General features: G+C 52.7%; 194 protein-coding genes, 1 other RNA gene and 1 pseudogene (1 of these 196 cut by a window edge). 98 read left to right on the top strand and 98 right to left on the bottom strand.

Translation table 11 applies throughout. The features are described from left to right. Positions 1-49, top strand: the end of a protein-coding gene (locus tag ACQ4M4_RS00980; RefSeq protein ID WP_430682574.1) for a hypothetical protein. Its footprint begins 248 nt before the window's first position; only the last 49 of its 297 coding nucleotides appear in the window; the start codon falls outside the window, past its left edge; the stop codon is at positions 47-49. A 97-nt stretch (positions 50-146) separates the two neighbouring features. On the opposite strand, the gene ACQ4M4_RS00975 is transcribed toward ACQ4M4_RS00980, so the two are convergent. Further along, entirely contained in the window at positions 147-281 is a 135-nt protein-coding gene (locus ACQ4M4_RS00975; protein ID WP_430682573.1) for a hypothetical protein, read from the bottom strand. 121 nt (positions 282-402) lie between these two features. Between ACQ4M4_RS00975 and ACQ4M4_RS00970 the strand changes: the two genes are divergently transcribed. After that, entirely contained in the window at positions 403-1,926 is a 1,524-nt protein-coding gene (locus ACQ4M4_RS00970; protein ID WP_430682572.1) for a serine/threonine-protein kinase, read from the top strand. Positions 1,927-2,197: 271 nt separating this feature from the next. On the opposite strand, the gene ACQ4M4_RS00965 is transcribed toward ACQ4M4_RS00970, so the two are convergent. The 5 genes from ACQ4M4_RS00965 to ACQ4M4_RS00945 form a co-directional block, all read right to left on the bottom strand. Further along, positions 2,198-3,076 carry a universal stress protein gene (locus ACQ4M4_RS00965; protein ID WP_430682571.1) on the bottom strand — a complete coding sequence of 293 codons (879 nt, stop codon included), beginning with the start codon at positions 3,074-3,076 and terminating at the stop codon, positions 2,198-2,200. A gap of 609 nt (positions 3,077-3,685) precedes the next feature. Beyond that, positions 3,686-3,880, bottom strand: a complete 195-nt coding sequence (locus ACQ4M4_RS00960) for an NblA/ycf18 family protein (protein ID WP_430682570.1) — start codon at positions 3,878-3,880, stop codon at positions 3,686-3,688. A gap of 1,025 nt (positions 3,881-4,905) precedes the next feature. Further along, positions 4,906-5,640 carry a Stp1/IreP family PP2C-type Ser/Thr phosphatase gene (locus ACQ4M4_RS00955; RefSeq protein WP_430682569.1) on the bottom strand — a complete coding sequence of 245 codons (735 nt, stop codon included), beginning with the start codon at positions 5,638-5,640 and terminating at the stop codon, positions 4,906-4,908. Between the two features lie 76 nt (positions 5,641-5,716). Continuing rightward, positions 5,717-7,555, bottom strand: coding sequence for an ABC1 kinase family protein (locus ACQ4M4_RS00950; protein WP_430682568.1), 1,839 nt, complete (start codon positions 7,553-7,555; stop codon positions 5,717-5,719). Between the two features lie 107 nt (positions 7,556-7,662). After that, positions 7,663-7,992 (bottom strand): DUF6825 family protein, encoded by a 330-nt coding sequence (locus ACQ4M4_RS00945; protein ID WP_430682567.1) that lies wholly within the window; start codon positions 7,990-7,992, stop codon positions 7,663-7,665. Positions 7,993-8,447: 455 nt separating this feature from the next. On the opposite strand from ACQ4M4_RS00945, the gene ACQ4M4_RS00940 reads away from it, so the two are divergent. Continuing rightward, positions 8,448-9,599 carry a DUF58 domain-containing protein gene (locus ACQ4M4_RS00940; RefSeq protein ID WP_430682566.1) on the top strand — a complete coding sequence of 384 codons (1,152 nt, stop codon included), beginning with the start codon at positions 8,448-8,450 and terminating at the stop codon, positions 9,597-9,599. A gap of 238 nt (positions 9,600-9,837) precedes the next feature. Here ACQ4M4_RS00940 and ACQ4M4_RS00935 read toward each other — a convergent pair whose 3' ends face one another. Both ACQ4M4_RS00935 and cysE read right to left on the bottom strand, forming a co-directional pair. After that, the gene (locus ACQ4M4_RS00935; RefSeq protein ID WP_430682565.1) at positions 9,838-9,981 is read right to left on the bottom strand and encodes a hypothetical protein; all 144 of its coding nucleotides are present in this window, start codon (positions 9,979-9,981) and stop codon (positions 9,838-9,840) included. Between the two features lie 277 nt (positions 9,982-10,258). Beyond that, positions 10,259-11,113 (bottom strand): serine O-acetyltransferase, encoded by an 855-nt coding sequence (gene cysE / locus ACQ4M4_RS00930; protein ID WP_430682564.1) that lies wholly within the window; start codon positions 11,111-11,113, stop codon positions 10,259-10,261. Between the two features lie 402 nt (positions 11,114-11,515). On the opposite strand from cysE, the gene ACQ4M4_RS00925 reads away from it, so the two are divergent. Both ACQ4M4_RS00925 and ACQ4M4_RS00920 read left to right on the top strand, forming a co-directional pair. Further along, a complete protein-coding gene (locus tag ACQ4M4_RS00925) occupies positions 11,516-13,600 on the top strand; it encodes an NAD(P)H-quinone oxidoreductase subunit 5 (RefSeq protein ID WP_430682563.1) in 2,085 nt (694 codons plus the stop codon). Between the two features lie 221 nt (positions 13,601-13,821). Continuing rightward, positions 13,822-15,432, top strand: coding sequence for an NAD(P)H-quinone oxidoreductase subunit 4 (locus tag ACQ4M4_RS00920; protein ID WP_430682562.1), 1,611 nt, complete (start codon positions 13,822-13,824; stop codon positions 15,430-15,432). A gap of 230 nt (positions 15,433-15,662) precedes the next feature. On the opposite strand, the gene ACQ4M4_RS00915 is transcribed toward ACQ4M4_RS00920, so the two are convergent. Then, entirely contained in the window at positions 15,663-17,111 is a 1,449-nt protein-coding gene (locus ACQ4M4_RS00915; RefSeq protein ID WP_430682561.1) for an aminotransferase class I/II-fold pyridoxal phosphate-dependent enzyme, read from the bottom strand. Positions 17,112-17,270: 159 nt separating this feature from the next. Between ACQ4M4_RS00915 and ACQ4M4_RS00910 the strand changes: the two genes are divergently transcribed. The 4 genes from ACQ4M4_RS00910 to ACQ4M4_RS00895 all read left to right on the top strand — a co-directional run bounded on the left by ACQ4M4_RS00910 (position 17,271) and on the right by ACQ4M4_RS00895 (position 21,504). Beyond that, positions 17,271-18,821, top strand: coding sequence for a hypothetical protein (locus tag ACQ4M4_RS00910; protein ID WP_430682560.1), 1,551 nt, complete (start codon positions 17,271-17,273; stop codon positions 18,819-18,821). Positions 18,822-18,962: 141 nt separating this feature from the next. Next, a complete protein-coding gene (locus ACQ4M4_RS00905) occupies positions 18,963-19,862 on the top strand; it encodes a glycine betaine ABC transporter substrate-binding protein (protein ID WP_430682559.1) in 900 nt (299 codons plus the stop codon). Between the two features lie 2 nt (positions 19,863-19,864). Next, positions 19,865-20,830, top strand: coding sequence for an ABC transporter ATP-binding protein (locus ACQ4M4_RS00900; RefSeq protein WP_430682558.1), 966 nt, complete (start codon positions 19,865-19,867; stop codon positions 20,828-20,830). Positions 20,831-20,832: 2 nt separating this feature from the next. Then, entirely contained in the window at positions 20,833-21,504 is a 672-nt protein-coding gene (locus ACQ4M4_RS00895; protein ID WP_430682557.1) for an ABC transporter permease, read from the top strand. A 110-nt stretch (positions 21,505-21,614) separates the two neighbouring features. Here ACQ4M4_RS00895 and ACQ4M4_RS00890 read toward each other — a convergent pair whose 3' ends face one another. From ACQ4M4_RS00890 to ACQ4M4_RS00855, 8 genes are all read right to left on the bottom strand, one after another. Next, positions 21,615-22,052 carry a hypothetical protein gene (locus tag ACQ4M4_RS00890; protein ID WP_430682556.1) on the bottom strand — a complete coding sequence of 146 codons (438 nt, stop codon included), beginning with the start codon at positions 22,050-22,052 and terminating at the stop codon, positions 21,615-21,617. Between the two features lie 88 nt (positions 22,053-22,140). Continuing rightward, a complete protein-coding gene (locus ACQ4M4_RS00885; RefSeq protein WP_430682555.1) occupies positions 22,141-22,893 on the bottom strand; it encodes a ParA family protein in 753 nt (250 codons plus the stop codon). A gap of 6 nt (positions 22,894-22,899) precedes the next feature. Continuing rightward, positions 22,900-23,712, bottom strand: a complete 813-nt coding sequence (locus ACQ4M4_RS00880) for a hypothetical protein (RefSeq protein WP_430682554.1) — start codon at positions 23,710-23,712, stop codon at positions 22,900-22,902. A 2-nt stretch (positions 23,713-23,714) separates the two neighbouring features. Then, positions 23,715-25,217: a site-2 protease family protein gene (locus ACQ4M4_RS00875; protein WP_430682553.1), complete on the bottom strand. Its 1,503-nt coding sequence runs from the start codon at positions 25,215-25,217 to the stop codon at positions 23,715-23,717. 180 nt (positions 25,218-25,397) lie between these two features. After that, positions 25,398-26,357 (bottom strand): N-acetylmuramic acid 6-phosphate etherase, encoded by a 960-nt coding sequence (gene murQ, locus ACQ4M4_RS00870; RefSeq protein WP_430682552.1) that lies wholly within the window; start codon positions 26,355-26,357, stop codon positions 25,398-25,400. 2 nt (positions 26,358-26,359) lie between these two features. Further along, entirely contained in the window at positions 26,360-26,782 is a 423-nt protein-coding gene (locus ACQ4M4_RS00865) for a DUF3110 domain-containing protein (protein ID WP_430682551.1), read from the bottom strand. A gap of 270 nt (positions 26,783-27,052) precedes the next feature. Further along, positions 27,053-27,937 (bottom strand): ATP-dependent sacrificial sulfur transferase LarE, encoded by an 885-nt coding sequence (larE, locus tag ACQ4M4_RS00860; RefSeq protein WP_430682550.1) that lies wholly within the window; start codon positions 27,935-27,937, stop codon positions 27,053-27,055. Positions 27,938-28,077: 140 nt separating this feature from the next. Beyond that, entirely contained in the window at positions 28,078-29,349 is a 1,272-nt protein-coding gene (locus ACQ4M4_RS00855) for an MFS transporter (RefSeq protein ID WP_430682549.1), read from the bottom strand. Between the two features lie 246 nt (positions 29,350-29,595). On the opposite strand from ACQ4M4_RS00855, the gene ruvA reads away from it, so the two are divergent. The 4 genes from ruvA to aroF all read left to right on the top strand — a co-directional run bounded on the left by ruvA (position 29,596) and on the right by aroF (position 32,374). Further along, positions 29,596-30,222, top strand: a complete 627-nt coding sequence (gene ruvA, locus ACQ4M4_RS00850; RefSeq protein WP_430682548.1) for a Holliday junction branch migration protein RuvA — start codon at positions 29,596-29,598, stop codon at positions 30,220-30,222. Positions 30,223-30,299: 77 nt separating this feature from the next. Continuing rightward, positions 30,300-30,569, top strand: coding sequence for a 30S ribosomal protein S15 (rpsO, locus tag ACQ4M4_RS00845; protein WP_430682547.1), 270 nt, complete (start codon positions 30,300-30,302; stop codon positions 30,567-30,569). A gap of 6 nt (positions 30,570-30,575) precedes the next feature. Further along, entirely contained in the window at positions 30,576-31,124 is a 549-nt protein-coding gene (locus tag ACQ4M4_RS00840) for a PAM68 family protein (RefSeq protein ID WP_430682546.1), read from the top strand. A 200-nt stretch (positions 31,125-31,324) separates the two neighbouring features. Further along, positions 31,325-32,374 carry a 3-deoxy-7-phosphoheptulonate synthase gene (aroF, locus tag ACQ4M4_RS00835; RefSeq protein WP_430682545.1) on the top strand — a complete coding sequence of 350 codons (1,050 nt, stop codon included), beginning with the start codon at positions 31,325-31,327 and terminating at the stop codon, positions 32,372-32,374. Between the two features lie 112 nt (positions 32,375-32,486). On the opposite strand, the gene ACQ4M4_RS00830 is transcribed toward aroF, so the two are convergent. The 3 genes from ACQ4M4_RS00830 to ACQ4M4_RS00820 all read right to left on the bottom strand — a co-directional run bounded on the left by ACQ4M4_RS00830 (position 32,487) and on the right by ACQ4M4_RS00820 (position 35,766). Next, the gene (locus ACQ4M4_RS00830; protein ID WP_430682544.1) at positions 32,487-33,989 is read right to left on the bottom strand and encodes a hypothetical protein; all 1,503 of its coding nucleotides are present in this window, start codon (positions 33,987-33,989) and stop codon (positions 32,487-32,489) included. A gap of 195 nt (positions 33,990-34,184) precedes the next feature. Beyond that, positions 34,185-35,345 carry a HetZ-related protein 2 gene (locus tag ACQ4M4_RS00825; protein WP_430682543.1) on the bottom strand — a complete coding sequence of 387 codons (1,161 nt, stop codon included), beginning with the start codon at positions 35,343-35,345 and terminating at the stop codon, positions 34,185-34,187. Between the two features lie 142 nt (positions 35,346-35,487). Next, positions 35,488-35,766, bottom strand: a complete 279-nt coding sequence (locus tag ACQ4M4_RS00820; protein ID WP_430682542.1) for a hypothetical protein — start codon at positions 35,764-35,766, stop codon at positions 35,488-35,490. 126 nt (positions 35,767-35,892) lie between these two features. Between ACQ4M4_RS00820 and gatB the strand changes: the two genes are divergently transcribed. Both gatB and ffh read left to right on the top strand, forming a co-directional pair. Next, complete coding sequence (gatB, locus tag ACQ4M4_RS00815) at positions 35,893-37,374, top strand: Asp-tRNA(Asn)/Glu-tRNA(Gln) amidotransferase subunit GatB (RefSeq protein ID WP_430682541.1); 1,482 nt, start codon at positions 35,893-35,895, stop codon at positions 37,372-37,374. 496 nt (positions 37,375-37,870) lie between these two features. Then, complete coding sequence (gene ffh / locus ACQ4M4_RS00810) at positions 37,871-39,346, top strand: signal recognition particle protein (protein ID WP_430682540.1); 1,476 nt, start codon at positions 37,871-37,873, stop codon at positions 39,344-39,346. A gap of 319 nt (positions 39,347-39,665) precedes the next feature. Here ffh and ACQ4M4_RS00805 read toward each other — a convergent pair whose 3' ends face one another. Together ACQ4M4_RS00805 and hisIE are read right to left on the bottom strand one after the other, a co-directional pair. Next, positions 39,666-40,304, bottom strand: coding sequence for a DUF3592 domain-containing protein (locus tag ACQ4M4_RS00805; protein WP_430682539.1), 639 nt, complete (start codon positions 40,302-40,304; stop codon positions 39,666-39,668). A 178-nt stretch (positions 40,305-40,482) separates the two neighbouring features. Continuing rightward, positions 40,483-41,142: a bifunctional phosphoribosyl-AMP cyclohydrolase/phosphoribosyl-ATP diphosphatase HisIE gene (gene hisIE / locus ACQ4M4_RS00800; RefSeq protein ID WP_430682538.1), complete on the bottom strand. Its 660-nt coding sequence runs from the start codon at positions 41,140-41,142 to the stop codon at positions 40,483-40,485. Between the two features lie 419 nt (positions 41,143-41,561). Between hisIE and ACQ4M4_RS00795 the strand changes: the two genes are divergently transcribed. Further along, the gene (locus ACQ4M4_RS00795) at positions 41,562-44,186 is read left to right on the top strand and encodes a hypothetical protein (RefSeq protein WP_430682537.1); all 2,625 of its coding nucleotides are present in this window, start codon (positions 41,562-41,564) and stop codon (positions 44,184-44,186) included. Positions 44,187-44,361: 175 nt separating this feature from the next. On the opposite strand, the gene ACQ4M4_RS00790 is transcribed toward ACQ4M4_RS00795, so the two are convergent. Then, positions 44,362-45,057, bottom strand: a complete 696-nt coding sequence (locus tag ACQ4M4_RS00790; RefSeq protein ID WP_430682536.1) for an SDR family NAD(P)-dependent oxidoreductase — start codon at positions 45,055-45,057, stop codon at positions 44,362-44,364. A gap of 14 nt (positions 45,058-45,071) precedes the next feature. After that, a complete protein-coding gene (locus ACQ4M4_RS00785; RefSeq protein ID WP_430682535.1) occupies positions 45,072-45,746 on the bottom strand; it encodes a GNAT family N-acetyltransferase in 675 nt (224 codons plus the stop codon). Positions 45,747-45,865: 119 nt separating this feature from the next. Between ACQ4M4_RS00785 and ACQ4M4_RS00780 the strand changes: the two genes are divergently transcribed. Then, the gene (locus ACQ4M4_RS00780) at positions 45,866-46,462 is read left to right on the top strand and encodes a TetR/AcrR family transcriptional regulator (protein WP_430682534.1); all 597 of its coding nucleotides are present in this window, start codon (positions 45,866-45,868) and stop codon (positions 46,460-46,462) included. 207 nt (positions 46,463-46,669) lie between these two features. Here the strand turns inward: ACQ4M4_RS00780 and ACQ4M4_RS00775 are convergent, their stop codons facing one another. Continuing rightward, positions 46,670-48,052 carry an IctB family putative bicarbonate transporter gene (locus ACQ4M4_RS00775; RefSeq protein ID WP_430682533.1) on the bottom strand — a complete coding sequence of 461 codons (1,383 nt, stop codon included), beginning with the start codon at positions 48,050-48,052 and terminating at the stop codon, positions 46,670-46,672. Positions 48,053-48,274: 222 nt separating this feature from the next. Continuing rightward, positions 48,275-49,153: a DNA/RNA non-specific endonuclease gene (locus tag ACQ4M4_RS00770; RefSeq protein WP_430682532.1), complete on the bottom strand. Its 879-nt coding sequence runs from the start codon at positions 49,151-49,153 to the stop codon at positions 48,275-48,277. A gap of 280 nt (positions 49,154-49,433) precedes the next feature. Between ACQ4M4_RS00770 and ACQ4M4_RS00765 the strand changes: the two genes are divergently transcribed. Continuing rightward, a complete protein-coding gene (locus tag ACQ4M4_RS00765) occupies positions 49,434-49,778 on the top strand; it encodes a DUF4870 domain-containing protein (RefSeq protein WP_430682531.1) in 345 nt (114 codons plus the stop codon). A 134-nt stretch (positions 49,779-49,912) separates the two neighbouring features. On the opposite strand, the gene trxB is transcribed toward ACQ4M4_RS00765, so the two are convergent. Further along, positions 49,913-51,310 (bottom strand): thioredoxin-disulfide reductase, encoded by a 1,398-nt coding sequence (trxB, locus tag ACQ4M4_RS00760; RefSeq protein ID WP_430682530.1) that lies wholly within the window; start codon positions 51,308-51,310, stop codon positions 49,913-49,915. Positions 51,311-51,570: 260 nt separating this feature from the next. Beyond that, a non-coding RNA gene (gene ssrS / locus ACQ4M4_RS00755) (6S RNA) lies at positions 51,571-51,756 on the bottom strand. Between the two features lie 242 nt (positions 51,757-51,998). Between ssrS and dnaK the strand changes: the two genes are divergently transcribed. Next, positions 51,999-54,587, top strand: coding sequence for a molecular chaperone DnaK (gene dnaK, locus ACQ4M4_RS00750; protein ID WP_430682529.1), 2,589 nt, complete (start codon positions 51,999-52,001; stop codon positions 54,585-54,587). A 94-nt stretch (positions 54,588-54,681) separates the two neighbouring features. After that, positions 54,682-55,635 (top strand): DnaJ C-terminal domain-containing protein, encoded by a 954-nt coding sequence (locus tag ACQ4M4_RS00745; protein WP_430682528.1) that lies wholly within the window; start codon positions 54,682-54,684, stop codon positions 55,633-55,635. A 187-nt stretch (positions 55,636-55,822) separates the two neighbouring features. Here the strand turns inward: ACQ4M4_RS00745 and ACQ4M4_RS00740 are convergent, their stop codons facing one another. Together ACQ4M4_RS00740 and asnB are read right to left on the bottom strand one after the other, a co-directional pair. Further along, positions 55,823-56,959: an energy transducer TonB gene (locus ACQ4M4_RS00740; protein ID WP_430682527.1), complete on the bottom strand. Its 1,137-nt coding sequence runs from the start codon at positions 56,957-56,959 to the stop codon at positions 55,823-55,825. Between the two features lie 136 nt (positions 56,960-57,095). Continuing rightward, positions 57,096-59,132, bottom strand: a complete 2,037-nt coding sequence (asnB, locus tag ACQ4M4_RS00735) for an asparagine synthase (glutamine-hydrolyzing) (protein ID WP_430682526.1) — start codon at positions 59,130-59,132, stop codon at positions 57,096-57,098. Positions 59,133-59,530: 398 nt separating this feature from the next. Between asnB and ACQ4M4_RS00730 the strand changes: the two genes are divergently transcribed. From ACQ4M4_RS00730 to ACQ4M4_RS00720, 3 genes are all read left to right on the top strand, one after another. After that, entirely contained in the window at positions 59,531-60,337 is an 807-nt protein-coding gene (locus ACQ4M4_RS00730) for a DUF1028 domain-containing protein (RefSeq protein WP_430682525.1), read from the top strand. A 191-nt stretch (positions 60,338-60,528) separates the two neighbouring features. Further along, positions 60,529-61,068 (top strand): hypothetical protein, encoded by a 540-nt coding sequence (locus ACQ4M4_RS00725; protein ID WP_430682524.1) that lies wholly within the window; start codon positions 60,529-60,531, stop codon positions 61,066-61,068. A 59-nt stretch (positions 61,069-61,127) separates the two neighbouring features. Further along, entirely contained in the window at positions 61,128-61,562 is a 435-nt protein-coding gene (locus ACQ4M4_RS00720; RefSeq protein ID WP_430682523.1) for a hypothetical protein, read from the top strand. 185 nt (positions 61,563-61,747) lie between these two features. Here ACQ4M4_RS00720 and ACQ4M4_RS00715 read toward each other — a convergent pair whose 3' ends face one another. From ACQ4M4_RS00715 to ACQ4M4_RS00700, 4 genes are all read right to left on the bottom strand, one after another. Continuing rightward, entirely contained in the window at positions 61,748-62,224 is a 477-nt protein-coding gene (locus ACQ4M4_RS00715) for a PPC domain-containing protein (RefSeq protein WP_430682522.1), read from the bottom strand. Positions 62,225-62,375: 151 nt separating this feature from the next. Next, entirely contained in the window at positions 62,376-63,644 is a 1,269-nt protein-coding gene (locus ACQ4M4_RS00710) for an O-antigen ligase family protein (RefSeq protein WP_430682521.1), read from the bottom strand. After that, on the bottom strand, positions 63,645-65,018 hold the full coding sequence (gene wbaP, locus ACQ4M4_RS00705; protein ID WP_430682520.1) for an undecaprenyl-phosphate galactose phosphotransferase WbaP: 1,374 nt from the start codon (positions 65,016-65,018) through the stop codon (positions 63,645-63,647). It lies immediately after the preceding gene. 94 nt (positions 65,019-65,112) lie between these two features. After that, positions 65,113-66,237, bottom strand: coding sequence for a glycosyltransferase family 4 protein (locus ACQ4M4_RS00700; RefSeq protein WP_430682519.1), 1,125 nt, complete (start codon positions 66,235-66,237; stop codon positions 65,113-65,115). Between the two features lie 507 nt (positions 66,238-66,744). Here ACQ4M4_RS00700 and ACQ4M4_RS00695 point away from each other — a divergent pair. Together ACQ4M4_RS00695 and ACQ4M4_RS00690 are read left to right on the top strand one after the other, a co-directional pair. Beyond that, positions 66,745-67,548: an ABC transporter permease gene (locus ACQ4M4_RS00695; RefSeq protein WP_430682518.1), complete on the top strand. Its 804-nt coding sequence runs from the start codon at positions 66,745-66,747 to the stop codon at positions 67,546-67,548. Beyond that, on the top strand, positions 67,545-68,330 hold the full coding sequence (locus ACQ4M4_RS00690) for an ABC transporter ATP-binding protein (RefSeq protein ID WP_430682517.1): 786 nt from the start codon (positions 67,545-67,547) through the stop codon (positions 68,328-68,330). Before ACQ4M4_RS00695 ends, ACQ4M4_RS00690 begins: the two co-directional genes overlap by 4 nt. A 180-nt stretch (positions 68,331-68,510) precedes the next feature. Here the strand turns inward: ACQ4M4_RS00690 and ACQ4M4_RS00685 are convergent, their stop codons facing one another. Continuing rightward, on the bottom strand, positions 68,511-69,821 hold the full coding sequence (locus tag ACQ4M4_RS00685; protein WP_430682516.1) for an aminopeptidase P N-terminal domain-containing protein: 1,311 nt from the start codon (positions 69,819-69,821) through the stop codon (positions 68,511-68,513). A gap of 106 nt (positions 69,822-69,927) precedes the next feature. Beyond that, positions 69,928-70,683, bottom strand: coding sequence for an MBL fold metallo-hydrolase (locus ACQ4M4_RS00680; RefSeq protein ID WP_430682515.1), 756 nt, complete (start codon positions 70,681-70,683; stop codon positions 69,928-69,930). A gap of 48 nt (positions 70,684-70,731) precedes the next feature. On the opposite strand from ACQ4M4_RS00680, the gene ACQ4M4_RS00675 reads away from it, so the two are divergent. After that, positions 70,732-70,902, top strand: a complete 171-nt coding sequence (locus tag ACQ4M4_RS00675) for a hypothetical protein (protein WP_430682514.1) — start codon at positions 70,732-70,734, stop codon at positions 70,900-70,902. Positions 70,903-70,939: 37 nt separating this feature from the next. Here ACQ4M4_RS00675 and ACQ4M4_RS00670 read toward each other — a convergent pair whose 3' ends face one another. The 8 genes from ACQ4M4_RS00670 to ACQ4M4_RS00635 all read right to left on the bottom strand — a co-directional run bounded on the left by ACQ4M4_RS00670 (position 70,940) and on the right by ACQ4M4_RS00635 (position 79,519). Continuing rightward, entirely contained in the window at positions 70,940-71,551 is a 612-nt protein-coding gene (locus ACQ4M4_RS00670) for an anthranilate synthase component II (RefSeq protein ID WP_430682513.1), read from the bottom strand. A 65-nt stretch (positions 71,552-71,616) separates the two neighbouring features. After that, positions 71,617-72,081, bottom strand: a complete 465-nt coding sequence (locus tag ACQ4M4_RS00665; RefSeq protein ID WP_430682512.1) for a diacylglycerol kinase family protein — start codon at positions 72,079-72,081, stop codon at positions 71,617-71,619. Positions 72,082-72,283: 202 nt separating this feature from the next. Then, complete coding sequence (gene ybeY, locus ACQ4M4_RS00660) at positions 72,284-72,826, bottom strand: rRNA maturation RNase YbeY (RefSeq protein WP_430682511.1); 543 nt, start codon at positions 72,824-72,826, stop codon at positions 72,284-72,286. 122 nt (positions 72,827-72,948) lie between these two features. Further along, positions 72,949-73,170 (bottom strand): DUF3285 domain-containing protein, encoded by a 222-nt coding sequence (locus ACQ4M4_RS00655; protein ID WP_430682510.1) that lies wholly within the window; start codon positions 73,168-73,170, stop codon positions 72,949-72,951. Between the two features lie 67 nt (positions 73,171-73,237). Beyond that, a protein-coding gene (prfB, locus tag ACQ4M4_RS00650; protein ID WP_430682509.1) for a peptide chain release factor 2 occupies positions 73,238-74,363 on the bottom strand; the annotation gives its coding sequence in 2 pieces (ribosomal slippage) (positions 73,238-74,287 and positions 74,289-74,363; 1,125 coding nt in all). 309 nt (positions 74,364-74,672) lie between these two features. Then, positions 74,673-77,231 (bottom strand): HD family phosphohydrolase, encoded by a 2,559-nt coding sequence (locus tag ACQ4M4_RS00645; RefSeq protein WP_430682508.1) that lies wholly within the window; start codon positions 77,229-77,231, stop codon positions 74,673-74,675. Positions 77,232-77,566: 335 nt separating this feature from the next. After that, complete coding sequence (locus ACQ4M4_RS00640; protein ID WP_430682507.1) at positions 77,567-78,349, bottom strand: TIGR03943 family putative permease subunit; 783 nt, start codon at positions 78,347-78,349, stop codon at positions 77,567-77,569. 150 nt (positions 78,350-78,499) lie between these two features. Beyond that, positions 78,500-79,519 carry a permease gene (locus tag ACQ4M4_RS00635; protein WP_430682506.1) on the bottom strand — a complete coding sequence of 340 codons (1,020 nt, stop codon included), beginning with the start codon at positions 79,517-79,519 and terminating at the stop codon, positions 78,500-78,502. A gap of 1,004 nt (positions 79,520-80,523) precedes the next feature. Between ACQ4M4_RS00635 and ACQ4M4_RS00630 the strand changes: the two genes are divergently transcribed. Further along, a complete protein-coding gene (locus ACQ4M4_RS00630; protein WP_430682505.1) occupies positions 80,524-81,504 on the top strand; it encodes a LysR family transcriptional regulator in 981 nt (326 codons plus the stop codon). Beyond that, positions 81,501-82,559: an anthranilate phosphoribosyltransferase family protein gene (locus ACQ4M4_RS00625; RefSeq protein ID WP_430682504.1), complete on the top strand. Its 1,059-nt coding sequence runs from the start codon at positions 81,501-81,503 to the stop codon at positions 82,557-82,559. The genes ACQ4M4_RS00630 and ACQ4M4_RS00625 overlap by 4 nt, the downstream gene beginning before the upstream one ends. 96 nt (positions 82,560-82,655) lie before the next feature. On the opposite strand, the gene ACQ4M4_RS00620 is transcribed toward ACQ4M4_RS00625, so the two are convergent. Beyond that, positions 82,656-87,773: a caspase family protein gene (locus tag ACQ4M4_RS00620; protein ID WP_430682503.1), complete on the bottom strand. Its 5,118-nt coding sequence runs from the start codon at positions 87,771-87,773 to the stop codon at positions 82,656-82,658. A gap of 1,029 nt (positions 87,774-88,802) precedes the next feature. Here ACQ4M4_RS00620 and ACQ4M4_RS00615 point away from each other — a divergent pair. Beyond that, positions 88,803-89,204 (top strand): tetratricopeptide repeat protein, encoded by a 402-nt coding sequence (locus tag ACQ4M4_RS00615; RefSeq protein ID WP_430682502.1) that lies wholly within the window; start codon positions 88,803-88,805, stop codon positions 89,202-89,204. Positions 89,205-89,552: 348 nt separating this feature from the next. Here the strand turns inward: ACQ4M4_RS00615 and ACQ4M4_RS00610 are convergent, their stop codons facing one another. Beyond that, positions 89,553-89,735 (bottom strand): hypothetical protein, encoded by a 183-nt coding sequence (locus tag ACQ4M4_RS00610; protein WP_430682501.1) that lies wholly within the window; start codon positions 89,733-89,735, stop codon positions 89,553-89,555. Positions 89,736-89,823: 88 nt separating this feature from the next. Further along, positions 89,824-90,054: a hypothetical protein gene (locus ACQ4M4_RS00605; protein ID WP_430682500.1), complete on the bottom strand. Its 231-nt coding sequence runs from the start codon at positions 90,052-90,054 to the stop codon at positions 89,824-89,826. Positions 90,055-90,327: 273 nt separating this feature from the next. Here ACQ4M4_RS00605 and ACQ4M4_RS00600 point away from each other — a divergent pair, with 273 nt between their 5' ends. Next, positions 90,328-90,882 (top strand): cell division protein SepF, encoded by a 555-nt coding sequence (locus ACQ4M4_RS00600; RefSeq protein ID WP_430682499.1) that lies wholly within the window; start codon positions 90,328-90,330, stop codon positions 90,880-90,882. A gap of 36 nt (positions 90,883-90,918) precedes the next feature. Here ACQ4M4_RS00600 and ruvB read toward each other — a convergent pair whose 3' ends face one another. The 3 genes and pseudogenes from ruvB to ACQ4M4_RS00585 all read right to left on the bottom strand — a co-directional run. Beyond that, positions 90,919-92,025, bottom strand: coding sequence for a Holliday junction branch migration DNA helicase RuvB (gene ruvB, locus ACQ4M4_RS00595; protein ID WP_430682498.1), 1,107 nt, complete (start codon positions 92,023-92,025; stop codon positions 90,919-90,921). A gap of 147 nt (positions 92,026-92,172) precedes the next feature. Continuing rightward, complete coding sequence (locus ACQ4M4_RS00590; protein WP_430682735.1) at positions 92,173-92,316, bottom strand: hypothetical protein; 144 nt, start codon at positions 92,314-92,316, stop codon at positions 92,173-92,175. Between the two features lie 270 nt (positions 92,317-92,586). Further along, a pseudogene (locus tag ACQ4M4_RS00585) lies at positions 92,587-92,727 on the bottom strand (maltose acetyltransferase domain-containing protein); the annotation flags it as partial. A gap of 565 nt (positions 92,728-93,292) precedes the next feature. On the opposite strand from ACQ4M4_RS00585, the gene ACQ4M4_RS00580 reads away from it, so the two are divergent. From ACQ4M4_RS00580 to ACQ4M4_RS00530, 11 genes are all read left to right on the top strand, one after another. Further along, positions 93,293-94,933, top strand: a complete 1,641-nt coding sequence (locus tag ACQ4M4_RS00580) for an ABC transporter substrate-binding protein (protein ID WP_430682497.1) — start codon at positions 93,293-93,295, stop codon at positions 94,931-94,933. A gap of 270 nt (positions 94,934-95,203) precedes the next feature. Next, the gene (locus ACQ4M4_RS00575; RefSeq protein WP_430682496.1) at positions 95,204-96,127 is read left to right on the top strand and encodes an ABC transporter permease; all 924 of its coding nucleotides are present in this window, start codon (positions 95,204-95,206) and stop codon (positions 96,125-96,127) included. 38 nt (positions 96,128-96,165) lie between these two features. Further along, positions 96,166-97,062 (top strand): nickel transporter permease, encoded by an 897-nt coding sequence (gene nikC, locus ACQ4M4_RS00570; RefSeq protein WP_430682495.1) that lies wholly within the window; start codon positions 96,166-96,168, stop codon positions 97,060-97,062. Positions 97,063-97,148: 86 nt separating this feature from the next. Further along, complete coding sequence (locus tag ACQ4M4_RS00565; protein WP_430682494.1) at positions 97,149-98,156, top strand: ABC transporter ATP-binding protein; 1,008 nt, start codon at positions 97,149-97,151, stop codon at positions 98,154-98,156. A gap of 60 nt (positions 98,157-98,216) precedes the next feature. After that, a complete protein-coding gene (locus tag ACQ4M4_RS00560; protein WP_430682493.1) occupies positions 98,217-99,230 on the top strand; it encodes an ABC transporter ATP-binding protein in 1,014 nt (337 codons plus the stop codon). 496 nt (positions 99,231-99,726) lie between these two features. Then, positions 99,727-101,157 (top strand): form I ribulose bisphosphate carboxylase large subunit, encoded by a 1,431-nt coding sequence (locus ACQ4M4_RS00555; protein ID WP_430682492.1) that lies wholly within the window; start codon positions 99,727-99,729, stop codon positions 101,155-101,157. Positions 101,158-101,214: 57 nt separating this feature from the next. Further along, complete coding sequence (locus tag ACQ4M4_RS00550; protein WP_430682491.1) at positions 101,215-101,622, top strand: chaperonin family protein RbcX; 408 nt, start codon at positions 101,215-101,217, stop codon at positions 101,620-101,622. Positions 101,623-101,768: 146 nt separating this feature from the next. After that, positions 101,769-102,131, top strand: coding sequence for a ribulose bisphosphate carboxylase small subunit (locus ACQ4M4_RS00545; protein WP_430682490.1), 363 nt, complete (start codon positions 101,769-101,771; stop codon positions 102,129-102,131). Between the two features lie 228 nt (positions 102,132-102,359). Next, positions 102,360-103,730 (top strand): AAA family ATPase, encoded by a 1,371-nt coding sequence (locus tag ACQ4M4_RS00540; RefSeq protein ID WP_430682489.1) that lies wholly within the window; start codon positions 102,360-102,362, stop codon positions 103,728-103,730. Positions 103,731-104,478: 748 nt separating this feature from the next. Next, positions 104,479-105,282 (top strand): bacteriorhodopsin, encoded by an 804-nt coding sequence (locus tag ACQ4M4_RS00535; RefSeq protein WP_430682488.1) that lies wholly within the window; start codon positions 104,479-104,481, stop codon positions 105,280-105,282. Between the two features lie 169 nt (positions 105,283-105,451). After that, positions 105,452-105,820 (top strand): hypothetical protein, encoded by a 369-nt coding sequence (locus tag ACQ4M4_RS00530; protein ID WP_430682487.1) that lies wholly within the window; start codon positions 105,452-105,454, stop codon positions 105,818-105,820. 106 nt (positions 105,821-105,926) lie between these two features. Here ACQ4M4_RS00530 and queA read toward each other — a convergent pair whose 3' ends face one another. Beyond that, a complete protein-coding gene (gene queA / locus ACQ4M4_RS00525; RefSeq protein WP_430682486.1) occupies positions 105,927-107,099 on the bottom strand; it encodes a tRNA preQ1(34) S-adenosylmethionine ribosyltransferase-isomerase QueA in 1,173 nt (390 codons plus the stop codon). 150 nt (positions 107,100-107,249) lie between these two features. Here queA and ACQ4M4_RS00520 point away from each other — a divergent pair, with 150 nt between their 5' ends. Beyond that, positions 107,250-107,639 carry a hypothetical protein gene (locus ACQ4M4_RS00520; RefSeq protein ID WP_430682485.1) on the top strand — a complete coding sequence of 130 codons (390 nt, stop codon included), beginning with the start codon at positions 107,250-107,252 and terminating at the stop codon, positions 107,637-107,639. A gap of 215 nt (positions 107,640-107,854) precedes the next feature. Here ACQ4M4_RS00520 and ACQ4M4_RS00515 read toward each other — a convergent pair whose 3' ends face one another. Then, on the bottom strand, positions 107,855-108,181 hold the full coding sequence (locus ACQ4M4_RS00515) for an MgPME-cyclase complex family protein (RefSeq protein WP_430682484.1): 327 nt from the start codon (positions 108,179-108,181) through the stop codon (positions 107,855-107,857). Continuing rightward, entirely contained in the window at positions 108,178-108,900 is a 723-nt protein-coding gene (locus tag ACQ4M4_RS00510) for a pyridoxine 5'-phosphate synthase (RefSeq protein ID WP_430682483.1), read from the bottom strand. Before ACQ4M4_RS00510 ends, ACQ4M4_RS00515 begins: the two co-directional genes overlap by 4 nt. Before the next feature lie 429 nt (positions 108,901-109,329). On the opposite strand from ACQ4M4_RS00510, the gene ACQ4M4_RS00505 reads away from it, so the two are divergent. Next, the gene (locus ACQ4M4_RS00505) at positions 109,330-110,007 is read left to right on the top strand and encodes an HAD family hydrolase (protein WP_430682482.1); all 678 of its coding nucleotides are present in this window, start codon (positions 109,330-109,332) and stop codon (positions 110,005-110,007) included. Positions 110,008-110,044: 37 nt separating this feature from the next. Here ACQ4M4_RS00505 and ACQ4M4_RS00500 read toward each other — a convergent pair whose 3' ends face one another. Then, positions 110,045-110,911: a phosphatidate cytidylyltransferase gene (locus ACQ4M4_RS00500; RefSeq protein ID WP_430682481.1), complete on the bottom strand. Its 867-nt coding sequence runs from the start codon at positions 110,909-110,911 to the stop codon at positions 110,045-110,047. An 82-nt stretch (positions 110,912-110,993) separates the two neighbouring features. On the opposite strand from ACQ4M4_RS00500, the gene ACQ4M4_RS00495 reads away from it, so the two are divergent. Continuing rightward, positions 110,994-111,119 (top strand): hypothetical protein, encoded by a 126-nt coding sequence (locus ACQ4M4_RS00495; RefSeq protein WP_430682480.1) that lies wholly within the window; start codon positions 110,994-110,996, stop codon positions 111,117-111,119. A 159-nt stretch (positions 111,120-111,278) separates the two neighbouring features. Here the strand turns inward: ACQ4M4_RS00495 and ACQ4M4_RS00490 are convergent, their stop codons facing one another. After that, the gene (locus tag ACQ4M4_RS00490; RefSeq protein ID WP_430682479.1) at positions 111,279-112,868 is read right to left on the bottom strand and encodes a peptide ligase PGM1-related protein; all 1,590 of its coding nucleotides are present in this window, start codon (positions 112,866-112,868) and stop codon (positions 111,279-111,281) included. Between the two features lie 44 nt (positions 112,869-112,912). Continuing rightward, on the bottom strand, positions 112,913-113,254 hold the full coding sequence (locus tag ACQ4M4_RS00485; RefSeq protein ID WP_430682478.1) for a hypothetical protein: 342 nt from the start codon (positions 113,252-113,254) through the stop codon (positions 112,913-112,915). On the opposite strand from ACQ4M4_RS00485, the gene ACQ4M4_RS00480 reads away from it, so the two are divergent. Next, on the top strand, positions 113,245-114,471 hold the full coding sequence (locus ACQ4M4_RS00480; RefSeq protein ID WP_430682477.1) for a DUF790 family protein: 1,227 nt from the start codon (positions 113,245-113,247) through the stop codon (positions 114,469-114,471). The two genes, ACQ4M4_RS00485 and ACQ4M4_RS00480, sit on opposite strands and share 10 nt — an antisense overlap. Before the next feature lie 112 nt (positions 114,472-114,583). Continuing rightward, on the top strand, positions 114,584-115,264 hold the full coding sequence (locus tag ACQ4M4_RS00475) for an endonuclease III domain-containing protein (RefSeq protein WP_430682476.1): 681 nt from the start codon (positions 114,584-114,586) through the stop codon (positions 115,262-115,264). A gap of 27 nt (positions 115,265-115,291) precedes the next feature. Here ACQ4M4_RS00475 and rarD read toward each other — a convergent pair whose 3' ends face one another. After that, positions 115,292-116,212 (bottom strand): EamA family transporter RarD, encoded by a 921-nt coding sequence (gene rarD / locus ACQ4M4_RS00470; protein ID WP_430682475.1) that lies wholly within the window; start codon positions 116,210-116,212, stop codon positions 115,292-115,294. A gap of 564 nt (positions 116,213-116,776) precedes the next feature. Between rarD and tkt the strand changes: the two genes are divergently transcribed. Next, positions 116,777-118,792: a transketolase gene (gene tkt, locus ACQ4M4_RS00465; RefSeq protein WP_430682474.1), complete on the top strand. Its 2,016-nt coding sequence runs from the start codon at positions 116,777-116,779 to the stop codon at positions 118,790-118,792. A gap of 355 nt (positions 118,793-119,147) precedes the next feature. Here the strand turns inward: tkt and ACQ4M4_RS00460 are convergent, their stop codons facing one another. Then, positions 119,148-119,282, bottom strand: coding sequence for a hypothetical protein (locus ACQ4M4_RS00460; protein WP_430682473.1), 135 nt, complete (start codon positions 119,280-119,282; stop codon positions 119,148-119,150). A 58-nt stretch (positions 119,283-119,340) separates the two neighbouring features. On the opposite strand from ACQ4M4_RS00460, the gene ACQ4M4_RS00455 reads away from it, so the two are divergent. The 3 genes from ACQ4M4_RS00455 to ACQ4M4_RS00445 all read left to right on the top strand — a co-directional run bounded on the left by ACQ4M4_RS00455 (position 119,341) and on the right by ACQ4M4_RS00445 (position 121,517). After that, positions 119,341-120,393, top strand: a complete 1,053-nt coding sequence (locus ACQ4M4_RS00455) for a M4 family metallopeptidase (protein WP_430682472.1) — start codon at positions 119,341-119,343, stop codon at positions 120,391-120,393. Positions 120,394-120,673: 280 nt separating this feature from the next. Beyond that, complete coding sequence (locus ACQ4M4_RS00450) at positions 120,674-121,003, top strand: protealysin inhibitor emfourin (RefSeq protein ID WP_430682471.1); 330 nt, start codon at positions 120,674-120,676, stop codon at positions 121,001-121,003. Positions 121,004-121,022: 19 nt separating this feature from the next. Then, a complete protein-coding gene (locus ACQ4M4_RS00445; protein ID WP_430682470.1) occupies positions 121,023-121,517 on the top strand; it encodes a hypothetical protein in 495 nt (164 codons plus the stop codon). 88 nt (positions 121,518-121,605) lie between these two features. On the opposite strand, the gene ACQ4M4_RS00440 is transcribed toward ACQ4M4_RS00445, so the two are convergent. Then, positions 121,606-123,528 (bottom strand): cyanophycin synthetase, encoded by a 1,923-nt coding sequence (locus ACQ4M4_RS00440; protein WP_430682469.1) that lies wholly within the window; start codon positions 123,526-123,528, stop codon positions 121,606-121,608. Between the two features lie 175 nt (positions 123,529-123,703). Beyond that, positions 123,704-124,801, bottom strand: a complete 1,098-nt coding sequence (locus ACQ4M4_RS00435) for a hypothetical protein (RefSeq protein WP_430682468.1) — start codon at positions 124,799-124,801, stop codon at positions 123,704-123,706. A gap of 445 nt (positions 124,802-125,246) precedes the next feature. Here ACQ4M4_RS00435 and ACQ4M4_RS00430 point away from each other — a divergent pair, with 445 nt between their 5' ends. Then, positions 125,247-125,825 carry a hypothetical protein gene (locus ACQ4M4_RS00430; protein WP_430682467.1) on the top strand — a complete coding sequence of 193 codons (579 nt, stop codon included), beginning with the start codon at positions 125,247-125,249 and terminating at the stop codon, positions 125,823-125,825. Positions 125,826-126,076: 251 nt separating this feature from the next. On the opposite strand, the gene ACQ4M4_RS00425 is transcribed toward ACQ4M4_RS00430, so the two are convergent. Both ACQ4M4_RS00425 and ACQ4M4_RS00420 read right to left on the bottom strand, forming a co-directional pair. Then, entirely contained in the window at positions 126,077-127,804 is a 1,728-nt protein-coding gene (locus ACQ4M4_RS00425; protein ID WP_430682466.1) for a succinate dehydrogenase/fumarate reductase flavoprotein subunit, read from the bottom strand. A 153-nt stretch (positions 127,805-127,957) separates the two neighbouring features. Next, positions 127,958-128,263: a hypothetical protein gene (locus ACQ4M4_RS00420; RefSeq protein WP_430682465.1), complete on the bottom strand. Its 306-nt coding sequence runs from the start codon at positions 128,261-128,263 to the stop codon at positions 127,958-127,960. Between the two features lie 191 nt (positions 128,264-128,454). Between ACQ4M4_RS00420 and ACQ4M4_RS00415 the strand changes: the two genes are divergently transcribed. Both ACQ4M4_RS00415 and ACQ4M4_RS00410 read left to right on the top strand, forming a co-directional pair. After that, positions 128,455-129,069, top strand: a complete 615-nt coding sequence (locus ACQ4M4_RS00415) for a pseudouridine synthase (RefSeq protein WP_430682464.1) — start codon at positions 128,455-128,457, stop codon at positions 129,067-129,069. 328 nt (positions 129,070-129,397) lie between these two features. Beyond that, complete coding sequence (locus tag ACQ4M4_RS00410) at positions 129,398-131,470, top strand: serine/threonine phosphatase (RefSeq protein ID WP_430682463.1); 2,073 nt, start codon at positions 129,398-129,400, stop codon at positions 131,468-131,470. Positions 131,471-131,767: 297 nt separating this feature from the next. Here ACQ4M4_RS00410 and ACQ4M4_RS00405 read toward each other — a convergent pair whose 3' ends face one another. Beyond that, positions 131,768-132,004 carry a DUF4327 family protein gene (locus tag ACQ4M4_RS00405; RefSeq protein WP_430682462.1) on the bottom strand — a complete coding sequence of 79 codons (237 nt, stop codon included), beginning with the start codon at positions 132,002-132,004 and terminating at the stop codon, positions 131,768-131,770. Between the two features lie 799 nt (positions 132,005-132,803). Between ACQ4M4_RS00405 and rpsD the strand changes: the two genes are divergently transcribed. The 4 genes from rpsD to ACQ4M4_RS00385 all read left to right on the top strand — a co-directional run bounded on the left by rpsD (position 132,804) and on the right by ACQ4M4_RS00385 (position 138,156). Next, positions 132,804-133,424, top strand: a complete 621-nt coding sequence (gene rpsD, locus ACQ4M4_RS00400) for a 30S ribosomal protein S4 (protein ID WP_430682461.1) — start codon at positions 132,804-132,806, stop codon at positions 133,422-133,424. A gap of 368 nt (positions 133,425-133,792) precedes the next feature. Beyond that, positions 133,793-134,941, top strand: coding sequence for a cobalt-precorrin-5B (C(1))-methyltransferase CbiD (gene cbiD / locus ACQ4M4_RS00395; RefSeq protein WP_430682460.1), 1,149 nt, complete (start codon positions 133,793-133,795; stop codon positions 134,939-134,941). 125 nt (positions 134,942-135,066) lie between these two features. After that, on the top strand, positions 135,067-136,686 hold the full coding sequence (gene guaA, locus ACQ4M4_RS00390; protein ID WP_430682459.1) for a glutamine-hydrolyzing GMP synthase: 1,620 nt from the start codon (positions 135,067-135,069) through the stop codon (positions 136,684-136,686). A gap of 432 nt (positions 136,687-137,118) precedes the next feature. After that, the gene (locus ACQ4M4_RS00385; protein WP_430682458.1) at positions 137,119-138,156 is read left to right on the top strand and encodes an NADP(H)-dependent aldo-keto reductase; all 1,038 of its coding nucleotides are present in this window, start codon (positions 137,119-137,121) and stop codon (positions 138,154-138,156) included. Between the two features lie 18 nt (positions 138,157-138,174). Here ACQ4M4_RS00385 and ACQ4M4_RS00380 read toward each other — a convergent pair whose 3' ends face one another. From ACQ4M4_RS00380 to ACQ4M4_RS00370, 3 genes are all read right to left on the bottom strand, one after another. Then, positions 138,175-139,962 carry an ABC transporter ATP-binding protein gene (locus tag ACQ4M4_RS00380; RefSeq protein WP_430682457.1) on the bottom strand — a complete coding sequence of 596 codons (1,788 nt, stop codon included), beginning with the start codon at positions 139,960-139,962 and terminating at the stop codon, positions 138,175-138,177. 29 nt (positions 139,963-139,991) lie between these two features. After that, complete coding sequence (locus tag ACQ4M4_RS00375) at positions 139,992-141,260, bottom strand: glycosyltransferase family 4 protein (protein ID WP_430682456.1); 1,269 nt, start codon at positions 141,258-141,260, stop codon at positions 139,992-139,994. A gap of 369 nt (positions 141,261-141,629) precedes the next feature. Further along, positions 141,630-141,836: a hypothetical protein gene (locus ACQ4M4_RS00370; RefSeq protein ID WP_430682455.1), complete on the bottom strand. Its 207-nt coding sequence runs from the start codon at positions 141,834-141,836 to the stop codon at positions 141,630-141,632. Positions 141,837-142,148: 312 nt separating this feature from the next. Here ACQ4M4_RS00370 and gloB point away from each other — a divergent pair, with 312 nt between their 5' ends. Both gloB and ACQ4M4_RS00360 read left to right on the top strand, forming a co-directional pair. Further along, a complete protein-coding gene (gloB, locus tag ACQ4M4_RS00365) occupies positions 142,149-142,919 on the top strand; it encodes a hydroxyacylglutathione hydrolase (protein ID WP_430682454.1) in 771 nt (256 codons plus the stop codon). 79 nt (positions 142,920-142,998) lie between these two features. Next, positions 142,999-143,673, top strand: a complete 675-nt coding sequence (locus tag ACQ4M4_RS00360) for a HEAT repeat domain-containing protein (protein ID WP_430682453.1) — start codon at positions 142,999-143,001, stop codon at positions 143,671-143,673. Positions 143,674-143,787: 114 nt separating this feature from the next. On the opposite strand, the gene ACQ4M4_RS00355 is transcribed toward ACQ4M4_RS00360, so the two are convergent. Beyond that, positions 143,788-145,587 (bottom strand): ABC transporter substrate-binding protein, encoded by a 1,800-nt coding sequence (locus ACQ4M4_RS00355; protein ID WP_430682452.1) that lies wholly within the window; start codon positions 145,585-145,587, stop codon positions 143,788-143,790. Positions 145,588-145,948: 361 nt separating this feature from the next. On the opposite strand from ACQ4M4_RS00355, the gene ACQ4M4_RS00350 reads away from it, so the two are divergent. Both ACQ4M4_RS00350 and fusA read left to right on the top strand, forming a co-directional pair. After that, positions 145,949-146,476: a hypothetical protein gene (locus ACQ4M4_RS00350; protein WP_430682451.1), complete on the top strand. Its 528-nt coding sequence runs from the start codon at positions 145,949-145,951 to the stop codon at positions 146,474-146,476. Positions 146,477-147,064: 588 nt separating this feature from the next. Beyond that, on the top strand, positions 147,065-149,155 hold the full coding sequence (fusA, locus tag ACQ4M4_RS00345; RefSeq protein WP_430682450.1) for an elongation factor G: 2,091 nt from the start codon (positions 147,065-147,067) through the stop codon (positions 149,153-149,155). A 79-nt stretch (positions 149,156-149,234) separates the two neighbouring features. On the opposite strand, the gene ACQ4M4_RS00340 is transcribed toward fusA, so the two are convergent. Beyond that, the gene (locus ACQ4M4_RS00340) at positions 149,235-149,924 is read right to left on the bottom strand and encodes an SAM-dependent methyltransferase (RefSeq protein ID WP_430682449.1); all 690 of its coding nucleotides are present in this window, start codon (positions 149,922-149,924) and stop codon (positions 149,235-149,237) included. Positions 149,925-150,388: 464 nt separating this feature from the next. On the opposite strand from ACQ4M4_RS00340, the gene ACQ4M4_RS00335 reads away from it, so the two are divergent. Together ACQ4M4_RS00335 and ACQ4M4_RS00330 are read left to right on the top strand one after the other, a co-directional pair. Further along, entirely contained in the window at positions 150,389-151,939 is a 1,551-nt protein-coding gene (locus ACQ4M4_RS00335) for a mercuric reductase (RefSeq protein WP_430682448.1), read from the top strand. A gap of 211 nt (positions 151,940-152,150) precedes the next feature. Continuing rightward, positions 152,151-153,008, top strand: a complete 858-nt coding sequence (locus tag ACQ4M4_RS00330; RefSeq protein WP_430682447.1) for a TVP38/TMEM64 family protein — start codon at positions 152,151-152,153, stop codon at positions 153,006-153,008. 177 nt (positions 153,009-153,185) lie between these two features. Here ACQ4M4_RS00330 and ACQ4M4_RS00325 read toward each other — a convergent pair whose 3' ends face one another. The 3 genes from ACQ4M4_RS00325 to ACQ4M4_RS00315 form a co-directional block, all read right to left on the bottom strand. Beyond that, complete coding sequence (locus ACQ4M4_RS00325; RefSeq protein WP_430682446.1) at positions 153,186-154,070, bottom strand: hypothetical protein; 885 nt, start codon at positions 154,068-154,070, stop codon at positions 153,186-153,188. Positions 154,071-154,281: 211 nt separating this feature from the next. Then, complete coding sequence (locus ACQ4M4_RS00320) at positions 154,282-154,953, bottom strand: hypothetical protein (protein ID WP_430682445.1); 672 nt, start codon at positions 154,951-154,953, stop codon at positions 154,282-154,284. 380 nt (positions 154,954-155,333) lie between these two features. Next, complete coding sequence (locus ACQ4M4_RS00315) at positions 155,334-155,810, bottom strand: hypothetical protein (protein ID WP_430682444.1); 477 nt, start codon at positions 155,808-155,810, stop codon at positions 155,334-155,336. Positions 155,811-156,712: 902 nt separating this feature from the next. Between ACQ4M4_RS00315 and ACQ4M4_RS00310 the strand changes: the two genes are divergently transcribed. The 5 genes from ACQ4M4_RS00310 to ACQ4M4_RS00290 all read left to right on the top strand — a co-directional run bounded on the left by ACQ4M4_RS00310 (position 156,713) and on the right by ACQ4M4_RS00290 (position 165,667). After that, on the top strand, positions 156,713-157,249 hold the full coding sequence (locus tag ACQ4M4_RS00310; RefSeq protein WP_430682443.1) for a DUF937 domain-containing protein: 537 nt from the start codon (positions 156,713-156,715) through the stop codon (positions 157,247-157,249). A 354-nt stretch (positions 157,250-157,603) separates the two neighbouring features. Continuing rightward, positions 157,604-158,992: a DUF4912 domain-containing protein gene (locus tag ACQ4M4_RS00305; RefSeq protein WP_430682442.1), complete on the top strand. Its 1,389-nt coding sequence runs from the start codon at positions 157,604-157,606 to the stop codon at positions 158,990-158,992. A gap of 501 nt (positions 158,993-159,493) precedes the next feature. Further along, complete coding sequence (locus ACQ4M4_RS00300) at positions 159,494-160,687, top strand: response regulator (protein ID WP_430682441.1); 1,194 nt, start codon at positions 159,494-159,496, stop codon at positions 160,685-160,687. A 53-nt stretch (positions 160,688-160,740) separates the two neighbouring features. Then, complete coding sequence (locus ACQ4M4_RS00295; RefSeq protein ID WP_430682440.1) at positions 160,741-164,505, top strand: PAS domain S-box protein; 3,765 nt, start codon at positions 160,741-160,743, stop codon at positions 164,503-164,505. Between the two features lie 784 nt (positions 164,506-165,289). After that, entirely contained in the window at positions 165,290-165,667 is a 378-nt protein-coding gene (locus ACQ4M4_RS00290) for a response regulator (RefSeq protein ID WP_430682439.1), read from the top strand. 177 nt (positions 165,668-165,844) lie between these two features. Here ACQ4M4_RS00290 and ACQ4M4_RS00285 read toward each other — a convergent pair whose 3' ends face one another. From ACQ4M4_RS00285 to fraC, 3 genes are all read right to left on the bottom strand, one after another. Beyond that, a complete protein-coding gene (locus tag ACQ4M4_RS00285) occupies positions 165,845-166,624 on the bottom strand; it encodes an ABC transporter permease (RefSeq protein ID WP_430682438.1) in 780 nt (259 codons plus the stop codon). After that, complete coding sequence (locus ACQ4M4_RS00280; protein ID WP_430682437.1) at positions 166,621-167,619, bottom strand: DUF5357 family protein; 999 nt, start codon at positions 167,617-167,619, stop codon at positions 166,621-166,623. Before ACQ4M4_RS00280 ends, ACQ4M4_RS00285 begins: the two co-directional genes overlap by 4 nt. 364 nt (positions 167,620-167,983) lie before the next feature. Beyond that, positions 167,984-168,535, bottom strand: a complete 552-nt coding sequence (gene fraC, locus ACQ4M4_RS00275; protein WP_430682436.1) for a filament integrity protein FraC — start codon at positions 168,533-168,535, stop codon at positions 167,984-167,986. A gap of 187 nt (positions 168,536-168,722) precedes the next feature. Here fraC and ACQ4M4_RS00270 point away from each other — a divergent pair, with 187 nt between their 5' ends. After that, on the top strand, positions 168,723-169,868 hold the full coding sequence (locus ACQ4M4_RS00270; protein WP_430682435.1) for a cob(I)yrinic acid a,c-diamide adenosyltransferase: 1,146 nt from the start codon (positions 168,723-168,725) through the stop codon (positions 169,866-169,868). 774 nt (positions 169,869-170,642) lie between these two features. Here ACQ4M4_RS00270 and thiO read toward each other — a convergent pair. From thiO to ACQ4M4_RS00255, 3 genes are all read right to left on the bottom strand, one after another. Continuing rightward, positions 170,643-172,709: a glycine oxidase ThiO gene (gene thiO / locus ACQ4M4_RS00265; RefSeq protein WP_430682434.1), complete on the bottom strand. Its 2,067-nt coding sequence runs from the start codon at positions 172,707-172,709 to the stop codon at positions 170,643-170,645. Positions 172,710-172,888: 179 nt separating this feature from the next. After that, on the bottom strand, positions 172,889-173,407 hold the full coding sequence (locus tag ACQ4M4_RS00260) for a hypothetical protein (RefSeq protein ID WP_430682433.1): 519 nt from the start codon (positions 173,405-173,407) through the stop codon (positions 172,889-172,891). 65 nt (positions 173,408-173,472) lie between these two features. After that, complete coding sequence (locus tag ACQ4M4_RS00255) at positions 173,473-173,823, bottom strand: 2Fe-2S iron-sulfur cluster-binding protein (protein ID WP_430682432.1); 351 nt, start codon at positions 173,821-173,823, stop codon at positions 173,473-173,475. A gap of 214 nt (positions 173,824-174,037) precedes the next feature. On the opposite strand from ACQ4M4_RS00255, the gene cimA reads away from it, so the two are divergent. Beyond that, positions 174,038-175,732 carry a citramalate synthase gene (cimA, locus tag ACQ4M4_RS00250; protein ID WP_430682431.1) on the top strand — a complete coding sequence of 565 codons (1,695 nt, stop codon included), beginning with the start codon at positions 174,038-174,040 and terminating at the stop codon, positions 175,730-175,732. 37 nt (positions 175,733-175,769) lie between these two features. Here the strand turns inward: cimA and ACQ4M4_RS00245 are convergent, their stop codons facing one another. Further along, positions 175,770-176,300, bottom strand: coding sequence for a DUF4188 domain-containing protein (locus ACQ4M4_RS00245; protein WP_430682430.1), 531 nt, complete (start codon positions 176,298-176,300; stop codon positions 175,770-175,772). 304 nt (positions 176,301-176,604) lie between these two features. On the opposite strand from ACQ4M4_RS00245, the gene ACQ4M4_RS00240 reads away from it, so the two are divergent. The 7 genes from ACQ4M4_RS00240 to ACQ4M4_RS00210 all read left to right on the top strand — a co-directional run bounded on the left by ACQ4M4_RS00240 (position 176,605) and on the right by ACQ4M4_RS00210 (position 183,267). Then, positions 176,605-177,171 carry a PadR family transcriptional regulator gene (locus tag ACQ4M4_RS00240; protein ID WP_430682429.1) on the top strand — a complete coding sequence of 189 codons (567 nt, stop codon included), beginning with the start codon at positions 176,605-176,607 and terminating at the stop codon, positions 177,169-177,171. A 147-nt stretch (positions 177,172-177,318) separates the two neighbouring features. Continuing rightward, a complete protein-coding gene (locus tag ACQ4M4_RS00235) occupies positions 177,319-178,644 on the top strand; it encodes a PhoH family protein (RefSeq protein ID WP_430682428.1) in 1,326 nt (441 codons plus the stop codon). 256 nt (positions 178,645-178,900) lie between these two features. Then, on the top strand, positions 178,901-179,458 hold the full coding sequence (locus ACQ4M4_RS00230) for a J domain-containing protein (protein WP_430682427.1): 558 nt from the start codon (positions 178,901-178,903) through the stop codon (positions 179,456-179,458). Between the two features lie 2 nt (positions 179,459-179,460). Further along, the gene (locus ACQ4M4_RS00225; RefSeq protein ID WP_430682426.1) at positions 179,461-180,477 is read left to right on the top strand and encodes a hypothetical protein; all 1,017 of its coding nucleotides are present in this window, start codon (positions 179,461-179,463) and stop codon (positions 180,475-180,477) included. Between the two features lie 333 nt (positions 180,478-180,810). Further along, a complete protein-coding gene (locus ACQ4M4_RS00220) occupies positions 180,811-181,134 on the top strand; it encodes a hypothetical protein (protein WP_430682425.1) in 324 nt (107 codons plus the stop codon). Positions 181,135-181,461: 327 nt separating this feature from the next. Continuing rightward, positions 181,462-182,040 carry a hypothetical protein gene (locus tag ACQ4M4_RS00215; protein ID WP_430682424.1) on the top strand — a complete coding sequence of 193 codons (579 nt, stop codon included), beginning with the start codon at positions 181,462-181,464 and terminating at the stop codon, positions 182,038-182,040. 582 nt (positions 182,041-182,622) lie between these two features. After that, complete coding sequence (locus ACQ4M4_RS00210; RefSeq protein ID WP_430682423.1) at positions 182,623-183,267, top strand: calcium-binding protein; 645 nt, start codon at positions 182,623-182,625, stop codon at positions 183,265-183,267. A gap of 227 nt (positions 183,268-183,494) precedes the next feature. Here ACQ4M4_RS00210 and ACQ4M4_RS00205 read toward each other — a convergent pair whose 3' ends face one another. Continuing rightward, positions 183,495-183,680 (bottom strand): hypothetical protein, encoded by a 186-nt coding sequence (locus tag ACQ4M4_RS00205; protein ID WP_430682422.1) that lies wholly within the window; start codon positions 183,678-183,680, stop codon positions 183,495-183,497. A 5-nt stretch (positions 183,681-183,685) separates the two neighbouring features. Continuing rightward, positions 183,686-184,798, bottom strand: coding sequence for a PIN/TRAM domain-containing protein (locus ACQ4M4_RS00200; RefSeq protein WP_430682421.1), 1,113 nt, complete (start codon positions 184,796-184,798; stop codon positions 183,686-183,688). 222 nt (positions 184,799-185,020) lie between these two features. On the opposite strand from ACQ4M4_RS00200, the gene hemW reads away from it, so the two are divergent. Then, the gene (gene hemW / locus ACQ4M4_RS00195; protein WP_430682420.1) at positions 185,021-186,298 is read left to right on the top strand and encodes a radical SAM family heme chaperone HemW; all 1,278 of its coding nucleotides are present in this window, start codon (positions 185,021-185,023) and stop codon (positions 186,296-186,298) included. A gap of 69 nt (positions 186,299-186,367) precedes the next feature. Here the strand turns inward: hemW and ACQ4M4_RS00190 are convergent, their stop codons facing one another. After that, positions 186,368-186,808 carry a GNAT family N-acetyltransferase gene (locus ACQ4M4_RS00190; protein WP_430682419.1) on the bottom strand — a complete coding sequence of 147 codons (441 nt, stop codon included), beginning with the start codon at positions 186,806-186,808 and terminating at the stop codon, positions 186,368-186,370. Between ACQ4M4_RS00190 and ACQ4M4_RS00185 the strand changes: the two genes are divergently transcribed. The 3 genes from ACQ4M4_RS00185 (at position 186,771) to ACQ4M4_RS00175 (ending at position 188,720) form a co-directional block, all read left to right on the top strand. Beyond that, the gene (locus ACQ4M4_RS00185) at positions 186,771-187,298 is read left to right on the top strand and encodes a DUF1517 domain-containing protein (RefSeq protein ID WP_430682418.1); all 528 of its coding nucleotides are present in this window, start codon (positions 186,771-186,773) and stop codon (positions 187,296-187,298) included. The genes ACQ4M4_RS00190 and ACQ4M4_RS00185 overlap by 38 nt on opposite strands. A 113-nt stretch (positions 187,299-187,411) precedes the next feature. Further along, on the top strand, positions 187,412-187,771 hold the full coding sequence (locus ACQ4M4_RS00180; RefSeq protein WP_430682417.1) for a phage holin family protein: 360 nt from the start codon (positions 187,412-187,414) through the stop codon (positions 187,769-187,771). Positions 187,772-188,363: 592 nt separating this feature from the next. Further along, positions 188,364-188,720 (top strand): ATP-binding protein, encoded by a 357-nt coding sequence (locus tag ACQ4M4_RS00175; RefSeq protein ID WP_430682416.1) that lies wholly within the window; start codon positions 188,364-188,366, stop codon positions 188,718-188,720. A 44-nt stretch (positions 188,721-188,764) separates the two neighbouring features. Here the strand turns inward: ACQ4M4_RS00175 and larC are convergent, their stop codons facing one another. Further along, complete coding sequence (gene larC / locus ACQ4M4_RS00170; protein ID WP_430682414.1) at positions 188,765-190,348, bottom strand: nickel pincer cofactor biosynthesis protein LarC; 1,584 nt, start codon at positions 190,346-190,348, stop codon at positions 188,765-188,767. A gap of 439 nt (positions 190,349-190,787) precedes the next feature. On the opposite strand from larC, the gene ACQ4M4_RS00165 reads away from it, so the two are divergent. Both ACQ4M4_RS00165 and ACQ4M4_RS00160 read left to right on the top strand, forming a co-directional pair. Continuing rightward, positions 190,788-191,438 (top strand): L-threonylcarbamoyladenylate synthase, encoded by a 651-nt coding sequence (locus tag ACQ4M4_RS00165; RefSeq protein ID WP_430682412.1) that lies wholly within the window; start codon positions 190,788-190,790, stop codon positions 191,436-191,438. Positions 191,439-191,689: 251 nt separating this feature from the next. Beyond that, positions 191,690-193,027, top strand: a complete 1,338-nt coding sequence (locus ACQ4M4_RS00160) for a HetZ-related protein (RefSeq protein ID WP_430682411.1) — start codon at positions 191,690-191,692, stop codon at positions 193,025-193,027. A 283-nt stretch (positions 193,028-193,310) separates the two neighbouring features. On the opposite strand, the gene ACQ4M4_RS00155 is transcribed toward ACQ4M4_RS00160, so the two are convergent. Further along, on the bottom strand, positions 193,311-194,159 hold the full coding sequence (locus ACQ4M4_RS00155) for a DUF3598 family protein (protein ID WP_430682409.1): 849 nt from the start codon (positions 194,157-194,159) through the stop codon (positions 193,311-193,313). Positions 194,160-194,701: 542 nt separating this feature from the next. Here ACQ4M4_RS00155 and ACQ4M4_RS00150 point away from each other — a divergent pair. The 7 genes from ACQ4M4_RS00150 to fabF all read left to right on the top strand — a co-directional run bounded on the left by ACQ4M4_RS00150 (position 194,702) and on the right by fabF (position 202,840). Beyond that, complete coding sequence (locus ACQ4M4_RS00150) at positions 194,702-195,832, top strand: septal ring lytic transglycosylase RlpA family protein (protein ID WP_430682408.1); 1,131 nt, start codon at positions 194,702-194,704, stop codon at positions 195,830-195,832. A 67-nt stretch (positions 195,833-195,899) separates the two neighbouring features. Beyond that, the gene (groL, locus tag ACQ4M4_RS00145) at positions 195,900-197,603 is read left to right on the top strand and encodes a chaperonin GroEL (protein ID WP_430682407.1); all 1,704 of its coding nucleotides are present in this window, start codon (positions 195,900-195,902) and stop codon (positions 197,601-197,603) included. Between the two features lie 240 nt (positions 197,604-197,843). Further along, complete coding sequence (gene corA / locus ACQ4M4_RS00140; RefSeq protein WP_430682406.1) at positions 197,844-199,040, top strand: magnesium/cobalt transporter CorA; 1,197 nt, start codon at positions 197,844-197,846, stop codon at positions 199,038-199,040. Between the two features lie 203 nt (positions 199,041-199,243). Further along, positions 199,244-199,756 (top strand): adenine phosphoribosyltransferase, encoded by a 513-nt coding sequence (locus ACQ4M4_RS00135; RefSeq protein WP_430682405.1) that lies wholly within the window; start codon positions 199,244-199,246, stop codon positions 199,754-199,756. A gap of 97 nt (positions 199,757-199,853) precedes the next feature. Next, on the top strand, positions 199,854-200,918 hold the full coding sequence (locus ACQ4M4_RS00130) for an ABC transporter permease (protein WP_430682404.1): 1,065 nt from the start codon (positions 199,854-199,856) through the stop codon (positions 200,916-200,918). Between the two features lie 231 nt (positions 200,919-201,149). Next, positions 201,150-201,395 carry an acyl carrier protein gene (gene acpP / locus ACQ4M4_RS00125; RefSeq protein ID WP_430682402.1) on the top strand — a complete coding sequence of 82 codons (246 nt, stop codon included), beginning with the start codon at positions 201,150-201,152 and terminating at the stop codon, positions 201,393-201,395. A 185-nt stretch (positions 201,396-201,580) separates the two neighbouring features. Continuing rightward, positions 201,581-202,840, top strand: coding sequence for a beta-ketoacyl-ACP synthase II (gene fabF / locus ACQ4M4_RS00120; protein WP_430682401.1), 1,260 nt, complete (start codon positions 201,581-201,583; stop codon positions 202,838-202,840). A 314-nt stretch (positions 202,841-203,154) separates the two neighbouring features. Here fabF and ACQ4M4_RS00115 read toward each other — a convergent pair whose 3' ends face one another. The 5 genes from ACQ4M4_RS00115 to ACQ4M4_RS00095 all read right to left on the bottom strand — a co-directional run bounded on the left by ACQ4M4_RS00115 (position 203,155) and on the right by ACQ4M4_RS00095 (position 207,752). Continuing rightward, entirely contained in the window at positions 203,155-203,838 is a 684-nt protein-coding gene (locus ACQ4M4_RS00115) for a Crp/Fnr family transcriptional regulator (protein WP_430682399.1), read from the bottom strand. Between the two features lie 261 nt (positions 203,839-204,099). Next, positions 204,100-205,074: a 3'(2'),5'-bisphosphate nucleotidase CysQ family protein gene (locus tag ACQ4M4_RS00110; RefSeq protein ID WP_430682397.1), complete on the bottom strand. Its 975-nt coding sequence runs from the start codon at positions 205,072-205,074 to the stop codon at positions 204,100-204,102. Between the two features lie 113 nt (positions 205,075-205,187). Then, the gene (locus ACQ4M4_RS00105; protein ID WP_430682395.1) at positions 205,188-205,541 is read right to left on the bottom strand and encodes a DUF1257 domain-containing protein; all 354 of its coding nucleotides are present in this window, start codon (positions 205,539-205,541) and stop codon (positions 205,188-205,190) included. A 164-nt stretch (positions 205,542-205,705) separates the two neighbouring features. Continuing rightward, on the bottom strand, positions 205,706-207,214 hold the full coding sequence (locus ACQ4M4_RS00100; RefSeq protein WP_430682394.1) for a stress-responsive protein Ycf46: 1,509 nt from the start codon (positions 207,212-207,214) through the stop codon (positions 205,706-205,708). 184 nt (positions 207,215-207,398) lie between these two features. Then, a complete protein-coding gene (locus ACQ4M4_RS00095; protein ID WP_430682392.1) occupies positions 207,399-207,752 on the bottom strand; it encodes a hypothetical protein in 354 nt (117 codons plus the stop codon). A gap of 166 nt (positions 207,753-207,918) precedes the next feature. Here ACQ4M4_RS00095 and ACQ4M4_RS00090 point away from each other — a divergent pair, with 166 nt between their 5' ends. Both ACQ4M4_RS00090 and ACQ4M4_RS00085 read left to right on the top strand, forming a co-directional pair. Continuing rightward, entirely contained in the window at positions 207,919-208,443 is a 525-nt protein-coding gene (locus ACQ4M4_RS00090) for a hypothetical protein (RefSeq protein WP_430682391.1), read from the top strand. Positions 208,444-208,746: 303 nt separating this feature from the next. Further along, positions 208,747-210,417, top strand: a complete 1,671-nt coding sequence (locus ACQ4M4_RS00085) for a transglutaminase domain-containing protein (RefSeq protein WP_430682390.1) — start codon at positions 208,747-208,749, stop codon at positions 210,415-210,417. 23 nt (positions 210,418-210,440) lie between these two features. Here the strand turns inward: ACQ4M4_RS00085 and ACQ4M4_RS00080 are convergent, their stop codons facing one another. Beyond that, positions 210,441-210,866, bottom strand: a complete 426-nt coding sequence (locus ACQ4M4_RS00080) for a DUF4359 domain-containing protein (protein WP_430682389.1) — start codon at positions 210,864-210,866, stop codon at positions 210,441-210,443. 286 nt (positions 210,867-211,152) lie between these two features. Beyond that, on the bottom strand, positions 211,153-211,428 hold the full coding sequence (locus ACQ4M4_RS00075) for a hypothetical protein (RefSeq protein WP_430682388.1): 276 nt from the start codon (positions 211,426-211,428) through the stop codon (positions 211,153-211,155). Between the two features lie 513 nt (positions 211,429-211,941). Here ACQ4M4_RS00075 and ACQ4M4_RS00070 point away from each other — a divergent pair. After that, positions 211,942-214,260 carry an NACHT C-terminal helical domain 2-containing protein gene (locus ACQ4M4_RS00070; protein ID WP_430682387.1) on the top strand — a complete coding sequence of 773 codons (2,319 nt, stop codon included), beginning with the start codon at positions 211,942-211,944 and terminating at the stop codon, positions 214,258-214,260. Between the two features lie 244 nt (positions 214,261-214,504). Next, positions 214,505-215,116 carry a methyltransferase domain-containing protein gene (locus tag ACQ4M4_RS00065; RefSeq protein ID WP_430682386.1) on the top strand — a complete coding sequence of 204 codons (612 nt, stop codon included), beginning with the start codon at positions 214,505-214,507 and terminating at the stop codon, positions 215,114-215,116. A gap of 140 nt (positions 215,117-215,256) precedes the next feature. Here ACQ4M4_RS00065 and ACQ4M4_RS00060 read toward each other — a convergent pair whose 3' ends face one another. Beyond that, entirely contained in the window at positions 215,257-217,200 is a 1,944-nt protein-coding gene (locus ACQ4M4_RS00060; protein ID WP_430682385.1) for an SPFH domain-containing protein, read from the bottom strand. A 313-nt stretch (positions 217,201-217,513) separates the two neighbouring features. Further along, positions 217,514-218,206: a DUF1449 domain-containing protein gene (locus ACQ4M4_RS00055; RefSeq protein ID WP_430682384.1), complete on the bottom strand. Its 693-nt coding sequence runs from the start codon at positions 218,204-218,206 to the stop codon at positions 217,514-217,516. Positions 218,207-218,350: 144 nt separating this feature from the next. On the opposite strand from ACQ4M4_RS00055, the gene ACQ4M4_RS00050 reads away from it, so the two are divergent. Beyond that, on the top strand, positions 218,351-218,716 hold the full coding sequence (locus ACQ4M4_RS00050; protein ID WP_430682382.1) for a VOC family protein: 366 nt from the start codon (positions 218,351-218,353) through the stop codon (positions 218,714-218,716). Between the two features lie 218 nt (positions 218,717-218,934). Here ACQ4M4_RS00050 and mltA read toward each other — a convergent pair whose 3' ends face one another. The 3 genes from mltA to ACQ4M4_RS00035 form a co-directional block, all read right to left on the bottom strand. Continuing rightward, on the bottom strand, positions 218,935-220,110 hold the full coding sequence (gene mltA / locus ACQ4M4_RS00045; protein ID WP_430682381.1) for a murein transglycosylase A: 1,176 nt from the start codon (positions 220,108-220,110) through the stop codon (positions 218,935-218,937). A 105-nt stretch (positions 220,111-220,215) separates the two neighbouring features. Then, positions 220,216-220,467, bottom strand: a complete 252-nt coding sequence (locus ACQ4M4_RS00040; RefSeq protein WP_430682380.1) for a hypothetical protein — start codon at positions 220,465-220,467, stop codon at positions 220,216-220,218. Between the two features lie 147 nt (positions 220,468-220,614). After that, positions 220,615-221,385 (bottom strand): hypothetical protein, encoded by a 771-nt coding sequence (locus ACQ4M4_RS00035; RefSeq protein ID WP_430682379.1) that lies wholly within the window; start codon positions 221,383-221,385, stop codon positions 220,615-220,617. 1,540 nt (positions 221,386-222,925) lie between these two features. On the opposite strand from ACQ4M4_RS00035, the gene ACQ4M4_RS00030 reads away from it, so the two are divergent. Continuing rightward, entirely contained in the window at positions 222,926-224,020 is a 1,095-nt protein-coding gene (locus ACQ4M4_RS00030) for an ABC transporter ATP-binding protein (protein ID WP_430682378.1), read from the top strand. A gap of 35 nt (positions 224,021-224,055) precedes the next feature. Here the strand turns inward: ACQ4M4_RS00030 and panB are convergent, their stop codons facing one another. Together panB and ACQ4M4_RS00020 are read right to left on the bottom strand one after the other, a co-directional pair. Further along, the gene (panB, locus tag ACQ4M4_RS00025; protein ID WP_430682377.1) at positions 224,056-224,832 is read right to left on the bottom strand and encodes a 3-methyl-2-oxobutanoate hydroxymethyltransferase; all 777 of its coding nucleotides are present in this window, start codon (positions 224,830-224,832) and stop codon (positions 224,056-224,058) included. 57 nt (positions 224,833-224,889) lie between these two features. After that, positions 224,890-226,086, bottom strand: a complete 1,197-nt coding sequence (locus ACQ4M4_RS00020) for a metallophosphoesterase family protein (protein WP_430682376.1) — start codon at positions 226,084-226,086, stop codon at positions 224,890-224,892. A gap of 157 nt (positions 226,087-226,243) precedes the next feature. Between ACQ4M4_RS00020 and ACQ4M4_RS00015 the strand changes: the two genes are divergently transcribed. Then, the gene (locus ACQ4M4_RS00015) at positions 226,244-227,776 is read left to right on the top strand and encodes a hypothetical protein (protein ID WP_430682375.1); all 1,533 of its coding nucleotides are present in this window, start codon (positions 226,244-226,246) and stop codon (positions 227,774-227,776) included. A gap of 150 nt (positions 227,777-227,926) precedes the next feature. On the opposite strand, the gene dprA is transcribed toward ACQ4M4_RS00015, so the two are convergent. Beyond that, positions 227,927-229,045, bottom strand: coding sequence for a DNA-processing protein DprA (gene dprA, locus ACQ4M4_RS00010; protein WP_430682373.1), 1,119 nt, complete (start codon positions 229,043-229,045; stop codon positions 227,927-227,929). A gap of 255 nt (positions 229,046-229,300) precedes the next feature. On the opposite strand from dprA, the gene ACQ4M4_RS00005 reads away from it, so the two are divergent. Beyond that, entirely contained in the window at positions 229,301-230,458 is a 1,158-nt protein-coding gene (locus ACQ4M4_RS00005; protein ID WP_430682372.1) for a hypothetical protein, read from the top strand. Positions 230,459-230,686 lie beyond the last annotated feature (228 nt).

Genomic DNA, 230,686 nt, shown 5'->3' with positions numbered 1-230,686 from the left:
CGCCCAAGCTTGCAATTTGCTCATCATCATGTTTCCTCGCACGCGATAATGGACTTCTCTGTTGCAGTCTGTCACTTGTCTCGTGACAAGTCGCTGAGTTCTAGATGAATGAGCAGGCAAACCCGTGGTTACCACGGTTTCGATTTCTATAGGTAAAATTCAGTACTATTGGCCTCTGTAACCAAGGCTGCGATCGCATCGCCAATCCCAGGCTTGAAGCCACTTTGTTCAACCCCTGGGTCAGTCGAGCGAGTTCCCTGTTGATGTGATTTCTGCAGCATGACCCCTCAAGGTTTCTAATTGTGCTGTTTCGTGTCCCACTACCCTGAAATAAATAAAGGTTATCTGTAAAAAAATCCTGCCTCGGTTGGTTTTGGGTGAGATTTAACGGAGCTGTAGTGCATGGCAGACCCTAACATTGGGCGCGTCCTCATCAATCGATATCAATTGGTAGAACTGCTGGGGCAGGGTGCCATGGGTCGTGTGTATGGGGCAAGAGATGTACTGCTGGGCGGGGTCCCTGTTGCGGTCAAGTTTTTGGCGCAAACACTGCTCAACCAAAAAATGCGCGATCGCTTTGAACGAGAAGCCACAACCTGTGCCTTGCTTGGCCAGCGCAGCATTCACATCGTTCGCGTGAGCGACTACGGAGTCGATGAAGACGAGATTCCTTTCTATGTAATGGAATACCTCAAAGGGCAAGGGCTTAGCGAAATGATTATGCAAAAGCCTCTGACATTGCCCAAGTTTCTTGGCATTACTCGGCACATTTGCCTGGGCCTGCAAACTGCCCACCAGGGCATTCCGATTGATGGCAAACTTTATCCCATCGTTCACCGCGATATCAAGCCCAGCAACATCTTGATCTGTCAGGATGACAGCTTTGGCGAAATTGCAAAGATTTTAGACTTTGGCATTGCCAAAACCCTGCAAGAAGATTCCGACCAAACCAACTGTTTCATGGGAACTCTGGCCTACTCCTCTCCAGAGCAGATGGAAGGTAAGGAATTAGACGCTCGTTCCGATATCTACAGCCTAGGCGTCATGATGTACCAAATGGTGACAGGCAAAATGCCGCTGAATGCTGAAACCCATACATTTGGTGGGTGGTACCGTGCACACCACTATCAGGCTCCTCATCCATTTTCTGAAGTGAATGCGAGTGTTCGTGTTCCAAAAGCATTGGAAAATCTGGTCATGCGGTGCTTATCTAAAGAGCCCGGCAATCGACCTCAAACCGTTGTGGATGTGTTGAGGTCGCTAGAACCCTTTGATCAGCGATTTAATAGTGGATTGGAATTGAGCCAACGCATTGGTTCAACGCTAGCAAAAGTTGGAATTTCCAAAGAGTCGAAACAGAAGACGCCCGCCGCCGTCACGCCCGACGATGTGTGTAAGCTTGCCGCTTGGCCCGCAAACAAACCCATTGGTGAAATTTCGTTTCCCAACGCGATTCGCACCAGTCAGGGGCTGCTGGCTACGCTGTGGGTAATGCTCACAGATCCAGAAATTCAAAAGCGGCAGCAGTGTAGCCGATACAACCAGTTTTTGTTTGCTCCGGCTCCGCATCCAACAGTGCTTTGGATTACGGTGTTGTTTAATCAGCAGCATGGCCCCCGTTGGTTATATTCCTATCTTGATCTCAAAGCATCGCAGGGACAGCAGATGGCGCGTTTACTGAGCGAGAACGGCCAGTATCGAGTTTTAATGTTTTCAAAGGAAAACCCAAAGGAATGTTCTAATGTGCTGACTGTCTCGATTGCTGCCGCTCAATGCAGACAGCTACAGGAGTGGGTGTCGATGGCTCAGGTTTCACCTCAAACCAATCAATTTGGTTTAAGCAAGTCGTTTCTAAAGAAAGAACTGGATGTGATTAAGCCGCAAATTTTGATGAAGCTTGAGGATTTATATGATATGCCGACTTGATGCGATCGCATTCCTACGAGCCTTGGTAAACACCAGTTTTGGATAACCCGAAGCATGGTTTTCGCGTGCAAGTTTCGAATACAAAAACAGGCTTGTCTAAAGGTTGTGCGCCGCAAAATCCCTTAGAAAAGCCCTTCACCGAAACTACGTTTTACGAAACTGACGTTTTATAGATAGTGTAAGTAAACCTAAATCTACTACTCAAGGCTGACTGGTTGCCAAACGGACTCTACCAGGCTGTCAGAGTGGTCAAGGCAAACCCCTGGGTGAATTAGCGCTTAGGTGGGAAGTACACGACAGGATGCCAGCTACGCCGCAAAACCTCGCCTGTAAAGCTAGGAACTGATAGTTCGATCAGCTTGCCTAACGTGCGGGATGAACTGGCGATCGCACTGATGTCATAGTCAATTGCCAAGTTGAGCACTTCTGTCACCGCATTGCCAACCAAAACTTGGGTGTCTACCTTGATTTCCAAAGCCTCTAACTCGGACTTTACCTTGGCTAGTTCTTTCTTTGCAACGTCTAGTTCGTTCGCTTGCAGCTCTGGGTTGCGATGCGATGGCTCAACCACCCAACACAGCAAACATCCCTTCAGAGTAGACCCCGAATTGCCCACAATGTACTGCTTGATGCGATCAACCGTGTACTGTGCAGTCTCGCTTCCATCGTAGGGAATCAAAAAATAGCGGAACAAATGCTGGCACCGCAGACGCAACTCTTCAACCGTGTAAGCTGAAATAAGCTGAGGCCGAATGATCATGACTGGGATCGGCGTCCGTTGGCATAACCCAATTGTGGTACTGCCAAACAATTTTTCGTTGAGCAGGCTACGGCTAGGAGTGCCTAGTAGAATCACGTCAACGCTGTGCTTTTTGGCCGTACTCAAGATGTGATCCGTTGGCACACCCCAATCGACTTCTACATGAACTTCGACTCCGGCTGGGACATCGTTGACGGCTCGGCTCAGGCGATCGCGCGCTTCGGTGAGCTTATCAGAGTCAGAGCGCGGGACTGTACTATCGCCTGTCACTGGTACCGTACTCACAAATACGATCTTTTTCAGCCCACCCTCTACCAGACTTGGTACAAAATCAACCAAGCGATAAAGGCCATCGGTGAAGTCGGTGCAGATTAAAACGCTGTGAAACATACAGGTGTTCAGACCACTTGAGAGAACAAAAGCATATTCCTCCCAACCCTAGCACCTTCACCAGTCCTAACGGACAGAAAATCATCAGCAAATTTAATAGATACCCTTGAGGCGATACCAAGGTTGCTTGGCGTTTCTAGAGCGAGTGCCTAGTCTGCAGATGTGAGATAACCGCTTCCCAAGTTTCTCAGTAAGAAGCGCAGTTCTTACGAGCAAGGCGGCTGTCAATCGCCAAAGGTTGATACAGATTGATAAAAAACGAGGAACAAAGCTTGTGATACAGCAACAAACATGAAGAGACTGGAGCCAAGCAAAACCCAAACGGGATTTCGTGAAAAATTTCAACATCAACGAGCAAATGAGGCTCTCAATTGCGCTGAGATCGCGTCATCTCGACAACTTTGAAGCCTAGAAGCTGGGAGATGGTCATTAAGCAACTCTATTGCTGTTGGCTGCCTAGAGGCAGAATACAAAGAACGAAAAAGAAGAACAGAAAAGAAAAAAATAAGTCAGGGAAATGATGGTTAAGGAAGTGACGCCCCAGCATCCCCAGCTTCTTTCCCAGGGGGAACAAAGCAAGAGAGGGAGGTCGCCGACTATGGCGCCCAATTAGGTACTTGGGCCAGACTCGATTCCCCACTGGTTCTTAAGGAAGTGCTTGTACAAGCTCTCGCGCAACATCATTTGCTCATAAAGCTTGACCAAAAACAGTTGAGCTTGTTCACGGCTCATGTTTTCAACTTGAGTCTCGAATGAACGAAGACTAAATTGCTGTTCTAGGGTTAACTCAATTGGCTGATTCATACGAACTCCTTGGTTTTGAACTCTTGATTGGTTCAGGGAAGTATCGGCTAGAGGAGAAACGATTCTCTTCTGATTTGGTTTCCCTTATAGACTTGACATTTATTTCGTTGAGATTTACGCCATATCGGCGAGTTCTCAATAGAGTGCCCTCAAGTTTATGGTGAGGATTCCTCTATGTTACAAAAGATAACAATTGTTTGACAAAGTTGCCACCCCCTTTGCGGGTACTTGATGCATATATGTTGACCATAGCTCGTTGCTTGTAGTACAAGCATCTTTCAAAAGAGCGACCCAGAGCGCCGAAAGATATAGCTTTTGGGCTGTTTTGGGGTAGAGATTGACGAAAAACCCAGGCTAATCTTGGCTTGTAGGTAGTTTTAGCAAGTAAAGAATTGTAAAAAAGTTCCCTTGGAACATATCCAATACTTGACAGGATTGCCTCTCTACCCATTTCGGCTGAAGCTGTTTGCTGATGGGCGATCGCGGCACTGTAATAAAAAAGCTATCGATCTGCTAAGAAGATTTAATCAATCTTCAGGTTTGTGTGATGCGACTCCTCAAGATGGGCATGTTGGTGCGAAGCGTTGAGGGTAATGCCAACGGCACTAAACGTTGTCTGCAGAGTCAAGCCGGTAGGGCGTAAACGGTTGACTGGCTAACTGTTGCCGAGCTGCAAGCCTTTTAGTTAACCTTCTACGCGAACGGCTGTTCGAAGCATGAATCATGGCGCGGTGAACCCACGCAACGATTCATTCAGGCGGTCTAATCTTTCTGACGCAGGACTTACGCAAGCCCACTAAATCTGGTGTGTTTGTGTTGTGGGTAGGGTGCGAAGCACCCTACCCACAACACAAATGCGTAAGTCCAGTGACGTTCTGCCTGTGGATACAGCGTTTGGCGATCGCAAATTGTTACAACATTGGACAAGCCACAATAATCAGGCCAGGTTTAGCTCTGCTGACCTGTTGACTGCGGTTAGGGTTGTGAATGGGGTTCTGGATGCGAATGGGTTCTATGAGACGCTTCTAGCGTCGTTGAGCATCGACAGCCACGATGACGACCGTAATGTTGTCTCGTCCGCCGTTATCTTTTGCGGCTTTCACTAGGGCCATGGCTGCCTTATCGCAGGCCCGAATTGTTTTGAGATGGGAGGCAATGAGATGGTCAGATAACTCTTCAGTCAGGCCATCGCTGCACAACAAAAGGCGATCGCTGGCTTTTACCTCAAACATTTGCACATCAATGTGCCGTACATCTTCGCGGCCGAGGCACTTGGACAAAATGTGCCGCCAAGGATGAACACGAGCCTGATCAGCCGTTAGGTCGCCTACTTTCATGGCACGGGCTACCCAGGTGTGATCTTCAGTAATTTGCTCAAGCTTGGCTCCCCGCAGCCGATACAGCCTCGAATCGCCAATGTGGGCACACCACGACTCACCGTTCCGAAACGCAACGACGACAGCGGTGGTGCCCATATCCGAACGTTCAGGATGGGTTGCCTGATCTTGTAAAATGGCTCGGTTTGCCTGGAGTAGGGCATTTTCCAGCAGTTTTGGCGTTTCTTCGGACGAGGCCCACTGATTCAACAAATAAAGCTGAATGGATTCAGTTGCAATTCGGCTCGCTTCTTGTCCGCCTGCATGACCACCCATCCCGTCTGCCACTATGAAAAATCGGCCATCTGGGTCGATGTAGTAATCATCCTGATTGACAGAGCGAAGAAGTCCCGGATCGGTAAGACCCGAGAATAAACATTTCATAGGGCAATTCGGTAGAGGTCAACGATAGACACGCTGGAGAACACGCAGCGACGTTCCTAAGATAAAAGGCGAAAGGCTAAAACATGCGATCGTTGCGATCAATTTTAATAATGAGGCGGAAAAAGGCAACGCCCGCGATCACAGCGATCGCTGCAGCGATCGCCGCCAGCCAAGGTAAATTATTCACCACTAAAATTGTGGCGGATAGGGTAAATGCACCAATCATGAGCGCGTAGTTGGTGCCCATGTTCACATTGCTGAGCCGACGAATCAGACGATCGGTTTCTTGCGATCGCACCCGAATCCGCAAATCGCCTCGATCTAGCTTCTCGATCGTGTCCTCAATTCGCCGAGGCAACCCCAACGCCGAACTGCTGACCTGCACGGCCTGACGACTCAGCTCATTCAAGAATCCATTTGCATCATTGCCATTTCCAGTTCCCATAATCTGCATCGCAAACGGCTGTGCGACCTCCATAAAGTTAAAGTCTGGATCGAGCCCCTTACCCACCCCTTCCAGGGTCGAAAACGCGCGCATCACAAACGTAAACGTTGCCGGAAAGCGAAAGGGCTGATCATAAGCAATTTCGTATAAATCGTCGCTAATGTCTGTAATGGACTGAGCCTCGAAGGGCTTATCCATCAAGTTGTTGAGAATGTACTGAATCGAGCGTCGAACTGGGCCCATATCATCAACTTGAGCTAAAGCTCCAAGCTCAATCAAGGATGCAACGACGCGATCGGCATCTCGCTGGGCAATTCCAAAAAATGTTTCCATGAGCCGCTCGCGTGTGGCGGGCTGCACTTGACCCATCATGCCAAAGTCATAAAAGATCAGCGCTCCTTCTGTATTCACGGCAATGTTGCCTGGATGCGGATCGGCATGAAAAAAGCCATTATTCAGTAATTGATGCAAATACGCCTTAGCCCCTAACTGGGCCAGTAGCTTGCGATCCAGCCCGGCTGCTTCTAACGCTTCGTAGTGGCTGATCTTGATCCCTGGCAGATACTCCAGCGTCAGCACTTGAGGCGAACTGTAGCGCCAATAGACTCGCGGTACGCTCACCCAATCTTCGCCCCGGAAGTTGCGACGAAAAGTGTCGGCATTGCGGCCTTCGTTCAAGTAATCAATTTCAAGCCATAAAATGCGGCAACATTCTTCGTAAATGCCCAGCCAGTCGCGTCCACGTCCCCAACTTGGGTGGTTCTGAAAATAGCGAGCGATGCCTTTTAAAATGGCCAGATCGATCTCAAACAATTTTTTGAGACCAGGACGCTGCACCTTGACGACCACTTCTTCTCCGGAATGGAGATGGGCCCGGTGAACCTGACCCAAGCTGGCAGCGGCAATGGGGATTGGGTCAAAGTTGGCGTAGAGCTCGGGGATAGGCCGACCCAAATCTTTCTGAACAATTTGTTCAACTTTTTCGTAACTGAAGGCGGGAACTTTGTCTTGTAGCTTCGACAGTTCCTCAACATATTCCACCGGGAAGAGATCCGCTCGGGTAGAAAACAGCTGGCCAACTTTGATGAAGGTGGGGCCTAGATCCAGGAGGGTTTCGCGAATCCAGATGGCCATTTTGCGGCGGCGAATGGCTTGCTTTTCTGGAGTCATGCCACCTACGTAGCTCCAGGGCTTGTTGTAGAGCCACTGAGCGTTTAGCAATTGCAGAACAAAGGTCCATATATCGATGTAGCGGCGACGGCGAGAGTAGCGATCGCGGCTCCAGCGGTATGAGTCGGCACTGCGAAACTTGAGAGGTTTGCTGTCCGGTGGGTAATCGGTAACTACATGGGCAGGATCGATGGGGCGATCGCTCGGGAGTTCGATGACTGGTTTTGACTCGTCAAAAAGGGCCGCGGATGGTTCCGCGTCAGGGTGTTGGGGCGTTGGTTGGTCAGAAAATCCAGACACGCAAACCTACAGTGCTCGACTCAGAAAAATGGATAGTTATACAATCGTTTGACTCAAAGCAAGCCCCCTCATCATGGGCAGCGGCAGCCTCAAGCGAATAAAACGGACTAATTGGCCTGGGTTCGATATCGTTGCAGGTCGGTACGGAGCTGAGCGATCTCTGCGCGCAACTCATCAATGGTGGCTTGCAAATCTGTGCTTCCAGGTGTGGCAAACCCGGCCGATGGGCTAGAACCACTGGTTTGAGTTGCCAACTCTTCATCACGAGCCGCCTTTTCTAAGACTTGATCGGCAAAAACTCGCAACCGCTCGCGTTGCTCGGCATCAAATTTGCCAAGCTCGCTGAGAGCTGTTGTGGCGAAACGTTCTGTTTGCTCGCCAATGGCCTCGGCCAATGCTCGACCAACAAAGAAGGCGTGAACTAAAGGACTCTTCATAAAGATTTTTTGCGTGCATCCGCAAGAATTATAACGTGCCTCCTCATCCATAGTGCCCGATCTCACTCAAGGTTGCACAGCTTCAGCCTGTAGACAGGGCGATCGCCCCGGTTAAATGATCCCTGAGGGCTAGAGGCCGCCTTGAGGGGTGACTGCATCCTTTTGAAGAGTCTCTAAAAGATGTGTCTTTTCTGGCAACCTCAATCCTGTGAACGGCTTGAGCCGACCTGAAACGCTGCGTTTGCTCGCGATGGCTAGGTAAGGAAGTTAGAATTAGTTTGATGAATGGATGGATTCGGTGGGTTGGAAAAAGCGTTGTTTAAGAAAGCTGAAGCTGCCTGAGGGCACGCATCTGAGTTTTTATCAAAGCGGTTTCGTCCATGTCTTGAGTTCGCGTCGTGCCAGCGTAGCCTGTGTGGTCGCCTGACTTTATGTATCCCAAATGGTTTTTTCGAATGACTCGCTGGCTAGAGCGCCGCTGGGTCGCTCCGGCCTATAGCGGTTGGCTCATGCTGGGGCTGGCTTTATTCTTCTTTGCGGCGGCAACGAATACAATGGCCGGCTGGCTTTATGTGATGAGCGGCGTCATGCTGGCATTGCTGCTGTTGGGCGCTTGGCTACCCGTGCGATCGCTCCGACAGGTCAACGTGTTGCGATCGCCCATTGAGCCTGTGAGCGTGGGCGATACAGTGGTGGTCGAGTTGACCCTTCACAACGCCTCGATTCGCCCGAAAACTTTGCTTCAGGCACGAGATAGGTTGCCGCCTGAGTTGGGAACAAACATCGTGCGATCCCTGGATTCAATTGGAGCCAAGCAAGCCGAAAACTGGGTTTACTATCTGCCTGCCGACCGGCGAGGGGTCTATCGTTGGCAAACTGTAGAGTTAAGAACCGCAACTCCGCTTGGGCTATTTTGGTGTCGGCGATCGCATCAAGCTCCAGCCCATGCCGTAATTTATCCCACGGTATTGCCGCTTGGGCGGTGTCCGTTAATTGATGAAATTGGCCGTAACTCCAGCCTTGCAACCCAAAGCAATGCTCGGGCTCAAGGCGCTACCGAAGGCGTAACGCGCACCCTTCGGCCCTATCGCTGGGGTGATCCAACCCGGCTAATCCATTGGCGCACGAGTGCCCGGTATGGTGAGCTGAGGGTTCGAGAATTGGAGGTGTTTACAGGAGGGCAAGATGTGGTTATCTGCCTGGATAGTGCCTCTGCTTGGGATCCAGATGCGTTTGAATCGGCGGTGAGTGCTGCGGCATCCCTCTATTTTTATGCGTTGCGTCAGGGCTTTACGGTGAACCTATGGACGGCATCGACGGGACTAGTGCGGGGCGATCGCGCTGTTTTGGAAGCCCTTGCGGCAGTAAGCAATGCCGAGCCCCCTATCGCTGAGCGCTTACCAGAGCAACCGATTGTATGGCTGAGTCAAAATGCCAATAGCCTGAGCCAGCTACCCTCAGGGAGCCGCTGGATGCTGTGGCAGCAGCCTTGGAACCAGGATGAAGTCTCTGTCTCTGTCTCGACGCCTGCACCTGCGATGCTACCGGGAACCCTAATTCGCCCCGATCTCGCGTTGCAACCTCAACTACAAAGTGCCCTGCACTAGATTTACGTGGACTAGAAGCCCTTGGGCTCGATGGCTTGCTCGCCCGCAGCACTCGCTTTGTGAGTGGTTTCTGCTGCATCTTGCTGAACATCAGTTTTGGATAAGCCAACGCACCTCTTTTGGGGTGCGTTGGGCACACAAAAAAGTTTTTCTGAGGGCTGCGCACTGCGCGACCATCAAGAAAAACCCTTAGCAGAAATTGACGTTACTTGGATGACTGGTTGAGTGAGAGCGATCGCTACATAGAACCACGACGCTTGAGAGAATCGATCATCTGTCGCTTGACAGCACCAGCCCACCGATCAAAATCAAACTCTTCCTTCTCCGACCCGGCAGAAGCTTGGCCAACGGGGCGGGAGAGTTTGTCTTGCTGCCGACTCATGAAGCCTCCTAAATTCTTAGCAAAACCGTATAGAAAAAAGGATGAACTCCGTATCATTTCATACAGAATTCCTCATTCATCATATCCTGCAATTTCTGTCTTTTGTTTAACTGATGATGAGGTTTCAATTAAGTTTAGGAAGCGATCGCGATCGCCCCCTAAACGAATGGCCTCAGTGCGGGGGATCATTCCAGGCTGACGCTTTGAACGAGCAATCGTCCATGGCGTTGCATTTGAATAATGGGTCTATCCCCGGTTGAGGCAAGAGCCCCGCCAATCAAATACCTGAACCGTTCAAAAATTCCTCAATCACCTTATCGCTCAGGCGGCAGCTTGCTTTCTCGGAGTGGTTGCCCTCAAGGTGCGAGTCGGATTCATCTACCCGCATCTCCTCTGGTTGAATCAGGAAACTACTCCCATTTGTGTTGCCATTTGCGTGGGCATGGTCACGGACTTGCTGCCCAACAAGCTGATACAGATTGGCCGGAACAGGCTGCGATGGTGGCTGTAACTCAGCAATTTGCTGTTCCAACAGTTCGATGCGATCGACCAAAGCCCGAATCACCTGGGCTTCCGAGTCGGGTAGTCGACCATGCTCCAACGGATCAACGCGTTCACCGGAGCGATACACAATGCGCCCTGGTACACCCACAACGGTGCAATCCGAAGGGACATCTCGCAATACGACCGAACCAGCGCCAATTCTGACATTGTCGCCAATTTCAATATTGCCAAGCACTTTGGCTCCGGCTCCAACCACAACGTTTTCGCCAACGGTGGGATGACGTTTGCCGCTCTCTTTGCCGGTTCCACCCAGAGTAACTCCCTGGTAAATCAAGGCATAGTTGCCAACAATAGCCGTTTCTCCAATCACCACTCCCATGCCGTGATCGATAAATACCCCACGCCCAATTGCGGCTCCAGGGTGAATCTCAATTCCAGTTAAAAATCGTGCGAGATGAGAGATTAGACGGGGAATGAAGGGAATCCTGCTCTTATACAGCAAGTGTGCGAAACGGTGGAGTGCCAACGCCTGTAAGCCGGGGTAGCACACTAACACCTCGAGCCAATTGCGAGCAGCAGGGTCGCGGTCAAAAATGATGCGAAAGTCTTCGGCGAGGATTTGCAGCACGGTTACTGACTCCGGCAATTCCGAGTATGGCCGATATCCATCTTAACGTTCTATACGAGTAGGTTAAATGCCTCGAAATTCGGGTTTACCGAAACAAGATAATCCAGGACCCTCTGCCAATGGTTTTATCCCTAGATCTGCCCAAATCGGGCGGGGTTTTCCCTAATTTGCTAAAGGAGTATAAAAATCAGCAGATTTATCAAGCGATCGCCCCACAATAGGATGCATATCATGAGGATAAATCCTGATTGCCTCGTCTTGAATAAGTGAAAGCAAGACTTCAGCATCATTATAAATCTATCGAATGAACGAGCGATCGCCCGTTCGACCCGGGCAACTCTGTGCCACAATGTAAACGGTTTTGCCTGTTTGAATGAAGAAACATAAAGTTAGGCGTACGTCATGGAACTCCTATACCAATATTCCTGGTTGATTCCAGTACTGCCCTTGGCAGGCGCGATGATCCTGGGTCTTGGCCTGATCTCTTACAACAAGTCCACTAATGCATTGCGCAAACCTAGTGCTGTGCTCATCGTCTCTCTCATTGGGACGGCTATGGTGCTCTCGTTTGCCCTGCTGTGGAGTCAGATTCAAGGACACCCAACCTATACTCGCTACATTGACTGGGCGTCTGCTGGAGATTTTCATCTTTCAATGGGCTTCACCATCGACCACCTCACCGCACTCATGTTGGTGATTGTCACGACGGTGGCATTTTTGGTCATGATTTACACCGATGGCTACATGGCACACGACCCAAGCTATGTACGCTTCTATGCCTATCTCAGTTTGTTTAGTTCCTCAATGTTGGGCTTGGTGGTGAGCCCGAACTTGGTTCAGGTCTATGTTTTTTGGGAGTTGGTGGGCATGTGTTCCTACTTGCTCATTGGCTTTTGGTACGACCGCAAAGCAGCTGCCGATGCGTGTCAAAAAGCGTTTGTTACCAACCGGGTTGGTGACTTTGGTCTGCTGTTAGGGATGTTGGCGCTCTACTGGGCAACCGGAAGTTTTGAGTTTGAAACGATTGGTGAGCGGTTGCAAGATTTGGTTCAGTCCGGTGTCTTGAGTGCTGGATTGGCTGCTCTGTTTGCAGTACTCGTGTTTTTGGGGCCAGTTGCAAAGTCGGCTCAGTTTCCGCTGCATGTGTGGTTGCCCGACGCCATGGAAGGCCCGACGCCTATCTCTGCGCTAATTCACGCCGCAACGATGGTGGCAGCTGGGGTCTTCTTGATTGCTCGCATGTATCCAGTGTTTGAAGGCATTCCTACAGCAATGAATGTGATTGCCTGGACCGGGGCTGTGACTGCCTTCTTGGGCGCTAGTATCGCAATCACTCAAAATGACATCAAGAAAGGCTTAGCCTATTCCACGATGTCGCAGCTGGGCTACATGGTCATGGCGATGGGCGTTGGTGCCTATGGCGCAGGCCTGTTTCACCTCATGACTCATGCTTATTTCAAAGCCATGTTGTTTTTGGGTTCTGGTTCGGTCATTCACGGCATGGAGGCAGTGGTGGGGCACAACCCAACCTATGCTCAGGACATGCGCCTGATGGGTGGCTTGCGCAAGTACATGCCCTACACCGCAATTACCTTCCTAATCGGTACTCTGGCAATTAGTGGAATTCCTCCCTTCGCTGGATTCTGGTCAAAAGATGAAATTTTGGGTTCTACCTTTGCTGCAAACCCGGCTCTGTGGGCGATCGGTTATCTGACGGCTGGGATCACCGCCTTTTACATGTTCCGCATGTATATCCGCACCTTTGAAGGTGAGTTTCGTGGCAACAATGAAGGGATTAAGCAAGAGCTTAAGAATGAGCAATTGCAAAAAATGGGTCTGGCGTTTGGCCCGGGTGCGATGAATCCAATGGAGTTAACTTCTCAGGCCGATGCCGATGACCATGAGGATCACGACCATCACCACAGTTCTTCTCCCCATGAGTCGCCGTTTACGATGGTATTTCCGCTGGTTGCTTTGGCGGTTCCCTCCATTTTGGTGGGGCTAGTAGGCACACCTTTTGGCAATTACTTTGAGGCGTTTATTCATCCTCCAGGTGAGCTGATTGAGGAGATGCCAGCGTTTGGAGTTCCTGCCGATTTTGAGTGGGGCGAGTTCCTCTCGATGGGTGGTAGCTCTGTGGGAATTGGCCTAATTGGTATCTCTCTGGCGATTCTCATGTATGCTCAGAAGAAAATTGACCCTGCGGCGATCGCCCAAAAAATTCAGCCCTTGTACCAGCTCTCCTTAAATAAGTGGTACATCGATGACATTTACAACGTTGTGTTTGTTCAGGGTAGCCGTCGGCTAGCCAGGCAAGTGCTAGAAGTAGACGTCCGAATTGTCGATGGTCTGGTAAATTTGGCTGGCTTTGTAACCTTGGTGACTGGCGAAGCCTTGAAGTATCTGGAAAATGGAAAGGTACAGTTCTATGCACTCATCGTGTTTGGAGCCGTACTTGGCCTAGTGCTCGTTTCTGGAATCACCTGATCCCCATTCACATGGCTTAGGTTGTCCTTAAACAGCTTTTCTTGAACTTGTTATCTCGTTTCGCAAACTTTTGTAGACAACTGTGTCGAATGGTTTGGCACAGTTGCCTTCTTATTTGAAACATTGCTACCTAAATGCTTAGAGGTGTGAGGTTTCCGTTTTCATCTTTCGGCGGAGCTAGCACTCATCGATAGCTTTTGAAATCTCCATAAAACATTTCCATGGATTTTGATACCTTTCCCTGGCTAACAACCGTCATTCTGTTGCCCATTGTGGCTTCGTTGGCAATTCCTATCATTCCCGACAAGGATGGAAAGACGGTACGTTGGTATGCCCTGACAGTGGGCTTGATCGACTTTGCAATTTTGGTTTACGGGTTCTACACCAGCTACGACATGTCGAACCCTGGCTTGCAAATGGTTGAAAGCTACTCTTGGGTCTCATCGCTCGATTTACGTTGGTCGGTTGGGGCAGATGGTCTCTCGATGCCGCTGATTTTGTTGACGGGATTTATTACGACCCTGGCAATTCTGGCATCGTGGCCCGTTACGCTCAAGCCGCGCCTGTTCTACTTCCTCATGCTGGTGATGTATGGTGGCCAGATTGCTGTCTTCGCCGTGCAGGATATGCTTCTGTTCTTCCTGGTATGGGAGCTGGAGCTGATTCCGGTGTACTTGATGCTGTCGATTTGGGGTGGCAAAAAGCGCCTCTATGCGGCAACCAAGTTCATTTTGTATACGGCAGGCGGCTCGCTCTTCATTTTGGTGGGAGCCTTGGCGATGGCCTTCTATGGCGATCAGGTCACATTTGACATGCGATCGCTCATGGATAAGGATTTCCCCATCCGATTTCAGCTGTTAGTATATGCCGGTTTTTTGATTGCCTACGCAGTGAAGCTACCCATTTTCCCACTGCATACCTGGTTGCCCGATGCCCACGGCGAGGCGACAGCTCCTGTCCACATGTTGCTGGCAGGAATTCTTCTCAAGATGGGGGGATATGCCCTCATTCGCATGAATGTAGAGATGCTGTCTGATGCGCATGTTTACTTTGCGCCCATTTTGGTGATTTTGGGCGTTGTCAACATCATCTACGCGGCGTTGACCTCCTTTGCCCAGCGCAACCTAAAACGCAAGATTGCCTATTCCTCGATTTCGCACATGGGCTTTGTGCTAATTGGTATTTCGTCCTATACCAATCTGGGATTGAGCGGAGCCATGCTGCAAATGGTGTCCCACGGCTTGATTGGGGCCAGCCTCTTCTTCTTGGTGGGGGCGACCTATGACCGTACGCACACCCTGGTTTTGGATGAAATGGGTGGCGTAGGCCGAAAAATGCCAAAGATTTTTGCGATGTTTACCGCTTGCTCCATGGCTTCGCTGGCTCTGCCCGGCATGAGTGGCTTTATCGCCGAGCTGATGGTGTTTGTTGGGTTTGCGAGCAGCAATGCCTACGACCTCACCTTTAAGGTGATTGTGGTTGTGCTAGCGGCGGTTGGGGTCATCTTGACGCCGATTTATTTGCTCTCGATGCTGCGGGAAATCTTCTACGGTCCCGAAAATAAAGAGCTGGTCGATCATCAAATTTTGGTCGATGCCGAGCCGAGGGAGGTCTTTATCATTGCATCGTTGTTGATCCCGATCATTGGGATTGGCTTTTATCCCAAGCTGGTCACCCAACTTTATGATGCTAAAACCTCACAAATTACGGCTCAGATGCAAGATTCCTTTAGCACCACAGCGACCCGGCCGTTCCCGACTTCTTCCCCCTTGGGTGCGGCATGGTTTCCAACTACGCCTAGTTTCCAGGCACCGGCGCTCATCGATCGCTAGTGCTGTCATCGGAGCCGCTTTCGCTCTTTGAATTATGTTGCTTCAGCCCTGCTCTACGGGGCTGATTTTTTTGCCTTGCCCTTGTGGGTAATGGGGTTAACGTCAGTTTCGGTTAAGGGATTTTCTGAGGTTTACGCGCCGCGTAAACCTCAGAAAATCCCATTTTTGCGCGCGCATTGCGCGCGCAAAAATGGGCGCTTCAGCTCATCCATAACTCACGTGGGTTAGGGCTAGCGTTGAATGACTCGAATGGTTGCAAGGCTGGGATCGGCGCAGCCTGTGATAGCGCCGCCGAGGGCCAAGACTTGGAGGAGATGGGCGATCGCTTGTGGAGTAATCGTTTCTCCAGGAACCAGGGCGGGAATGCCAGGGGGATAAGGGCACACCAACTCTGCAGCAACACAGCCGATGGACTGTTCAACAGACACCGTTTCAGTCGCAGCAAAAAACGCTTCGCGAGGCGAGAGCTGCACTTGGGGAAGGGGCGGTATCGACACAGCCGTAACTTGGGTGGAAGGGCGATCGCCTAGTTGTGCCGCCAAGTGGGTAAATCCAGCGACGAGGCACTCTACATCGGTTTCAGTATTCCCTAGGGAAACAATAAACGTGAGCGTTTGCAGGCTTGGTAGTTCGCATGTCACTCCCAAGTGTTCGCGTAGGATGTCATCAGCCTTGTAGCCGCTGATGCCCAAGTTGCTCACGCTGACTGTGAGCCGAGTGCGATCGCCTGCCGTGCAGCCTGGAGCCGTGTGTGGGTCAAAGACGGCGAGTCCTGGAGTGGCGGAGAGGCGATCGCTCGCCCAGGTTGCCAGCCGCAGGGTTTGGCTCATCAGAGAACGGCCATGTTGAGCCATTTGGTAACGGGCTGCATCGAGCGAGGCCAATAGCAAATAGCTGGGACTGGTTGACTGCACGAACGCCAAGGCTCGGCGAATGCGCTCGGGATCGATAAGATTGCCTTGAGAGTGCAGCATTGAGGCTTGGGTCATTGCCCCCAGCACTTTGTGAGTGGATTGAATGACAATATCGGCTCCGGCCTCTAGCGATGGCATCGGCAAGTCGGGGTGGAAAGCAAAATGGGCACCATGGGCCTCATCCACAATCAGCGGAATTTGATAATGATGAGCGATCTGAGCGATCGCCCAAATGTCTCCACAGGTGCCGTAGTAGGTGGGGTACACCAGCAAAACGGCTTTGGCGTCGGGGTGTTGGGCGAGTGTGTGCGCCAGTTGGCTGGGAGTGATGCTGTGGGCCATGCCCCAGTCATCAACGGTGGGCGAAATAAAGACGGGCACCGCCCCTGACAACACCAACGCGGCGATCGCCGATTGATGACAGTTGCGCGGCAGAATGAGCTTATCGCCCGGTTGGCACGTGGCCAAGATGGCTGCCTCAATGCCGCAGGTTGAGCCGTTGACTAAAAACCACGTGTGGGTGGCCCCAAAGAGTTCTGCCGCAAGCGCTTGAGCTTCGGCGATCGCCCCTTCAGGAGCAAACAAATTATCTAACTCAGGTAGCTCTGGCAAGTCTGCTTGAAAGACGCGATCGCCTAACAGCTCCACCATCAACGGCGATATCCCTTGGCCGCGCTTGTGGCCTGGTGCATAAAAGGCTGCATCGGGCCGATCGCGACTACGACGCAGCGCCGCCACCAACGGCGCAACCTGTTGATTCCTCACAGCGCTCAATCTCAATTCTGCAAGCTGATTATGCCAGTGATGTTGCGCGGATGGTGAGCAGTGACCCAGGGCCAAATCGCCAAGCCCCGATCCCCATCCCAGGAACCGTGTGATAGGGTTGATCAGTCTGGCAGAGTGTTGAAAGTTTTGTCAAAGTTCATGGCGAATCGTTCTCAAAGTTCCGGGTTTTCGCTGCAACCGATTGACCGTACTGCGTTAGCCTTTACTGTGCTGCTGACGGCCTTGATTGCTGTGCTATTGCTGAGTGGTAGCCATGCGGTTCCGCGCGTGCGCGACTTTAGCTGGCAAGATCGGCAAGTGAGTTCGAGCGATCGCGCATTTTTGCTGAGCTTCAACCGTCCAATGAATCGCGACAGTGTAGAGCAAAACTTGGAAATTGCGCCGCCGCTGGCTGGAAAGTTTAGCTGGGCTGGCCGCCGGATGGCCTACACGCTGAATGAGCCAGCACCCTATGGCACCGAGTTTGTAATTCAGCTGAAAGGGGCTCGCGATCGCTTTACTGAAGTAGGAGAGCGAGGCTCAATGCCCTTGTTTGAAGGGAAGTTTCGTACCCGCGATCGCGCTTTTGTGTATTTAGGGGTCGAGGGCGAAGAGATGGGCCGCCTGGTGTTGAACAACCTGACCCGACAAGAGCAAACTATTCTCACTCCGGCCAACCTGGTCGTTATGGATTACAAGCCCTATCCCGAGGGCGATCGCATCTTGTTTTCTGCCAGCGATCGGCAGTCGGTTGATCAGGCCTTACTCGACCAAAAGCTATACACCGTCACAACGGGCATTGAAGTTGGAGAGCCACCCCAATCGCCATTGGAGCCGAACCGGCGGCGGCGATCGCGCGAGGCGCAGCCTGGGGGCATCGTTGAACAAGTGCTCGATAGTGATGATTATCAAAACCTGAAATTTGAGCTTTCCAACGATGGAGAAACCATTGTGGTTCAGCGGGTTGAGCGCAACAATCCGGCTGAGTTTGGTTTGTGGATGCTCCAGGAGGGAGAGCAGCCTCGCCCAATTGAAACGGAGCCTGGTGGTGATTTTTTAATTGCACCAGACAGTACAACCCTTGCGATGGCTCAGGGACAGGGCATGGCGATTTTGCCTTTGGAAGATAAGGCCGAGCCACTCGACTTCTTGCCTCGGTTTGGCACCGTGCTGTCCTTTGCGCCGGATGGTTCTGCAGCCGCTATGGTGCGATTTAACGAAGAGCCCCAAAATCCAACGCGATCGCTCTTTTTGGTGACCAACCAGGGCACCGAGCAAGAACTGCTGGAAACCAATGGAGCCTTTTTGAGCGCTCAATTCGATGCGACGCGATCGCTCCTGTATGTGCTGGTGACCGAGCGCTTGCCGGTTCAAGAGTATATTGAGCAGCCCTATCTGGTTGCGGTCAATCTCCGTTCCACGAGCCAACCTCCGCTGGCAAAAACATTGCTCAAGCTGCCTATTCAGCGGGATATTCAAATGAGCCTAGCGCCCGATGGCTTGGGAATTTTGTTTGATCAGGCGGTTCCAGCAGAAACCGACCTGGCTAACCCTACCGAAACACCGATCATTATTGGTACTGATGGAAGGGCGATCGCCACCAGCCGCCTATGGGTACTGCCACTCACCAAAGATGCAGACGGCAACCCAACCCCCAACACACCTCAGCAGTTGCCGCTCGCTGGAATTCGCCCCCGCTGGTTGCCATAGGGTTGAACTGCGGCAATCGGGTGAGGCTGGCTGAGGCAGCGTTTTTTCCTATCGCCTCAACCTCTGCAACATCGCTCAAACAAGCCGAGTTCGGTATGATAAGTGGAAGCGATCGCCCCCTGCTAAAGTTAGGAAGTTGCTATGCGTCTCATTCGTCGGTTTTTGCTTTGGCCTCTGCTTACCGTCCTCACGGCAACTCTGATTGTTGCTTGTACAGGCGGTGGCTCTAGTGCCGCCATTCGAGTTGGTTCTAAGGACTTTACCGAGCAGTTCATCATTGGTGAAATGTATGCGCTAGTGCTAGAAAAGGCGGGCTTAACCGTTGAGCGCAAACTGAACTTGGGTGGTACACCCGTCGCTCAAGCTGGTCTGGTCAACAATGAGATTGACCTGTATCCCGAGTACACAGGCACGGGGTTGCTAACCGTTCTGAAGCTACCTGCCAATAGCGATCAGGAAAAAGTCTTTGAAGATGTTGCCAAGGGCTACAAAGAGCAGTTCAACCTCGTGTGGCTCGATCCAGCGCCCATGAATAATACTCAGGCTTTGGCCATGACCGAGGCTAAAGCGACCGAACTCAACATTCGCAACATTTCTGATATGGCTGCCCAAGCGAGCAGCCTGGTGATGGTGGGGCCACCTGAGTTTCAAGAGCGGGAAGATGGCCTGCCCGGCATTCAGCAAGCCTACGGCAACTTTCAATTAAGAGAATACAAAGCGATCGATCCCGGCCTTCGATATAAGGCGCTGGTAGACGGTGAGGCAGATGTGGCGGTCGCCTTTGGAACAGACGGCGAAATTAGCGCCTTCAACCTTGTGCTTTTAGAAGACGATCGCAACCTGTTTCCTCCGTATCAGGTTGCTCCGGTGGTTCGGCAAGAAGCCCTGGATGCCAACCCTGCGATCGCCGAAGCGCTCAATGCGCTTGCGCCCCTTCTCACCGACGAAACTATGCAGCAGTTGAATTATCAAGTGAGTGGTGAACAAAAAGAACCCGCGGATGTCGCTCGTGAGTTTCTGACGCAACAGGGACTCCTCTAACGGTGAGTGCGATTCGGTTTGATCAGGCCACTCTTAAGTTCGCCGGGGCGGCACGGCCTGCGGTCGAGCGGGTGAGCTGTGATGTTGAGGGAGGTCGGCTTGTGGTCATTTTGGGGCCTAGCGGTTGTGGAAAAACAACGCTGCTCAAAATGGTGAATCGACTCTATGAGCCGACCTCGGGCACTATTTACGTCAACGGGCAAGATATTCGCGAGCTCAAGGCAACTGCGCTCCGCCAACAAATTGGTTATGTCATTCAGCAGTCGGGCCTGTTTCCACATATGACGGTGGCGCAAAATGTGTCTGTTGTTCCCAAGCTGCTGGGATGGGGACGGGCTCGTGTTCAAGCACGGGTTGATGAACTGCTAGACCTGGTAAGGCTGCCACCCCTGGAGTATCGCGATCGCTACCCGGCTCAACTCTCGGGTGGGCAGCAGCAGCGGGTTGGTGTTGCTCGTGCATTAGCTGGCGATCCCCAAGTTATTTTGATGGATGAACCCTTCGGGGCGATCGATGCCATTACCCGTACAAGCCTGCAAGACGAAATTTTGCGGCTCCAGCGGCAGCTCAAAAAAACGATCTTGTTCGTATCCCATGACGTAGAAGAAGCGCTGCGACTGGCCGACCGTATTTTGATTTTGCGTGCTGGGCAAATTGTGCAGTACGATACGCCGTTTAATATCTTGACTCAACCTGCCGATCAGTTTGTCTATGACTTGATGGGGGCTGATGACATGGTTCGGCAGTTGGGCCTACTGCGAGTTGAAACTGCGATGGTGGATGCGCCTGCTGACTTTCGCAACGGCAGCGAACCCACGATTACCCCGCAAGATAACCTGCGCGAAGCTCTATCGCTCATTTTGCGCACGGGAGCGCCACGGCTCACCGTGACGGCCAATGGAACCACTGTTGGCGTGTTAACGCTAGAGCACATTCGCGATTCTGCCAGTGTCGGCAAAGCGCCTTAGCCATGTCTTATCTCGTCAGCAACCCGGGCATCGTGTGGAATTTGGTCTTGCAGCACTTGCAAATGACCCTGATCACGCTGGTGCTAGCGGTGGGTTTGGCGTTGCCGCTGGCGCTGCTCGTCTATCGCTATCGATGGCTCAGTGTTCCCGTGTTGGGAGGTCTTGGCATTTTGTATACGGTTCCCAGCCTTGCTTTGATTATTTTGCTGGTGCCGCTGTTTGGGCTGAATGCCAACTCGGTAATTGCGGCCATGGTGGTGTATACCCAGGTGATTTTGGTACGCAATCTGGTGGTTGGGTTGCAGGCGATTTCCCCTGCAGTGATGGAGGCAGCCCGAGGCATGGGCATGAGTGTGTGGCAGCGCTGGTGGCAGGTGCAGGTGCCGCTCATTTTGCCTATCTTTTTGGCAGGGTTAAGGCTATCGGCTATTGTGGCGATCGCCATTGCCACGATTGGTGCCAAGTTTGGTGCAGGCGGCTTGGGAACGCTGCTGTTTGATGGCATTGCCCAGGCTGGCCGCTACGACAAAATTTGGGCAGGGGCGATCGCCGTTGCGGTCCTTGCGTTTGTGATGAATGCAATATTGCTGTCGTTGGAGTGGGCGGTCAACCCAGCTCGGCGCTTGGGGCGCCCACTGGCAAACCTGCGCTTAAGGCTGCGGCAAACGGTTTAGCTGGGATGCTTACGAGGGCTCTACCAACCGGGTTTTGAGACGGCATTGCTCCCTTAAAACCTATGAAGATGGCAACAGTAGGGCGATCGCGCTTAGGATACCTGCTGCGCCTAGGGAAAGCGTTTTACCCATCCTTGTAGAAATGCAATATCGATGACCAGGCGAGCAACGGCAAACAGGACTAAACTTTCGCCAACCATCAGCACCAACCAGGCCGGATCGGGCGATAGGCTAATCAGCGGCTCAATTTGAGATAGGCCCCGTACCAAGCCAAACGCCAGTACTGCACCCGATGCCAAATGCAGGTTGGGATCTTGGCGTACAATGTAGCGGTAGGTGACGCCAAACAGCAATCCCATCAGGGCGGCGCTGCCCAGGCTAAACCAGTCGCTCCAGTCCATTAAAAATGGCAGCTGGTTGAAGTCGCTGCGAAATGAGGCATCCATCCGATCTTCTAACAGGGTAATCGCAGCATAGGTGAGGGCGATCGCACTGCTCCCCAACACACCTGCTTTTAGCGACTCAATGCGCTCTTCCTGCAACTGCACGGCTCACTCCTTACTCACAGATATCTCCTATGAAAACGTTACCACTGGGAGGGAGCAGACCCAATGCAGGATCGCCGTGAGGTGGCCATTAGCCTTCGAGCATGAGCAATTCGCGCATGACTTCGCGGTAGGGTTGCACTAGCTTCCAGTCGCGAGTGTATTGGTGAATGGGTGCCCCAGCCATGTTGGATTCGGGAAACTTGACGGACTTGGGCACCGGGTCAAAAACACGAACACCATCCAGTTGCGATCGCAGAATTTTCATAATCTCCTGCGTAATCACCGTGTTGGTTTCGGCCATAGTCGGCAGCACACCCAACACCTTGAGATTGGGGTTGAGCTTGCGACGTACGGTTTCAATCGTCTCTAGCAAGCCCTGCAAGCCCTTTAGCGCAAAGAACTGGCACTGAACCGGAATTAGCAGTGTATCGGCGGCTGAGAGCGCGTTGATGGTGAGCAACCCCAAGCTGGGTGGACAGTCGATGACCACTTGTTCAACTTGCTCCAAGTAGGGCTTGAGCTGATGCTTGAGCACATGGAACCGATCGGGTGTGTTCATCAGCTCTTTTTCAACCTTTGCTAGGGAAATTTCCCCTGGTAGCAGCTCGATCCCAGAAGCCGTGGCCACAATTGCCTGTTCCAGTTTGGCTTTACCTGTGATGACGTCGTAGCTAGTGAGCTGTCCCACCTCTAACTCAATGCCCAAGCCAGTGGTGAGATTCCCCTGAGGATCAAGGTCAATGGCGAGACAACTGCCCTCATCGGCCAGCAGACCAGCGAGGGCGAGGGTTGATGTTGTTTTCGCTACGCCTCCCTTTTGATTGGCGATCGCAGTAATCATGCAGGTTTATTGTCGGTTCTGTTGAGTGGGATCAAGGGGTTGGCGTAATGGCTCAAACCAGTTGACATTGGAAAACATCGACCACAAGAGCCAGCCTGCTACGGCAACGCCACCAACCGCCAGCATCAACGAAATCATATTCGAAATTGACTCTGCTGTATCAGGACTGTAGCTTTGCCCAGGCAGCCGACGCTGCGGTCTCTGTACGGTACTGCTGGGGCGTGTGGCTGGTTTTGTGGTAGTTCCGACCGAGGTGCGTGTAGCAGATGTGGAGCGAGTTTGCCCCACCAACCCCGACGACAGATTAGCACTAATAGAGGCCCGCAACTGTTGGAGTTTTTGGCTGACGGCAACAGGCCGCTGTCCCGTTCGGCTCCACTGCATCAATGCAGAAGCATTAATGGCGCAGAAATTGTTAGAAGGAATATCATAAACGCGCTGCAACAACCCCTGATCATTGGTGACTAGCACAACCAAATGGTTAGAAAAGTTGAGCGATAGAGCATAGGCACACCGGGCTGCAGCCAACGCCGTACGCGATCGTCGGGTGAGAGCTTGCCCCACCGCCGTCAGCGACGAATGGTGCGCCGTAACATCCACAACCTGCCAACCGCTCGTTGGATAAAAGTGACTAAAGCTTTTGGCCAACTCTTCTAAATCGGGATCGGGAGAGCGATCGAACAACAGCCGCATCTCTTCATAAACGGGCTGGGGAACATGAACCTTGCCAACTCGAGAAAATTCGAGCCATTCGCGCGTGGTGCCGCCTGAAAGGGCACTAATGTCGAGTACCAGCAGAACCGGGGGGATAAATGCCATGGTTAGCCTCCAATGCCAAGACGGCCCGCTAAGCCGGGGGTAAGCGGTAGCAATGTCGCCACCATTAAAAACAAAATCAACAAGCCCAAAGCAGCACGAGCATCATCAGGTTCCGACACTTCGTTCAGCGCAGGTCGTTCTGAATTGCGCTGAACAAATAAGATTACAATCGCCCAATATAGGGCCAGGGGGTTAACCAGCGAGGCAACGCCCAACACGATAACGGTTGCGATGGTAGCGCGACCCGCCACTTTGCGGCCATAAATTGCCTGCACAATGCGGCCACCATCTAGCTGGCCCGCTGGCATGACATTTAGCGCAGTGACAACGAGGCCAATCCAACCGACCGCCACAAACGGATGCACAGGTACTACGGGCTGTTGCAGGGCATCGCCCAACACTACCTTGGCCAACGTGCCCACCAAGATCGAACCTTGAAAGAAGCTCGGTGGAATGCTGAAGGAACTGCCGTTGAGCGACAGCACTAACCCCAATAGCAAAATCACCAGGGACACGACACCCCCTGCCGCTGGGCCAGCAAAGCTGATATCAAACAAAATGTTGCGGTTGGGCAACAGTGATTCAAAGCGCACCAGCGATCCCAGCGATCCCAACTGCCAGGTGGGAATGAAGAACGGCGGGCTGAGGCGAATGTGGTGACGGCGCGCCAAGACCCAATGGCCTATATCGTGAGCTGCCAGGGTGAGGATGATGCCCCCAGCGATGGGGAGAGTTTCGACCAGGCGATCTGGGGCGGCAAAAAAGTCAAAACCCAGCAGTAGGCCAGCCGCTTCGAGGCAAGTGGCGACAGTGGCCAGCGCCAACACAATCGCAAAGGCGAGCTGGGCTTTGCTGCTTTTGGGAGGCTCACTACTGCTGGGCAGTACAACCATGGTGGGCCGCTCATCTGGGCCATTGATAAGAAACAATCGGTAGCGATCGCCCAAGCGTTCTTTCAGACTAGTAGATAGCTGAGCATGAGCGGCTTCTGGCTCCCCGCGCAAATTACCCTTGAAAATCGCTCCATCCATGTAGGGGATGGTTTCTGTGGCAAAAAATGTATCGATGCCGAAAATGCCCTGGATTGCTTGCAGATCCTCGGCGGGGATTTTTTCCAGCGATGGAATTCCGTCGGTGGGCGGAGGAGCAGTTTTGCTCGATTCAGCAGGGGATGAGTCTGCGGATGCGATCGCCTCCCCGTCAGTTGATGATTGAGCATTGGCCAGATTCGCCAGCCGCCGCATCGTGGCCGGATCTTGCCCCAGAGCCCGCACTTGTCGCCCCAAGACCACATACAGCCCAATCGACAGCACCAGCAGCAGCAACACCGCTGCAATGTTGAGGTAAATCCCCAGCGTAAACAGCCCAAAAAATAGTAGCCACGGCAGCATGAGCACAACCGACTGTAGCCACGCCAGCACCCCTACTTTGCCAAACGGACGTGCCCGAGCAAAGCCCCAGGCCAAAATGCCAACTGCCGAAATTAAAATGAGAACCGTAATCATAAACACACGGGGTGGCGTGAGCCGAATAAACGCAAGCCCAATAATCGGTCATCAATTCCGTGATACCGATTAAGACTATTGTTTACCCTATCAAGCGACGATCCGCAATTCAACGGATGCGGAAAGGCCGATTTTTGGTGGCAAACCTGCTCTCATTGTGACGTGCGATGGGGCAATCGGCTATTTAGCCGAAGGTAGATGAGCCCGAACCGCTTGGCGTAGATTTCCGTGATGGGCCTTGAGTTGGCGATCGCCCTCGACCTCATCCAGCCCAGTCCAGTGCATGAGTAGGGCCAGTTTTACCTGCCGCTGGCTGCGCTCCAAAAGCGTTGCTGCGGCATCCCGGCTCAGCTCGGTTAAGTCTTGTAAAATTCGTACGGCGCGATCGAGCAGCTTGGTGTTGGTGACGGCTACATCCACCATGCGATTACCGTAGACCTTGCCCAACTTCACCATGGTGCCCGTGGACAAAATATTGAGCGCCAGCTTGGTGACGGTGCCTGCCTTAAGCCGGGTAGAACCCGCCAGCACCTCTGGGCCAACCAACAACCGAATATCAACATCGACTGCTGCGGGAACCTGATCTTGGGGAACGCAGGTCATGAAAACTGTGGTTGCCCCGCGCTCTCGGGCGGCTTGCAGCGCACCGTGAACGTAAGGCGTTGTGCCGCCTGCGGTGATGCCTACAACGACATCCCGAGTGGAAATCTGGCGATCGGCGATTGCCGCTGCTCCATCGTCGGCTCGGTCTTCTTTGGCTTCGGAGCTACGCACCAGGGCAGCCTCTCCTCCCGCAATGATGGCCTGCACCAGTTCGGGCGGTGTGCAAAACGTGGGAGGACACTCCGCTGCATCCAGCACTCCTAGCCTGCCGCTGGTACCTGCCCCGATGTAAAACAACCGTCCCCCGGCTTGTAAGGCGGCGGCGGTGCGCTCAATGGCATTCGCTAGCGGTTCCCGGGCCTGGGCGATCGCCTCGATCACCTTGGCATCTTCCCGGTTGAACAAGTCCACAATTTCCAGCGCTGTCAGCTCATCCAAATTGGCGCTATTGGGATTGACCTGTTCGGTGAGCAAATGCCCACGTTGGGTAAGGGTTGCTGAAGGACGGGTTGGATCGGGCTTGTTTGGCTCAGGCATGGCTACAGCAAACCCTCCAGGCGGCGGCGCAGTTGCTCTAGCTCATCCGCCGAGAAGGTGGGTGCTTCGTCGTCTCTACCCAACACTTCGGTGGGCGATCGCTCCATATCAGGCTGCCAGTCGGTCACTTCCAAATTCGTTTCGGGCGGTAGCGTTAGCGTCCCCTCTGGTACCAGCACCGAATCGTAGTCGGCCTCGTTACAAAATTCTTCGACTTCTTCTTGCTCCAGGCACTCCACGGCAGGTGATGCAAAGTCCTGGGCTTCTAGCATCAGGCTATACCGCAGCGCATCCTCCTCCGACTCAAACATCAAAATAATGTTGCGGTAGGTTCCGGTGCTCTGCTCGTCGTCTTGTTTTAGCCTCAGGGTGTAGATCCCTTCGTTGTCAGTTCCGGCATTGTAGAGAAGAACGTAGACGCGCATAAACTTTGCAAACGTTGAACAAGAATTGGGTGGGCGACTCACCAGGCAAAACCATTCACCAGCTTGGAATCATGCACGGGGCTGAACAATTGGCCCTAAACCGATGGTAAGTCTTCCCCTACAGGAGAATCACTCTATTAGAACTTACGCACTTTATCCGAAAAACCAGGGGGTTGACTGATGTTTGGAGGGCTTAGCGCTTCAAACATTAGCCAACTGCGTAAGTCCTGTCTATAAAAAAGTCTAGGCGATAATGCCCCCATCCGAACTTTAGGATGCACTGAGAGCAGTCGGGCTCGATTGAACTGTATTTCCCAACACGCGATTGAGCTTGCCGCTGCTAAATCCCTCGAGATCAAGTGTGACAAAGAGAAACCCGAACCCCTGAAATGCAGCGACTAATGCGGGTAAGTCTGTCGTTTGCACAAAGGATTGAATGGATTCGGGTGGTAGCTCAATGCGAGCGGTGTCGCCTTCGGAGCGAACCCGCAAATTTTTCATCCCCAACTTGCGCAAATAACGCTCGGCATTTCCCACACGCTGGAGCTTGGCGATGGTGATTTCTTCGCCATAGGGAAAGCGAGAGCTGAGGCAGGGCTGTGCAGGTTTATCCCACCAGGGTAACCCCAACTGTTGCGAGAGTTCCCGCACTTCCAGCTTGGTAATTCCCACTTCGGCCAGGGGCGATCGCGCGCCGCGTTCTTTGGCGGCTTGAATGCCGGGGCGATAGTCGTGCAGGTCGTCTGCATTCACCCCATCCACCACGTAGGGATAACCCCGTTGCAAGGCCAACGGTTTCAATGTGTCGTGCAGCTCGCTCTTGCAAAAGTAACAGCGATTGATGGGATTGGCGGCATAGTTGGGATTCTCCATTTCGTGGGTTTGCACGATTTCGTGGGAAATGCCAATGAGCTGGGCTTGAGCCTCGGCGTCTTGCAAGTCGTCGGGCAAAAGCGAGGGAGATTCCGCCGTAATGGCCAGGGCGCGATCGCCCAACACATCCCAGGCCACCTTGGCGACCAGTGTGCTATCGACCCCACCCGAGTAGGCAATCAGCGCCCGATCCATTTGGGCAAATAGGGTGCGTAGCGCATCGAGCTTTTCGGCAAGGGTCATTTCGGATGTACCAAACTTTGTTACGGCGTTCTCAATCATGTGCCCAGTGAATGTGCAAAAGTTCTATGCAAAAGTTCCAACGTTTCCAGACTAGCGAATTTTCACGATCGCCAGAGCGGTTCGGCCTGACACTGTTGAATGATGCTTTCTGCGTCCAGCCTCCCGACAACATTGAAGGACTACGTTGATACGTCGGGCTGGTGTTTCAGCAGCTTGTTGAGGCCGTACAAAATGGCAATACACAGCAACACGCTAAACGCCGACACAACCCAAAATCCATCGGCGATCGCGCGGGGTTGATCCATAGCCCAGCCGCCCACCGTTGGCCCAATAAAGTAGCCCACGGCCCAGCACAGCGAATTGATGGACAAATACACACCCCGAAACGCAACAGGAGATAGGCCCACCACTAAAGAGGCCGCAGCAGGCGTGTAGGCTACCGTCGCAATCGACATGACACTCAGCGCCAGGAGTGCCCAAATCAACGTGCCACTGGTAGCAATGCCCGTAACCCACACCAAGCCAAAACCCAGCCCCCACAGCAGCGCCGAAACGATCAGCGCATTGATATGGCTAAGGGGCCGCAAAACCCGAATAATTGGCAGCTGCGTGAGCACTGTGAGCAAAATATGCCAGGAAAACAGCACACTCACCGTTCCTTCGGAAAAGCCAGTGCCGTCGCCACTGGTCACGTAGCGGGTGAAGTAAAGCGGCATGCCGCTGTTGATATGGGCCAAATAGGTGGTGAATAGCGTATTGACCACGGCATAGACCAGCAGCGCGCGATCGCGCAGAGCTACCTTCCAGCCTTCGCGCATATCGGGGTGCAGATTTTCGGTGGACATGGTTTCGGCGATCGCCCAGTACACCACCCCAAAAAACACCAGAAATGAGACGCCATCAATGGCAAACAGCAGCCGATAGACCCCAAACACCGAAATCATTAGGCCGCCCAGCACCACCCCCAGCCCCAGCCCAATGCTGTCGCCCAGTCGGGTAATGGCAAAAGCCTCATGCCGTTGTTCCACCGTGGTCAGGTCGGCCACAACGGCCTCGGTGGCGGGCCAATACAACCCAATCCCCAACCCCATCAGCAGGTTTCCGATCAAAAATAGGGGGAAATCATTGGCCGCGACTAGAAACACATCGGCCAAGGCGGAGATTGCTGCCGAAGCGAGCAGCGTCCACCGTCGTCCCCACTGGGGCGAGTCTGACAGGGAGCCTCCTGCAATGCGACCCACAATTCCGGTAATGGAGCCAATGCCAATGCCAATGCCTACCAGTGTTGGCGATAGCCCAACCTGATTGGCAAAAAAGATTGGCGCATAGAACAGGGTAAAGCCATTCCCCAACTGGGAGAGCGATCGCCCTGCAATCAAAATCCAGATGCGAAAATCAAACTTGGGGAGCCACTGAAAATAATTTCGAGAAAAGCATGAAAAGCTAGGCATAAAAGAGCCAAATGACAGGGAACCGCAGCCCAAACCCTCGCATTCTAGCTTTTTCGGAGAGAGAGCTTCCCCTAGGAAATTACCAAGATGGATATCATCTCGGTAATTTCTCTCGGCGGGCTTCCGCTATGGTGATGAAGGGTTGGCCACACCAGGCTGCCAATACCGTGAACCGTCGGATGAGGTCGTGGCATCATCCAGTGCGATCGCCCCCGTTATTTTCGACTCTGTTTTGGGTTTCTGTTCATGATCACCTATCTCAAAGGCACCCTTGTCGGCATTCAAAAACTGAGCCCAACCCGCGTCATGGTGATTTTGGATGTGAACCAAGTGGGCTACGACATTCAGATTGTGCCGCGATTGCTGCAAACGTTTCCCAACATTGGGGAAGCGGTGCAAATTTTTACCCATTACCAAGTGCGAGACGAGCAGCCTGTTCTATTTGGCTTTGCGTCGATGCCAGAGCGCGACCTATTTCGGCAATTGCTCAGCGTCAGCGGAGTTGGCCCCCAGGTGGCGATCGCATTGTTGGATACTTTGGGGCTTCAGGAATTGGTACAAGCCATCGTCAGCAGCAACACGCGCCTGCTATCGCGCACGCCAGGTGTGGGAACCAAAACCGCTGAACGCATTGCGGTTGAGCTAAAAACCAAGCTGGCCGAGTGGCGATCGCAAACTGGCCTAGCCACCCTGCCCGAAGCAGGCCCCGTCACCAACGTCCAAGAAGAAGTGGAAATGACCCTCTTGGCTCTGGGCTATAGCACGAGCGAAATTTTACAAGCGCTCCGAGCCGTTGGCCAAGAAACCGCGATCGCCAAAACCGCCGACCCCGAAGTGTGGATTCGAGAAGCGATCGCTTGGCTCAGCCGCTAACCCCTAGCCCCTATCTCCTAACCCCTTTTCCTTGTGATATGATTGTTGATTGTATTTGGAGGGAATAACAGACCGCTATGGCGCTGCTGCAAGACACAAAACAAGAAATTATTTCTCAGTATCAGGTTCACGAAACTGACACCGGATCTGCCGATGTGCAGGTCGCCATGCTGACCGAGCGCATCAATCGCTTGAGCGCTCACCTAAAAACCAACAAGAAGGATCACGCTTCTCGTCGTGGCTTGCTCAAAATGATTGGTCAGCGCAAGCGTCTTCTGGCCTACATCAACAAACAAGACAACGATCGCTATCGGGCATTGATCACCCGTCTCGGCATTCGCGGTTAAAAGCTCATGGCTTCGAACTCTTCGTCCAATTCAGATAGTCAAGCTGGTAATAGTAAGCAGGATGGGGGCGATCGCAAGCCCCTTCCCTTTGAGCCAACTCGTCGCAAATCTGCCGACAAGCCGGCGAAGCGATCGCCAGCTCCAACACCATCACCCAGCGTGACATCCTCAGCCAAGCCGACCACGCCATCCAAGGCAAAACAGCCTGGGGCCAAGACTCGGCAGTCGGCTCTGGCCGCAGCGGGCATTCCCGACGTGGTGAGCAATCGGATGCTGCGCCGCATGGCTATTTTTTGTGGTGTGCCAACGGCGATGGGTGTTTCCTCCCTTTTTGTCAGCTACTTTTTGGTTACACAGGGCGTTCAGTTGCCCCATGTGGCGGTGCTGTTGGTGAGCTTGGGGCTATTTGGTTTGGGGGTGTTGGGCCTGACCTATGGCGCACTCTCAGCCTCTTGGGAAGACGAGGCTGGAAGTTTGCTAGGGGTACCCGAGTTTCGCCTTAACTTTGGGCGTATGGTGCAAACTTGGCGCTCTGCCAAAGATTCGACCAACTAACGATTCCAACGAACGGTTTATGTCAAAGAGATCGCTACCAAAACAGCGATCTCTTTGTTTTATCTGCAAACTCGTACTCATGATGAGTTTGTGCTGTCCTGCCATCATCCAAAGTCCGTGCTTAGAATGGATGAGACTGAAACCTTTTGGGTTTCGTATTTATCTCCTCAAGACTGAGCAGGTTGGACATGATTGTAGTGATGAAAGCAGGTGCACCTCAAGCAGAGGTTGATCGCTTAAGCGACGAGTTTCGCTCGCTGGGGCTATCTCCCGAAAAAATTGTGGGTAAGCACAAAACAGTATTGGGATTGGTCGGCGACACGGCCGAAATGGACGCGCTACAGCTGCAAGACCTGAGCCCGTGGATTGAAGCGGTGCTGCGGGTGGAAAAGCCCTACAAGCGCGTGAGCCGGGAATATCGCCATGGGGAATCCAGCGAGGTGGTCGTTTCCACACCGGATGGCCCAGTCACCTTTAGCCATCACCATCCCATTGTGGTCGTCGCCGGCCCCTGCTCGGTCGAAAACGAAGACATGATTGTGGAAACTGCTCGACGAGTCAAAGCGGCAGGAGCCAAGTTTTTGCGCGGAGGTGCATTCAAGCCGCGCACGTCGCCCTATGCATTTCAGGGCCATGGCGAGAGTGCGCTGGCTCTGCTGGATGCAGCTAAGCAGGCCACAGGGTTGGGCGTGATTACCGAGGTGATGGATGCTGCAGATATTGACATGATTGCTGAGGTGGCTGATGTGTTGCAGGTGGGTGCCCGCAACATGCACAACTTTTCGCTGCTGAAAAAGATCGGTGCACAGGATAAGCCCGTGCTGCTGAAGCGCGGCATGTCTGCCACGATCGACGAATGGTTGATGGCGGCAGAATATATTGTGGCGGCGGGAAACCCCAACGTGATTTTGTGTGAGCGGGGTGTGCGCACGTTTGACAATACCTATGCCCGCAATACGCTGGATTTGGCGGTACTGCCGGTGCTGCGATCGCTCACCCATTTGCCGGTGATGATTGATCCCAGCCACGGTACAGGTAAGTCGGAATATGTACCTGCGATGGCCGCAGCTGCGATCGCAGGCGGCACCGACTCGCTCATGATCGAAGTTCACCCCAACCCATCTAAGGCGTTGTCGGATGGTCCGCAATCGCTCACTCCCGATCGCTTTGACACGCTGATGGCGGAACTGGCCATCATTGGCAATGCCGTCAAACGGTGGGATGTTAAGCCTGCTCCTATTCCTGCTTAAAGCGGTTCAAGATCTCATGCAGCAGCTAGGGAGTGCTCAGTCTATGCTCCCTAGCTGTTTTGCTATCTGCTCTCACCTGCTCTGGAGTGCTGGTTGCTGAGAAATCGCAAGCCTAATGGTTGGTTGGGCGATCACCTTGGGACTCTGAGTCGGGTTCTTCTGCTTGCAGAGTTTCGATTTGATCTTCAATACTGCGAAGAAGCTGCTGAAGGGCTGGTAGAGCATCTAACCGAGCCGCCGCCATACCCGACTCATCGGCAGCGCGATCGCGAATTTCGTTCAGCTTGTTTTGCAACTGCCGCGCAATGCCCAACGCATCGCGTTCCAGAACTGCCATTTGCTGCTGCTTGTAAAACCGAAGGGCTGCCCCACGCAAAACTTGCAGCGTTGCCTCTTCGCCCTTAGCCGTTGGAATAAATCGAAAACGTAACAGCAACCGCTGCCGATTGTAGAGCCGCTCAATATCGATTTGTTTAACCCGTTCTACCGGAATGAGAGACAAACCTGCTAAGCGTTTAAGCTCGTGAATAAGACCCTGGAATACATGGCTATCTAGATGATCCAGCACCGATTGCAGCACGCCATCCTGGCTCCACAGCACCCGCCCATGCCCCGACTGCTGCTCAAAGTAGAGCCGCCCAATGCCTCCCACGAGCACACGGCCCAACAGCTCTTGCAGCATTTCGTTGGGGGCTAGGGTTGCTATCACCTCCATCGGGCTAGCCAGATATTGGAGCTGCACCTTAATTTCGGAAATGGGTTGTATGAGTGGAAACGGTTGCGCATTCTTGGCGGTTCCTGGCTGCTTTGGCTGGGATGCACCTGAAGGACGCATACTGGGGCGATCGCCCGTTTCATTCCTTGCTGCCATGCTGGAACTGCCCGTGCTGGAAGGCTCCTCATTGTCTGAAAACGTTGTGAGTGGAGCGTCGGACAGGGAAAAAACGGAGTCGATAGACGGCTCGGGAGCCCGCTGAGTCGAACGAGCTTGGGTCGGCAAGTCTTGCAGGGTCAGATCCATTGCCGCAGCGCTGCTGTTGTGATCTCGGCCCTTGGGCTGGGGTTCGTTTTCTAGCAGATCGGGACTGTCAACAATGAGCGTCGGCTGTACATCGGGATTGGGCTGCTCTTTGCGAGTACGGGCTGCTGGGCGATAGGTAGATTTGGCTGGTGGAGCCACACTTGGGCCAATCGCTGACTTTTTCCCCGCATGATTGAGATAAGCCGATAGGGCCGACTGCAAGGCCTGGGATGAAATGGCGTAAGTTGTGACTAAGTAGTTGTGGTACGCAACAATGCGGCGAACGTAGTCAGCAGCGCTGGTATCTGTGGGGTTAACCATGCCGAGCGAAATACGACTACCTTCGACATGCAGCGGCAGCACTTGATAGTACAGGCAAGCTTCGAACGGCAGAACGCCATCAATGAGCACAAACATTTGCGGCACATCAATGCGGTCCGCAAGTTCGGGTGGAAAGAAACTGTGAATATTGGGAGAAGAAGCACCAGTGGGGTTGGGCTCTCGATTACCCGAAATCGGCACCATGAGTTGCTGGGGAGGAGAGACTAGGTCGAAACGCCGACGATTGAGCGGAATTTTTTGAGAACACAACAAGTTGGGCCTCAAAAAATTCTTCTAGCAGATTTTATAAACTTGCTTGAGGTTGAAGCGCTATCCGGAACAATGAACGAAATTTAACAATCTGAAATATGACACCAGCTGAAATAAATATGACACCAGTTACAGTCGCACCAGTCGTGAGGCTGGTTCAACATGCCATAAGCGGCTGGTAGCGCCCAAAGCCAAGCTTTAGCTACTCGTTTCCAACGATGTGGACCCTGATGGTGAGGCGTTACGCCATTCGTAGGCCTCTAAGTAAAGTTTAGAGCATTCATTCTTGACTTGGTTAACCTTAAGATTTCGCTCTTGAGCGATCGCCTCGGTGGTTTTCCCAGCCTTGAGATCGTCAACTAACTGCCGTTGTTCGGGAGTGAGCTGCGCTTCGAACTGCTGCCACTGCTGGGCACTCATGCCAAAGTTATGTTCTGCTGAGGTTCCTAACCAGGCGGTAACGACCTCAGGCTGAATTTTAGAAGCAAAGACGTTTTTGGCGTGGTAGCTAATCTTTTCTCGCAGGCGATACACCTGCTTGATTGGCACATCCAGCTCTTTGGCGATCGCTTCCTGTGACTTGCCTTTGACGTGTAGCTCTAGCCATTGCGCCGCCATGGGATCAACCTTGTCTGCCAAATAGGTCAAAAATTCTTGCATGACCGTTTGACGGGCGGTTTGCTGCTCTGCCCAGGCTTGTTGTTCTTGATAGTCGGCCTGAGCTTGCAAATCGAGCAGGCTGAGCGATCCATCAGTATCGTCGGACGTGATTTCTTCTGAGACTAGGCGCACGAGGTCCCCGCCGGGAACCTGAGTCATGCCGCCCCGGTGCGATCGCCGTAGGTAGTTCACAAAGCGGTAGATGATCAGCGGCTGGTTGCGAATGGGCCGCAGGCAATATTCCTCAATGCTGGTGAGCAGTAGAGCATTACGCAAACGTGGATTGGGAGTGCATTCGGCGATCCAGTCAATTTGCTGGCGAATGTAGCGATCGCTCTGAATCAGCTCTTGAATGACTTCTTGCAGCACATCCATCACCGTTCGCTGGCGATCGCGCGACAGCGATACCCACGTGCGAATTTTGCTGCGAATGAGAGACAGGCTGGCCAACCGTTTGAGCAAGCTGCGATAAGCCGTGTCTTGTGGCACATTCAAATACCGCTGTTGCAAAATGCGGTAGCGATAATCCATCGCCTGTTGCAATACCAACAGTTGTGCTGGCGGCAAATCGTCAAACCGCTGTTCATCTTCTCCGATCAGCCAACGGATGATTCCGTTCTGTGTTGCCAAAGGCTGATCTGGATAGTCGGTTTCCAGACGAACTTGCCACTCTTGTCTCAGTTCTTCAGCCCGTGACATGAAGAAAAAACCTCAGCACTTTTGCAAAACAGGTTGAAATGAAAGGTCGGTAAAGAGCTTGGAAGGGGATGACACTTCACTTTAGTACATCCCGGCCATTCCAGAGATCTTCTCTTCGGGGAACCCAACTGAAACGTTACGACTAGGAGTTGGGTTCCCCATCATCGGCTTCTTGAATGGCAATGACAAACTGTTGCAAAGTTTCAGTGACCTGTGCCATGCGGGCCAAGGCGGCATCTTGATTTTCGGCTAGGGTTTGTACGGCATCGCTCAGCGCAAAAATCTGATAGCCCTGCTGCTGTACTTGTTTCGCCAAGATGTCGAGGTGTTCCGACAGCTTATCAATGGTTTCCGTGCTGGCTAAAACGGCCTCACCAATTTGTTGAACTAACGCTTCCAAGCGTCCCGACTGCCCATCCAAGCTAGTTTTTCCCCACTATTCAAGCGACGATTCCATCGAACGTATGTTCAAGGGTACTGCAACTTGATGCAATTGAATCCCATAATGATTGAATAGCGATCGCACCACGAGGACGAATTCAGGACTATGACCTCTGCTGCTCCTGCAAAAACGCAATACGAAGCGGTAATTGGCTTGGAAACCCATTGCCAGCTGAGCACGAATACCAAAATTTTTTCCAACAGTTCTACCGAGTTTGGCTCTGACCCCAACACCCATATCGATCCGGTGTGTATGGGCTTGCCTGGTACGTTGCCCGTACTCAACCAAACCGTGCTGGAATATGCCGTGAAGGCGGGCCTGGCGCTGAATTGCCAAATTGCGCCCTACAGTAAGTTCGATCGCAAGCAGTATTTCTATCCCGACCTGCCCAAGAACTATCAAATTTCTCAGTACGACTTGCCCATTGCCGAGCATGGCTGGCTTGAAATTGAGCTGGAAGAAGACGGCAATCTTGTCCGCAAGCGCATTGGGATCACCCGTCTGCATATGGAAGAGGATGCGGGCAAGCTGGTGCATGGCGGCAGCGATCGCCTATCGGGGTCAACCTACTCGCTGGTGGACTACAACCGGGCGGGGGTGCCCCTGGTGGAAATTGTGTCGGAGCCAGATTTGCGCAGCGGGGCCGAAGCCGCCGAGTACGCGCGCGAGCTGCGGCGAATCATGCGGTATCTTGGCGTGTCGGATGGCAACATGCAGGAAGGCTCGCTGCGCTGTGATGTCAACATCTCCGTACGCCCCGTTGGCAGCGACACCTTTGGCACCAAGGTAGAAATCAAGAATATGAACTCGTTCAATGCCATTGAGCGAGCCATTAACTACGAGATTGAACGGCAAATTGCGGCGATCGAAACGGGCGATCGCATTGTGCAAGAAACGCGCCTGTGGGAAGAAGGTGCCCAGCGTACCATTAGCATGCGGGTCAAGGAAGGCTCTAGCGATTATCGCTATTTCCCTGAGCCCGACTTGGGGCCGATTCAAGTGTCCAACGAGCAACTGGGCCAGTGGAAATCGGAACTGCCGGAACTGCCAGCTCACAAGCGTCACCGCTACGAAGAGGAATTGGGCCTTTCCTCCTATGATGCGCGGGTACTCACCGATGACCGGGCGATCGCCGACTACTTTGAGGCAACGCTGGCGGCGGGTGCACCTGCCAAGCAAGCCGCCAACTGGATCATGGGCGACATTAGCGGCTACCTCAATAATGAGAAGAAAACCATCTCCGAGTTGCCGCTTACACCCGCTTCCCTCGCTGAAATGATTGACTTAATTGAAGACAACACCATCAGCACCAAAATCGCCAAAGATATTCTGCCAGAACTGCTGGTTCAAGGTGGTTCTGCCAAAGCTTTGGTGGAAAGCAAAGGGCTGGTGCAGGTCTCAGATCCAAAGGTGATTGAAGAGGCGATCGCCCAAGTGATGGCCGATCATCCCGATGAGCTAGAGAAGTATCGCGGTGGCAAGACCAAGCTGCTGGGCTTCTTTGTTGGCCAAGTTATGAAGCGCACAGGTGGACGGGCCGATCCCAAACTCACCAACCAGCTATTGGCCAAAATGCTGCAAGGCTAGACCCGTCGCACATCGGCCAGTAGAGCAAACCTCGCATAAAACCGGGCTAAACAGTAGACCTCCTGCATAAATCCTTCAAAAAGCCATTTGTGCATGAGGCCTGCTCATTTCGATGAATAGACTGGTATGAAACAGGCACCTCTTTGGGGTGCTTTTTGTTGGGAATCTTGATGAATCAGACGATTCGCAATCAACCAAATCGGTGATCCCATGACCGCCTTTCCCCCCCCAATACATCAGCTCAATCGCAAAAAACCTTGAACTTCTATCAGAGATTTTGATAGAAGTTCAAGGTTTTTGCTTGGAGGGGGTGTCACCCCCCACCCCTGAGATGTCATAATGTGCTAAGTAGATGCACCCTGATGGTAGGGAGAGTTTGTTTATCGCTCTCCCTTTTTTTTGCATCATCCCACACCTCAGCTCAAACGCGCGATCGACAAAATGCAGAGCAATAGCTTCTAGAATGGATCGAAGCGGTAGTTCTATGAAGTAGCTCATGTTTGAAGCCCTTTCCGATCGCCTCGAAGTAGCCTGGAAAAAGCTCCGGGGGCAAGACAAGATTTCAGAAGCCAATATTCAGGAAGCCCTGCGCGAGGTACGGCGTGCCTTGTTGGAGGCCGATGTCAACCTGCAAGTGGTGAAAGAGTTTGTTGCCGAGGTGCAGGAAAAGGCTCAAGGAGCCGAAGTCATCTCTGGTGTTAGCCCTGCGCAGCAGTTCATCAAAATTGTGAACGATGAGCTGGTGTCGGTCATGGGCGAAGAGAATGTTCCCCTAGCCAAGGCCGATGCTGCCCCCACTATTGTGCTGATGGCGGGTTTGCAAGGAACCGGTAAAACAACGGCGACTGCCAAGTTGGCCTTGCACCTTCGCAAGCAAAACCGCAACACGCTCCTGGTTGCTACGGACGTGTATCGTCCTGCGGCGATCGACCAGTTGATTACCCTGGGTAAGCAAATTGACGTGCCCGTGTTTGAGCTGGGGTCTGATGCGAATCCGGTGGAGATTGCACGACAGGGTGTCGCCAAGGCCAAGGAAGACGGTGTTGATACGGTCATTATTGACACGGCGGGCCGTCTGCAAATTGACCAGGACATGATGGCCGAGCTGGCCCAAATCAAAGAAACTGTGCAGCCCCACGAAGTGCTGCTGGTGGTGGATGCCATGACAGGCCAGGAAGCCGCCAACCTGACGCGCACCTTCCATGAACAAATTGGCATTACCGGTGCCATTCTTACCAAAATGGATGGCGACACGCGCGGGGGCGCGGCTCTGTCGGTTCGGCGCATTTCGGGCCAGCCCATCAAGTTTGTGGGGGTGGGCGAAAAAGTGGAGGCCCTGCAGCCTTTCTACCCCGATCGCATGGCTTCGCGAATTTTGGGCATGGGTGATGTGCTCACGCTGGTCGAAAAAGCCCAGGAAGAGGTGGATTTAGCCGAAGCTGAAAAGCTATCGCAAAAGATCCTGGAAGCCCAGTTTGACTTCAACGACTTTTTGAAACAGACGCGGTTACTTAAAACCATGGGTTCGCTGGGTGGCATCGTTAAGATGATTCCTGGCCTGAACAAAATTTCCAGCGACCAGCTAGAGCAGGGAGAAGAGCAGCTAAAGCGGGCTGAATCGATGATCAATTCCATGACGATTGAGGAGCGTAAGAACCCCGACTTGTTGGCCAGTTCTCCCAGTCGTCGCAAGCGCATTGCCAAGGGCTCGGGTCGCGATCTAAACGATGTGAGCAAGCTGGTGAGCGACTTCCAAAAAATGCGCACCCTGATGCAGCAAATGGGCAAAGGCCAGTTTCCTGGAATGCCGGGAATGGGAATGCCAGGGATGGGCGGTATGCCAGGAATGCCAGGAATGGGCGGGCCGATGGGGCAAGGTCCAATGCCGGGATTCCGAGGATATCCGGGTGCGGGCGGCCCAGCCAAAAAGAAAAAGAAGGACAAGAAGAAGAAGGGATTTGGCTCGCTGTAGCAGCTAACTTGGAATATGAATCCTGTGCAACCCGAGTTTTGGATAAGCTGAAGTACCCCTTTTTGCGTGCGCGGCGTGTGCAAAAAGGTTTTTCTGTGCGCGTCGCGCAAACCTCAGAAAAACCCTTAACCGAAACTGACGTTGTGTAGGGTGCGTCTGCCAGGGAAGTGAATCTTCCATAACCCCAGTGTTGGGTCAGGGCTGGTCTGAGGGCGGTGTAGCGCATAACCTCAGGCCAGTCCATTTGTGCGTGCGCATTGCGCAGGAATGGGCGCTTCGGCTGACGCAGAACTAACGTTACATAGAAGTTACGTAGACGTTACAGATTGGATGACGATTTTGGGCGGACAGGCCTGAGCAGGCTGAACACTGCGATGGAAATGGTGAGAAATATGAGCCCGATCGCTCCGGTGATCATGGTGGGGAGCCATAGCAGAATGTTGCTGCCTAGGGAGTCAATCCGGGCTCGCTGGGGGCGCTCCGGATTGTATCGGATGGTGACGGCTTCGCCGGGATTATGAGATGGGGGCCAGCTGCCCTCATTGAGCTGAACGGTTTGTACGCCCTGCTCTGGGATGGCGAATTCTACTTTGGGGTAGTAGTATTCGTCGCCATCGGAATCACGGCGGGGCACTAGCTCAATCACACGACCTGGGGCGGTCACTTCGCTGGTGAGGGTGCGGTGGGCAAAGACGCCCGTTGCTGTAGCGATCGCCAGCAGTAACACCGACACGCCAAAAAAGATGCCCGTAAATAGGTTGAAGCCGCCTTCGACCTGGACCTCTGGGGTCGTCAGGTCATCCCACGGTTGCACCATCAGCCGCATCATGACAGCGCGATCGCCCGGATCAACCACTTCGTGTGCATGGTCATACCGAACTCCATCAATTTCAAACGCAACCACTTCTCGCTGCTCGTTGAGCAGGATGGAATATTTTTTGTAGTTGGAGCTGTACATACGAACTTGACCTGTGTGGCGTGGCCAGCGAGGACATACGATCGCCCCCACCAGCTTCTATCGTGTTTGATCGGCTCATGGGGTTTGGATTGTTTGAGAACCGTTGCTGAGCCAAGGTTCTCAAACAATCCCTGGGTTAACCAACTTGGCGATTGCGATTGTGTGCGATTGTGCCTCTTTACCGGCGACGCTCTTGCAGCTTGCGATAGACTGCTCGCACATCAACGTTGTGGTGCGCTAGAGCTACCAGGGTGTGGTACAACAGGTCGGCAACTTCGCCTGCGATCGCCTCGGGATCATCATCTTTGCAGGCCATCACCACTTCTGCTGCCTCTTCGCCAATTTTCTTCAAAATTTTGTTGTCCCCCCCGGCCAACAGTTTGCATGTGTAGGAATCGGGGTTGGGGTGTTGCTGGCGATCGCGCACCACCTGATAGACCTGCGACAGCATATCGGCGGGTGGAGGCACAATGCCGCCATCCACCTGATGGAAGCAACTCCGCTCTCCCGTGTGGCAGGCAACATCCCCAAATTGCTCTACAGTAATCAGCAAAGCATCGCTATCGCAGTCGTAGCGAACCGATTGCACCTTTTGCAAATGGCCCGAAGTTGCCCCCTTGTGCCATAGCTCTTGGCGCGATCGGCTCCAAAACCAGGTTTCGCCCGTTTCCAACGTTTTTTGCAGCGACTCCTGGTTCATCCACGCCATCATCAGCACCGCTCCATCAAGATAATCCTGAACGATGGCGGGCACTAACCCCTGGTCGTTGTAGCGAATTTGGTCAAGGGGCACGGCCTGTTGAAAACTGTGCGATTGAACAACATGATCCACACTCATGGCTGGGTTGCGCTTTGCTGCATTGCGAAAAGATGTGCGTCTCCCATGCTATCAAGCGATGGTGCCTCGCCTTTGGTGAAGTGGCGTCGAGTGACCAGAGCAATTGCCCATGCGGCTGTTAAAGTTGCAAATTGTTGAGAAAATCACCATTGTTCAACAAATCCTCTGCGCCACAGATCTAGTAGTGGGATAGACTTAAATCCATATTTTGTGCGTTGCGGTGCATCCACATCTAGTTACACTCTGCAACAGTTGGGCCAAGGAGCCAATCGCCACCGATCGCAACCCCTGCATTGGTTTGGTGAACAAGCTGTAAATCTTTCGATTTTGCTTTACAGGATAAAGTCAATCGTCTACAGTTCCCCTAGCTTCTAGCTCCTAACTTTGTACACCTATGTTCCTTCGCGCTGAGGTTTGAGATGGCGTTTTGGGAATTTCTCATCCAAAAAGAAGGCGATCGCTCCTGGTTGCCGCTCGAATCTCCTGATGTGGAGATTTTGGAGGGACGCTACCGCGTGGTAGCTCGCACCAGCCGGCTCAACACTCCGGTCGATATTCGCATTACCCATGTGGATGAGGAAGACGACAACCCCAAGCACCGCGTTCAAAAGCGAACGGGCACAACCAATCCAGAAGGATTGATCGTGGTTGTGCCGTTTGTGGAATTGACTCCGGGTTCCTGGGAGTTACGCTGTACTGGTGACCTGATGGCCGACATGATGGGTCAGGGTTGGCAATACGCGGTGAAATTGCAAGTATTGCCGCTGGGAGTAGATGTGCCCGAAGACTGGGATGCCGACTGGCATGGGGATTTTGGCATGGTCGCCTTGCCTGATGAAACACCGAACACTCTACAAATTGAGCCAGATCAGCCCATCCTAGAGCTAGACGATCGCCCCGACGAGGTCATTGCTCAACCCATTGCTGTTCCGCCTGTAGAAGCGACCGGAATTAAAGAGCTAGCCAGCCGAGTGCAAAAGATACTGGCCAAGGCCGAAGCCGAAGCCACGGAAGCGGTGGACTCGGTTATGGATGTGTTCGATTCTGCGGTGGAGCCGATTGTTGCAATGGAAGGAGCGGGCGAAAACGGAAGTAACGCCAATGCGACAGGCATTCATGATGTAGATATTCATGATGCAGTCATTCATGGGACTGATACAGATGGGGCACGCAGAGATGAAATCGCTTTAGACATGCCGGAATCTGAACTATCCGAGTCGCTGATGCAGGCTGAACCGTTGTTGGAAACTGTTGAGTCTGAACCTGCGATCGCAGCTTCATCATCTCGTGAAGAGCCGACCGCCGAGGTCTATGAGGATCTGGCGGATGAGCCGCTTACCCCTGAGCAAGTGTTGGCTGCGATCGCCGCAGTTGAGGCTGAGGTCAAGGCCGCGCTGCCGCCCCAAGAGCCCGTTAGCCCTCTGCGTGCCGTTCACATTCCCCAACCGGAAACCTTGAGCCTACAGCTAGAGCAAGACTACTTTACGGCGCGCCCCCGTGAGGAGATTACTCTCACAGGTCACATCAACACTTCCGATACTAGCGAACCGTTAGCCCATTTGCCGCCGGTGATGTTGCGAATTACTTTGCGCAATCCCAACAGCGGCGAGGTGCTTGTTAGCATGCGGCGATCGCTCACCTCCCGACAAATTCCCTGTCCTTTTTCGTGCACCCTAACGCCACCCCCTGTGCAAACTAGCCTGCTTGTGGGCGATATTGCGCTGATGAGCTTGGCGGGAGACGAACCAACCCCCATCGATAGCCACGGGTTCTCCATTTCGGCTGACTTGGAGCAGCTATTGGAGGCGATCGCCAACCAATATAGCGGGGAAGATGAACTAGGAGAGGCCGAAGACGAGATTACGCGGGTTGATGAAACCTTTTTGAATTTGACGGCGCAACCCGTTGTGCCATTTGTCGATTTGCAGCCTGCAACGGGTCAAATTTTGCCGCCTCAGCTGTATCGCCCCAGACCCAGTGCAGAGCCTATGAAGGCATTGCAATTGCCGCTTGTGCCCACTCGCCCACCGGCACCGCCCAGCCTGTTTGATGCGCTGCCCCCTGTGGATTCTGGTGTGTTGCCAGAAGCACCTGCGATCGCCGATCAGGCCATGGCGGATCAAGCGATGGCAGATCAAGTCCCAGAGGTGACCAAGGTGGCTGGTGCGATCGCCGGAGTCGATGCTCAAAGTGTTCCATCTGTTGAGCCTGCTGCAAAAGATCGCATTGCCGATATTCCCACGGCCTGGAATACCTTCCAAACTGTGTTTAAGGCTCCAAGTTTGCCCCTGGCAAGCCCTGTCATTGCCCCCAGGCCTCCTGTGCAAGTGGAAGTGCCCCCCTCGCCTGAAGATCAGGCGTTTCAAGCGTTAAACCTGCAAACTCGGTTTTTGGCACGGCTCAGTGCCCTCGCGGCCGATGCTGAATTCACCCATAATTTGTGGTCTGATCCCGCAGCTGCGGCTCATGCCAACGCATCGCCATCCGGGGCAATTGTGCCCGTTCCCTCGCCTGAGGCTGCACAGGCTGCGGGCGAGCCTCGCCCACCGGAGCCCTTGCGCTTCATTCCGCCGGAAATTGTGATCGATGACGAAACGCTGCTGCCGCCCTTCCGCACGGCAAGCTTGTTCCGTCTGCATGAACATACGGCAGAAGCAAAGCCGATTACCCTGCCAGAAGATGAGCCGGTGCCTGCACCCCGGGTGCACCTAGCAAATACGGAATTGGTATCGGGCGATCGCGTTGAAGTGGGCCTGAGCATTCCCAACCTGCCTGTTCGCATGGCAATCAAATTTTGGATTCAGGACTGTCAGTCGCGCCAAATTTTGGATGGCCCCCGCTGGCTGATGAACTTGGCCCCTAATGCGTATGGCGAACTCGAAGCTTGGGCATCGGTCACCATTCCGCCCGGTTGCTTGGAGTTAGAGTTTGGTGCGATCGCCGTGGAAGTGAACACCCAGCGCGAAAGCCGCAAAACCACCATCGAGCGCCGAATTATGCCGCCCAACCTGCCGATACTTTCATTTGATGAGCTAGAAATTTAGGGTTGGTATGGTTCCCCGCTGCCCTGCTGCTGATGTGGATGAGCGGCAGGTTGGGATGAGCGGTAACTCCCATGGTTGCGTGGGCAATGCAAGGCGCGCGAGATACGGGTCGGGTGTGTGGCGTCTACTTCTGGGGTAGACCGCCACACACCGCTGATGGAGGCTCTTCAGTTGGTTAAGCTCCCTCTCCTAACATGGCTGGAACGTCAATTTCTTTCACGCAGGTGGCCCGTGATAGAGAGAGAACGCAGTCCAGAATGGACAGCAAATCGCTAAGAGGCATTGCTTCACCGCCGGTTAGATTCTCTGCTGCCAGATCTTCCAACACTTCAGGAGTGCCAACATTGCCAGGGTTAATGACCGTTACCCCGATTTGTTGCGATCGCAACTCTTTCCGCAAGGAATGTACCACCCCCCGTAGGCCAAATTTAGATGCACTATTGGCAACTTCCCGTCCGGGAAAATTATCTCGACCTGACAGCGACCCCATGAAAATGATTTTGGGATTGTTCGATTTGCGTAGGGCAGGCAGGAGTGCTTTTACTAACCGAATTGGCGCGACTAAGTTGACAGCAATCACGCGCACAATATCTTCATCAGAACAGGTCTCGAAGCGGTATTGAGGGGTAAATGCTTGGGTTTCCCAAGTTCCACCCATGTATAGCAACGCATCCAAAGCATCATTTCCAATCGCTGTGGTAACGGTTTCTATGCCTGCTGGATCAGACAGATCTGCCTGCACCCATTCGCCCACGGGAGCCGTCGTCCGAGACACTGCCAATAGGCGATCGCACTGTTCTACCAAATGGTCTGCCACTGCAAGGCCAATGCCACGACTGGCACCTGCAACCAGAATGGTCTTAAAGGGCACTGCTGTTCTCCTCTTTAGTTCAGGCGTAAACCAAACTTTGTAATTCCTGGAAATTCGATATTCAGTTGTTCCAAAAAGTAATCGGCGTAAAAGGTTTGATAGGGCTTAAATCCAATGGATTCATAGGTATGGCGAGCGACCTCATTGCCGTTAATCACCATAATTCCAGCAAACTCATGCTGCTGCGATCGCCCCACTTCTAGCAAAGCTCTAAGTAACACTTTGCCAAAGCCCTGCCCGCGCGCCTCGGGTAATACCGCCACGTTTTCAATGATCCAGGTTGCTTGGGGAGTGAGGAAGATTGGCTGCAAATCGCCCCCCCAAAGTGCCATGTAGCGATCTTGAAAGGTGGTTAGGGCTTCACCAGACCAATTCAACTCTTGGGCGATCGCCTCTAGCCGCGACAAACGCAAAGGACAGTAGTCTTCTGGACTAGGCACAAAGCCTGATGCCGCTGCAACAGGTTGGCCGTGTGCCTCCAAAACTAGAAAATCTGCCACGTTGCCCCAGTTGGAAGCATCGGTTCTTAGCTCTGCCTCAATAAACTGCAAGGCCGTAGTGCCAGTTCCATCCAACAGGCTTTCCCAAAAGCAGTGATTTAACGGGGGCAAAGAAGCCTCGTACTCAATCCTGGCCAGGAATGGAATATCAGCGGTTGTGGCTTGCCGGGTGCTTAATGTGGTTGACATGGTGACTCCTGCGAGAGTGCCTCTGCAAAAGATACAATCTGTATGTATCTAAACATAGGGATTGCCTCCGTTCTTGTCAAGATACATTCTGTCTGTATGTTAAATTTGAACAATTGATCATGCCTGTCAAGTTGACCAAAGCTGAGCAAACTCGCCGCACTCGCCGCGCAATTCTCGATCGGGCGCGCCACCTGTTTGCAACCAAGGGGTACGCCGCTACCGGAACGGAGGAAATCATTCGCGAATTGGGAGTGACGCGGGGAGCCTTGTATCACCAATTTGGCGATAAGTTGGGGGTGTTTAAGGCGGTGATCGTAGAAGCCTATGATGAGATCGCGGCTTACATTCAGGCGAAGGTGCAGCTGCTTGACCAAAACTGGCAGCAGCTGATCGTTGGCTGTCAGGCATTTCTAGAAGTGGCTCACCAAGAGGAACTGCGACGCCTGGTTTTCATTGAGGCTCCGGCGGTTTTGGCGGCAGATGACTTGGTAGAGCTGGATCAATATGGTTTTGGCTTGCTCTATGCGTCGATTCAGCTTGCGGTAGCAGAGGGTGAGCTAGACACAATCGATGCAGAGGGTTTTGCTCACTTGGTCAATGGTTCGCTGAATGACCTGGCGGCCTGGGTTGCCCAATCCAATGATCCTAATCGGCTAAAAACAGCACAGTCTTTGATTGAAACGTTACTGGTGCGACACCGCAGTTCACGTAACTGAACAGATTTCAGATCAATCGAATGTCACATCACGACTTGGCGATCGCCATCGTCTCATGAACGCGCTGCTGGCTCTCATGGGCTGAAGTTTGCTCACAACCCCGTTACCTGGCTCATGCAAGTCAATAGTCCGGAGCAAGTCCAGGGCATGAGCTGCTGTGTTTGACTGCCGAGCTTCTCGTGAACTGAAGGCCGATAGGTCTGGCTTTTATTCTCCAACCTCTGCGCCTTCACTCCAAAAGGGGTAGTAGCTGGCAACTAGAGAGAGCATGAGCCACCATAGCGTGCTGATTTGAGGACGGAACCAAACGGTATCGACAAGACCGTGAGCCAGCATTCCTACCATGGAGGCGATCGCAGCGATTAGCCAAAATGCATCCCAATTGTTGCCCTGGCGCAACGCTTGAATGCGCCGCCAGCCCTGAGTAAAGGTGACCGTTAGCAGCCACAGGAAGCAGGTTAGGCCAATCACCCCCGTTTCTACCAAAATTTCCAGCAGTACTGAGTAGGCACTGAGGGCGGTGTAGCCCGCCCGCTGGTAGCGCGGGTAGATGAGATTAAACGCATTATTGCCGGGGCCAATGCCCAAGATGGGGCGATCGCGAATCATATCCTGCACCGCCGCCCACACATTCAGCCGAAAATTGTTGCTGCTATCGGCCCGACCCACAAAAATGCTCATAACGCGATCGCGCAGGGGAGCCACTGCCACCACCGCCACCACCACAAACGCTGCCGACAGCCCCAGCACAATGGGCACCGCCCACCGCCGCCAAAAGCGCGGCAAATACACACTGAGCCAATGCGCCAACATCAGTACAAAGGCAAACCCAGCTACCACATAGCCAATCCATCCACCCCGGCTAAAGGTCAGCACCAGGCATGCCGAGTTGATCAGCGTTAGCACAACCGCCAGCGCCTTGGGTAACCACCGCTTCCAAACAAACACCGCCGCCGCACTAAACATGCAGGCCGGAATGAGATAGCCTGCTAGCAGATTGGGGTTGCCCAAGTAGCTGTACACCCGCGTTGTTCCCGCCAGGGTGGATTGAGCATCGACCCAGGTGGCCAAGGCTTGCGCTCCAAAGAACCACTGCCGCAAGCCAAACACGCTCACGACCGTGGTGGTAAGCAAATACAGCGTCAACACCGATGACCGCAATCGGGGCGATCGAAGCACTCGCGCCATGAGCAAAAACAGCACAATATTCAGCGTGAGTTTGGCTAAACCTGCTGCGGCTGCCGTTTTGACGGGAGAGACCCCCGTTGCCACCAGCGAAATAAACCAATAGGCGAACACCAATACGTGAATTGGCGTAAACCCAGGGCGATTTTCATCGGACAGAGTCAGCAGAACCCAATAGGCTCCGCACGCCGCCATCAAAATCCCAATCAGCGCTGTCGAAACAAACGGAGCCAGCACCAATACCAACGCCACCAGCGCCGCCCCCAACGGTTCGCTCCACTGCATGAGCCAGCTTCCCTGCCGCCATCCATACAGCGAACCGACCAACCGATGCAAATAACTGGATTTGACCCATTGCTGCACGGGCACCGTTGCAAAGGTAAAAGATTGCCAAACAGAGTTCATAAAACCGGGAGGCCCGTGTGGGGATTAAGTGGCGTTCATCAATATGGATAGTACCAAACGGGAGGCATGTCGGAGTGGGGGAGTCGGGAGTCGGGAGTCGGGGAGGGACTAGGAGTTTGGGGCTAGGGGCTAGAGATTCAAAGACAAATACGGAACCCGCGTTGCTCTGAACGCAATCCAGAATCCGCAATCCAAAATCCAAAACCCGCAATCCCAAATCCGCTACTGGGTATCAGTCTGAGTCTCCAACACAGCTTGTATACCGACTGGTAACTCCGACAAAAAGTTGTATCCCGTTACCTGCTCAATCAAATCAACTGATCGCCGATAGCTTTGCCAAGAAGTCTCTCGGATGCCTTGTTGGTTGGGCATGATGACTGCGATCACTCGGGTGTCGTTGGTGACATCTGCCAGGGTCATGCCTGGACGATCCAGGACTACAACAATTTTCCAGGTAAGGGCAGGCACCGTAATCCGATCGTTGCCAATGCGATCGCGACTGCCTCGTGATCCAACGCCGCCCACCTCCGACGAGCCAGCAATGATGTAAAGCTCCTTCCCTTGCCGTACGAGATCACGACAATAGCTTTCCAACCGTTCCCAAGGCCCCTGGTTGTTGTCCGGTGCTTGGGGAATGATGTTGGTCATCAAAAACACGGCTTGGGAATCCGTGCGGGTGCGATTGCGATCGGCGGCTGGTACTAAGTGCCCCCGATCAAAGCCGCTGCCAGTGTAGTCGTTGGTGGTGACCTGATACCATCCCGTTGGCAGGCTCGTGTCGGGCATAAATTCAGAGCGCGGTTCGCTGCCCAACCAGTCTCGGTTGAGCTGCCAACTCACCCAATTGGCAATGCCCTTTTCGCGGTTGTAGGACATGGCATATTGCGATCGCACAATCAGGTAGTTGTTCTCATGGTGTGGACTTGGCACCGCTTCGCTGGGGTTGCCAAACAATAAATGAGGGGTCGCGGGTGCTTCTGGTTCGGTGGGAGTCAGCACACTGCAGCCCAGAACTAATCCACCACAGGCGATCGCCAACCCCGCCCACGATACGAATCGATGCCAGGTGAATCGCCGCCAGCCAAACGAATGCCAAGCCATGAGCCAACTACGCCTCAAGGATTTTTGGGGTAATGTTCTTGACTGGTGATTATTTTGCCGAAACACTGCGCTGTTTCGACAAAATAACCACAGCGTTGAAACACGACCGTTTTTTGCTACCTAAGAATACCCTCTGGCCAGGAGAGCAAACCGCCATTCCAAGATTCGGGTTCTTTCCTTACCAAACGAAAGCTTCAGCGATAGGATGAATGAGATCGAATTTCCCCCTTCAAAAGCTTGAAAATACAGCTCAAAAAATACACGTGGGAGTCCATGTAAGATGCAAAGTTCGTCCGATTTCGATAAACGTAAAGTTCTGTCGGCGTTGGCTCACGGATCAATCTTCCTGAGCACTTTGGTGTTAGCAATTGGGGTGCCAATTGTGCTGTTGCTTGTTTCGGATGATCCGGTCATCACTGCCAATGCCAAAGAAGCGATCAACTTTCACCTCAACTATTGGGTGTTGGCGTTTATTTTCGGTCTGCTTACCTTTGTATTGATTGGCTACCCGTTGCTGGCGATTCTGTTTATCGGCCATTTGGTGATGCCGATTTTGGCCATTCTGCACTGTTTCCGCGATCCCGAACGGGCTTACCGCTATCCCTTTATTCTTCGGGTGCTGTAGTGCAATCAGCTTCATCGCGTTGACAGATCCCTTGATGCCTCTGCCAATGAACTGAAGAAACCAATAAACCCAAGAACCAAGAGAGCCGGAACTATCAGTTCCGGCTCTCTTGGCGATCGCTGAGTTTTTCAGGATTACTGAGCCACAACTAGGCCCGTATTTTGCTGAATCACATCGCGGTATTCACTCTTTTGCTTCACGCCCATCATTTGCTTCACCAAAGCTTTGTCCTTAAAGAACTGCACCGTTGGTGTGCCAGTGATTCCGGCAGATTCAGCAATTTCGGGATCTTGCTCAATGTCAATTTCCACATAATGAATCTTGCCTTCAAACTCGTTGACGACCTTATCGAGCATGGGCTTGAGGGTGTGGCAGGGGCCGCAGGTGGGCGAGGCATATTTGACGATAATGAGGCGATCGCTATCGTGGTACAGCTTGCGCAGCGCATAGCCACCCACATGACGCGTCCGGGTAATATCGAACTCCGCCGCTTCCTGGTACTCCGCCTTGTGACCATTGCTGGCATGATGCTCGGAGGCTTCCGTTTGGTGGAACTCCTGAATCAGACCATTTGCCGAGAGGTAGCGCTCGGCCAGCAGAGCCGCCATACAGCCCGTTCCCGCTGCCGTAATGGCCTGCCGATACTCATGATCCTGAACATCGCCCGCCGCGTAAACGCCCTGCACACTGGTTTCTACATCGTTATGGGTCACAATGTAGCCCACATCGTCCAGGTCAATTTGGTTGCCAAAGATGGAAGTGTTGGGTCGGTGGCCGATCGCATAGAACAGACCCTTCACAGGCAAATCCTTCAGCTCACCGGTTTTGTTGTTGTGAATTTTAATGCCCGATAGCAAGCCGTTCTCGCCATACACATCTTGCGGGGATGTATTCCAGTGAACGGTAATTTTGGAATTACGCAAAACGCGATCCTGCATGGCCTTGCTGGCGCGCATTTTGTCGCCGCGCACCAACATGTGCACATGGGAGCCGTACTTGGTCAGGTATACGGCTTCCTCCGCTGCCGAGTCGCCACCACCCACAACGGCCAAGTCTGCCTTGCGGAAAATGGGAGTTGCTCCGTCACAAATCGCACAAGCCGAGATGCCCTTATTCCAATAGTCATGCTCGCTGGGTAGCCCAAGGCGCTTGGCGGTGGCCCCGGTCGAAATAATGACGGTGTGCGCATACACCTCGCGCTCATCCGAACGAATCAAGAATGGACGCTGGCTGAAGTCCACATAGGTCACATCTTCGGTGACTAGCTCGGCACCCCAGCGCACGGCTTGCGCCTTCATGTTGTCCATCAGCTCTGGGCCAGTAATGCCATCGGGAAACCCAGGAAAGTTTTCAACCTCGGTCGTGGTCATCAGCTGTCCACCAGGTAGCCCGCCCGATTGAAAGCCTTCAAACATAAATGGTTTCAAATTTGCTCGAGCTGCATAGATTGCGGCAGTGTAGCCAGCAGGACCCGATCCGATAATGACGACGTTTTCGACCGTTGGGGTTGTCATGCTCTTAAATAAACTCATAATGACTACGCTTAAAACAGCATAGCTCAACTTTTTGTAAAAGGGAAGAGGAAATACGGTGTAATGATGTACAAGCAGGGTGGCTGGTGAGAGGAACGGTGGCGATCGCCCTCCCATTCTCTTGTCATCGGTAAGCCCGGCCTTGTAAGCGCGGTCTTATTTAGTAGGGTGCCCAGTCGCTCGCCTGGGTGCGATACGTCCCTTAAAACAAAAAGTCCCTCGTCCAATTGTGGACAAGGGAGTAGTGATTGAAAGATTAAAAGTTCCCCACAACGCCGTCTTACCTCAGTTTTTGACCTGGATTAAATCCAGGTGGGAAGCTTGGCCTCAGTTTTAAGTTTCCGGGTACATGCCCGGTCTACTGCCACTGAGCGCAACTTGCGCCCCGTTTAGAAAAGGCATAGATCATAAAACATTATTGGCAGTCACCAACGCCGTAGTAGAACCTCCCTTATTGTAGCCATCGTCGGACCCAGAACGACAAGTGGGTTATCACGACTTGTCAAAATAAGCTGGTCTTGAGAGGGTGAATAGCAGCAAACCGCACTCAACAAACACATGGAATAGGGCGATCTTAAGGAGCAGGTGAGCTGATCAGCGATCTCGTCCTATGTCCAAAGCCTTAAGAGCTAAAATGTATTAGCAGTTCGCAACATTTCGATTTAACGCGCGAGGAGCTTCGCAACGCATGGGCAAGGTTGTAGGCATTGACTTGGGAACGACCAACTCGGTAGTTGCCGTAATGGAAGGCGGCAAACCTGTGGTAATTGCCAATGCTGAAGGGATGCGAACGACTCCTTCTGTAGTTGCGTTTAGCAAAGAGAACGAACAGCTTGTGGGGCAAATGGCGCGACGGCAAGCCGTGCTCAATCCTCAAAATACTTTCTTTGGTGTGAAGCGGTATATTGGACGGCGCTATAGCGAACTGAGTGCCGAATCAAAGCGAGTGCCCTACACCGTTCGCAAAGACGAGAACGGCAGCGTCAAGATCAAGTGCCCTCGACTGGAAAAAGAATTTGCACCGGAAGAAATTTCGGCTATGGTGCTGCGCAAGCTGGCGGATGAGGCCAGCCGCTACTTAGGCCAGCCTGTGACAGGGGCCGTCATTACCGTCCCGGCTTACTTCAATGACTCACAGCGGCAGGCCACACGAGACGCAGGGCGAATTGCCGGACTGGATGTGCTGCGAATCATCAACGAGCCAACAGCCGCTTCGCTAGCCTATGGCCTCGATCGCCGCGATAGCCAAATTATTTTGGTATTTGACCTGGGTGGCGGTACGTTTGACGTGTCGGTGCTGGAAGTGGGCGACGGTGTGTTTGAGGTAAAGGCCACCTGTGGCGACACGCAGCTGGGCGGCAACGATTTTGATAAAAAGATTGTGGACTGGCTGGCGGAGCAGTTCCTGGAAGCCGAAAAAATTGATCTACGGCGCGATCGCCAATCTCTGCAACGGTTGATGGAAGCGGCGGAGAAGGCCAAAATTGAGCTATCGGGCGTGAGCGTGACGGACATTAACCTGCCCTTCATTACCGCCACACCCGATGGCCCAAAACATTTGGAAACTCGACTGACGCGATCGCAGTTTGAGGGCATGTGTACCGATCTGCTGAGTCGTCTGCGGGGTCCCCTGCGCCAAGCCCTGCGCGACACCGGCCTCATGCCAGAAGATATTGATGAGGTGGTGCTGGTGGGTGGTGCGTCTCGCATGCCCATGGTCAAGCAACTGGTGCGCAGCTTTATCGATCGCGAACCTAGCGAAAACGTGAATCCCGACGAGGCCGTTGCGGTGGGAGCTGCGATTCAGGCCGGGATTTTGACTCAGGAAGTGGGGATGCGCGACATTCTGCTGCTAGATGTCACCCCACTCTCCATCGGGTTGGAAACCATTGGTGGCGTGATGAAGAAGCTGATTCCCCGCAACACCACCATCCCCGTACGCCGCTCTGACATCTTTTCCACCTCGGAAAATAACCAAACGATGGTGGAAATTCATGCAGTGCAGGGCGAGCGGGAAATGGCTTCAGACAACAAATCCCTAGGTCGCTTCAAGCTGATGGGCATTCCCCCAGCCCCGCGCGGCGTGCCCCAGGTGCTGGTGTCGTTTGATATTGATGCCAACGGCATTTTGCAGGTAACGGCGGTCGATAAAACCACTGGACGCGAACAGGGCATTACGATCCAGGGGGCTTCGACTCTAAGCGAAGGCGAAATTCAGCGGATGATTCAGGATGCGGAACGGAACGCACTGGTAGATCGAGAGCGCCGCGAAAAAGTGGAGAAGCGCACCCGCGCCGAAGCCCTGACCTATCAGGCCGAGCGTCAATTGAGAGAAGTAGCGCTCGACTTTGGTATGCAGTTTGCCAGTGGCTACCGTCGCCGGATTGAGAACCTGATTCAAGAGTTGCGGGATGCGCTGAAGAAGGATGACGAGCGCGGCATTGACGTAGCTGAGGCCGATCTGCGAGATGCCCTGTACGAACTCCAGCGCGAAGTCTACGAAATTAACCGCGAAGAGGAGGAAGAAGAGGGCTTCTTCGGCTCTATTAAGAAGACGCTGTTCGGCGATGAGGAGGATGATTACCTTACCTATGGCGATCGCCGCGATCGCTGGGATGACCGCGATCCCTGGAACAATCCGCCCCCTCGTCGCGACACCTGGGGCGATGATCGAGGTCGCGATCCTTGGGATCCTCGTCCTCGCCGCGAAGTGTATACCCCTGGCAGTGGCTACACGCCCGGTGGCAATAGTTATGCGCCTCGCGATAGTTACAATGCTCCACCCCGTGACAATTACAATAGCCCTCGCGATCCCTACGGTGCCCCGCCTCGCGATGCTGCACGCCCTCGGGATGATCGGCGCGACAGTTGGGAGAACCCCCCTCGTCGCGATCCCTATGGCGCGCCTTCCGGACGCGACAGCTATAGCCGGGAAGGCTATGATAACCGCGAACCTCGTCGCGATGTGCGACCCGATGCGCGGACACCCCAGCGCGACAGTTGGGATGAGCGGCCTCGCCAATCGCCTCGCAGCGATCGCCCTGGTAGCACGAGTGATAACTGGGATACCCGCGATACTCGTGGCCCGTCAGATCGCGGCATGACCGACAATCGGGGCAATGGTGAAGGGCGATCGCCCCGTCCTGCTGCCGATCCCTATCGCCCCAGTTCCCCTCGACCCGAAGCACGACGTCGCCCCTCATCTGCCTACGACGATCCCAACCGATTTGGCCGCGTTCGCGGTGATTGGGAGGAAGAAGACGATGATTGGCTGTAAGCTCATGAGAGCTTTAACTTTGGTTTAGATTAAGGCTCTCTCTGCCCGTCTTTCTGTTTTGCCTGCCCGTTCTTACCCTCCCGTTGATTGCTGAATGCAAAACTTTCGGAATTATTACCAGCTCTTAGGAGTTACCCCAGACTCGACACCAGAGGAACTGAAGCGCGCCTACCGCAAGCTGGCGCGCCAGTATCATCCCGACATGAATCCGGGCAATAAGGCGGCAGAGGAAAAGTTTAAGGACATTGGCGAAGCCTACGAGATCCTGTCTGACCCTGCTCGTCGTGCCAAGTACGACCAGTACAGCCGCTTTTGGAAACAGAGCGGCTTTGGTGCACCTGCCCGCAGCAGACCATGGAGTGCTCCACGCAAACCTGCACAGGATGAGGTCGATTTTAGTCAGTTTCGAGACTTCAACTCCTTTGTCGATCAGCTGTTAAATAAGCGAGATGAAGTGGCACAGCCCTCTCGCACGGTCGATCGCGATCCCTACCGTCCGGGAACGACCAAAACAGCCTACACGGTGCCTCGTCCGGCTCCCAAAAATGCCGAAGCTCGACTCACAGTGCCTCTCGAAAAAGCCTTTCATGGGGGACGAGAGCGCATTCGCTTAGAAGATGGGCGATCGCTCGAAGTCAACATGCCTGCTGGCCTACAAACCGGACAAAAAATTCGGCTCAAGGGCCAGGGAATTAACGGTGGCGATCTTTTCCTCAAGATTGATGTAGCGCCCCATCCTTTGTTCAAACTAGATGGAGCCGATGTGTCGTGCCTGATTCCGGTTACGCCTGCCGAGGCGGTGCTGGGTGGTGCGATCGAAGTGCCCACATTGGATGGTATGGTGAAAATGATGGTACCTCCCGGTGTGCGCACCGGGCAAAAGCTGCGCATGGCTGGCAAGGGATATATGCTGGACGGCAAGCGTGGCGACCAAATTGTAGAAGTACTGGTGCTGGTGCCTAAAGAAATCTCGCCTCAAGAGCGCGAACTCTACGAAAAGCTCCGCCAGGCCGAAACGTTTAATCCTCGTGCAGATCTATTGCTGTAAATAGATCGGGTGTGTGGACAACGCACACCAGTCTGAGCGCAGAAGGTTCGGTAACGCTAACGTGAGCTATGGATAAGCTGAAGTGCTCATTTTTGCGTGCGCAACGCGCACGCAAAAATAGGTTTTTCTGGGGTTTTCGCGCCGCGAAAACCCCAGAAAAACCCTATAACCGAAACTAACGTTAAAGCTAGAGCCGATTCACCGTGAGATACACAATCAGGTTGTCGCTGACGACGGGGATTCCGCTCGTGCTAGCTGGATTGAACTGCCACTGCCGAATCAAACACTCGGCGAGTTCTGCATAGTCTGGGCTGCCGGGGCCTTCTCGCACCTGGGTTTGCAAAACGCGCCCATCTGCCCCAACCGTAACGCGAATGGCAATCTCGGCCCCAAACCACGACACACTCTCGGGTGGCACAATGCACGAGCCAGGAGTCATCGGATCAGAGACAAAGCTCATGGATGGTTGAATGGCCTGGGCAGGCTGTTCGGGAATGTCGGTTGGATTTTCTTCGAGCGGTACGGTGCCAAAACTAATGATGTTGGCTTGCAAGTTGGTGGGTGCGGCCTCACCGCTGACGGCAATTTCGCCGATGCCGTCGTCGTACCCGTCGGGGTTAGCGATGTCGCCGGGTTTCAGGTTGGGGTTTGTGGGGCCAGGGTTGGCGGCTACATCGCCTGGAAATGTTTCGGGAATGTTGGGAACGGGGGGCAAGGTTTCTCCCGAAAGGCCCGAACCGGAATCGTTGCCCATTGGCAACTGAGCTTCGGGGGTGGTGGGTGCAGGCGGTTGGAGCGGCTGAGGCGGTTGGGAGGATTCTGGTTGTGGAGCCTGTGGTGGCGGTTGAGGCGTGGGTCGTTCTGCAACACCACTGGGCTGAGGCGCGATCGCCGAATCGGGTTGCAATACGTCGGGGGCTGGCGCTGGAACAGGCTGAAATTCGGGATTAAAGGCAATGTTGGGATCTTGTTGGGGCTGGATGCTGGGTGGCTGAGCCGACTCCAACGGTTCCGTTGCCGTTTCTGGGACTGGATTGGCCTGAGTTGAAGCAGCGGCCTCTGATGCGGTGGCTTCGGGTGGGGTGACGCTGGGGGCAGTGGCCACATCCAACGTGCTGATATCGACAAATTCGATGGGAGTGGCTGCGGTGGCCGCACTCGATCGCGCAGCGGCTCGCAACAGGGCCGGTAACATCAGCCATAACCCAATATGAAAGGCGATCGAACCCGCAACTAGCCATATCCACAACTTTGGCGGGTCGGCGTGTTTCCGAAGGCCCGCCCCATCGTGGGTATAGGTGGGGTGTTTTGCGAGTGGCACCATGGGTGGAGAAAGCAAGCCTGAGCGACCCGTTGCCGCAAGCGGCCAACGTCTTCATATCATAACGATCGCCCTGCATTCATGCAGAACGGTTTCTGTTTTTGAGACGTGGGTTGATCCGTCAGGTTCCCCAGCGATATCAGGCGTGGGCAACGGTGGGTTCGGTGCTGGCCCACCCCAGTTCGTGAATGCGATCGCGCGCTTGTTTGGGTACATCCGTGGCAACGAAATGGTGGTGCATTACCTGCACACTGAGCAAATGGTTGACCACGGCATCGAGTTGCGTGCGCTCGGCGGGGGGTGTGGCGGGATCGCTATGGCGGGTGAGGGTTTGCTGCACGGCGGCGTAATCCAACAATCCCGCATCTTCAACGGCCCGCTTGGATAGATAGATGTCTGCCAGGGTGTGCATGGCCTTGTTCTGAATTGGGTTGGAGTTGGCGGGGGGAGCCATAAACGCAAACTTTTGGCGATCGTACAGCACTTGGGGCAATACGCCCTTCATGGTTTCCCGCAAGATGTACTTGTCTTTGCGATCGCGCAATCGCATAAACGGCGGCAACGTCACGGCAAACTCCACCAGGGGATGATCGAGGAAGGGAGGCCGGGCTTCCATGCTGTTGGCCATATCGACGCGATCCCCCGCCCATCCCAACACCTGCGACTCAAACTGGGTTTTGATCCAGATATATTGCGCCTTATCCAACGGATGGCGCTCCTCGATTTGGCTACCGTTCAGCCTGGCGGCCACGGCCTGCCCCGGCGAGTAGTGCTGCGTAGCCGTGCGATGCTCGACCTGAAGCAAGCTCGACACCAGTGGCGACAGCGACAGCCACGATTGCAAACAGCTTGGGGTAAAGCCCACCAACTCCGCCAACGCCGGATCGTGAATGGGGGTTTCGGCCAGCAAATTGCCTTTGAAGAGTTGATTACTGGCCTGAAGCCAGCTCTCTAGCTCGGCGCGCTCTTCTGGCGTGGCATCGCTCATGCCGTGCAAGATCATGTCCATTCGCAGCTGGGGATAGCCCGCAAAAATTTCGTCGGAGCCTTCGCCCGTCATCACCACACGGTAGCCTGCGCGATGCACATGCTCGCTCAGCAGTAGCTTGGCCACGGTAAACGTGTTGTAGATGCTGCGCTCGGTGTGCCAAATGGTGCGGACAAAATGGTCATATAGCTGGTTGCCGTTGATGCGAATGATGTCTTGCTCTGCCCCAACGGATTGAGCCATCTCCTGGGCGATCGCCGCTTCGTCGTAGTCCTTATCCTCAAACCCAATGGTGAATGCCTTGACTGGGGACTGCTGGCACGCTGCCGCCACTCCCATAATGGTGCAGGAATCGATCCCTCCCGACAGGTAACAGGCTACAGGCACATCGGCTTCTAGCTTGAGCTGAATCGCCTCCACAAAGCGATCGCGCAACTCTTCGATGTATACCTCGTCGGGTTGGCGAGGCCCCCGCTCCTGGGCTAAAGGGAAATTTAAATCCCAATACTGTTGGGTGCGCACCTTTAGCGCCCCATTCACCCGTTCCACAATCACCATTTGCCCTGGCTCCACAGCGTGGATGCCCTCAAAGGCCGTCGTACCCGGAACCATGAGCTGCATCAACTGGTGATATAGCCCGGTCGAAGAAAAGCGCCGCTGCACCGCTGGATGCGCCATCAACACTTTAATTTCTGAGCCAAATACCAGCCCATCGCGGGTCATGGTCCAATACAGCGGCTTTACCCCAAAGCGATCGCGCACCAAGGTCAGGCGATCGCCCGATTGGTCATAAAACGCAAAGGCAAACTCACCACGCAAATGGGGCAGTGCCCCCTCCAGACCAAACCGCTCGGCCAGGTGGAGCAGCAGCTCGGTGTCGCTTTTGGTGGCAAAGCGGTAGCCACGCGAGGTCAGGTCAGCCCGAATGCGCTTGTAGTCGTAAAACTCCCCATTATGGGCGATCAACACCTGCCCATCTCGCGAAAGGAAGGGCTGCCGTCCCCGTTCTGGGTTTAGGTCAATGACAGCGAGTCGGGCATGGGTAAACCCGACTCCACGTTCGGGCATCACCTTCCAGCCACAGCCATCGGGGCCTCGATGGGACTGAATGGCCGCCATCGCTACCAAAACTTCGGGATGAACGGGACGAGCCGGATCGTGGTGCATTACGCCGCCAATGCCACACATGCGCAAACTCCTGAATGGTGAGCTGGGTTGACTGGGTATAGGCGTTGCATCCTACCGCTGGTTTTGCCGTTCCTCAATTTTATTTGGAAAGATTTAGCGAAATCTATCGATTTTGTGAATACTGTATACACAATTGCAACCCCTGATACAGCAGTCGTTCTTAAAAACCTCGACAGTTGGGGCTAGGATGTAAAATTGTGCTTCAAAAAATTAAATATTTCTCTAGATTGCTTCATGATTCGGGCGGTGACGAGAGGTTGAACAAAACGGCCAATATTGCGAGTCGTTTGTTGTTAGCGGTTGATTGCAAGCCGATTGATTCCAAACCTGTTGATTGCAAGCCCTGCCTGAATCCCAACACCCTTAACAAAATTGCTGAATAAAAGCGTTGGAGGAATATGACGTTTTCCATTGTGGCTTGGGATCCCGCGACACAGATGACTGGGGTTGCTGTGGCAACTAAGCACTTAGCGGTTGGCGCATTGGTGCCCCATGTGAAATCGGGTGTGGGGGCGATCGCCACCCAGGGTCAAACAAATCCACTGTTGGGAATTGCTGGACTGCGTATGTTGGAGCAGCGCACCATTCGAGCCAGTAGCGTCAGCGAAATTCCAGTACAGGATGTGGTGAACTTGTTGATGCAGGATGACGAAGACCGCGAGCAGCGTCAACTGCACCTGGTTGATCATCACGGCCATACGGCAGCTTGGACTGGGAGCCAGTGTGTGGGCTGGGCTGGCCATCTCACCTTTCCGAATATTTCGGTGGCGGGCAACATGCTGGCGGGCGAAGATGTGCTGGTTGCCATGGCCGATGCCTACATCTCGAACGATGGCATGGAATTTTGCGATCGCCTGCTGCATGCGCTCGAAGCCGGAGATGCGGCTGGAGGCGACAAGCGTGGTCGGCAGTCGGCTGGGATGTACGTCATGCATCACGACGAGTATCCCCATCTTGACTTACGGGTTGATCATCATGATGACCCCATTTCCACCCTGCGCCTTCTGTTCACCGAATCGCGCCAAGAATACTACCAATCCTTTCGGCAGACCATGCCCCGCAGCCGTTCTCACTCGGTTGAAGCCCTATGGCAAAAGGCGCTCTTCAATTCGGCTCAGTCCACGTCGCCCATGTCCAAGGCTTCGCTCAACCTGTCGATGAGTCCCATGGTTACGCCTGCAGATGGCTCGGTTTCGCATTCTTGAGTTTGATCTTCTATTGACGTCCGATTGAATCGCTGGGGTGAGGATGTCGATTCTGCTGTGGACCGAGTTGGTTGTGATGGATCCGCGCGGTCATCATCTGTTCGGTGGCCAGCGATCGCGCTGCTAGTGGATGCCAAACAGCATGGCAGAACTGGCGTTAAGATAACAGGTGGCGAGTGATCGAGAATTCCATGACCAACTCTGGACTGACCGTTCCCCACGGGATCACCTTTGAGGGGGCGATCGCCCTCACCCAATCGCTTATGGCGCAAATGGACGCCTCTGCCATTTCGGAAACCGATTTGCGGCAAACGGTAGCTCAGTTGGTGGCTACCGAAAATGGGGCTCGAGGATTTTTTGTGGCCTACCTAACTGATGAGCGATCGCTGGCTGATCAGCCGAGTGCTGGGCTTATTGAAGCTCTGCGGTCTTCTCCCACGATTGTTTCCGATTTGTTGGTCAAAAACTTGGCGATGTCGGCGGCAATGGCGATCGCCCACCGTCGCAACCAAAACGAAAGCATGGCCCAAGGCTCTGACCGAGTGCGATCGCGCACCACCGAGTTGATTCAGCAGCTCAATCTATCGGCCATTGCTGACAAGCTGACTCAGCTCCAAACCACCTTGGCGACGGGTAGTGGAGACTACGAACCTTTTTTGACCCGCTGGAACTATGATGACGAGCAGCGGCAGGTCATCCACACGGCGGTTAAAGATGCTTTAACCCGGTGAGCTAACCCAAAATGGGCAGGGCAAGATAGAGAAAACACGTCTTGCAGTAGGGGTAGGCCATGGAGTTTGGGCTGAACATGAACCGGGTGATTCAAGACACCATTGTTGGCAATGCCAAAATGACCGTTGACCAATGGGTGGCGGAGCATCCGGTGGTGGGCTTTTTTGTCATGCATCCCCGGATTTTGCTTGGCCTAGTGGTGGTGGGAATCTTGCTGCTGACTGGTTTGTTCGGCGCAGTCAGTCGCATGACCGAAGGATTTTGGCTGCGGCTGATACGGATGCCGTTTATATTGGTGCGATCGCTCGGTCGTGGCGGGTTTTGGCTGGTGCGGCGTGCCCTGCGCCAACCGACTGCGACACCCACACCCACACCCAACCCTTGGCTAGAGATTGCCCAACGGCTAGAGGCCCTACGCCACGAGCAAGACGTGCTGATGCAAGATATCCAAATCTTGCTGCAACAAACTACCGATGTGCCAAACAAAAGCTGAGTCACCCTTTGGGGAATGAATTCGAGCGATCGCTTCACCCACCCGTGGGGAATGTTACTGACCTGAGTTTTGAATAAGCTGAAGTCACCGTTTTTGCGCGCAAATCGCACACAAAAATGGGCTTTTCTGTCAGAAAAGCCCTTAACCTAAACTGACGCTAACTGGTAAAACAAGCGGTAGAACGCCTAGCCCTCTACCTCGCTAACGGTGACTGTGTACCACCCTTGGCTGTTGCTATCGTAGCCATTGATGATTAGTTGATACTCGCCTGAGCTTGGCAGTGTTACCTCTAGAAATGAATTGGTGTCATCCGCATCATCATTCTCGGCTAGCACTGCTCCGTCGGGTGTCAAAATGGCGAGATAGGTATCAAACTCGTCGCTCTCAAGGCTGATCATAATTTGCTGACCAGCACGACCATTCAAAAAGTAAGTATCGTACAGGCTGCCATCGCTCTCTAAGATGCTATCTCCGGGTTCCAACACCCCTTGTCTTTGCAGCAGAATTGGGGACGATTGGGCGATCGCCGCTTCAGAACCCATCTGAGACGAGACGGGCATTTGGGCGATCGCTGAGGATGCCATACCCACTCCTAAGCAAGTCATCACTACAACTTGAGGCGTGAGCAGCGAGGTTATGCCATGATGTGCCCGTAGTTTCATAGACTATTGTCCTAATGCGGATAGAAGGGCAGGATGCGATTCGCCAAGGTGCACTGGGCACGGGGCGACGCACAGCACTGCTAACCCTAGGTTGCCCGTAGGGATGCACTCGCTATCAGATCATGGGGATCGCTCGTGGATGCGATCGCTCTCAGGGTTCCCGTTGCGCTTGCTTGCTTTGGCCAAAGTGGTAGAGCCCTGCCAGCAGCAGCCAGTTCAGCAAATTGACTCGCACATCGTAAAACGTGACATCAAACAGGGCATAGGCGAAGCAACCGCCCACGCCAAAGAGGTAGCCCAGCATGATGGCTGCCGAGGGGGATGTGGCTGGTTGAACGAGCATTGCCATCACCGCTCGATAGCAGAAGTACCCAACGAGTGCGGATAGGCCAATGGTGATGATGAGGCCCGCCTCTGAGCCTAGCAGCAGCCACATGTTGTGAGGATGGAAAATGTTTGGCCATGCTGGATCAAAGTCTCGTGTTTGGTACACGATTTTGTAATTTCCCAACCCCCAGCCAAAGAGCGGGCGATCGCGGATGAGATCGAGGGCAATACGCCAAATGTTGACTCGAGGATCATTAGCCCATGTTGCTGGAGAGAGCGATCGCCCGCCAATCCCCAAGAGTGCTGCACTACCAATGATGGCCACAATGCCCAAGATGCCGCCCAGCATGGCCCGTTTGCTGGCGCGGTTGAGCAATAGCAGCACCAAAAACACCACCATCTGCCCAATCGCAACCACAAGACCGTTGCGGGAACCCGAGGCAAAAATACCAGGTAGACAAGACACCGTTGCCAACAAGACCCAAAGACCAGGCGATTTCCAACTCCAAGTCCAGGGCTTGCGATCGCGTGACACCAGTTCTTGCCACAGCAACCCCAACCCCAACCCAAAAATGGGCACTAAGTAGCTGGCATACACATTCGGATGGTCAAAGAACACCATGGCGCGCCCCTTGTGCGGTGCAGACTGGAGCCATTGCACGAAGGGTGTGGCCTGTAGAGCAAACGGCACCCGAGGCGACTTAAGCCAGTACTCCACAATCCCCAACAGGTTGATGGGCAACATCGTGAGCACCATATCCCGCGCAATGCGCTCAAAGTGCCATAGCGTGGGCAGCAAAAAGGGCAGCATAGCAAACAAGACAAAATACGGCAAAAAGTTGGCCAGCTGCAAAAAAGCCTCGCCCCGGTTATAGGCGATCGCACTACTTAGAACCATCAACCCTGACAGCACCAGCAAACTCCGATGGGTGAGTCGATTCAATCCCGATCGACGATACGTTGCCAGCAACCCAATCAACGCGGCCCCAACTCCAGCCATCCCCACATACGAGACATAGGGAATCGTCGCTAGCCCTAACCGGAAGACCCTAAATAGCCAGGACGACGTACCCATCGCTTTTTCTGCTGTCACTTAGTACGCCCCTTCACCTGTGAGCACGACCCAAATCGTGCGCATCAAAATATAGATATCCAACCATACTGACCAGTTTCTAACGTAATAGGCATCTAAATTCACCCGCTCTGCGTAGGACAAATTGTTGCGCCCAGATACTTGCCAAAGCCCAGTTAAGCCAGGAGTTACCTTGGTGTAAAGCGAAAATTTATCGCCGTACCGCTCAATTTCATCCGCCACAATCGGGCGAGGGCCAACCAAGCTCATCTCTCCACGCAAAATATTCCAGAGTTGGGGCAGCTCGTCCAAACTCGTCTGTCGCAAAAAACGGCCTACTCGGGTAACACGCGGATCATCCCGTAGTTTTTGGTTGGTGACCCAATCCTGCTGTAATTCGGGATGGAGCTCTAAATAGTTGTACAGGGCGCGATCGGCATGTTTGACCATGGAGCGAAACTTCCAGGCCTTGAACGGCATGCCATCTTGCCCAATGCGAGTCTGCCCATAAAAAATAGGCCCAGGCGAATCAAATCGAATCAATACTGCAATGACAACGAATAGGGGCAGTACTAGTAAGCCGCCAACCAGGGTAATTAGGCGATCGATCAAGAATTTGACGAGTTTTGGCCCGGGGAGCAGCAACTGTTGCCGTACTTCTAGCCCCAAAATGCCGCCCATATCCTTGGCATCGACCCAGAGGCTTGAAAACCCAAACAAGTCGGGGATGATCAACAGGTGGGCAAATGTTTGGCCATAGCGTTCCAGTAACTGCAAGAGGCGATCGCGCGGAACTCCTGGCATCGCCACAATTGCATAGGGAATTTGCCTTGCCTGTGCCAAACTTGGGGCCAGTTCAACCCCACCCGCAACCGGCACCCCATGCAGTAAACCATGCTTATTTGAATCATCATCCAGCACCAGCACTGGCTTCAGACCAATTCGGGGGCGGCTTTGCAGCGTGCGAATCACCATATCACCCGTTTTGCCAGCTCCCAGCACAATCACCGGATAGCCCCACCACTTGCGCGGTGCCAAGTAGTGCCGAACCAGGGTTCGCCCCGCCAAAATCAGCACAATGGACAGCAGCCATACCATCAAAAAAATGCCCCGCGAGTATACCTCTCCCTCGCGCCGCAAAAAGATAGTGGAGCCCAGCAAAAAATAAACCAGGCTGGTTGAAAGGGTGACCCGGCGCAGCTCATCGACCGGACTCATGGCGACCCCTGGGTATAGCCCTGCCAAAGCATAGGTGACAATAAACAACCCCATCAGCGGTAGCAGTTGCCAATATAACGATGGCTGAAACTGCCCGTCAAAAAATAGGCGAATGTAAACGCTGAGCACCCCTGCCACGCTAAGTGCCAACAAGTCAGCCCCAATCATGCTCATCATGGTTGGTACAGAGCGCGTTGAAATGCTTAGGGCAGACCAGGTTGGACCAAGTGCGCGATTAAGCTGCATTCGTGGATTTATACTCCTCACGCTACTAATGTATGGCATCCCCTGCCCGAAATTGTGCAAACTTCTGATCAATTAGTTGAGAAAGTTCTTGCCGAAAGCGATCGGGGGAAAACCGCTCTGCCTGCTGGCGCAGATCCTCCAGCTGAAAGGTGAATTGGCCGTCTTCAAACTGTTGAATGGCGGATACCATGCTGTCTACGGTTTGCTCGTTAAATAAGATGCCTGTTTTTCCAGAAATGACGGTTTCAGCGGCACCACCTTTGCCGTAGGCGATGACGGGAGCTCCTGCAGCTTGTGCCTCAACTAGGGTAATGCCAAAGTCTTCTTCAGCGGGATAGACGAATGCTTTGCATCGCTGCAGGTAGTCTTCAATTACGGCATCGGATTGGGGAGCCAGAAATACGACGTTTGAGCTGCCCTGGCTGGTTACTTGCTCCCGGGTTGGCCCATCGCCAATCACAACGAGGGGTAGCCCTAGTCGGGTAAAGGCTTGCACGGTTAGATCTACGCGCTTATAAGGTACAAATCGGGATATGGTGAGGTAAAAATCATCACGTACCGATCGCGCTTGAAACCGATCGATCGCCACGGGTGGATAGACTACAGTTGCCTTGCGTCGGTAGGTTTTCCAAATGCGCTGAGCCACGAAGCGGGAATTGGCAAGGTAATGATCGACACGGTTGGCGGTGGCCACATCCCACATGCGCAAGTAATGCAAAATGGCGGAGGCGGCGATCGCCCGAATGCCGCGTTTCAAGTTGGCACCTTGCAAATATTGCTGCTGCATCTCCCAGGCGTAGCGCATGGGTGTATGCACATAGCTGATGTGGAGCTGATCGGGTCGGGTAATCACCCCTTTCGTTACGGCGTGATGGCTCGATAGCACTAGGTCATAATCTGACAGATCAAACTGTTCGATAGCCAGTGGCATTAGCGGCAAATAAGCTCGAAAGTGGCGTTTGGCAAAGGGAAGGTGTTGCAAAAAGGACGTGCGGGGCGATCGCTCATGCAGAAAAAACCGTAGCTCATCGTCCAAAAACTCAACCAGACTATACAGCTCAGCCTCCGGAAACATGAGCAACAATTGCTCACAAACTTTTTCGGAGCCCGCATAGGTAACCAACCATTCATGAACAACCGCAACCTTCATACGCAACTATCAATTCATGCTCCAACCATTTCGCTCAGAACTGATGCACCCATGCAAAGTCCTAAAATTTGGGGGTGCTTCTAGATGGACAAAAAACAACTGGGTTCGCCCTAGAGTTATTAAGCCCTGGTTTCAAAGATTAAACTCTGTCGACAGGATTTCCGAAACAACAAGCTCAACCATCCCAGCCCCGCAGTAACCCTTCAAGGTTTGAGGAATTTACCACACCAGCCGATGCGGATAACACTCAACCATAAAAGTGGTCCTTTGTGCTGCAATTTCAGCCAACAGGATGACCTCAGCCAAGCCAACCACACGTCATACAGACGTATTGAGCAGGCCAGCAGCAAGTTGACTATAGACAGCTTGCTAGAACGAGCAGAACTGACGTGCTTCGTGCAGAATCTTGCGGTTTTTGGGTTATGTTTTGTGGACAATGTCACAAAACATAACCCAACAGCGTCAGTCCTACCGTTGTCGGCCCTAACTTGGTACTGTGTTCTGCCCATGCATGAGATCTCTCCCGCAACTCCAAGTGCAAATCAGCATCGCCGATTAGAAAACTATCGGGATTTGCTGCTCATTCTGCTGCAAAAGGAAATCAAAGTCCGTTATAAGAACAATGTTCTGGGCTACCTCTGGTCGGTTGGCAATCCTCTGGCGTTTGCCTTGGTATACTTCTTTGCCTTCAAAGTCATCATGCGGGTTCAGATTGAAGCATACCCCTTGGTGTTGTTGGCGGGCCTTTTCCCCTGGCAGTGGTTTGCCAACTCCGTGAACTCGGCCTCCAGCGTATTTGTATCGCGCGCTTCCATTATTAAAAAAGTGAATTTTCCACGCTACATTATTCCGCTATCGGTATTGCTCAACCACGCTGTGCATTTTTGCTTTTGCTTGCCAATCATCGTAGGGTTGCTGATGGTCTACCAAAAAGCGCCTTATTGGGGTTGGATTCTTGGCCTACCGCTGCAAATGGGGATTCAATTCATGCTGCTGTACGGCATTGCTTTGACGCTCTCCTCGCTCAATCTATTTGTACGCGATATCGAGCCCATCGCTAGCATCTTGACTCAGTTCACCTTCTTTTTTACGCCAATTGTGTTTACCGAAGACTTGATTCCTCAACAGTTCAGTGCTTTGGTGTATCTCAACCCGGTTGCTTCGTTGATGATCAACTGGCGGCACTTGCTCGTTGACGGTCGCTTGAATGGGATGTACGTAGCTCTGAGCTTGGGATACGCTGTGCTTTTTGCGGGTGTGGGTGTGTGGATCTATCGACGGCTCGAGCATCGGTTTGCAGAAGTGGTATGAGTGAGTCCATTATTCAATTTGAGTCGGTTAGCAAGTCCTATCCCCTTTACGACCAGGTGCGTGGGGTTAAGCACTTGTTATTTAACTTTCCGCACAATTTCAAAACTCTGCGCCAAATTCGCTATGAGGCTCTGCGCGGTATTTCATTTGAGGTGAGGCGCGGAGAACAGTTTGGTGTGATTGGCCACAATGGAGCTGGCAAAAGCACAACGCTAGGGCTGATTGCGGGTGTGATTAAACCTACGACGGGCCGAGTGATTGTGCGAGGACGGGTTTCTCCGCTGTTGTCGTTGGGGGCTGGTTTTCACACCGATCTGTCGGGTCGAGAAAATATTTTATTGAATGGTATTTTGATGGGCTTAACCCGGCGTGAAGTGCAGGCCAGGATGGCAGAAATCGTTGAATTTAGCGGTCTTGGTGAATTTGTCGATCGCCCAATTCGGGTCTATTCCAGCGGCATGTTAGCGCGTTTGGGATTTTCGGTTGTGGCTCACCTTGATCCTGAAATTTTGTTGATTGACGAAGTGTTGAGCGTAGGAGATATCCGGTTTCGCCAAAAGTGCATTGCCAAAATTCGTGAATTTAAGCGCACTGGTGTGACGATGGTGCTCGTTAGCCATTCGGTACATTTGGTTGCTAAGCTATGCAATCGAGCGATGTGGATTGAGAATCAGACCATTCGCAAAATTGGGAAGGCTCGGGTGGTTGTGGATGCGTACTGCAACGCCGCAAACCTGGAACCTTTGGTGAGCGTAGATGATAGCTATATGGCCGACCTTTAAGCTTTGGGCGGTATGCGCTGCGCGAATGATGCATGCACATCGAGGTCTGGTAGCACCAGACCTCGATGTGAGATTGCTCTTGTGTGTAGCTTGGTTTGCGGTTTCGTATTGGATTCGCGTGAGCTTTGAATCGGCTAAAGATCCTTTACTGAAGCTGATATTGGATTCGTGTTCCAAGGATTAGCGTTCCAAGTCGGCGATCGCCTTGGGGACGGCTTCAGTCAAGTTTTCGTAGCCATTGGAAGTAACCAGCACGTCATCTTCAATCCGAATGCCAATGCCAATCCACTGTTCGGGCACGTTGGGCTGACCTTCGGCAGGCTTGAAGTCGGGCTTGATGTAAATTCCTGGCTCTACGGTGGTAATTTGTCCTGGCTCCAGTGTATGGGGAGTTTCGTCGTGCTGGTATACCCCCACATCATGCACATCTAGCCCTAGCCAGTGGCCGGTGCGGTGCATGTAAAAGGGCTTGTAGTGTTGCTCTTTAATGATTTCCTCTTTGCTGCCCTTGAGCAAACCCAGATCCATTAAGCCATCGACGATGACTTCTACCGCCGCATCGTGAATTTGGCTGTAGGGGTTTCCGGGCTGAACTTGGGCGATCGCCTTTAGTTGGGCCTCCAGCACAATCTCGTAAAGGGCTTTTTGCTCAGGCGTAAATTTGCCGTTAATGGGAAACGTGCGGGTAATGTCGGAGTTGTAGTATCCATAGGCGCAGCCCGCATCAATGAGCAGCAAATCGTGGTCATGCATTTTCCGAGTGTTTTCGGTGTAGTGCAGGATGCAGGCATTTGGTCCCGACGCCACGATGGATGGGTAGGCTGGGCCACTGGCGCCATTGAGCCGGAATGTGTGTTCAATTTCGGCTTGCACTTCGTATTCGTAGCGGCCCGGTTTGGCAAAGGCCATGGCTCGGTTGTGTGCTTCTGCGGCAATCTTGGCGGCAATGCGCATTTGCTCAAGCTCGTGGTCACTTTTGATTTGCCGCATGGCGTGGAGCAGAGGGGCTGGATCGGCGATCGCAGTTGGCCCAACGCCACGTCGGGGATACATGGCCATGAACCGTTGCCATAATTGCAACATTTTGTCGTTGAATGCGCGATCGCGCCCTAGCCGATAAAAAATGCGATCGGCTTTGGTGAGATACTGCGGTAGCTTCTCATCCAACTCATCAATGGAGTACACCACATCAGCCCCGAACTGCTCTTTGGCAGCGTCTACCCCAACCCGATAGCCCGTCCAGGTTTCCTTATCTGGGTCTTTGGGTTGCACAAATAGCACAAACCGATGCTCGTCATGGTGCGGGGCCAGCACCGCCACAGCATCGGTTTCATCGAACCCAGTCAAGTAAAAGAAATCGCTATCTTGCCGAAAGTTGTATTCCACATCGTTGTGCATGACTGCAAGCGGTGCGCTGCGAAACACCGCAGCACCCTTGCCCAACTGGGCCATCAACTGATCGCGACGACGGGCAAATTCGGTTACTCGCATAGGTAGGTAGGCGTGAAAGATGAACGCAAAGGCTGGTTTTTGGGTGAGAAGATCCCGCCGCTAAGAACCGTAGCCGTTACCTCACTGTACCGCTCCCAATCCCAATCTAGCTATAGCTCATAACGTCAATTCGGAGGCCGCTGTTGGGCAAGCTGGAGCGACTGAGCGAAAAGGAACTGCCGCGCTGCTGAACTGGGGTGCCCGACATCACCGTTAAAAAGTCATCCAAGGGTTGAATATCGCAGGCATTGGCATCGGCTGCCGATGTGCGGAATTGGGTAGGAATGACGATGCGTGGGTTGAGGGTTTGAATGGCTTGACGAGCCTCGTCGGGGGTGTAGGCTTTGGGGCCGCCTCCAACAGGAACCAAGAGCACATCGGGCCGACCAATCAAAATTTGTTGCTCTACATCAATGGGTGCGGCTGCACCGCCCATATGGGCAATGTTCATGCCGCCCATGGTCCATTTCCACACAACGTTGACGCCAAAGCGACGGCCACCGTTTCGATCGTGAGCGGTGCGAATGCCTTGTACGTTGAGGTTGCCAATGTTGTATGCGCCGGGCTCGGACAGTAGGCGGGGGTTGCCGGGTAGCCCTTCGACGGAGCCCTCGTCAAACAGGCGGCTGCTAATCATGACAATATCGGCAGAAACGTTGGGACGGCGGTAGCCTGCGGTGCACCCAATGGGCCGAAATGGATTGACCAAAATACGACGGCCATCCCCCGAAAACAAAAAGCAGGAATGCCCCAAATACTGGATGGAGACTGCGGTTTGGGCTTGACCCGGCTGGGCGATCGCACCCGCTGTGAGGGATGCGGCAAGGCCAGCTCCTGCATACAAAAAATGTCGTCGCTTCATAGGCTCCTCAACACGTCGTTTCACGAACAGTGGCTTGTTGGTTGGTGAATGGCGCACCCCCCAAGTTGGAACTATGCCAACCCTGGCAGACTTGCGGTGCAGCATGGGCCAAATGTGGCGCTCACGCTGCCTGACAGCATTTGCCTGCATCGGGCGATCGCCACCAGAGCATCCATCCACGGCAAGGCTGAGGTCGCTCCAAAACTGGGCACCTTTTAGCTTACAGCGATTTGGTTCCTTCTTTGTGCGATCGCAGTTAAGCAGACACAGCAGCACATTGGCTAGCGGTTACCAAGAAGTTGCGCAGCAGTTGTTTACCAGCCGTGGTTAAAATGCTCTCTGGATGAAACTGGACGCCTTGTAGGTGTGGATAGTTCCGGTGGCGCACTCCCATAATGGTGCCATCATCCACCCAGGCTGTAATTTCCAGAATATTAGGACAGGTTGCGCGATCGATAACCAGGCTATGGTACCGCGTCGCCAGCATCGGATTTTCAATGCCTGTAAAAACGCCCACATTGCTGTGGTGAATGGGCGACGTTTTGCCATGCATGAGTTCGGGGGCCGAGGTGACCGTGCCGCCAAACACCTGACCAATGCCCTGATGCCCCAAGCACACGCCAAGCAGTGGAATGGATGGGCCTAACTCGCGAATTACCGTGGTGGAAATTCCAGCATCTTCTGGACGGCCCGGCCCCGGAGAAATCACAATCGCATCGGGCTGGAGCTGGCGAATCTCTTCTAGCGTGATCTGATCGTTGCGGTAAACGCGGATATCGCTGGCAATCGGAAGCTCGCTGCCCAGCTCCCCCAAATATTGCACCAAGTTGTAGGTAAAGCTGTCGTAATTATCGATGACGAGAATCATGGCAAGAAAAAATGAAAACCCAACGAATGGGAATAGGCCTATGCCCTACAGTAAAGGGAAATGCCTCAACCGTGGGCTTGAGTGATTTGATGCAGGCGCTCAACCAGTGGCGGTAGGATGAGGGAGCCTGCCACTAAAATAGCCGCAAATGCGGATACAAGCACGGCTCCAGCGGCGCAGTCTTTTGCGGTTTTGGCTAGCTCGTGATAGGTTTGCTTGACGGTGAGGTCAACAACCGATTCCAGGGCGGTATTCAACAACTCCATGGTGAGCACTGCGCCAATGGTGAGGCCAATCACGGCAACTTCGATGCGGCTGAGTTGAAGATAAAAGCTGAGGGCGATCGCCAGTGTGCCCACGACCAAGTGAATTCGAAAATTGCGCTGGGTTTGAAACGCATAGCTCAACCCTGCCCATGCATACCTAAAACTGCTGGTCAGACTAGAAGCAACCTGCCACGCAAGCTCTCGATCGGGTTTTGCAACCTTCCCTGACTGAGAAGAAGACTGGGTTGAAAGCTGCTGAGGCATACACACACCACATGGTATAAGAACAGGACAGAGGAAAGCACTTATCAACAACGATATTCGGTGTCGACTCAAAATTAAAAGTTCAACGTGCCGGAATGACGATGAATCAATTGTGTCCCTTGAGTCGTTTGTAATCTCGCGTGAGTTGGAAAACAGCGCTTCTTGCTACAGTTTGCCCAATTCGTGCGATCGATCTGTCTGGTTAATCATATTGAATGGATAGCCCAACTCGCTGCAAAAGAAGACTTTGCTGCTGCAACATGCTGAGCAAGCTAGGCTCATCAGGATGATCCCACCCCAGCAAATGTAGCAAGCCGTGACTGGCTAGCCATGCCAGCTCTTCCAGCAAACGGTGCGATCGCTCTTGGGCTTGTCGTTCAGCCGTCTCCACCGAAATTACAATATCACCCAAATACAGAGGAATCTCAGCCAACATTTCCTCTGGTAGAGGGGTATTGGTTTCCAATGCGGCAAAGGCGAGTACATCGGTGGGCTGGTCTTTGGCACGGTACTGCGCATTCAGCGCTTGAATCTCAGCATCAGTGGTGATCTGTAGGCTAAGTTCGTACTGTCCAATGGGCGATAGCGTTGGCTCTAAAGCTTGCAACCATTCGGCAAACCACGTTTCCCATGGGGCGGCTTGCACCGCATTTTGCCAATGGGCGATCGCCAATGAACCTTCGCCGGGCGTGGCGAGAGGCTCGCTAGTTTGCACATCAACATCAACCTGGATGAGAACAGCCATATAGTCGCCATCAAAAGAGCTAGGCCCAAGGCCTCATATTCGAGCAAACCCGGTTTGTTTAGAGGGAATCTTACAGGGATTTGCCCGAAAACATCTCAAACAACATGGGGGATGCCGCTGCCCTAATGGGTGAGATAGGCAAGACCCACCAATAGAGCCAGCAGTCCAACCGTGGTGAGAGCGAAGTGGTACAACGACTTCCCTCCCTTTTTTACCATATTGCGCATGGCCAGCTTGACATAGCTGGGCGGTGGCTCGGCGGTTGGCATGGGCATCGGTTCCTGGTTGGCTGTGGTGTCGCTTGTGTTAGCCGCAGGTTGGGAGTGGGGTGAAGGATTGCTCATGGACGATCTCAGACAAATTTTGTGAAGGGTAAACGGATATTCAATCCAACGAGGCCGAGGCTAGCTGCTACACCGTTGTAGCTTCTACCATTTGGTTTTCTTGGCGGAGACACGCTTCAATAAAGGCTGCCAAGTCCCCATCCATAATGCCGGTAATGTCGGTGGTTTCCACGTTGGTGCGCAGGTCTTTGACCAGTTGGTATGGGTGGAACACATAGTTGCGAATTTGGTTGCCCCAGGCGGCTTCCACCATATCTCCCCGAATGTCGGCAATTTCTTTGGCGCGCTGCTCTTGGGCAATGACTAATAGTTTTGCTTTCAGTCGAGCCAGGGCTTTTTCTTTGTTTTGTAGCTGCGATCGCTCTTCGGTACAGCGCACCAAAATGCCCGTGGGTAGGTGCCGCACCAGCACACCAGTTTCCACTTTGTTCACGTTTTGTCCACCCTTGCCGCCAGAGCGCATGGTGGTAATTTCGATATCTTTTTCGGGTAAGTCTAGCTCAACCGATTCATCCAAAATCGGCATGACTTCTACCCCAGCAAAGCTGGTTTGGCGTTTGCCATTGGCATTGAAAGGAGAGATGCGCACAAGGCGATGGGTGCCTTTTTCCACCTTGAGGTAGCCATAGGCATAGCGGCCCTCAATTTCTAGCGTGGCCGATTTAATGCCCGCCTCGTCTCCTTCGGATAATTCGGCCATCCGCACCTTGTAGCCCTGGTTTTCGGCCCAGCGAGTGTACATGCGCAGCAGCATTTCTGCCCAGTCTTGGGCGTCGGTGCCTCCGGCACCAGCGTTGATGGTGAGCACGGCTCCATCGGCATCGTATGGCCCAGACAGAAGCTGCTGTAGCTCCCACTGATCGAGCGCACGGGATAACTGCATCAGGTTGTCGTAGGCTTCCTGCAACAGTGCTTCGTCAGATTCCAGCTCTAGCAGCTCAACAACTGCTTTGGCATCTTCGATGTTGGCTTTCCACTGCTCCAATTGCTCCAAATGAGATTTCAACTCATTCAGCTCTTGCATGGTTCTTTGAGCATTGGTTTGGTCGTCCCAAAATTCGGGCTGAGCGGCAAGCTGTTCTAGATCGCTCACTTTGGCGGTTAGTGCAGGAACGTCAAAGATAGTCCTGGGTATGTCCCAGGCGCTCAGACAGCAGTTCAATATTGCGTTTGAGATCGGTCGTCTCAATCATGGCGATCGCGTTTTATCCTTTCCACGGTGTACAGGCTGAGGCTGAGTTTGATGCAGGAGCATTGTGCAACCTGGTGAACCATTAGCCCAAAGGTTGTGTAAACGTTCGGGTTTGGTAACCCTTCGGCACCCTTGATTAAACGTGCACCACTCAGCCCAGTTTATTTTCAATTTTAGTGGAGAGGCAGCGGGCGATCGCGCTTTTCTTTATCCTAGGGGCAAGTTAAACACGAAACCTTCCGGTGATTGGATGCGAAACCTTTCCGTTCTTGGAATAGCCAAACAGAGCGTGTGTCAATTAGCCCTTGTGTCAATTCGTAAAGGAAGGCGTAGGGGGCAACATGACAGCCTTGGGATAGGCAATGCGTTGGTGGTTGTAATCCTGCCACACTTTGACAAACACTTCTGCAATGCGCGGCATTTCGTCGCGGGTGAGGCCCGAATCAACCAATTGATTGTCTTGCCAGCGGGCTCGCAAAATCCGGTTCACCATAATTAATGCTTCTTTTGGGGTGGCATCTTTGAGCGATCGCAGCGCCGCCTCGCAGGAATCTGCCAACATCACGAGCCCGGTTTCTCGCGATTGCGGAGTGGGGCCATCGTAGCGAAAATCCACTTCACTTACTTGTAGAGCTGGATTCGCTTTGGCCCGTTCCAGGGCCTGATGGTAAAAATATGTGATAAACATAGTGCCCTGATGCTCAGGGATGAATGCCTGAATGGCTTTGGGCAGGCGATAACGGCGAGCCATGACCAAGCCCGTCGTCACATGTTGTTTGATAATGCTGGCGCTCCTCCAGGGATCGTCAATCACATCATGTTTGTTTGGCCCGCCCATCTGATTTTCGATAAAGCCTAGCGGGTCGTGCATTTTGCCAATGTCGTGATAGAGCGTTCCGGCGCGCACCAGCTCAACATTACAACCCAGTGCCCGCGCTGCTGCCTCGGCCAGGGTGGAGACAAACAAGGTGTGCTGAAAGGTGCCTGGTGTTTCGGCGGCAAGCCGCTTTAGGAGAGGACGGTTGGGATTGGCCAACTCGGCCAAGCGGACTGGAGTGACGAGATCGAACAACTGCTCCAAATATGGGCTAATGCCCAAGGCAATGACACTCCACACCAACCCCATAAAGCCCTGTACCGCTGATGCAGAAAGAATGGCATAGAGCACCGAGGGCGACCAAGGCGTGATGATGAGGCTAAGCAGCAGGTAGACCGCCGCTTGCGTGAGGCCAACAGCTCCGCCAAGGAGAGCCAATTCTTCGCGCGATCGCAACTGCCCTGCCATATAGGCTCCCAGCACGCTAGCTACGGCACTGGCCGCCAAGTGCTGAAGACCAATTTCCATCCCAATGGGCAGCACCACGCTCAGGAGCGAGACCACCGTTACACCCAAGGCCGAGCCATAAAAACTACCCACCAGCAGCCCTACGACTGGCAGACTCGTGGCCGGAACACCCAGCGACACCAGCAGCGGAGTTGTAATCGTTAGCAGCGTGACCAAAACATAGTCGCGGCGGCGCAAGCCAGGATGGAATCGCCGTTCAACCAATAGAACGATCGCCATGCCACCGCTGACCAAAATTGCAAAGCCCACAAGCCCAGCCCAGTTAATTTGTCGTTGGCTCATGCCAAAGTGATCCAACAGCACAAACTCGCGCTGAGTAATGGGTTGTCCAGCCTCGACGATGATCTCTCCTCGGCGAATTTCGACCATCACCTCTTTGACGGCACGGGCGGCTTGTTCGGCCTGTTGTCGGGTTTGTTCGGGATCATGCACCAAGTTGGGCTCAAGCGACGCCATCAGAATTTCGTTGACGAGGGGTGTGGTGCGATCGGAGGAAAGCTCTGTGACGGTGTGGGTGCGTACAGCATTGCTGAGCAGGCTTTCGGGCAAACCGGGCGGAATTCCCTGAGCCAGCATGCGTTCTAAAATGCGGCGCACCTTGACGCGAACTTCCATCCACTCTGTATCCGAAAGGGACAATAGCTCTGGAGTGTAGAAGCTCTGCACTGAGTCGTCGGCTGTATCGCTCAGCATGGCGCTGGCTCGGGCGTAGTTTTGGCGCGCCCGAACGATAATTTGCTTGAGTACTGAGTAATCGTCGGCTGAAACGCTGCGGCGGTAGTTTTGCAGTTCTAAGATGGCCAGCTCAAACGAGGATTGGGCTCCTGTAAGGCGAGACGTGGAGGATGCACGGTTGCGATCGTTCTCGGCTTCGCCAACGAGCGATCGCTCTCCTTCAACCGCTTTGACCACCATCTCCCATTCATCCTCAGGGGCCTGCCGCACATAGCGCTGGCTGGTTGTGGATAGCACCGCTGTCGAGAAAAAGGGAAAGGTGCCAGCCTGCAAACGAACGCGATCGCCCTCATCTAAATATCGCTGGATGGACTGATAGATCGTTTGATTGACAGACTCATCTAATTTGAGCACCTGCACAGCTCCCAAGCGCGCATCGCTGCGCTGCTTCTCTGTGCTTTCAACATCCAAAACGGTAGCCGATGTGGGCGCTCTTAGCGTTCGCGGTGCAGCCCGACCAACCGCGAGTTGCGGCTCATTGTAGAGACGGTACCCAATTGTGCTGGTTAGGGTAAACACCGCCAAAACAAACACCGCCTTGGAAGACCAGCGAGGTGGATGAGGCGTCTTGCGATGGCTAATTGGCTCTAGCAACCGCTGCGCGGGGAAATAGGTGCCTGCTAAGCAAGCCAAATTATGGCAATGCTTTCGCACTTTCGACACTTTTGATAGAGCAGTGGAGTTGGCACCGTGGCTGCTAGCCGTGGCGGAACGTTGAGAACTTTGCCCTGGCACATGTGCCCGATGCCAAGAATGAACCTGCTGAATGAGTTGTCGAAAAGATTTCATCAGTGCACGAGATACTGAGCAATGTGTATGAACCAGCCCGAACTCAAGCAGCCGTCAAGGTTGTTTTGCAAAGACGGCAGGATAGGCCTAAATCGCCTCTACGAAAACAGTATAAGCTGCCCTTAGAGGGCATGCCAAAGCCCCCTTCGCCAAGATCCGCAGCAAATGGATAGGCACCCTGCTGAATCCTCGTTTCCTTTGTCTAACCCTGGATTTGCCTACCCATTGGCCGTCAACTTCATTTTTCAAGATGCAATCCTTACTCTTTAGGTTTAGATCCGTTTGGGTAGAAATAAGACGCTGTTACGCTTTTCTATACAAACCTAAGCCATTTTTTAGTAATCGTAGGGATTTTCAGGTTCTTCAATGGGCACGAGATTTGTGGCTTCGATGACGAGCTGCCGCTCCTCGTTTAGGGTTTCGGTAATCATGCGGCCTTCGACCCGAAACCACCGATCGGGTGGGTACTCGGTTCGCGATGCCGAGAGCTTGACAGGGAGCGCAACGGGGTAAACGTCGGCGGCACAGCAGGTAATCACAAACCGCGCCAGCATTAGATATTGATCGGGTAGCTCGGTGGAGTGAATAACAAACCCTTCAATATTGGCAGCCTGCCCCGTGTAGGCATCGGGTTCGGGATAGACGTTGAGGGTGCGCACCCAGTCAATGAGACTGCGATCTTCGGGCCGAGTTCCCCCCCGAAACGATTGGGGTTGCGATCGCGTCATGGTTAATGTTTCGGCGACCCCGCGCTCTAGGGCAACTTGGCTTGCAAACGCCTGAGGAGAGTATTGCAGCCCAAACAGGGCTACCACCAGCATGAGTCCACTGCTCCAGCCCTTGGGCAATAGGCTAAAGTGCTGCATAGAGCTGGCTTGCTGCATAGCACGACGTTTATGGTTCAAAAGTTGGAGTGCTTTTGCTCCTGCGATGCCGACTAGGCAAATACCCGCTAGTACGGCCAGCCATACATAGTCAGGATGCAGAAGAATATTGATGCGTCCAGTGATCCAGAAACGGAGGAGCAAGACTCCCCAAGCCATCAATGCAGCAGTATCCAACCACGTCAAAAACCGTTCAGAAAGTTGCCGAGGGGCAGATTTACGTCGTCGAGCCATAGGGTGGAAAACACTGAAGTGAGTGAGTCAATGAATTGGATTGAAGAGGACGAAGGTCGCTGGTTTGCGTGAAGGCCGCTGATTTTCGCGGAAGATGTGACTCCATGTTTGGGTTTGGCTGCTCATCCCAAACTTGGGTACGGCCAAGGCCTAGCCCCAATACAAGTTGACCAGTAGCGCTAGCAAAAAGGCTAGCTGCCCCGCCAAGATGAAGAGATACGCGATCGCTCGTGTGCGAAAGACTGATGTGAGTAGAGCAAGATTCTTTAGGTCGATCATTGGCCCGAAGACCAAAAAGGCCAGTAGTGACCCTGTGGTAAAGGTCGATGCAAACGAGAGCGCGAAGAAGGCATCGACTGTTGAGCAAATCGACACAATCCACGCCAAAAACATCATGACCACAATAGAGCTGATAGGGCCTTGCCCCAAACTGAGCACCAAGTCGCGCGGAATGGCCACCTGCACCAGTGAGGCGATCGCTGTCCCCAGGATGAGAATGCCGCCCAACTCCCGCAGTTCCAAAATGATATTTTCCATGACCAGGCGCAAGCGATCGCGCCAGGATTTTGACAGCACAGGATTTTCGCCAATGGCAACGGATTGCAGCAAGCTTCCATCCAGTTGGTAGGTTTTGCCGGGTTGCCCAATCAAAAAGGTGCCCGACTGCAAGAGAGGAGAGGTTGCCTCAGCGGGCGATCGCCGCTCCACCTTGGGCATGGCCCGGGCCACGGCTGGGTTTAGCAAAGGACGCACATCTTTTTGGCTGCTAAATACCCAACCAACAATCGTGGCAATAAATAGAGAAAATCCAATGCGCATAAACACGATTTCGGGCTGATCACGAAAAGCCGTCCACGTGGCCCAAAACACAATTGGGTTCACCGTTGGGGCTGCTAGCAAAAACCCAATTGCTGTCGATGTGGGCGCTCCCTGTACCAGCAACCGCCGCGCCACGGGCACGTTGCCACACTCGCATACCGGAAACAAAAAGCCGATCATGCTGCCGATCAGCGCACCCAGCATGGGGTGCTTGGGAATGAGCTGAATGAGCCTGCGCTCGTCTATAAAAAACAGCAGCACGCTGGAAAACGTCACTCCCAACAGCAAAAAGGGAAACGCTTCCACCAGCAGGCTAAAAAAGAGCGTTAAGCCGCTATTCCATCGATCCATGAAGATGACCGTTGCTTGTCAATAACACTCCTGACGCAGGGGCCAACGATGGGGTTGCACCAGGTTGACTCAATTGACCTGAGTGATGGCATGAACCATGTGTGCTCAATGTCTAGAGTTGATCCTACAGGAAGGATGGAAAAATCAAAGTAGGCTAGATAGGGCGATCGCCGAAAATGCTTGTGAAATGGAGCTTTTAAGCTTTAGACGATTTTGTAATGTGTGGCATACCTCCTGGGGTTAAACCCAAAACTCTTGAAGACTAAAGAATGAACCTCAGCTCATATGAGATGGGATGGAGTAAATAATCCAGCCATGATGAAGCATCCAACCCTAAAACCCTGTGTCGCCCGCACTGCGGTCAGCACAGGGTTTAGGATCTGGTTTTTCATGATGTCGAGGTACTTGGTAGCAATTGAGACGTAAGGCTCTGACTACAGCCGCAAGATGCCAGAGCCACGACCGATGAGAGGCTATCTGAGCGGCAATTGGAAAAAAGGCATCAAACGCTTCATGAACCTTATGCCTAAATGCTGTACGGTTCTGCTACACGACGATTCAGACGTCAAGGGCTACCCAGCCAGGAGGCTTAATGGCTAGGAACGACTAGGGAAATCAATGAAAGGTGCTAAGTTTCGCGAATTTAATTTATCCTTAAACTGAAAAGTTGAATTCAATCCACGTGGTACTTGAGAAGCGTTGACGAAACCACAACTTTCCTGTCGGCTCATGTCTTGCGAACGTTTGTCGGTACTCCTGGAACGTTAACGATGTTATTCATCGGGTTCGCTCATTGAGTGAACTGATGCAGAAACCGCCCTTGGCTCCAAGAATTTGAACCCTACTCCACAGTCCAGATCGGTCAATCATGCTGCGTTTTCCCGTGTTGGTATGGGGAATACACCATCCCAGATTGGCCCAAAGGCTGTATCGGAATCTACCGCGCAGAGCTGGCAAATTCGTTAAGGTCATGAACATTCAGTAAGGCCGTAGAGATTTAAAGAATGCGCCTGGAACAATTGCAAGCATTTCTGGCAGTTGCAGAAACGGGGAGCTTTCAAAAGGCTGCTCAGCGGTGCAGTGTGACTCAATCAACCATTAGCCGACAAATTCAGGCATTGGAAAGTGATCTGGAAATGACGCTGTTTCATCGCAATGCTCAGGCGAAGCTAACGGTAGCGGGCGATCGCCTGTTGCCGCGAGCTCGCAAAATTTGCCAAGAGTGGCAGGCCGCTACCACCGAGCTGAATGAGCTACGGGCTGGCAAGCAGCCCGAACTTTGTGTGGCCGCAATTCATTCTTTGTGTGCCTATCATTTGCCTCCTGTGCTGCAAGAGTTTTGCTCCATTTACCCGGATGTACAGCTGCGAGTGACTGCACTAGGGAGCGATCGCGCCCTCAAGGTGCTGAAAGACGGCCTGGTTGACTTAGCGATTGTGATGCATAACCGCTTTATGGTGACCAGTCCTGACATGGTCGTAGAAACGCTTTACGATGAGCCTATCAAGCTGCTGATTGCGGCACAGCATCCTCTGGCGCACTATACTCAAGTTCCCTGGGAGGAGTTGGCGCGTTATCCTCAAGTTGTCTTTAAAGATGGCTACGGCATGCAGCGGATTGTGCAAGAGCAGTTTGCTCGGCGGGGTACGGTGCTGAAGGCTGCCCTAGAACTCAACACGCCGGATGCTTTTTGTGGCGTGGTGCGGCAAGGCGAAATGGTGGCGCTTTTGCCTGAGTCATCTCTCATTGACGCATACAATGATTCAACTCTAACGATTCGTCAGGTAGCAACGTCAGACAATGCGTTAGGGGATCCGCCGCTCAGTCGTCGAGTCGTCATGGTTACAACGAGCGATCGCCTCGAAATTCCTCCCATTCGCAAGTTTCACGACTTGATTTTGCAGCACTTTGCGCAGGCGGCTGCCCCACTGCTAGGGCAAACTATTGAAGACACCCCATCGCTGGCCCGTGAGATTGGCGCATGAGTAACCGATTTCGAGATTTATTGCGAAAGGTTGGCAGTGGCCCGCATACCAGCCAAAACCTGAGCCAAGAAGAATCTGCCGATGCTATGCGGATGATGTTGCTACAAGAGGCAACACCAGCGCAAATTGGCGCGTTTATGATTGCTCACCGCATCAAACGCCCTACTGGAGATGAGCTGGCGGGCATGCTCGATGCTTATGCAGAGCTGGGGCCGCAGCTTCAGCCCATCGCATCGCGCTGGCCAGTTACGGTGTTTGGCATTCCCTACGACGGGCGCGATCGCACCTTTCCTCTTAGTTTGGTAACAGCGCTAATTTTGGCGTCGGTGGGCTGTCCCGTCATTTTGCACGGGGGCGATCGCATGCCCACCAAGGAAGGTACTCCCCTCATCGACCTGTGGCAACACCTGGATATAGACTGGTCTACTTGCTCGCTAACGCATGTGCAGCGAGTCCTGGAGTCTACCGGCATCGGATTTGTCTATTTACCCATGCACTTTCCGTTGGCTCAGGGTTTGGTGCCCTATCGGGAGCAAATTGGTAAGCGGCCTCCCCTGGCAACCTTGGAGCTAGCCTGGGCACCCTACGCTGGTGAGGCCCATCAGGTGGTGGGATTTGTGCATCCCCCGACTGAAGGTATGGTACGCCGCGCTTTTGAGCTGCGAGGCACGCATCACTTCACAACGGTTAAAGGATTAGAAGGTAGCTGTGATTTGCCACGGGAGCGCACAGCCATTATTGGCTTGGCCTCTGGGGCAGGCTTTGAGCGGCTGCACCTTCATCCCCATGAGTTTGGTTTTGCAGGCAAAAATGTTGGGCTAGAAGCCCCAGATATGGCGGCATCTTTGATGCGCAGTGTGTTGCGAAATGAACCATCGGAATTGCGCCAGTCTATTTTATGGAATGCTGGCTTTTTTCTATGGAGATGTGGTCAGGCAAATACTCTAACCGAGGCGATCGCTCAAGTTGAAGACCTGCTCCATCAGGGGCAACCGCTTAAAAAATTGGACGAAGTGCGTGCTGCTGTGGCATCACCTCAGCTCATTCGCCAGTAACCCGCCGTTCCGTTTGAAATCGGTGGCCATCCAGCGTGAACCCATGAGTCAATCTATGGGAATACAATGTAGCGTTCAGCAGCGGATTGCGATCGCCTAGCTTTGGTGAACTGGTAGCTGTAAGTTGGGGCAAGCATGGCTCTTGACCCGTAAATAGCGGGTACACTCCTCGGATGTGAGCTGACGATGGCTGCGATCGCGCGCCAGCTTCATCAACATCGGCCATGAGGCCGCCCATAAATAGATGCGCCCCTGATCCGTTTGTGCTGCAACGTAATGGCCATCCGGGCTGAAGAAGACCCGCTGAATTTGAGACGACGGATCCATCTCAGGGCGCAGTTGAGCTTGCTCCGTGCCATCCTTTGCATTCCAGAGCCGCACCGTACCATCAACCCCGGCCGTCACCACCGTTTGGCCATCAAAGCTGAACTGTGCATCAATTGCATTACCCTTGTGGCCGGTTAAGAACACATTGGGGGTTCCCGTCGCCACATCCGAAATTCGAATGCTGCCATCCGTTTGGGTGGTCACCAGTCGCATTCCGTCTGGGCTAAAGTCGGCGCTGTTCACCTCGGCGGAATGGGGAATGCGCAGCAGCATCCGACCCGATCCACGATCCCACAAAATCGCGGTGCGATCGCGGCTGACAGTGATCAGTTTTGTCCCGTCAGGGCTAAATTTGACTTGATGAATCTCGTCGCGATGCCCTTTCAGCGTGGTAATCACTTCACCAGAAGCCACATTCCACAGCCGCACCGTGCGGTTGTCCGTTACCCCTGCTACTACATCACTCATCGGGCTAAAGGAGAGCTGATGCATAACCTCCCGGGTTGTTAGCTCTTGGGTCATGCTGTATTGGCTATCGGGCTGGCGCTGTTGCAAAATGAGCTTGCCTTGAGCGGTTGCGATCGCCATCCACTGGCCATCTGCACTGAGGGTAACCCCGCTGACCGACTGTTTCTCCCATGGCTGAATTGGCTGCGTCAAAAGCTCGTTAGAAACTGGGTCCAGCTCCAAGGTTGAATGCTGTGAAGTCGCAGCTGCAACCTCGCCAGATGACGTTTCCTCAGGCTGCAGAGACAGCATTGCAGCTGGTTTCGATTTTTGCTGAGCCGTGGACTCGGGCGAAGGCTCCTGACTCAACAACTCCTTTACTCTTTCCCACATCGCCGTTCGGGCACTGTGGAGCGGGTGCTTTTTTGCCAGTTGGCTGCTGTGTAAGTGTTGCTTGGCTGTGTTTAAGGGATTGGTAGATGGATCGGATGACGGCAACTCCTCGTCGGTCACAATCGTCCACTGCTGAAGCTGGCCTTCTGTGTTGACGGTCATTAGCCGATTGACCAATGCCTCTGGAGACGGGGCGATCGCCTGCTGCGGAACATCCGTCACAACCGTCGAGCCATCGCGGGCTTCTGACAGAGGGTCAGGCAATGGCTTGAAATCCTTTGCAATAAACGAAGACCACTGAATCGAGCTGTTCGACAATTTGACTGAAGGTAGCTCTGTGCCTGTGCCCGTTGACCACCAGTAGACCATGCCTGCCTCGCTCGCCGTGACCAAGTAAGCATTGTCTGGGCTAAAGGCCGCCTGGGTAATGGATTGGCCATTCTCCACAGTCGATAGCTGCTCTCCTGTGTTCACATCCCAAATCGAGGCTTTGGTAATGGCAGGCTGAGCATCTTGAGCCTGGAGATCTCTAGCCTGGGCGGTTTTGGGATGAGTAGACACCAATAACTCGCCATTGGGACTATAGATGAGCGGGGCGGAGTGCGATTGCTGACTGACTGGCCACTGTGCCAACTCGGCCTGGAGCGTTTGGGTTTGTAAATTCCACACCTGTTTGCGGCCGTTGGTGTCGATAGTAATGATTAGCGTTTCTTCGGGGTTGACCTTTGCATCTGTAATGTGGCTGATGCTAACAGGCTGCGCTGGTTGAGCGATCGCCGATTCCACCGCCGGTTCCATGTCTGCAATCGGTTCAAATCCAAATTGGGTGCTCAACACTGTGTTGAGTTTGCCTGTGGCTACGTCCCACAGTCTGGCTCGTCCATCGCTACTGGTGGTAACAATCCATTGCCCACTGGGGCTAAAGCGTGCCCGGGTCACTGAAGCGTTGTGCGCTAAAGTGGCGATCGCTTCCAACCCGACAAATTGCTCCATCGGTTTCGTGGTATCTGGTGTCGTGCTCAGGGGTAGAACGTCCCACAACTCCACTGAACCATTTGCACTTCCCAGCAGCAGGGTTAGCTCGGTGGGGCCAAAGGCGAGGTAGTCAATTGGCCAAGTTTGGCTCATTTGGCCTCGGGATTGCCCGGTTTGGGTATCCCAAAAGGTCAAAATGTTGCCACTGCTGGCTGCGAGCAGTTTCCCATCTGGACTGTAGGCAATATGGGTTGCTACTTCAGGTAGTTCAATCTCAAATTGCAGAATGCCGGACTCACTATCCCAAATTTTGATCTGATTGGAGTCTGCGGCGATCGCCGCGATTTGGGAGGCGTTGGGGCTAAAGGCAAGTTCGGTAATGGAGACGCGAGCCTCGGATTGCTTAGGGCTGATGGCCGTTTGCCACTGCAACTGGTGCTTGGGGCCGATGCGGCTGGCAACCCGAATGACCTGCGTGGTTTCGCTCCACAGGCAAATGGTGCCATCTAGGCTGGCCGTTGCCATATAACGACCGTTGGCGCTGAACACGAGTTGATTGATGCTGGCTTTGTGGCCCTCAAACTGAAGCTGCAGTCGCAAATCCCGTAAGGCCGCTCTCAAGCTCGATTGGGCTTCGTAGGTGCGCTCGCCCTGTTCGACTGCCAATCGACTAATGAGTAAGGCCGCCATAGAGTCGCGCTGAGGCTCTTGCAGAATGGATTGGGCGATCGCCGCTCGCTCACGCGAGGTTGCAATATTGGCCTGGTATGCCTTTTCGGCTTGGGTTTGCAGGGTGACCTGATATTGGTTGAGTGCGATCGCCACTGCTGCCGTTAGGACGGTGGGAATGCCCAATTTCAGAAGTTTTGCCTTTTGCCGCTCTCGTTGGTGGCGCATCAGGCTGATCTGAATATACTGAGAGGCGATCGCCGACAGTTCATGCGGATACATCCGCAGAAAATCGCGCGCATCCATCAGTCGGCTACCGTGCAGTAAGTGGCCTGCATCTTTGGGCCGATTGAGCCTAACCCATTCTTGCGCTTCGCGCTCTAACCGACGTTGCCGCAATAACAATGCACGGTTTTCGTCGAGCCATCCTCGCAATAATGGCCAATTGCGAATCAATGCTTCATGGGCAATATCAACGGTCTCTTGAATATCCAGAATCGTCGAATCTTCGTTCGCGGGTTGATTAGTGACCACCAGTTTGGCCGCAACGAGCTTTTCCAACGTTTGATCGACAAGCTCCAGTGGAAATGCTGGGCTAATTAACTCTAATTTCGTGACTCGACGACGCGTATCCTCGGTTCCCTCGTCCAACTGAGTCAGCGCCAAGAAGATGCGCTTTGCCGCTGCTTGCTCATTCGCCGGCAGGCTGTCATAAATTTGGGTCGCTCGGGTTTGTAAGGTGCCTCGCACACCGCCAAGTTCTGTATAAGTATTGAGCGTTAGCTTCGGTGGTTGGTCCCCTTCCGCCAGTTGACGCCGCTGCCATAGCTCTAACAGGGTGTACTGCAAGAGCGGCAACTCTCCCGGTGAGCCCATCACATCTAGCAGCATGGTGTACACCAGATTGGGCTCGCACTGTAGACCCACTTTTTTGGCAGGGCGAACAATGGTGTTTTTGATTTGCTCGTAACTAAGCGGCATGACCCGAACAATTTTGCGCTTGAGATAGCGGGCTAGATTGTCGTAGCGCAGACACTTATTAAAGAAATCGGCACGCAGCACAGGGACGACGGTAAACTGTTCGCTGCAACTTTCGATCGCTGTAATTAAGCAGTTGAAAAACTGGCGACGAATTGCCTCGTCCCGGCAAAGCGTAAACACCTCTTCAAATTGGTCAATGAGGAGCACCATACGAGCGCGTGGGCTGTCCCCAATCCCAGTGGTAATGCTGGTTTCGGGCGCAAGAGTTGCGCGAATGAGTTGGGCTAGGCCCTGGCCTCCGGCTTGCAAAAATTGTTCGGCTCGGCGGAGCTGTTCGGCACGCTCTAGGTCGGGCAAGGTGCTGTCAATAAACGCCGATGCCAAACTGCGCATGGGGTTTTCGCTAGGGGTAATGAGCTTTAGCCGCCAGCGATCGCTCCCGGTAATGTGTTTGCCTTGGCGTAGCTCATGCAATACACCCGCCCGCGCCAGCGACGATTTTCCGCTACCTGATGCCCCAAGAACCGTTACAAAGTTGGAGCTTTGAATCTTATTTAATAGTTGGTCTGTCAGCTCTTCGCGACCAAAAAAGAAATCGGCGTGAGCTTCATCAAAAAACTGCAAACCCCGGTATGGGCACACATCGGCGACGGATGGCTGCGTGGTGCCTGTCGCTGTCGGAGTGACCAGGCCAGACTGCACTCCAGCGCGGGTCAAAATAATTTCACTCCCCGAATTCTCAAACAAGGGTTGTTGCAGCTCACCCTTTAGCCGCTGGCTCACATGGGCGGTTAAAGAATGACCCGTGACAATTCCCGATGCAGTTTGGCGCGAATCCAGCCCTTCTAATAATGCTTTGGTAAGGACGCTGTAAGACCCATCCAAAGATTCGTAAGCGACCTCATATTCACGAGAGGCTGCAATAAATAGGCGATCGGTTCCGGCTTTTGCCCCCGGATCTGCTTCCAGCACATTGAGTAATTCCCCGCTATGGCAACAGTCCAAAATCACAATGCGTTGCCGCACAGGACTTTCTTGCAATAGTCGGCGTAACCAAAACAAAGACAATCCGTAAAACCCAGCCTCGGGATTTGAATCGCTAACTGCTAAATACCCTTCTTGGATACCTGCATCCCGCTGAATGCCATGGCCAGAAAAATAAAAGACCGCCGTGTGGGGAATATTTTTTCCCTTGGGCTTGAATAGGTTAATCAACGCTGTTTCTAAATCACGAAGAGTAACAGGTGTTGATTGACCAATTCTAGGTTGGCTGGATTGAATAATTTCTGGCAGACGCTGAACGCGGAAGTCTCCTTGGGTATGGAAGACTTGTGCGATCGCCTCTGCATCTCTGGCAGGAGCCTGCAACCCCGACAGATATCGGTAGGTATTGATCCCAACCACGAGAGCATCCCGAGACATTTTCACTTCTCCTCAAACACGCGATCAATCATTAGGAAATTGGAAATTGGAGAGCATTTAGAAATTGGATTTTTTTCTTCAATGCACTCATCAAACTAGTGAGTAAAGAACTGCCAAGACGTGACCAATAGTGATACATGAGGGAACACAACATAAGCTGAAAAAGAATGAATTCAAGAACGAAGAAGGTATTCCAAAAAGACACAATTAGAAGATTATTGTGACTCAGTGGAAAGAGTCTGTGGCTGTGGTGCTATTGATAACAGTCAGTAAATAACACAATCATCTACCTTCTTTGAACATATGGATACTCACGGATATCCATGAATTGGGTTCAGCAATTTGACTGATTACATAGGCGAAATGTACTAGGTGTTTTGGAGAAATAACTTTTCTCTACAACGAACATAGCGGAATTACTAAGCTGTGTAAAAGGGGGTGTGAACCCACATTTATTGTTCAATAAAAGCTAAATCCGGTTGATTTATTTCTGGATGTTTGGTTTACGTGAAAACCACATTACAGCCTTGAAAAAACATTGATTTGTCTGGATTTTGCATCGCTAAAAGCTTTGTTTGGCAAGCAATCCAGATTTTTATCAGTATTATCAACTAAGTGGATATACTGACCTTTGATAAAGCATTCTTAAAGGAATCGCTTCATGTACTGCTAAGTTTTACTTGAAGGTGTTAATTGTCTGAAAAAAATACTTTTTCTTAGAACGAGGCTTTTGATATTTATTGCATTGCTGTAAATACGACAATTCGTGAAGCATTGGTGCCTGGTTGATGAAGGCTAAGTTAGAATTCAGCTTGATTTAAATCACTACACCGATAGTGCTTTTTTATGAAAATGGCTCTATATCAAGTGGTTGTATGAACACAACACCATCAGGGACTCGGTTATTGGAAAATTGGGGTGGGTGCAATTTGCACGATCAATTGATGATTGAGAGATGGTAAAGAACAGGGTTGTAATACTGTTTCTGTACAGATGTTGGTTCTGTTATGCAGGAATAATTGAGTACATATGAGCCATTCTTTTTCCTTAAGCGGTGTTTCCCAGTTGCAGGCAGCTTCTGCAGCTGAATCAGAGTCTTGGTATTGGCGAGGAGTTGCCCTGGCTGATGAAGGCCAGTACGCAGCAGCGTTGAGTTGGTTTGATCAGGGGTTGAACCAACAGCCGCTGCACTTGAAGGGGTGGGTGTTTCGATGCGTTGTTTTGATCCACCTTGAGCGTTATGAGGAAGCGCTAGAAAGCTGCGGTAAGGCTCTGGAGATTCAGCCGGATGATGCAGAAACCTGGACCTTTCGCGGTGTCGCGTTGCATCGATTGAGTCGCTATCGTGAGGCATATGCAAGCTACGAGCGCGCTTTGGGGCGTACTCGTGCGACGGGTTGGCGGCGGTTGCTGGGTTGGTTGCATTGGTAATAGCAGCATGCGATCGCTCTAATCCATTCAGTTGGCTGTACCGAGCCGCTCATGAACACACTTTGCCTTGCCGCTAAATTGCAAAGCGTTGCTCATCGCAAACAATAGACCACTCCACCTAAAAAATTAAGGAACCCAACGCTTTGTGGGTAAAGATCATGAACCTTAAAAGCCGATGCCGTCCGCACTGCGAACGACATCGGCTTTTTTAAGAACTCGCTTGAATGTTGCCGAGACACCCATGATTTGTTTGTGCTGAAATGTAGTGAAAGCCAAAACTGAAGCTGAGATTAACCCAAGGATTTAACTGATCTAAGGCTTTGTATTCAAGAATCGATATTCAAGGGTTTAGTTTACTCGGTGAGACCTCATCGATTGGGGCGATAGTTCGTCAGATACATCCTTCAGCTTTTGGGATGCAAATTTGAAATAGGCAGCAGCGCGTTTATCGGCTCCGATTTCTAAAAAATAAATGGCATGCTCAATGGATGCTTGTGCTAGCGCAAATTCGCGACTGACTGATGACTGCATCAAAGGAATCTCCTCAAACGAAGGGGTAGGGATTTAGGCTGGCAACCGCTGGGACGTAGAGCAAACTGGATAAGGAATGGCCAGTAACTTACGCATCGAGCAAGAGTTGCGATCGCCACAAACCAGCTCGGCAAACCAATGGACAGTAGCGATTGATGAGCGCTTTTTGGTACGCATTGGGAATACGACGTGCTGCATCATAGCGGGCGATCGCCCATGCGATGGCATTGGCTGCATCGATGGGAATTCCAGCTTCAATCAGCTGCCGCCAGTAGGTAGGGGTGACTTCACGAGTGGATTTGTGACGAAGTTTAGTCATATCGCCTGGTAGAGAAGGAAACACGTTGCGTTGCTTCTATCATCATCAATGGTTTTGCCCAGAAGCGAGGTGACAGCAACCGGGGTGAAATCGTGATGTTGTCCGGGGAAATCCGTGATTTCACCATTTTCTTAGCGTGATGGCGGCGGAAAAAACTGGTGATGTTCGTCACATCTGCTGACTGAAGCGCTTCCTAACCAATTTGAATCAGGCGGTATTCGTCTCATAAAAATTACTCTAAAATAGAACAAATGAACTATAAAGGTCGTAGCCATGACTTTTTTCCAGCGCTTACAGGATGTTCTGGGGATTGGGGAGTCCTATGAGGACGAGGGATACGAGGACGAACTCTACGATGAAGAATACGTCTACCCCGAGGGCTACTCAGAGCGCCAAGGCTATGGTCGTCGCCGGGTTGTGGCGGAAGATGCTGGTGCCAACAAGGTTGTCGGTATGCCGCGTCTTCCTGCTGGCCAGCCCGAGGTCGTTCTCATGGAGCCTCGGACTTTTGAAGAAATACCCCAAGCGGTACGGGCGTTGAGAGAACGGAAGTCTGTCGTGCTGAATTTGGGGATGATGGATCCGGATCAGGCTCAGCGGGCGGCTGACTATGTGGCGGGTGGCGCTTATGCGGTGGATGGGCACCAAGAGCGGTTGGGTGACCACATCTTTCTGTTCACGCCAAGCTTTGTGCAAATCAGCAGCTATTCTGGTATTCCACCGTTGCAACCTCAGTCGGCAACCATGGCACAAGTGATCAGTCCGTCGCTCCAGGGCTCTACTCAGGGCTCTACCCCTGGAGTCCCGTTCCCAAATCCGTCGCTGTAGTGCGCGATCGCACACTACGGCGATCGCTCCAGCGTGCTAATGCATAAAAGACAGTTGGCTGTCGGGTGGAGTGTAGCCCAGGTGTTTCCATGCGGCTGCGGTGGCGACTCGTCCGCGTGGAGTGCGGTTGAGGTAGCCAATTTGCATCAGATAGGGTTCGTAGACTTCTTCGATGGTTTGGGAATCTTCACCCGTGGCAGCGGCAATGGTTTCTAGCCCAACGGGGCCTCCGCCATAGTTTTCGATCATGACGGAGAGCATACGGCGATCGGTCCAGTCGAGGCCGCAAGGGTCTACATTAAATAGTTCCAGTGCCTCAGCCGCGATCGCTTCTCGAATGGACTCGCCAGCCGCTTTGACCTCGACAAAGTCGCGGACACGGCGCAGCAGACGGTTAGCAATTCGAGGAGTACCGCGCGATCGCCGAGCAATTTCTTCTGCTCCATCTTGAGTGATGGGTGTGTTCAAAATTTCTGCCGCGCGTAGCACAATCAGCGTCAACTCATCCAATTCATAAAACCGGAGCCGCTGCACTAACCCAAAGCGATCGCGCAGGGGCGAACTGAGGGCACCGACCCGCGTGGTAGCACCGACCAGCGTGAACTTTTGCAGGGGAATGCTGCGAGTGCGGGCACTTTGGCCTTTGCCGATGGTGATATCGATGCGCCCATCTTCCATCGCTGGATAAAGAATTTCTTCGGTGACGCGAGACAGGCGATGAATCTCGTCAATAAATAGAACGTCGCCAGGCTTTAAATTGACCAACAGGCCCACAATATCGCGAGGCCGCTCCAGGGCTGGGGCGGTGGTGATTTTGCAATCCACCCCCATTTCCTGTGCCAAGATCAGCGACATGGTGGTTTTGCCGAGTCCGGGGGGGCCATACAGCAGCAAATGATCGAGTGTTTCTTTGCGAGCTTGTGCGGCCTGAATGGCGATCGCCAACACTTCCTTCAAATCTTTTTGGCCCACGTAGTCTGCAAGTTGCTTTGGGCGCAGGCTTTCTTCGGGCTTGCCGAATTCTTCGGGTGCGCGCTCTGGCTGCAAAAGAACATTCTCGCTAGGACTCGCAGCCTGAGCAGCCCGTTTTGGAGAAGAGGAGTCCGCATTTGGATCGGGTTGCTTGGAGGAAATGATCGCCATGGCGTACTGAATTCTTGTAGCGGTGAAGCCGAAGCTTGGAATGATAAAAGATCGGATGTATTAAAGATCGAATGTTCTCATCATACGCTTCATTGCTGATTCGGCGCTATGTCGATGGCGTTGCGTTGGGTAGAGGTGGCGATCGCATTATTCAAGACTGGCTGGTGGGGTGAGACTCCGCACAACTCGACAGGGATTGCCAACTGCAACGACATTGGCTGGAATATTTTTGGTGACAACGCTGCCTGCGCCAATGGTGGTGTTGTCACCAATGGTGACTCCAGGACACACGATCGCGCCACCGCCTAGCCACACATTATTGCCAATGCGGACAGGTGCGGCTAACTCGCGCCCCGTCAGGCGTAGCTCTGGCTCAACGGGATGGTATGCCGCATAGATTTGCACACGTGGAGCACACAACACATCGTTGCCAATGTGGACAGTATTGCAATCAAGAATGACGCAACCTGTGTTCATATACACGCGATCGCCCAGGTGAATGTGCACTCCATAATCACAATAAAACGGCGGCACAATCGTGAGCGATGTGCCTATACTGCCCAACAGCTCATGGAGTAATTCTTGACGTTGATTGAATGCGTCAACGTCGGTTGCGTTGTAGCGCTGCAACAGACGGCCAGCTCTCTGCGATGCAGTAACAAGCTCCGAATCACTAGCAAGATACAGTTCGCCAGCGAGCATTTTTTCTCGTTCTGTTTTTTCTGATTTAAACATTGCAATTTGCTACAAATTTCACGATTCAAAATTTCAGTTTTCTCTATTAAGAGTAATCGATAGATTCCTTTTCAAGACTGAATTTGAGCGGTTTTTCAATAGGGCTTTGTAGAGAAAATTTTGAAAATAAAGCACTGTGAAGAACCTAAAGATTTGATTAAGGATAATTCAATCTTGAACGTCTAAAAAACAGTGAACTGCTAGAGATTCAGCACAATTTGGGCAATGTATTGTGCACTACTCTCTCGTTCATGTAAGCGATCGCTGACTTTTCCTTATTGCTCTGTCTGTATACTGCATACATTCATCTTTAAGATGAAAAGTTGCTTTGCAATAACTCACGTCAGTTGAGTAGGTGCAAAGCAGTAGCCTCCTCATCATTCTGTGCACCTCCAGCAATAGGTGCGATCGCTAAACTTTTAGATTTCTTGCATCAGTTCCAGGCTGTCGGGCAAGATTGACCGCCCCCATTCTTGTCAGGTTCAAGCAAGAAATCTATTGCCTTCAACTGCACCTGAGACGGTCTACCACCATGAATCTTCAGAAGTTTTTGAAACCTATTTCGACAACAAAACCTCAATGGCTAACGGCAAGTCTTGCTCTGGTCTTGCTCTTGGCGACAGCGTGTACCGGTGGCTCCACCAACACCAGCACCAACACTGATCCCGCTACAGCTTCCAGTGCCGAGGGCGGAACTCTGGTTTGGGCACGCTACGGCGATGCCGATTCCCTCGATCCACACCGCACCACCACCACCCTTTCCTGGCAAATCTTTGATCAGCTCTACGACACCCTTTTAGCATTCGACGATAACGGCGAGATTGTGCCGAATCTGGCCAGCGAGTGGCAGGTCAATGACGACGGCACCGAAGTAACTTTTACCCTCAATCCCGGCATTCAGTGTCACGATGGCACCCCATTCGATGCTAACGACGTGAAGTACACTGCCGATCGCGCCATCAGCAACGACAACCCCAGCGTTACCAAAGGAGCCTGGGGGCCAATTTCGGAAGTGCAAGTGGTGGATGATCAAACCGTCACCTTCCGATTCGCCTCACCGTTTGGGGCGTTTCTCTCCTTCATGGCAGACCCGTTTGCCAGCATGCTCTGCGATAGCAACGCCGATGCCGGGACCCAGTTTGGTGTGAGCAGCGCCATTGGGACTGGCCCCTGGAAACTGGTCAGTTGGACCAAGGGCGACGAAATCGTGCTGGATAAAAATGAAAACTATCAGAAATTTGGGCGACCGGTCGAAAACCCTGGTGCGCCCTACCTCGATCGCCTCGTTGTTCGCCAAATCCCCGAAGCCCAAACGCGGTTGGCTGGCCTACAAACGGGTGAGGTGCAGCTAATCGTAAATCCTCCATTGGATGATTTGGATGCCGTTCGGAACGACGACAACCTGGAACTGCACGTTGCTGAAAACACGGGACAAAACTTCTTCTTTGAATTCACCATTTCGCGCCCACCATTCAACGATATTCGCGCCCGTCAAGCCGTGGCCCATGCAGTCGATGTGGATGCAGCGATCCAAACCGCTTTTGGAGATGACCTGGTACAGCGCGAGCGTTGTCCCATCAGCCGGGGCGTGTTCGCCAACGATCAAGATTTCTGCGCACAGCATGGCTACGAGCATGACCCCGATCGCGCCAAAGAACTGTTGGCTGAACTCGGTTACTCTCCCGAAAACCCCATGAAGGTCATCCTGATGACCTCCACGGGCGACAACCGTGAAAAGATGGTGCAAATTTTTCAGAGCCAGTTAGCCCAGGTTGGGATTGATGCCCAACTGGAGACCATGGACATTGGCACGCTTAACGCTCGGGTGAAGCAGGAAAACGAAAAGACTAGCGGTCCCAGCACCTTTGACCTGATGGATTGGGCTTGGTTTGACCCCGACATTCTCTATCAGCTCTGGCATTCGCCAGGAGCCTACAGCGGCTACCAAAGTCCCGAACTCGACGCCATGCTAGAGCAAACCCGCACCACTGTTGATCAGGAGGAGCGCCGCGCCGCTGTCAACGACGTGATGGAATATCTGCTCACGAATGCGGTGCATGTGCCGCTTTATACGCCGGGTTCCCTCTGGGTGTATGCCACCCGCAGCAATGTTGAAGGCTACAAGATTGGGCCATTTAATCGGCCTGTCTTCAACGATGTAAGGCTGCAATAGATACCCTTGCGGGGCATCGGATGCCATGTTCCTCGTAACTGTCTGAACTGACGCATGGGTGTTGTGTGTAGAGTGCGTTTCACCCCACACACAACACAAACACACTCGATTCTTGCGTCAGTTCCAACTGCTTTTGTTGCATTTAGGACTTACGCAGTTGAATGATTTTTGGAGCGCTTAGCGCTCCAAAAATCATTCAACCCCTGGTTTTTCGGATGAAGTGCGTAAGTCCTAGCACTGTGTTCTATCCAAGTCTGAGCTGGCAATTTCATGACCCGTTATCTCATCAAGCGTATTTTGGGCGGACTGTTCACGATTTGGATTACAACGATTGCCGTCACGCTCCTGATCCACTTGGTTCCAGGTGATCCGGTGCAGATTATGTATGCGCAGTCTCAATCCACCACACCTGAACAACTCGAGCAAATTCGCCAAAACTTGGGGCTCGATCGCCCAATTTGGGAGCAGTACCTCATGTACATGGGGCGCATTTTGCGCGGTGACTTTGGCACAACGATTCGAGGGAATCAACCTGTCTTGGATTTGCTGCTGGTGCGCTTGCCCAACACGTTATTGCTGGCGGTCAGTAGCCTGCTGGTGACGATGGTGGTGGGTGTCCTATCGGGAGTCTTTGCAGCGTATCGGCGCGGCACCTGGCTGGATACAACGCTGATGGCCGGATCAATTTTGGGAATTTCAGTCCCAAGCTTTTGGTTGGGGTTGATGTTGATTTATGTGTTCTCGATTCGCTTGGGGTGGTTTCCGGTATCGGGAACTGACCTAAAGAATCTGGTGTTGCCTGCCATTACGCTGGGCTTGGCCAATGCCGCCTCAGTTGCCCGACTTACCCGTTCCTCCATGCTGGATGTGCTGTCGCAGGATTACATGCGCACTGCTCGCGCTAAAGGGTTGGGCGAGAATGTGGTGCTGTCGCGCCATGCATTTCGCAATGGCATGGTGAATGTCGTGAATATGTTGGGGTTGCAGTTTACCTACATGATGGGTGGGGCGATCGTGGTGGAAAACGTGTTTGCCTGGAATGGCATTGGGCGCTTGGCGATTCAGTCGATCTTTCAACGGGACTATCCCACGATTCAGGGATTCATTCTCATCTTTGCGACGGTGGTGGTGCTGGTGTCTATCCTGCTGGATTTGCTGTACGTGTGGATCGATCCACGCATTACGTACAACTAACGATTTCACGTATTTGGCAGCTTACGTTTGCTGGTGCTATGACTCAACCGTTTCTTCGCGCGGCGGCTTCTGTGGGAGAGAACGCTCTCAAATCCAAAGAATTTCGCCAGTTTCTGCGGGTGCTATTGCGTAGTCCGGGTTCCAAGCTGGGCGCGTTCATTTTGCTGGTGTTGCTGCTGGTGGCCGTATTTGCCCCGGCGATCGCCCCCTTTGAACCCACCCAAATGAATGCTGGTCCCACCCTAGAGCCTCCTAGTCCCGCTCATTGGTTTGGCACCGATGAGTTTGGCCGCGATTTGTTTAGCCGAGTGGTGTATGGCAGTCGGCTCACCCTCATGATTGGTTTGATTGCCGTGGGCATTTCTATGACGGTGGGGGTGCTGTTTGGACTGGTAGCGGGCTATGCCGGAGGCTGGGTTGAAGCGATTCTGATGCGATCGATGGATGTGCTGTTTTCCTTCACCGAAACGCTGATTGCGTTGGCAGCGGTAGCGGTGCTGGGGCCAAGTTTGCAAAATGCCATGATTGCCGTCGGCATTAGCGCGATTCCGTTCTATGCGCGGGTTACTTATGGCGCGGTGCTGGTGGAAAAGAACAAAGAATATTTCAAAGCCGCACAGGCTGTTGGTGCAAAGCATGGGCGGCTGATCTTTCGTCACTTACTGCCCAATATCCTGTCGCCCATTATTGTGGTGGCAACGGTGGGCGTATCGGTGGCGGTGCTGTCGGCCTCGGCGCTATCGTTCTTGGGCCTGGGTGCGCAGCCGCCCTCGCCGGAGTGGGGCGCAATTTTGGCGGCAGGGCGCGATTACTTTCGTCGGGCTCCGTGGGTGACGACCTTTCCTGGGCTGGCGATTGTGGTCACGGTGTTGGGATTTAACCTGCTGGGGGATGGGTTGCGGGAAGCGCTTGACCCGCAACAGCGGCGATCGTGACGAGTCCCCACCGATGGGGTAATGGGATGGGCGGCAGTACCTCTTCTGCAGTACCGCCTCGATAGTGTTGCTAATGGATCGCAGTGATGAATCATCTGCTGAATGTTCAAAACTTGACGACTCGCTTTTATACTCGCAGCGGTGTGGTGCAGGCGGTAAACGACGTATCGTTTCATGTGGAAGCGGGCGAGACGCTGGGCATTGTGGGGGAGTCGGGTTCGGGCAAGAGCATGACGGTGTTATCCGTGGTGCGGCTGATTGAGCCACCGGGGCGAATTGAGGCGGGTGAGGTGTGGTTTGAGGGGCGTAACCTGCTGACCATGAGCCTGCCAGAGATTCGGGCGTTGCGCGGCAACGATATTGCCATGATTTTTCAAGACCCAATGACTTCGCTCAATCCGGTGCTGCGGATTGAACAGCAAATGACTGAGGCGATTCGGCTGCATTTGGGGTTGAACAAGGCCGATGCAAAGGCGAGAGCGGTGGAACTGTTGCATCGGGTGGGAATTCCTGGTGCAGCGGAGCGGATTCGCAACTTTCCCCATCAGTTTTCTGGTGGAATGCGGCAGCGGGTCATGATTGCGATGGCGTTGGCCTGTAATCCTAAACTGTTGATTGCTGATGAGCCAACTACTGCGCTGGATGTCACTATTCAGGCGCAGATTGTGGAGTTGATAAAACAGCTCAAGGCTGATTTGGGCATGTCGGTCATTTGGATTACCCACGATTTGTCGCTGCTGGCGGGATTGGCCGATCGCATTCTCGTGATGTATGCGGGCCAAATTGTGGAGTCGTCTCCTTTGCACATGCTCTATCAGAATCCGCGGCATCCCTACACGATTGGCTTGTTGCAAAGCATTCCCCGATTAGATGCGGTACGCCAGTCTCGACTGCAACCCATTGATGGTCTGCCGCCGAGCTTGGTGAATTATCCCAAGGGCTGCCCCTTTGCCGATCGCTGCCAGTGGGCGATCGCCCGTTGCCATGACGGAGATCCGCCGCTGGAACCAGTTGGCGATCGTCATCAAGTTGCTTGTTGGGTTAAACCGATGGGGGCAGAGGTTCTCAGCCCCTCCACGTCTACCTCAGCCTGATATTGCCAGCCTAATATTGCCCTGTTTAGCCAACGAGTTCTGAGCTTTTTGTTTGCTGCTATGCTGCACACTACCCCACGCGATCGCCCCCTCACCTTGACCGAAACCCTACTCCGGATTCGTGATCTCAAAGTCCATTTCCCCATCTTTCAGGGAATCGTGTTTCAGCGGCGTACCGGATGGATCAAAGCAGTCGATGGGCTCAATTTTGATATTTACAAGGGAGAAACGTTAGGGCTGGTTGGCGAATCAGGCTGCGGCAAGAGCACAACCGGACGAGCAATTTTGCAATTGCAACGGCCAACCGCTGGCGAAGTTTGGTTTAACGATACAAACCTGGTTGAGCTAGAAGGTGAGCGATTGCGCCAAACTCGACAGCGCATGCAAATGATTTTTCAAGACCCCTACGCCTCGCTGAATCCGCGCATTCCGGTTGGGGATACCATTGCGGAACCGCTGGAAATTTTTGGGCTTGCGGCAGGACAAACGAAGCGCGATCGCGTGTTGGAATTACTCGATGTGGTTGGGCTGAATGCCGATGTCATGGGGCGCTATCCGCATGAATTTTCCGGTGGGCAGCGGCAGCGGATTGTGATTGCGCGAGCTTTAGCGGTAAACCCCGACTTTATCGTGTGCGATGAACCGATCGCCGCACTAGATGTTTCGATTCAGGCACAGGTGGTGAACCTGATGCAGTCTCTTCAAGAAAGCCTAGGGCTAACCTACCTGTTTATTGCCCATGACTTGAGTGTGGTACGCCATATTAGCGATCGCATCGCGGTTATGTATCTGGGCAAGCTAATGGAATTGGCTGATCGCATCTCCCTATACGAAAATCCCCAACACCCGTACACGCAAGCCTTGCTCTCGGCGGTTCCCATTCCTGACCCAGCCTTAGAAGCGACCCGCCAGCGAATTGTGTTGGAGGGCGATGTTCCCAGCCCCAGCAATCCACCGGGCGGTTGTCCGTTTCATACCCGCTGCCCCTATGTTGAGCCACGCTGCCGGATCGAAGAGCCCGCCTTTCGCCAAATTGCTCCGGAGCATTTTGTCGCTTGCCATTTGGTGGCCTGACCCCATCGGCTCAGCTTGGTAGAGAGGCGATCGCGCCACAAATCTTTACAAAATTTGCTGTCATTAATCGCAATTTCTGTAATTAGAGTTAAATTTTTCAACCTTAGAAAAAAGGGCTGTTATTAGTAGGCGATCGCTTCAAAAAGTGTATGGGGCAACAATTTCCGTCTTGGGGCTGGCGTTTTGCGCCGCTGTATGCATCTTTACAAGACGTTAAAAATATAAATCTTGGTTATAGAGAGTCAAAGAAGTTTCAACGTTGAGCTTATTAGATCCCTGATATATTTTGTGTTGAACCCAAACGTCAGGGCACAACAACCTCATCAATATCTTGTTGCTGCTGTTCCACTGCTCTGAAATAAGACTTTGTTGATAGCACACTGGTGGCCGTTGGTGCGGCCAAGTTGCCACAGAGGGTAGAGCCTGGGCTTTTCAAGCCTCAGGGCGGGTTCGTATGTTTGTGTTCGGATCTAAGCGATTCACAGGAAGGGAAACGATGTCTTATTCACAAACCAAAACCCAGAGCAAATCTGGGTATGAGGCTGGGGTTAAGGATTACCGCTTAACGTACTACACGCCTGATTACACTCCCAAAGATACCGATATTTTGGCCGCCTTCCGGGTGACCCCTCAGCCAGGTGTGCCTCCCGAAGAGGCGGGCGCAGCCGTGGCCGCTGAGTCTTCGACGGGTACTTGGACCACTGTGTGGACCGACCTGTTGACCGACCTCGACCGCTACAAGGGCCGTTGCTACGACATCGAACCCGTACGTGGCGAAGATAACCAGTTCATCGCCTACATTGCCTATCCTCTCGATCTGTTCGAAGAAGGCTCTGTCACCAACCTGTTGACCTCCTTGGTGGGTAACGTGTTTGGTTTCAAAGCTCTGAAAGCGCTGCGTCTCGAAGACTTGCGCATTCCCGTTGCTTACCTCAAAACCTTCCAGGGACCTCCTCACGGGATTCAGGTAGAGCGCGACAAGATTAACAAGTACGGTCGTCCTTTGCTGGGTTGTACCATTAAGCCCAAGCTCGGTCTGTCGGCCAAGAACTACGGTCGTGCCGTTTACGAGTGTCTGCGCGGCGGTTTGGACTTCACCAAAGACGACGAAAACATCAACTCCCAGCCCTTCCAGCGCTGGCGCGATCGCTTCACCTTCGTTGCTGATGCCATCCACAAATCTCAGGCCGAAACGGGTGAAGTGAAAGGTCACTACCTGAACGTGACTGCCGCCACCTGCGAAGAAATGCTGAAGCGTGCTGAGTATGCCAAAGAACTCAACATGCCCATCATCATGCATGACTTCTTGACCGCTGGTTTCACCGCCAACACCACCCTGGCCCACTGGTGCCGCGACAACGGTGTTCTGCTCCACATTCACCGCGCCATGCACGCTGTGATCGACCGTCAAAAGAACCACGGTATTCACTTCCGCGTGTTGTCCAAGTGTTTGCGCATGTCTGGTGGTGACCACATCCACACCGGAACCGTTGTGGGTAAGCTAGAAGGCGACAAAGCCATCACCCTCGGTTTCATCGACCTGCTGCGTGAGAACTACGTCGAGAAAGATCCCTCTCGCGGTATCTACTTCACCCAAGACTGGGCTTCCATGCCTGGTGTTATGGCGGTTGCTTCCGGTGGTATCCACGTGTGGCACATGCCCGCTCTGGTTGAAATCTTTGGTGATGACTCGGTGCTGCAGTTTGGTGGTGGTACGCTGGGTCACCCCTGGGGTAACGCACCGGGTGCAACGGCAAACCGTGTTGCTTTGGAAGCTTGCGTACAAGCTCGTAACGAAGGCCGCGACCTCATGCGTGAAGGTGGCGACATCATCCGCGAAGCTTGCCGCTGGAGCCCTGAGTTGGCTGCTGCCTGCGAGCTGTGGAAGGAAATCAAGTTTGAGTTCGAAGCGGTTGATACCGTCTGATGAGGCTTTTGAGGTTTAGAAACAGGCATGCTTGTTTCTAAACCTCGGCACGACCCTATGGATCTGAAGCAGATTGCGAAGGATACGTCTAAAACGCTGGTTAGCTACTTGACCTATCAGGCCATGCGAACGGTGTTGGCTCAGCTCAATGAGACTGATCCGCCGCGGGCGCTTAAGCTGCATCAGTTCACCCTGAGTCAGCGAATCGAGAACAGCGAACCCTATATGGAAGCGTTGTTTCACGAAGATCAAGCACTGGCGTTTCGGATATTGACGGTGCGAGAGCACATTGCCGAAGAGATTGCTGATGTGTTGCCGGAAATGCTGCGAACGAGCATTCAACAGGCCAATATGCAGCAGCGTCGTCAGCAGTTGGAGCGCATGACGCAGGTAGATTCCACCCCAGATGACTGGCCTGTAGGCGAGGAAATCTCGGAGCCACAAGAGCCAAATTCGGAGGCTTGAGGGCGTGCTGAGCTGAGATGTGTATTGCTTGTTCGGGCAATTCGTTGCTTGATTTTTGGCTTCGGTGAATGGCTAGTTCAGGTTTTCTGATAGCTAGCCTTGTGTTTAGCCATCTAGTTCAACAGTATCGATAGATTGAGGACATCATGAAGACCTTACCCAAAGAGCGTCGTTACGAGACTTTTTCTTACTTGCCTCCGCTCACGGATGCTCAGATTGCACGGCAAATTCAGTACACCATCGATCAGGGCTACTTCCCCTGTATCGAGTTCAACGAAGATGCTGCTGCTGAGATCTACTACTGGACGATGTGGAAGCTGCCCATGTTCAACTGCACTTCTCCTCAAGAAGTGCTGAACGAAGTGCAGCAGTGCCGCTCGGAGTTCCCCAGTTCTTACATCCGTGTTGTGGCATTTGACAACGTGAAGCAGTGCCAGGTGATGAGCTTTATCGTACACAAGCCCAACTCTGGTAACAGCGGCAACTACGGTGGCGGCTACCGCTACTAAAGTTCACTCGGGATGGACTCGTTCCTTCCCAACCTAAAAAGCCTTAGATTCCCATCGGGTGGGGTAGCTCCCACCCTTTTTTGTCTCTACTTTTTGTCTCTGGCGATCGCCAAATTCTGGTGCCTCGCTGTCCTTTTGAATCGTTTGTTTTATGCCTAGCTACGCTTGGCATTAACCAAGCCTCTTCTCTGTTTCTATCAAGTTGCGATCGCGCAATTACGAGTTACTATGATGAGTTACTACATTCCACCTAAGTTTCTCGACCGATTGGCAGTTCACATCACCAAAAACTTTTTGGACCTGCCCAATGTAAAAGTGCCGTTGATTTTAGGAATTCACGGGCGCAAAGGCGAAGGCAAAACCTTTATGTGCGAGCTGGTGTTTAAGCGCATGGGCATTGGCGTGGTGCTGATGTCGGCGGGGGAACTGGAGAGTCCCGATGCGGGCGATCCGGCGCGCTTGATTCGGCTGCGGTATCGTGAGGCAGGCGAGTGGAGCCGGGTAAACGGACGCATGGCCGTGCTGATGATCAACGATGTAGATGCGGGCATTGGCCGGGTGGATGGCAGCACGCAGTACACCGTCAACACGCAGTTGGTGAACGCGACGTTGATGAATATTGCCGACAACCCCACCAATGTGCAGCTACCGGGAAGCTATGATGCCGAGCCGACGCAGCGGATTCCCGTTATCCTCACAGGAAACGACTTTGCCACGCTGTACGCGCCGCTGATTCGCGATGGCCGTATGGAAAAGTTCTTCTGGGATCCCACCCACGAAGACCGGGTTGGCATTGTCAGTGGTATGTTTGAGGCGGACGGCGTGTCCAAGTCGGACATTGAAAAGCTGGTGAACACTTTCCCAGCCCAGGCGACAGACTTTTTTGGAGCGTTGCGATCGCGCCTCTACGATGAGCAAATTGCCGAGCTGATCAACGCCATCGGCATCGACAAAATTTCCCAAAAGGTTGTCCATAGCGACGGCAAACCAACAGAGTTTCGCAAGCCCAACTTTACGCTGGGGCACTTGGTCGAGATTGGCAACGCCATGGTGCGCGAGCAAGATCGCATTCGCGAGCTGCGCTTGGTGGAGGAATATAATGTGGCGCTCAAGAGCCGGAATGTGAGCGATCGCCAACCAGCCTCTACCCCGGCCGCATCACCCCAGCCTTCTCCCAACGCCGACTCAACCGCTGCATCCTCGGGGGAATACTTTGCCTACTATGGCCACAGTAGCGATGTGCCCGACTACGAAACAACAAAGCCCAGAAACGGGAACGGACATGCAAATCATCAATCTCGCTCATCATCGTTAGATGTCGAGATTGTGGCTCAAATCGAAGAATTGATGCGGCAGGGCAATCAAGTTGCGATCGAGGTGGTAGATGCACGACGGTTTCGGACTGGATCGTGGCAGAGCTATGGCGTGTTTGATGGAGATGTCGGCAGGGCGATCGCCGCATTAGAAGCCTGTTTGCAAGAACATGCTCGCGATTATGTGCGAATCGTGGGCATTAGCGGGGCTGCCCTGGCGGGTGGCAAAGCCGATCGCCGCCGAATTTTAGAAACGGTGGTTCAGCGTCCAAGTTCCAACCGCTAGCCTGGTAGGTCACCACAGTCGTTTTGATGGGCTGCAAAACCCCGAAAACATTGATTTATGGGGTTGTGATCGGTTCGCAGTCTACCAAAACCCGCGTGGCAGGTGCCCAGAAGCGTCCATTCCAGGGTTGTATTGGGGTTGGGGTTTTGCGACCCCAATACACCAATTTGTCGAGGCTTGGTTGGCAACTGTTCAAAATCTGCGTGGCAGAGTGTTAGCAAGCGACATCTATTGCGGCAGGGCTCACGCCGTTGAATGCTACTTTGTGAATCAGGCATGGAGCATTGCTTCAAGGTCTGAGATTTTTGACGCAGGGTGGAAATCTCTGCCACAGCGCGTATTTGCCCTGAGGGGTGAGTGGATAGGACATTCAGCAGAAATGGCTGTGGACGTTTCAATTTTACGAGAGTGCAAATATAACTCTAGGTGGATAGCATAAGTTCGAATTTTGCAAGATTGTGGTTTCAAACAACACGACCATTGACCACGATTGCCAATTTTTTATCGTGTCACTTTCGCTGAGAGTCTTTCACTGCTTGATTTGCGCTGAAAAATGATTAATTGAGACGAGGTTTTGTTCAGCTCTGTTGTTCTGCATGACAGATTCGAATAGTCTCTTTTTCTAAATAAAAATGAGTCTCAAGTTCGTGCGTCTTTCCGAATTGCAAGCGGGCGATCGCTCACGGTTTGACGAACAGTTTGCTTGTTTGGTTTCTATTCATTCCTCATTCACCTAGTATCGAGACTCATGATGGATTTACAAGCTACATTTCACTGGATTTATGTTGTTGGAATGGCGATCGGAGCCATCTATTTCCTAGTATTAAGCCGCAACCCCAAAGGGGTGCCTTCGTATGAATATGCGGTGGCTGCCTTTATCCCAATTTGGTCTGGTCTGGCCTACATGGCGATGGCTTTGGGGCAAGGCAAGGTAGAAGTAGCAGGCCAGTTGGCCCACTATGCCCGCTACATTGACTGGATCGTGACGACACCGCTGCTGCTGCTGGCTTTGGGATGGACGGCCATGCACTACATTGCCAAAGACTGGACCATGATTGGTTCGTTGATGGGTACTCAGGTGGTGGTGGTGGTTTCGGGACTCGTTGCCGATATTTCTACGGTGCCTCATGTTCGATACCTTTGGTACCTTTGCGGTGTGGCTGCTTTTTTGGTGATTCTGTGGGGAATTTGGGGACCAATGCGTGCCAAAACCCGGGAACAAGGTGCAGAATTATCCAGTTTCTACGACAAGCTTCTGACCTACTTTACGGTGCTTTGGGTAAGCTATCCCATTGTTTGGATGATTGGCCCTTCAGGACTGGCGTTGATTCCTCAAAATTTAGAGACGTTTCTATTTTGTCTATTGCCCTTTTTCTCAAAAGTTGGGTTTAGCTTTTTAGACCTGAATGGGTTGCGAAATCTGCAAGATAAATCAACCGACGCTCGTATTGGTCGCGATCGCCGAGTTGGTAACATCTTCCAGTTATTTAATTTTTCAAATTCTTGGGGTCGCTCTCGCCGCCGTTCATCGCGGCGTCGCCTATCGCCTTAGATGCCTCTAGTTCTGCCGATTTACGGGTAAAACTCTCTAGATAACGATCCGGCAGTGTTGCCAGCAGTGCTGCTGGAGGAATGGGAAGCTTCCGTTTTTATTAATCGGTTTTTGCAAACACTCTTGTTATGATTTTGGCGATCGCAACCTGTAGAAAAGTTGGTCAAACATGGCTACTTCAACTGTTTTAGAGTTCATGCATCGCACTGCTGAAGACGAAACGTTGCGCCAACAGCTAGAGGCTCTTTTGGGGGTAGGAGATGGCAACATTAGCTCGGAGTCGGAGCTAGATGCAGCCGAAGGTGAAGCCCTTAAGGGCGATCGCGCACCCATTGTGGCCGAATTTGCTGCCCAGAATGGATATCCCTTTTCGGCAGACGAACTGGTAGCTGTTGTAGATGCCTTTCAACGGCATCAGAGCGGTCAGCTCTCAGATCAAGAGTTTGCCAAGGCGATTGGGGTACAACCTGCCGTGGCCGAAAGCTCTATCAATCGATTAACCCGATTTTTGAAAAAAACCTACCTGGGTTTAGATTGAGGCTGTTGCCTCATCCCAAGCTAGGTGTCGCCCTAGTCGGAGGCGCAAGGGGCTACGAACTGGAGATGCGTTCCTCGTGATCAATTGATCAATGAACCTGGCCCATCTACCCTTCGTCGCGATGCTGGGTCGTTCCCATTGGCACGGCACGACCTTCGGGCAAAATCAGCATGGCATCGCCAAACGAGTAGAACCGATACTGCTGAGCGATCGCCTCTTCGTACAGCGCTAGTAAACGCTTGCGCCCAATCAATGCGCTCACCATCATCATTAAGCTTGACTTGGGTAAGTGAAAGTTGGTGATGAGGCCGTCGATGGTGCGCCACTGATACCCAGGGTAAACAAACAAGCTTGTTTTTCCGCAATAGGGCTTGAGTTCGCCCTCTACCGATGCTCCTTCGAGCGCTCGGGTCGCAGTGGTGCCCACCGCTATCACGCGTCCCCCCTGGGCCTTGGTTTTGCGAATTTGCTCAACGGCGGACTCTGGCACCTCTAGCCACTCGCCATGCATCACATGGTTGGTGATCACGTCGGACTCGACAGGACGAAACGTGCCAACTCCAACATGCAGCGTGACAAAACACTGATCAATTCCCTTGGCTGTAAGCGTCGTTAACAGTTCGGGCGTAAAATGCAACCCGGCGGTGGGGGCCGCCGCAGAACCTGGGCGATCGCCAAATACGGTTTGATAGCGTTCTTCGTCGGCTGCGTCCGATTGGGTAATGTATGGGGGCAACGGCATGTGCCCAATCTCTTGCACGATCGCCAGCAACGACGTATGAGCCGGAAACTCAAACTGAATGAGTCGACCGGCTGTATCGGGATCCGCCGCCAGTACCGTAGCGGTCAGTTTGGGTACGGCATCTCCTAGATCATCGAGCGAAACATGGCGATCAAAAAATTCAATGCGGGCTCCGGGTTTGAGGCGACGACCCGGACGCACAAGCCCCAGCCAGCAATCGCGCTCTCGCTCCTCAAGTAGCAGCACCTCTACTTTGGCTCCGCCAACCTTGCGTCCAAACAAGCGGGCTGGAATGACCTGAGTATTGTTGAGAACGAGTAAATCTCCTGGCTTGAGCAGATTTGGTAAGTCTCGAAAGATGTGATGCGCATGAGTATGGGGCGAGGTAACGGCCAACAGCCGTGAACTATCGCGAGGCGTGGCAGGATGCTGGGCAATGCGATCGGGGGGCAGCTCATAATCGTAAGCCGCAAGCTGAAGATCCTCCGCCACATCCTGCTGCACATTTAGAGACTGGTTGAATACTCCTTTAGACATAGACTCCGGCTCTACTTCTTAAGCTTTTGAACAGATTGGGTGAAAACCCCCATGCGAGTTGGGGTGTCTTCCCGCTATTGAAACTCGGTTAAACCGCACACAATAAGGATGTACCAAATTACAGCCTTACATGTGCTTGGGGTTCTCGCTATGGAATATATCTATTACCTTGCGAATGCCAGCCTAACCCTCCGAATTGTGGAGTTTCTCCATCAGGCTTCCTGGTTGCCAGTTCGATTTCTAACGGTAATTCACCAGATTGATGGTTGGGTTGTCAAGGTCAAACTAGATGCCTTGATTCCACCAGAAGAAGATGCTGACTTTCGCGCCTTTTTGAATGAATTGGGTATTCCCTACGAGCCCGACATTCGAGTACGTATGGCGCTTTGGGGTTTAGAAATTGGTCAGTCTCCTGTGAGCGTTATGCGACGTTATCAGGTTGCTGTGGTGTCGCATGGGTATCCCGATCGCGGAGAGATTGAAGAATTTCGCAGACAGTTTGTTTCGGGATTGGGCTATTGTCCAGAAACGCTTGCCTAGGCTGTTTCTGTGAATGAGCATGGCAAAGTGGCTACATGTATGGCTGGCTCAAACGTTGCTAGATATGTGATGTAAACCGGAGAGAGCATGTTCCTTGGGGGCATGCTCTTTTGGTGTGTTGGCTAATGAGATGAGGCCAATCGAGGGGGGATTTTGGATGGCTCACCGATGGGGGGATTGGGTATGCCATCGGTGAGCGGGTGCAAGGGGAAGGGTTAGGCGATCGCCAACGAAGCCAACGGATCGGAAATCGAATTGCTTGGAGCCTCAAAGGAACCCGTTGCGACAAATTCCAGGCGGAGTTTGAGCCAGGTAATGAATTGAGAATTGGTTGACACGATGGCGGCAGCGGGCTTAGGCACTTGGGCGCTGACACTGGCCAGTTCGGGCGCATCAAGAAATGCCGGTTGCCGAACCAGCCAAAAATCAATCTCTTTGCCTTTTTCAGCGTAGTCGCGATACCGCTCTTTCAACACTTCATCAAGCGGCTCTTCTTCTAGTAAAAACTTTTCGCTTGCCAAGATGTAATAGTAAGTGGTCATAACTCTCCTTGAATGACGCGTTTCATATCGTGAACGGCGCGCTCTAGGCCAACCAACACGGCACGACTAATAATGGTGTGCCCAATGTTGAGTTCTTCCATGCCAGGAAGGCACGCGACGGGATAGGTATTCCAATAGGTGAGGCCATGCCCTGCGTTCACCCGAATGCCCAGCGCGATCGCTTGTTCACATCCAGCAGCAAGGATTGCCAATTCGCGGCTGCGGGTTTGCTCATCCTTGGCTTCGGCGTAGGTACCCGTATGCAGTTCGATAAACTGGGCACCGATCTTCGCTGAAGCTTGAATCTGCGCCTCGTTGGCATCAATGAACATGCTGACGGGGATATTGTGGCTTTGCAGTTGATCGACGACCCAGGCCATGCGATCGACTTGCCCAGCAACATCGAGGCCACCTTCAGTGGTGATCTCTTCTCGCCGCTCGGGAACCAACGTTACATAGTCGGGTTGAATGTCGAGGGCGATCGCCACCATTTCATCGGTCGCGGCCATTTCAAGATTGAGATGGGTGCGAACCGTTTGCCGCAACAGCCGCACATCGCGATCTTGAATATGACGCCGATCTTCCCGCAGATGCACGGTAATGCCATCGGCCCCGCCTAACTCCGCCAAAACTGCTGCCGCCACTGGGTCTGGTTCTACCGTGCGTCGGGCCTGCCGAATGGTGGCGACATGGTCAATGTTTACGCCTAAGGTTGGCAATGGATTTCTCCTTGATGCTCCAAATTCCATAATGCCATTAAGTCGCCTTCCCCAAGTAAGGCAGCCATGCGATCGCCGCAATTCTCAGTATGGGCTTTCAATACTCAACATTTGTGTTCGACAGGCACAAACGCTTGGGGTTGAACATCGAAAAAACTCACTGGCAGCGGGATGTTTTCGGGTTTGATTTCAGAATGCGAATTGCTGGTGCATCACCAAGGTTGGCCGAGCGAAACGGGAATCCGCCAGATGGAGGATAGGGAAATGTAAAAATTCTGTCATACTTGCGATGTCATGATCCTATATAAGTTGAGGTGGCACAGGTCAGCACATTGCCCCAATCCACTAGGTTGTAGCCTGTTCTAACCCTGCGCTTTTGGATGCTGGGTTTGACCCTTCCTCGCTTCGCTCTACCCATTGGAATCTTTTATGCTGAAGGCTCTTTTGTTCGACCTGGATGGAACCCTTGCCAATACCGATCCGCTTCACTATTTCACCTGGCAAGAGGTGATGTCTGAGTTTGGAATCACCATTGATGAGTCGTTTTACCAGTCGCGCTTTAGTGGCCGACTCAACGAAGCCATTTTGCAAGATTTGTTGCCGCATCTCACCCCCAAAGAAAACCAAAACTTGGCGGAATACAAAGAGGCGAAGTTTCGGGAGCGAACACTAGAACTGAGGCCCTTGCCTGGGTTGGGTGAGTTGCTTGCATGGAGCCATGCTCATGCGCTGCAACAGGCTGTAGTCACCAATGCTCCCAGTGCCAATACTCGCCATCTGCTCAAGGTGCTTGGCCTGGAGGAGGCATTTCCGGTGGTGGTGCTGGCGGAAGAGTTGCCCCAGGGCAAGCCCGATCCACTGCCCTACCAAACGGCGCTGAATCACTTGGGGATACAGGCCCACGAGGCGATCGCTTTTGAAGATTCTCCTTCGGGGATTCGCTCGGCGGTCGATGCCGAAATTTGCACAGTGGCGATCGCCTCCACCCATTCCCCCGATCACCTGCTAAACCTTGGTGCATCACTAGTCATTGCCGACTTTACCGATTTGCGGCTGGAGGCGCTATTGCGCTCTGCCCTGCAATCGGGAGAAGCGGTTGTGCAGTAACTAAAGTGGCTGCATTGAACTTGGTCGAACCATTTGCCTATCCCTGCAATAGCGGCAACAGCAGCGTTACAAAGTAGTAGACTAGCGGCGCGGTAAACACATAGCTATCTGCTCGATCGAGGATGCCGCCATGGCCAGGAATCAACTGGCCCGAATCTTTCACGCCAGCATCGCGCTTCATCATCGATTCGGTGAGGTCGCCTAGCAGGCTGGCAATGCCAATCAGTAAACCCAGCGCCATCCCCGTTAAGGGAAACCCTGGCCATCCCAAGAGCCAAGAGCCGATCGCTCCCACAATCACACTGCCCAACACGCCTGCGACAGCGCCCTCCACCGTCTTTTTGGGGCTAATGGCCGAGAGCCTGGTGCGGCCAATCATTTTGCCAAACACGTAAGCGCCAATATCGGCGGCCCAAATGCAGAAGAAGGCCAGCAGCGTAACGGTGAGCCCTGGCGGCATGGCGCGAATATCGAACGCGGTAGGAAAGTAGCCCCCAAAGGGCAGGTTGGAGGCTTCGGGCTGGCCGAGCGATCGCAACCGTACCCAGTAACTAGGCAAATAGCCTCCGTAAAACAGCCCCAGGATAGAAGATGAAATATCGGCGATCGTGGCAAGCTTGGGCTGAAACAGTAGGTAAAAGCAGATAAACGTTCCGGCCAGCGGCATGACGGTATCTGCCAACGGGGGCCACAGGGTGGAAATCACCAGCAGCGCTTGGCTCACGGCCAGCGTCGTTTTCGCGGCTGGGGCAATATTTTTGGCTCGAACCAGCTGAAAGTACTCTAGCTGCCCCAAGTACACCAACAGTGCAATACCAAGCGTGAAGTACCATCCGCCCAAAAACACCATCCCCAGCGCAACTGGAATGGCAACAAGGGCACTAACTAACCGTGACAAGGACATACAACACGCGACAGTAAAGACTCTTGGGGATTAATGTAACAAACTCGCTGCCAACCGCGTGACGACAAGCTGCTTCAACCAGATGCTTTTTAAGCAAAAATTCAACTTTTTTGCAGGTTGGACTGGGCAAATTTGGCAGATGGCGATGGGTCAACCGCCAATTCATTCTGCTCATGCATTGCTACTTGATGGCGATCGCCCTGGCTGAGACCAAGGCTGGGCAAGAGGTTCGTCTGAAGCGATCCGACTCTATAGGATCACACCATCCTCGCGAATCAGCCGCGAGGCTAAGGAGTGTGGTGAGTTCCTGACTCGGCAAAGGCTTGCAAGACGAGTTTTGTTGATTTTGTTCTGTCTCTCTCAACACCTAGTCTCCATGGGTTGAAGAATGGGTTGAAGAGAGATATACCGGGTGAAACGGATGCTGGGTGTGCATTTGGGTTTCGTCGTCCAAAACCTGAATCACATGTTTGTAGATGGTATCGGCTTCTTCGGGGGAGTTGCCAATGCTGAGTAAGCCCAACTTGCCGTACTCCGAGAGGCAACCCATGATGTGAAAAACGCTGCCCGTTTCGGAGCTACGGCTGAAGTGTAGCCGATGTCGTGCCACAATTTCCATCAGGTCATTGGGAAGGAGCCCAATGTAGCGATCGCTCTGCAAATTATCGGTCGCAACATAATATTTGGCCTCGCCCCGTTGATTGAGAAAACACCCAGACTGCCTGTCATAGTGGCCTCCAGTCAGCAACTTGAGCGTCATGTGAGGATGAGTGGTGCCGCCCTTGCGAATGTTGATTTCGATGGCCTGCAAATTCCAGGAATCGTGGTTGGAGGAGCGCACCGCCATAAAATCGACGCTGTAGCGCTCGATGACTCCTTTGGCGGCCAGCACTTTGCCCACTGCCAGCCCATATTCCTGAAGCTGTTGGCGATAGCTGTCATCGGCAGGGAAACTGCATCCCAAAAAGATTTGGCCATCGGGACCACCCAAAATTTGGTCATGGGTGGAGAGAATCTCCACGTCGCCCATGGGCGAGATGCGACCCTGCACGCTGGGCGATCGCTTCTCTTCCCCTTCGATAAAGGCTTCTACAATGGCACCCAGGTCGGGAATGCGGCTGCTAAAGTGAGCCCAAGTTTCGGTATCGCACTGAAAGCTAAGGTGCTCAAAGGCATGGGCGATCGCCTCAGCTCGTTCTACCGTAGAAGCGCGTTCAGGAGCAACGGACTGCAACGCATCCAGTTTGAGTAGGGCATTTCCCTGCCCAGAAAACCCCTCATTCAGCTTGACGACCATGCGCTTGAGGTTGGGCTGACGCTCCCACAGCTCAGCGGTGGCGGTGGCGAGGTCGGCGGCGTCCCACACTTCTAGGCAGCCATCGGGATGAGGCACATTGGCTTCCGCAAACACTTCGCGACTGCCGCTCTTGGTTCCCCAGCGCAATAAATCGGGATCGAGGGCCAGCAAGGGCAGATCGAGCTGAAGCGATAATTCTTTTTCGATCTGGGTGGAGTTGAAGCAGGTCATGAAGGCGCAATCCGTGCGGATGGCTTTGCGCAACCGTTCAATGAGGCGGGGCCGCTCCAAAATCTTTTGGGTGAGGGGCTTGGTGGATGCGTCGTCGGTGGAGAAGAGGATGAGGCGATCGCGCGCATCGGGGTAGGGCACATCGGGCAGCAGATTCAGGTAATAGTCCACAATCAGCGGGTTGAGCGGCTGCGAGGTGACATAGATGAGTCGCGTACCGGGGTTGCGCAGGCGGATTAGCGAAAACAGGAGCCGCTCTTCGTAGTGATGAACGCCCTTGATCTTTTGCAATTCTTGCCGATCGAGGCTGAGAGACGGAATCACGATGATATCCAACTCTCGCCGATCGAACTCATCAATACTGCACCAGCGATCGCGCAGCTGGGATTGCAGTGCTTGAAAGCGATCGATCTCAACCGTTGATGGCATATGTGGAAGGGCTAATCCGTGCATGTTCCCAGTGGTTAAAGTCGCTACGTCTTACTGTTATTTAACAAGCCAAAAATTCGTAAATGCGGGAAACGCCACAAAACATTAAAAATGCAGGCTGAGCCGCGTTCAGCACTCGGTTTTGCTGCCCCATAAAACGTTCTCAGGACGATGCCTGTTGTTGGTTGATTTGCAGCATGATTTGGTTTCGGCATTGTGGCATTGTTTGTAGCACTGCTTGTGGCATTGCCTGGTATGCAACTGTATGCACCATCTGCTTTTACTATCAATTCATCTATCCTGGAAGGCAACTCGCTAAAGAGAGAGTCCAGGATTGGTATCTCTTTTGTCGCCCCATCTTTGGAGAGAACCCTGCGTGTTGCCATCTGACCTATTGTTGAACCGCCACCGAGGTGAAGCGCTAGAACCCAAACGGTTGGCCATTGATGAGCATTCCAGGACGATCGCCACCGATCTCATTACCTTGTTTCAGCAGCATGTCGGCCAAACTCAGGGAGACCTGGAGCGACAACTGCGAGAACTAGAAGGCGAAACAACCGATTTCAAAGTGAAGCGCGGACTGGCGCATTTGCTCAAAAGTGAAGCCTTCAGCACCTTCGAGATTGTCAGCCCAATTGAACCATCCTTGTTGCGCGATCGCGTTTTTGCCCTGTCGGCTCAGGCTGCGCCACTACCCCAAACGGCGACTGCTACCCTGTCCACCGTGGCGCAGCAGCTTAGCACCGAGCTAGAGCGCGAGGTGTTGCTGGAGCAGGTGCGCACGGGCCTCTATGCTGATTTGCAAGAAAACCGCATCCTGACCCAGTTCGAGCCGCCCACTGCCGAAGCCTTGCTGCATCGTTACAACCTGTCGCAGGTGCAGGGCATTTTCTACAAAGCCAGCAACATTACCATCACGGCCCATCGCAACGATCCGGGGGAATACAAACTGCTGTTTCGCTACCTCAAATTGTTTGGCCTGATGGCCTATATCGAAGGGGATGCGGATCATGGTTTTACTATTACGATTGATGGGCCAGCCAGCTTATTTGGTAACAGCACGCGCTACGGCACCGACATTGCTAAACTCATTCCGGCCCTGCTGCATGTTACTAAGTGGAGCCTGAAAGCCGACTTGCGAGTGAAGGATAGCTATGGCGATCGCATTCAAACGCGGCACTTTACCCTCGATTCCGACTGCGGGCTGGTGAGCCATTATCCCCCCGGCAAGCCCTACGACAGCATGGTCGAGGCGGCCTTTGCTGAACGCTGGGCCAGCACCAAAACCGAGTGGAAGCTGGAACGCGAGGTGGATCTCATTCCCATTCCCGGCAGCGTGATGATTCCCGATTTTCGGCTGGTGCACCCCGATGGGCGTGTGGTGCTGCTGGAAATTGTCGGCTACTGGCGTCCCGAGTATTTGCGCAAAAAGTTTTCGCAGGTGCGGCAGTCCGAGCGGGATGATTTGGTGCTGGCGATCTCGGAGCGGCTGAACTTGGAGAAAGCTGGGGTGAAAGTAGGAGACACTCCGGCGAAGATTGTGTGGTTTAAGGAAAAACTGCAACCCAAGGCCGTTCTGGCGGTGCTAGATGGAGAAGCGTAATGGATGGAAAGGCGTAACCCTGACAGAGTTGGCCCAAAATCTGCCGTTGCTGAGATGCTGGCCCGTGGTTGCTGTGGCATGGTGAAGGGGTTCTCTAGGCTGAGTCTGGTGCATGGCTTCTTCCCCGCTGGCAAAAACTCCGTTTGATATTGATGCAGCGCTGGTGGCCATTCGTCCCGCGATCGCCCCCTATCCCAAAGCCGCCATGTTTGCCCTGGCAGAGTTGGGCTACAACACCCCTTTCCAACAGCTCATTTCTTGCATCATTTCGATTCGGACTTACGATGAGGTGAGCTTGCCCCTATCGTGTCACCTCTTTGAGCAGGCTAGTACACCCGCTGAGATGGTGCAGCTGACGCCAAGTGCGATCGCCCATCTGATTCAAACCTCCACCTTTGCCGAAGCCAAAGCCCAGCAAATTTGGGACATTGCCCAGCGGGTTTGCACTGAGTTTGGCGGAGATCTGCCCTGTGACTACGACGTGCTGACTTCCTTCAAGGGAGTGGGGCCTAAGTGCGCCAACCTGGCGCTGGGAATTGCCTGCCAGCAACCGCGCATTAGTGTCGATATCCACGTGCATCGGGTGACCAACCGCTGGGGCTACGTCGCCACCAAAACTCCCGAAAAAACCATGAAAGTGTTGGAAAGCAAGCTGCCCGCACGCCATCACATTGCCATCAATGAACTGCTGGTGCCCTTTGGCAAACACATTTGTACGGGCGATCGCCCCCATTGTTCTACCTGCCCGGTGGAGCCGATGTGTCAGCAAGTTGGTGTGGTGCGATCGCGCTAACTGGCAACTGCGCTCAAGCGCGCAGCTTCACCCACGCTGACGTTCGGCTCCACGATGGTTCATCCACGATGAGGCCGAGTAGAGCAACAGCGCCGTCCAAATCAGCCCAAACGTGATCATGTGCGTTGGTGTGAACGGTTCGCCATACAGAAAGACCCCCAGCAATAATTGCAAGCTAGGTGCCAAATATTGAAAAAATCCCAGCGTGGAAAATTGCAGCCGCTTGGCGGCGTTGTTGAACCACAACAGCGGCATAGAGGTGATGATGCCGGCCCCGATAAATAACAGCGTTAGCCGCCAATCACTACCAAATTGACTAGAGCCTGTCGCTGCCCAGTAGGCGATCGCCAGCAGGGCAAACGACCCCATCAACCCTGTTTCCACGGCAAGCCCCAACAAGGGTGCAACGGGCACCAGTTTACGAATCAATCCGTAAAAGGCAAACGTAAGAGCGAGCAGTAGGGCAATCCATGGCACCACGCCCAATTGCCACACAAAGTTGCCCACGCCTAGAATGGCTAGCCCCACCGCTAACTGCTGCCATCGGCTCAACCGCTCTCGTAACACCACAAACCCCAACAGCACATTCACCAGCGGATTGATGTAGTAGCCTAAGCTGGTTTCCACCACGCGATCGGTGTTGACCCCATGGACATAGATGCCCCAGTTGAGCGTGAGCAATGCCGCCGAGGTGAACAGCAGTGCCACGGTTTTGGGCGATCGCACCAGTTGGGCCAGCTCTGTCCGCCGATGTTGCAGCAGCAGTAACATCGACAAAAACACCATCGACCACACCACTCGGTGGCTAATCACTTGTACAGCGGGCGTTTGGCCAAATAGTTTCCAATAAATGGGCAAAATGCCCCAAGATCCGTAGGCCAGCAACGCATACACGGCTCCCATACCAATGACTGGCTGCCGCGAGCCTTGAGAAGAGGAATGATCCAACGATTTCAACTCGTGAGCAAGCAAGCTTCTACATATCGCACCATCCGGTAGACTTCTCTTCCCCCAAACGGATGATTGGCCGGAAATCTGGCTTTATTAAGGGCAGGACTGACGCAGTTGAATGATGTTTGGAGTGCTAAGCGCTCCAAACATCATTCCCGACTGGCTTGTGGGCGCATGAATTTGCACGGTGGAGCCACGCAACAACTCATGCAGGGGATCTGAAGAGCGATGGACTTAAACGGGTAGCGGAATCAGCCGCTTTTCTCTACCTGGGCCATCTGGCGCTGCCTGCCAAAACTTTCGGTACTCATTGCCCGAAGAGCTTACATCTGGGCGTCCATTAAATGAGAGGATAGATCACTAAGATAATGAGACATAGAGTGTGTAATATTATCTAATAAGTATAGTTACCTACTGTTTGCGATCCGTTCTTTGGTGTAAAGCACCTCAATTTGAGCTGATGCTGAGCCAATGCAATGTGCGATCGCCGTTGAGTGCATGTCACCAACCAACCGTAACCTGACCACCCTTGCCTAAGCCGTTGTTGATGTAGAGGAAGCCATGGCAGTCGCAACCACCCAGTCACTGGAAGATTTGTGTATTAATTCGATTCGATTCTTGGCAATCGATGCTGTAGAAAAGGCCAAGTCCGGCCATCCTGGTTTGCCCATGGGTGCTGCGCCAATGGCCTTTGTGTTGTGGGACAAGTTTTTGCGGATTAACCCCAAAAACCCCAAGTGGTTTAACCGCGATCGCTTTGTGTTGTCTGCTGGCCATGGCTGCATGTTGCAGTATGCGCTGATGTACCTGTCCGGATTTGATAGCGTCACCCTAGACGAAATCAAAAACTTCCGTCAGTGGAACTCCAAAACGCCTGGTCACCCTGAGAACTTTGAAACGCCTGGTGTGGAAGTAACGACTGGCCCCTTGGGTCAAGGCATTGCCAATGCAGTTGGTTTGGCGATCGCCGAAGCTCACCTGGCTGCCAAGTTCAACAAGCCCGACTCTACTCTGGTGGATCATTACACCTATGTGATTTTGGGTGACGGCTGCAACATGGAAGGGGTCTCCGGCGAGGCATGCTCCCTGGCGGGTCACTTGGGTTTGGGTAAGCTGATTGCCCTCTACGACGACAACCACATCTCCATTGACGGCTCCACAGACATCTCCTTTACCGAAGATGTGAGCAAGCGCTTCGAAGCCTACGGTTGGCACGTGCTGCATGTTGAAAACGGGAATACCGACCTGGATGCGATCGCCAAAGCGATTGAAGAAGCCAAGAAAGTAACCGACAAGCCCAGCATGATCAAGGTCACCACCACCATTGGCTACGGTTCGCCCAACAAGGCCAACACCGCTGGCGTGCACGGTGCCGCTCTAGGAGATGCCGAAATCAAGCTCACCCGCGAGAATTTGGGCTGGACCTACAATTCCTTTGAGGTGCCCGACGATGCCCTCGGCCACATGCGCAAAGCTGTGGAGCGTGGTGCAAGTTACGAAACCGAGTGGAACGAAACTTGGGCACAGTACAAGACCAAGTACGCAGCCGAAGCCGCCGAGTTTGAGCGGTTGCTGAGTGGCAAGCTGCCCGAAGGTTGGGATAAGGTGCTGCCCACCTACAAGCCCGAAGACAAAGCGCTAGCGAGCCGCAAGCATTCCGAAATCTGCTTGAATGCTCTGGCTCCCGTGCTGCCTGAGTTGGTGGGTGGCTCTGCCGACCTCACCCACTCCAACCTCACCGAGCTGGAAATCAGCGGTGACTTCCAAAAGGGCGCTTACCAAAATCGCAACATCCACTTTGGGGTACGCGAGCATGGTATGGGTGCCATCTGTAACGGAATTGCCCTGCATGGCTCGGGACTCATTCCCTACGGTGCCACCTTCCTGGTGTTTACCGACTACATGCGTGGTGCCATTCGCTTGTCGGCGCTGGCTCAGTGTGGCGTTGTTTGGGTCATGACCCACGACTCCATTGCTCTGGGTGAAGATGGCCCAACTCACCAGCCTGTGGAAACCGTTGCCGCTCTGCGCGCCATCCCTGGTTTGACGGTGTTGCGTCCCGCTGATGGGACTGAAACCTCAGGTGCCTACAAGGTGGCGATCGAGAATGCTCAGGCTAACAAGCCCACTCTGTTGGCTCTGTCTCGCCAAAACTTGCCCAATCTGGCTGGTTCTTCTATCGAAGGTGTGGCCAAGGGTGCGTACACCGTGGTGGATTGCGACGGGGCTCCCGACCTGATCTTGATTGGTACAGGTTCTGAAGTGGGCCTGTGTGTGAAGGCCGCTGAAGAGTTGACCGCTGGCGGTACCAAGGTGCGTGTGGTGTCGATGCCAGCTTGGGATCTGTTTGAAGCGCAGGATGCTGCCTACAAGGAATCAGTTTTGCCCAAGGCCGTGACCAAGCGCCTGTCGGTGGAAGCGGGTATCAGCATGGGCTGGTGCAAGTACGTGGGTTCCGACGGCGACACCGTCAGCATCGATCGCTTTGGTGCTTCGGCTCCTGGCGGCGTGTGCATGGAGAAGTTTGGCTTCACCGTTGACAACGTGGTGGCCAAGGCCAAGGCGTTGTTGGGTTAATTTGCACGGTTGAGTTGAATCGTTGAATTGAACCATTGGCGAATCGCGTGAGGTTCGCTATTCCTCATTCATCAACATGGGTCTTCCTGGTTTTCAGGGAGACCTTTTTTTGTACCTAGGGAATGAGGAAGGGCGATCGCCCTTCCTCATTCCCTAGGTACCTAATGTTGCAAACGGTTTACACACTCACTGCAAATTCCAAAAGTACCCTTAAGGGTACGGTCGAGGCGCGATCGCATCCGCCACAATAGAGCAAATTCACCAAAGCGATTTTCACTCAAAAGGCATTGGCTCACCGTTTTCGGAATGCGTCTCATCAATCGTCGCCGAATTCACTTGATGCGGATGGATGGAATCAGCCATCCGCATCAATCGTGCCATGTCCATTAGGTGCAGAGTTTTCGGGCGCATTCACCAACGGGAAGCCTGACTGAGGAATGGCATTAGAAATGTGAAGCCGTCCAGTCGCCGCCCGTGCATATCTACCCATTCAAATCACGTTCTCAATTCTCAATCGCTACACCGATAGCCCAACTGGAAACCTCTTTATGAAAAAGCATATGTGCTTGGTTCGATGCTGCTGTCAGTTTGTGCCGCCCAACGTGTCTGAAAACCTTGCCAAAAAAGGTGTGGAAGAAGCCCGGGTGAGCATTCAGCAGAGCAAACAAATTCGTGCAAGACGCGCCCTCCGGTCTGTCAGCTTCAATGCTTTCAACCTGGAGCAAGCAGTTGGCGAGGCCAATCGCAAAGTGTATGACTGCAAAAATACCTGGGAGCAGCGGCTGGAACCCATTGCCCGCGACGAGGGAAGCGACCACACCGACGACAAAACCGTGAACATTGTATACGAGTACGGTGGCATCGTTCGTGACTATTTCAGAAATGTGCTAGGGCGCAATTCTATCGATAACCGGGGCATGGATTTGGTGCTGAATGTGCACTTTGGCGTTGACTTTATGAATGCCTTTTGGGATGGCGATGAAATGACCTTTGGGGATGGCGATGGCGAAGTATTCTCGAATTTTGCCAATTCGCTGGATGTTGTTGCCCATGAGTTGGCTCATGGTGTGACGCAGTTTACGGCCAATTTGGAATATCAAAGCCAGTCCGGTGCGCTGAATGAACACTTTTCGGATGTGTTTGGTACGGCCATTTCTCAATATGCGAATGGGCAAACGGCGGGTGATGCCGATTGGCTGATTGGCGACGAAATTATGGGGCCTGCCCTGTATGGTGAAGCGTTGCGATCGATGAAGGCTCCGGGTACTGCCTACAACAACGAGCTGTTGGGGGTTGATCCTCAGCCTGCCCACATGAAGGACTACTACGCTGGCCCCGAAGATAACCAGGGCGTTCACATTAACAGCGGAATTCCGAACCGGGCCTTTTACTTGGCGGCGATGGAGATGGGAACGGATAAGGCGACGCTGGTTTGGTATGAGGCGCTGCAAAAGCTGTGGCCGACGGCCAACTTTAACGATGCCGTGACTGTGATTGTGGAGTTGGCGCGCCAGTTGACTCGCGATGGAAAAATTCCGTTGGGTTCGGCGCAGATCATTCGAGCAGCCTTTCGCGATGTCGGTTTGCCCTCAACCCCTTAGCCTTGAATTACGAATTAACAAACCAACGGACGGATTCAAAAAGGATGTTGTGGAGCTTATGCTGAGGGTGGGCTCCACAATGTTTCATGGGTTCGAATCTATAGCGTTGCAGATATATTTGCTGCTAACGTGTGGCGATCGCGCTCTGGCATAGCACGAGTCGTGGAATACCCGACGGATGGTTTTGCCAGACATTTCGCCAGAATTTCGCCAAACATGTCGCCAAACCAGACAATCAAGATAAGCTTAGCCGCGATACACGATCTTGCGGGCTCTGGATATGCAAATACAATTCAAAACGTCCGGTGGGTTTGCCAACTTACGGCTGAACTATTCTGTGGATACGGCAACGGTATCTTCGGCGACAGTGCAGGAACTTGATCGCTTGGTGCAACAGTCTGGAATCTTAGCCATAAATCAGCAGGAACTGGCTGCAGCTTCGATGAATGTTCCAACGAATGTTCCGGATGCGATGACCTATGAGATGACGATCACAACGGGCGATCGCACCCATTCGGTCACCATGACGGATGTGAACATGCCGTCATCGGTGCGTCCGTTGGTGCAGCGGCTACGCAGCTTGGCCATTGAACAGGCAAAACAGGGATGAATTCCCAAAATTAGAGACCATGATGTATCAACGACTATTGGTGTCGATCGTACTAATGACCGTGCTGGTGCTGGGATGCGCTCAAGTGTCGCCGGGAAAAGCCCCTGGAGAGCCAACAGCTGAACCCGTCCCCATCGAAACGGTCCCCACTGATCCAGCTCCCATCGAGCAAACCCAGCTCGGCACTTCAGTGCAAGTGGCCCTCGCCCAAGAAGTGGCGATCGCCGATGACAGCCTCACCCTCAGGTTTGACCAAGTGCTTCAGGACTCGCGTTGTCCTGAAGGCACGACCTGCGTTTGGCAAGGGCGAGCTGAGCTTCAGGTCAGCTTGCTGCAAGCAGGCCAACTGCTGGGCAAGGCGCAATTGATCTACCAGCCCGGAAACGGACAGTTGGGCGTGCAGCGCATCGATGGCTACCAAGTCAAAATTACGGGCCTTACGCCCCGGCCAGGGTTGGCCACCGACGATGAACCCGTCGAATACACGGCAACATTCATCGTGACTCAACCCTAAAGATCACCTGAGTTGTGGATAAGCTGAAGTGCCCATTTTTGCGTGCGCGTCGTGCAAACCTCAGAAAAGCTCTTAACCGAAACTGACGTTAAAGATCCACCAACGCTGCCAAAATTTCCTTCAGGTACACTTGCGGGAACGACTCGTCTTCATCGATTTCGTGTTGCTCGACCAGACCTTGTCGCCGCACAATTACCGAATTGCCCGTTTTGGTAATCAGCGTGGCCGATTCTGCGGCGCTGTGGGCCAAAGTTTGCTCGGCTTCGGTGGGGTTATCCAGTACTACAACATTGCTGCCATCGTAAAAGCAGCCCTCGCGCATGAGGGTCGCATCGTCGTACTCTGCAATCAGCAAATCGAGCTTGGGATGGCGCAGCAGGCTCTTGACCTTGGTGTTGTAGGAGCCGCTGAGCTGCTTTTCGGAACGGTTGATGAAAGCTGCTTCTTTGCACAATGCGCCAATGGTCCAGGTGGGATAGGTCACCAGCAGATGATCGATGAGCCGCTTCAGGTCGTGAACGGGCAAATAGTTAAAGCTGAGAATGGGAATCCGAGAATCCTTGGCAGACGAAAAGAAGGTTTCTAAAATTTTGGCTGTGACATCGATACTGTCGCCCACCGCCGGCCGCAGGTGCATGTATACCCCAGGAGCCGAGTTAATTTCGATAATGCCAAAGTTGCCGTCTTTCCAGGATTTGCTGATGTCGGCTGCCAGCACGTCAATGCCCAAGCAAATAAGCTGAAAGTGTTGGGCAATATCCTGTGCCAGCACAATGTTGTCGGGGTGAACGCGGGTTGTGGCATCGACGCTGCTGCCGCCGGAAGAGAGGTTGGCAACCTTGCGCAGAGCAACCACCTCTCCTGGCTCGAGAATGCTATCTAGGCTGAGGCGTTGCTCGTCGAGATAGTGATGCATGGCATTATCAACGACGATTTTGCCGAGGGGAGAGGTGGGAGTATCCAGCCGTTCGGGTTTGGCGTTTTCATGGGCGATGAGTTCGGCAATGGTGGATTCGCCATCGCCCGTGACGGTGGCGGGTCGGCGTTCGGTGGCGGCAACAAATTTGCCATCTACACACAGCAGCCGAAAGTCGCTGCCAGCAATGCTTTGCTCGACGATCACGGCGATCGCCATTTCGGGTGGATGGGCCTGAACTGCTCGGTCAAAGGCCAGCGTAAGTTCGTCATCGTGCTGTACTTCGGCGGTGACGCCAATCCCTTTGTGCCCGACCACAGGTTTAACCGCAACGGGGTAGCCAATGCGATCGGCAGCATCCAACGCTTCGCTTAACGTGGTGACAATGTCGCCCTTGGGGACGGGAAAACCCAGCGTGCTCAAAAAGGCTTTGCAGTCATCCTTGCGGGTGGTGAAGTCGGAGTCGAGATGGCTGTCGCAGTTAAAGGTGGTGGCAACGCCGCGCACTTGCTTTTTGCCGTAGCCGTACTGCATCAGTCCCTCATCGGGCAGATACAGTGCCGGAATGCCCTTGAAATGAGCCGATCGCAGGAGCGCATAAACTGTAGGCCCGCCATAGGCCGACCGCCGAAATCGCCGCTGCAACAGCTCCATCTGTTCTGGCAAGCTGTGGTAGGTTTGCCCTCGGCCAATTGCCTCAAACCAATCCCATGCGGTGTAGACCAGGCCATAGCTGGTGGGTTCGTGAATGGCCTCGACGGCAATGGTGGTGCCTGTTTCTCGCGAGATGATGTTGACGCGATCGCAGTGCAAATCCATATCCAAAGCGCTGAGTACCCGGCACAGTTGGGCAAACAGTTCGAAGTGGCTGCCATGGGGATGGGCGGCAATGATGGGATAGGTTTCGGCGATCGCCTCTACAAATTCCTGAATAGGCTGGGGTTCTGCGTAGCCCGTCAGTGCCATATCAAATACGATGGCACCGCCCTCTAAATATGGATTTGGCCCTTCGTAATAGCGAAAATTGAAGATATCAAAGATGTCCGTTTTGCGAGCATTCACCCGTGAGGCTTCGTAAAAAAGTTCTTGAGGCATGACACATTGGCATTGCTACGCCTTTATTGTTGCGTAGGCTTGCGTGGTTGCCATCTATCGTCCGTTATTGATATGCGTTTGGGCGATCGCATTTTTTTGGGCTTTCGCCTATCTTTGGGTAGTCTCCCATGGTTGAATTTTGGGTAGTCTCCCATGGTTGAATCGACCGTGTGGGTCAGTGCATGCGCCACAGCCATAGCCCTACTGCCAGCGACACACCATTCATGCTGAGGCTAAGCAAACTGGCATGCAGCAAAGGCACTTTGTCCCACACCAAGCGATAAATCAGCGCGCCTTCATACCCAAAAACAAACAGCTCCGACAACACGAGGGTGGTTTTTGGCGAGAACCCTTCTACCGTTGTCGGAAACCAGCTATTCAAGCTAAAGAACCAGGCGATCGCAAATCCTAGCCCCAGCATAAACGGCACAATCGTAATCGACGAAACAAACAGCTTTGTCGTAGATACGGGGCGTGTGGCAAACCACAGCAAAAGCCCATAAGTAACGGCAATGCCCAGGCTAATACCGCCAAAAATTTCCTCAAAGGTGTATTGAAACGGCTGCAGCGATGGAAAGAAAAACCACACCACCGGAAACGTAACCAGGTGGACAACGCCAACAATGGTTAAAATGCGCAACGCCAGCGATCGCCCGACCCCACGCCACGCCACGTACAACAGGGCCACCAGCAGCTCTAGCACGATCGTGAACCCAAACCCCGTGCGAAAGAGCTGAAAGTACCCTCCTCGCCAGGGTGTGCGCTCTCGCGTCAGCATCAGCTCGTTGGTGGTTACTTCAACGCGCCAATCTCCCTGTAGGGTCAATGGCATGGTGGTATGGTCGGGCGATAGCTCCATCACATTGCTAATGCGCAGACGATCGCGAAACTGAGCAATCAGCCGAAACGGGGCTTGAATATGGGGACTGTCATAATCAAAAATGGCCAGACAGGTGTTGGCTGCACAGTGCAACGTAGCAAATGCCCCAGTTTCTTCAGGAACTTCGGTGAGGCAGCCTTCATCCCGACAAAGCCCATATTCCAGCAGCAAATTCGGAGCTTTGCACGCAACAGTATCGCATTCCGCTACTTGAAGCCCCTGTAACTCTGCAGTGGCTAATGGTGAAAAGGAAGAGCGGTGTACAAAGTGAAACCAGGCCTGAGGCGGTGGATGAGGATTGGCAGACGCGGCGAGGACTGGAACAAGCCATATGGCGATCGCCATCCACCCTGCCACCAGCCAAATCCAGCCTAAGCGGAGATGTTTCAGCATGTAATCTTCGTAGAGCTCCTTCAATATGCCCTCAAATCCGTATGCCCTCAAATCCGCAGGTGCGAAGCTCAAGTGAATGATGTTGCTCCCTCATCCTACTCAGTTTCATCCCAGCCGACGAACACTCTGCCAAATTCTGAAATTAAGTTTGCGGTTTGTAAACGTGAGCTATGGCCTTTCAAGAGCCGGAGTGAAGCGCGATCGCCATTTGCGCCAGTTCTGCCACAACCGATGGTTTACGAACTGGACTCTGCCATATTTGCTGAAATGCAGAACCCCTTGTGTCGTAAAAATGCTGAATTTTGTTAGGAACATTACAATTCGGCCTCAAGTGCAAACTGGTTGTACTTAGGGTTAAAGCGGTCAAAAGAGTAGGTTACATTGGAGTCATTTCGCGCTGGGCTGTGTCCGTCACTCAGCGTTGTCACCATACGAGGCTCGTGCCATGATTCCTCCTGTTCAAACCTGCAAAACATGGATTCCGTTCTCTGCTGGGGCAGTCCTGTTGGTTGCATCAGGCGTGTTTGTTCCCGCCCAGGCCAATGCCCCTGTTCAAGTGGCACAAACCCCAGAAAGTTATCAGACGATTGCTAAAAATGCGTGGTCGTTTGATTTACCAGTTGATTTTCAACCGACGGAAATCGATGGTTTGCCCAATGCCAGCAATGTTTCATTAGAAGCTTTATACACGGGTAACAACGGCCTGTTGTTCGTGAATTTGGTCACGGAACCCTTGCAGCCTGGTGATCAAGACGGTTACTTGGACAACAGCATTCAGTTTTTGGGGTCGGCTGGCTTCAATGTGATTGGAGAAGAACGGCTGCAAGTTGGTTCTTTGAATGCGGCTGATGTGGAATCCAGCATGTCTTCAACGCCCCCGGTTCGGGTACTGCAGCGCATCGTGGCTTCGCCTTCTACAGGCTACGCCTTGACATGCGGCACGTTGGAATCCAACTTTGAGTCTATTCGAGAGACCTGTGCCTCTATCCTCAGCTCTTTGGAAATTGCCGCTGAAGCAGAGTAGCGCTGGTTATTGGACTATCGTTTCGCTCTCCCCAACTGCCATCTTAGGCAGTACCTCTGCTGTGGTTCTAGTTCGTGGAGCTGATCCATATAGATCTCTCCGCCACCTGTCGTGATTCAGGATGGAGCAACGGGCTCAGAGCGAATGCACGGTCAATTTCAGTTCAGGACTTTTCTGAAGGTCGTATCCCATAGACCCCTCAGAAAAGTCCTTTTTGTGGGCTTGCCCACAAGCATGAACCAACGGCTTGCCTAGTATTTGCGCTCTTGCGGCTGGAACATGGTAATCGCCACGGGACGGTAGCCAATCTCGATTCCCGCTGGCGAGGCATAGGCCATGGTGTGCTGCAAAAAGCGGTCATCATCGCGATTGAGATAGTCCTCGCGTGAGTGAGAGCCACGACTTTCTTGCCGATTGAGCGCGCTGGTGAGAATCATTTCGCCAACGAGCATCAAGCTTTGCAGCTCCATCGCTTCAATCAGCTCGGTGTTCCACAGCTTGCCTTTGTCGTCCAAAAAGATATGGTTGGCCTGTTGCCGCAGCGATCGCACCTTTTCCAGTCCTTCCTGCATCACGCTTTCGGTTCGAAAGACGCCGCAGTGCTCGGTCATGCAGTCCTGAAACGTTTGCCGCAGGGAGCCGATGCGTTGAGTTCCTGGCTGGTCGAGCAAACTTTGGAGCCGTTGTTGGGCTTCAGTTAGGTAACGTTGCTCATCCAGGTCGGGGAATTTGCGAGATTCTACATAGCGGGCGATCGCGGCTCCGGTTCTGCGGCCATACACCACGCACTCCAGCAGCGAGTTGCTGCCCAATCGGTTGGCTCCATGCACCGATACACAAGCCGTTTCCCCAGCCGCAAAGAATCCCTCTACCAACCCATCGGCACTGCTACGCACACGTCCATCCGTATCGGTAGGAATGCCACCCATCGAGTAGTGCACCGTAGGCCGTACTGGAATAGGCCGATGCACCGCATCTACCCCTAGTAAACGATGGGCTTCTTCCCACGCAAACGGAATGCGGCTCATAATCTTCTCGCGACCTAGGTGGCGCACATCCAAATGCACAAATGGCCCGCCGCTGCTGCCGTCTATATGGATGCCGCGTCCGGCTCGAATCTCTTTCACAATGGCGCGGGAGGTAATGTCGCGAGGAGCCAACTCCATACGGCTAGGAGCATAGGTCGCCATAAAGCGATCGCCCTCACTGTTGAGCAAATACGCCCCCTCGCCGCGCACCGCCTCCGAAATTAGCACGCCCACCCCGTACAGCCCAGTGGGATGAAACTGCACAAATTCCATATCTTCCAGGGGCAGACCAACGGCAGCAGTCATCGCCAAACCATCGCCAGTGGAAGCGTAGTCATTGGACGTGGTGTTGTACACCCGACCATAGCCACCTGTGGCAAACATCACCGCTTTGGCCCGCACCACTTGCAGCAGTCCATCGCGAATGCGGTACATTACCACGCCCTTGGCTTCGCCAGATTCCACAATCAGGCGCATCACATACCACTCGTCGTAAATCGTCACCCCGTACCGACGCAGATTGTTCACCAGCTCATGCAAAATTGCGTGTCCAGTTTTATCTGCTGCGTAGCAGGTGCGGTTGTGGGAGTGCCCCCCAAAGGCCCGTTGCGCAATGCGACCATCGGGCAAGCGCGAAAACAGCACGCCCATATGCTCCAGGTCGATCACCACGTCTGGAGCTTCCTTTGTCAAAATTTCAACGGCATCCTGATCGGCCAAATAGTCCGAGCCCTTGACCGTATCGAAGGCGTGGGCCTGCCAACTATCCTCTTCATCGACATTTTTGAGGCTGGCCGCCATGCCCCCTTGGGCCGCGACGGAGTGCGATCGAATGGGATGGGTTTTGGCGACTACGGCAACGCTCAACTGGGGGTTGGTGCGGGCAATTTCTACTGCGGCGCGCGAGCCAGCCAAGCCACCCCCCACAATGATGACATCATGCTCAATCATGCTGAACCTGTTCTGTAAAATGCCTTGGCAAAGGCAGTGTTCTCTTCTCCATCCTGCCGCATAAAAAAGTTCCCAACTGTAGATCATGGGAACTTTTTAAGAAGTTTGGCTGGCTGGAGTTTGCCGAAACGGGATGAGCTGATAGGGCGATCGCTAGCTTGCAGCTCGGGCAGGCCGCTGCGTGGCTTGCACCCCAGTTGGTTTTTCCTGCGCCGGATCAACAGCATCAAACTCGATATGGTTGAGCAGGGTTGTGACAAAGGCAAACAGCAGAAATGGCAGCGACAGCACCAGGATCAATCCGACGGTGGTGATGGCATAGATCGGGCGGCTGGTGCCCATAAGAGCGAGTGCGCTTGCCAGACTAAAGAAAATAACAATCAACCAAATAATGATCTGACCGTAGATATCGCCAAATGCGAGTGTACATCTGACGCGATACTTTTGTATGTTATCCATGACAGTCTCAACAAAAACCCGTATTTGGCTTTAGCGTAAAGGGCAGTTGCGGATTTTGCGAGTCAACTTAAACCTCTCTTAAAGCGTCGTCACCAATTCGTTACATTTTTCAGTGTTTCGTTATGGTTGGCGCGGATTTGTTTACAAATCATGTTGCAAGGCGATCGCGCCTGTTCCTATGCCTGCGACCTATGGCTGCTTCTTACCGATATTTGCTGTTTTACAAACCCTACAACGTGCTAACTCAGTTCAGCTCTCCTCAGGCAGAGGGGAGCCAGGAGAGTGAGCCCACCTTGAAGGATTTTATTTCGGTGTCGGATGTGTATCCTGTGGGCCGGTTGGATAAGGATAGTGAGGGGCTGCTGCTGCTTACGAACAACGGTCGCCTGCAACATGTGCTGACTGAGCCCAAATTTGGTCATCCGCGCACGTATTGGGTACAGGTTGAGCGCGTGCCCGATGAAATGGCGCTGGCTCAGTTGCGCAAGGGCGTGATGATTCAGGGATACAAAACGCGTCCGGCCAAGGTGCGGCTGTTGCAGGCAGAGCCAGACCTGCCGCCACGAGACCCGCCCATTCGGTTTCGCAAAAGTGTGCCAACGGCTTGGCTGGAGCTGACGTTAACAGAGGGCCGCAATCGTCAGGTTCGCCGGATGACGGCTGCGGTTGGCTTTCCAACGCTGCGGTTGGTGCGGGTGGCGATCGCCCAGCTAACCCTGGTGGGACTGCAACCCGGCCAATGGCGCGAACTGACGGAGAATGAGGTGCGATCGCTTGTTCAATGGAGCCAGTCTCGGGCTCGCTAGAACTGGGCTCTGGTGTTCTTTCCGGGCAGAACTCTGGGTAATCTTAAAAGAAGACGTATCCTGAAATCGCACTGGTAACCGATCGTGTAACCTTAAAGGCAGGTTTATCCCGTAACAGGGGTCCGCTACACTAATCTCATTCGCCGAAATAGCGTGTGTGGCCTAGGCTTAGCCTAAATGCCTGGTTCGCTCGGTGATGGCTGTTGTGGATGTATCCTCCTCAGCCAAAAAATATAAAAAAACATTCAGTGCGCAGCCTGTGTGCGCTGTATATGTCTTTAAGACCTGATATTTCAGGACGGTGACAGACGTAAGGACAGTCCGGATTATGATTGTTTGCCCTCAGTGCCAGTTTGAAAATCCGGATACGAACAAGTTTTGCTTACGGTGTGGCGTTGCCCTCACTGAAAAAAGCTGCCCTGCGTGTGGTGCCGCAGTGCCCCTTGATGCAGAGAAATGCCCCAGTTGCCAGGAGCCAACGGCCACAATTTGGCGAGCGGTCATTACGGTTGAGCCACCTGCGGTGGATCCCGATGAGACTGTCGATGTGGCTCAGCAGCTAGCTCAGGATGATCTCAAGGCTGCATTTGCAGCGGCAGACCCTCCAGGAATCTCCTTCCTTGAAGATGATTATATTGATGCTCAACGGCGATACCGCCGCTTAGATGAGCTGGAAAAAGATGCGATCGCCAAGGGTAGTGTCGAGGTTCGAGTGGTGGATGGTCAGCCGTTTTCCCCATCTCCCTTGGAGATGCTCTTCCGCCATCCAGAAATGCTGGATCTTGAAGAAGAAAACCTAGAAGCCTCGATTGAGCAAGAGGTCACTCGGCTGGGTATTCCCACTCTGGCGTTAAGCTATCTTGCATTAGAAGAGCAGCTCTATCCATCCCTACCGCAAATCCACGATGCGTGGCAAAAGGGCGATATCGTGGTGGTCATTCTTGAAGACCGCTCGGATCTTACGGCGTTGGCCGAGGTGTGGCGCAATTTGGACGTTCCCATGTTCCAACTCTTGCACTTGCTGCACCAAATTGCCGAACTGTGGACGGTGTTGCAGCCTCAAGGCTTTGCCCAAAGTTTGCTAGAAGTGAGCAACCTGAGGGTAGATGAAGACCAACTGCTGTATTTGCAGCGGTTGTATAGTGATGCAACCGACAAATCTGGGCAACTGCTGGATCTGGGCAAATTCTGGAAACAACTCTTCAGTCTGCGATCGCCGCAAATTCAGATGGGGACGCTCGCTCACTTATGCGATGAGTTGGAAGCTGGTGCGATCGACAGTGTCGATGTGCTGCGCTCACGCTTAGAGGCGATCGCCGCCGAGCTACAAACTCCAACGACGCCTCCCCCTGCTGTGGTGCCTGTTGAGTTGCCGCTATCCAACCCCGATGATGACGATGAAGCCACCATTGGGCTACCCCCCTCGGCACTTCCGGGTGCATCATCGCCCTTAGACTTGCCACCTTCGGCCGATGTGAGCCTGGGGTCTAGCCCAACCCTACTCGAACTTGAAAATTTGGATGACGACCTCCCCTCCGAAGGGGAAGATATGCCAACGATTGTGCTGCCGATGAAGCTCGTGGCTTTGGATGATGCCGGTTGTAGCGATGTAGGGCGGCAACGTGACCATAACGAAGACCACTTCAATATTGTGACCCACATTCAAAAAATGGAGACTCCGTCGGGACGCAGCATTAAGGCGCGCGGTCTCTACATTTTGTGCGATGGCATGGGAGGCCATGCCAGTGGCGAGGTTGCCAGCGTGCTAGCTGCCGAAACGCTGAAGCAGTATTTTGACGAGCATTGGGTCAATGAGTTGCCATCCGAGACGATGGTGCGTGAGGCCGTATTGGCGGCTAACCGAGCGATTTACGACCTCAATCAGCAAAATGACAGCTCTGGGAGCGGTCGTATGGGTACCACGCTGGTTGTGCTCCTTGTGCAAGATATGCGCGCGGTACTGGCTCATGTTGGCGATAGTCGGCTGTATCGCTATAGTCGCCGTCGAGGATTGGAGCAAGTAACTGTCGATCATGAAGTTGGTCAACGCGAGATTCAGCGGGGAGTAGAACCTGCGATCGCCTATGCTCGTCCCGATGCCTACCAGCTCACTCAGGCGCTTGGCCCCCGCGACGAAAACTTCGTCAATCCCGACGTGCAGTTTTTAGACATTACCGAAGATTTGCTATTGCTTCTATGCTCCGACGGCTTGACTGATAACGACCTGCTGGAGAAACATTGGGAAACTCATGTCGATCCGCTGCTGAGCTCTGCAACGAACCTAGAGGGTGGAGTGAGCCAACTCGTTGACTTGGCCAATAAGCACAACGGCCACGACAACATTACTGCAGTTGTGGTGCGAGCCAAACTACGACCCAATTTAGAGGCATTGAAACGCTAATCTTTCCGTGAAGGCTTTTTCTAAGGGCTGTGCGCTGCGCAGCCCTTAGAAAAAGCCATATTTGTGTGCGCTTTCGTTCATAAAACAAATCATCGTGATGCATTTTTTGCATCACGATGATCGATATCAAAAGATTGAGCGCTTAGAGCTTGCAACAGAAGCTCTAAAACTATTTAGAATGCTGTATGGCAATCTGCGCCATTGTTTACAATGACCTATCGGTTTCGATGATGGGTCGATGCCAACCAGTTATCAATGCAAAACATGCAGTCTAAGTGCAAACTTTGCATGATGAACCTATTCGTCGTCCCAACTCTCTACTTCCAGCAAGTCTCCAACGGGGTCTTGCATTGTAAAGTCAAAATCCTCCAGCTCACGCTTCCAATGAGGCCATTCATCGCCATAGAGCAGAGCAATCTTCCAAATCGAATCGGATGGCTTCAATACCTTGGATTCAACCAGCGATCGCACTTGCCGCTGAAACTTCACCATCGGATGTGCAACCGCATGGACAGCAACATTGTTATTAGTCATAACCAAATTTTTCAAATTTCCTTATCAAGAATCACCTGACTTCAACTATCCTCTGGTATCGCGCATCTCACAGGATTAGTTGAGTGAACTACGTCAGACTATGTCTTCAATTCAGCATATTAGCCTATAAAAACAGGAATGCAAGGGTTTCTTGCCTAAGAATTCAGCGATATTCAGTTTTCATATCGAAGCAAAGATTCGAAATTAAAAAAGCTGAATACTAGGCAGTAGAGATTTTTCTGTTTCTACGCGCTGCTGCGATTGAAGTATGCAGCCTGCTTGACACATTTACTTCATTAACTCCAGGGTAGCCAAAAAAGTGGGTGTGTGTTGTGGTTTTTATTTATCGTGTCAAATAATATTGGCCACGCACTAGCGCTATGTTGCTGAAAACCACTTGGTCTTTGGATGAAAATTCAATAAAACAACTTGATAGAACCACTGCACCTTAAATTGGGAGCCAGTAGACTCGGTCACGACTCACCCGTGCGATCGCACAAACGCTTTCAGCTTGAGCCTTGTCTAAGCTCAATTTTGGCTAGACGAGGTGAGATCCTTCTCTCTTCAGTCTTTACGCAGGTGAATGATTTTTTGAGCGCTTAGCGCTCAAAAAATCATTCACCCCCCGGGTTTTTCGGATGAAGTGTGTAAGTCCTATCTCTTATCTAGAACCTACAACTTCACTGCATTCAGCAAGAGAGGACAGGAGCGCAGCAATTCCTCAAAAATAAGGCTTTTAGATCGCTCAGCCATCCGCTATAATGGTTTGCTTGTGGATATATTTCGGAGAGTACGCTAGATGGCGCGATATCGAGGGCCTCGCCTCAGGGTCGTTCGTCGTCTGGGAGACTTGCCCGGCCTGACGCGTAAAGAAAAGCGTGCATCGGGTAAAAGGGCAAATCCTCCTGGACAGCACGGAGCTGCCCGGAGAAAGCGGTCAGAATACGCAATTCGTTTGGAAGAAAAGCAAAAGCTCAGATTTAACTACGGTGTGTCTGAGCGTCAGTTGCTGCGCTACGTGCGTCGAGCACGCCGAATTTCTGGTTCTACCGGACAGATTTTGCTGCAGCTTCTGGAAATGCGTTTGGATAACACGGTTTTCCGCTTGGGTATGGCACCTACCATTCCAGCGGCTCGCCAGTTGGTTAGCCATGGGCATATTACGATCAATGGTCGCCGGGTTGATATTCCTAGCTACCAGTGTCGCCCTGGAGATGAGATCGGCGTTCGCCAAAACGAGGCCTCTCGTCGTCTGGTGGAAGAAAATCTTCAATTTCCTGGTCTAGCCAATGTTCCAAGTCACCTTGAGTTTGATAAGAACAAGTTGACTGGTAAGGTAAATGGCTTGGTAGAGCGCGAATGGGTCGCTCTCCAAGTGAATGAACTGCTCGTGGTTGAGTACTATTCTCGACAAGCTTAAGTTCGTTTATGGCACTGTGATGATGGCACTGTGCGGCTGCGGTGCGCCATCCATGTAGCACATATCTCCGTTAAGCTCTCTGTTCCGTCGGCAGAGAGCTTTTATTTTTGGGTTTTTGTGGTTGGTATGATGCTCAATACGCGGGGGTTGAATGATTTTGGGGGAGCGAAGCTCCCCCAAAATCATTCAACTGAGTAAGTCCTGAGAGATGGGTTGTCGGCCTCCTGTATGAATGGCTGTTTGAAAGGATGAATCGTTGCGTGGCAGATTCATCTAGGAGATTTCGTCTTTGCCAATTCATGGTTTGGGATGGGGCGCGTTCTCCTGTTAAGAGTGGTGTGGCTTGCTATAGAGATTGATTCGCTGTCATGAGTGCTTTGCTTCCTCAAGAATCGCCTCGGGCTGGATATACGCTGCCTGTGTTTGCTTGTGCGTCGGCGATCGCGGCTTTGCAATGGCTGCAAGACAATACCACCGAGCGAGCATCCGTTGCGGTGAACTTGGTAGAGCCAGCCGAAACAGCAGTGGTCCCCATTGCTCAGGTTGCCCGCCTGAGTGACACTATGGCGATCGCCATTACCCACAGCGATCCCGGCGATAACTTGGACTTAACCCGAAACACACCCGTGTGGGCTGTGGTGGAGTTAGCAGAAAGGCAGAGCCGAGAACCGAAATCTGAGCCGCAGTTGGTTCTGGAAGGTGGCGAAGGCGTTGGGCGCTCGCTGAGTACCGATCAGCCTGCGATCTACGCCTATGCTCGACGGTTGATGGAGGCGAATGTGCTGCCGTTACTGGAGCTAGGGGCGATCGCCCGAGTCAAGATTATTTTGCCGGAGGGGCGGGCCTTGGCACAGCGCACCTCAAACGCCGCCTTTGGAGTGGTGGATGGGTTGTCATTGCTGGGAACGACAGGAATTGCTCAGCCATTGAGCGCACCGGGACAACTGACGGAATTTCGGGATGGACTGGTGGCCAAAGCTCAGACATTCCACACGCTGGTGTTTTGTGTGGGGGAGAATGGGCTGGATTTGGCGACACACATGGGAGTTCCGAGCGATCGCCTGATCAAAACCGCCAATTGGTTGGGACCACTGCTGGCAGAGGCCGGATTGCAGGGCTTACAGCAAATTTTGCTGTTTGGCTATCATGGCAAGCTGCTAAAGCTGGCTGGCGGCATCTTTCATACGCATCATCATGTGGCCGATGGGCGGCAAGAAATTTTGGCAGCGCACTGTGCGAACCAGGGTATGCCAACCGCAGCGGTACAGATGGTGCTGGCGAGCGCGACCGCAGAGGCGGGTTTACAGCACCTTTGCCAGATGGATGTGGAGCAGGGTACCCAGTGGGTAGAGCAGGTGTATGGCGCGATCGCTCAGGCCATTGATACCCGCACCCAACGGTACATCCATGCCCACAGCGATCGCACGGTGCAGGTGGGCACGGTGTTGTTTGGTCGCGATCGCCAGATTCTCATTCAAAGTCAAACCGGATCAGCAATCTTGTCCCAATTTTGTTAAGCTATTTTGAATACTTCAATACAATTTTCGCTTCACGATTTAAGACCGTTGATCATAAGTTAGGTGTGTATATTTCGAGTGCTTTGTAGTTCTTATTGCCAACGTTCCAAATTTCCAAAACAGCCGTGACAGCTCAACTCGAACACATTCCTCAGAGTGGCTCATCTACCGCAACGACCGAGCCGCTAAGTCGTCAAATTATCGTTATTCTCGACTTTGGTTCTCAATACTCCGAACTAATTGCGCGGCGGATTCGAGAGACCCAGGTCTATTCTGAAGTGCTGTCTTATCGGACAACCGCTGCTCAGCTTGCTGAAATCAATCCCAAAGGCATTATTTTGTCGGGTGGCCCCAGCTCGGTTTATGACGAGCACGCCCCTCACTGTGATCCCGAAATTTGGAATCTTGGCATTCCGGTGTTGGGTGTGTGCTACGGGATGCAGCTCATGGTGCAGCAGCTTGGCGGTGGTGTCGAGCGTGCCGAGCGGGGCGAGTATGGCAAGGCATCGCTGTTTATTGACGATCCCACTGATTTGCTGACTAACGTTGACCATGGCACCACGATGTGGATGAGCCATGGAGACTCTGTTACCCGCATGCCCCAAGGCTTTGAGCTGTTAGCTCATACGGACAATACGCCTGTGGCTGCGATCGCCAATCATGATCTCAAGTTTTACGGTGTGCAGTTCCACCCCGAAGTAGTGCATTCCATTGGTGGTCTGGCGCTGATTCGCAACTTTGTCTATCACATTTGCGAGTGTGCCCCTACTTGGACGACCGATGCCTTTGTTGAAGAGTCGGTGCGCGAGATTCGTTCTAAGGTGGGCGACAAGCGCGTTTTGTTGGCCTTGTCGGGCGGGGTTGATTCTTCTACGCTAGCCTTTTTGCTGCATCGAGCCATTGGCGACCAGTTGACCTGCGTATTTATTGATCAGGGCTTTATGCGCAAGTATGAGCCTGAGCGCTTGGTCAAACTGTTTCATGAGCAGTTCCATATCCCGGTGGAATATGTGAATGCCCGCGAAAGTTTCCTTTCAGCCATTGACGGCATTACCGATCCCGAAGAGAAGCGGAAGCGCATTGGCCATGAGTTCATTCGCGTTTTTGAATCCGAATCTCGCCGTTTAGGGCCGTTTGATTACCTGGCTCAAGGGACGCTATACCCCGACGTGATTGAGTCGGCTGATACCAATGTGGATCCCAAAACGGGCGATCGCGTTGCCGTCAAAATCAAGAGCCATCACAACGTAGGCGGTCTGCCCAAAGATCTCCGCTTTAAGCTGGTGGAGCCTCTGCGCAAGTTGTTCAAAGATGAAGTGCGTAAGCTGGGGCGCTCGATCGGCCTACCCGAAGAGATTGTGAATCGCCATCCCTTCCCAGGGCCGGGGCTGGCAATCCGCATTTTGGGTGAAGTCACGGAAGAAAAGCTGGACATTCTCCGAGATGCTGACTATATTGTCCGGCAGGAAATTAATCAGCGAGGCATTTACAGCGACTTTTGGCAGGCTTTTGCTGTGCTGCTTCCAATCCGGAGTGTGGGCGTGATGGGGGATCAGCGCACCTATGCTTATCCCATCGTGCTTCGTTTCGTATCTAGCGAAGACGGCATGACGGCCGATTGGTCGCGGGTCCCCTACGATATCCTTGAGGCAATTTCGAATCGAATTGTCAACGAAGTTCGTGGGGTGAACCGAGTTGTGTACGATATCACCTCCAAGCCTCCTGGAACGATTGAATGGGAATAGCGCTCCATTTGGAAACAGTGTTCCGTTTTAGAGTTTAATGTCGCTTCAGGATTTGGGTGAGATCTCATGTTGAACGCTCAAGCGTAGCTTTGTGCGGCTTGAATAGTATCGTGTGATACGGGATTTTGGGGTGGCCAGCAGCCTGGGTTGTCGCATGTTGCGATCGCTCGTTTGGTGATAATTAGGCTTGTTTTAGAAACTTTTGCGGCTCAGCAAGGTTCTCAAGTAAAGCTACTCCTCACTCAGCATGAATTACTCCATTGAGCGTGATGGGCAGCAGGCCAACATGAAGCTGATGCTCGTACAAATATACTACTTTTCCACAGAAACCTGTGGAAAAGTTCTGCATATCTGTGGAAAACATTCCTTGTCTGTGGAAAAGCAGTGTCGTTTTACGATCTTTTAATCATTGGATAATCCATCAGGTTTTTTGTGAAGTACTTACCGTTAGGCGCGAGTGGCCTAGAAGTTTCGGCACTTTGTCTGGGGACGATGACCTTTGGTCAGCAAAATACGGAAGCCGAGGCGCATACCCAGCTTGACTATGCGATCGCCCAGGGCATTAACTTTATCGACACGGCAGAAATGTATCCTGTGCCGGCTCGGGCCGAAACTCAGGGCCGAACGGAGGCATTGATTGGCAGTTGGTTGGCCAGACAGACGCGCGATCGCCTGATTGTCGCGACTAAGATTGCTGGCCCTTCCCGAGGTTTGAAGTGGATTCGGGGTGGTTCCCATGCGGTAGATCGCGCCAATATCCGCCAAGCGGTGGAGGATAGTTTGCAGCGCTTGCAGACTGATTACATTGATGTGTATCAAATTCACTGGCCCGATCGCTACGTTCCCTTGTTTGGCGAAACTCAGTTTGACCCAGCGCGCGATCGCCCAACCATTCCCATTGAGGAGCAGCTGCAAGCCTTTGCCGAGGTCATTCAAGCGGGCAAAATTCGATATCTTGGGCTCAGCAACGAAACTGCGTGGGGTGTGGCATCCTTTTGCCGGATTGCCGAGCAGTTGGGGTTGCCCAAAGTGGTCTCGATTCAAAATGCTTACCATTTAATGAACCGAACCTTTGAGCAGGGTTTGGCGGAGTGCTGCCTGCGAGAGCAAATTGGGCTGTTGGCCTATAGCCCACTGGCGTTTGGCAACCTGACGGGAAAGTATTTGCGCTCTGCCGATGCCCACGGTCGAATGAAAGAATTTGCTGGGTTTGGCCAACGTTACCTAAAGCCCAGAGTCGAGGAGGCGATCGCGGCTTATGTCAATTTGGCTCAACAGGTGGGGTTGACTCCGGTTGAGCTGGCGCTGGCGTTCGTGCAAAGCCGCTGGTTTATGACAAGTACCATCATTGGAGCCACAACGTTGGAACAGCTACAGGAGAATATTGCAACGGCCTCGATGACGCTGTCTCCTGATGTGCTGGCTGAAGTTGATGCGATTCACCAACGCATCCCAAATCCGGCTCCATAGCGATGAATGGGCGATGTGCTACACCTTAAATTGAGCGTGGTAAAGCTGTGTATAGTAGCCTCCAAGTTGAATTAATACTGGATGGCTGCCCAATTCTACAATGCGTCCTTGATCCATCACCGCAATTTGCTCGGCAGTTTGTATGGTAGATAGCCGATGCGCGATGACTAGCGTTGTGCGATCGCGACTGAGTGTTTCTAACGCTTCTTGAACCAATTGTTCTGAAACCGTATCCAATGCACTGGTTGCTTCATCCAAGATCAAGATATCTGGATCTTGCAAGAGCACCCGAGCGATCGCCAAACGCTGCCGCTGTCCTCCCGAGAGAATGATGCCGCGATCGCCCAATTCGGTATCCAACCCCTGCGGTAATTGGGCAATAAAGTCGGCGGCATTGGCATATTTGGCCGCTTCCCACAGTTCGCTATCCAGCACATGGGCACGACCATAGGCAATGTTTTCTCGCACCGTCGCGTTAAACAAAAATGGCTCCTGGCTGATAATGCCCATGGCTCGGCGTAGCGACTGAATATTCAACTCGCGCAAGTCGCGTCCATCAATGGTAATGCTCCCTCCGGTGGGGTCGTAAAAGCGCGGTAATAAGTCGGCTAGCGTTGACTTGCCCGAACCCGAGGCTCCCACTAGCGCGAGCGTCGTGCCTCGCGGCAGGTGAAGAGACACATCTCTGAGCACGGGCTCGCCTTGTCCTGGATAGGTGAATTGCACGTGATGAAACCGGATCTCGCGTTGCAATGGAGTGTATAGGGTGGTGCCATTGCGCATGATTGGTTTATCGTGCCGATTTAGCAAATCGTTGGCGGTTTCAAGGCTGGCCATCGCATTGGCATATTGACTTTGGGAGCCGTTGAGCTGACCAATTAAGGGCAGGAGCCGAAAGATCAACAGCAAGTAGGAGAGCAGAACTGTGGAGACGGCTTCAATTTGATTGCTCAAAAAGATGCGCCCAACCACCACGACGGCAATGAGCGCCACCACACCCGCAACCTCGCTGACTGGCCCAATGACGGCGTAGCTGGTAAAGGACTCATATTCGGCTTGTTCGCGATCGCGCATGAGTTGCCGCAGGGCTATGAACTCCTGGTCCTCGGCGGCAACAGCCCTGACCAGTCGCATCCCCGACAGTACATCAATCAACCGGGCGGTGTAGCGTCGCGATGCCTCCGATAGCTGCCGACCAAAACGCTTGGCCCGCTGAATGCTGAATTGATTGACCAGCATGACCAACCCCAGTAGCGTACTGGTGATGAGGGTCAGCGGCCAAGACAACGCCAGCAACAACATTACAAACACCAGAATGGTGATGATGGTGGTGAGCGATCGCACCGCAATTGTAACGGCCAGAGCGGCGCGGTTTAGCTCTTGGTTCATGCGGTTTACCAAGTCGCCCATGCTGTTCCGCGCAAAGTAGTCAATATCCACGTCCAGCAGCAACCGCAGTCCGGTTTCGCGTAAGTAATTGGCAATGAAGCGCTGCAACAACGCGGATACCGCTGTGCTGGCATACAGAGCCACATTTTTGAGGAGGATGAGCATGACAATCGCCACGGTAATTGCCCCCAGCCGCCAGGGCTCAGGCACGCCACGAAAGGGCGCAAACAGCCGCTCCAAAACTGGAACCGACTGAATCGCATCGGTCGATTGGCCCAAAAAACTCAACAGCACGGGCACGATCATGGCCGTGCTGACGCCATTGAACACCGCCCCCACCAAACCCAGCACCACTGTCAGCAAAACCCAACCAGGGTATTGGCGAGTGGTGTGTAGGAGTAAACGGTTGGGATGCATGGCGTTCCTAACAGGACTAGCAGAAGGAATTAGCGAGTAGAGGTACAGGTAAGCAAGAGCGATCGCAAAATGTTGGCTACCGTATTAATGCTGTAGTGCTGGCAGCAGCGATCGCGCGCCCGAGCACCCATGGCGATCGCCTCATCCCAGTGATCAAATATCCATCGTAGCCCTGTGGCAAGCGCCGCCGGAGAATTGGCCTCGACCACACAGCCCGCATCCCCCAAGATTGCGGGAATATCGCCCACCGAAGTTGCCAAAATCGGTTTTGCCATCGCCATCCCGTCGGTGAGCTTGAGCGGAAACTGAGCCTGGGCGATCGCACTCTGTCGCTGTGGCACCACCACCACATGGGCCGCTGCCAAAACCTGAGGCATCTGATCGTTTGGCACCCGAGGCAGTTGAATGAGCCAATGCCCCCACTGGGCGGCTAGTTGGGCATCATAGTCATCGTAGGGACTGCCTCCTACAATTACCACCCGCAGATCGGGTTCGTTCAACAGCTCCAACGCTGCCAGCAGGTCTTCCAATCCCTTGTGCGGACGAGGCACACCCGGAAACATCAGCACGCGATAATGTTGTAGCCCATAGGCTCGACGGCTGGCTTCAGCGTTGTACAGAGTCGGCGCAAAGCGATCGCAATCTTGGCCATGGGGCAGGTAGGTTCCACCAAAGCGCTGCTGCAAAAACGCAGTATCCACGGTTAGAACCTGGGCCTGTGCTACCAATCGTTCTATCCAGCGGGTGTATAGGGGATGATGGGGCGATCGCAACGCTCCTCTGGGCTTTACCACATCTCGGAGTAATTGCCGCAGTGAAGGGCGATATCGCCAGGAGTCGCCGCCATGCCAGCTCATTTCCCAGTCATCCATATCCAGCAGCAGCGGACGGTGGGTGAGCTTGGCGACCAATAGCGCTAGCCCAAAGCTGGTGAGTTTTGGCTTTGAGGCATAGATGACGGTGCCGCGCAGCTGCCGCACAAAGCGCCACGCCGAAATCAGAAAGTGCGGAAAGGACGTTAAGGGAACAGTCTTGAGGGGAATGCCCGGTGGTGGCTCTGCAAGGGGGCGATCGCCCGACTGAAACCCCACCACTTCCACCTTGTAGCCAAGGCGCTGAACCGCCTGCGCCAACCCATAGGCCCGCAACACGCCCCCTTCCGACGCATCGCTGACCGTGATGGACACCATTGCGGTTGGCGGTTGAATAGATGAGTGATTTGTTGGCCCTGCCTTTTGGGCAAATCGGCTGGATACGACTGGTCGTTCACGCTCGACATCGGAATGAGGAATGGTCATCGGAATTCCTGCTAAAGCGTCAACATCGAGGGTTCGCCATGGGACGTGGCCAAGGCTCAGTATTTGGGGTGTAGTGCAGAGATGGGCGATCGCCCCTTTAGCAGTTTTGTTGGAATTACTTAGAGCCTATCAACCTTTGTCTTGAAGTAGGCTTCATACGACAGCCTTGTTAGTTAAGATTCCATAAATTTAGCGACGGTTTTTCGGTTCGGTTCCCGGCCAGTTGAGCTTGCTAGCGACTGATGGACTTCATTCCCAAAATCTTCGGTTGCGAATGAGAGGTTTGCGCATCTCTGAGTTGAGACCCAAAAAAAAGGCGGGTCGCAAGACCTCGCCTAACGTGGGTAGTGATGAAATTTGTGGAGTCAGTTAATCGACCAGCTTGAGACGACCTGATCGCAACTCATCGAGAATATGGTTAATTTTGCGCCGCAAATCTTCAGTAATATGCTGGCTGCCCAACAGCGCCGAGGTGAGCTGTAAATGGTCTTTGCGGCTAAGCTGCTGCTCGGCGGCAATACGCTCTAATGTATTGATTAAATTGGATGCTGCTTTTGCTGACGTAGACCAAACCATATCGTGTAGATACCTTTGTGGTGAAACCCTGAACTGATCAGACTGAACGCGTGAACCGTCTAAACTCGTGAACCGTCTGAACTCGTAACAGTCTGCAAAACCCTATCTGCTACCCCTCATTATCGGAGATTGGGTACATCTGTTTGGCAAAGCTCTTGTCAGGGCTGTGTAAAGAGTAAATAAACCTACTGCTGCGCTCAGAATACCCATGTATGGGCGATCGCGCGACATGGGATTCCGGGCCTCAACTTGCTCTAGAAAGGGGTTGGGTTTAGGCTACGAACAGCACCCGCACCATCTGAGGTTTCGCCTATGCAGATTCATCGCATTCCTGCATTGTCTGATAACTATATTTTTCTGCTGCATGACCCTGAGCGTGGGGTTGCTGCGGTGGTTGATCCAGCGGAGGCGGGGCCAGTGTTGCAGCAGCTTCAAGCGTTGAATGCAAGGCTGGTGGCGATTTTGAATACCCATCACCACGGCGACCATGTGGGGGGCAACCGCCAACTGTTGCAGCAGTTTCCCGATGCGGTGGTATATGGTGGCGCGGAAGATCGGGGGCGCATTCCTGGCCAGCAGGTGTTTTTGCAGGAGGGCGATCGCGTTTCATTCGCCGATCGGGAAGCTCAGGTGTTCTTTGTGCCGGGACATACTCGTGCCCACATTGCCTACTATTTTCCTGCGGTGGGCTCCGAGCCGGGTGAGCTGTTTTGTGGCGATACGTTGTTTGCGGGGGGCTGTGGACGCTTGTTTGAAGGAACGCCAACCCAAATGGTGGACTCGTTGAGCAAGTTGCGATCGCTCCCCGACGATACGCGAGTCTGGTGCGCCCATGAGTACACCCTCAACAACCTCAAGTTTGCCTACGCAATCGATGCAACAAATGCGGACTTAGCGCAACGGTTAACGCTGGTGACAGACCAACGACAGCGATCGCAACCGACCATTCCCTCTAACCTGGGGGATGAAAAACGCACCAACCCGTTTTTGCGATGGGATGATTCCACGCTGCAAACTGCAATGAATACTCAGGATCCGATTCAAACCTTTGCTCGGTTACGCGGCAAAAAAGATATGTGGTAATCCCTACCCGCTTGGCGACCGAGGAATCTGTTGAAGAACCTTATAATGTTTGTAACGCTATGTAACGCAGGTCTCTCATATGACTCAGCCCAACTTGGAGCAAATCGCCGCCGACTTAGAGAATCCTGATTCCAAATACCGCATGTTGGCGTTGGCGGCCCTTCGCGACGTGGCCCCTGCTGATGCCGTACCCCTGATCAAAAAAGTATTGCGCGACCAAAATCTACAAGTCCGTTCCATGGCTGTGTTTGCATTGGGGCTCAAGCCAACTGAGGAGTGTTACCCCATTCTGGTCGATTTGCTGGCAGCCGATCCAGACTATGGCATTCGAGCCGACGCGGCAGGTGCATTGGGATATTTGCAGGACAATCGAGCGGTAGAGCCGCTGTTACGTGCCTTCTACGAAGATACCGATTGGTTGGTGCGCTTTAGCGTGGCGGTATCTTTGGGCAATTTGAAGGATCAACGTGCCCGTGATGCCTTGCTGCAAGCGCTAAACAGCGATCAAGAAGTGATGCAACAAGCGGCGATCGCCGCCTTGGGTGAGCTAGAGGCTGTGGATAGTGTGGATGCAATTTTGCGCTTTGCCCAATCCCCCGATTGGCTGGTGCGGCAGCGCTTGGCCGAAGCGCTCGGAAGTCTGCCTTCTCCCAAGAGCCTGTCGGCGTTAGCCTATCTTGCCAAAGATGGTCATCCCCATGTGTCTGAGGCTGCCAAACTTTCACTGAAACGCTTAGAAGAAGCTACGGTTTAGCCTGTATACAGGCGGAGTGCGATCGCCCGCCTAATCATTCCAGCTAACACCCATATCCACAGCGACAAGAAGCCCTCAGCAACGAGGGCTTCTTGGTGTGCAGGAAATCTTTGACTACTCCTCGATTCGCAGTTCGTAAATATTCCATTGGGTACCGCCCAAGGCCGAAAAGCGAATGCCTTGAACCTTGTTGCGTACCGCCGACAGCGCCAGGGGATTGACCAAATGGATGAATGGCAGATACTCCTGGGCAAGGCGTTGGGTTTCAGCGTAGATTTCGCGTCGCCGCCCCTCATCAAACTCCTGGCTACCTTGAATGTACAGATTGGTAATGCGCTGCTCCCAATCGGCAATCACCCGTCCCTCAATTGGGTCGCCCGTTACAGGGTTTTGGTTGAAGGTATGCAGGGTGCCATTGACCGACCAAATGTTGAAGCCACTGTTGGGATCGATGCCACCACCCACAAAGCCAAGAATATGAGCATCCCAATCCAGGGTGTCTGACAGCCGAGATACCAATGTGTTGAAGGCAATCGGTCGGAAGTCAACTGTAATGCCGATCGCCTCTAAGTCCTGTTTGATTTGGGTGCCTAAAGATTCTCGAATTTTGTTGCCTGCGTTGGTAATCAGGTTAAACCGTACGGACACACCCTCTGCATCCAGCAATTGACCCTGACTGTTGTATTGAAAGCCGTCGCTAAGCAACAGCTCCCTAGCGCGTTCGGGGTTGTAGTCGTATACAGGCAAGCCCTCCTCCGGCGATAAGTAATAGGAGCTTTGCTTGTAGATGGGAGAGTCTTGCGGTTCGCCAATGCCCTGATAAATGTTGTTGATCATGGCTTGGCGATCGATGGCGTGGGCCACGGCGCGGCGGAAGTTGACATTGGTGAACCAGCGCAATTTGTTTGGGTCAACGAGAGGTTGACCATTGCGGGTGCCCTGGTTGAGGTTGAAGGTCAGGAAGGTGGTGCTGAGGGCTGGCCCACCGTCGTAAATGCTAAAGTTGCCGCGTTCTTCTTCGCGCTTCACCAGCGTAAAGTAGTTGGGCTGAATGCCAATGGTATCCAACCCGCCTGAGCGAAACTGAGCCAGCGCGGTATCGGGCGATTCCACAATTTGAATCACGATGCGCTCAATGTAGGGCTGGGCTTCGTTTTGTGGGCCTTTGCGCCAGTAGTGGGGATTGCGATCCAAAATGATGCGCTCGCCGGGTTGGTAGCTCCGCAGGCGGTAGGGGCCATTGCCAATAATTTCTTGAGGTGGGGTCTCGGTACCCCAGGCACCTAAAAATCGAGGGTTTCCGTCTTCTCCAGTGGAATAGACGTAGGTTGCCAAAGCGTGTTTGGGCAAAATTTCGATGCTGCCCGCAAACCGGAGCAAGGGTGAGAAGGGTTCGGGTGAGCGAACCTCGACTTGGCGATCGCCCACTTTGGTTACCGTGGGAAATAACCCCTCTTCGCCCACCCGCAAAATATCGCGCTGGCTGCTGGGAATCTTTTCGTTAAAGTACACATCGTTAAAGCTGAAGACAACATCATCCACGGTTAGAGGCTCACCATCAGACCATTTCAGCCTCTCGCGTAGCGTAAATATGATGCGTTGATTGTTGTCAGAAATCTCCCACGATTCGGCAAGGCCCGGTTCCAAATCGCCAGTGAGCCCGTTGGTGGAGAGCAGCCCTTCGTACATGTAGCCGAGGGCGGCGTTGGCCTCGCGGCTCATCACCGTGTTGAAAGTCTTGGGATCGCTAAGCTCGCTGACAACGAGTTGAGGAACTTGGCTTGCTTGAGATCGCAGCATGGTATTGCCGCATCCGGTTAGGCCCAGCGTCAGCACGAGCAACCCAATCGTGATGAGCGATCGCCCTTGATGCATCCACACTCGGGTCATCCAGGAGATCCATTTGGAGAACATGCCACTTCCTCGCCTAACGCTCTGATTTTCTAGTCTAAACTGCACCGTCTCAACTGCCGTGCTCAAGAGAACGAAGTCAAGCATCGATCGGTCATTGCCACCCATCTCTCGGCCAAATTCTGCAAAAAATACTTGGTTGTGTTTCAAATGTGTGGTTATTGGTTGTGGCATCGCACCCCTTCCACAACCAATAACCACACGTCTAGAACATCACCAAATACTTGAACCATGACAAGAGATAGCAATTAATTGTGAATTTGTCGCCCCGTTTTGCCATTTCAGTCCTATTATTTGTGTACTCACTTCCCAATACAGCGCTACGATTCAACTGATGCAATCACCTTCTGGCCCAGACTCAGCCATGAACAATTCCGCAGCCAATGGGAAACCGCCAGCGCCGTCGTCAACGGTTCCTATTACCGTGTACCGAGAACTTGCCGCCGAGCTACAAGCAACCAAAGCCATGCTCGACTCGGTGCATGCTCAAAATCAGCAGCTTGTTCGCCAAAATCAACAATTGCGCCAAGAGCTGGAGCGGATTGGCCAGTCAGTAGGCTCAATTCAGCAAATTGCCGCATCACTTCAGCCCAACTGGGGCACCCCAACCGATGCCGACCGAATGGATGCAGCGGCGATCGCAGCCCAAATTCGTCCAGGGCGTAGCGATTCTCGAACACCTCAGCCCGACTCGCCCAACGGCCACAGCAATACCCCAACCCCCCCCACCCTATTTAGCGAGCAGGGGGCGTTGCCTCATCAGCCCAGCAGCGTCAGCACCCCACGCGACCTGAGCGGCCTGTGGCTCGGGTTAACCGTTTTTGTCATCATTGTTACGGCCTTTGGCGCTGGCTTCATGGTCGTCAAACCCCTCATCCCCAGCAGCCGATAGCTCAGGCTGTTCAACACTGAGTCAACAATCAATTGGGAAAATCAGGCCGTGAAGCGTTTCGTTTCACGGCCTCCACGTTTTTGTTCCAGGCTCACACAGCCAGCCAACAGTAAATCTTTAAGGACGAGTAGCAAAGCACGTTCACAAATCGTTATCATAGAACTTGAGCTACATAAACCTGAGCAGCACTTAGCCCAAACCGAGTTTGGCTAGCCTATCGATAAAGCAGGTCAAGTAGGTGACGCAAGTTCAATCAGCATGCGGGCTTGCGATATACAAATTCGCAAAGCAGGCAATGTTCAAAGCGATGAACAAGCAACGAGATGGCTAAGGCCAAAATTGCTCAGTAAAAAATATTTAGGTTCCTGGACAAAACGTTCGGCTGGTTCCAGCTTTCCATTAAGATATTTTACAGTCAGTACTGTCAATCAGTACGATGGCTAATGGAGCAAACCGGGAACTTTAAAATGTGTTTCGAGCGATTGGGGTCTCGCCCGTGCTGACTACGGGGGGCGACATCCATTTCTTCGTGAAAAACAGCGAACGGTAGTCACCAGTGGTTTGTAGCACTTAACTTAGAGAGCAGATATGAAAGACCTCACTCGTTATCGTAATATTGGCATCTTCGCCCACGTAGACGCGGGTAAAACCACCACTACTGAACGGATTCTGAAGCTAACCGGTAAGATCCACAAAATCGGAGAGGTGCATGAAGGTGCCGCCACAACCGACTTCATGGAGCAAGAGCAAGAGCGCGGTATTACGATTCAATCCGCTGCGACAAGCTGCTTCTGGAAAGACCACCAGCTCAACATTATTGATACCCCCGGACACGTTGACTTCACGATTGAGGTGTATCGCTCTCTGAAAGTGCTAGACGGTGGTATTGGCGTGTTCTGCGGTTCTGGTGGTGTAGAGCCTCAGTCCGAAACTAACTGGCGCTATGCCAACGATTCCAAGGTCGCTCGAATCATCTACATCAACAAGCTTGACCGGACGGGTGCCGACTTCTACCGCGTGGTCAAGCAGGTTGAAAATGTGCTGGCCGCTAAGCCCCTGGTTATGGTGCTGCCCATTGGTGTGGAAGATCAGTTCAAGGGCGTCGTTGACCTGCTCACTCGCAAAGCTTGGGTATGGGACAACTCTGGCGATCCCATGAACTATGAGGTGCTGGACGTGCCTGCCGATATGGCTGATGACGTCGAAAAGTATCGCGAAGCGCTCATCGAGACTGCTGTTGAACAGGACGATGAGATCATGGAGCAATACCTGGAAGGGAATGAACCCAGCATTGAAGACATTAAGCGCTGCATCCGTAAGGGAACTCGCGACATGTCCTTCTTCCCCACCTATTGCGGTTCCTCCTTTAAGAACAAGGGTGTGCAGTTGGTGCTGGATGCGGTGGTAGACTACCTGCCCGATCCCACTGAAGTGACCCCTCAGCCCGAAATTGATTTGGAAGGTAACGAAACCGGCGGTTTTGCTTATGTGGATGTTGATAAGCCGCTGCGGGCACTGGCGTTCAAGATTATGGACGATCGCTTTGGTGCGCTGACCTTTACGCGGATTTACTCCGGTAAGTTGTCGAAGGGCGACACCGTGCTGAATACCGCAACTGGTAAGACCGAACGGATTAGCCGCTTGGTAGAAATGCACGCCAACGATCGCGAAGAAGTTGAGTCGGCACAAGCAGGCGACATCGTGGCGATCGTGGGTATGAAGAACGTGCAAACGGGACATACCCTGTGCGATCCCAAGAACCCGGCAACCCTGGAACCCATGGTCTTCCCTGATCCGGTGATTTCGATCGCCGTGAAGCCTAAGAAGAAGGGCATGGATGAAAAGATGGGTATGGCCTTGAGCAAAATGGTTCAGGAAGATCCCTCGTTCCATGTGGAAACTGATGAAGAGAGCGGTGAAACCATCATTAAAGGGATGGGTGAACTGCACCTCGACATTAAAGTGGATATTCTGAAGCGGACCCACGGCGTGGAAGTGGAAGTGGGTAAGCCCCAGGTGGCCTACCGCGAGTCTGTGACCAAGCGATTGGAAGACAGCTACACCCACAAGAAGCAGTCGGGTGGTTCGGGTCAGTACGGCAAGATTGACTATGTGATTGAGCCCGGCGAACCCGGAAGCGGCTTCCAGTTTGAGTCGAAGGTGACCGGTGGTAATGTGCCTCGGGAATACTGGCCTGCGGTGCAGAAGGGCTTTGAATCTAGCATTGGCAAGGGTGTCCTTGCAGGTTTCCCCTGTGTGGACCTGAAGGTAACCCTGACGGATGGTGGATATCACCCTGTGGACTCGTCGGCGATCGCCTTCGAAATTGCAGCACGTGCAGCTTACCGTCAGTCTTTGCCCAAGGCTGGTCCTCAGTTGCTAGAGCCCATCATGGCAGTGGACGTCTTCACTCCCGATGACTACATGGGTGATGTGATTGGTGACTTGAACCGTCGTCGCGGCATGATCAAGTCTCAGGAAACTGGTGCCCTGGGTGCTCGCATCAAAGCAGATGTGCCTTTAAGCGAAATGTTTGGCTATATTGGTGACCTGCGGACGATGACTTCGGGTCGGGGTCAATTCTCGATGCTATTCTCGCACTACTCTCCTTGCCCTTCCAACGTTGCTGAGGAAGTGATTAAGGAAGCGAAAGAGCGTCAAGCCGCCATGGCTTCATAACCTTTGAGTGTGAAGCGCTAAGGCTTTTCACATGTGAAGAACCAGCCACACTTTAGGGTGGCTGGTTCTTTTTTGCGATTTAGCTTGGAGGGCGACAAATCTGGAGCATTTGGTTGCCGCCGCGTTGCAGCTCGTAAGCAACCGTTTGGATGCTGTATTGATACCCATTGGTGCGCAGCATGGACAGCACCGCAGGCAAATGGGGAGATGGCGATCGCATCAGGGTCAGCAATGGAAAGATTCGCACCTCACGGCATACCCGCAACAACTCGCGAACAGAATCGAGGTGGAATTGTTCATCAAAATGCTCGGAGTAGAGGAACAAAAAGTGAGAGCATAACCCCAGCTCAAACTCATGGTTTGGGTAAGGTAAGTGCGGCAGTTCACCCAGCCTGTAGCGGTTTTCGAGCTGGCCTTGCTCAAAGTCTTGGCAAAAGAGTTCCGTCACCCGCTCTCGGTGGGTTCTTAAGTGTGCGGGCGAGGAATGATAGCTCCACACCCAGGCATTTGGCGATCGCTCGATTTGCCCAATCACATCTTCCACAACCGCAGTAAAGCGATCGCGAATTTGACTGGCTGTGAATTTGTAAAGTGGATCAATGGATGTAATGCGATAGCCTAAGCGAGTCCCCTCCGCGTTAAAACTGGCGGGGCCGTCTCCAACCCCCAGAATTTGTTTTTGGAGATCCTGCTCACTCAGGTTAAACATGTGGCTGTACTCATCGAGCGATCGCCCAAACGGAACCACATTCTCCAATTGCATTGCCATCGCACTGACTCCTTCACTTGCGCTAATGCAGGCGAGACGGGCGCTCAACACTTATAGCTGTCGCCAGCGTTGAGACAAGGACCTTTTGGGGGATGGCGAAGCCATCCCCTAAAAGGTCCTAATCAAACTGGCTATCGCTATACCTATCAACCTGGCTCACCAAAGTCTTTTCATCCTTCCACGAAGCCCAGCTTGGGATCTTCACCCGAAAGATTATGAATTTAGGACGATTGGGAAGCTTCTAATCCTTGCAAGGTATGGTTAACGTCAGTTTCGGTTCAGGTCTTTTCTGAGGTTCGCACGGCACGCAAACCTCAGAAAAGACCATTTTTGCGTGCGCATTGCGCACGCAAAAATGGGCACTTCAGCTTATCCATAACTCACGTTATGGTTATGGTGCGTCACGGTACCGTGTGTGGTGAAGCATGCACGGTGATCGCCCTTCCCCCTACCCTCTCCCCACCATGACTTCTTCAATTCACCAGGAGCCCGCACTTCAACCGCTGAATGAGTACAATCAAGCGCTGATGGCCCATGTGCATCCGCCCGATTGGGTGAATCCATCGCCAGCGGAACGATACGACTTGGTAGTCATTGGCGCTGGCACAGCAGGTCTGGTTGTGGCCGCCGGAGCCGCCGGGCTGGGACTGGGCTTAAAAATTGCCATTATTGAAAGAAGCTTGATGGGCGGCGATTGCCTAAACGTGGGCTGCATCCCCTCCAAGTGCTTAATTCGTTCATCGCGAGTGGCTGCGGATATGCGCACATCTGCTCCGTTTGGCATTCAGCCACCAGAGACCGTTGAGGTCGATTTTGCAGCGGTAATGCAGCGTATGCGGCAAATTCGGGCTGGCATTAGCCATCACGACTCAGCAGCCCGATTTCGGGATTTGGGGATTGATGTGTTTTTGGGAAGTGGCGAGTTTGTGAATGAGGGAGCGATCGCCGTTGACAATCGCCAACTCCGCTTCAAAAAAGCTGTCATTGCGACTGGGGCCCGTGCAACGCATCCCGATATTCCCGGCTTAGCGGAAGCGGGATATCTCACAAATGAAACTGTCTTTTCGTTAACCGTGCAGCCCCGACGTTTTGCCGTGATTGGGGGTGGCCCCATTGGCTGTGAGCTGGCGCAGGCATTTCGGCGTCTTGGTAGTGAAGTGGCGATCGTGCATAAAAATGCTCATTTACTCGATCGCGAAGATGCCGACGCAGCAGAACTGGTGCAGCAACAGTTTCTTCAAGAGGGCGTGAACCTCATTTTGAACAGCACGGTAGAACGAATTGAAATTACTGAGACTGGCAAGCGGTTGTACTGTCGCCAAGCAGATCACTCCACTCAAACTATCGAAGTGGATGAAATCTTAATCGGGGCAGGACGAACTCCCAATGTGAGTGGACTGAATTTAGACGCAGCGAATGTGCAATATGACGCACGCAAGGGCGTTGTTGTGAATGATTATTTACAGACAACGAACCCCAAAATTTATGCTGCTGGCGATATTTGTATGAACTGGAAATTTACCCATGCAGCCGATGCTGCTGCACGGATTGTGATCAAGAACTTGCTGTTTTCTCCGTTTGGGTTTGGGCGGAGTAAGTTGAGCAGTTTGGTGATGCCGTGGGTCACATATACCGATCCAGAAATTGCCCATGTGGGTTTGTACGAAGCGGAAGCAAAGGCAAACGGCGTAGAGACGGATACGATTTTGATTCCGTTCTCCAAGTTGGATCGGGCGTTGGCTGATGGCGAGCCCGAGGGGTTTGCCAAGATATTGCATCGGCGCGGCTCGGATCAGATTTTGGGGGCGACGATTGTGGCTCGTCATGCCGGTGAAATGATCAGTGAGGTGACGCTGGCGATGGTCACAAAGCAAGGATTAAATGCCCTGTCGGGCGTGATTCATCCCTATCCCACTCAGGCAGAAGCCATTCGCAAAGCGGCCGATGCCTATCGCCGTACTTTGCTGACGCCTCGCACCCAGGCGCTCCTCAGAATATTGACTCGATTCAGTTAGTACTCTGCCACGTAGGTTTTGATAGGCTGCAAACCTTTAAAACCGCTCCAATATCACCGTTTTCGGGGTTTTACAGCCTGTCACAACCCATGTGGTAGTCTACTAGAGGATGGCGATAGGACGGGATAATGCCTTAGTTGGGTTTTGATGAGGGAAGTTTTTAGGCGTTTCTCAGTGGATTCTCACTTTCTCTTCTTGTTTGCATTCCAAGATGGATGCATTCGTTGGTTGGGTTGTGGCCATGATGCACAATGTAGATGGGGTTCGTTTTGGGAGCGGTGCACAAAAGCTGGAACGCCTGTTGTTTCAGCCGTTGCTGAAATCGATGTTGAAACCTGTGTCGAAACCTTATCGCTTGGCCTTGCGCAGTTTGACGGTGGGGGCGATCGCCTATTTTATGGTGACGTTGCCCGCTTGGGCACAAGGTGCAGAGAATGCTGCATCATGGAGCCTGCAAGATTTGCTGCGCAACGCCTTGGCCTGGATTGATGGCCTGGGCGTGATTGGCGGATTGGCATTTATTGGAATTTACATTGTTGCAACGGTTGCGTTTTTGCCAGGTTCGATTCTGACCTTGGGTGCTGGGGTGGTGTTTGGCGTGCTGGCGGGCTCGGTGTATGTGTTTATTGGGGCTACTTTGGGCGCGATCGCCGCATTTTTGGTTGGGCGATATCTCGCACGCGGTTGGATCTATCAAAAAATTGAAGGCAATCAACGATTTTCGGCCATTGATCAAGCCGTTGCCGAAGAGGGCTCCAAAATTGTGTTGCTAACCCGCCTTTCGCCAGTGTTTCCGTTCAACTTGTTAAACTATGCATTCGGCATTACTGGCGTATCGCTCAAAGACTATGCTCTCGGTTCGGTGGGCATGATTCCTGGTACGGTGATGTATGTATATCTTGGTTCGCTGGCGGGCGATTTGGCACGCATTGGCAGCGAAAACCAACCCACCAATCCTACGGTGCAGTGGGCGATTCGAATTTTAGGATTTGTGGCAACGGTGGCTGTGACGGTGTATGTGACCCGAATTGCCCGAAAGGCGCTGGCAGAGCGGGTAAGTGAGTTATAGGTTCAGACATCCAGCCTACGAGTGCTGCCATTGCCTGGAGAACTATGCCTGCAAAAAGCCTCGACATGCGAAGGTCGAGGCTTTGTCGTTAGCGCGTTGTCGATGAGAGTAGGCTAGAGCGGATGTAAACGGATGCGATCGCTCCGTCCTTGCTTAGGGAGTCTAAGTGTAGAGAGTCTAAATTTCGGCGTAAGCGCGCTCAATCAACCGACGAGCCAGCGTTTGCGCCCCCGTGTGGCGATAGTACTTCACCGTGACATCGAGGAAGGCACCCAGGTAGTCGAGCTTATCTTCTGAAAATTCGACAAACTGGGTGAGATGGTCAAGCACTTTGCCCTGCGTCAACCCTTTGGATGTGACAAAGCCGTCAATCCAGCTCTTGGCACCTTCAAAGCTTTGGGTAATAAAGTTGTGCTTCTGCTTCGCATCGGAACCGGGAATCAGATCCCGAACGCCCTTAAAGGTTTGGTTGCTTTCAATTTCGGAGGGAGAGGTGCCACGCACGACGGAGAGCGCTTTGTCGGTAAAGCCGGCACCCAGAGGAATCAACCCATCGAAACAGGTGAGTGCTGCCATGCGCATGAGCGATTCGCCGCTGTAGTCGCCCAGAGCTGCCAAAAAATCGCCAATACTGTCGCCAGGGATGCCGTTAATTTGGCAAAAAGCCACCAGCTCGGTAACCAACTTCACCGTGAGGTCGATACTTTGGGCTTTTTCGGGCTTGGGGGTAATGTGCTTGAGAAAGCTCAAGAAGGAATCTTGCCCGATGCGGTTGGCAATGGCGGCAGTGCCCAACAAGCCCGATGCCGAGTCTACGGTTTCGTATAGCCACATGGCCCGCTGGTAGCCCTGGGATTTGTCGTTGTACAGGGCAACGGCGCGTTCGCCAATTTGCTGAATCAGGGCGGGGTCGTCTTCGCCAGTAATGGTTTTGATGGTGTTGTCAAAGCCAACTAGGTTGTTCCACTGGCCGGGAACGACGAAGTCGAGCGATCGCAACGCAATAACCGTTGGCCCACCTGTTGGCAGCTCATCGACCAGCTTAAAAATTGGTTTACTCACAATACACTCCTTAAAATTCCTTTCAACACAGCAAGGTTCGCAAATGGACAAACCGGAGAACGGCTCGACAAGGGCGATCGCACACCGCAAAAGTTCTCTGCGGCAAAGCGGACTCAACAGCACGCCGTCCCCCCGTTTTGACGACTAGCCTTATGGTGTTGTTCGTCCTGGTGTTCCGGTTTGGCCTAAAGATGCCTTGGGCAATCTGCCATTACCCTGCAGGTTGGGGTGACAACACTGGAGGAAGCTTGGGAGCAATGCTGGGCTTGTTGTTCGGCAGCAGAGCTTTGTTTGCTGCGGTTCCTTCGAGCTTGGCAATGCCTCGTAGATCAAACTTTTGCAACCAGTCTACTCGGTCTTCGCGGGTAAATGATGGGTCGCGCGACATGACCTTAATTTGGTAGCGATCGTTCACCAAAATTCCGGTTGTGGTGCTGCCTTGCTCAACGGTAGGGTAGCCCGCAATTTGCTCTGTGGCGCTTTGGTACTTGACGGCTGCCGTTGGCAGGCTAATGGTGTCATTAATGCTGAGCATGGCAACGGTTTTGCCATCTTTGTTGACTTTATATTCGGCAAAGCCTTTCTTCTCTTGGGATGGAATCACGTCAAATCCCTTGAGGCTAGGAAAGAATTGATTAAACGTGGAGCCTTTTTCGGCATCCTTGGCTACAGCTTTGGGCGCGCCCCAGCCGGTGGTGTCTTTTTGCACTTGCTCGTAAGGGGAAGGCGCTTTGGAGCAGGCAGTTACAAACAGCAGCAGGCTTAAGCATAAAGCCATGCAAACTTTAAGCCATCGGGCTGAAACCATGCATTTTTCTCCTGAAAATGGGGTGGCTACTGAATAGGGTAACGGCGATCGCCCATAGAGTGCGGGCTTGTACATGAACGGTCATATAGCTACGGTCATACCGTCTACAGGTCATACTGCTCGTGCGGTCATCACCCTATTTTTAGGATGTTTTAGGATGAATCCCATCAAGATTGAACCTGAAGTGGCAACGCTGATGGAGCCCTGACACTGCAAACGGTTGCCTGTCATGCCTGTTATTGAGGAACGAAATTGATCCTAGATGCTCTTTCAGCATGGTGGATGGTGGCAAGGTTGCGCAAACATCCAAAGGTGGATTGCATCCAATTGGCGATGAATTTGGCGAAAAGTAAATAAGGCTTATGCACTTCATCCGAAAACCCAGGGGGTTGAATGATTTTTTGAGCGCTAAGCGCTCAAAAAATTTAAGTCCTAGCAAATTTAAATTGATAGGGTTATAGGGCCAACGCAGCTTTGAGTTTGCTGAGGGCATCGGCCTCCTCGACGCTAACTTTTGTTTTACCGCTGCCAAACAACCCGCTGCCGGCTGCGTTGGCTACGGCCTCGGCAGCGGTGTAAATGAGCTGTTTGTATTCTGCAATTTCTGCATCGGTGGCCTTGCCGTTGAGCGCGGCCAGCGCAGACTGAATGGAGGCGATCGCTTGATCCACAACGGCACCAGATTGTACATCTTCGGGTGTGACTTGAGGTTTTTCTAGCTGAACAGCTCCACTGCGAATTACCTCTTCTGCAAACACGGACTGAATTACCGAATTGTTGGGATATTTTTGAGCAGCAGAGGCAATTTCTTTTGACATTGCGGTAGCTTCAATGGCCGTGGATACCACCCCAAAATCTGCCAGTGCAACGGCTAAACCCGCCATCATTGGAGCTGCGGCAAGGGTCGATAGTTCGCTGCTTGAGTAAGTCATAGAGTTACTTCCTATTTAAGAATTGATTCAGTTCTAGCCTGGCAAACCAAGCCTGAAATGATAAGTAAAAAACATAAGAAACTGCTAAAGAAAACGTATGCTGCAGCCGTCAAGCGTTATGCCCAATTCTTTCATGACCGCCCCCAATCTGGGGCTTGAGGTTGAGCCCTGAATGCCTGTTCATACCAGATGAATAGGTACAGAGTTAACTGATGTAGACTAGCGGATATTTGGTGGCTCGTTCACTCTATCTTTCGATAACTTTATCTTGATTTTTTCCCTAAACTTTTGGGACATTCAAATTGAGGAACTCAGCCAAAAAATGAGCGATCGCCCCTATTGAACTAGTTATTGCTTTTGAGGAAAATATTGGGTGCGACTTTTGGAAAATGGATAAATTTGGCTGCAAGTCTTTCCTGTGAAAGGACTATCTTCATTATGGCAGAATGAATAATTTGAATTTATCTAAATATTGTCGCTCAAGTTGTTTCATAATTTCTTACCACTTTCTTATGATCTTGTTTTACGCTCTATCACGATATTGATCGGTGGTGTGAGATCGCTGATATGACGAACGACATCTTCTAGTAAGCCCACTTTCAGTTAAGACAAAAGAGCTGAATCGTGCTGAGCTGGAGTGGAGTGATGACGTGTTCCTCAACCATGACATTTTAGATTGATTTAAAAGTTGTCAGTCTTATATATTGTCCTCACTAGCTGCTCAATGGCTTCTCGCGGCTGCATGGAAACAAGATTGAGTAATGTTTTTGTTGTACTGGAATGCTTGTTCAGCTCGGTTAATCAACGAGTTAACGGTTAATCAACGAGTTAACGTTTTGTTTCTAGTTTGAACTATTGGGTCGTCATATTTCGGCACTAATTCCGTTAACAGTGTGGTCATTATGGGACTATTTTTTGACATTTTGAGTTCTATTAATCACCCCAATCAGCAGGGCAGCGCTGATCAGCTGAGTACGGTGGTGGGTGCTGTGCAGCAGCTATCGGCAAGCCATGGAATTAGCCCATCAACCATGCAGTCAACGATGTCGGTTTTGGGCAGCTTATTGCGTCCAGCACTTCAGCAGCAGGCTGCAATTCCGGGTGGTTTGTCGTCTTTGGAGGGAATGTTGAGTCAGGTTGCAAGCCATGGTGAGGCTAGCGCACCCTTGCTCCAGTCTTGGGTAACCCCACAGCTACAACAGCAAATGGCTACCGCGATTGCCCAACGAACGGGATTGAATACAGCCATGTTACAAAGTGCACTACCTGGCCTCGTTGCGTCGGTGATGGGCTTGTTGAATATGGGTGCCAGTCGGCCCGGCATGGGAAGTGCTAACCCTGTGCTAGAGGCCTTTTTGGATGGCGATCGCGATGAAGATGCAGACTTGGGGGATGTCATCAAATTTGCGAGTCGTTTTGTGAATGTTCCTGCTTCGTAATACAGGGCTGAAACGGATTGTGCTATCTCCAACTTGGTTGGGTGTGATGTTTAGCTCTTGTTGATTTGTGTTGATCTTGTTGCTCAACCTGGCAGTTTGTAACGATGAATCGCGTATTGATCATTATTCTTTGAATCTTGTGAGCATCCCCTCGCTAATTCCATATTGATTTCTATTGAGAACTCCGCGTTGCGTACTCAGCAGACTGTCTAGCGTGTGTTAATCCAATTCATCATTTCTGTCATAGTTGCGATCGCTCTTTAATTCAGGTTGAACGCTTTCAGTGTTTTGTACTTTATTCCTGCTTGTCTTCATTCGCTGTGCTGTCAATCCTTGGAACAAGGGGGATATCTGATGAGAAACCTCGCGCGCCAGAAGGTTCCCGTGGCTGCGGCTGTAACGGTGTGCTCTATCCTCTCTATCCCTGTAACTGCGACGGCGATGATTTGTTGGCCCTTGATACCTTCGACCTTGGCCCAAGCCGCCTCCCTAGGCTTCCTAATGCTAAAAGCAGTACCCAGTGCCCCAATGGTTACCATTGCCAGTTCGACCAACATCGACACTGCCAACAACGCTGCAAGGCGGCGATTTGAGCAACAGCTTGATGGGAAGGTTGTGGCTGCGACTGACTGCAATCACATCGAAGCGCTGCAACAAGTGCTGCGTGAGGATAGGAATTTTGCCGTGACCAGCCCCATGTCAACGGAGGTGGCCCCTTCTGCCTCGCGGGTGTGGTGGTTGCTGCTGCCGTTGCTGGGAATGCCTCTACTACTGTGGCTGTTTTGTGATCGGGGGAATGCTCCGTTGGCCGCTGCGAAACCGACGCCCTTTTGTCCGCGCATCATGTTCACTCTGCACAATCAAAAAGATGGCTATGCCTGTTGGGAAATTCCGGCAGAGTGCCAGCAAGACCTGCGCCATGCTGACGGTCAACCGTTGGTGCTGCGGCTGTACGATGTGACCGATATTGCAGACATGAATCGGCAAATGCCCCACAGCGTCTACGAGTTTAGCGTGATCGATGGTATGCAAGATCGCCATGTTCCCATTCCCATGGACAACCGGGACTATTTGGTGGAACTGGGCTATACCACTGCCGAGGGTCAATGGTTAGCGTTGGCGCGGTCTGCTCGTGTGCAGGTGCCTGCCTATGCGGTAGGCGATCCCCATACGGGAGGGAGGATTGTACCCGGAGGGTCTTCTATTGAGCCGGCGATCGCCACTCCGACACCCCAATCCCTCACCAACCCGGTGCTGAACCGACTAGGCGAAGGGCCATCGCCCCGTTTGATGACCGTGGCTAACGCGACATTTCCTGCAGCCAGAGCAACCAATGCCGCAGTTTCAGGAGCGGTCATGTTGGCTCAATCGAGGACGGGCGATCGCCGTGTGCGGAGCATGCCTGACGAGAGGGCTGCCAGCCGAATCATTCTGGTATTACGCAGTGCAAACGATGCCTATGTGTATTGGGAAATTGACCCAGCCGATCGCGCCGAGGTGAAACAGATGGGCGGCAGGCACATGCAGCTTCGGGTATACGAAGTCATGGGTATCGATAGGGGCGAGACTTCTGTTTCCAGCTTCCAAATCTACGATGTGGACGAGCTTGAGCAAGATCGGCATGTTCCCATTTGGGTGGGCGATCGCCACTATATTGCCGAAGTGGGATACATTACCGAGCATGATCAGTGGTTGGGTATCATTCGCTCTGCACCCAATTGGGTTTCTGCTAAAAGCACATAACTTTCCTAAAGCAAAAATTTAGGACTAGATAAGGCTGCAATCTGGCCGCTCTTGAACCTAAGAGTGGCGTTTTTATGGGTACTGTGCTGCGTAAATAGGACGAGCGATCGCTGAACGCATTCTTATCATTCGGATGCGTTCGTTTGTGGATGGAATGATGTGCCTGATGGAGAGCGAGTACAGCAGGTGTCAGCTCTTCATAACGCTCTAAATTCTGGCAAAGGAATTTCATCTTTCTGATGGGCTCCCTTAAAAGGGACAGACATCATACTTTTAGGAGATTGATCGGTTCGATGGCTGAAGGGTGGAAGCAGCGGAACTCATATTTTGCCGATCGCCTGGGAAATCGTAACAAAATCGTCGGTTTATTCCCACTAAGATTTAGTTTGTTGAGCGCGTTCCTACCATAACAAGCCAACTTATGTAATCCCTTCTTGCAAAGTGATAAGAAATTGATAAAGATATTGAGTAGATTCACGTAGATATCTAATGGATTGCAGGATGACTACGATAAAAATCCTGGTTGTTGAAGATGATGTTTTAATAAGTAACGTTTTAGTTAATTTACTGAAAGCTCAGCGCTACCTGGTCACTCAGGTGGCCGATGGCAAGAAAGGATTGGAGTGGGCGATCGCCCAAAGCTTCGATTTAATTTTGCTAGATCTGTTAATTCCTGGATTGGATGGGATTAGCGTCTGTCAGCAGCTGCGATCGCGGCAGATTTCCACCCCCATTCTGATGCTGACCGCCCGAAACTCCAACGTGGATGTGGTAAAAGGGCTGGATGCTGGAGCCGATGATTACGTGACCAAGCCCTACGATCCGGGGGTACTACTGGCTCGCATTCGGCGCTTGCTGCGGCGCAACACCCCAGATGCCAACTCCACGGTGCTGTCTTGGGGGGATCTCGCGCTTGACCCTACCTCGGCTAAGGTCACGTTTGGGGCTCGCCTAGTGGCGTTAACCCCCAAGGAATACAGTTTACTGGAGCTACTGTTGCGAAATCCTCATCGCATCTTTAGCCGGAGCACCATCATCGATCGGCTGTGGACGATTGATGACTCCCCCAGTGAAAATGCCGTGACCAACCTCATCAAGGATCTGCGTCGCAAGCTAAAAGCTGTTGGCTTACAGTCTGACTTGGTAGAAACGGTTTACGGATTGGGCTATCGACTGAATACGGTGCCGTCTGCCCCAGCAGATGCTGCAATCAAGCCGCCCCATTCAGAAAGTTCATCAGCGAATTCAACGGTGGTATCGTCGGCCATGAGCCGTGAGCCTGAGCCAGATCTTGCTGAAGCTTCTGGTCCATCCGTTGCTCAGCTTCAGCAAGATCTGGCGTCGATGCGCTCGGTGCTGTTGCGGTATCGCCATACATTTGCCCAGCAAGTTGCCCAGCTTGAGCAAGTGCCGTATCGTGGATGCGATCGCTTTGCCAGCGAATCCAGTCGTCTGTGGGCTCAACAAGAGGCTCACAAACTGGTCGGTGGCTTGGGGACCTTTGGCTATCCCCATGCATCAACCATTGCTGCCGAGCTGGAAGCATTGCTGTCTTCCCCATCGCTGTCGGCTCAGCAGTACGAGCGCTACTTGGCACTACTGGCCCAGATTAAGCAAGAGTTAGCTCAACCCCCTGTTCCCTGGTTAGATGAGCCAGAGCTGCGGAGTGTTCCCGTTGGGGTAAGACGACGATAGCTCTGTCGATGCGGTGCTAGAGAGTCCCCATCGTCCTCAATTGGCGCTTGTGCATGATCGACAAAGCGTATTTTCGCCAGTTAATTGGCTTTCGTTTTCGAGGGTTGCCTGTGACCGTGCCGTTAAAGGTGGCGCTGGCGATTCCACTGGCTCTCAACCTCATGGCAATTGTCAGCCTGGTGGGATATTTATCCTACCGGAGTGGCCAGCGAACGGTGGAGCTGCTGGCGCGGCACCTTGTGACCGAATTCTCTAACCGGATTGAGCAAACCATTGAATCTCGCCTTGCCATCTCAGAACAGCTCAATCGCTTGAATGTGGCAGAGCTTCAGTCGGGAGCTGTCAGTTGGCGGGAGATTGCTGGGCTGGAGGCTGCGTTTATTCGCCAGCTGCGCACGTTTGAGGAGGTTGATGCGATCGCGCTGTTGGAGCGGAACGGCAGTGTGCTTTCGGTAGAACAGCGCGAAGGTGAGCGCTATCTGCTAGAGCATGTGACCCAGCAGTCCAATGGTTGGCAGCATCGCCACATCAGCATTGATGCAACGGATCAACGACGAGTGCTGGATGTTGTTGCGATGAATTCGACAACCGCCTCGCAACGCCTGCGGCCCCTGTTGGCTGGGGCAAGTGCTACGGAGTTTGGCGACTTGCGTGGGGTTGCGGCAGACACGACTGCCCTAAAGGCGTGGAGCGTGGCCATGTCTGGGCGATCGCTCTCGATACGGCCCAGACTCACCTTGCAGCATGTGCAGTGGATTGAGGGCGATGCGCAACAGCCCCAGGCGCTATTGGCAACCCAGCTGTATTTGAGTCAACTCAGCAGTTTCCTTCAATCTTTGGATCTAGGCAGTGGGGGACAAGCCTTTATTGTGGATCACCAGGGCAATTTGATTGCCACCTCCACCCGAGAGCCCTTGATGCAGCGGCAAGATAACTCTGCTCGCGTTTCTGCGGAGATTGCGCCTCAGGCCAATGCAACATGGCAGCGGGTTGCGGCGCTTCATAGCACCCATCCACTCACCCGCATGGCCGCAGCTCAACTGGCGATCGCGGCTCAAGACACCTCATCCAATACCTCGTTTCAGCCACTCGATTTTCATTGGCAGGGACACCGCTACTTTGCCGCCGCAAAGGCATTTCAGCCTCGGCCAGGGCTCGCATGGCACATAGTAACGGTCATTCCAGAAACCGAGTTTTTGACCGAAATCCATGCCAACCTGAATCGCACTATTCGCCTAATCGGGGTAACGCTGCTGCTCTCTACTGCAGCGGCTTTGGTGCTGGCCCGACTCATTAGTACTCCCATTCTCAACCTCAACCGATCGGTTCAACAGCTCGCCCAAGATGACTTTAATTTATTGCTAAGGCAAACTACCTGCATTCGCGAACTCAGCGAGCTAGAGGCTGGTGTGGTGCACATGGCTCAGCAGCTAAAAGAGCTGTTTACCCATGCAGAGTCGGCGCTGCGGGTTTCCAACGAAAAGTTTGCCAAGATCTTTCACATGAGTCCCAGTGCTAGCACCATTTCCACGCTGGATACGGGCAGGCTAATCGAAGTGAATCAAAGCTTTTGTCAGCTGATTGGGCGCGATCGCGACAGCATTATTGGTTCCACAACGGTAGACATGGGCATTTGGCCAACGGAGCAGGCACGGCAGCAAGCTCTGCAGCAGGTCTACCACACCGGTTCCTGCCGCAATGTGGAAGTGTGCTTTCAGCATCCCTCAGGCGAAACTCGCACTGCGATCATCTTTGCCGAAAAAATTCGGCTCTGGAGTCGCGATTGTTTGCTGACGGTGGCGTACGACATTACCGAGCGCAAATGTGCGGTCGAAGCGTTGGAACGCAGTGAAAACCGATTGCGTCTGCTAACCGATGCGCTGCCTGTGTACATCGCCTATCTCGATACCAACCAGCGCTACCGATTTGTCAACAAAACCTATGAGACCCGGTTTGGCCTCTCTCGCCAAGAGATTTGCGGACAGCATATTCGCCATGTGATTGGCGAGGTGAGCTACAGCCTAGTGTGTGGCTACATTGAGCAAGCGCTTGCAGGCCAGTCGGTCGAGTACGAAGTGGCGGTTCCCCTGACAGAGGAGGAACGGTCGGCGATCGCGGCCAAGTCCAAGTGTCCCGCTGTGAACGATATTGCCTATCGCTACCTGTCAACGGTGCTGGTGCCCGATGTGAATGATCAGGGACAGGTGGTTGGGGTTTACAGCCTGGTGACCGACATTAGCGATCGCAAACGGGCCGAAGAAGCCTTGCGCCAGAGCGAGGTGCGCAATCGGGCCGTGCTGTCGGCGATTCCCGATTTAATGATGTTGATTCGCAGCGATGGGCTGTTTGTGGATTCGGTCCGCAGCAATGGCATTCTGGATGCGGTGCCCGAATCGGTAAACCCCATTGGGCGCTACGTTAGCGAATTTTTTGGTAAAGAGCACACGACCAGCAAAATTCAAGCGATTCAGCGGGCGATCGCCACGGGACAAGTGCAAATCTACGAGCAAAAGCTCACCATTCATCACACCCCGCAGTACGAAGAAGTGCGCGTTGTACCCTATAACGCCGACACGGCCCTACTCATGATTCGCAACATTACCGATCGCAAGCGCATTGAAGAAGCCCTGCGCCAAAGCGAAGAGCGGTTTCGCTTTGCGTTTGACTATGCCGGAGTGGGCATGGCGATCGTGGGGTTGGATGGTCGATTTTTGCAGGTGAATCAGGCCCTTTGCGACATTGTGGGCTATTCCGAAACCGACATGCTGACGATGCAATTTTTGGACATTACCCACACACAGGATCTGGAAAAAACCCTAGAGCTAGATTGTCAGTTATTGGAGGGGAGCCTTCGCTGTTACCAGATCGAGAAGCGCTATGTGCATCAGCGGGGTCATGTGGTGTGGGTGCTGATCATTGTGTCGTTGGTGCGCGACAGCGACGGCAAACCCCTCTATTTCCTAGAGCAAATTCAAGATATTAGCGATCGCCGTGTCATTCAGGAACTTAAGGATGAGTTTTTATCCATTGTCAGCCACGAACTCCGAACGCCGCTCACCTCCATTCAGGGCTCGATCGGCCTCCTCAAAACGGGCATTTACGATGCCCAACCCCAAAAGGCCCAGCTCATGATGGATATTGCCGTGCAGGAGTGCGAACGCTTGGTGCGCCTCGTCAACGATATTTTAGATTTGGAGCGCTTAAATTCGGGTCGGGTGCTGTTGGAAATGGAACCGTGCTGGGTGCCTATGCTGGTACAACGGGCGATCGATGGCATTCAGGCGATCGCCGACACGGCCCATATCTCAATCACCCACACCGTTTGCGACGAGTATATATGGGGCAATCCCGATGCCATTTTGCAAATGCTGACCAACCTGTTGGGCAATGCGATTAAGTTTTCGCCACCTGACAGCACGGTGCACATTTGCGCCGAACGGCTGGACCCTGCCGACCCACTGCTGGCAGCGCTCCCGACGGCTAACAGCTGGCTCAAGCCTGAATCCGTGAAAACCGTGCCAACAACTCACCCAGAGCCAGCCCTATCCTGGCCCCATACGACGGCAATTTCCTATGTCAAGTTCGCTGTGAGCGATCGCGGACGAGGCATTCCTTCTGACAAGCTGGGTCTCATTTTTGAGCGGTTCCAACAAGTGGATGCCTCAGATTCCCGCCAGCGGGGTGGATCTGGTTTGGGATTGGCGATTTGCCAGTCCATCATTCAGCAACATGGCGGCAAAATTTGGGTAGATAGCGTGGTGGGCGAAGGCAGCACGTTTTACTTTACGCTGCCTATTACGGTAACGGTTGGAGCATGAGCTAAATGCGGCCCCAATCGTTGGTACGCGATGACCGTGGAAGCGACATAGCAAATCGTCGAAAGCCGTGTGCAGATTGCGTAAAGCTGCAGGGTTGCGAAGTGGTGCTCGCCATTTGGCGGAAGACAAGCTCTGTACTTTGGTTTCACAATAGGTTCGTGCAGCAACTTAGGAGAGATATCAGGTTTCAACACAGTCCTCACATGCGCTAAGCATCGTCTAAAGGTCTTATTTATGTGCTGACCCAATTTAATCTCCCCTCTGACCTTTGCTAAATTCCAGTTATTTTTTCTATCTCTCTATGAGGTAGGCGCATGGCGTTGATTTGCAATGCTGCGATCGCCCTGCCCATCAGCAGTAATGCCAGGGCCAGCTTTGGCCACTGCTCTTAAATCTACTGTGAACGTTGTCTGTCGTCTTTATGGGTGATAGCCGGCTCGTTTACGATAGCTGTAGTGACTTGGCTAGAACCGACGCACTTCTAGTTTCAACACTAGAAGGTTAGGAAGCTTAGGTTAGCAACTGCTAGCTTGTGCTGTTGAACAGCGTCGTTTCCCGAATTGAAAGCACAGAATTGCGCGATGGAAGCTCCGCAGTGCGTCAGTGGGCTCGCCTGACTGACGATGGTGCTGCGGTTTTTAATATTACGCTCTGCTGTTGCCAATTCAGCACTACCCCTGTTTCGTTGCCATATTAGGTCCCCCAACTTCGATGGTTGTAGTTATGGTCAACATTGCCCCATTCCCTTGCTTAAAGTTGTGTTCCTTATTTCGCAGTGCATTCTATGTCCAAGCGTATTTTGTTAATCGAAGACGAAGAGCGCATTCGCGCTGTTGTTCAGGCCTGCCTTGAAGATTTGGGAAAATGGCACGTCATTTTAGCCGCATCGGGAGATGACGGATTGAAATTGGCAGATCAGCATTTTTTGGATGCCATTTTGTTAGATATTTCGATGCCAGATTTGGATGGATTTGAAATTTGCGATCGCCTTAAAGCGAACCCAGCTACGCAGAGCATTCCCATTGTGCTGCTGACGGCCAAAACCCTTCCCAGCGATCGCGCCCGATTTGCCAAAATGGAAATTGCTGGCATCATTTCCAAACCATTCAACCCACTATCCCTCTGTCAACTGCTCAGCGACATTTTGGGTTGGGAACTATAACGACGAATCGATTCCATTTCTACTAAACCGATACAGCCGCCTCCAAACTCAGATTTGGGGGCGGCTGCGTTTTGGGGATGGTAGTTGGTGAGTGGGGTGCCTGTGGTACCCCTAGGATCGACGCTTTGAACCGGGTGAGCAAGCCCCACACGTTGCCGGAGTTGGGCGATGGGTGGGCTAGAACTGGCGTTTGGAGAAGATGACCGTGGCGATCGCCAGCAGAAGCGCAATATACACCACGGCATAGATGCCATTGGTCAATAGCTGTATGGGCTCCGGCAGAAGCGATACGCCATAGATAGCCTGATTTTTGAGATTGAGACGTGCCAAATCGGGCAATACCAAATACAAAAACTCAGTGACCCGTTGTAAGCCCGCGCTTTGGCTAATTTCGCCAAACTTGAGCAAATCGCGGCTGAGCTGCCCCATTAAGTACACCCCAACGGTGAGCAGGGTTGCCAAGAGTGAACTGGAAAACACCCCAAACAAAATCGCGACCGCTGTAATGAGCGATAGCTCCAAAAATTGGAAGACTTCGGTGATCAGCAAGCTCCCCATGGGATAAGGCACTTGATAAAACTGAAGGATGAGGAACAAAATAAGCGTCATGGCGGCGACCAGCAGCGCCAGCACGGCTGATAGTCCCAAATGTTTACCCACAATAAATTCGATGCGACTGACGGGTTTGGCAATCAGCACGTACACGGTGCGCCGCTCAATTTCTTTGTTAATGAGCCCGGTGCCCAAAAAGATCGCAATGACCAAGCCCACCAGGTTGATGGCGGCCAAGCCTAAGTCCAACAAAATTTTGTCTTCGGTTCCAGCCGAAACCTGGGGCAGAAAGGAGCCGATCGCCACTAGTCCAATGGCAAATAAGCCCACCAAGTAGAGAATGCGATCGCGAATCACCTCGCGAAATACATTGGTAGCAATCACAAACACGCGACCCAAACTCACCCTTCTACTCCTGTTTGTGCTGATGAATCCACAAAAATGATATCGCTGACCGGCAAACATTCTAACTGGGCGATCGGTTCTGGTGGCGCGGCCCCTGCGGTGTTGGGGGCCAATGCCGTGGAGTTTGGCAATTGGCGGATAACACAGGTTTTTTGAATGTAGTAGCCCTGGGCGCTAGAGCTTGGCCCCTGCCAAAACGACTGTAAGTTGAGCGTGTATTCTGTCTCGCGAGTTTGGGGAGGCACCACACCGCGAAAGGCCCAGAGCGAATCCTCGGTGGTGGGCTCTACCTGTTGCAAAACGGCCAGCCGCAGTGTTTCGATGCTGGTGCTCATGTTGTAGAGCCAGGCTTCTACCTCCGACCAGCGCCGTCCTTCTAACTGTTGCCGCAGCATGGGTTCTGCCAGGTTGAGCAGCACCATGCCACGAGGCTGGGTTGGCCCACCTTCTTGGTCAAGCCGCACGACAAAAGCACTTCGCCCAAAGTCGTCGGCAAGCAGGCTGGGATAGTCGGTGAGCCAATCCTGCACTAAAAAGTGAAATCGAAACCAGCAGCTCAACATCAAACTAATGAGGGTGAGAATGATGGCATATTGCCGGGTGGATGGGTCGGGAATGCTGAAGTTGAGCGTTGGAAAGAAGAGGGGTGTGATGGCGATCGCCGCAGAAATGATGGGCCAGCTAATGAGTGCTAGTTGAAATGAGTTTTCGCCCCAGCCTTGAAACAGCAGCACACAGGCCAATGCGCCCGTAATCCACGGCCCGGGACGAAACACAAACCCCAAAATATTGACTCGTGTGCTCCAGGTAGACCAGCCCAAACCCGTCGTGAGAAACAACCAGCCGAGCCGGGCCAACAGTTCTTTGAGCAATGGCGTGATACTCAGAAACGCCAAAATCCACGAAAACAAACTCAGCAGCACCAAGGTTTGCCACGATAGCGCCTGTGGGGGCTTTAGCTGAGACCAAATTTGATCGAAAATCAGTTTTAGCACGGTGCCGACAGGTCAAGGGAATGGGGCGAATGGACCACGCTCCAGTGTATCTAGAGCCTGAAGCACTGATCTAAATTTCTATACAACAGCAGACGACATCCTGGTAGATGCAACGCCTCTAGTTCTATTCAACTTCTACAGGACTGACGCAGTTGAATGATGTTTGCATCATTCAAGCCCCTGGTTTTTCGTCTAAAGTACGTAAGTTCTATTCTATTCAACCAAAAAGCAGGTTGGCGGGGATGGATTTTGGGGGAGCATTTGAGGCTGCGGACGGAGCGCGATCGCCTATCTCTCTTTATATGAATATGCTCTCCCTATTGTGAACTCCCTGTTGCGAACAGGTCACTCAGGCTACCCCTGGCTAAAGCACTGGAACATTGACAAACAGCATGCGCGTAAACAAGAGCAGCAGGATAGCAGTATAGCTAAAGGCATTGGCTGACAAAAGAGCGCTAGCCTGCCGGGGTTGCCGTGGTAAGCCAGATTGTTGTTTTTTGCGGGAGCCTAGGCGGTTTTTGCGCAAAGTTTTTTCTTGCTGCGTGGCCAAATCCTGTGGGGTTGTGAGCAAAAGCTCTAATTGCTGAAGCCCCAGCAACTTAATGATAAAGCTGGTGAAGAAAATGATGAATCCCGCCAGGATGAACCAAAATACGGTATCGGTTGACCAGCGATCAAAAAAGATGAAGTTCAGCAGTTGCGCTTTGACGGGTGGCCGCAAAAATGGCTCAAATCCAAAGAACAAGAACCAACCGACCGCGACGGTGAGTAGGTTGAGGGTCATTGCGTACTGGGCGGCCTTTTTGGGGACGAGTTTGAGCTCCCGCTGCAAGACATGGGCCTCAATGGCGATCGCCAACAGCAAAAACATCGCTTGAAATGCAACAGCCCGCAGCGGCAGAACAGAAAAGAACATGGGTTTTAAAGGATCTCGGTATACTATCGATAGTGGATAATTTCCATCGGAAATGGTTTTCCCCACTATTGGTAGCGATCGCTGATACGAATCACGACATTGCACGGGGCGGCACGCAGCACCGCATTGATGGGGCGATCGCTCAGGCACGGCACGCTAGTTTGATGTTTGCTAGAATCATCCCCTCATGAACAATCTTACGACCATGACACGAAACGGTATCGGAATTCGGACTGCGCAGAACCGCTCTGAGCGCTTGGTCGGGCAAATTCATGTGTATGATGGCGCAGGAAAAGGCAAGTCACAAGTGGCGCTAGGAGTGGTGCTGCGCTCGATTGGGTTAGGGATTCATGCGTATGATCAGTCCCGGGTGTTGCTGCTGCGATTTCTGAAGGGGCCTGGCCGCACCTATGACGAAGATGCCGCGATCGAAGCTTTGCAGCGAGGGTTTCCGCACCTGATCGACCAGGTGCGAACAGGGCGTGCCGAATTTTTTGGGGCGGAGGATGTCACCCGGTTTGACAAGCTAGAGGCGCAGCGCGGTTGGGATGTGGCCAAGGGCGCGATCGCCTCGGGGTTGTACTCGGTGGTGGTGCTGGATGAGCTAAACCCAGTGCTCGACCTGGGCTTGCTCTCGGTTGAAGAGGTGGTCAAAGCCATCAAGAACAAGCCGCCAGAGTTGGAAGTTATTGCAACGGGCCGGGGTGCGCCCCAAGATTTGCTAGATATTGCCGATTTACACTCTGAAATGCGACCCCACGTGCACGCCAACGCCAACGGCATTGAAGGGGTCGAAATCTACACCGGGGCTGGAAAAGGAAAATCGACCAGTGCGCTGGGCAAGGCACTACAGGCCATTGGCAAAGGCATTAGCCAAGATAAGTCGCACCGAGTGCTCATTATGCAGTGGTTGAAGGGTGGAGCGGGATATACCGAAGATGCGGCGATCGCCGCCTTGCAGCAGAGCTACCCCAACTTGGTTGATCATCAGCGCTGTGGTCGAGATGCCATTGTGTGGCGAGGTCAGCAGCAGGAGCTGGATTATGTAGAGGCTGAGCGTGGTTGGGAAATTGCCCGAGCAGCGATCGCCTCTGGTTTGTACAAAACCATTATTTTGGATGAACTCAACCCAACGGTGGATTTGGAACTGTTGCCCCAAGAACCCATTGTGCAAGCCTTGCTGCGCAAACCCCGCGATACCGAAGTCATCATTACTGGACGGTGCAAAAATCCGCCAACTTACTTTGATGTGGCGAGCGTTCATTCCGAGGTGTACTGCCACAAACACTATGCCGAAAAAGGCGTTGACCTGAAGCGGGGTGTCGATTTTTAAGCCAACACACACGCGATATACCGTCATTCCAAATTCGGTAAATTGCCAGACCCAAAGCTCCTGATAGACCTCTGTGATGAATCGTTGTGCGGATTCCCTGCACAACGATTTTTGCATGGTCTGTCGCTTTTCTGAGGTTTGCGCATCGCGCAGGCAAAAATGTCCTTGTCTCAACTAAACCTGAATTTTGGATAAGCGGAAGTGCCCATTTCTGCGTGCGCGACGCGTACGCAGAAATGGGCTTTTCTGAGGTTTGCGCGTCGCGCAAACCTCAGAAAAGCTCTTAACCGAAACTGACGTTCAACTAAGCTGGCGACAGCTATAGAAGAGGATGGAGTACATGAGCCAATGCTGACTCAATGCTTACATGATGAATAAACTTATTGTTCAAACACCCAATCTATTCCTTTAGTCGTAGTGTTCTCTAGCAGTGATCAAGATCACGTCTCGGATTGATTAAGATCGCGCTCACCATTGAACGATGCGGCCATACTTTAGAAGACTCAACTCTAGCCGAGTCATCAACAGGGAACACACTACTGGCCGACGGAATCTTTCGAGAGACTGTCGGTTTTTTTTATGCAAAATTGCGAACCGTAGGGCGCTTGATGCGTAGATAGGGCATTACTGCAAGGACGCTTACGTAAACAGACACCTACTGGGCTTGCGCCTTGGTGGTGGTATTGGGTGCTTTGCAACAGCCCTAACCCAATAAAATAGCCCCCGGTGAACGAGGGCCATTGCAAGAACGCTTGATGAGAGCCGCTTTCGAGCCTAGCTGGTAATGGTGCCTGTTAAGGGGGAACTGGCGCTAGCCAACGATTTGATGGGAATGCGGCCTGCGTGGTAAGCCAACCGTCCGGCTTCAGCGGCTAGACCCATCGCGCGCGCCATGGCCACAGGATTTTTGGCTTGGGCGATCGCCGTATTGATCAACAGCGCATCGGCTCCCATTTCCATAGCCAAAGCGGCTTCGCTTGGTGAGCCAATGCCCGCATCCACCACCACGGGAACGGTGGCATTTTCAATAATGATTCGAATATTGGCCTCGTTTTTAATGCCCTGGCCAGAGCCAATGGGTGACCCCAAGGGCATTACGGTAGCGCAGCCAGCTTCTTCTAGACGCTTGGCCAATAGCGGGTCGGCGTTGATGTAGGGCAATACGGCAAAGCCTTCTTTCACTAACTGCTCTGCGGCTTCGAGCGTGCCGATTGGGTCGGGTAGCAGATACTTCGCGTCGGGAATTACTTCCAGTTTGATGAAGTTATTGTCTTCTTGGCCAAGCAGCTTGGCCATTTCGCGGCCTAGCCGTGCCACTCGAATCGCTTCTTCGGCGGTTTTGCAGCCGGCGGTGTTAGGCAGCATCCAAATTTGGGACCAATCCAGGGCTTCGCCCAATCCCTCGTGGCCAGGAGCATTGGTTTGAACGCGGCGGACGGCCACCGTTACAATTTCGCAGCCGCTCGCCACCACGCTTTGGCGCATCGTTTCAAAATCGGGATATTTGCCAGTACCCGTCATCAGGCGCGAACGGAAGGTGCGGCCTGCAATGACGAAAGAATCAGCCGCAGACTGAAGGCGATCGCCCTCTTGGGTGGGAACATCAGCCGGAGTGGAGTATTGCAACATGGTCGAATCGTGTGACAAGTTTGATGGAGAGGCATGGGAAAAGGATTGCGAACTCGCTTGGGTGCCCAATGCTCTAGTTCCATTATCGGGTTTGGCGATCGCGGTTGGTGAAGCGGTGGTGTTGGCCCCCATTGGTTGCCAAAAGCGCTCCCAGGAAAACGCAGCCAGCAACGGATCATCCACGCCTTGCCACACCCGATCGGCAATCAGCTGAGCCGTGATGGGGGCCAACAAAATGCCGTTGCGGTAGTGGCCCACAGCCAGAGTCAGGTTTTCGCACGGGCTGTGGCCCAGAATGGGCTGCTCGTCGGGCGTAGCCGGACGAAAGCCCCACCAAGTTTCTTGAATGGGAATGGCTGACAAACCGGGCATGAGCCGCATGGTTTCGTGCAGCAGTTGGTGAACGCCTGCTGGGGTATTGCCCGGTGCAAACCCTACAGATTCACTCGTTGCCCCCACGACAATGCGCCCATCCTGCCGGGGCACCAAATAGATCCCCTCGCCAAACAGAACGCGCTGCAAAGATACTGGGCGATCGCCCGGTGGCAGCAACAGCGATAACATTTGGCCCTTGCGCGGCTGTACCGGAACAGGCAACACCTCGTGAGACCAAGCTCCGGTCGCCAAAATGTAGTGCTGCGCATAACGATCGCCCGCTGTGGTCCTCACCCGAGCCACGCGTCCTTGGCGCTGCTCCAGGCTGGTGACGGCTATCCCTTCTTCCAAGTGAACGCCTAGGCTGACTGCAACCGATCGCAACACCTGAGCCAGGGCGCGGTTATCAACCTGGCCATCTTCGGGATACCACCAACCGCCAACGACGGCTGGACTTAACCCTGGCTGTGCCATATGGATCGCGACGTGATCAAGCCAATAGGCCTGGATAGACGAGGTGAGTTGAGCGATGGGCTGTTGAAAGACGGGTGCCAAAATGCCGCACGCCCAATAGCCCGTTGACTCTCCACTCAAGTCTTCGAGTTTGCTCGTCCAGTCGGCATAGCGTGCCCGACTCTGCAAACACAGCTCGCGCATGGGGCCAACGGGTAGTTCTTCGGCCATGGGGGCTAACATGCCTGCGGCGGCATGGGTGGCTGCTTCGGCAAAATTGCGGCTGAGCACCGTAACGGCTGCCCCTCGCAGCTTGAGTTCAATGGCGATCGCTAGGCCGACAATGCCGCCTCCTATCACCAAAATGTCGTTTGCTGAAGCCATGACCCTTTAGCGCAACTCAAGAAAAACAGTAGAAAGCAAAGCAAGATGCCATACAAAAGCTCGGCATGATCATGCCGAGTCGCCCAAAGCATCGACAAAACCAGGATGTTGGCACAGACAAAACCACGAGGTTAGAACCATTCATTGCAGCACAGCTCAAACCCTCTGGACTTCATGATTTACCAGCGGGCTGGCACTCCTTGCCCCGTTCCCGTCCCTGTGGTCGGCGGTCGATTTTGGGAAGGCTGATACGTGCCGGTTGGCGGAATGCCGCCGCTGGTGGTCCCGGTTGGCGGAACGCCGCCACTTGTCGTGCCAGTTGGCGGAACCCCCGTGCCGCCCGTGGTGCCGTTATAGCGGGGATCGGTCGGAAAGGTGGTGGATGGAGCCGACTGAATGGCTTCATTATTGCTGCGAGATGGAAAAATGCGGTTGAGTACCGGCACGTTCGCAACCTGGGCCCGAAAGGTAGGAGTACCAATAATCAGGGCTAGTGCCACTAGCACTCCAAAGCCAATAATGCGAACAACCCCCGTTGCCAAGGTGCCAACCAGTGCCGCCAGCAGGCCAAACACAATCAAGAATCCAAGTACTTCTGTTAGTCCTCCCATGGTGGAGTCTCCCTCACCTTCGTGATTTCCATCAGTGTGTCGATGTACGGTGCAACCCCGGTTGATGAAGAATGCCAGCAGGCTCATGCTGCCCTTCACACTCGATTTCGTGGTCTCACCTCTTCATCATCGCGCAGATACATCTGTTTCGCTCAGGAATCTCCCGATTTCTCTGCCGTCCACACAGGCTGTGATCCCTGACCCCAAAACCCGTTGTACTTGGTCACGCGCACATTGCCCAGGACTTGGGTTTGGCATGCCAACCGACGAGATTGCGCGGCAGAATGGGGAGGTAGGGCAAGTCGCGTTTGCTCTCGCCAGTTTTGAGGAGAGACTTCGCCTTCGATCTCGACTGCGCAGGTGCCACAAGTGCCCAGCCCCCGACAGTTAATAATCGTGGAGTGCTGGTTGTGAAGTTCAATCCCCTGCTGTAATAGAACGTGGCGCAGGTTTGCTCCAGTTTCACAGGCGATCGCTCTGCCTTGAGCCTGTACGATTGGCATGGTTTTGGGGTTCCTCGCGTTGGCAATCCGGTGAATTGGAGAGAAGCCGTGCAGCTCTGTACCCGATGGGGGGCAATCGGCTCCCTTCAGAATTCTTTTATCAGTGTAAGGTTACATTTCTTCAAATTTGAAGCGTTTTGGTTCTGGTTGAACCTGTGGCTCTGGTTTCCCCACGTTCCCAACGCTCACCGTGTTGAAACTTGTTAGAAAAACTATGACTCACTCCTCTCCCGCCTCAAACGGCATCTGGATCTACGACACGACGTTGCGCGACGGTGCTCAGCGTGAGGGCATGTCGCTATCGCTGGAAGATAAGCTCCGCACTGCCCGCCAGCTCGATGACATGGGCATCCCATTTATTGAGGGCGGCTGGCCTGGGGCCAATCCAAAAGATGTGCAGTTCTTTTGGCAGCTTAAAGAGGAGCCGCTGTCCCAGGCAGAGGTAGTGGCGTTTTGTTCGACCCGCCGACCGGGCCGTACCGCTGCCGAAGACCCCATGCTTCAGCCCATTCTCTCTGCTGGAACACGGTGGGTAACGGTGTTTGGCAAATCCTGGGATCTGCATGTGACAGAGGGGCTGAAGACTAGTCTCGACGAAAACCTGGCAATGATTTGCGATACCTTGGCCTACTTTCGCAGTCAGGGGCGGCGGGTGATTTACGACGCGGAGCACTGGTTTGATGGTTACAAGGCCAATCCCGACTATGCGCTGCAAACGCTGGGGGCGGCGATCGCAGGTGGGGCCGAGTGGCTGGTGTTGTGCGATACCAACGGTGGCACCTTGCCCCATGAGGTCAGTGAGATTGTGAGAGCGGTACGATCGTTTGTGCTCTCGGCTGGGCTTACGGTTGCTGATCCCGATGGCATGGAAGTTCTGCCTCATATTGGCATTCACACCCACAACGACTCGGGGACGGCAGTAGCGAATGCGATCGCCGCGGTCATGGAAGGGGCACGCATGGTGCAGGGCACCATCAACGGCTATGGCGAGCGTTGCGGCAATGCCAACCTATGTACTGTGATCCCGAACTTGCAGCTGAAGCTGGGGTATGAGTGCGTGGGCGATCGCCAATTGGAAATGCTCACCGACTCCAGCCGCTTGATCAGCGAAATTGTGAACCTGGCTCCCGACGACCACGCTCCCTTTGTGGGGCTGTCGGCCTTTGCCCACAAGGGCGGGATTCATGTAAGTGCGGTGCAACGCAATCCCCTCACGTATGAGCACATTCAGCCCGAACAAGTCGGCAACCGTCGTCGCATTGTGATTTCCGATCAGGCGGGACTGAGTAACGTGTTGGCCAAAGCCCGCACCTTTGGGATTGATTTGCATAAGGATGATCCCGCCTGTCGAGAGATTTTGCTGCACCTCAAAGCCTTGGAAAGCGAGGGCTACCAGTTTGAAGCAGCAGAAGCCAGCTTTGAGTTGTTGATGCGTGAGGCATTGCGGCAACGACCCCAATTCTTTGAAATTAAGGGCTTTCAGGTGCGGTGCGATATGCAGCCCATCAATCTGGATGGCTCCAGCAATGCTCTGGCGACGATTAAAGTGGCGGTGTACGGCAAAGATTACCTGGAAGCGGCGGAGGGCAATGGCCCTGTTTCGGCACTAGATGCGGCGCTGCGAAAGGCATTGGTGAATGTGTATCCGGCGATCGCCACCTTTCACCTAACCGATTACAAAGTACGCATTTTGGATAGCGGGGCGGGCACCTCAGCCAAAACCCGAGTATTGGTTGAATCCAGCAACGGCCATCAGCGCTGGACGACCGTTGGTGTGTCGGCCAACATTATCGAGGCATCCTACCGTGCCGTGGTGGAAGGGCTGGAATATGGCCTTATGCGGCAGGAATGTATCCTTCCCAGCCCGACTCACTCTGTGGCAATCTCCGATTCTTCGGTACAGGTGTAACCGAGGGCAGCGCTTAAAACTCGCTGCAAACTGCACCCTAGGCGTGGGGCGTGTGGGCGGTTTGCATGCGGCCTGTGGCGGTCGATCGCGCTCCCGTTGCAGGCCGCACTTCGGTTGCTTTGGCCAGTCCAAACGGCGGCATATTGGCATAGATGGTTTCCATTTGTCCGGGTTGCACGCTGTAGGTTTCGTGCCAAATTCCCACACTGCCATCGGTGCCAACGGATTGGTAGAAGCGCTGCCATGCTGCCCGGTGGGGATCGCTGGGGCTGTGGGCAAATCGCTGCAAGTCTTCGTGCGATCGCCAGTATTGCAACAACATGAATCCTCGCCAGTAGAGAAACTGCTCTGCGCCCAAAAAGCCCTTTTCGGGATGCGTATACAGCGTTTTCATCATGGGTGTCATGGCTTGTGCGGTGGGTAGCCATTTCGAAATGGCCAACAAGCTGTTGATGCGGATTCCGATGAGGAACACTACCACGGGTTCGTCGGTATTGGCGGTGAAGCGGCTGGCAATGACTTGATTGGAACGGTGTGGGCGGCTGGTTGCGATCGCGGGGGATGTCATGGTGGGTCTCCTGGGTTGGGTTTTGGGTTTTGGGGTTTGGGTTTTGGATTTTGGAGTGAGATGGTTGCCTGGTTCCTGGCAGATGGGAACCGGGCTAGGGTGTGCAGCAATGCCGTGGACGGGGTTTAGGGATGTCTGGTGTTGGAGAACGTGGAGTTGGGTTGGAGATGGGGGATGACTTGATAAACCAGGCTCAATATGCAACAAGTTGCATTTGAAGAATGCACTCAGTCTATATGCGCAAAATTACATATGTCAACCTGTGTATATTAAAAAAGTTGCATATTATTGTTAGAGATGTTTCATGGCACTTGCCCACGCAATTCTGTCGCTTTTGAGCGATCGCCCCGCTAGTGGCTACGACATCACCAAGCAGTTCGACTCATCCGTTGGCTTTTTTTGGAAGGCGACGCATCAGCAGGTGTATCGCGAGTTGGCCAAGCTGGAAGCGCAGGGCTGGGTCGAGTCGGACACGATTGCCCAAACCGGACGACCCGACAAAAAGCTGTATCGAGCAACGACAACTGGGCTGCAAGCATTGCGAGACTGGATCGCAGAGCCAACCGAAACTGCGCCGCTAAAAGAAGACCTATTAGTCAAGCTGTATGCAGGTGCGATCGCCCCAACCCCTGTTCTGATTCAGGAAGTGCAGCGACATCGGCGGTTTTATGGCGATCGCCTTGCAACCTACCGCCACATCGAATCTACCTATTTCGCCCAGCCTGATCAGTTGCCCCATGCCGATGCGTTGCGCTATCTCACGCTGCGACGCGGCCTGCGTCATGCGCAAAGCTGGATCGACTGGTGCGACGAGGCGATCGCCCTGTTGCAGCTGCAAATTTCTCATTCAGGGGCCAATCGAGCTGAATAGACGTTGCGGTTTTGTTACACAAGCCCGCAACCTAGGTCAGGCGATGTACATTGGGCACAGGCTGAAAGCAGTTTGGGTGTCATGATCCCAGACTGTGCTTCCAGAATCGTCACCTTGCTGGATGTAACGACGCATCTTCCGATTTTGATGAAAAAAGTTGTAGTTCTCGATACAAACGTATTGCTTCACGACCCATCAGCAATATTGCGTTTTGAGGAGAACGACGTTGTCTTGCCGATTACGGTAATTGAGGAGCTGGATCGCTTCAAACGCCAGCCCGATATGACCGGACGCAACGCCCGCGAAGTCTCGCGCCTGCTGGATTCTCTCCGGCAAGAAGAACATTTAATCAAGGGCGTCACCATTAACAACGGTGGGTCGCTACGAGTGGCGCTGTGTAGTCGCGAAACGCTGTTTAGCCTGCCGCCGGAACTGGAAGGCGATCGCGGCGATAACGCGATCTTGGCCGTTGCCATGGAGCTAAAGCACAAGTGCCAATGCCCGGTTGCCCTGGTTAGCAAAGACACCAACCTGCGCATTAAAGCCGATGCGTTGGGGCTAAACGCGCAGGATTACGAAACCGACAAGGTGGATGTGGAGGGCCTATACGTTGGTTCCACGGAACTGATGGTTGACCCGGCTCAGCTCGACCAACTGTTCAAAGGGGGCGGCATTGCCAGCGATCGCGATTTCTATCCCAATCAGGCGATTACCCTGATCAACTCCACCAATCCCGATCACACCGCACTGGGCATTGTGGATGGCGAAACCCGCAAAATTGTGCCTTTAGCGAAGCTGCCGCACTCGGGCGTGTCGCACATTCAGCCCCACAACCGCGAGCAAAAGTTTGCGCTGGAAATGCTGCTGCGGGATTCGATTTCGCTGGTGACGCTGGTGGGCAAGGCGGGAACTGGAAAAACCCTGCTGGCGATCGCTGCCGGATTGCAAAAAGTACTAGAGGAAGGCACCTACAGCCGCTTGCTCATTTCGCGCCCGATTGTGCCCATGGGTCGCGATTTGGGCTTCCTTCCGGGTGATGTGAACGAGAAACTGTCGCCCTGGATGCAGCCTCTGTATGACAACTTTGACCTGATCTTTAGCTTGCAAGAGGGCTTTGGCAAACACACTCGCTGGTGGCGCGGCTATGAGGAATTGATGGAGCAAGGTTTGCTGCAAATTGAGCCGTTGACCTACATTCGGGGTCGCACCATTCCCAAGCAATTTTTAATTGTGGATGAAGCTCAAAACCTCACACCCCACGAGGTAAAAACCATCCTCACCCGCGCTGGAGAAGGCACCAAAATTATTTTGACGGGTGATGTGGAGCAAATTGATAACCCGTACATCGATGCCGCAAGTAATGGCCTAACTTACGTAGTGGAGCGGTTTAAGCATGATCCGCTAGCGGCTCACATTACGCTTCTTAAAGGGGAGCGATCGAAGCTGGCCGAACGAGCCGCCGCCCTGCTGTAAAGCCACATCAAAAGTATGGGGCGATCGCTCCTGTCTGTTTCAACAGGCTTTTCTCCATAAGTCTGCAATTCATTCGCGGGCGCATTGGAAGCAAGACGCACAATTACAAAGCAGCCGTTAACAAACCCACCAAAATCGATTTCATTTTCATGAAGATCGAAAATGTTGGGTTGTCCGTGTTTCTACTTCCATTCCACGTGGGAATGCTGATTTTTAGTGGAAGAAAATCCCAGCCCCACATCATTAGGCAAATACTATGGCTGCCAAAAAGAAACCGCAGCGTGCTAAATCGGAACCTCAGATTACGCCTCGCATCGAGGTTGAAATTAAAAAGCTTGCAGCTAAGCACGGCTACGACGAATCTATTCTCAATCAGTTTGCTCTGTTTGTCCTCTCTCCAGAACCAAAACCGCTAACACTTCCTGAACTGAAGAAAGCTGTCTACGATTATTTTCAAGTTAAAGACACAGCTGCGCTGAAGAAGTCGAATGCTTTTCAATTAGCAACGAGTGGACTTGGAAAGCTCGATCTCAGTAAGAAAGCTGGCTGGGAAACGATTTATCGAAAAGTGGTTGCTGTCATCCCTACTGAAGAGTACGAGACTGGATACGGCTGTATAAACGGCATCGATATCTTCAAATACGACAAGCCTTGGAAAGTGTTTGGATTGGATCCAAAAACATCAAGCACAGAAGATGTGAAGAAGGCTTATTACAATCTCAGCCAAACTTATCATCCTGATCGTGAGACTGGTGATGCAGAAATTTTTAATCGTTTGACTGTGTTCTATAAGAGCCTAACCGAAAAATTCTAGCCATGGCTGAAACTTACATTACTAGCAAGCAGCTGATCGAGACCTTGCAAATTTCATCAGATAAGCTTCTCGAAGTTCAGAAATTCTTTGATTCTATTCCCGATGATGAATGGGAATTAAACGAAGGTAAAGATTATCGGATTGTAAATGGCGCGGGACTGCGTGAATACACTCAGTCGGGTGCCTACACAATTGCTAGATATTTAGAATCGAATCAGCAACTTAATCTGTTTGAGAAACTAAAAGATTGGTTTACAGGGTATCGTAAAAAAATTCGTCAAAGCTTTATTCGGAAAAAGATCACGGACAATTGTTCTTCATTAATAAAACGACGTGATCAGTTTTGGATTTCTCGGGCAGACACAGTTGCTATTTTTGGAACTCGTTCTGATTACTTATCCAAAATGGCTGAGCATACCCAAAAGAGCGAAAATCCTTTGATTAAAGGACAGGATTATGACGAGTTCATGCCTGGCGAAGGGATTTATTATTCATTAACTGGTATCTTCAAGCTATCCCAATCATTCTCTAAGCGACTAACACGCAAAAACCGCAAAGAAGAATGTAAGGATGTTGGTCATGTCATAAGTTCTCAAGTAGAAGACATTGTTAAGCAAATTCTTAACCGTCAAAGCAAAATGGAGAAAGCCTTGAAGCAGGCTAAAAGACGTGACGGCAAGAAATGCTTAGTGACTGGCAAGCGATCAAATAGCATTGAGTCTTGCAATTTAGTAGCTCATCACTTGTATTCAAAGTCTGAATATCCCCATATTGCAGATTGTTTGGATAACTTGATTACAATTAGCGAAGAAGTGCATAAGCAATTCCATGAGCACTATATGGGTGGTTACCATAAACCCTGCGCATTGAATGATTTCATTCAGTTTATGCAGCAGTACTATCCAGACAATTATCAGCTCGTGAATTGGCTAGAGGGCCAGAAACGAAAACTGGGTGACCAGAAAGAAATTAAAACCAAGCCACATGTGTTGTATTTGCCTGCAAGCCGTGTGAGTTAACTTAGGTTTCTTGGCTCGAATACAGAAGAATTAACTCATTTGCAACTGCGGGATCTTTTTCTCGCAGTGTTTTTTATGTGGTGAATATTTTGAAATTGGATGGAGCGTGCGATCGCCAATTTGAAGGAAACAGTACTTTTGAATAATGCTCTCCAAAGACAAAAGATGAAAGCACCAGAATGAATATACGGATATTTTTAGTCGATCAAAAAATATTTGAATTACTTTCCGTGAAAACGCTACAGACTCTAGAGTTTGAGCATCCTACAGTGAATGAGACGCAGATTTTTCCTAAAAAAATCTCTATGAGTTCACTTAAGGAGAATTAACTCTATGAAATCCTTGAAGCAATTAGTTGCCCTCTCTACAGGTGTGTTCTTTGCATTGGGTGCAGGCTTAAGTGCTCCTGTTTCCGCTCAAGAAATGTCTGTTGAAGAGGTAGATGCCCTAGAGAACAACCTGATCGTTCTGTGTGATGCTTCTTTTGAGGAGCTAGCAGATATGGGAATTGAGTTCAACGAGGCAGGCGAAGTCTACCTAGATGTGGCTTGCGATGCGGTTTTGGATGGGATTGACGAAAGCGATTTTGATGACGAAGAATTTGCCGATGCCATCGACTTTTTGGCTGAAGCGCTTGCTTCCGTAACCTACGAGTAACGCTTGCCAACAAGCTGCTGCTTACTGCTGAGAACAGGTGATGAGGCACATGATGTCCTTATCGCCTGTTTTTTTGTACCTCTTGGGAGGGTATGGGCTCATCAACCTGCATATCCAAATGCAAATTGATCCATCGTGCTGTGGGATGGTGGGTCCACAGAAGGGTTGATTTGGCCTGTTCGTTCTGGTTTGTGAGTCCAACGACCCAAGCTTGGGAAAAGCGCGATCGCCCGAAATCTCCGTAAAATCACGGCTTTTAAGCGCTCATGCAGGCCAAAACTCAATGAATTTACAAAAGTTTATTGAGGAATCTCCGAAATTCTACTCATGACGGATGATGTTAACTTCACAACCACCGCAAGTCACAAACTTGCGAGAAACGAAGAAAAGACGGGAGATTCCTTAGATATGGTCGCCATTTTCGAAAAAGAAGAGCTAATTGACCAACTTCGCGCCACTAACCGCAAAATTAACGTTTTTGCACACACCAGCCTGGCCAAATCTGTTCGCGAACTGAATGCCGAAAGCGTCGTGAAACTGACCGGAGTTGTGGGCGATGGCTTGGCTCAAATCAAAGAGCCTGTTGTCGGTTGGGTACAGTCCACCCACCTCAAGGCCGCCTCTTCTGGAATGCAAAAGGGTCAGCGCTATCGCTTGCGCAATACCCCCGAACTGAGCCAAGGTTTGGCCGCCTACCATGTGCCTGGCTCTCCTCAAAATGATGGCCCTGCTGCCAATAGCTTCGTGTTCGTCACCAATCCTGCGGATAGCTACCTCGAAAATGGTCGCCGCTATATCCGTGTGTACTACACCGGAGTAAACGGAAACGAGCGCGTTGGCTATGTATCGCAAGGGCCTGTAGGCAGCGTGCTGGGCCAAGCTTCCAGCAACTTCTCTCTGGCCTAAAGGCAACGCGGGTTTGGGGGCGCGTTGAACCCGTTTCCCAAACCCTCTTTATCTATTCCACGGCCAATTTGCCCCCATTGGCTTTGGTTTCCTTCAATTCTGAGCTAACTCATGAGTGCTATAAACCCTTAGTCCCCGGGTTTTGGCACTCATTTTTTATGCAAATCTGGATGCAATCTAGCCGCTAGATGCACTAATGGTTTAGTCGGGCGATCGCTATCGATGGAGTGCGATCGCCCTATTCCATGTCTAAGTCCGTGCTGCTTTTTAGTGACCAACTGCAACCTGGCTTGAATCCACAGCCTTTGTTCGCCCCAACCGCTGGTCAAACTGCTGGTCAAACTGTTGGTTACAAGGGCTAGTCATCATCTCCGCTTGGCCCAAAAATCCGAATCAGTCAGCATTAGAGCCTTCTTCGCTGATCCACACCTGATCCACACAAACAGGTTGTCGAAGAATTTTCCAGATTTTTGCATAACGCCTCCTCTTACACCCGATAGCTCTTTAGAGGGACACAGGCAAGCAAACCACTCCGGTGACCCCTCCCACGAAACAACCCCCTATTTCTGGAAGTAACAAACCATGGCTATTCTCTCTGGTAACGCCTTCAACAACCTGCTCGACGCCATCAGCTACGGCAACAGCAACGACACCCTCTACGGATATGGCGGCAACGACACCCTCTACGGCTGGAACGGCAACGACAAAATCTACGCTGGCACCGGCAATGACTATGCCTATGGTGAAGCGGGCAACGACTACATCGATGGCTGGTATGGCAACGACTACATCTCAGGTGGTTCTGGCAACGATACCCTGTTGGGCTACTACGGCAACGACACCATCTACGGTGGCAGCGGCACCGACAAAATCTTTGGAGAAGCGGGTAACGATGTGATGCATGGCGGCGGCTATGGCAACAACTCCTACGAGTACGACGAGATGACGGGTGGAGCCGGAGCCGACACGTTTGTGGTGGGCGATGCCTATGGCAACTTCTACAAGGGAGCCGGGTATGCGATTATCAAAGACTTCAACTATGCCGAAGGCGACAAGGTGAAGCTGAACCTGAGCCAGTACGAGGTGAAGGACGTGTCTTACTATGGTGTGGGCAGCAGCGCTTTGGATACGGTGATCTACCACAAGGGCACAACCGATGTGGTGGCGGTCATCCAAGACAAGGCAGGTGCAGCGGTCATTCCCTCCCTCGACTTCGTCTCCGCCTAAGGACTGAAGCTGCGTGAGTTTGCCGCCGATGGCTGAACTGGCATAGCTCCAAGCACAGCTCAAAGCACAGACTGAGAAGAGCAGGCCCATGGACCTGCTCTTCTCAGTTTTTCGGGCTATTCCAGGACGGGCGAAGTTGAATAATTTTTGAAGCGCTAGTCGCTTCAAAAATTATTCAAACCCCCTGGTTTTTCGGATGAAGTGCGTAAGTCCTATATTTTTTCGGGCTATTTTTTGGCTTTCCAGGTGCCGCCATAGAGGTAGTGAGGATTATTGATGCTAACGGTGGGGTAGCAGCGATCGCACACAAAATGCCACTGGTTCAGCTCATCCCATTGAATGCGGTACAAAACTGAAGCGAGTTGATGGCAGCGATCGCACGACTTCTCTCGATTGCGACGGGTACGGCTCATGGGGGCTAGCTACGCGAAACCTTAGAGCCTTCGCTGGCACTGCCCTGGCTAGAGTCTTGTGGACGGGCAAAGATCATGCGTCCGGCGGAGGTTTGTAGCGAGCCAGTCACAATGACCGAAACCTCTTCACCAATCAGGCGATCGCCCGCTTCTACGACTACCATGGTGCCGTCGTTCAGGTATCCCACTCCTTGATCGGGTTCTTTCCCCTGCTTCAAAATTTTGAGATCCAAAAAATCTCCCGGTAAATAGCTAGGACGCATCGCCTGTGCCAAATCATTGATGTTCAGCACTTCTACCTTTTGCAAACTGGCCACTTTATTCAGGTTGTAGTCGTTGGTCAGCAGTGTGCCGTTAATGTCTTGTGCCAAACGTACCAGCTTGGCATCCACTGTGGAAATATCGTCGTAGTCAGCGGAATGAATCACGATTTTGTCGCGATAGGCTTCTTTTAGCCGCTTGAGAATATCTAATCCGCGTCGCCCGCGTGTGCGCTTTTGATCGTTTGAAGCATCGGCGATGAGCTGAAGCTCCTGCAGCACAAACTGCGGCACCAAAATTTGCCCTTCCAAAAAGCCCGTTGCCAAAATGTCTTCGATGCGTCCATCGATGATGCAGCTAGTGTCCAACACTTTGCTGGCGGCAGGCTTTAGCGTGCCTTCGGCAACCAGCAAGGTTTCCACACTGTTGGGATTGATCAACCGCAGGAGCGATCGCCCATGGGCACCTCCCAAGTTCACCCCGGTGGCCGCAAAAATGACACTACCCAAAACGGCTGCCATGGGCTTAATAAAGGAAAAATCGGGCGGAATCGGCAGCAAAAAAATTGGGAGGAGAATCAGGTTTGCCACCAGCAGACCCAGCACCAGCCCCACCGAACGGCTCAGCAGCAGATCGACTGGCATTTCGCGCACCTGGCGTTCCAATCGCTGGTAGGTTGTTTGGGCAACCAGGCCCAGCGCCAAACCGATAATGCCCCCAAACCCAGCAATAACCAAGCTCAGCCCTTCAATGTTTGACACTTGGCGAAGGGTTTCGTCGGGAAGAAAATCGACACTATAAAAGCCGATTCCGACCCCTGCTAGGATGAAGGAGATGACGATAATCGCGTCAAGCATAATCCAGTCCATCTCTGGGTTTGGGCAAGTGCACCCTTACGCTCCGAGAAACCACCAAGGGCGATCGCTACCGAGTCGGTATGTGAAGGGATAGAGCAGGTCGGCCAAAGCCGCGTCAGATCTAGGGTCACAGGTGCTCAGCATCATTATAGGTCATCAGTTATTAACTCGTTTTGCAAGTCGTTTGCGTAACATTTCGGTTCACATTTCAGGAGTGCACGCGTGGCCCCTACCAACGAGACCAATCGCCACTCACCAGACCTGGCTACCGCTGCAATGTCTACTCCGCAACCTGCCTCTGAATCGGCCCCAGCCTCGACTATTCTGACGTTTGCCCCACCAACTGCTGCTTACATTCATATTCCCTTTTGTCGGCGGCGCTGCTTTTACTGCGATTTTCCCATTTCGGTGGTGGGCGATCGCACGCGGGGCGACGATTCGGGCACCATTCGAGACTATGTCAGCCAGCTCTATCGAGAAATTGCGCTGACGCCTGCCTTGGGCCAGCCATTGCAAACGATCTTTTTTGGTGGGGGAACGCCGTCCTTACTGTCGGCGGCACAAGTGCAGCAGGTGTTAACGGCACTGGCGCACCAATTTGGCCTTGCACCCAATGCCGAAATTTCGATGGAAATGGATCCTGGAACCTTTGACTTGGCGCAGGCGCAGGGCTATGTGGCGGCAGGCGTGACGCGGGTGAGTTTGGGGGCACAGGCTTTTCAGGCGGATCTGTTGGCGGCCTGTGGCCGCACCCATACCCCGGCAGATATTCCCGTGGCGGTGCAGGTCTTGCGCGAGGCTGGGGTGACGAACGTGAGCCTGGATCTCATTTCGGGGTTGCCGGGGCTTACGGTGGCCCACTGGCTGGACTCGCTGGAACGGGCGATCGCGCTTGATCCCACCCATCTTTCGGTGTATGACCTGACCATTGAGCCAGGAACGGTGTTTGGTAAGCGCTACACTCCGGGCGAAGCACCCCTGCCCAGCGATGAAGCCACCAGCCGCATGTATCGCGCTGCCCACGATCGGCTCACCGCCGCTGGGTTCGAGCATTACGAAATTTCGAACTATGCAAAATTGGGATACCAGTGCCGCCACAATCGCGTGTATTGGGAAAACCGCGCTTACTACGGTTTTGGGATGGCGGCTGCCAGCTATGTGCAGGGACAGCGGTTTAGCCGACCCCGCACTCGCGCTGCCTACTATACCTGGCTGGATGAACAAGCCGTGGTGGATGTTGAACCAGCGACGTTCACGGATCAATTGCTGGATACGTTGATGCTGGGGTTGCGGCTGGCTGAGGGCTTGAGCCTGGACACATTAACGCAGCAGTTTGGCCCGGCGGTGGTGCAACGGGTGCTCACGGTGCTGGAGCCCTATCGGCGGCAGGGTTTAGTCAACTGGCAGGACGATCGCCTCTGGTTCACCAGTCCCGAAGGCTTTTTGCTATCCAATACAATGCTATCTGCGCTGTTTAGCGAGCTGGATGCAGGTTCGTGAGTTGGAGGTTAGCGAGCGGGTGCAGGTGTGCTTGAGTTTGGTCAACTTGCTGAGCTTCCCATTCCGTTTTCAACAGACCGTATAGCATGACATCCTCATACTGGCCCCACTTTGGGGTGTGCTGTCGCTGGCAGCCCTCGGCTTGCATTCCCAGCTTTTGCATGACGCGCCCGATGCGGGATTGCGCACAAAGTGTGCGGCGTGGATGCGATGCAGCTTCAGGCTAGTAAAGCCATGGCGGATGACTTCTTTAGCCGCTTCGGTACAGTAGCCATTGCCCCAAAACGGTTTGCCAACCCAGTAGCCCAGCTCGGCAATGTTATGGTCGCGATCGATGCCCAACCCAATGGCACCGCACAGATGGTTGCGATCGCGCTCCACCATCGCAAAGGTGGCCGTACGGCGATCGCCAAAATCCCCAGTATGCTTGGCAATCCACGCTTCGGCCATGCCGTCTTCGTAGGGATGGGGAATGAGCAACGTGCGATGGGCAACATCGCGATCGCTCACAATCTTGACCGAGCGCTCCAACTTGAGTACTCGGCTAGGACTATCCGAAACTTTGCGTGAAACGGTGCTTACCCTGCTGCGATCGCCCCAGTACTGGAGCCATGCCCGCGTGCGATCGCAAACCCTCAACAGTCGAGAAGCCGCTGCTGCCCGGTTTGAGCAACTTTCGATTGAAGAGCGCAGCAAATTTAGAACTGAAACGTTGGTGAATGTAGGTGGTAGCTTGCAGCGCCAAACTCCCGCTCGCTCCCGCTTATCCGACTCTGGCGCCTACATGATTGTGACGTTGCTGATTGCCACCACGCACGATCGCCCAATGGTGAACCAGGTTCATTCGACAGATGAGCTGCGAGAAGTTCTGCAACGACTAGGGGCGATCGCACCATACGATCTTTTAGTTTACGAGTTGATTTGGACTTCTCAAGATGCGCGTGACACCCTCAGTTATGACGAAATGATTGCTCAATACCCGTCTTTAATCCAGCTATAAACCACTCCAGAAAGATATCCAAATCCCTAAAGTAAATTCTGTTGACCTGCACTTTACAGAAAAATGGTTTTCGCGTTTTATGAGAGGGTATTTAGGTTTTGAGGAGCCCCATCATGGCCGGATTTCTAATTTCAGTCGTGATTCTTGCTGTTAGCTTACTCATTGTTTCTAAACTGCCAACCGGAGTTGAAATTGAAAACCCCATCATTGCCCTCGTTGCGGGTGGCATTATTGGTGCCTTTAATGGCATTTACTATCTCTTTCCCGATTGGTTTAGAACCTCAACGGCAATTGTGAGTTTAGGTTTGATTCCGTTGATTGGCAGCATTATTGTATTTGGGCTGACAGCGTGGTTGGTTCAAGGATTTCGCCTTCGCTGGGGCATTGGTAGTGCCATTATCGGTGCGATCGCCCTTAGCATTGTCAGTTCCATTCTCAACTTCATTCTTCGCTCGGTTGGGCTGATTGCTTAATTCATTTCCATTCGTGTTCAACCCAAGCTCAAATCGGACAGACTCTGCTGGTAGGTATTTCCTGAAGCGTCTCTGACTAAGTTTTAAGGCTATTGCATATCCATTCGTGCGATCGCCCGATAAAACGAGAACGAATCGCAATTCTGCGTTTTGAATGACAACGCATCACTTTGGGGATCGGATTCAGGACTTCAGGGTTTATTTCGTTAAGAGAGCCTGAATGCGATCGCAACCATGAACCGAACTGTACGGAAACCTGAGACCTGCTAACCCATCGACAACGCGTGAGAAATTGGCTGATCCTCTGCGATCGCCTAGCGTGAGAAATCAGCCAAACGCTTGCCAACTCTCAGCTTTCGGGTGATGAAAGCTCAGCCAAAATGCAGATGATCCCCAATGAAGATCTCCTGGGCAGCCAAATGGATGTGATACCATGAGAATATCCCAATGGATTCAGGGTAGACCGACCAATCCATTTGAATGCTGTGAGGTTTACTGCGTGATAGCAATCACACCTCGTACCGCTGGGCGCAGGTGGGGCACTGTAAGTTTTGCCTCTACGCTGCATCTCGGTCCGGTTTTAGACTTGCTCATGTCTGATGTTCCCAATCGCTGGAGGGCAGAGATCCGGCTAGGGCTGCAAGAGGCATTAGTGAATGCTGCCAAGCATGGCAATCAACTAGATCCCAATAAAACTGTTTTGGTGGAGTTCTTCATTCTAGATGAGGAACATTGGTGGATTATAGCGGATCAGGGGCCAGGGTTTGATCCTTCCTGTCCATGCACCAACGATTGTGATTCTTCTTTATTTGAACACCAGCAGGATTGTGGCCGTGGCCTATATATTCTGCACCAAATTTTTGATCAGGTGCTTTGGAATCCAGATGGCACAGAGTTGCGCTTGTGTAAGCAGGTGAAAAATCGCCTTCGACTGCCATTAATTTCCTAAACTTTTGATTTCCTAGATATTTGTTCTTCTAGATATTTGATTTTCTAAATCCGGCTGGTAGCTGCTTTTTGCTGGTGCCATGCTTGCAGTGCAGTTTGGTGCACTGTTTGCCATGCAACCTGATGTTGTTGGGCAAGCTGAGCGCAATCATCATATTCGGGATGAATGTTGAGCAGGCTACCCGTAGATGGGTCGTGCGCAACTTTGATGCGTACTGCTCCGTATGCTGTTTCTACCATGTCGATCGATCGCTCTAAGATGGTGCGTTGTTGCATCGATCGACGAATTCCCAGCGTGGTGGTTTCTTGAAATAAGGTTTGCTCGCAGGCTTTGGCTTGCTCGGGGAGACAAATAACGGTGATGAGTGTGCCCAAGCGTGACTTTTTCATGGTGACAGGTTGGGTAAACACATCCAGGGCTCCCTGGCTGAGCAGGAGTTGTGTTGTGTAGGCGATCGCCTGGGGGGACAGATCATCAATTTGCGTTTCGAGGACAGCCACCGTTTGCGGGGTGGCGTCGGGTGCACTGGCTTTGGCGATCGCTGGGGCTGTTGTGGATGGAGTCAGCCCTGGTATGCCAGAACGTGGGTGAGCCTGGGTGGAATGAGCGGTTTTGGTATGGCCTGCTGAACTTTCGCGGCGATCGCCAATCCATAGCCGCAGAATATTGGGAATTTGCAAATCGCGTGCGCCAGCTCCCAACCCCACGCGGTGCAGCACCATGGGAGGCGGTGCCCCAAAATCGGTTGCTAGGGTCGTGGCGATCGCGGCTCCTGTCGGAGTCACCAGTTCGCGCTCGATCCCATTGCTGTAGACAGGGACTTGCCCCAGTTCAAACAGCTTGAGCACCGCCGGGGTAGGCACGGGCAAGCGGCCATGGGCTGCCCAAATGGTTCCCCCACCAACGGGCAACGCCGAGCAGTACAGTTCATCAATTTCTAGCCAGTCCAGACCCAAGCACGTGCCCACAATATCGACAATGGCATCGGTTGCGCCAACTTCGTGAAAATGGATGGTATCTGCAGTCATACCGTGGACGGCGGCTTCGGCCTCGGCCAACTGCCGAAAAATTGCTAAACTCCAGGCTTGGGCACGAGGCGGAAGATGACCGTTGCCAATCATGGTTTCAATGTCGGCGAGACAGCGGCCTTGAGGATGGCTATGGCTGGAAGGCCCCGCTTCTGCACCAGAGGGGAGATGGGCAGCGTCGGGGTGGTGCCCATGGTCATGCGCATGAGGGTGATCCGGATGGTGCGAATGCTTGGGATTGTGGGAATGCCCATGCTCATGTCCATGATGATGCTCATGGCTATGGCCAGCAGGGTGATGGGTTGGGGAACTGGCTGTCGAGCTGGCATTGTGAGCAAAGGTGAAGTGGGGATCAACCCCGGCTTCGCGATCGCCGCCATGCCCCTGCTCTGTCGATTTCAGCAGCTCAACGTGGAGTTTGGTTGCAGCTTGCCCATTGCGCAGCACGGTTTCTACCCGTAGAGCAAAATCCTGAGCGATCCCCAGTTGATTGAGGTGGGTGATTAAGAATTCGATGGGGACACCCGCATGAATTAATGCGCCTAAACACATGTCGCCTGCAATTCCCGTTGGGCACTCAAGATATGCAATCTTCGTCATAGCTACTATGGATTTATGAGAATGAAACCGGAGATGGGGTCTGCGCGATCGCCTTTCTTTCACACTACGGCGAACTCCGGTGCTTGTGGACGATACCGCATAAATTTTGCTTGCGAATTGGGCTGAAACCAACCTTGTGCTTCAGCAAGGTTAGATCCTCGGCAGGTTTTTCAGGGGCACCCGTTGGAATTTCCTGGGATCAACATTAAGTTTTCAGCCCAATGGATAGTCAAGCTGCATCGAACCCCCGACACTAAACCGTAACTGTGGATACATCTGTGATCTTGCTACGGACGAGAACAGAGGGCTGGGCGATCGCCTTCTCTCCTCATGCAAGTCCTACATCTGGTTGCCAACGGCTGTTGCTGTGCAGATTGCTTTTGCCAAGTGATGGTTTGGCGGATTGATTGTTGTTTTTGGTTGTATTGTTTTTCTGGCTATGGCTACCGTTTACCACGTTCACCCAACCACTCCCCAACAGCGCACCATGGAGCAAGTGGCCAAAGCGCTGCGCCAAGGGGCAATTGTGCTGTATCCCACCGATACGGTGTATGCGATCGGCTGCGACCTCAACGCCAAAAGCGCGATCGATCGGGTTCGCCAAATTAAGCGCCTTGCCAACGATAAGCCGCTCACCTTTTTGTGTTCGTCGCTGTCCAATATTGCGGCTTATGCCTATGTCAGCGATTCGACTTATCGCCTGTTGAAGCGGCTGATCCCTGGCCCGTACACCTTTTTGCTTCCCGCCACCAAGCAGGTGCCCAAGTTGGTGATGGAACCCAAGCGCCGTACCACAGGTATTCGGGTGCCCGATCATGCCATTTGCCAAGCCTTGCTGACAGAATTGGGAAATCCCATTATTTCTACATCTGCCGCATCGGGCATTGTTGAACCGGGCGATCGCATTTCCAAGGCAGAGCTATTCGATCGGCTAGAAAAGCTGGTGGATATTGTCATTGATGACGATGAGCCACTGGAATCTCATCTATCGACGGTGCTGGATTTGACCGATGAGGAGCCAGTCCTAGTACGCAAGGGAATGGGCTGGGATGCGGTAGCCGGTTTGGCTGTAGAAGCCGAGACGGTGTAGCCCTGGGCAATCGAGGCCACTGTCACACTACTGTCACATTTTTGGGGCCGCTCATTTCCCCCGCCCAATAATCGTGAACCCCAGAAACACCAGGCTTCGAAAATCTGTCTGGGGGAGAGTACGGAAACTTTGAATGTATGGGCTGGTGAATGCCAGCTTTAAAAGTGACCTAGGGTTATCCGGGCCTCCCCGTAGTCTTCGAGAATTGAAATGTAGACAGTTTATGGCAGTCGAAACCGTTCTTCAGTTTCATGCGCTGCTCTACCAACCGTCGTGCATCCACCGTGTATCTAGCCATGAACGTCAAACCTGCTCAGTTTTCTGGTTCCGAATCTCAACAGTCCAACCGCAATATTTCTGATCCCATCTCTGCACTGACACCCTCTCAATCTGCCGATCGCCCATCGGATGATCCCATGGTTGATCAAGCCGAGGGTGGTGAGGAGATGATCATGCAGGAGCCAGAGCCCGATAGTGGGCTGATGCAGGTGTTGCTACAGGAGCTAACATCGGCTTTATCGACTGCGCCAACGGTGCGGGGCGAAGCCGTGATTCGCCGCATTGTGGTCGAGGTTGAGCGCATTTGCCAAAAGAGCGATCGCATTCAAAATTCTGGTCAGCTCAACAGTTGGCGGTTAACCCTGGGCCAGCACCGCGTGAAAAAGTTGGTGGCCTACTATCAGCTAGGCTCCCGTCGAGGCCGTGTGGAGTTGCATAGCCATCTCAGCACGATTGTGTATCGCCATGTGGCTCGCAGCGGCGCTCAGCTTGGGTTTCAAGGCCGCTATGGGCTCATCGAAGATTTTCTACAAGGCTTTTATATTGAAGTACTCAAAACCTTCCGTAAAGAGAATGGTCTTCCCGAAGATTACTCTCCCAAGACTCGGTTAGAGCTGGCGGAATACATGGCCTTTACCGAGCAATATGCCAAGCGCCGCATTAACTTGCCGGGTCGCCGCAACCAGCAGCTAATTGTGCTGCGGGCTCAAGGATTTGCCAAGCGCCAACCTGCGGAGTCTGCGGTGGATATTGAACTGGCGGTAGAAACGGGCAAAGGCGATGATGCAGAAATGCACAGCCGCTCGCCTCTGGTTCAGCAAGTGCGCGAACAAATGGTGCTGGATGCGATCGACCCAACTGATTCGGTGCTGCGCGATCGCGTCATTCACGAGCTGATTCACTACCTGGAATCGCAAGACCAAACCGACTGTGTGAACTATCTCACCCTCAAGCTTCAGGATTTGTCGGCTCCCGAGATTGACGAAATTTTGGGTCTATCGCCTCGCCAGCGCGACTATTTGCAGCAGCGGTTTAAGTACCATGTGGAAAAGTTTGCGCGATCGCACCGTTGGCAACTGGTGCACCAGTGGCTGGGGGCCGACCTCGATCAGAATTTAGGGATGCCCCAGCAGCAATGGCAGTCCTTTCAAGCCCAGCTTTCGGACGAACAGCGACAGCTCCTGCGCCTCAAGCACGACAAAGCCAGCGATCAAGCGATCGCCAAAGCTCTGCAATGTACTCCTAAGCAGGTGCACAAGCGTTGGGTCAAGGTTCTTGAAATGGCCTGGGACTTTCGGAACCAGGGCTAAGCCCAGAGCCAAGGGGTTGAACATCGATTTGCGATCGCGCCCCGCAAGTCGTGTCCCACGTCTCCGTTACAGCAGGGGCGCTGAGCCCAAGGGCGCAAAGCCAGGAATCCCAATGTCTGGTTAGCCCGGCTGAAATCAAAACCGTCAACAATCACTACAGGCGAGATCTCATTAGACCTCATTCGTGAAACCCATAAATGAAACCCATACGGTTGGATATGGTTCCAACAGCTAAGCCTGAAGGTTGTTCGCTGAACGGGATCAAGGGAAACCGAATTGAACCTTAATCGACTTTTTCTTCTACAACGAGCGTTAGGCTGACCCATCCGCCTTGGGCATCGTACTGACGAACGAGGCGTTGGCGCAGCGTTGAGGTGACTAGCCAGCCTGTTTCTAGCAAAAAAGGTTTGCCCTTGGGAATGGTGAGTGGGGTGTTGCACGAGCCACCATCGGGAAGCAGCAATAGCTGCATCGGCGTGGTTCCCTGATCAAATAGGAGGCGCGAACCCTCGATTCTGGCGCTGGACTGAAGCTGAAATTGAGGCATGGTGAGCTGTTGATGCAGGCGATCGCCCTGCTGCTGCACCGTCAATGTGGTCGAATATTCATCGGGCGATCGCCAGTCGGCATACAAGGTAACGGCTTGCCCTCGCCATGTTCCTACCAATGCTTCCACCGTCAATGGTGGTCGTTCGGGAGTGATGCTGTTGGGTAAATGTTCGCGAATGAGCGTGATGCTGGCGAGATGGGTTTCGCTACCACTGGGGGCAAACATCGGAACTAGTCGCAAACGGCGATCGCCCTCCAAAAAACCAAACTCGGCTCCAAACTCTGAGAAAGGGCCGTACTGAAGTGACCCCTGCGAAAAGGCCCCATTCCCAAAAAAGAGTACTCCTCGATTGAGGGTGCGATACTCCAGCACCTTTTGCTCGACCAGTTCCTTGGTGTCGGGTGAAAAGTAATTCAGCGTTTGGCGCACTGTTTGATTGCCATCCAGACCTGCCAACTCAATGACCGTTGGCGTGTCGTTTTGCAGAATTCCTGCTGCATCGAGCCGTGTAAAGCTGCCGTGCCATGCTCCAAGATGCTGAAGCAAACAAAGCCACTGAGCTGAAGGAACCAAAGAATTCATCACCAAAGCTCTCCCCAAAAAACCTAATTTCAAAACCTCTAGGACTTATGCACGTCATCCGAAAAACCAGGGGGTTGAATGATGGTTAGAGCGCTTAGCGATCCAATATTCACCAGCGATGTCGGTTCTAACTAACTAAGGCACCGCACCATTGGCCGCAGGCTGGTCAACTTGGCGAACCGAAACCGCTGACAAAACGTAATCTTCAAATGCGAGCGCCGTATCCACCTTAACCACTCTAGCCACGTCAATTGACCGTCTGGGCGATTTACAAATATTTAGATTTTGCAATGCAAATCGATACAAAACGTGGCAAAAATCTATAGAAATGTGTATAAAAAGCCACTGCTTATTTTCCCTTTAGTTTATTCCTCTATTCTGAAAAAATAAATTTTGATCCCCGATACATGGGGATCACCTAAAAAGGTTCATCCGAACGATGGATGAGTGTGGTCTTATCGCCGACTTAGAATTCAAAGCCTATTCACCTTCCGATATTTCTGTATCGGTGCTATCTATCGCCCCCATCAATACATCACGATATGAACTCTTTTGGCTTAGCCTGGTCTGTTGTTTATCTGGGCAGCTTCTTATCTACACATTCACCTCTGGCGCATCTACCCTCAGCCGCATCGGTTGACACGTGGGAATCTCGAATTTCTAGCCCAACGCTGATGCAACCTGCTGCGGTCTGGCAAGTTCGGCGAGATTCGGCTGCACCCCATTTGCTGACCCAGCTAGAAGGGTTAATTGTGCGTCTATCGCCTTGGGCTCAGCAGCGGCGCTCGTCGTTTACTCCACCTGTGGTGATGGTGGTTCAGGCTCGGCCTGACTCTGGTGCAGATTCAGAAGCGGTTAAGGATGGCCCGATCAAGAGCTTGCTTCATTGCAAGGCTGAACAGAGAGCGAGGGCGTCATTTGCTCACCACTACCATGCTCCTCATTACCAGGTATGGGTGCGCGATCGCCTCATTGCAGACTTGCCTACCCAGGCTGAGGCCAACCAAATGGCCCAAAGTATTCGCCAAGTGGTCCAATCTGCTGATTTTGATCCTTCAACGCTGCGACCGGCTCGGGTGCGTGGGTTGGCTGCGATGCGTGCTGAGAACGAGATCTTGTTTGTGGTGAATCGGCACTTGGCTCGGCACTATCAGCGCAGTGGAGACGTGATTGCCATTGATTGGGTCAATAATTTGCGCCGAGCCTTAGGAGCCTCTGCTCTGTCATTGGTGCAAGGGCAAGCTCAACTGGATAACTTGGTCGCGAGCGATTTCACCTTTGAGGGAAAGGCCTCTTGGTATGGCCCCTACTTTCATCGTCGGCTTTCGGCGAATGGGGAGCGGTTTGACCAGCACGCACTAACGGCAGCTCACAAAACGCTACCGTTCAATACTTATCTAAAAGTTACGAATCTCAAGAATCAGCGGTCTGTGGTGGTGCGCATTAATGATCGTGGGCCTTATGTGGGGGATCGTTCGCTCGATTTATCCTTAACGGCGGCGCGATGCATTGGCGGCGAAACGGCTGGCTTGGTGACGTACAGAGCGGAGGTTATGTCTCTGGGATCTCCTTCCAGTGAGGCATTGGTGGCAACGACGCAGCTCTTCCGTCCGTTACGATCGCTGAGTACGGCTCGTGTGGCGGGTCAGGTTTTCCCCTGGTCGGATCGATGAGTTGATTAGCAATCGTCTACGGAGAGTGCTAAATTCTGGAAGGAGAACTCTGCAATTCACGTCAATAATGTCTAAGATTGTTGTTTTTGAAGAAGAATCGCGGCAAGCGTTGGAGCGGGGTGTGAATGCGATCGCCAACGCAATCCGCATCACGCTTGGCCCACGGGGTCGTAACGTTGTTCTCGAAAAGAAATTCGGCATCCCCGAAATTGTGAACGACGGCATTAGCATTGCCAAAGAAATTGAGCTTGAAGATCCGCTAGAGAATACGGGCGCTCAGCTGATTCGTGAAGTCGCATCCAAAACCAAGGATCTGGCTGGAGATGGCACCACCACTGCAACGGTGCTGGCTCAAGCCATGATTCATGAAGGGCTGAAGAACGTGGCGGCAGGTACCAATCCGGTCAGTCTGCGTCGTGGCATCGAAAAAACAGTGGCCAAGCTGCTGGATGAAATTCAGGCGATCGCCAAGCCTGTGACCGGAAATGCGATCGCTCAAGTTGCGACCGTTGCTTCTGGCAACGACGCCGAAACTGGAGCCATGATTGCCGATGCAATGGACAAAGTGGGGAACGATGGTGTCATCACCGTTGAGGAATCCAAATCCATTGCTACAGAGCTGGAAATCGTTGAGGGCTTGCACTTTGACCGGGGCTACATTTCGCCCTACTTTGTCACCGATGCCGAGCGCATGATTTGCGAGCTGGAGAATGTGCTGATTCTGCTGACCGACAAAAAGATCGGTTCTGTCGCGGAGCTGGTGCCGTTGCTCGAAAAAATTGCGCGATCGGGCCAGCCGTTGCTCATCATCGCTGAAGATCTGGAAGGCGAAGCACTCGCGGCTTTGGTGGTCAACCGTTTACGCGGCGTGCTGAATGTCGTTGCTGTGAAGGCTCCTAGCTTTGCCCAGCGGCGCAAAGAAGTGATGCAAGACATTGCTGTAGTAACCGACGGTCAGCTCATTTCGGAAGAAATTGGCTTAAGCCTGGAAGCTGCCACGCTGGACATGTTGGGCAATGCCCGTAAGGTCACCATTACAAAAGACACCACCATCATCGTGGCGGATGCAGCGGACAAAGTGGCTGTGGAAAAGCGGATTGCTCAATTGCGGCAACAACTGGCAGAAACAGACTCGGAATACGATACTGAAAAGCTACAAGAGCGCATTGCGAAGCTAACGGGCGGTGTTGCGGTGATCAAAGTAGGAGCCGCAACCGAAACCGAACTGAAAGATCGCAAACTTCGCATTGAAGACGCCTTGAATGCCACTAAGGCCGCCGTTGCTGAAGGGATTGTGCCGGGTGGCGGCATTACCCTGTTGCATTTGGGCCAACGGATTCAGGATTTTGTGACCAGCCTGAGCGACGATGAGCAAATCGGGGCCAAGATTGTGCTGAAGGCAATTGAAGCTCCGTTACGCCAAATTGCGGACAATGCGGGTGCTGAAGGGGATGTGATCGTTGAGAAGGCTCGCGATCTGGACTTTAACGTTGGCTACAACGCCCTCAACGGTCAATTTGAAGACCTCGTAGCGGCTGGGATTGTTGACCCTGCTAAGGTGGTGCGTTCGGCATTGCAAGATGCTGCTTCGGTTGCTGGCATGGTGCTCACGACAGAAGTGCTCATTGTCGAAAAGCCTGAACCCCAACCCGTTGGTGGTGCTGCTGGCGGCATGGATCCCATGGGTGGCATGGGCGGTATGGGTGGTATGGGCGGTATGGGTGGTATGGGTATGGGCGGTATGGGTATGGGTGGTATGGGCATGATGTAAGCCTTTGCCTGCTGTGCTGATCTCACAACCATGAACCCATCTCACCGATTGATGGGCTGTAGGCCTTCTCTGGTGGCGTCTTTATCTCGACGCTGCTGCAGAGAGGGTCTCTTTGTTGGCCGCTTCCGTCTCGGTAATCTGGCGATCGCACCTCTTGTCTAGATGGGGACATATTGCTAGTTAAGGCTGTCTAGATGGGCTGAGGTTAGGATAGGGTACAGCGTTGTGAGAGCGATCGCCATGGTTTTGAAATCCTTCTCTTTTCCCTCTCGGCACGGGTACACCGTCTTCAAACGAGGTCGTCATCCCATGCCTGCAGATGATGGCAGCGACAAGGACAGCACCTCCCTGGACTACTCCTACAGTGAACCCGGAGCCATGCCAGGCACGCTCGACATTGAAGACGACGCGCCCCCTCCGATCATTGACCTCATTGATTATTCCGATACGCTGGCGCTGCGCCAAGTGATGCAAACTCCTGAGGACTGTGCACACTACCTGGATACCGAATCCATCTCTTGGGTCGATGTGCGCGGGCTGGGCAGCGAAGATATTTTGCAGCGGTTGGGGCAGGTATTCAACCTGCATCCCCTGGTGTTGGAAGACGTTGTGAATGTGCCCCAGCGGCCCAAATACGAAGAGTACACAGGCCAAGTCTTATTCATTGCTCGGATGGTAACCCCGGTTGAAAGTGGCCAGGGCTTTTATAGCGAGCAGGTGAGCTTCATTTTGGGAAAGCACTATCTACTCACGGTACAAGAGGAGCCTGAGTATGACTGCTTTGGGCCGGTGCGGGAGCGCATTCGGCAAGGAAAGGGAAATATGCGCAAAAAACATGCAGATTATTTGGCCTATTGCCTAATTGACGCGATCATCGACGGGTTCTTTCCGGTACTAGAAGCTTATGGGGAAGCCCTGGAAGAGCTGGAAGATGAGGTTGTGGCAAAGCCCGATCGCTATACACTCGAAAAAATTCACAGTTTGAAGCGGGAACTGTTGACCTTGCGCCGCACCATTTGGCCCCAGCGAGATGCGATCAATACGCTCATTCGTGACAGCAGTGATTTAATTAGCGATGAGGTGCGCGTGTACCTGCGAGACTGCTATGACCACGCTGTGCAAGTGCTGGATATGGTGGAAACCTACCGAGAAGTTGCCTCCAGTTTGATGGATGTTTACCTGTCATCGGTGAGCAATCGCATGAATGAGGTGATGAAATTTCTGACTGTGGTGTCGTCCATTTTCATCCCGTTAACATTTATTGCCGGGGTGTATGGTATGAACTTTAATCCGGATTCGTCGCCATTGAATATGCCGGAGCTGGAATGGTTTTGGGGTTATCCGCTTTGCTTGCTGGTCATGGGATCGATCGCCCTTGGGCTCATTCTCTATTTTCGTAAACAGGGCTGGTTCGAGAATTTTTCTGGGGTGGAGTAGCGATCTTGCTGACTTAGGGAATGCAAAAATTCTTTCCTATAGCGATAGTGATGCAAGCGGTCTTGTGACGGCAGGTACGAGGAACTGGCGATCGCACGTTGCCCCCCACTTAAGAAACCGAGAGTCGGGTGATACCATGACTAGGGTCGGGTTCACCCAACGGTCACTCCTGCCCTTATCCACTCTCAAGCCTGCAATCTGGTATGGATATCAAAGCCCTCATTCGCGACATTCCCGACTTTCCTCAGCCTGGAATTGTGTTTCGGGATATTACCACCCTGTTACGAGATGCCGAGGGCCTACGATACACCATCGACGCCTTAGCCGAGCAGTGTCGCAACTTGTCAGTCGATTATGTTGTGGGTATGGAGTCGCGTGGCTTTATTTTTGGTGCACCCCTTGCCTACGCCATGAATGCGGGCTTTATTCCGGTACGCAAGCCAGGAAAACTGCCAGCTGCGGTTCATACGGTGGAATATGAGCTAGAGTATGGCACCGATCGCCTTGAAATTCACCGTGATGCTGCCGTGCCACCCAGTCGAGTTCTCATTGTGGATGATGTGATTGCCACGGGTGGCACGGCGGCGGCCACTGCTAGCCTGATTCAGCAAATGGGCTGCGAGCTTGCCGGATTTGGCTTCATTATTGAGCTAACGTTTTTGGATGGGCGCAGCAAACTGCCCGATGCCCCCATTGTTTCGTTGGTGGAGTATTAAGGACCTGTTTTGACGTGATTCACACGTCTAATCCCAACGTCTAAAATAAAGGGCAAGCGGTGCGATCGCCGTTCTATCCCTCCCTAGTTAGTGCCCTATGACTTCTACCCCTGCCGCCTCTCCAGAACCGCGATTTCAAGCGCTACGCGAGGGCATGAGCCGCTTGTTCACCAGTGAAGTCTTGGTCTATGTTGGCAAGCGGTTGCTACAAGGGGCATTGACGCTACTGCTCGCTTCCGCTCTCAGCTTCTTTATCATTCAGCTGGCTCCAGGAAACTACCTCGACACTCTGCGGCAAGATCCGCGCATTACCCCAGATACCCTCGAAGCATTTCAGCGGCAGTTTGGCCTAGACAAGCCTGCATGGCAGCAATATTTGCTGTGGCTGCGTAACATTGTGACTCGAGGTGACTTTGGGGTGAGCTTTATTTACTCACAGCGATCGGTGGCGTCGCTCATTTGGGAACGAATTCCAGCAACCCTATTGCTGTCTGTGACGTCCATTGTGGTGACCTGGGCGATCGCCATTCCCCTTGGCATCCTGGGAGCCGTCAAGCAGGACAAATCCATTGACCGCATTGTTCGCGTACTCAGCTATATTGGCCAAGGGTTTCCCACGCTCATTACCGGGTTGCTGCTGCTGTTTCTGGCTCAGCTCCTCTCGCCACTGTTTCCGGTTGGTGGCATGACCAGCATCAACTATCAAGACCTGACCCCACTCGGCAAATTGCTCGATATTGCTTGGCACATGATTTTGCCCACCATTGCTCTTAGCATTACAGGCTTTGCAGGCCTCCAGCGCATCACCCGAGGGCAACTCCTCGATGTGCTCCGGCAGGACTACATTCAAACGGCACGGGCCAAAGGATTGCCCGAAAATCGAGTCATCTATGTTCACGCCCTGCGAAATGCCGTCAACCCTCTCATCACCCTGCTGGGATTTGAGTTCGCCAACCTGCTAAGCGGCTCCTTCATTACCGAAAACTTCTTCAACTGGCCAGGACTGGGCCGCCTAATTCTTCAGGCAGTAACCGCACAGGATCTTTACCTGGTCATGGCTAGCCTCATGATGGGAGCCGTACTGCTCATTGTTGGGAACCTGCTGGCAGACCTGTTGCTCAAAGTGGTTGATCCCCGAATTAAGCTAACAGACATAAACTAGTAAAGCAGCACCAAGCCATAAGATTTACCCGGTTTACTGCAAACAGCCCAACGAAGCGTACCGCATCCTGGTACGATCGAAACGGTTTCGCAACAGAGTAATATGGAGTAATGCCCAATTTCTGAACAGATTCTACGCATCCTGTTTTCAGGCGCAGTAGAATCCTGAGGCATTGAGCACTTACACATGGTTACTCTACTTCGTCATCGAATTTGAGTAGGAAGAAAACATATGGGCCAAGATGAGATTTTTCAAAAAGTTCAGAAGATCGTATCTGAGCAGCTAAGCGTAGATGAAAGCGAAGTGACCCCTGAATCCAACTTCGCCAATGACTTAGGTGCAGATTCCCTGGACACTGTGGAATTGGTCATGGCTCTAGAAGAAGAATTCGATATCGAAATTCCTGATGAAGCCGCCGAATCCATTGCGACCGTTCAGGCTGCAGTGGACTACATCAAGCAAAAATCTGCTGCCTAGCTCGACTTTTGAAAAGCCAGATATGGGATACAGCACAGGTTTGATTCGCGATTTTGTCGCTTGGCTAACTGAGCCCACCGCAAAAGCCTGCTGAATTAAGCATCATGTGTTGTTCCCTGTCTGATTTTTAAGAAGAATTGCGTTTCGCGGGTATGGGTTAATTTGCCCTTTTTTAAGCTGTTGTCATGACGAACTCTGATTCTGCATTGAAGCGTGTTGTCGTTACTGGATTGGGAGCGATCACCCCGATTGGTAACACACTGGCTGATTATTGGGATGGATTGCTGGCCGGACGGAACGGTATCGGGCCAATCACTCTATTTGACGCATCGCGCCACGGTTGTCAAATTGCGGGTGAGGTCAAGGGTTTTGATCCTCAGGACTACATGGATCGCAAAGATGCAAAGCGGATGGATCGCTTTGCTCAGTTTGGCGTTGCTGCCAGTAAGCAGGCGCTTGCCGATGCCGGCTTTGTCATTAACGACTTAAATGCAGAGCAGGTGGGGATCGTCATTGGGACTGGCATTGGTGGTCTCAAGGTGATGGAAGAGCAGCAAGAGGTCTACCTGAATCGTGGTCCCGATCGCTGTAGCCCGTTCATGGTGCCCATGATGATTGCCAACATGGCCGCTGGGTTGACTGCGATTCACACGGGAGCAAAAGGACCTAACAATTGTACGGTTACGGCATGTGCAGCGGGTTCTAATGCGATTGGTGATGCCTTCCGGTTAGTGCAGCGTGGCTATGCCCAAGCCATGATTTGTGGAGGCACTGAGGCTGCAGTGACGCCACTTTCTTTTGCTGGATTTGTGGCTTGTCGTGCCATGTCCAGTCGGAATAATGATCCGCTGCATGCTTCGCGTCCCTTTGATCGCGATCGCGACGGTTTTGTGATGGGTGAAGGGGCTGGTATCCTCATTCTGGAAGAACTAGAGCACGCATTAAGCCGGGGTGCAAAGATCTACGCTGAGATTGTGGGATATGGCATGACGTGCGATGCCTATCACATGACATCTCCCGTTCCCGGTGGTGAAGGGGCTGCCCGGGCCATTCAGCTTGCGATGAAGGATGCTGGGATTCGTCCCGAAGAGGTGAGCTACATTAATGCCCACGGCACCAGCACACCCGCTAATGACCCAACCGAAACGGCTGCAATTAAAACCGCACTGGGTGGGCATGCTTACAAAACGGCAATTAGTTCCACAAAGTCTATGACGGGGCACCTTCTTGGTGGCTCGGGTGGGATTGAAGCGGTTGCGACAGCGATGGCTGTGGCAAACGATGCTGTGCCTCCGACCATTAATCTGCAAAATCCAGATGAAGGTTGTGACTTGGACTATGTGCCAAATCAAAGCCGGAAGCAGTCAGTTGAGGTTGCGCTTTCCAACTCGTTTGGGTTTGGCGGTCACAACGTTACGTTGGCGTTCCGCAAGTATTGCAGCTAGTCGTGCGACTAGTTGTTTGGCTTGAGTGCGCAAACCGATCGCTGTAGTTGTGGGTTAACGCTAGTTTCGGTTGAGAGCACTTCAGCTTATCTATAACTCATGTTGGGTTACAGCAAGAGTGATAAATCAAGTTGAAACCCACAAAAATAAAACAGGCTGCCAAGTCAGGTGGCCTGTTTTATTTTTGTGGGTAGCGTGCGGGTTTGAGATTGCTCACTGCTATGGCGATCGCCCACTTGGTTGTCCAAACACCGTCAGCCCATCGAGTGCAACAAAAGCCCAGCAAATTGTTGGCTGGTTACGCGATTGAATTGCTATACGCGGCCAGCAAGGTGTGCCAACTGGCGCAAATTGACCAAGTGAATGACTTGGTTTGCTGGATCGATACGAATCCAAGCTTTGCTATCCAGCTTCTCCATGATTTTGGTCGCTTCTTCTGGCGTAATATCTGACACATCGGCCAAATCTTTCATGGGAATATTGAAGATCTCGATGGATTGAGCCTTGCGCTGCCCATAGGATTCGGCAAGGGTGACCAAGGTGTTGGCCAACTTAATCGCAGGAGGCTGACGGCGTAATTGAAACCGAAAGTTCGTTTGCCGTAGCCGCCGCACCATCAGTTGCAGCATGCGGTGATGGAGCTGCGAATCTTTGAACAGGGTTTGAATAAAACGCTGAGCAGAAATGCTGAAGAGTTTGACAGATGACAGGGCAACCACGTCTGTTGAGCGGGGAGATTCGTCGAGAATGGCCATCTCACCAAAGAAGTCGCCTTTGCCTAAGACTGCAAGGGTAACCACTGACTCCCCAGCGTGGCGGCGAACTTTGACCCATCCTGATTCGATGAAATAGACGGCGTTGCCCCAAGCGTCTTCCATGAGGACAGCACGCCCAGTTGGGTATTCATGCTCGACAGCAATGGACATGAGCCATTCCAGCGTCTCAGGACTGGCGGAGTTAAAAAGCGGAAATAGTTCGCTAAAAGCTATGGTTTGCATGAAGAACGCCGTGGTGGAAGAAACTAAAGCGTCCTAACCTAAGCAACCTCATGAAGACCAGTTATGACAGATAGGCTAGGCGTGGCTTTTGAGGAAGAAAAAAGAAACCAATGAAATTCGACACTGAGCTAACTAGTTTAAGAATACCCAGTTTATTGAAGAAATCCTTCAAACAACAGCCGATCTTGATCCCAGCGTACGTTCTTAACTGGCTGCAGCGTGAGCTTGAAATCATGGTTGAGGTGATATTTACTCACCATATCATGGGAGCGAAGAATTCGGCTTGGATGTTGTTTCATGATTCAGCACGCTGGAAATTGCGGTTTGCAACGGCGATCGCAAGGTCTCTAAAGCATGCGGCCAGCCAATGAGGATGGGTTGGTGATGGGTCAAGGTTGCAAGATCAACTCCTGTTGAGGTGAATTGAATGGGATTCCCCGCCAAATCGCAACAGACCAGACCCGCAGCATCGGCCAACGCCAAAGGCCCTACAGTATCCCAGAGCTTAACGCGGCGGTTGAGGTAAACATACATGGCGGCGCGACCTTGAATAATTTCCAGGACTTTAAGCCCGAAACTACCAATATTGGCGAATTGAACATTCGGAATGTGTTCAGCAATCGCCCGACCAAAGCGTCGCTGATCTTGTCCACCCATTAGCAGGGTGGATTCATGCTCGCTGGCATAGGGGGTAGGAAGTAGCGGTTGGGGTTCCTGCCGAGCCGTTGCCTGCCAAAGCCCCCAGTTTGGCCCGCCAAAACATAAGCGATCGCCCACCGGGGCATAGACCCATCCGGCGCACGGTCGAGTTGCTTCCAACACGCCCAACATAATTGAGTAGTATGGGGTGCCTTGAATAAAATCTTCAGTTCCATCCAACGGGTCAATTGCCCATATCCGCGACGATGGCTGTTGAAACCGTTGGAATGATTGGGGAGCCTCTTCAGAAATAATCTGATCTGAAGGAAATAAGCTGGCGATCGCCTCCGATAGCCGAGCATCTAACGCCCGATCCACATCGGTCACATAGTCGTGTTTTCCCTTTTCGTACACCTGAAATTTTTGAGCAACCATGGTGTGAATTTGTTGTCCACAATCGCTTAAAAGAAGTTGGATTGCTCGTAAATCTTTAGGGGAATACATGGCGATCGCTCGTAATGGCAACTGAACAAATTGAAGGAGATCTGCGGTCAACCACTGCAAATCTCCTTCAACTTCATAACATGGACTTCTCAAAATCAAGCGCTCCACTAGTACGGCGATCGCTCTTGGCTACACCCATAAAAGTCCATAGAAAACGGGTTAACCCCGAGGAGGTTAACCCGCCTAATTGGGAACGCTCAGAAGAACTACTTTTGTAGAACCAGCTTAACGTTTGCATTTTGTAGACCAGGGCGCTTCACTTCGGCCAGGGTCTTGTTCACAGCGTACTTTTGGTTGATGGAGTTGATGAGCTCGGTCTGATTGTGCTTCTTAGCAACGCCCCAGAGGTCAGCAATCAGGTCGAAGGAGCCATCAGCATTGCGAGACCAACCCAGATCATACTCACCGTCGAGAACAGCAACGATGTCAGAGCGAACGCGCTGACCGTTGTAGCCGCGTACATCGGCTTCGGTCTTTACGGTAATGCCCAGGTCACGCAGAGAAGACTTGAGGATCTCAGCATCAGTGATCTTGGTCCGCAGAGTGCTAAAGTGAGACATTTCGGATTTCCTCCTGTAGAGAAACTGAGAGAAACGACAACGTTTGGGAATTAAAGCACCGCTCGGTTCAACCTTTGGAGGGCAAACAGCAACGGCTCGGGTCTCTTAAGCTGCTAGCTTGGGGCTAGCCTTTCCGCTTGTTGGGAAGCAAGCGAGAAAGTCTGTTAAAACTCCAATCGCTGATATTCAGCGACGGAGGCGGCGGCAGGTCTGGCGCGCTGTCTGGCCCAGTCTCGCAGGGCAGTAACCTGCTCGCTCATCGTCTTGGAGAGAGGAAGAGTTGCCTTGATCGCAGCGATAATATCGAGCTGCGTAAACTCTCGGTCTTGAGCGAAGGCTTCGTACATTGCGGCAATAATACCTTGCTCAATCTCTGCTCCAGAAAATCCTTCACAAATACTCACCAGTTGATCCAAGTCAAAGCGGCTGATATCGCTCCGACGCTTGGTCAAGTGGATATTAAAGATCTCCCGACGCTCTTGGGCGTTGGGCAAATCTACAAAGAAGATTTCGTCAAATCGGCCTTTTCTAAGGAACTCTCCAGGAAGCCGCTCTACTCGGTTTGCAGTTGCCATCACAAATACAGGTGAGGTCTTTTCCTGCATCCATGTCAAGAAGGAACCAAAAATCCGACTTGAGGTACCACCATCAGAATCAGCCGAACCAGCGCTGCCAGCAAAGGCTTTGTCAATTTCGTCAATAAACAGGATAGCAGGGGAGATAGACTCGGCTGTTTTCAATGCGTTACGCAAGTTCGCTTCCGATCGCCCAACCATAGAACCGTCATAAACACGCCCCATGTCTAGGCGGAGAAGCGGCAATCCCCACAGCCGCGAGGTGGTTTTGGCAATTAGCGATTTACCGCAACCAGGAACTCCAAGAATCAGCATGCCCTTGGGTTGAGGGAGCCCGTACTCACGAGCACGCTCTGTAAATGCATTAGAACGCTGGTGTAACCAATGCTTTAGTTCTTCTAGGCCACCAATAGAATCGATTGTCTCGTCTTCCTCAATGAACTCTAGAATGCCATTACGACGGATAAGCTGTTTCTTCTCGGATAAAACGATGTCTACTTCAGCTTCGGTTAAACGGTTCGTTGTGACATGGGCCTTACGGTAGACTTTTTCGGCTTCGTCACGGGTTAAACCGAGAGCGGCTTTTAGCAGCTTTTCACGGGTTTCTGTAGTAATTCGGCGGCTGCGAGTTACTTCTAACTGCTGGGTGAGTACTTCATCCAACTCGGTCATATTGGGCAGCGGAAAGTCGAGAACAATGACTTCTTTTTCAAGCTCGATGGGAATGTTTTGAACGGGAGACATCAAAACAATCGCCTTTTGGGTATCTTTGAAGCCTGCGATCGCATCCCGTAACCATCGAGTGACGGCTGGAGAATCAATAAAGGGATGCAAATCCTTGAAAACAAAGATACCGGGCTCCCGTTGGCGAATCACCCACTCAATGGCTGCTTCCGGAGAAACCGTATTGTGCTGGGTAACATTGCGGGGTTGGCCGAATTCCACAATGCCATGGGTAACAGTCCATACAAAAATTCGGCGCTGTGGTTTGATCTGTGCAATGGCTGCGATCGCCTGTTCTGCCCGCTCTTCCTCAGAAGTGACAAGGTAGATCAGAGGATATTGCGCTTGAACGAGTATGCTTAATTCCTCTCTCATGATCCTTATAGTCCAATTAGAGACGGTACAGGCCAGGAATGCGTGAGGCAACTAGCGATTCACTAGGGATTTAATCAAGAGCCTTGCATCCAGATTGAAGCGGCTTTTGGAGCTTGAGTCTGCTAAAGACGTCACGATATGGAGGTCACTTTGCGACGATTGCAAGACACGTAAGCTGGCAATGTTAGCAAGGGACTAGCTCCTCTTCGCCCTGATGCCAGTTGGAACCAGGAGCAGTGCTAGCGACGCCACTCACCAACTCTTCGTCATCCAGTAAAATGGCGGCTTGCTGGGCCAGAGGCTTCAGTTCACCATCTCGGATGATGTAGGAGCTTTCACATCCCGGACAGGCATAAACTTGATGGTTGTGTCCTTGGGATGCCTGTACTTCTTCAACAACATCAGGGTGCGAAAGATAAAACCAGATCGCTTTTTCTGCCAGTGCCGACATCGGCTCTGATTCAACTGCTGCTGAAATCTTTAGCTTGCGATGCAGTTCGGGTGGGAGGTACAGGGTGACTTTTTGCTTATCTTGCATAGAACGGTTACACAATGAATACCCGGGTATGTTTGATCAGATTAGTCGGCCTGCTTGGGGCTGTCAAGACGGTTTGACGGTTTGACGGTAATATTGTTGCATTTGTTTACAAAAGCCGGAAGGCTTCATGCTTAAGGCATAGAGCCTATCTACGGGAGGTGGTAGTGTGGCTTGGATCGGGCGTCGGAGATGGATGCGCTGGGGACTGGCTATCGCTTTGATGGGGTTTCTGGTGGCCTGTTCGCAGGCTGATTCAACCCTGTCGCGGCGGTGGTTGATCTATCGCAACGAGCGCTATCGCTTTGAGTTTCCCTACCCGGAGCGCTGGCAGGCTGCACCTCTAGTGGCCAACCAGGATGGCCAACTGTTTTTTGACCCGGAGCAATCGGAGGTGAAGATTACGGGTTGGGCAAGTCAGTCATCGGTGGGGATGGAGTGGGGCACGGTAGCTGGAGTGCCAAATTTTGTGACAGAACAAGGATTGCCGGGGTACATGCAGTTGGAAGTGGGCGCTAATGTGAGCACCATGACGGTAACTTGGGTTCCCAATCAGGTTGTGTATCGTTGGCAAGGGCGATCGCCCAGTGACCAGTTTGATGACTATTTCAAATTCTTTTACTACGTTGCGAGCCAGTTTCGAGTGGCAGACGAAGAACTAACCAAAGCGCAGATGGCACCCAAAGCGCAATAAAGATAAACTTCAAGGCATGGTGATTTTGAGATGGAAACTGTTGCTGGGATACATCGCTAAAAGTCAGCGATGCCTAGGATAGTAGTTGGTTGATTGCATAAGGTTGACCGAGGCCTAAATGGCTTCGCAGCCGAAGCAAACTGCACCTCTCTCACGCTAGGGCCTGCAAACTACGGTTGTTAAGCTATTGCTACCGATGCTACCGAATGTGGGCTCTCAACTCTGACTGCCTCATCGCAAAAGTTTGCTATTCGCTTAGGCTTTTGTGGTTCCCTGTGTCTCAATTACATGGCGTAAACCTACATGCTGCTTGAATCTACTGCTCCTACTCCCCCAAATGATGGTGCGGCGATCGCGCCATCGCGGACGATTCGGCCGATGGGTTTATCGGCATTAGGGGCAATTGCCTTTGTTGAGGGCACCCTATGGGCGCTCGACCCATCCCGCGGTTACCTCACTCAAATTGATCCCAAAACTGACAGCACAAAAATTATTAACACGCAGCATACCGACGAGTTTTTGGATGCAACGGGGCTTTCGGTATCGGAGGGCATGCTGTGGCTCACGAAAGGAACTGGCGTTTACTGCTGCCCGGTGGATGATTGGACCCCAAAGCTGTTTGTGAGTTTGCCCTATCCGGCGGATGGCGTCGCTGTGTGGCGCTCGACGGTGTACGTCAGCTGCCAAAAAGCAGGCTACATCATCATTTTCGATCGCAATACCAAGCGAGAAATTACTCGATTTTCGGCTCCGGGCGTGGGAATGGAGAGCTTAACCATTCGGGATGAGGAGCTGTGGGTTTGCGATGATATTGAGCAAAGCGTGTACTGTATGGATCGGGCAACGGGCGAGGTGCAGTTCAGCATCCTCACGCCGTTTCGTCCACCCAAGGGGCTGGCCTTTGATCCCTCTGGCACGCTGTATGTGGCCTACATGGTGGAAGAGGGCTATGTCCGAGATAATCCCAACACGCCGGACTATCCCTATGAGCTTAGTTTGCGCGATCGCTTGCTAATTCATCCGTTGCACTTTCGATATGATGCAGCGCGGCGTTGCACGCTCTCCAATGGATTTTTGTTGGAAATGTCCTATGTGGAAGAGCTGGCTCCCCTGGAGGATGCAGAAGGATTTGAGGTAGAAAACCTGGAGTGGCGCATTGCGCTACCCGCCGAAACCGATCGTCAAATCGTCAGGCAGGTGGAGCCGATTGGTTTGCCCTTTACCGAAGAAATTCAGGCCGGACAACGGGTGGCTGTGTTTACATTTGATAAGCTCAGCTATCGCGATCGCCATCTATTTGGGTGGAAGGCACTCATCGAGGTGCGCGGCATCAAATACCAACTCACCTACGAGGATGCAGAGCAGATTCCGCCTCTACCAGTTGAGTTGCAGTCCCGCTATTTGGTGGATGATGACGATTTGGCGATGGACAATCCGGTCATTCAGCAGGCCGCGCGCGAAGCCATTGGCACTGAAACCAACCTGTTGCGGAAAATGCTCAAAATCCGCAACTATGTGTACGATCGCCTCTCCTATGGGTTGACCGTTCACATCGATACGCCCGATGTGGTGCTAGAGCGAGGCATTGGTTCCTGCGGAGAATATGTAGGCTTGCTGCTGGCGCTGGCTCGGTTGAATGGCATTGCCTGCCGCACCGTTGGCCGCTATAAGTGTCCACCCTTTGGCGATCGCCAGGGATTGCCCCTAGAGCCAGACTACAATCACGTGTGGATTGAGTTTTACATCCCCGGTTTTGGCTGGCTGCCGATGGAATCCAACGTGGATGATGTGGTTGAGGGGGGACCCTATCCCACTCGGTTCTTTATGGGATTGCCCTGGTGGCATGCCGAACTGAGCAAGGGCATTCCATTTGAGACCATCACAACTTTGGGTGGTGGGCTAGATCTGGCTCTGGGCGACCTATCTATCAACCATATTCGCTTTACGATTTTGGGTGAACTGCCGCCCCCGTAGCAGTTGCAATTGGGCTGCAACTGCTACAGCTGTAAAAAACGACCGTAAATTCCCAACGCTCGGTAGGATTTGCCAAAGACCTCGGTTTGGTAAATAGAGCAGACGATGTAGTTTGTGCTGGTTGTTTTCAGATCAATGACGCGCAATGCCTCCTCGTAGGTATAGGTTCCCAGGCCGACAACCATACCGTTGCAAAATTCCTGGATGAGAGAGGTCAAAGTTGATTGGGTTGTGTCTGATTCCTGCGGGCAAACAGCCTGTTTTGTATCGTTCATCATGTGCTTGAACACAAAGTTAGCGTAATCACCTTGGCTAGGATTCATAATCGCCATGGTGCTGCCGACCCAACCAAATACGACAAGGACTGCATGACCTAAATTACGGTTCATATGGTTCATATCAAGGTGATCTCCTGGTTGGGGGCGAGTTGCAAGAGAACGTAACGTCATATTTTTTGAGCCACAAAATCTGCCCAAGCCGAGTACGGTTGGGAACATCCATTTGTGTGTAATGGCAGTTGGTGGTGCGATCGCTGGGGCTGCTCTAAATGCCTCGCATCCACAACAGCCACCTGTTGAACAACAGCCACTAATCTATGCATTCTCAAAAAATCTTGTTTGCGTGCGCATTGCGCACGCAAAAGTCAGAGCTTTGGCTTATTCAGAACAACGTTATGGATGAAACGTTGTAAACCTAGAGGGCGAGTAAGGCTAGGTTGGCTTAGTTTGTTCCTGTCTACGGCTGCTGCGGAATGTTGCTGGGGTAAGCAGGGGAAAGGCTGGGTTGTGAAGCGGGTGGATAAAAGGAGACTTGCACAATCAACCAAATGAGCACCGCAATGCCAATGACCGAGAAAACTCCAGACGCGGTTTCTGGCTCAGAAACGTTGCGGTGAAAGTTACAGCTGAGACAGACATAAACGTTGCCATGTTGCACAACAGAGTTATGTCCGCATTTGGGGCAAGCGAGCTGAGGATGATGCTGAGATGGGGACTGTTGATCGAGATACATGGGAAGGCTCCAATAAAACAATGACCGACGTGGGGGGAACAGCGGTGCGTTGTAACTGGTTCTCTAAAGGCTCCTTACGAATTTGCTACGGTGTCGCTGTCTTTCTCTGATTTCTCGTTATCAACAAAGTAAGAAATGGGTGTTGCTTGGCCCTGTTGAACCTGTTGCAGCAACAGAAAATTTACAAAACTTTATATAAGCCCGTCGCGTGTTCAGGCTGTTTACCTGTGACTTTGCAGGCTGAAGTGTCGAAAGGTATCGCCGAAAACACTTCATCACGGGGTGGCGAAAATCGTTGGAGGCTCAGTGATCCCCCGGTTGTGGCGAGATGGGGCGATCGCACTATCTCATGGCTAGATGCATGCGGGGTCAAAAAAATGACAGCAACCAACGTTGTTAACAAAGCGTGAATACCTGAAGCTCCGCCCAAAGTAAATGAGATCAGTGTGGTAATTTCTTTACTAACGTGAAATCACGGATGTGTTTTCTTCAGGTTGCAACTACCGCTTATCCATGCAATTTCGGCTTCCTCGTTCTTTACGCCTTACTGACAGCGGTTTAATTTCGGCTCAACGTGCGCTGCGCCAATACCACGATGACAACCGAACTGAACTTGCTCACCATGCCAACGTAGAGCGCACAACAGTATTTCGATTTTTTAATCAAAAAAACCTGACGTTTAATAAGTTTGAGAATATCTGTCGTGCTCTAGACCTGCAGTGGGAAGAGGTTGGCGAACCATCGAATAACCATGCGAGCAGCGGTCATTCTACATCGGCGCGTCAAACGAAAGGTCAACTCACCACTTTGGGTGACGAATCTTCGATTGAGGAGTTGGTACGGCTCTCTAGAACATGTGTGCGCGATCGCATCATTCACGATTGCGCATCGATTCAGCTATTTAGCCTCAACATTCGAACAGACAGCCTCTACGTTCCAACTCAACTGGTGCCAGTACAACAGGCCGATATCGACCGCATTGCTGATGAGCTTACCTTGAAGGGGCAGCAGGATATTCATAACTTCAATCGGCTGGGCCACCCATCCGGTCAGCGGATTCCAAGCGAGCTGGCGGCTGAGCGCTTCAATCGGTTGTTTTTGTATAGCAAGCCCGGATCTGGAAAGACAACCTACTTGCAATGGCTGGCTGTGCAATGTAGCGAGGGCAAGCTGTTGCCGGGGTTCGTTCCGGTGTTTATTTCCTTTAAAGACTATGCAGCGTTGGGCCGCCGCCTGACCCTACAGTCCTTCATTGAACGCTATTTTGAAACGTGCCAGTTGCCCAACCATGCTGAAGCCGTTACCACGCTGCTATCAGAAGGCCGCATTTTATTGCTGTTAGATGGTCTGGATGAAGTGCAAGACGCAGAGTGGACGTGGGTTTTGGCGCAATTGCGCGCTCTAGTTGCCCATTATCACAAGTGTCGGTTTGTGCTGAGCTGTCGGCCTCCGCTGCGGATTCATTTGCCTGGATTTGAAATGGTGACACTGGCCACCTTCGATATCCACCAAATTCAGAAATTTGCCCGAAAGTGGTTCATGATGGCCGAGGGGAGCGATCGCAGTGCTCAATTTATGGAGCGACTGCGACGACATGTGGCCATTGGAGAATTAGCAACCACACCCCTGTTACTCACCATGTTGTGTCGCGTGTTTGATGCAGATGGCGACTTCCCCAACAGCCGCTCGGCCCTCTATCGACGGGGATTTGACCTGTTGCTGGGTGAGTGGGATGTCTATCGCACTGTGGAACGCGATACACCCTATCAACAGCTTACGGTCAAGGTTAAGGCGGTTTTGCTGAGTGTGATTGCCTCTACGTTTTTTAAGCGGGGGCTGACTCTATTTCCCCGGCGGGACGTTGAAGCGGTGATTGAAGATTTCTTTCAGCATCGGCTCAACAAAGATCCGATGGAGATTGATGCAACTGCAATTCTGCAATCGATTGAGCGTCAGCATGGTTTGATGGTCTCGCGGGCATCCAACTACTATTCGTTTTCCCATCTCACGTTTCAGGAATATTTAACGGCGGTGTCGTTGGTGTCGCAGCGAGAGTGCCCCATCATTTACGACCATGTCGCAGATGAGCGCTGGCGATACGTGATTGAGGTTGTTGCTGAGCTGTTACCCGAAGGGGTGGTGGATGACTTTTTACTGAATTTGAAAAAGCGGCTGGATCAAACGCTGGCTAGAAGCCCAACGTCGCAGCAGTTTGTGCAGTGGTTGGATCAATACACGCAATCGTCTGAGGATCAGGTTCGCCCAGAGCAACTCTATCAAACCACGATGCTAAGGGCCTGGTATTTTGTCTCTAGTCTGGAGCATGTGGGCTACATCTCTAGCTTGGGGCGGCGATCGCAACGCCAGCTTGAGTTTCCAGATTTTGATATTGCGACCAGCGCCATTTCTAGTCACTGGTTAGATATTCATTCCCAGTTCTACCGTATGCTGCATGCCAGGGTTAGCCAGCACGATCTCTTCTTTAGTGCAATGCGAAACGCAAAAGAGGCACTGCGGATGGTCGAAAACCTGCGGTTGCGCAATGCGCTGGATGAGTGGCAGTTTCAGATTGAGCAGCAGCTTCCGCACCATCGTGACCAAGCGGATTGGTGGAGTGCGCGACATCAGGACTGGAAGCAGCGAGTGCGCCAGTTAATGCAACACTACTTTCACCTAAAGTGCGATTGGGGCTTTACCGACGAGGATCGCATTCTGCTGCGGAGGTATTACGATGCCACAAAGCTGTTGGCAGAGTGCATTAATCGCTCGCCTCGGTTGTCGCGCGAGAGCTTTCACCGCATTGCTAGCAATCTTCTTAGAATAGAATCATAGCGGTTAGAACTGGCGCAGTTGGATGATGGGTTGTGAGCTTTGTTCAGGTCACATGATTCAAAGCGCTTCGGAGCAAACTGCTGCGAATTTTGGGTCACATGTACTGGTCAGGACTGACGCCATTTGAGTGATGGTTGGAGCGCTTAGCACTCCAACCATCATTCAAACCCCTGGTTTATGGGATGACGTGCGTCAGTCCTACTGGTTTTGAAAGGGCTGATCGTTTCGCTAGGGGTTGGGTTGGATGGAATCTGCTGCAATTGAGTCCCCAGAGTTTTGGGAAAATCGCTACCAGGAGGGAACGGCCCGGTGGGATTTGGGTCAGCCTGCGCCACCGTTTGTGAGTTTGCTAGCGTCGGCGAATGGGCCAAAACCAGGTTCGCTCATTGCGCTAGGGATGGGGCGTGGTCATGATGCGCTGCTGTTTGCTGAGTATGGATTTGCGGTGACAGGTGTGGATTTTGCTCCATCGGCGATCGCGGGTGCTCAGCAGTTGGCTCAGGTAAAGGGTGTGCCGTTGGCAACGTTGCAATGCAATATGTTTGACCTGGCGACGGAGTATGCAGGCAAATTTGACTATGTGCTGGAACACACGTGCTTTTGTGCGATCGCGCCCACGCAACGGTCTGCCTATGTTGAGCTAGTTCATGCGTTGCTAAAACCAAGCGGCGAATTTATTGGTTTGTTTTGGGCACACAGCCGCGAGGGTGGCCTACCCTACGGTACTACCAAAGCCGAGATTTGCGATTTGTTTTCCCCTTACTTTGATCTGACTAGCCTGGAGTTGGTTGCCAATTCAATTCCCAACCGTGCCAATGAAGAATACTTGGCTCGGTTTCGCAAACTCATTGGTTAATGTGAGTTTTGGATAAGCGAAATCCCTTTATTGCATGCGCGTTGCGCACGCAATAAAGGGATTTTTTTAAGGGTTGCACGGCACGTAACCCTTAAAAAGTGTGCTTCGGCTTATCCAGCCTTAAGGTTTCCCTAGCTAAATTAATCTGAGTCTGAGCTATCCGTGGTGGAACTAGATGGTGGATTGGAGTCAGAGCGAGTATCGCGCATGAGTTGGGAAATTTGTCCCAACACCTGACCTAGCTTGCCATCGTCTAGCAGAGTGTTGATCAGCGATAACCCGCTGGTGGACAGTAACAGTTTATTCACATCCTGGGCGGCACCGTTGCCGTTGCTGCCATTCGCTCCCGGAAAGGCATAAATCTTCGCATCGCCGAGGACACCGGGTTGGGGAGCCAGGGCTTGTAGTACTTCAGGCAATCGGCTGGAAAGTTCGGGCCACATGGTTTTTAGCAGCTCGGCAGTGAGTACGGCGGTGCTGGTGGTGTTTTGGGCGGCAAGTTTAGCCTGTAGCCCTTCGGCCTCGGCCAGGGCTTTGTCGCGTTCGGCATCGGCGATGGTGCGCAGGGCTTCGGCTTCTAGCTCGGCGGCCTGACGGGCAATCTCGGCCTGACGGCGCTTGCGGAAGACATCGATTTCTACCACGTTTTGGTCGGCGATGCGGCGCTCTTCGGCGGCACGCTGAGCGTCAATGACGGCTAGTTGACGGTTCCGCTCTGCGACCTCAAGTTCGGTGGCGGTTTGCACACCTGCTTCGGCCTTGGCACGCTCAGCATCGGCTTCCAGGCTTTCTTTGCGCTTGGCGGTAATGGCGATCGCGGCTTCTTCTCGGGCAACGCTGGCCATCCGCTCGGACTCGGCAACTTGAACTTGGGCTTCTAGCTTTTGCGATTCAATGGTTTTTTGACGGGTAATTTCGGCCAGTTCGGTTTCTTGCTGCTGCAAGGTTTGAGCAACTTTCAAGGCTTTGTTGCGCTCTTCTAGCTCAATGTCGGCGTTAATTTGGCTCTGTCGTAAGGAAAGCTGCTTGCGGATCTCTTCTTCTTCGACGGATTGCTCTTGCAGAATTTTGGCGCGCTGGGTAGCAGCGGCTTCACGCGCTTTGGCTTCCTCGATCTCGCGTTCGCGCTGGGCTTTCATGGCTTCGACTTGGAGCTGTTGTTCTAGTCGGGCGCTCTCTTGCTCTTGGGTAATTTGAAGCGATCGCTTTTCGGCATCCAGTTCTTTCTGCTCAATGGTGACCTGAGTGACGAGTTCGACTTCACGCTTTTGTTGAATCGACCGCTGGATGGTTTCGGTGCGGAGGCGGACACCCTGCGCGTCAAAGAAGTTGTTCTCGTCGTAGGTATCGCTTTCCTGAATTTCGGAAATGGCGATGTTGTTGAGGGTCAGGCCCACTTTGGCTAGGTCGGGCTGCATCAGGTTTAGCACTTCTTGGGCAAAGCCGAGTTTGTCGGAGTCGATTTCGGCCAAGCTCTTGGTTTTGGCAGCAGCACGAATGGCATCGTCGGCCCGTTTTTCCAGGGCGTTTTTGATGTCTTCGGCGGTGATGCGTCCGGTTTGGGAGAGGCGAGCAGCAGCGGTGAGCACGTCTTCTTCGGAGGCGTTGATGCAGACATAGAAGGTGACGCGCATGTCGGCTCGGAGGTAGTCCTGGGTGCGAACGGCGAGTTTGCCGGTACGTTCTACATCGATGGAAATTTCGCGAAGTGGAACGCGGGTCAGTTCGTGGAAGCCGGGAAGGACGACGCAGCCGCCGTTTAGCACGACGGTTTTGCGCTTGACGAAGACGCCGCCTGTGCGAACGAAGGCTTCGTTGGTGGGGGTGATGACGTAGACGCGGGTGTAGGTCCACAGGCTAAGGAGCAGCAGAATCACGAGTCCGGCGATGAGGCCGGGGAAGAAGAGGATTCCGGTGAGGGGACCAAGCTGGCCTAGGGTGGTTTGGGGGTAAGGGCCGGGCAGTTGGGCGATGAGGCTGGTTTCGGTATGGGATCGGTTGGTGGGTTGGGTTTCTGCGATGAGATGGGTTGTGTTAGCGGTGATGGGGGGCAGGGTGTTAATGAAGGTGAGCCAAAACAGCATAGTGGGATGGGTTTATAGGTTGATGGATGTTGTAGCGGTGAAGCATGCCGCTAGGGATTGAACTGGGTTGAGTTGGCGACGGTTGAAATGCTTCGCTGTGGTTTGGGATGGGGAGGGTTGAACTAACAGAAATCGAGCCAACAGAAATCGAGCCAACAGCCTTTGGGGGCTAGCCCCCAAACCCCCACTGGGGGACGTGCTTCGTCTCCCAGACCCCCTCCGCAAGGGGTTGGGGATGGGTGGTGAATGGTCGCTTCGCATTGCTGCTCAAAGATCAGATTTATGCATCTGGTTTACGCATTTGCGGTGTGTATCAGAGGTTAGTGTTGTTTGGTTTGGTGGACGATTGGCTCAGCCATTGGGTTTGGTCGGGGCTGTCTTTGGTGATGACGAGGTAGCTGCTGCCGATGCGTTCAATGATGAGCACTTGCTCGCCGCGTTTGGGTGGGGTGGTGGCCCAGTTTGGTAGGGCGGCGTTGACGGTGATGAGGTTGCGAGCGGGATCGAGCACGTCGACTTGACCGATTTTGTTGGCAGCAAGGTAGGGAATGGTGCTGGTACTCACGTTGCCAATGCATCCAATCAGGCGATCGCTACTGGTGTCTTCGCCAAAAGAAGCAAACAACTGACCAATAGGCCGAGCGATCTGGCTGCCCAAGAAAAGGGCGATGAGGAGAGAGGAAAAGAGCATAACGCTGCTGACCAGTCCTCCTAATATGGGGCCGAGGAGGCTGAGCAAAAAGACGTTGGTCATCCAACCGAGCAGCCCCCACAGGCTCAGGTCAATGGCGAGCAGCAACACAAGGGGAGCTTTGCCCACGCCCAACCAGCCCATCAGGCTACCAATGTTGAGTCCACTGGAATCGCCATCGGTGTCGAAGTCGAAATCGTCATCTATATCGAGATCGTCATCATCCCCGCCAAACACAATAATGACCAGGAATAGGAGAACTCCCATTCCGAGCAAGAGCCAGTAGGGTAGGTTGGCTGGGTCAAGAATGGCCATAGGGTTGCGGCGAGTTTAAGAGATGGCGAGAAATGCCTACCAAGGGGTCGATGGAGCGTACCGGACGATTCGCCCCCTCAAAATCTAGCTGTCTTAGAATAAAACTAGGGGAAGGAGTCACGTTTTTTAATCTTTGGTTGAATTATGAATCTCAAGCGTATTGGACATGTGGCAATCTGTGTCGCGGATTTGGACAGGGCTGCTGCGTTTTACCAAAATTTGGGGATGCAGCTGGTATGGAAAGACCCCGATTGGGCTTACCTAAAAGCGGGTGAAGATGGCTTGGCGCTTCTGGGTCAAAGCTACAAGCAGGCGGGGCCACATTTCGGATTTATTTTTCACGATCGCGCTGAAGTCGATGCCGAGTTTGAGCGACTGAAGGCCGAAGGGGTTTATCTTACCGATATTCATGAGCACCGGGATGGCACGGCGTCGTTCTATGGCCGTGACCCCGATGGCAACTGGTTTGAATATTTATATGAACCGGTTGCGGTTGGTGCTGCGAATTAGGCATGATCGCTAGCGCCAATTCTGCACAGCCCTTAAACTACCGAAATATGGCAGTTTGAGGGCTATGATTTTTCTGGATTTACGCTGTTAGAACTGACGCACGTCATCCGAAAAACCAGAGGGTTGAATAATTTGTGGAGCGCTTAGCGCTCCGCAAATTATTCAATTGCGTAAGTTCGGTCTGTCTGTATCTGCATGTATCGAATGGCACATGTAACCTACTTGAGCAGCAGGTAGTAAAGCTGCCCTGGATGGTTGACGAGCCCAGCGCGATCGCCCGCGAGTTCGCCACTGCCCAAGTAAATATCCACTCGGCCTGCACCTCGAATGGCTCCGCCGGTATCTTGGTCGAGCACGTAGCGGCTAACTATGCGTTGTTCCAGCCCTTGAGGCGTGGCGATGGGGAGAGTGGTGCGGATAAGGGCAAGGGCTCCGGGCGGAAAGATCGTTTTATCGGTGGCGATGGATCGCTCGGCGGTTACAGGTACGTTGAGGGTTCCCTGTGGGGGTGCGCCTGCTGTTTCGCGAAAGAAGATGAAGCGGTTGTTGCGGGGGATGTAGGTGCCCAGCTCGTTGGGATTTTGCTGAAAATATTCGATGACTTTGGGCAGGGTGAGGCCAGCTTCGGGCAGCTTGCCATCGTTGATGAGTTCTCGGCCTAAGCTCACGTAGGGATGCTCGGTGCGGCCTGCATAGCCGACAGACATTACTCCACCATCCACCAGCTGCAACCGGGCTGAGCCCTGAACTTGGATCAAAAAGGCTTCGAGGCGATCGCGCAACCACACCAGTTCCAACCCCTGCAGCCGTCCCCGACCGCCACTGAGGCCATCGGGACCTTCCAGTTCAGCGCGGCTAGGATGGGGCAACGACCATTGGCTGAGGTCGGGCGGCAAGCGATAGAGCGGATACCGAAATTCTGCTGTGGGCACCCGGCTGGCGGTGTAGGTGGGCTCAAAGTATCCGGTAAAGCTGACGGTACCCAACCCATCGGTACCAATGGATTGATACAGGGCAAAGTCTCGCTGTACGGCTTCGCACAAGGCAGCGGGCGATCGCGACGTATTGAGCAACCGCCGAAAATGGATGAGGCTGCGCCGTACTCGATCGCGCGTGATACCAGGGACGGGGTACTGGCGGTAGGCGGTAACCGCTGCCGAGGTGCCAAGGTATTGCAATGAGTGAGCGATCGCCTGCGATATGGCCGCTCGGTCTTGCCATAGTTGGTCATCCCACCACAGGTCGGCCTCTAGCGGGACAGGCTGCAACTCAGCTGCCGGAACGAGCGGAAGCACCGGATTGGCCCAGGTGGCTGGCACTGCTCCGCCTAAGCTCAGCCCGACACTCGACAAGAGGGCGATCGCCGCCCGCTGCACTCGTACCTGTTGCCTCATTGCCCTCATCACACCATGCGAGATTCCAAACTGCGATCGCCCAGCACCATTACATCAAGCCCGACCCTGAGCAACCTGCTCAGCAACGCTTGCTGCAATTGACGACTAAAAGCGATCGACGCTTCCTGAGAAGATGGGTTCCACTCGCAGTGCCAGCACCGAAGAAGGACGCACCACCATGTACTCGCCCTGAATGTTCTTAATCGGCACATTAATAAAATCGTTGGACGTTGCTTTGGGCACCAGCTCGCCGCTGTACCACTTTTGAAATTCTTGAATTGTGGGGAAACGAACCTCTTCGCGGTGACCCCCCTCCATCATGATGTGAACCGCAAATTCGTTCGGAGTTCTGGGCATAGTCGTTAATCTCAAACGCTTCGATTTAGATTAGCCCGTTTGTGGGCACTAGGGTCAATATTCCCCAAAACCATTGAGAACCCAACCTGACTATCTAGATTTCGCTGCCACCTCCCAATCAAACTCCTCGTGGGCGCTAGGCAAAAACTACGATCGCTCCAGGTTGTATCGCTGAAGCGAGCTTTCCAAGGCTGGAATCAACGATTTGCGCAAATCCGTTTTATTGCGAAACTGAATGCGGCTGGTGCTGGGCAAATCAAAGGGAAACTGACCTGGCATTTCGGTGCGTTCCATGCTGGCGAGCAAAAGTTGCTCTGGTCGTTTGGCATGGAGTGCATAGCCGACCTCGACACACACCTTGGGGTTGGGCACTAGCTGCGATGGGCTGTCCTCAATTTGCAAAATGGGGGTGCCATCTGCGACAAATAGCAAACTATTGCGAATTTTGCGCATGAGGGTGCTGGTGAGCCGTGCGGGAGAGTCGGTCAGTCGGTGCGATTCTTCGAGGGTAATGGGCAAGCGCGATCGCCGATTCAGCTTCTCAATAAAGTCTTGTAGCTCATCACGCAGCAGCTCGCTCGACTCGGAAAAATCGGTTTGGTAGCACAGGAAAATCGTTGGCTCCAGCCGCGACATTACGTCTTGCTTGGTGAAGTAGATTTCGTGGCTCGTAATGTCGATATTGGCAATGACATAGCCACCGCTCCCTTCAATGTAAAACTCGACAGAATCACCTTCGAGGTAACGCTGAAACCACTCTGACTGTTTCACATCATCGCTATCGTCCAGAAAGTCGGCTCGCAGCGCAGACTTCATTAAGCTATTTTTGTTTAGCCGTAGATCATGGGGCCGTTTTTCTAGCTCACGCAACGGTTCGTATTCGCGAAGATACCAAGCTTTGAGCGCAATGATAGCCATAGGAACGCTAATAGAAGAGTGGAAGGAAGAACGTAGCCGTGCAGCTCAATCGTGATCAATACGGTACAGCCAGCTTCAAAATGTGTTCATGATAGGCCATGTCCACTGGCTGCACGCAGATTCCTAAGAAATCCATTATAGAACAAATGTTCTACTTTTGGACGTTTTTGTGAGGTTAAGCCGTACTGGCCTCGTGCAAATCGGGGCGATCGCGCTGCACCTGTTCATTGGTCAACCTTCCTGGCTCCAAGGCGGAACTTGCCTCTTAGAAAAGCAGCTAGAGCGAACTCCAAAACTTTCCCAAAAACATCCAAAATTTCTCCCAAAAACAATGGAGGACACCTAAACTAGGTGCCCTCATAGAGGTTGATATGTAACATGTAGTTGGAAGGTGTACAGCACCCAAGTCTGTTGACTAAGGGACCTCCTCTCATATCACGCGACTTCGTAGAGTTAACAACTAGAATTCATGGCTAAAAAACCAAGCTAGTTGTTTTTTAAAACTCCCTTCATTCCACTAGTTGAGGAGATATCAGCTCCAACTCTGGATGCTGCATTTCGTGGACGAGACAGATTTGAATGAACAGCGCTTTTACCTCTTTTGAACTGTAACGTGGACTTGGCTGTAAAATCTGCCGATGAAGCATTTGCTTCATGTCTTAACTATACTGCGAATCTATTAGAGATCAACCCCATGAAACTAAACTTTACTATTAGCTGAAACGGTTTCTTTTTTACTTCTTATAAGGTCACTAATAAAAAGAGAGCGATCGCCACATGATGTTGGCAAATGCTCTCTATACTTAGATCCCAGTGTATCGATTGAATTCGTTTCTGTTAGGAGAAGGTTCCAAAACAAGCGATTGATGAGAGATCAATCGATGATCTCACGGTTGCTAAAGCTCACTTTTTTGGAGCAGTTGAAAAACCCAAGTTGTAGAGATTGGGTTCGATAATTTCTAATCCTAGAGGTTTTTGAGTGAACTTGAAACAGCTGAAACTAAATTTTACCTGTCCTTAACATCTAGCGATGGAATGATGAAGGCGATCGCTATCCCTAGCGTATCTGGCATGATTTTGCTTAGTTTCTCCTACCGATAGCGTTGAATCTGGATGTAACGAAATTGTTTCAAATCGTCACTCAACTGATGATAAATAGATTTGTTCTTTTTTGTGCTGCAAGTGGTTCAGGTATCTCCGCAGAAATGGTTGAGTCAAGCTTGAATCAACTGCATCAAGGGTGAGCAAACGAAGGTCGCGATCGCTGGTCTTTTTAAGTTTCCCATTTGCAAATGGAATCATCGCTTAACCCCAACTTCTTAAACTTAGAGACCGATGCCATGGGGTGTGTGAGGAACCCTCATCCACACCCTTCAAAGTGTTGCGATAAGGGCACAAACGCTTAGTCAGTCGCTGTGGGAACTAGCGCAAACCTTGCAAACCCTGGCACAATAGCAACCAGCCAAGCCCTGTGTTGCGGGCGACTGCCCATCACGGAACGGTTTTGCGTTCAGGATTCAACGTTTTTTGAGAGGCTACTGTGGCTAGGGTTTGTCTGAACAACATTTCGCGACGGTTTAACGCGGTTACCGCGATCGCCGATATTACCTTTGAGGTGCCCGATGGCGAGTTTTGGGTTTTGGTGGGGCCGTCTGGCTGCGGCAAGTCAACCATTTTGCGCACCATTGCGGGGCTAGAGGCGGCGACTTCGGGCAAGCTGTACATTGGCGATCGCCTGGTGAACGATGTGCCCGCGCGCGATCGCGATGTGGCGATGGTGTTTCAAAACTACGCGCTGTATCCCCACATGACCGTGGCCGAAAACCTGGCCTTTGGGCTAAAGATGCGTCAGGCTGATGCCAAAACGTTGCGCGATCGCGTGGAAACGGTAGCGCAATCCCTCAATATTGCGCATTTGCTAGATCGCAAGCCACGCCAACTGTCGGGTGGGCAGCAGCAGCGGGTGGCATTGGGCCGGGCGATCGCCCGCCAGCCGCAGGTTTTTTTGCTAGACGAGCCGCTCAGCAACCTGGATGCTCAACTGCGCGACGACACCCGCGCCGAACTCAAACAATTGCATCAAACCGTTGGCATTACCACCATCTACGTCACGCACGATCAGGTCGAAGCGATGACCCTTGCCGACAAAATTGTGGTGCTGAGCCAGGGTAAAATTCAGCAAATTGGCTCGCCCCAGGCGATCTACTCTGACCCGGCAAACCAAATGGTGGCGACGTTTATGGGCAGTCCGCCGATGAATTTGCTCCCTGGCGTGTTGCAGGGCGATCGCTTCCACATTCATGGCCAATCCATTCCCTGTCCGGCGGTGTTGCAAACGGTGCTGCGCTCGGCTCAGGGCCAACGGTTTAACCTGGGCATTCGTCCTGAGCATGTGCAGTTGGCTGCTCAGCCTCACGATGCGCACCTATCGGCGATCGCCACAGTGATTGAACCCTTGGGACGGGAGGTGTTGGTGCGTGCCGAGCTGCCAGCCAACGGCACAACCGCACACGTGCTCAACCTGCAAGTGCCACCCACCCATATGCCAACGGTGGGCGATCGCCTGCCGCTACAGCTTGATTTGGAGCATCTGTTTGTGTTTGACCCCACTACAGGCGAGCGGATTAAACACTAGAAGCAGATCCTATCAGCAAAACGAACGGTCAAAACCTAGGGAAAGCGATGTTCCCGGACTTCAGTGCAGTAGGCTTGGGTCGCTTGCACAATGCTGTCGTGCAGATTGGCATAGACCTTGGCGAAGGGCGGTTGCCAACTTGAAAGACCCAGCAGATCGGCGGTGACTAGCACCTGGCCGTCGCACTGCGACCCCGCGCCAATGCCAATGGTGGGAATCGTCAGTTTTTGCGAGATTTGCAATGCCAGGTCGCTTGGAATATGTTCCAGCACAATGGAAAACGCTCCCGCTTGTTCCAGTGCGATCGCCTCATTCAAAATCCGCTCTGCGGCTTCGGGCGATTTTCCCTGCTGGCGAAATCCGCCAAACTGATGCACTGACTGGGGGGTGAGCCCCACATGCGCCATCACCGGAATGCCCGAATGCACCAAATGGGCGATGGTATCCACCATGGCGGGATGGCCGCCTTCCATTTTGACGGCCTGGGCTCCTGTTTCCTTCAGCACGCGCACGGCAGACTGGATGGCCTGTTGCCGACTTTCTTGATAGCAGCCAAAGGGCAAATCAACGACCACGAGTGCATTTTTAACCCCACGCTTGACCGCTTTTGCGTGGTGAATCATTTCATCGAGGGTGAGCGGTAGGGTGGTATCGTAGCCGAGCGCCACCATTGCCAGGGAATCGCCCACCAAAATTACATCCACCCCGGCATGGTCAAGTGCCTGCGCAATCAAAAAATCCCATGCAGTCAATACCGCGATGGGTCTCCCTTCTTGCTTGAGGCCAGTCAGTTTTTGCGTGGTGATAGCCATAGAACAGCACGACGAATGCTAAAGGCACACCATCATCTTATCGATCTGGGTTCCCCTTCATGCGGTTGCTTCGCAGACTACTTGGGAAACGTGGGTGAGGCAAGTTGACTTTTCCTGCGGGCTGAGTGCAGCCCATGGCAAATCTTGCCGGATGACGGCTCCATTGTGGCTGGGGATGATGCGAGGCAGGTCTTGCATGGCTACGACTCGTAGCGTGGGGATTTCAAAGGTGGTGTAGGTGGTGCTGGCAGAGGTCAGGGCCATGTCTACCAGGGTGAGGGTTTTGCGGGCAGGGCGATCGCCCACCAAAAGCTGACGAGGCCCACCCCCCAACGCACCAGTATGCAATAGGTTGAGCTGCCCAATATGGCCGGGATAGTAGGCGTGGTGGTGCCCGCTCATGTAGGTGTGAACGCGGTAGCGCTCTAACAACAACTGCAATTCGGTGGCGTTGTTCATCACTTCGCCAGGGCGATCGCGATTTTGGGCAACGGCGTACAGCGGCAAGTGGCCGATCACAATCCGAAAGGCGGCTTGTTGGGCTTGCGGGCTACCCAAACTGCGCTCAACCCAGGCGCGATCGTCCGCAGCCATGGCCGCTCCATTCGACGCATCCCACACCAAAAAGAACCCATCGCCCTGCTGAAAGCTGTAGTAGAAGGGAAACCGATAGCGATCGATAAAGTTCAAGCCTGGATTGTGCTGCGGATCGTTCCAGTAGGCGGCAGCCAGGTCGCGCTCTTGCTGAAAGCTGTAACGGCCGTTGGCCATAGCCCGTGAGGCGTCGTGGTTGCCAATGGTAAAGCCAAAGGGTAAGTTGGCGGCTCGCAGCGGTTGGGCGATCGCTCGATCAAATCCATCCCACATAGCCAAAATTTGGGCTTGGGTGAGGTCTCGCTTTTGCCCGGCTACCATGTCGCCACCGCACAACACCAAGTCAGGCTGCCACCCCGGCAGTAGGGCGATCGCCCGGGTCACTTCGGTACTGTAGGTCGTGGAGCCATAGGCTTCGTTGAGGTCGCTAATGATGGCAATGCGCACATCTCCCCGAGGCGGATTGAATACACCATCTTGGGTGAGCGAGGCTTGGGATGTAGCAGCAGGGGTGACGGTGGGATTGGCAGGGCTGGCTGTAGACATTTCGCCATGCGCTGTCACTTGATGGGTGCGACAGCTTCCCATCATGGCGGTGAGGGCCATGCCACCCCATACCCCACCGCTTAACTGAAACAACCGTCGTCGGGTCAGGCTCATGCGATCGCAAAGTGATAGAGTGAACGATTGAATGTGGATGCTGTTAAATCAGCATAGAGTGTTCATTCAGTCCCACTCTATCGCGGCCCGGAACGCTTCCAAACCCGCGATCGCGAGTTGGCAATCGCACGCTTTTGTATTGCGTTTGGGAACGGCGATGACTCAACCCCCAGAATCCTCAGAATCCAACCTGCCCCATGGCGATGCAGATGCGCCAGTTTCAGCTGAACCGCCACGGGATGAACGCTTGTCAAATGACTCCTCGTCCCTTGGTTCGACTCCGGTTGGTGACGAGCCCGCCAACGAGCCAGGCGAAACGGGTTGGCCCGTCTCGCCCGACCTGATTGAAGACTTGAACGAAGAGGCGATCGCCCCTGTAACCGAGGAGCTTGGGGAAATCCCATCCAGTGATTCCGGCGCGCATGAATCAGGAATCGCAGAACCAGAAGTAGCTGAGCCAGGGGAAATTCCAGTCACGACCTCCCAGGCAGAGATACCTCAAGGAGAAACATCTCAACCCACCGCTGCTGCATCCTCTCCTATTTCACAAGCTGATCCGCCAGCGATCGCCAGTGTTCCCCCCACTCCGCCACCTGCTTCCCCTCCCCCACCTGGCCCAGCCGATAGCAAAACCTTTCAAGAACGTTGGAAAGAAGTTGAGCCTGCGGTGAAGTCCCGCACGCTGGCAGTTTTGAAAGGTACAATCCGCTTTTTGACTGGCATTGTGAACTGGCTAGAAAAAGAGCCAGAACCTCGGCCAGAATCTGGCGTAAAAAAGGCGCTTGGGCAAGTGCAAACAGTCTCGCGGCAGGTAGCAGAAGCTGCCCAGCCCGTGCTGCGGCAAGCTGGCCCGTTGGCTCAGCGCTTTTGGGCCTGGTGGACAGGCACCGCCATCCCCAAAATTCGTGGATTTTTGCCCATTTCAGTGAACGATGTCCTGTCCGACAAGGCGTTGAGCGGCCTGATTGCAGGGTTACTGGTGTTGGTACTGTGGATTGTGCCCAACCTTGGCTCTAGCACACCCAAGCCCTCTCAGGTGAGCCAGGTGCCGCCAGCAGAGGTCAAGCCCACGACCAAAACTACATCAAAGCCCGTTGCGACAACCCCCTCTCCGGCGATCGCCACCAAACCCAGCCCTGTGCCTATGCGATCGCCCCAATTCACCCCCTCGCCCAAGCCAATTCCCGCGATACCCGCTACACCGTCCACCAGCGTGCAACCTGCCCCCGAAGAACCCAAAGGAGCGATCGCCCCTCCAACTCCATCCCCAATTCCTGCGGCACCTGTTGCGCTCACCCCATCTCCTAGCCCGAGCGCGATCGCCACTCCCGCTCCCAGCCCCACCCCAACCCCCAAACCCAAACTAGAACTCACCCCCGAGCAAAAACTGATCGCCTCCATTCAAGATCAGGTAGCGCAGGTGACTGACCAATACAGCAGTGGTCTCATTCAATCTGTACAGGCTAACTTTCGCCGGAGCCTCCTCTCTGTAACAGTAGGAGAGGGATGGTATGGCCTGTCGCCATCTCAGCAAAACAAACTGGCGGATGAGATGTTAGGGCGATCGCAAAAACTCGACTTCAGCAAACTCGAAATCACCGATAGCAACGGCGACCTGCTCGCCCGCAGCCCCGTTATCGGCACCAACATGATCATCGTTAAGCGCAGCCAAACCACCGAAACCACCTAGGCCCATCCCCTCAATCAACCCAGACTCGCCCCAAAACGCCGCATGAAAGCTTCCCTCCCTTCCCCGATTCCCGACTCCCGATTCCCGACTCCCGATTCCCAACTCCCTCATCCCCCTAGCCCCTAACTCCTAACCCCTAATCCCTAACTCCTACGCCCGCTGATACCGCATCCCCGGTAACTGCGCCACCAACCCCATCAGTTCCAGCTGCACGAGTGCACTCAGTACGGTGTCTGTTCCTTGCTGGGCCTCTTGCACAATGCGATCGAGCGTTACAGGTTCGGCGGGAATGGCCTGGAAGATGGGTTGCAAATCGGGTGGGACGGCGATGGGCTCCGGTTGCAACAGCGGCAACTGCTCATCCGATCGCACATCCAAACTTGGCAAACTCCCCAAGGCTTCCAACAGCTCTGCCTCTCCTAGAATGATTTGGGCTCCCTTACTGATCAAATCCAGGCAGCCTCGGGCTTTTGGGTTATCGAGCGAACCGGGCAGCGCATACACATCGCGCCCGTAATCGTTGGCAAGGCGACCTGTGATCATGGCACCAGATTTGGTTTCGCCTTCAATCACCAGTGTGGCGCGGCACAGCCCAGCGATGATGCGATTGCGGCGGGGGAAATGGGCGCGATCGGCCTGAGTGTTGCGAGGATGCTCGCTCAAAATCAGCCCTGCCTGGTCAATTTGCTTGGCGAGCTTGAGGTTGGAATGGGGATAGGCAATGTTGAGCCCGGTGCCCATTACGGCAATGGTGCGTCCGCCTGCTTCCAAACAGGCTTTGTGGGCTTCGGTATCGATGCCTTCTGCCAGACCCGACACAATGGTAAACCCGGCCTGCACCAGGATTTGGGTGAGGCGGCGTGCCCATTTGCGGCCATACTCCGAGGGCGATCGCGTTCCTACAATGGCGATCGCCGGTTGAATCCCCAAATTTTCCTGAAGATTGACCTGGCCGCGATAGTACAGCAGCGGTGGCGGATCGGGCACCTCCAGCAGCAATCGGGGATACTCGGCATCGGCAGGCGTCCAAATGGTGGGATTGTCTTGCGTGTGGGTGTGCCACAAAGCGGTGGGGTTCAGGCGCGATCGCCCCTTCACAACCCGCTCTGCTGTAAATTCACCCAGACCGTCTACCCTGAGTAGCTCATCTGGTTCGGCATACCATGCGGCCTCTAGTGACCCAAACGTGCGGTACAGCCGAAACAGTAGTGTTGACCCAATCCCCTCGATCTGTGTCCATGCCAGCCAATAGGCCCGTTCTTCTGCCAACCTTGCTGCCCCTTGCACCCGTCCTGTCCAGTGTTCCCGTTGAGCTTGGTTCTGTATGCTTCATGCTCAAGAATTCTGTGCCGAATGCTGAGAGGGCGATCGCCCTCTCAAAGCAGCGCATCCAGCCGTAAAGCCCCGCTACGAAGCTGAAGAGATTTTGCAAAATCCTCCAAAAATAGCTGGTATCAACGAATATGATGAGAACTCCTGTGGGTTCATTTTGATAAATCTATCGCTGCGACGACAAAAGTAACTATGACGATCGCCCCCATCGAAATTGGCTCTGTCACCATTCGCCCGGTGCTGTCTCCTGGTGATTTAGAGATGTTTTTGGATGTGTCCAAGCGGGTGTATGCCAACGACCCCAACTGGGTGCAGCCCCTGCGCAGCAGCATCGCCAAGCACTTCAAGCCCGATGCGCCGTTTTTGCAATATGGCAAGCTGCAAGCCTTTATTGCCACCCGCATGGGCAAAAATGGCACTGAGGCCGTGGGCCGGGTAGTAGCCTCGGTGAATCAGCGCCTCATTGACAAAGAAGGCCAACAGGTGGGGCTGTTTGGCTTTTTTGAATGTATTGAGGATTTTTCGGTGGCGGAAGGGCTGTTCAACGCAGCCTGCGATTGGCTGCGGCGGCAGGGCATGACGGTGGTGCGTGGCCCCATTGACCTATCGACCCACATTAACTGCCTATTTTTGGTGGATGGCTTTGACTCTGGGCCAATGATCATGATGCCGTACAACCCGCCTTACTATCCGCAGTTTGTGGAGCGAGCCGGATGGCAAAAAGCTAAAGACGCCTATTCCTATGTCATTCATCTGGAGCAAGAACTGCCGCCTGAGTACAAGAAGGGCTATGACATTGCGATCAAATCGGGCATTACCTTCCGCCCCATTCACACCAAGGGTGAGGAGTTTCAAAAGGATGTGGAAAGCCTGTATCACCTATTTACCAAGGCGTTTTCCGACAACTACAGCTCTACGCCGCGATCGCTCGAAGAATTTGTCGAAGAAGCCCAAGATCTTCAGCAGCTCGTTGACCCCGACGTGTTTCCTGTGGCGGAGTACAACGGCGAAATGGTGGGCTTTTGGATGGGCCTGCCGGATTACAACATTGCCCTCAAGCATGTGAATGGCAAACTCAACTGGCTCGGTATTCTCAAGTTTCTGTGGTATCGTCGCCAAATTGATCAGGGTCGGGTGCTGGTGATTTGCTCCTTACCAGAATATCGCCGTAAATTGGTCCCCCTGGGGCTGATTTATCTGGGTATGCTGGGCGGCATCAAAAAAGGCAAACCCTACAAGCGGGCTGAGCTGGGCTTTGTTTACGAAGACAATATGCCCTCGCGCAAGCTAGTGGAATCGGCAGGTGGCAAGATCTGCAAAACCTACCGCATTTACGAAAAGCCACTGTAGAGTTTATTCGTCTTGTTGGCAGTGCAAGCGCCCACGCGAATTGGCTAGGAGTTTGCATCTCCACTCTGCTGTGGCGATAGTTGTCAAATGAATGAATGCTAAGAGGGTGTTTGAGAAGTCAGGAAGGGCGTAAAAAAGCTCACTCAGTGTAGGCTGCGAATAGCAAATATCTACAGCCCTGAGTGAGTCAGATGAGTAAAGCATATCCCAGCAACCTAACCCGTGCTC

It is taken from the genome of Leptolyngbya sp. AN02str (assembly GCF_050565595.1).
GTDB lineage: Bacteria > Cyanobacteriota > Cyanobacteriia > Elainellales > Elainellaceae > Kaiparowitsia.
The sequence above is the reverse complement of the archived record's forward strand: the minus strand, read 5'-3'. Positions and strand labels throughout refer to the sequence as shown.

What these genes read in the sequence shown, in the direction of transcription:
- ACQ4M4_RS00975 (WP_430682573.1), bottom strand. Translation starts at nt 281, where the DNA reads ATGCTGCAGAAATCACATCAACAGGGAACTCGCTCGACTGACCCAGGG.
- ACQ4M4_RS00970 (WP_430682572.1), top strand. Translation starts at nt 403, where the DNA reads ATGGCAGACCCTAACATTGGGCGCGTCCTCATCAATCGATATCAATTG.
- ACQ4M4_RS00965 (WP_430682571.1), bottom strand. Translation starts at nt 3,076, where the DNA reads ATGTTTCACAGCGTTTTAATCTGCACCGACTTCACCGATGGCCTTTAT.
- ACQ4M4_RS00960 (WP_430682570.1), bottom strand. Translation starts at nt 3,880, where the DNA reads ATGAATCAGCCAATTGAGTTAACCCTAGAACAGCAATTTAGTCTTCGT.
- ACQ4M4_RS00955 (WP_430682569.1), bottom strand. Translation starts at nt 5,640, where the DNA reads ATGAAATGTTTATTCTCGGGTCTTACCGATCCGGGACTTCTTCGCTCT.
- ACQ4M4_RS00945 (WP_430682567.1), bottom strand. Translation starts at nt 7,992, where the DNA reads ATGAAGAGTCCTTTAGTTCACGCCTTCTTTGTTGGTCGAGCATTGGCC.
- ACQ4M4_RS00940 (WP_430682566.1), top strand. Translation starts at nt 8,448, where the DNA reads ATGACTCGCTGGCTAGAGCGCCGCTGGGTCGCTCCGGCCTATAGCGGT.
- ACQ4M4_RS00935 (WP_430682565.1), bottom strand. Translation starts at nt 9,981, where the DNA reads ATGAGTCGGCAGCAAGACAAACTCTCCCGCCCCGTTGGCCAAGCTTCT.
- ACQ4M4_RS00925 (WP_430682563.1), top strand. Translation starts at nt 11,516, where the DNA reads ATGGAACTCCTATACCAATATTCCTGGTTGATTCCAGTACTGCCCTTG.
- ACQ4M4_RS00920 (WP_430682562.1), top strand. Translation starts at nt 13,822, where the DNA reads ATGGATTTTGATACCTTTCCCTGGCTAACAACCGTCATTCTGTTGCCC.
- ACQ4M4_RS00910 (WP_430682560.1), top strand. Translation starts at nt 17,271, where the DNA reads ATGGCGAATCGTTCTCAAAGTTCCGGGTTTTCGCTGCAACCGATTGAC.
- ACQ4M4_RS00905 (WP_430682559.1), top strand. Translation starts at nt 18,963, where the DNA reads ATGCGTCTCATTCGTCGGTTTTTGCTTTGGCCTCTGCTTACCGTCCTC.
- ACQ4M4_RS00895 (WP_430682557.1), top strand. Translation starts at nt 20,833, where the DNA reads ATGTCTTATCTCGTCAGCAACCCGGGCATCGTGTGGAATTTGGTCTTG.
- ACQ4M4_RS00885 (WP_430682555.1), bottom strand. Translation starts at nt 22,893, where the DNA reads ATGATTACTGCGATCGCCAATCAAAAGGGAGGCGTAGCGAAAACAACA.
- ACQ4M4_RS00880 (WP_430682554.1), bottom strand. Translation starts at nt 23,712, where the DNA reads ATGGCATTTATCCCCCCGGTTCTGCTGGTACTCGACATTAGTGCCCTT.
- ACQ4M4_RS00875 (WP_430682553.1), bottom strand. Translation starts at nt 25,217, where the DNA reads ATGATTACGGTTCTCATTTTAATTTCGGCAGTTGGCATTTTGGCCTGG.
- murQ (WP_430682552.1), bottom strand. Translation starts at nt 26,357, where the DNA reads ATGCCTGAGCCAAACAAGCCCGATCCAACCCGTCCTTCAGCAACCCTT.
- ACQ4M4_RS00865 (WP_430682551.1), bottom strand. Translation starts at nt 26,782, where the DNA reads ATGCGCGTCTACGTTCTTCTCTACAATGCCGGAACTGACAACGAAGGG.
- larE (WP_430682550.1), bottom strand. Translation starts at nt 27,937, where the DNA reads ATGATTGAGAACGCCGTAACAAAGTTTGGTACATCCGAAATGACCCTT.
- ACQ4M4_RS00855 (WP_430682549.1), bottom strand. Translation starts at nt 29,349, where the DNA reads ATGCCTAGCTTTTCATGCTTTTCTCGAAATTATTTTCAGTGGCTCCCC.
- ruvA (WP_430682548.1), top strand. Translation starts at nt 29,596, where the DNA reads ATGATCACCTATCTCAAAGGCACCCTTGTCGGCATTCAAAAACTGAGC.
- rpsO (WP_430682547.1), top strand. Translation starts at nt 30,300, where the DNA reads ATGGCGCTGCTGCAAGACACAAAACAAGAAATTATTTCTCAGTATCAG.
- ACQ4M4_RS00840 (WP_430682546.1), top strand. Translation starts at nt 30,576, where the DNA reads ATGGCTTCGAACTCTTCGTCCAATTCAGATAGTCAAGCTGGTAATAGT.
- aroF (WP_430682545.1), top strand. Translation starts at nt 31,325, where the DNA reads ATGAAAGCAGGTGCACCTCAAGCAGAGGTTGATCGCTTAAGCGACGAG.
- ACQ4M4_RS00825 (WP_430682543.1), bottom strand. Translation starts at nt 35,345, where the DNA reads ATGTCACGGGCTGAAGAACTGAGACAAGAGTGGCAAGTTCGTCTGGAA.
- gatB (WP_430682541.1), top strand. Translation starts at nt 35,893, where the DNA reads ATGACCTCTGCTGCTCCTGCAAAAACGCAATACGAAGCGGTAATTGGC.
- ffh (WP_430682540.1), top strand. Translation starts at nt 37,871, where the DNA reads ATGTTTGAAGCCCTTTCCGATCGCCTCGAAGTAGCCTGGAAAAAGCTC.
- ACQ4M4_RS00805 (WP_430682539.1), bottom strand. Translation starts at nt 40,304, where the DNA reads ATGTACAGCTCCAACTACAAAAAATATTCCATCCTGCTCAACGAGCAG.
- hisIE (WP_430682538.1), bottom strand. Translation starts at nt 41,142, where the DNA reads ATGAGTGTGGATCATGTTGTTCAATCGCACAGTTTTCAACAGGCCGTG.
- ACQ4M4_RS00795 (WP_430682537.1), top strand. Translation starts at nt 41,562, where the DNA reads ATGGCGTTTTGGGAATTTCTCATCCAAAAAGAAGGCGATCGCTCCTGG.
- ACQ4M4_RS00785 (WP_430682535.1), bottom strand. Translation starts at nt 45,746, where the DNA reads ATGTCAACCACATTAAGCACCCGGCAAGCCACAACCGCTGATATTCCA.
- ACQ4M4_RS00780 (WP_430682534.1), top strand. Translation starts at nt 45,866, where the DNA reads ATGCCTGTCAAGTTGACCAAAGCTGAGCAAACTCGCCGCACTCGCCGC.
- ACQ4M4_RS00775 (WP_430682533.1), bottom strand. Translation starts at nt 48,052, where the DNA reads ATGAACTCTGTTTGGCAATCTTTTACCTTTGCAACGGTGCCCGTGCAG.
- ACQ4M4_RS00770 (WP_430682532.1), bottom strand. Translation starts at nt 49,153, where the DNA reads ATGGCTTGGCATTCGTTTGGCTGGCGGCGATTCACCTGGCATCGATTC.
- ACQ4M4_RS00765 (WP_430682531.1), top strand. Translation starts at nt 49,434, where the DNA reads ATGCAAAGTTCGTCCGATTTCGATAAACGTAAAGTTCTGTCGGCGTTG.
- trxB (WP_430682530.1), bottom strand. Translation starts at nt 51,310, where the DNA reads ATGAGTTTATTTAAGAGCATGACAACCCCAACGGTCGAAAACGTCGTC.
- dnaK (WP_430682529.1), top strand. Translation starts at nt 51,999, where the DNA reads ATGGGCAAGGTTGTAGGCATTGACTTGGGAACGACCAACTCGGTAGTT.
- ACQ4M4_RS00745 (WP_430682528.1), top strand. Translation starts at nt 54,682, where the DNA reads ATGCAAAACTTTCGGAATTATTACCAGCTCTTAGGAGTTACCCCAGAC.
- ACQ4M4_RS00740 (WP_430682527.1), bottom strand. Translation starts at nt 56,959, where the DNA reads ATGGTGCCACTCGCAAAACACCCCACCTATACCCACGATGGGGCGGGC.
- asnB (WP_430682526.1), bottom strand. Translation starts at nt 59,132, where the DNA reads ATGTGTGGCATTGGCGGCGTAATGCACCACGATCCGGCTCGTCCCGTT.
- ACQ4M4_RS00730 (WP_430682525.1), top strand. Translation starts at nt 59,531, where the DNA reads ATGACGTTTTCCATTGTGGCTTGGGATCCCGCGACACAGATGACTGGG.
- ACQ4M4_RS00725 (WP_430682524.1), top strand. Translation starts at nt 60,529, where the DNA reads ATGACCAACTCTGGACTGACCGTTCCCCACGGGATCACCTTTGAGGGG.
- ACQ4M4_RS00720 (WP_430682523.1), top strand. Translation starts at nt 61,128, where the DNA reads ATGGAGTTTGGGCTGAACATGAACCGGGTGATTCAAGACACCATTGTT.
- ACQ4M4_RS00715 (WP_430682522.1), bottom strand. Translation starts at nt 62,224, where the DNA reads ATGAAACTACGGGCACATCATGGCATAACCTCGCTGCTCACGCCTCAA.
- wbaP (WP_430682520.1), bottom strand. Translation starts at nt 65,018, where the DNA reads ATGATGAGCATGATTGGGGCTGACTTGTTGGCACTTAGCGTGGCAGGG.
- ACQ4M4_RS00700 (WP_430682519.1), bottom strand. Translation starts at nt 66,237, where the DNA reads ATGAAGGTTGCGGTTGTTCATGAATGGTTGGTTACCTATGCGGGCTCC.
- ACQ4M4_RS00695 (WP_430682518.1), top strand. Translation starts at nt 66,745, where the DNA reads ATGCATGAGATCTCTCCCGCAACTCCAAGTGCAAATCAGCATCGCCGA.
- ACQ4M4_RS00690 (WP_430682517.1), top strand. Translation starts at nt 67,545, where the DNA reads ATGAGTGAGTCCATTATTCAATTTGAGTCGGTTAGCAAGTCCTATCCC.
- ACQ4M4_RS00685 (WP_430682516.1), bottom strand. Translation starts at nt 69,821, where the DNA reads ATGCGAGTAACCGAATTTGCCCGTCGTCGCGATCAGTTGATGGCCCAG.
- ACQ4M4_RS00680 (WP_430682515.1), bottom strand. Translation starts at nt 70,683, where the DNA reads ATGAAGCGACGACATTTTTTGTATGCAGGAGCTGGCCTTGCCGCATCC.
- ACQ4M4_RS00675 (WP_430682514.1), top strand. Translation starts at nt 70,732, where the DNA reads ATGGCGCACCCCCCAAGTTGGAACTATGCCAACCCTGGCAGACTTGCG.
- ACQ4M4_RS00670 (WP_430682513.1), bottom strand. Translation starts at nt 71,551, where the DNA reads ATGATTCTCGTCATCGATAATTACGACAGCTTTACCTACAACTTGGTG.
- ACQ4M4_RS00665 (WP_430682512.1), bottom strand. Translation starts at nt 72,081, where the DNA reads ATGCCTCAGCAGCTTTCAACCCAGTCTTCTTCTCAGTCAGGGAAGGTT.
- ybeY (WP_430682511.1), bottom strand. Translation starts at nt 72,826, where the DNA reads ATGGCTGTTCTCATCCAGGTTGATGTTGATGTGCAAACTAGCGAGCCT.
- ACQ4M4_RS00655 (WP_430682510.1), bottom strand. Translation starts at nt 73,170, where the DNA reads ATGAGCAATCCTTCACCCCACTCCCAACCTGCGGCTAACACAAGCGAC.
- ACQ4M4_RS00645 (WP_430682508.1), bottom strand. Translation starts at nt 77,231, where the DNA reads ATGAAATCTTTTCGACAACTCATTCAGCAGGTTCATTCTTGGCATCGG.
- ACQ4M4_RS00640 (WP_430682507.1), bottom strand. Translation starts at nt 78,349, where the DNA reads ATGGCTCGACGACGTAAATCTGCCCCTCGGCAACTTTCTGAACGGTTT.
- ACQ4M4_RS00635 (WP_430682506.1), bottom strand. Translation starts at nt 79,519, where the DNA reads ATGGATCGATGGAATAGCGGCTTAACGCTCTTTTTTAGCCTGCTGGTG.
- ACQ4M4_RS00630 (WP_430682505.1), top strand. Translation starts at nt 80,524, where the DNA reads ATGCGCCTGGAACAATTGCAAGCATTTCTGGCAGTTGCAGAAACGGGG.
- ACQ4M4_RS00625 (WP_430682504.1), top strand. Translation starts at nt 81,501, where the DNA reads ATGAGTAACCGATTTCGAGATTTATTGCGAAAGGTTGGCAGTGGCCCG.
- ACQ4M4_RS00620 (WP_430682503.1), bottom strand. Translation starts at nt 87,773, where the DNA reads ATGTCTCGGGATGCTCTCGTGGTTGGGATCAATACCTACCGATATCTG.
- ACQ4M4_RS00615 (WP_430682502.1), top strand. Translation starts at nt 88,803, where the DNA reads ATGAGCCATTCTTTTTCCTTAAGCGGTGTTTCCCAGTTGCAGGCAGCT.
- ACQ4M4_RS00610 (WP_430682501.1), bottom strand. Translation starts at nt 89,735, where the DNA reads ATGCAGTCATCAGTCAGTCGCGAATTTGCGCTAGCACAAGCATCCATT.
- ACQ4M4_RS00605 (WP_430682500.1), bottom strand. Translation starts at nt 90,054, where the DNA reads ATGACTAAACTTCGTCACAAATCCACTCGTGAAGTCACCCCTACCTAC.
- ACQ4M4_RS00600 (WP_430682499.1), top strand. Translation starts at nt 90,328, where the DNA reads ATGACTTTTTTCCAGCGCTTACAGGATGTTCTGGGGATTGGGGAGTCC.
- ruvB (WP_430682498.1), bottom strand. Translation starts at nt 92,025, where the DNA reads ATGGCGATCATTTCCTCCAAGCAACCCGATCCAAATGCGGACTCCTCT.
- ACQ4M4_RS00580 (WP_430682497.1), top strand. Translation starts at nt 93,293, where the DNA reads ATGAATCTTCAGAAGTTTTTGAAACCTATTTCGACAACAAAACCTCAA.
- ACQ4M4_RS00575 (WP_430682496.1), top strand. Translation starts at nt 95,204, where the DNA reads ATGACCCGTTATCTCATCAAGCGTATTTTGGGCGGACTGTTCACGATT.
- nikC (WP_430682495.1), top strand. Translation starts at nt 96,166, where the DNA reads ATGACTCAACCGTTTCTTCGCGCGGCGGCTTCTGTGGGAGAGAACGCT.
- ACQ4M4_RS00565 (WP_430682494.1), top strand. Translation starts at nt 97,149, where the DNA reads ATGAATCATCTGCTGAATGTTCAAAACTTGACGACTCGCTTTTATACT.
- ACQ4M4_RS00560 (WP_430682493.1), top strand. Translation starts at nt 98,217, where the DNA reads ATGCTGCACACTACCCCACGCGATCGCCCCCTCACCTTGACCGAAACC.
- ACQ4M4_RS00555 (WP_430682492.1), top strand. Translation starts at nt 99,727, where the DNA reads ATGTCTTATTCACAAACCAAAACCCAGAGCAAATCTGGGTATGAGGCT.
- ACQ4M4_RS00550 (WP_430682491.1), top strand. Translation starts at nt 101,215, where the DNA reads ATGGATCTGAAGCAGATTGCGAAGGATACGTCTAAAACGCTGGTTAGC.
- ACQ4M4_RS00545 (WP_430682490.1), top strand. Translation starts at nt 101,769, where the DNA reads ATGAAGACCTTACCCAAAGAGCGTCGTTACGAGACTTTTTCTTACTTG.
- ACQ4M4_RS00540 (WP_430682489.1), top strand. Translation starts at nt 102,360, where the DNA reads ATGATGAGTTACTACATTCCACCTAAGTTTCTCGACCGATTGGCAGTT.
- ACQ4M4_RS00535 (WP_430682488.1), top strand. Translation starts at nt 104,479, where the DNA reads ATGATGGATTTACAAGCTACATTTCACTGGATTTATGTTGTTGGAATG.
- ACQ4M4_RS00530 (WP_430682487.1), top strand. Translation starts at nt 105,452, where the DNA reads ATGGCTACTTCAACTGTTTTAGAGTTCATGCATCGCACTGCTGAAGAC.
- queA (WP_430682486.1), bottom strand. Translation starts at nt 107,099, where the DNA reads ATGTCTAAAGGAGTATTCAACCAGTCTCTAAATGTGCAGCAGGATGTG.
- ACQ4M4_RS00520 (WP_430682485.1), top strand. Translation starts at nt 107,250, where the DNA reads ATGGAATATATCTATTACCTTGCGAATGCCAGCCTAACCCTCCGAATT.
- ACQ4M4_RS00515 (WP_430682484.1), bottom strand. Translation starts at nt 108,181, where the DNA reads ATGACCACTTACTATTACATCTTGGCAAGCGAAAAGTTTTTACTAGAA.
- ACQ4M4_RS00505 (WP_430682482.1), top strand. Translation starts at nt 109,330, where the DNA reads ATGCTGAAGGCTCTTTTGTTCGACCTGGATGGAACCCTTGCCAATACC.
- ACQ4M4_RS00500 (WP_430682481.1), bottom strand. Translation starts at nt 110,911, where the DNA reads ATGTCCTTGTCACGGTTAGTTAGTGCCCTTGTTGCCATTCCAGTTGCG.
- ACQ4M4_RS00495 (WP_430682480.1), top strand. Translation starts at nt 110,994, where the DNA reads ATGCTTTTTAAGCAAAAATTCAACTTTTTTGCAGGTTGGACTGGGCAA.
- ACQ4M4_RS00490 (WP_430682479.1), bottom strand. Translation starts at nt 112,868, where the DNA reads ATGCCATCAACGGTTGAGATCGATCGCTTTCAAGCACTGCAATCCCAG.
- ACQ4M4_RS00485 (WP_430682478.1), bottom strand. Translation starts at nt 113,254, where the DNA reads ATGGCAACACGCAGGGTTCTCTCCAAAGATGGGGCGACAAAAGAGATA.
- ACQ4M4_RS00475 (WP_430682476.1), top strand. Translation starts at nt 114,584, where the DNA reads ATGGCTTCTTCCCCGCTGGCAAAAACTCCGTTTGATATTGATGCAGCG.
- tkt (WP_430682474.1), top strand. Translation starts at nt 116,777, where the DNA reads ATGGCAGTCGCAACCACCCAGTCACTGGAAGATTTGTGTATTAATTCG.
- ACQ4M4_RS00460 (WP_430682473.1), bottom strand. Translation starts at nt 119,282, where the DNA reads ATGGGTAGATATGCACGGGCGGCGACTGGACGGCTTCACATTTCTAAT.
- ACQ4M4_RS00455 (WP_430682472.1), top strand. Translation starts at nt 119,341, where the DNA reads ATGAAAAAGCATATGTGCTTGGTTCGATGCTGCTGTCAGTTTGTGCCG.
- ACQ4M4_RS00450 (WP_430682471.1), top strand. Translation starts at nt 120,674, where the DNA reads ATGCAAATACAATTCAAAACGTCCGGTGGGTTTGCCAACTTACGGCTG.
- ACQ4M4_RS00445 (WP_430682470.1), top strand. Translation starts at nt 121,023, where the DNA reads ATGATGTATCAACGACTATTGGTGTCGATCGTACTAATGACCGTGCTG.
- ACQ4M4_RS00440 (WP_430682469.1), bottom strand. Translation starts at nt 123,528, where the DNA reads ATGCCTCAAGAACTTTTTTACGAAGCCTCACGGGTGAATGCTCGCAAA.
- ACQ4M4_RS00435 (WP_430682468.1), bottom strand. Translation starts at nt 124,801, where the DNA reads ATGCTGAAACATCTCCGCTTAGGCTGGATTTGGCTGGTGGCAGGGTGG.
- ACQ4M4_RS00430 (WP_430682467.1), top strand. Translation starts at nt 125,247, where the DNA reads ATGATTCCTCCTGTTCAAACCTGCAAAACATGGATTCCGTTCTCTGCT.
- ACQ4M4_RS00425 (WP_430682466.1), bottom strand. Translation starts at nt 127,804, where the DNA reads ATGATTGAGCATGATGTCATCATTGTGGGGGGTGGCTTGGCTGGCTCG.
- ACQ4M4_RS00420 (WP_430682465.1), bottom strand. Translation starts at nt 128,263, where the DNA reads ATGGATAACATACAAAAGTATCGCGTCAGATGTACACTCGCATTTGGC.
- ACQ4M4_RS00415 (WP_430682464.1), top strand. Translation starts at nt 128,455, where the DNA reads ATGGCTGCTTCTTACCGATATTTGCTGTTTTACAAACCCTACAACGTG.
- ACQ4M4_RS00410 (WP_430682463.1), top strand. Translation starts at nt 129,398, where the DNA reads ATGATTGTTTGCCCTCAGTGCCAGTTTGAAAATCCGGATACGAACAAG.
- ACQ4M4_RS00405 (WP_430682462.1), bottom strand. Translation starts at nt 132,004, where the DNA reads ATGACTAATAACAATGTTGCTGTCCATGCGGTTGCACATCCGATGGTG.
- rpsD (WP_430682461.1), top strand. Translation starts at nt 132,804, where the DNA reads ATGGCGCGATATCGAGGGCCTCGCCTCAGGGTCGTTCGTCGTCTGGGA.
- cbiD (WP_430682460.1), top strand. Translation starts at nt 133,793, where the DNA reads ATGAGTGCTTTGCTTCCTCAAGAATCGCCTCGGGCTGGATATACGCTG.
- ACQ4M4_RS00380 (WP_430682457.1), bottom strand. Translation starts at nt 139,962, where the DNA reads ATGCATCCCAACCGTTTACTCCTACACACCACTCGCCAATACCCTGGT.
- ACQ4M4_RS00375 (WP_430682456.1), bottom strand. Translation starts at nt 141,260, where the DNA reads ATGACCATTCCTCATTCCGATGTCGAGCGTGAACGACCAGTCGTATCC.
- ACQ4M4_RS00370 (WP_430682455.1), bottom strand. Translation starts at nt 141,836, where the DNA reads ATGGTTTGGTCTACGTCAGCAAAAGCAGCATCCAATTTAATCAATACA.
- gloB (WP_430682454.1), top strand. Translation starts at nt 142,149, where the DNA reads ATGCAGATTCATCGCATTCCTGCATTGTCTGATAACTATATTTTTCTG.
- ACQ4M4_RS00360 (WP_430682453.1), top strand. Translation starts at nt 142,999, where the DNA reads ATGACTCAGCCCAACTTGGAGCAAATCGCCGCCGACTTAGAGAATCCT.
- ACQ4M4_RS00355 (WP_430682452.1), bottom strand. Translation starts at nt 145,587, where the DNA reads ATGTTCTCCAAATGGATCTCCTGGATGACCCGAGTGTGGATGCATCAA.
- ACQ4M4_RS00350 (WP_430682451.1), top strand. Translation starts at nt 145,949, where the DNA reads ATGAACAATTCCGCAGCCAATGGGAAACCGCCAGCGCCGTCGTCAACG.
- fusA (WP_430682450.1), top strand. Translation starts at nt 147,065, where the DNA reads ATGAAAGACCTCACTCGTTATCGTAATATTGGCATCTTCGCCCACGTA.
- ACQ4M4_RS00340 (WP_430682449.1), bottom strand. Translation starts at nt 149,924, where the DNA reads ATGGCAATGCAATTGGAGAATGTGGTTCCGTTTGGGCGATCGCTCGAT.
- ACQ4M4_RS00335 (WP_430682448.1), top strand. Translation starts at nt 150,389, where the DNA reads ATGACTTCTTCAATTCACCAGGAGCCCGCACTTCAACCGCTGAATGAG.
- ACQ4M4_RS00330 (WP_430682447.1), top strand. Translation starts at nt 152,151, where the DNA reads ATGGATGCATTCGTTGGTTGGGTTGTGGCCATGATGCACAATGTAGAT.
- ACQ4M4_RS00320 (WP_430682445.1), bottom strand. Translation starts at nt 154,953, where the DNA reads ATGTACAAGCCCGCACTCTATGGGCGATCGCCGTTACCCTATTCAGTA.
- ACQ4M4_RS00315 (WP_430682444.1), bottom strand. Translation starts at nt 155,810, where the DNA reads ATGACTTACTCAAGCAGCGAACTATCGACCCTTGCCGCAGCTCCAATG.
- ACQ4M4_RS00310 (WP_430682443.1), top strand. Translation starts at nt 156,713, where the DNA reads ATGGGACTATTTTTTGACATTTTGAGTTCTATTAATCACCCCAATCAG.
- ACQ4M4_RS00305 (WP_430682442.1), top strand. Translation starts at nt 157,604, where the DNA reads ATGAGAAACCTCGCGCGCCAGAAGGTTCCCGTGGCTGCGGCTGTAACG.
- ACQ4M4_RS00300 (WP_430682441.1), top strand. Translation starts at nt 159,494, where the DNA reads ATGACTACGATAAAAATCCTGGTTGTTGAAGATGATGTTTTAATAAGT.
- ACQ4M4_RS00295 (WP_430682440.1), top strand. Translation starts at nt 160,741, where the DNA reads ATGATCGACAAAGCGTATTTTCGCCAGTTAATTGGCTTTCGTTTTCGA.
- ACQ4M4_RS00290 (WP_430682439.1), top strand. Translation starts at nt 165,290, where the DNA reads ATGTCCAAGCGTATTTTGTTAATCGAAGACGAAGAGCGCATTCGCGCT.
- fraC (WP_430682436.1), bottom strand. Translation starts at nt 168,535, where the DNA reads ATGTTCTTTTCTGTTCTGCCGCTGCGGGCTGTTGCATTTCAAGCGATG.
- ACQ4M4_RS00270 (WP_430682435.1), top strand. Translation starts at nt 168,723, where the DNA reads ATGAACAATCTTACGACCATGACACGAAACGGTATCGGAATTCGGACT.
- thiO (WP_430682434.1), bottom strand. Translation starts at nt 172,709, where the DNA reads ATGGCTTCAGCAAACGACATTTTGGTGATAGGAGGCGGCATTGTCGGC.
- ACQ4M4_RS00260 (WP_430682433.1), bottom strand. Translation starts at nt 173,407, where the DNA reads ATGAGCCTGCTGGCATTCTTCATCAACCGGGGTTGCACCGTACATCGA.
- ACQ4M4_RS00255 (WP_430682432.1), bottom strand. Translation starts at nt 173,823, where the DNA reads ATGCCAATCGTACAGGCTCAAGGCAGAGCGATCGCCTGTGAAACTGGA.
- cimA (WP_430682431.1), top strand. Translation starts at nt 174,038, where the DNA reads ATGACTCACTCCTCTCCCGCCTCAAACGGCATCTGGATCTACGACACG.
- ACQ4M4_RS00245 (WP_430682430.1), bottom strand. Translation starts at nt 176,300, where the DNA reads ATGACATCCCCCGCGATCGCAACCAGCCGCCCACACCGTTCCAATCAA.
- ACQ4M4_RS00240 (WP_430682429.1), top strand. Translation starts at nt 176,605, where the DNA reads ATGGCACTTGCCCACGCAATTCTGTCGCTTTTGAGCGATCGCCCCGCT.
- ACQ4M4_RS00235 (WP_430682428.1), top strand. Translation starts at nt 177,319, where the DNA reads ATGAAAAAAGTTGTAGTTCTCGATACAAACGTATTGCTTCACGACCCA.
- ACQ4M4_RS00230 (WP_430682427.1), top strand. Translation starts at nt 178,901, where the DNA reads ATGGCTGCCAAAAAGAAACCGCAGCGTGCTAAATCGGAACCTCAGATT.
- ACQ4M4_RS00225 (WP_430682426.1), top strand. Translation starts at nt 179,461, where the DNA reads ATGGCTGAAACTTACATTACTAGCAAGCAGCTGATCGAGACCTTGCAA.
- ACQ4M4_RS00220 (WP_430682425.1), top strand. Translation starts at nt 180,811, where the DNA reads ATGAAATCCTTGAAGCAATTAGTTGCCCTCTCTACAGGTGTGTTCTTT.
- ACQ4M4_RS00215 (WP_430682424.1), top strand. Translation starts at nt 181,462, where the DNA reads ATGACGGATGATGTTAACTTCACAACCACCGCAAGTCACAAACTTGCG.
- ACQ4M4_RS00210 (WP_430682423.1), top strand. Translation starts at nt 182,623, where the DNA reads ATGGCTATTCTCTCTGGTAACGCCTTCAACAACCTGCTCGACGCCATC.
- ACQ4M4_RS00205 (WP_430682422.1), bottom strand. Translation starts at nt 183,680, where the DNA reads ATGAGCCGTACCCGTCGCAATCGAGAGAAGTCGTGCGATCGCTGCCAT.
- ACQ4M4_RS00200 (WP_430682421.1), bottom strand. Translation starts at nt 184,798, where the DNA reads ATGCTTGACGCGATTATCGTCATCTCCTTCATCCTAGCAGGGGTCGGA.
- ACQ4M4_RS00185 (WP_430682418.1), top strand. Translation starts at nt 186,771, where the DNA reads ATGAGCAACGTGCGATGGGCAACATCGCGATCGCTCACAATCTTGACC.
- ACQ4M4_RS00180 (WP_430682417.1), top strand. Translation starts at nt 187,412, where the DNA reads ATGGCCGGATTTCTAATTTCAGTCGTGATTCTTGCTGTTAGCTTACTC.
- ACQ4M4_RS00175 (WP_430682416.1), top strand. Translation starts at nt 188,364, where the DNA reads ATGTCTGATGTTCCCAATCGCTGGAGGGCAGAGATCCGGCTAGGGCTG.
- larC (WP_430682414.1), bottom strand. Translation starts at nt 190,348, where the DNA reads ATGACGAAGATTGCATATCTTGAGTGCCCAACGGGAATTGCAGGCGAC.
- ACQ4M4_RS00165 (WP_430682412.1), top strand. Translation starts at nt 190,788, where the DNA reads ATGGCTACCGTTTACCACGTTCACCCAACCACTCCCCAACAGCGCACC.
- ACQ4M4_RS00160 (WP_430682411.1), top strand. Translation starts at nt 191,690, where the DNA reads ATGCGCTGCTCTACCAACCGTCGTGCATCCACCGTGTATCTAGCCATG.
- ACQ4M4_RS00155 (WP_430682409.1), bottom strand. Translation starts at nt 194,159, where the DNA reads ATGAATTCTTTGGTTCCTTCAGCTCAGTGGCTTTGTTTGCTTCAGCAT.
- ACQ4M4_RS00150 (WP_430682408.1), top strand. Translation starts at nt 194,702, where the DNA reads ATGAACTCTTTTGGCTTAGCCTGGTCTGTTGTTTATCTGGGCAGCTTC.
- groL (WP_430682407.1), top strand. Translation starts at nt 195,900, where the DNA reads ATGTCTAAGATTGTTGTTTTTGAAGAAGAATCGCGGCAAGCGTTGGAG.
- corA (WP_430682406.1), top strand. Translation starts at nt 197,844, where the DNA reads ATGGTTTTGAAATCCTTCTCTTTTCCCTCTCGGCACGGGTACACCGTC.
- ACQ4M4_RS00135 (WP_430682405.1), top strand. Translation starts at nt 199,244, where the DNA reads ATGGATATCAAAGCCCTCATTCGCGACATTCCCGACTTTCCTCAGCCT.
- ACQ4M4_RS00130 (WP_430682404.1), top strand. Translation starts at nt 199,854, where the DNA reads ATGACTTCTACCCCTGCCGCCTCTCCAGAACCGCGATTTCAAGCGCTA.
- acpP (WP_430682402.1), top strand. Translation starts at nt 201,150, where the DNA reads ATGGGCCAAGATGAGATTTTTCAAAAAGTTCAGAAGATCGTATCTGAG.
- fabF (WP_430682401.1), top strand. Translation starts at nt 201,581, where the DNA reads ATGACGAACTCTGATTCTGCATTGAAGCGTGTTGTCGTTACTGGATTG.
- ACQ4M4_RS00115 (WP_430682399.1), bottom strand. Translation starts at nt 203,838, where the DNA reads ATGCAAACCATAGCTTTTAGCGAACTATTTCCGCTTTTTAACTCCGCC.
- ACQ4M4_RS00105 (WP_430682395.1), bottom strand. Translation starts at nt 205,541, where the DNA reads ATGTCTCACTTTAGCACTCTGCGGACCAAGATCACTGATGCTGAGATC.
- ACQ4M4_RS00100 (WP_430682394.1), bottom strand. Translation starts at nt 207,214, where the DNA reads ATGAGAGAGGAATTAAGCATACTCGTTCAAGCGCAATATCCTCTGATC.
- ACQ4M4_RS00095 (WP_430682392.1), bottom strand. Translation starts at nt 207,752, where the DNA reads ATGCAAGATAAGCAAAAAGTCACCCTGTACCTCCCACCCGAACTGCAT.
- ACQ4M4_RS00085 (WP_430682390.1), top strand. Translation starts at nt 208,747, where the DNA reads ATGCTGCTTGAATCTACTGCTCCTACTCCCCCAAATGATGGTGCGGCG.
- ACQ4M4_RS00080 (WP_430682389.1), bottom strand. Translation starts at nt 210,866, where the DNA reads ATGACGTTACGTTCTCTTGCAACTCGCCCCCAACCAGGAGATCACCTT.
- ACQ4M4_RS00075 (WP_430682388.1), bottom strand. Translation starts at nt 211,428, where the DNA reads ATGTATCTCGATCAACAGTCCCCATCTCAGCATCATCCTCAGCTCGCT.
- ACQ4M4_RS00070 (WP_430682387.1), top strand. Translation starts at nt 211,942, where the DNA reads ATGCAATTTCGGCTTCCTCGTTCTTTACGCCTTACTGACAGCGGTTTA.
- ACQ4M4_RS00065 (WP_430682386.1), top strand. Translation starts at nt 214,505, where the DNA reads ATGGAATCTGCTGCAATTGAGTCCCCAGAGTTTTGGGAAAATCGCTAC.
- ACQ4M4_RS00060 (WP_430682385.1), bottom strand. Translation starts at nt 217,200, where the DNA reads ATGCTGTTTTGGCTCACCTTCATTAACACCCTGCCCCCCATCACCGCT.
- ACQ4M4_RS00055 (WP_430682384.1), bottom strand. Translation starts at nt 218,206, where the DNA reads ATGGCCATTCTTGACCCAGCCAACCTACCCTACTGGCTCTTGCTCGGA.
- ACQ4M4_RS00050 (WP_430682382.1), top strand. Translation starts at nt 218,351, where the DNA reads ATGAATCTCAAGCGTATTGGACATGTGGCAATCTGTGTCGCGGATTTG.
- mltA (WP_430682381.1), bottom strand. Translation starts at nt 220,110, where the DNA reads ATGAGGCAACAGGTACGAGTGCAGCGGGCGGCGATCGCCCTCTTGTCG.
- ACQ4M4_RS00040 (WP_430682380.1), bottom strand. Translation starts at nt 220,467, where the DNA reads ATGCCCAGAACTCCGAACGAATTTGCGGTTCACATCATGATGGAGGGG.
- ACQ4M4_RS00035 (WP_430682379.1), bottom strand. Translation starts at nt 221,385, where the DNA reads ATGGCTATCATTGCGCTCAAAGCTTGGTATCTTCGCGAATACGAACCG.
- panB (WP_430682377.1), bottom strand. Translation starts at nt 224,832, where the DNA reads ATGGCTATCACCACGCAAAAACTGACTGGCCTCAAGCAAGAAGGGAGA.
- ACQ4M4_RS00020 (WP_430682376.1), bottom strand. Translation starts at nt 226,086, where the DNA reads ATGAGCCTGACCCGACGACGGTTGTTTCAGTTAAGCGGTGGGGTATGG.
- ACQ4M4_RS00015 (WP_430682375.1), top strand. Translation starts at nt 226,244, where the DNA reads ATGACTCAACCCCCAGAATCCTCAGAATCCAACCTGCCCCATGGCGAT.
- ACQ4M4_RS00005 (WP_430682372.1), top strand. Translation starts at nt 229,301, where the DNA reads ATGACGATCGCCCCCATCGAAATTGGCTCTGTCACCATTCGCCCGGTG.